We start from the raw sequence: 230,686 nt of genomic DNA on the forward strand, positions 1-230,686 counted from the left end.
ATTCTTAGTAGGTATTTTGCTTTATCCATTCATGTCAAAAGGATTTGCCAAAGGAACGGTATAGATTGTTGACAAAGGCTAAAATGATCTTGATTTTAGCCCTTTGTCTTTTTTCAGCGTGATAGAAAACCTTTGCAGTCTAGGAAAGACGAGCAGCGGAGCGGAGCGAATTTGACATTCGTGAGCACCGGAGCGCAGGACTGACAACGAATGCGAGGGTTTGTCTACACGCTGAGCCGATATGGAGACATATCGGCTTTTTGCGTTGGAGAAAACGATTCATATTTTCACTTCCTCCCACATACAACTGTATTGACATCTAATTTTATTTTTTAAGGATTAGATGAAAGGAGGACACCGACTTGTCTCAAAACAATCGATTACAGTTTTCGGTAGAAGAATCCATTTATTTCAAAAGCGGACAGGAAGTCAGTGAGCTGCTGTCAATTTCTCTCGACCCTGACATTCTCGTTCAAGAAGTGAATGATTATGTTTCCATTAGAGGTTCACTCGAGCTAACAGGAGAATACAACATAAATCAAGAGGAGCTATTGGGTGAATTGAGTTCCTTTCCAACATACAGGGAAGCAGATGAGGTAAAGGTAAGAGAAGACGGAACGGCGGAGCTTCTGCATCAATTTCCAGTCGATATCACCATTCCGAAGAACAAAATTAGTCATTTAAATGATGTGTTTGTGTTTATTGATGCGTTTGATTACCAGCTGACAGAGAATCGTTTGCTTACCATTCAGGCTGATTTAGCCATCGAGGGCTTGTTAGACGAGGAAACGCCTCAAGCGCCTGTAGAGGAGCCGTATGAATTTGTCCATCGTCCTGAAGAGGATTATGGCGATATGGCTTACGATTATCAGTTGCAGCCGGAACAAGAAGAACAAAAAGAGCTGCAAGGCGAAGAACATGAGGATGATGAGAAGCAGCCTGTTTTCCAACATGACACACGTGCTGAGCAAGAAGAACAGGAAGATCAAGAAGAAGAGGAAGAAGAAATTGAGATAGAACTGGTGAACAGGGAAGTAGAGGAAGTGTCCGAAGAACCGGAAGAATCAGAAGAACAAGAAGAGCCGGAACAGCCGAATAACCAAGAAGAAGCTGTGGCGCTTGGCTATCGATCCATCCCTGAAGCTCACGTGCAGGAACCGCCATTTTTTGAAACACCTAAGCTTTTAGAAGAAGAGGAGCGGGAGGATACATTCTTTGAAGTGGAAGTGAGAAAAGATCCGGAAGCTGCCGAAGAGCAGGAAGAAACGGTACAGTCATATCCTGCATTTGAATCACCTGCTTATCAAGTGGAACCTGAGCAAGAGGAGCAGGATGACGAATATCAGCTCGGGCGGTTATATGAACGGGAAGCACCTAAAATATATGAGTCAGCTCAAGAAGAAGAGGAGCTTGAAGAAGACGTGAGAGAAACGTCTGGCAGTGAGAACTCTCTTTATTTAACAAAGCTGTTCGCTAAGCAGGAGGAGGAAGATTTTTCTCGCATGAAAATATGTATAGTTCAGCAAGAAGATACGGTCGATCGTATTTGTGAGAGATATCAATTGAATGTGCAGCAGCTTCTTCGCACAAACTCATTATCGATTGATGCGGAGCTTGAGGAAGGGCAGATTCTTTATATTCCTGAATATCAAAAAAGCAATGCATAGCAAGCGATGACTGACCGAGAAAATGTGGTGAGTGAACGTGGATGAAATCCAATCTGTCTTATACGAATACGGACTTGAGGCTGAATATATTGAACCTGTCAGTCCTGTTGTCATCAAGGTATATACAAAGCAGGGTGTATTTGCCCTGAAGCGAGTAAAAGCCAACCGGCATATGCAATTTACTGAACAAATGCTTGAACTAGAATCAAAGGGATATCGCTCCTTTGTGCCGATTTATCGGACGAAGAGCGGTTCCTTTTTCTCAAGTCATCGGGAAAGCCAGTATGCATACTATCTGATGCCGTGGCTGACGAATGAAAAGAGAGAAGAGCAGGACGATAAGCACGAATATTTATTTCAAGAGATTGCGAGACTTCATAAGCGGACTGAAGTCATGATGGATATCACAGAGCAAGAGATAGAAGCGCATTACACCCAAATCAAGACCAAATGGGAAACAGAGAAAGACATGTATGAACGATTCATAGAGCGGGCAGAACAAACGTGGTATATGTCGCCATTTGAGCTGGCCGCTGCTATGTATTTTTCAGAGGCAATGTCTGCCAGCGAATTTGCGCTTGAACGATTAGAAGATTGGCATGAAGAAATGAAAGACAAAGAGACAACGCGGGTTGTGCTAAATCATGGACAGCTATCAATCCATCATTTTTTGTATAATGATGTAGGAACAGGACATTTCACCAATTTCGAGCGGTCTAAAAAAGCCGCCCCCATCTATGATCTTCTGACCTATTTCTTTCGGACATTCAAAACCTATCCCACGTCTTGTCCTGAATGCACTTCTTTGTTTTATACGTATCAAAAAGGAAACCCTCTTCGGGAGGAAGAACTGCATTTGTTCCTAAGCTACCTTGCTTATCCGCAAGGGCTGTTTGATACAGTAAAAGCCTATGAAGCAGGCGGGCAGGATGAAATGGAAAGCTGTCAGCAGCTGTTAAGAGCGTATTGGCAGATGAAAAATTCTGAGCCGACCGTCATGAAGATTCATGAGATTGAGCAGGCTAGACGGCTTGAAGAAGAACAAAGTGCCTCGTCATCAGCGGAATGACGAGGTTATGCTGCGTTGGCTTTATATGGGCAGGTACATAAGCATGAGTTTTTAAAACCAATCAAGATGAAAGGCACAGGCGAGAAAAATAAGAATACCTAGAATGAGGACGTCAAATGTTGTAGGGAAAATGATCGTACGAAATCCTTGAAATATAGCAATCGGGAGAACGACTTGGGAGGCAACTGCCCGAATTTGTCTCAGCCAGGGGGGGAGTGTGTAAGGATTGATCTTCTTCAAATCAAACGCCCTCCTTCTTCATTTTGTTATTATCATATGGGCAAAAGGGCGAAGGGTGCCTGCCCAATTTGTATAAAGAAGAAGAAAAGCGGAAAAGATGATTGACGAAAACAAAAGGCATTTAGTAATATTAATAAAAGATGAGTATGTGCTGATGAACGTGATATATCGTAAGCGTGGATCAGGAAGAGTACGAGCAAGACCCTAAAGAGAGGGAAGCCAAGAGCTGAGAGGTTTCCTAGGATGTACTTGTTTGGAAGGTCGCCTGTGAGCTTAATTTCTTGAATGAACAAGTAGAGAAATTCGGGAGAACCCCGTTATCCTTTAGAGTGTATGGGACACGTGTATGTGTCTCGTGAAAAAAGGTGGTACCGCGAAAAAGCTTTTTCGTCCTTTTATAAGGATGGAAAGGCTTTTTTTATGTTTCATCAGCCGAAAAAATGTGGAGGTTACACAAATGGGAACAAATAATCAAGAAATGCCAACAAAGTACGATCCTAATGCGATTGAAAAAGACCGCTATACGTACTGGCTTGAAGGGAAATTCTTCGAAGCACAAAATGACAAAACGAAAGATCCATATACAGTCGTCATTCCTCCACCAAACGTGACAGGAAAACTGCACCTTGGGCATGCATGGGATTCTACACTCCAAGACATCGTGACACGTATGAAACGGATGCAGGGCTATGACGTTCTTTGGCTTCCAGGTATGGACCATGCCGGTATTGCGACTCAAGCAAAAGTCGAGGCAAAGCTTCGCGAAGAAGGCGTAAGCCGGTATGACCTTGGCCGGGAGAAATTTGTGGAAGAAACGTGGAAATGGAAAGAAGAATATGCAGATTTTATTCGCAGCCAGTGGGCGAAAATGGGTCTTGGTCTCGATTACTCCCGTGAACGTTTTACTTTAGATGAAGGTCTGAATAAAGCCGTTCGCCAAGTGTTTGTTCAATTGTACGAAAAAGGGCTTATTTATCGCGGAGAGTACATCATTAACTGGGATCCAGCAACGAAAACGGCGCTTTCTGATATTGAAGTGATTTATAAGGATGTTCAAGGTGCGTTTTATCACTTGAGATATCCGCTTTCAGATGGCACGGGTTCAATTGAAATTGCGACAACAAGACCTGAAACAATGCTGGGAGATACAGCCGTAGCCGTACACCCTGATGACGAGCGTTATCAGCATTTGATTGGAAAAACAGTGGTTTTACCAATTACAGGCCGTGAGATCCCAATCGTCGGTGATGACTATGTTGATATGGAGTTTGGTTCAGGTGCTGTGAAAATTACACCTGCTCATGATCCGAATGACTTTGAGCTTGGAAACCGCCACGGGCTAGAGCGTATTCTTGTCATGAATGAAGATGGCACAATGAATGCGAATGCCCTGCAATATAAAGGAATGGACCGCTTCGAATGCCGCAAACAGCTTGTGAAGGATTTACAAGAGGAAGGCATTTTGTTCAAAATTGAGGACCACATGCATTCAGTTGGTCATAGTGAGCGAAGTGGAGCTGTCGTTGAACCGTATTTATCGACACAATGGTTTGTGAAAATGCAGCCGCTGGCAGACGAAGCCATTCATCTGCAAAAAGGTGACGACCAAGTTCAATTTGTTCCAGACCGATTTGAAAAGACATATTTACATTGGATGGAAAATATCCGTGACTGGTGTATTTCTCGTCAACTATGGTGGGGACACCGCATTCCGGCTTGGTATCATAAAGAAACGAAAGAAGTATACGTTGGACTTGAAGCACCAGAAGATATTGAGAACTGGGAACAGGATAACGATGTACTTGATACATGGTTCAGTTCAGCTCTTTGGCCGTTTTCTACAATGGGCTGGCCGGATGCAGACAGTGAAGACTTCAAGCGCTACTATCCAACCAATCTGCTTGTAACTGGCTATGACATCATTTTCTTCTGGGTATCCCGCATGATCTTCCAAGGTCTTGAATTCACAGGAGAAAAACCGTTCAAAGATGTCCTCATTCATGGGCTTATCCGCGATGAACAAGGGCGTAAAATGAGTAAGTCGCTCGGCAACGGAATTGATCCAATGGAGGTCATCGACAAATACGGTGCGGATTCATTAAGATATTTCTTAGCGACTGGAAGCTCACCAGGTCAGGATCTTCGTTTTAGTTTTGAAAAGGTTGAATCCACTTGGAACTTTGCGAACAAAATTTGGAACGCATCCCGTTTTGCTTTAATGAATATGGATGGTTTAACGTATGATGAGCTTGATTTAACAGGAGACAAATCAGTTGCTGACCAATGGATTTTAACACGCTTAAATGAAACAATCGAAAGTGTCACACAGCTTGCTGACAAGTATGAATTCGGTGAAGTGGGCAGACATTTATACAACTTCATTTGGGATGATTTCTGTGATTGGTACATTGAAATGGCGAAACTTCCGCTTTATGGAGAAGACGAAGCAGCGAAGAAAACGACTCGTTCGATCCTTGCGTATGTATTAGATCAAACGATGAGACTTCTACATCCGTTTATGCCGTTCTTAACAGAAGAAATCTGGCAGCATCTCCCGCATGAAGGTGAGTCCATTACTGTTGCGGCATGGCCTGAAGTGAAGCCGGAGCTTTCCAACGAACAAGCTTCTGCTGATATGAAGCTGCTTGTGGAACTCATTCGCTCTGTTCGTAACATTCGCAGTGAAGTGAACACGCCAATGAGCAAACAAGTTGAACTTTACATTAAAGCCTCTACATCTGATGTGCAGGAACGCTTAGAGAAAAACCGTTCATATATTGAGCGCTTCACGAACCCAAGTGTTCTTGAAATTGGCACAGATATTCCAGCTAGTGATAAAGCGATGACGGCTGTTATTTCTGGAGCAGAACTCATTCTGCCGCTTGAAGGCTTAATCAACTTAGATGAAGAAATTGCTCGTCTGCAAAAAGAGCTTGATAAGCTGACAAAAGAAGTGGAACGAGTACAGAAAAAGCTTGGCAACGAAGGCTTTATGAAAAAAGCGCCTGAAAGTGTCGTAGAAGAAGAGCGTGCGAAAGAACGTGATTATGTCGCAAAACGCGAAGCTGTTCAAAAGCGTATTGAAGAGCTGAAAGCATAAGGTTGAAAAGACGGCTCCTAATGAAAGGGAGTCGTCTTTTTTGAAAATTTCGTATGAAATGAGAGATGACATTGTTTACAACCTATCATGAAGCCATTGATTGGATTCACAGCAGACTGGCCTTTGGCGTAAAACCGGGTCTTGAACGAATGAAATGGCTGATGAACAGACTAGGAAATCCGGAACAAAGTATAAAAACAGTACATGTTGCAGGTACAAATGGTAAAGGATCAACCATTGCGTTTACGCGTTCTGTGTTGCAGGCAGCCGGCTATTCGGTCGGAACTTTCACCTCTCCGTTTATACTAACGTTCAATGAAAGAATCAGCGTGAATGGAGTGCCTATAGAAGATGAAGAATGGTTGAGTTTGGTGAATGAAATCAAGCCTTTTGTTGACGAATTAGATCAAACAGAGCTTGGCGCAACTACAGAATTTGAAATCATTACAGCATGTGCATTTGCTTATTTTGCTCATGTGCACCAAGTAGACTTTGTCCTCTTGGAAACAGGGCTTGGGGGAAGACTTGATTCTACAAATATTGCTGTTCCTATTTTAACAGCGATTACGTCGATTGGTCATGATCATATGGCCATTTTAGGTGACACACTTGAACAAATTGCAGCTGAAAAAGCGGGTATTATCAAAGAGGGTATTCCAATGATCACGGCAGTTCACCAGCCTGAAGCTCTTGCTGTCATTCATAACACAGCAAAAGAAAAGAATGCCGAATGTATTTCCTTACACGATACTTGTAGCTTTGATGAGCAGCAGCCAACAGAAACAGGTGAACGTTTCACGTTACGCACATCAAAAAAGCAGTATCCGCAGCTTGAAACAGGATTAATCGGAACGCATCAAAGGCAAAATGCTTCCCTTGCTGTTTTACTCATTGAATGGCTGGAGCAAGAAGGCTATATTAGTGTGACAGAAGAGCAAATATATGAGGGCATTCGGCAGGCAGCTTGGGCTGGGAGATTTGAAAAAGTCAAAGATCATCCTCCAGTGTATTTAGACGGCGCTCATAATGAAGAAGGGATCGACCGTTTAATTGAAACTGTACAAGCTCATTTTTCTAGTAAACAGGTGCATATATGTTTTAGTGCTTTAAAAGATAAGCCGTACAAGCAAATGATTCAAAAGCTTGAAGCTGTCAGTTCTTCTATCCATTTTGTTTCATTTGATTTTCCAAGAGCCGAATCAGCTGAAAAGCTTTATGTATGCAGTCAGTTAGACGCAAAGTCTTATGATGATGACCCTCGTACAGTGCTTGAGTTCATTCAGAAAAAAAGTGATGATCCTTCAGCGGTGATCATTGTGACAGGCTCTCTTTATTTTATTTCAGATATACGAAATCGTATGATCGTGTAACACAAAAACGCAAATGGCTTCAATGCCATTTGTGTTTTTTTCTTTTGATATACAGATGGAAAGTAAAATCATATTTTCGCTATGTGCTCAATGAATACGATCGTGATAAAATCCGGTCTATCTTATTCTCGGAAGGGGTCACGATATATGATAGGCATTTTTGTGTTTCTTGCAGGCATCACCATGGGGTCGTTCTTTCATCTAGTTGGTGAAAGGCTGCCGCTTAAGCGATCTATTCTTCTTCCTCGTTCTCACTGCACAGTGTGTAAACAGCCGCTTTCCCTGCACGAGATGATCCCGCTCGTTTCGTATGCGTTATTGAGGGGAACTTGTAAGCATTGCGGCACTCGGCTGTCTTTGTTATATCCACTGGTTGAGCTGCTGTCAGGCAGTCTTTTTTTGCTCATGTATAGAATCGCTGGTATTTCGTTTGAAGGTCTTTTTCTTGTGATTCTTTGTAGTTTATTTGTGATTGCTGTCGTGAGCGATCTCCTTTATATGAGGGTGCCAAACGAGCTGTTTCTCTTCTTTTTCCCTCTTTTCGTCATATACCGCACGCTTGAACCACTTCTTATTTGGTGGGAAGGAGCGGCTTCGCTTCTTTTTTGCTTTCTCTTGTTTTATAGTTTAGATCGTTTCAAGCCAAATAGCATGGGCGGAGCTGATATGAAGCTGTTCGGTGTTCTTGCGTTTTGCCTTGGCTTCAAGCCATTCCTTCTCATTCTTTTCCTCTCGTGTATCGCTGGAATCGCCTATGCGAAGGTTTTTTCTATTCAATTAGATGAACCATTTCCCTTTGTTCCTGCGATCTCTTTTTCTTTTTGGCTGTATCTCTATGGAGCTCATGTCATGCTCCCATTCGCAGGGTCGACCGGTTGAAAAAATTGGCGAACACTTTTTTTCCCTGCCGACAAAAGTCTTGTTCTTTTTTTTTTCCGCTATGTTAAAGTGTGAAACAGAAAGAAGGACGGGTACATTCGCGCTGATTCATTGGACAAAAAGGTCTTTCTTACAAACAATGTCAGAAAGCGGGGAATGACAGTGAAAAAAAGGCAGGCAAAAAAACAAGGGTTAAAAGTCAATATTAATGGCAAAGAAGAAATGCTTCATGAAGATGACCACCAGCCGCCAAAACAGCAAGAGGATGATCAAGTGACGTTTTCGAATTGGGAGGAAAAAAGGCAGTCAGAACAGGAGACAGCTGCATCTGAGGAAGAACCGGCTAAACCGAAAGAAGAAGACTTCCAGTGGGATGACGCAGCTGATCATATTTATCATTCTGATCCAAAGGTCGTCACACCTTATCAAAAGAAAAAAGGCTCCTTTGATCAGAAGTTCGGTAAAAACCGCGGCCCGTTTAAGAGAGTGATGACAACGATTGTGTTTGCAGTGGTTCTTGGGACAGGCCTTGGTGTGTTTGCACTTAGCTTAAGTCAAGATGGTACTCAGAATCCATCAGGGGGAGATATCAGCGTTTCAGCGTCCGGAAATCAATCATCAATGAAAGCGGGCGGTGATGCGCCGCCAGCAGATACTGCTGATGAATCAAAAGAGAATAAAGATGAAAAAAGCGCCTCTGGCCATTTTTCAACCTATGTCGTACAGGCTGGAAAGTTTTCCTCTGAAAAAGGAGCAGATGAATTAGTTGGCAGTTTAAAAGAAGCAGGGTATGCGGGGAAAAAGATCTCAATGGATGATGGCTATTATGTCATTGCTGGGCTTGCGACAGAACAGGGCATGACAAGTGCTGTTGGGAAGAAGCTGATTGATCAGCACTTTGAGGCATGGGGAGGCAAGGAGCTCTCATTTCAAGTACCGGATGAGCTGACTAGTTTAATAGAAAAGGCATCTGTATTATCCTCTAAGGTCATTGCAGGAGACGATGTGGATCAAAAGGACGTTACGCAGCTGATCTCTGAGCTTGAAAGTGCCAAAACAACGGACGCACCAGCTAAAAGCAGTTTGCTGAAAGCGGTGCAGCTGTTAAATGAACCTACTGCTGAAAACGGGTGGAAATCTCAGCAGGCACTGCTTGATCAATTAAATACGTAAAATCATATTTTAAGAAACCAAACTAGTCAAAAAATGACTAGTTTTTTTCTTTTTCATCTAACATAATGATGAAGGAACATGAAAAATGAATTTTCGTAAATTGTCGGTAAGATGTACATTTGATAGGATGAATGGGTATCTTACTTCTTAGGCTAAACCCTGAAAGGATGAACAAACATGAACCGATTGATTCTCGCATCTCAATCCCCTAGAAGAAAAGAATTACTTGATCTAGCAGGGTTTTCTTATGACATTCAAGCAAGTCAATTAAAAGAAGAAATAAATCGAAACTTTTCTCCTGCAGAGAACGTCCAATGGTTGGCAGAACAAAAAGCAAGTGATATTCAAAGATTATATCCCGAAGCTGTGATTATTGGTGCAGATACGATTGTTGCAATTGACGGCAAATGTCTTGGGAAACCAAAAGACAAGGAAGAAGCGGCCTCAATGCTTCAATTATTGTCAGGAAAGACACATCAAGTCTTGACGGGTGTCACGATTCAGTCAGAGAATAGAAAAGAAACATTTTATGAACAGACAGAAGTGACGTTTTGGGCACTTACGCAAAATGAAATAGACCGCTATATCGAAACGGGAGAACCGCTTGATAAAGCGGGAAGCTATGGCATTCAAGGAAAAGGCGCACTGTTTGTTCAAAAAATAGATGGTGATTATTTTTCCGTTGTAGGTCTCCCTATTGCCAAAATAGTTAGAGTGCTCGAAACATTTGGAATCACCCCTTTTTGATGACAGGAAGGAATCTAAAAGGAGTGGGCATCATGAACGATTTCCCTATGTTGCTAAAGCATTTTCCTCAAGATGAAAAGCCGAGAGAACGATTGATCAAATATGGTCCCGGCAGTCTGTCAAACCATGAACTTGTTGCGATTCTTTTAAGGACAGGCACAAAAAAGGAATCAGTTCTTCAAATTTCCGCAAGACTTCTGCAAACATTTGGCGGTCTTCGCACTATAAGAGAAGCCTCAATTGAAGAAATGTCGAAGATTCGAGGAGTTGGAAAGGCGAAGGCGGTCTCTCTTTTAGCTGCTTTAGAACTCGGCACTAGATTACACCATCAAACGACGGACAACCGCTATGTAATCCGCACACCAGAGGATGGGGCAAACTTTGTGATGGAAGATATGAGGTTTTTACAACAGGAAAATTTCGTTTGTCTTTATCTCAACACAAAAAATCAAGTTCTTCATAAACATACCGTGTTTATTGGAAGTCTGAACTCATCCATCGTTCACCCGCGTGAAATTTTCAAAGAGGCCTTTAAACGGTCCGCTGCTTCATTTATTTGTGTGCACAACCATCCATCTGGAGATCCGACGCCCAGCAGGGAAGATATTGAAGTCACACAGAGACTATTTGAATGTGGAAAGCTGATTGGAATACAGCTGCTTGATCATCTTGTCATAGGTGATCAAAAATTTGTGAGTTTGAAGGAAAAAGGGTATTTGTAACACTTTTTTTTTCAATGTTTTACGATATAATAGAGTTTATGAGTTTTTCCCTAAGGGAATTTTGGTTTAAGAAAGGAAGATACATACATATGTTTGGAATTGGTACAAAAGACCTTGGAATAGATCTTGGAACAGCGAATACGCTTGTTTTTATTAAAGGAAAAGGCATAGTTGTGAGAGAACCTTCGGTCGTAGCTTTGGAAACTGATACGAAGTCTATAGTGGCGGTCGGAAATGATGCTAGAAATATGATTGGCCGTACACCTGGTAATGTTGTGGCACTACGCCCAATGAAAGACGGAGTCATTGCAGATTACGAGACGACAGCAACAATGATGAAATATTACATTAATCAAGCATTAAAAGGCAAAGGGCTTTTTGCTCGTAAACCTTACGTCATGGTATGTGTGCCATCTGGCATTACAGCTGTAGAAGAGCGTGCAGTTATTGATGCAACAAGACAAGCTGGTGCACGTGACGCATACCCGATTGAAGAACCATTTGCTGCGGCAATCGGTGCTAACCTGCCTGTATGGGAGCCAACAGGAAGTATGGTTGTGGATATTGGCGGCGGTACAACAGAAGTAGCGATTATTTCTCTTGGCGGCATTGTGACATCACAATCAATCCGTGTTGCAGGTGATGAAATGGATGATGCGATCAGCAGCTACATCCGTAAAACGTATAACCTGATGATTGGTGATCGTACGTCAGAAGCGATTAAAATGGAAATCGGTTCTGCGCAGCCTGATGTACATGATGAGATGGACATTCGCGGACGTGACCTTTTAACAGGTCTGCCAAAAACAATCTCTATTACGGCAGAAGAGATTGCAAAAGCGCTTCGCGATACGGTGGAAACAATTGTCGATGCAGTAAAAATGACGCTTGAAAAAACCCCGCCTGAGCTGGCAGCAGATATTATGGACCGCGGAATTGTTTTAACAGGGGGCGGTGCATTACTGCGTAATCTTGACAAAGTCATTAGCGATGAAACGAAAATGCCAGTCATTATTGCTGAAGATCCGCTTGACTGTGTGGCGATCGGAACAGGGAAAGCACTAGAACATATTCATTTGTTCAAAGGAAAATCAAAAGATAATCGATAATCGGGCGTAATTAAAGAGGTGTAAGACATGCCGCAGTTTTTTATGAATAAAAGATTAATGTTGCTCCTTGTCTGTGTCATCGTACTGGTGGCCATGATTGGTTTTTCAGTGAAAAGCGGCAGAGGTGCTTCATGGCCGGAAAAATTAGTGGGGGATACGACAGGCTTTTTTCAAGGTGTCTTTCATAAACCATCACAATTTATTGCCGGTATTTATGGGAACGTACAAGATTTAAAGAACACATATGATGAAAACGAGCGTCTTCGAAAAAAACTTGATGGACAAACCCAATATGAGGCGAAACTTCAAGAACTAGAAGATGAGAACAAAAAGCTTCGCAAACAGCTTGGCTATGTGAACTCTGTTCGTGATTACACGCCAATTCTATCAACTGTTATCGCAAGAAACCCATCTCTTTGGGATAGCTTTGTGATGATTGATAAAGGGAAAAAACAAGGCGTTGACAAAGATATGGCGGTCACAAATGAGAGTGGCGCATTAATTGGGAAGATTGAAAGTGATAAGCTCAACAATTTTACTTCAACTGTAAGGTTGCTAAGCTCTACTGACCAAAATAATAGAATTTCAACGAAAATTTTTGCGAAAAAGGGCAAAGAAGAACTCAATGGAATCATTAACGGTTATGACAGCAAGAAAAAAATGCTGACTATGAATATTCTAAAATCCGATGCAGATGGGGATGTCAAAAAAGGAGATCTTGTTGAAACATCTGGAGCAGGGGGCGTATTCCCGCAAGGCTTGACGATTGGTAAGGTGAGTGAAATCGAGCCAGACCATTACGGCCTGACAAAGATCATTTACGTAGAACCAGCGGCTGAACTCAACAATTTAGACCGTGTGATTGTGGTGAATCGCAGCACAAGTACAGTAGATGCATCTGAATTGACGAAGGAGGAAGGCTCGTGAAACGTGTCCTTCTAGCTTTCGTCATGTTGTTTATCTTCGTATTTGACAGTATTTTTGTCGATTTAGTGAAGCTCCCATTTGTTTCAGAGAATCAAATTTTAGCTCCTCATTTCATTTTACTTGCACTTGTATTTATGACTGCTTTTGTGAATCAAAAATATGGTGTGATTTACGGATTTATCTTTGGACTTTTATATGATATTTCATATACAGGCATACTTGGTGTTCATATGTTTGGCTTTGGGGCGCTTTGCTATTTGCTAGCAAAAGCCTTTAAAGTTCTGCAAACGAATATGTTAGTCGTCGTCTTTCTGTCGATTATTGCTGTTTCCGTCATGGAGTTTTATGTATACGGCGTTCAAGCGACAATTCAACCAGGGATTATGCCGTTTAATACGTATGTCATCGAACGCTTTATTCCTACGATTCTTTTAAATACTGCTGCGTCTCTCATACTTGTTGTGCCGCTTAGGCTCTTTTTCATCAATGTGAAACAAGGACTGATCGACGAATAAAAGCAGGAGTTTGTCCAATTACGGCGAAATGAGTATGTTGTTGAGGTGAGCATCTTGAAAACTCAAAAACAGCAATATGTGACGATAAAAGGTACAAAAAACGGATTAACATTACAGTTAAATGATGACTGTTCGTTTGATGATCTTCTTTCTGGCTTGCGAGAGGTCCTTTTACTTGAGCAATATACAGATGGAAGAGAAGGACATAAGGTCAATGTGCATATTAAGCTTGGTTTTCGTTATTTAACGGAGGATCAGGAGACGCGTTTGACTGAAGCGGTGTCTGAAAATGAACATCTCGTGATCCACTCCATTGAAAGTGACGTCATGTCAACTGAAGAGGCGAGACGATTAAAAGCAGAGGCTGAAATTACTTCTGTAGCAAAAATTGTACGCTCTGGACAGGTGCTGTATGTCGAAGGAGATCTTTTATTAATAGGAGATGTCAATCCTGGCGGAACGATTCGCGCAGGAGGAAATATTTTTGTGCTTGGCGCATTAAAAGGTGTGGCGCATGCTGGATGTAATGGCAACAAGCAGGCTGTTATTGCGGCATCACATATGATTCCAACACAGCTTCGCATCGCACAAGTTTTTAACCGTGCACCAGACCAAAAAGAAGATGGAAATGAAATGGAATGTGCTTATTTAGATATAGATGGCAATATGATCATTGAACGCCTGCAGCAATTGGCTCATATAAGACCTAATCTGACAAGGCTTGAGGGAGGAATGTGAAATTGGGCGAGGCTATTGTGATTACCTCAGGAAAAGGCGGCGTTGGCAAAACAACAACATCTGCAAACTTAGGCACAGCACTAGCAATTCAAGGGAAAAAAGTGTGTCTAGTTGATACGGACATCGGCCTTCGGAATCTGGATGTCGTGATGGGGCTTGAAAACCGCATTATTTATGATCTAGTTGATGTAGTAGAAGGAAGATGCAAAATTCACCAAGCGCTTGTAAAAGATAAGCGTTTCGAGGATCTTTTGTATCTTTTACCTGCTGCTCAAACAAGTGATAAAACGGCTGTGGAGCCGGAACAGATCAAGGAATTAATTCAATCATTGAAACAAGACTTTGATTATGTTGTCATTGACTGCCCTGCTGGAATTGAACAAGGCTTTAAAAATGCTGTATCCGGTGCAGACAAGGCCATTGTCGTGACGACACCTGAAATCTCAGCTGTGAGAGATGCGGACCGAATCATCGGTTTGTTAGAACAAGAAGATATCGAACCGCCTCGTTTGATTGTCAACCGTATTCGTACACACATGGCGAAAAATGGCGATTCAATGGATGTAGATGAAGTGGTACATCACTTGTCGATTGATCTACTTGGCATCGTAGCAGATGATGATGATGTGATTAAGGCTTCAAACAATGGTGAACCGATTGTTATGGATGCTAAAAACAAAGTATCGATTGCCTATCGCAATATTGCCCGCCGCGTACTAGGCGAATCTGTTCCGCTTCAATCCTTTGAAGAAGAAAACAAGGGAATGTTTGCAAAGCTGAAAGCATTTTTTGGTGTAAGAGCATAATCGTGATAGAAAACCTTTACAGTCTAGTAAGGACGAGCACTGGAGCGCAGACCTGACAACGAATGCTAGGGTTTGTCTACACGCTGAGACCGATTCGATTTAGAATCGGTCTTTTTGTTGCATATCAGATGAGGTTGTCACATAAAATGTACAAACTGTTTGTATGTAAAGGGTGATCTCATGAAAAGAGTGGACGAGTACCGAAAGAAAATCGCGCAGCGCCGCAAAACGATGCAGCCAGCTGCTCCTCCTAAGAAGACGGCTTTCAAGAAAAAAGAAGATATCCCGCCATGGGTTATGCTGACAGAGGAAGAAAAGCATTCTGGCTCGACCTCCTATGAACCGGCGTCCCATCAGCCAAAGAAATATCGTCATCCCTTATTTAACCCGAATACCTTTGTACTTAAATGCTTATTATCAGCGTCCCTTGTGTTGATTGCTGCCATTTCGTTTAAAGGTCAGGCAGGTCCGTTTCAGCAGCTGAAGCCGGTGATTACTCAGACCTTTAAGCAAGATTTTCAATTTGCTGCTGCCAACCGCTGGATTGAAAAAACAGTTGGACATCCACTGGCATTTTTAACAGAGAAAAAAGAGGACCAAAAGGACGTACAAGCGAATCAAGAACTAGCTGTGCCTGCCTCTGGTAAAGTGCAGGAATCCTTTACGCAAAATGGAGCAGGGGTCAAAGTTGAAACATCCGCTGAAGCCATTGATAGTATGAAGGAAGGCTATGTGGTCGAGGTGAAAAAGAAAAGCGACACAGGGCTTACCGTGGTGGTGCAGCATGCAGATAACAGCTATAGCTGGTACGGTCAATTAAAGAAAGCCGATGTGGCCTTATACGATTTTGTCGATAAAGGTGAAAAAATTGGTCAGATTTCGCTTGATGATCAAGGGAAGGGCACGTATTACTTTGCCATTAAGCAAAATGAACAGTTTATCGATCCTATTCAGGTGATGACCTTTGAATAGATGGCTGCTCATGCTGACGAAAATTCACATCCATCCGCTGCTGTGGATTGTGATGGCGTTTGCGATTCTGTCAGGTCAAATTAAGCCGCTGCTTTGCCTGCTTGTGATCGTCTGTGTCCATGAACTTGGACATGCAGCGGCTGCCTGCTATTATCATTGGCGCATTCGGCGGATTTTTTTACTGCCATTTGGCGGAACGGTGGAAGTAGAGGAACATGGAAACCGTCCGCTAAAAGAGGAGCTGGCGGTCATTTTGTGCGGGCCGCTTCAGCATGTACCGCTCCAGCTCATGGCGTGGCTGTTCATGGAGGCTTCTCTTATCTCGCATGACGTCTTTACGATGTTTACCTTTTATAATATGGCGATTTTTCTTGTCAATCTTTTGCCCATTTGGCCGCTTGATGGCGGAAAATTATTCTTTTTGCTCTTATCTATTTTTTACCCTTTCCAACGTGCACATGCTCTAGCCATAAAAGGCTCACTTGTCTTTTTCGGTCTATTGACAGCAGGATTACTTTTGTTTGCACCGCTGCAATTCAATGGCTGGGTGCTGCTCACTTTTTTAGCTTATTCACTCGTGATGGAGCACAGGCAGAGGCATTACGTCAGGGTTCGTTTTTTACTAGAACGGTATTACGGTAAAAAAGAGCAAAAGGTAGAAAAACTGATTCCGCTGAGAGCAAGTGCAGAGGAAAAAGTTTACGAAGTGATGGCACGATTTCAAAGGGGCTGCAAGCATCCGATTATTATTGAAAGAGATGGCGTGAAGATGAGTCAGCTTGATGAAAATGAACTGCTCCATGCGTATTTTTCAGATCGCAGAACGACCTCCTCAATGGAAGAGCTTCTTTTACCGTACTAATGGTGAAAATACATTGACATTTTGCGTCTAGTTTGATATATTTTTTAATGTTATGGATATGTAGCACCCGTGCTACAACCGCGCGGAGCAGGTGTAAAGAGCCTATGGCCCCCTGTATTCGGCGAGTCTGAGTTTATTAGGAGGTGCAGAGATGTACGCAATTATCGAAACTGGTGGTAAACAAGTAAAAGTTGAAGAAGGTCAAACTGTTTATGTTGAAAAACTAGCTGCTGAAGCAGGTGAAACAGTAACTTTCGAAAACGTATTGTTTGTCGGCGGAGACACTGTCAAAGTGGGTAACCCTTCAGTTGCTGGAGCAACAGTAACGGCTAAAGTTGAAAAACAAGGTCGCGGTAAGAAAATTACTGTGTTCAAGTACAAACCGAAGAAAAACAACCACAAGAAACAAGGTCATCGTCAACCTTACACTAAAGTTGTTATCGAAAAAATCAACGCTTAAGGCGTGTGAGTGATATGATCAAAGCAACCATTACTCGGTCATCAGCAGATGAAAGCATTACGTCTTTTCAGATGACTGGACATGCCGAGTTTGCTGAAAAAGGTCAGGATCTCGTTTGTGCAGGTGTATCTGCTGTTGTTTTCGGCTCAGTCAATTCAATTATTGCACTGACAGGATTGGACCCACTGCTTGATATTGGTGAAGAAGGCGGCTACTTCTCTTTTGAACTGCCAGCTGATACAGACCCAGTATCCTTTGAAAAAGCCCAGCTGCTTTTAGAAGGCATGGTCGTTTCCTTAGAGACAATTGAACGAGATTATCACGATTATGTGAGAATATCAACAAAAAAATAGGAGGTGAACTTCATGCTTAGATTAGATCTTCAATTTTTCGCATCTAAAAAAGGGGTAGGTTCTACAAAGAACGGACGTGACTCTGAGTCTAAACGTTTAGGCGCTAAACGTGCTGATGGTCAATTCGTAACTGGTGGTTCTATCCTTTATCGTCAACGTGGAACGAAAATCTATCCAGGTGAAAACGTTGGACGCGGAGGCGACGACACTCTTTTCGCTAAAATCGACGGAACGGTTAAATTCGAACGTTTCGGTCGTGACCGTAAAAAAGTGAGCGTATATCCTGCGGCACAATAATTGCTAAAAACTCCGGTCATTGACTGGAGTTTTTTTCACTTTTTACAAGCAGTACCGAAGATGATAAAAGAAGATGCACTCCATAAATATCAAAGAACGTTTGCTGACTTTGCCTCATTTTCTCCTATACGATCAGAAAAAACAACCTTTCCTCACATAACTAGTGTTTTTCTATGCTGTCTTCTCTGTTATAATTCAGGGAGACATATTGATGATAAGACTCCTAAAAGAGAGACCAAACGATTGGGAGTGCGATAATGGAAGAGATACCAAGTAAAGAAAATGAAAAATTAACTCACGTTGCATTAACAAATGAATTGATCTATCTGCTCAGTCGTTCAAGACACGACTGGATGAATAAATTACAGCTGATCAAAGGCAACTTGACATTAGAAAAATATGACCGCGTGTTTGAAATTATAGAAGAAATGGTCATTGAAGCACAGCATGAATCCAAACTCTCAAATTTAAAAATTCCCCAATTGGCCTATTACTTTCTAACATTTAATTGGGAGTCGCATTTTATCACCTTAGAATATGAAGTGCTTGGTGAAACCCGAGACTTATCAGCATATGAATCGCAGCTGCTAACGGTATCACAGGAGTTGTTTTCGATATTCGATCAATCAGTTTGCCAAAAAACTGAAAATCATTTAACGGTCACGTTCCAAACAGATCATGAAGAAAATGATGTGATCTTATATTTTGATTTCAAAGGAAAATTAACAAGTTTGGATGCGTTAAATGCGTTTCATGACGCAAACTATCCATGTATGAGTATAACGCAATTTCATGTGACGCCTCATGAGTCCATGATTGAGCTTTGTTTGAGGCAAGAACGAGATATGTGATGCAGAGAAACGGAGGAAGTTATGTTTGTAGATCAGGTTAAAGTGTATGTTAAAGGCGGTGACGGCGGAAACGGTATGGTGGCGTTCCGTCGTGAAAAATATGTACCAAAGGGCGGCCCAGCAGGCGGCGACGGCGGAAATGGTGCAGATGTTGTATTTGAAGTAGACGAAGGACTTAGAACGTTAATGGACTTTCGTTATAAGCGCCATTTCAAGGCTGACCGCGGCGAGCATGGAATGAGTAAAAACCAGCATGGCCGAAATGCGGAAGAAATGATTGTCAAAGTTCCGCCGGGTACGGTTGTGACAGATGCAGAGACGGAACAAGTACTAGCTGACTTGACAGAGCATGGGCAGCGGGCTGTGATTGCCAAAGGCGGACGTGGCGGACGTGGAAATTCACGCTTCGCAACACCAGCAAACCCTGCACCACAGCTGTCTGAAAACGGTGAGCCAGGTAAAGAACGTGACGTCATCTTAGAATTAAAAGTACTTGCAGATGTCGGACTTGTTGGTTTCCCAAGTGTCGGGAAGTCAACGCTGCTCTCGATTGTTTCTTCTGCGAAACCAAAAATTGCGGATTATCATTTTACAACGCTTGTACCGAACCTCGGGGTTGTTGAAACAGACGATAACCGAAGCTTTGTTATGGCGGATCTGCCAGGACTGATCGAAGGAGCGCACGAAGGCGTTGGCTTAGGTCATCAATTTTTACGTCATATTGAGCGTACACGTGTCATTGTCCATGTCATTGATATGTCTGGACTTGAAGGGCGTGACCCATACGAAGACTACGTGACGATTAATGAAGAGCTTGAGCAGTACAATATGAGATTGACTGAGCGTCCGCAAATCATTGTTGCGAACAAAATGGACATGCCAGATGCAGCTGACAATCTAGCGGCATTTAAAGAAAAATTAACGGATGACTATAAAGTGTTCCCGATTAGTGCGATCACAAGAGAAGGGCTTCGTGAGCTCTTATTTGAAATCGCCAATCAGCTTGAAACAACACCGGAATTCCCGCTCTATAATGAAGAGGAGCTGTCGGATAACCGCGTGATGTACAGATTTGATGAGGGCGATGCACCATTTGAGATCTCTAGAGATCCTGATGGCACATTTGTCTTAACGGGTAAAGCACTTGAGCGTCTCTTTAAGATGACAGACTTCTCAAGAGATGAATCCGTTAAACGATTCTCTAGACAGCTGCGCGGTATGGGTGTCGATGATGCCTTGCGTGAGCGCGGTGCAAAAGATGGCGACATCATTCGTCTGCTTGAATTTGAATTCGAATTTATTGATTGATCAACAGGAGGGTCCAGACCATGGGCTCTCCCGTTTTTAAAAGGGGAGAAAACAGGTGAAAGAAGAAACGTTCTATTTAGTAAGAGAGGATGTACTTCCAGATGCGATGCGAAAAACGCTTGAAGTCAAAAAGCTTCTCGATCGCAAAAAAGCGGATTCAGTTGCCGATGCTGTTCAAAAAGCGGATTTAAGCCGCAGTGCTTTTTATAAATACCGAGATGCTGTTTTTCCATTTTATACAATGGTAAAAGAGCAGATCATCACATTGTTTTTCCACCTTGAAGACCGGTCTGGGGCTCTGTCAAGGCTGCTTCAAATTGTGGCTGACTCTGGCTGTAATGTGTTATCCATTCACCAAACGATTCCGCTGCAAGGAAGAGCGAATGTCACCCTATCGATTAGTACGGCAGGTATGGCAGATGATATTAATACCGTCATGAATCAATTAAGAAAGCTTGAATTTGTCGAAAAAGTTGAAATTCTAGGTTCTGGGGCGTAAAAGGAGAGATCATAGCAGATGAAGCAATTAACTGTAGGTTATTTTGGACCAGAGGCAACATTTACTCATTTGGCCGTATGCTCTTGTTTTCCAAAAGATGCAGTGCAGCGTGCCTATGCAACGATTCCGCAATGTATGGATGCTGTGTCAAAGGGCGAAGTCGATTTGGCGGTCGTTCCACTTGAAAATGCACTCGAAGGATCTGTGAACTTAACGATTGATTATTTAATTCATGAAGAAGCGTTGTCCATTGTGGGGGAGATGACAGCACCGATACGGCAGCATTTGCTTGTCCACCCATCAAGAGCGGAGAGCTGGGAGACGTTAGATGTCATTCAATCACATCCTCACGCGATTGCCCAGTGTCATCAATTTCTGAAAAAACAGTACCCTCATATTCCTCACCGGCCAGTGGAATCAACAGGCTATGCAGCAAAATACATCAGTGAGCATCCAGATGAAGCTGTCGGGGCTATTGCCAATGAAATTGCCGCAAAAACGTATGGTTTGACGATTGCGAAAAAAGACATTCATGATTATCCGCACAACCATACACGCTTTGTGATTTTACATAAAGATCCTAACGCATCGTTCCCAATGAATTCTGGTTTCTCATCAAAGCCAAAAACGACCATTGTGGTCAGTCTGCCTAAGGATGACCAATCAGGTGCATTGCACCGCGTGCTGTCTGCTTTTTCTTGGCGGAATCTTAACTTGTCAAAAATTGAATCTCGTCCGACAAAAACAGGCCTTGGACATTATTTATTTATTATTGATATCGAAAAAGAAATGGATGATGTCCTAGTCCCAGGTGCGATTCAAGAATTAGAAGCGATTGGCTGTGAGGTCAAGCTGCTTGGCAGCTATCAAACATATGAATTAACGAATGAAAAATAGTGTCCCAACCAGGACACTATTTTTTTAGTCTTTTATTAAAAACCCAGCATCATCCAGCGCTTGAATGGCTTGGTCAAGCTGCTTTTGGCTGTAAGAAGAGAGAGTATGCAAATGCACGCCGTCTGTTAGTTCTGACAAGTAGGACGCGCCGGTGTTAGAAATATGATGGACAAAATCAGCGACTTGTTTCCGTGTGCTGACGCGAATGGAGGCCGTTAGTTCACCATAAACAGGATGCTCAATGATCACATCTTTCACCGTCACTCCAAAGTCTACAATCAAGGTCAGTTCCTCTTCTGTGCGAGCAGGATCATGCTTACAGGCGATGATTTGTTCAATTTCTCTTTCTGGCGCATGCTGCGCTGCCATATACACATAGCCTTGGCTTGTGGCAATAATGGGTTCATTTTTTGCTTTTAATAATGAAATATCTTGTACAATGACTTGTCGAGAGACAGCCGCTTTTTTAGCTAAAAAGCTTCCAGTAAGCGGTGTGTCTGTTTCTTTCAGCCACTCTAAAATGGCGGTTCTTCTTTCTTCGCCAATGAGTTTCCTCTCTTGCTCCACGTCCTAAGCTCCCTTCTTCTCCTTTTGCAAATGCTCAAATGTATGCAAAAGCTGATCGATGTCATCTTTTGATGACTGCCATCCAAATGATAGTCGAATAAATTGAAGGGCATCACGATCTGATACACGCAATGCCTTCACAGCAGGGGAAGGATGGTGATAACCAGAAGCACATGCGCTTCCAGTTGATAGACAAATCCCATGCCGGTTACATGCTAACATTACATATTGTCCTTCAAACCCTTCAAAAAAACAACCAATAATATGAGGCAGCGTGCGGCGATTGTCATTGTCCTGAAGAGTACGAACTGGCAACTGTCTGATTTTTAACTGTTGAAGAAAATAATCACGCAGCTGTTCATCTAATTTTTGCTGTTCATCCAGCCTAAGCATTGCTTGTTCACTTGCAGCAGCAAAAGCACCGATACACGGTACATTCACTGTCCCTGGACGTAAGCCATTTTCCTGAACTGCTCCTGTATATAAAGGTTTCCAAGGAACATGAGTGCCCATATAAACGGCACCAGCGCCTTTAGGAGCATACACTTTATGACTTGAGATGGACACGGCATCGACTCCAAGGTCTTTGATGGACACACGTACCTTTCCAAATGTTTGCACAGCATCTGTATGAAAAAGAATGTTCCTTTCTTTTAAAAGAGGTGCTAATTCAGCAAGCGGCTGGATAATCCCTGTTTCTGAATTAGCATGCTGAATAGATACGAGTCCTGTTTCAGGCAATAATGCTTTTTTGAGAATGTCCTTTGTTATGATTCCATCCTGATTCGGTTCAATGATGGTGACTTTTACGCCAAGACGCTCTAAGCTGCTAACTGCATGATGAACAGAAGGGTGCTCGACTGATGTTGTGATGACATGCTGTTTATGTGGTGGTAGTCCATTGATGATCGATTGAATCGCAAGGAGATTGGATTCAGTTCCACCGCTTGTAAAGTAGATCCCATCTGGTTCACCCTCGATCATGGCAGCGAGTGATTGTCTGCTGTAAGTCAATATGTCATTTGCTTTTCCCCCAGCATCATGAAGGCTGCTTGCATTTCCGTAGAAATTTTTACTCAGCTGCTCAAAAACATGCAGTGCTTCTTCTGAAACAGGTGTAGAAGCTGCGTAATCTAAATAAACCAACCTATCCATCTCCCGTGTGAAAATTTTTTCTTGTATTTATTTTAGTGTTGTGTAATGATATGTGTCAAGACAGGTGTAAATGACAGGAGGGGCAATGGTGTCATCAATCAAAAAAGTTATTGTGGTGGGATCAGGCATTGCAGCGCTTTCCTTTGCAACAAACATCTCGAAAAACTGCCAGGTCATCATGATGACAAAAAAACAATTTTCATCTAGTAATTCCATGCTGGCACAAGGTGGAATTGCTGCTGCCTTTTCAGCACATGATTCAGCTGAGCAGCATGTGCAAGATACACTAGATGCTGGCTGTGACCACAATGATGAAAGAACTGTACAAGAAATCGTGAGACTTGGAAAACATCTTGTGGAGCAGCTCGTAGCAGATGGCTGTCCATTTGATCAAGATGAAGCGGGAGAGCCGCAATTAGGCAAAGAGGGGGCACACACCACTCATCGCATCTTGCATGCAGGAGGAGATCAAACAGGGAAAACCCTTGTACAGTATCTGAAAAGTCAGCTCGGCTCACATATTCATTTATACGAGTATCATCATGTCATTGATCTATTGGTTCATGAAGGGACATGCAAGGGTGTTGTATGGAAAGACGAGACAGGACACGTACAAACGATGACCGCAGATGCCGTTGTTTTATCAACTGGCGGCTGCGGCTCCCTATATGAGACAAACACAAATGATCCTTCTGTCACAGGAGACGGACTGATGATGGCCTATCGAGCAGGTGCGCAATTAGTGGATCTAGAATTTGTTCAATTCCATCCAACTCTTTTGACAATCGATGGAAAAGCAGTTGGTCTCATTTCAGAGGCAGTACGGGGGGAGGGAGCTTATTTAGAAGATGAAACAGGCAGGCGGATCATGAATGGTATTCACCCACAAGCTGATTTAGCACCTAGAGATGTGGTCGCTAGAGCTATTTTTCATGAGCAGCAATTAGGCCATCAATTGTATCTTAACATCCATGCTATTCCGCATTTTTCAGCTCGTTTCCCCGCAATAGATGCGATGTGCCAGCGTGCAGGTGTCGATATGGCGAGCGGCAGGCTGCCAATTTCCCCGGGTATGCACTTTTTAATGGGCGGTATCAGTGTCAATGAATATGGAGAAACGACTGTTCCAGCGCTATTTGCCATTGGAGAAGCGGCCTGTACTGGCTTACACGGTGCGAATCGATTGGCGAGTAATTCTCTTCTGGAAGGTCTCGTGTTAGGCAGCAAAGCGGCACAAAGAATTGAACAGCTGCCTAAACAGAAAGAAACAAGTCCACCTTTTTCTATTCAAGAAATATGGATGGTTCCAATGATTTCAAAGGATCAGCTGAGACAATGGATGACTACATTTGCAGCCATTGTGAGAGATGAAAAGGGCTTGCAGACTTTGCTTCAGACGTTACAGCATGTCACTTTTCAGCAAATTAATGTGAAGGATATCACAAATGAACAGATCGAATTAAGCAATCAATGGGCATTAGCGGTTTGCCTTGCTAAATCTGCATTACTCCGTACAGAAAGCAGAGGCGGCCATTATCGAATGGATTATCCAGAGCGAAGTGATGCGTTGTGGCAGGGCAGGCAGATTGTTCATGAAAAAGGTCAAATTCATATCATGAAAAATGAAAGGATCGGTGCCAAATGGAACGTTTACTGTTAAAACAAATGCTCACTCATTTTTTTACAGAGGATATTGGCTTTGGAGATGTATCAGCTGATGCCATCTTTGGAGACAAGAAAGGAACAGCTCTTATCATTGCGAAACAATCTGGTGTATTGGCAGGATCACAACTGATTGATATAGGGTACCGCCTGTTGAATGAACAGATTCAAACTGAGCTGTTTTTTCAAGAAGGTGATTGGATTCATTCAGGCGCTGTACTGGCGAAAATAAAGGGCCCAGTCAACGACTTATTAAAGGGAGAGAGGGTCATTTTAAATCTATTGCAGCGAATGACAGGTATCGCCACCTTAACACATCAGGCGGTGGAGCGATTAGGTGACCCGTCTATTACGATTTGTGATACGAGAAAAACGACACCCGGCTTGCGTATGTTAGAGAAATACGCAGTGAAGACAGGCGGTGGAAAGAATCATCGCTTTGGCTTATCAGATGGGGTGATGATTAAAGATAATCATATTGCCGCATGCGGTTCTATTCGTGAAGCTGTAGAAAAAGCAAGAGCATATGCCGGTCATATGGTGAAAATTGAAGTGGAAATTGAATCAGAAACGCAGCTAATGGAAGCCATTGATGCAAAAGCGGATGTCATCATGTTTGATAACTGCTCTCCGGACGAGGTTAAACGTTTTAAACAAATGACGCCAGAGTCTATTCTGACAGAGGCTTCAGGGGGCATTACGCTAGAGACATTGCCAAGCTACAGGGGGACAGGAGTCGACTTGATTTCACTTGGTTTTCTCACACATTCTGCTCCAGCATTTGATTTTAGTATGAATATGGAATTTAGTCATAAAGGGGGAACAACTTATGTCCATGCTTAATGTATTAGCCAATCAACATGCAGCCATGATGCCAGATGAATATAAACACCGCTCTGATGATGAAATGAAGCAGCGAGTGTTAGAAATCAAGCGGGCTTTTGGATCAAAGCTTTTTATACCGGGCCATCATTATCAAAAGGATGAGGTCATCGAATTTGCAGATGCAACAGGAGATTCATTGCAGCTGGCACAAATAGCGGCCGACAATCACGAGGCTGAATACATTGTGTTCTGCGGTGTTCACTTTATGGCAGAAACGGCAGATATGCTGTCAAACAAGAATCAAAGCGTCGTATTGCCAGATATGAGGGCAGGCTGTTCCATGGCAGATATGGCAAACATGCAACAAACAGACAGAGCATGGGAGCAGCTCACTGATCTGTTTGGAGATACAATACTTCCGCTTACGTATGTCAATTCAACAGCAGATATTAAAGCATTTGTCGGCAAGCATGGCGGGGCGACTGTTACTTCATCAAATGCTAAAAAAGTTCTTGAGTGGGCGCTGACAAAAAAAGAGCGGATTCTATTTCTGCCTGATCAGCACCTAGGGCGTAATACGGCTTTTGATTTAGGTATTCCGCTAGAAGAAATGGCTGTCTGGGATCAGATAGAAGAAAAGCTCATCACCGATCAGCCGCTTTCCCGAATCAAGATGATTTTATGGAAAGGCCATTGCTCCGTACATGAGAAGTTTACCGTTCGGAATATAGAAGAAATGAGAAAAAAAGACCGTGACATTCAAATTCTTGTCCATCCTGAATGCACGCATGAGGTCGTAAGGGCTTCTGACCTAGCAGGTTCAACGAAATTTATTATTGATACGATCAAACAGGCGCCAGCAGGCAGCAAGTGGGCGATTGGAACAGAGATGAATTTAGTCAAACGGATCATAGCGCAGCACCCAGATAAACAAATTGAATCCCTTAACCCAGATATGTGTCCATGCTTGACGATGAACCGGATTGATCTGCCTCATTTGCTATGGTCACTTGAAAGCATTGAAAAGGGTCAGCCGGTCGGGTTGATACAGGTCAATGAAGACATCACGAAAGACGCTTTGCTTGCACTCGAGAAAATGCTCGCCATTAAATAATGATTCAGCCCCTCCTATCAGAAAACAAGTTTTTATCATATCGGCTTGTAAATAGGCATAAATTTATGTTGAAACATATTGTACTTCTGACATAACCGTTACGTTCACGTTTTGCATAGGAGGGGAAAACGTTGAAAATTCATATTGTGCAAAAAGGAGACTCCCTTTGGAAAATTTCAAAGAAATACGGAGTCGACTTTCAAGAATTGAAAAAACTAAATTCTCAGCTCAGTAATCCTGATTTGATCATGCCGGGTATGAAGATTAAAATTCCATCTAGTGGTGTTCCTGTAAAAACAGATCATCACAAAGCAAAAGAAATGCCAAAAACGAAAGAACATCCGTATGTGAAAGAAAAGCCAAAAGATGTCGTGCAAGTGCAAGATACAAAACCGAAGGAAAAGCCAAATGAACCGGTACCTTATGTACCGCCAGTGCCAAAGATCGAGCAGCCAGTTTTTCCACAAGTCGATGTGAACTATTATCAGACCAATCTCTACCAGCCATTCACGCCTCCTCCCAAAAAAGATCATTATGAGAAAAAAGATCACGTTCACGAGAAAAAAGATCACAAGGATCATTTTCATCATGAGAATAAAGACCATAAAGATAACAAGGGTCATTCCCATCATGAAAATAAGGACCATAAAGATAACAAAGACCATTTTCACCATGAAAATAAAGGTCATCTAAAAGATGAAGTGGCAAAGGGATATGACCCGTTTATTCATATTCCGCATCAAAAAGAGGAGGGAAAAGACATGGAGCATGGCAATTACCCAAACCTTCCTAACTTCCCGCAAATGCCAAATGTGGGAGGGGCAGCGGTAGGAGAAGTGGCTGAAAATAACGAGCATCATCACCAGCACCATCATCATGAACCATATGATCCTTATTTTGGTTATGGTCATGGTCATTACATGCCGGGGATGTATCCATATCCGCAGCAAATGGTGCCGGCATCGCCAATTTTACCGGGATCAGGACTATGTTATCCTATCCATCCATATTATCACCATCATATGATGCCATATCCATACCCGGCTCATCCATATTATCCTGCGTATCAAGCGCCTGCTTACTACGGGGAAAATCATGAGCACCATGCAAACGACGGACATCACTGGCATCACCATATGCATTCAAACGCCAATGCAAATGCCAACGTAAATCAAGGCTTTTATCCAAACGTCTCAAATGCAGCATACGGCAAGGAAGACTGCGGATGTGATGATGGCATGAAGCATCATCAGCCTTGGCCAGGACATTATCCGAATCCTGTTCCTTATGGCCAAATGGGTGCTTATCCTGCTCAGTCTTATATGCAGCCATATCCAGGCCAATCCGTATTTGCAAGGCCGGAGGAGGAAGAAGAGGATTAATGACAGAAGGAACGATCTCAATCGTTCCTTTTTTTGTTTATAACTGACAGCTTGATTTTCTTCCTAACTGTACATGCTAAAACAGAGCCTGTTTCGCGCTCATGAGATTGAATTTGTACAGGGGGTTTTTCGTTTGAGACAAAAATGGCAAAAAACAATCGCATTAGTGCTTCTTCCTATTGGGTTAACAGCATGTGGTACAAATGACAATGCAGGTGTAGATACAAGGCATAATCAATCAGGTCAGCCGGTCGGATATCATTCGAATAACCGTGCAGATGACAATAACCAAGATCATCAAGGACCAGTTTCTGAACTCATGGAAGGGATGAACGGTGGGAATACAACGAATGTTGATTACCGTACACGTCCTCAAGCTGATGATCGAATGCCTCTTGCAGGTGGAGATGGACGCTACAGTCATGGAGATATGAACTATCATAACCAAATGTCGTTCTCAGGCTACGATAAACAAGAGAACATCCAGCGTTCAAGAAAAATTGCCAACCGCGTCAATAAAATGAATCATGTGGCAGACTCTCAAGTCATGGTGACGGATGAGAATGTGTATATTGCCATTAAATCAGATGGCCGCCTGACGTCAGAAGGTGTATCACAAATAGAAGAAGCAGCGACTCGTTATGCGGATGGAAGAGCAGTCCAAGTCATGAAAGATGAAGGTGCATTCACACGCTTTAGAGATATGAGAAGAACGCAATTTGAAACAGGACAAACAGGCATGACCCGATAGTTTGACACAAAAAGGCTAAAGTTCATCACGAACTTTAGCCTTTTTCTTAAAAATAAACCTTGATGCCTATATAAAATTCGTAAAAGAAATAACAGCCAAACCCTAATAATAAAATACCAGCAATAATGGATGTCCACTTGATCATCGTCCGATTCATCACTTTTCTTGTTAAGGATACAAGTGTGAGGAGACCGATGTCATGAAGGAGAATCCCTGCCAAAATACCGCCGGCAGCCAGCATAAATTCAGATGAATCTGTTTTTGTATAAGCATCCGCAAGTACAGCACCAAAAACAGAAACCCAGAACACAAGATTTCCAGGAGATACCGCCACGAGCAAGCCGTTTCGATATGTTTTCGCGAATGATTTATTGACCTTTTCTCCTGCTAAATGAATATCTTGATCCGCATTTTTAATGGAATCGTATGCGAGAATCATTAAAAATACAGCTCCGATCAGCCAGAGCGGGATTTGAACAAACGGCAAAGATAAAAACTGAGCAAATCCAGCATATAAAGCCAAGATAAGTAATAAGTCTATGGTCATACCGCCTGCTCCGACAGTTAAACCATGAAAAAATCCGTTTTTCAGTCCCTGTTTTGTCATTTCAACCGTGATTGCTCCAACAGGCAGAGCAATTGAGAATCCTACGACGATAAATGTGAGAAATGTTTGCAATCGACTAGAACTTCCTTTAAATGAATTGTATAAAAATTCTCCGTTTAGATTAATTATACATAATAGGAGAAAAGGATCAATGATTATTTCAGATTTAATTGAAATGAGAGAGATAGATGATGTATAGAAGACTGTATATCAACATGATCTATAACGCTTGTAGGGGAAAGGAACTATTTTCCTGAATCTTCTTTTCTTCATGATGTCTCTATGCTACACTGATGTGGAAATCAATAAAAGTGACTAGGGGTGCCCGTAAATGGGCTGAGAGAGAAGTATAAGCTTCTTAACCCTTTGGACCTGATCTGGCTCGTACCAGCGTGGGGAAGTTGAAGATGATGCATGTATCATATCAATGATATGCATGTTTATTTCTGACGACGAAACCAGGTTCTTTAAATAGAGCCTGGTTTTTTGCTGGTGCTGATTCCATCCTGTCCGGTGACAAGAAGAAAAGGAGAGAACAGCAAATGAAAGAAAAGAAAAGTGTCCCATCCAACCAATCATTGTTATCTAGCTTTGACGGCAGCCATAAGGTGTATGAGAAAGGATCAAGACCCGATATCTTAGTGCCAAAAAGAGAGATTACGCTCTCACATACTGTGACAGAGGCGGGCGACATAAAAAATGAACCAGTCCGTGTATACGATACGAGTGGACCGTACACGGATGAGAACGTTCATATTGACGTCACAAAGGGGTTAAAGCGTCTTAGGGCAGCATGGATTGAAGAAAGAGGAGATACAGAAAGCTATGAAGGGCGTCATGTAAGACCGGAGGATAATGGATACCGTTCAAGGGAGAAGGAGTCCATCCATTCTGTCCAAACTAATTTTCATCATAAGCCGCTCCGCGCGAAACAAGGAGCGCGCGTGACGCAAATGCATTATGCCAAAAAAGGCATCATTACACCTGAAATGGAGTTTATCGCAATAAGAGAAGAGCTAAGCCCTGAGTTCGTTAGAGAGGAAGTGGCGAGCGGAAGAGCCGTCATTCCTTCGAATATTAACCATCCAGAAAGTGAATCAATGATTATCGGAAGGAATTTTCATGTCAAAATCAATGCGAATATTGGCAATTCAGCTGTCACGTCATCCATTGATGAAGAGGTTGAAAAAATGACATGGGCGATCAGATGGGGGGCTGATACAATGATGGATCTGTCTACTGGAAAGGATATTCATACAACGAGAGAATGGATCATTCGGAATTGCCCAGTCCCAGTAGGAACCGTTCCTATTTATCAGGCCCTTGAAAAAGTGAATGGAGTCGCAGAAGATTTGACGTGGGATGTGTACAGGGACACATTAATTGAACAAGCGGAGCAAGGTGTAGACTATTTCACGATTCATGCTGGCGTGCTGTTAAGATATATTCCGCTCACTGTCGATCGGGTGACTGGAATTGTTTCAAGAGGCGGTGCAATTATGGCAAGATGGTGTCTTGCTCATCATCAAGAGAATTTCCTCTACACTCACTTCGAAGACATTTGTGAAATTATGAAAAAATATGATATCGCCTTTTCACTTGGAGATGGACTTAGACCAGGCTCGATTGCTGATGCCAATGATGAGGCGCAGTTTGCAGAGCTGGAAACGTTAGGTGAGTTAACAGAGATTGCTTGGAAACATGATGTGCAGGTAATGATTGAAGGGCCCGGACATGTCCCAATGGATAAAATCAAAGAAAATGTGGACAAGCAAATGGACATTTGCAAAGAAGCACCATTTTATACGTTAGGGCCTCTTACAACAGATATCGCACCTGGGTATGATCACATTACATCCGCGATCGGTGCGGCCATGATCGGCTGGTACGGAACAGCAATGCTGTGCTATGTAACACCAAAAGAGCATTTAGGTCTGCCGAACAAAGAAGATGTGAGAGAAGGCGTGATCGCCTATAAAATTGCAGCACATGCCGCTGATCTAGCAAAAGGACATCCTGCGGCTCAAAAGCGTGATGATGCTTTATCGAAAGCGAGGTTTGAATTTAGATGGCGGGACCAATTCAACCTGTCACTTGATCCAGAAAGAGCCTTGGCGTTCCATGATGAAACATTGCCTGCCGAAGGCGCTAAAACCGCTCACTTTTGCTCGATGTGCGGACCGAAGTTTTGCAGTATGAAAATTTCTCATGATATCCGCAATCAATCTGAAGAAGTAAAAAGAGAGATGGAAAAGAAGGCGAAGGAGTTTGTCAGTCAAGGAAGTCAAATTTATCAGCCATAAAAAAAGAACCTCGCACGATGCTGTGCGCGGTTTTATCAAACCGCTGAAAAGGCTTTTCTTAAAAGGTGAAAAAATGCCTTTGCTGCATATGCCATCATGTCCACACTCGGAATGAGAGCATCTGTTAAATGAAAAAAGACTGTTTTTCTTTCTGGAGATGTTCGTTTCTTTTTCTGCTTCATCAAGGGCAGCCTCCTTTTTCACTAATATACTTCTTTGCAGATATGAGAGATAGATATGTTGTGTGAATTTAAACAAAATTTAAACTTCTTGGGTTTGAATGGAAAGAAGGAGGGGAAACGAGTTGAATAGAGAATGAATGAAAAGAGCTGATCTATTTGACCAGCGAACAAGAAGAGTGGAAGGTGATCTTATGATGAAAGTATTTAAGGTAACATTTCATATGAACAATGGGGAAGTGCTTGATTTCGAGCTCAAACGTCCAGCTACCTATGATGTGTATAAAAAAATTGAAGAAGCCAATCATTGGTTTAAGCTGAATAATGAAATCATTAACCTATTAAACGTCAATAGTATCCATGTAGAAACAGAATAACAGCAAAAAGCCGCTCAAAAGAGAGCGGCTTTCATTATGCAGAAAAATCATTCCGATTATTAAGCTGCCCGCGGGACAGCCAGTTCTTTTTATACAAATAAGCAATCACTTCTAGCCACAGACGCGGTGCTTTTTTAGGGAAAAAAGGTTTTTGGTAATAAGCATAAGCAGCTTTTAAATCATCCCATTGATGACATGCTTTCGTTTGCGTGAATCTGGCAACGTCAATGACTCTGATCCGTCCTTCTTTAGTTAAGATCAGATTGCGCAGATGGATATCAGAAGGATTCAATCCTTTCTCGCGCGCTTCCTCCAGCGCATCATCGACTTGTTCAATCATTTGTTTTTTAATAGGAATTCCTTTTGTAAGGCATTCATAGAATGTGTAGCCTTTAATATATTCCATTAAAATATATTGATCCCCAGACTCATAAATCTCAGGGTAGTAAGACGAACCAGAAAGTTTTTCGTAAATGGCAGCCTCTTTGCGGGCGATATGCTGATAAGAAGGGAAAAAGACTTTTAGTGCCATTTTCTTGCCGTCTTTTTTGTATAAGAAGACATAGGCACTTCTTCCTTTGCCGCACAGTTCAAGCTCTGCTGGTTTATAGGCAAGCTTATGAAAACGTTTCTCTTCATGATACTGAATCGATTCGGCTAATCTTTTGACATCTGACATTGACTTCACCTTCTTTGGTTTCAGTTTATGCGGCTGAAAAACGAATGATGAAAAAACCGTGTCATTCGATAAAGCAATGGATTGTATAAAACATAACATTTACGAATGAAGGATACAACGAAAGACTCTTACCATACATTTGAATGATCGATTTGGTTAATGTTTAGAAAAATGGGTCAAACTACATATGTCATGCATCGATCTCATGTTCTAAAGAGGTGTAAATAGTGAAAGTGAAGATGAAATGTTTCGTTACAGGACTTATCATGACAAGTGTGCTTTTTTTCGCTGCGGATATGGAAGGAAAAGAACACTTGCAAAAGCAGTCAAACTCTATCACCGTCCAGCTTGAAAAAGTCTATCTAGACGGCGATGTGAGTATTGAAAGACACCGGGCATCATTAGAAGACAAAGACACATTCTGGGCGCAGTATAAAGGCTGGACGCTGGTAGAACAAAAAGAGGATTTTACCCTTTTTAGAAAGCAAATTGATGATATCTCTCCATTAAGTAAAGCAAATGGATATATCGGATTATCAGAAGACGGTGTGATTTCTACGTTTCATGGAAGGCCTGACGGCTGGGCGGAGCCTATTCATCTCTTTTTTCAAATTGATACGTCCCGTTTAGAAAGTCATGTGGAAAAACAGCTTGAGCAAGGCATTCCTTTTCGAACAAAGGATGAATTTGAGCATGTGCTTGAAGTCATGAAGCCTTACCGAAATGAACGATCGTTTTAAAGCATGTAACAGCTTGCTGGTGTGAAGACCGCAAGCTGTTTTTCGTGGTTTCATGATAAAAATGTACTGAGCGAACGTATGTTAACTTTTATTGCGGTTTTCTCCTCGATTTATGTTACAATGAAGAACAGTCAAAGAGGTGAAAACGGTGATAGAGTTTGTAAAAGGGACCATTGATTATGTGTGCCCGCAATATGTTGTCATTGAAAACGGCGGAGTGGGATATCAAGTCTATACCCCAAACCCGTTTATCTATCGAGTAAACAAACAAGAAACGATTTATACGTATCATTACATAAAGGAAGACGCATTTTCGTTATACGGTTTTCAAACACGAGAAGAAAAAGCGCTGTTCACAAAACTGTTAAATGTCACAGGAATTGGGCCAAAGGGCGCGCTCGCCATTCTTGCTTCCGGTGATCCAGGCGCTGTCATTTCAGCGATAGAACGTGAAGATGAAGCGTTCCTGATTAAATTCCCTGGTGTGGGCAAAAAAACAGCACGTCAAATCATTCTGGATCTAAAAGGAAAACTTGCAGATGTGGTGCCAGAAATGATTGGCAACTTATTTAATCACGAGGACCACATTCAGGTTGAAACGCAGCAAACTGCATTAGATGAAGCGCTTGAAGCCTTGAGTGTCCTTGGATACGGTGATCGTGAAATTAAAAAGGTTCTTCCATTATTAAAAGAAGAAAAGAATCTTACAACCAATCAATATGTGAAAAAAGCTTTACAAAAAATGTTGAAATAGGGTGATGTCTCATGGATGAACGGCTCGTCTCAACTGAAGCAGACAACCATGAATCAGCCATTGAGCAAAGTCTGCGGCCACAGACACTTAGCCAATATATCGGTCAGCAAAAAGTAAAGGATAATCTCAGCGTATTTATTGAAGCTGCCCGCATGAGGCAGGAAACGCTTGATCACGTCCTTTTATATGGACCTCCTGGACTTGGGAAAACAACACTTGCGTCGATCATTGCCAATGAAATGAATGTTCAGCTGCGTACAACGTCAGGACCAGCGATTGAGCGTCCTGGTGATTTGGCGGCCATCTTAACATCTCTTGAGCCAGGTGATGTATTGTTTATTGATGAAATTCACCGATTGCAGCGCTCAATTGAGGAAGTGCTGTACCCAGCAATGGAGGATTTTTGTTTAGATATTGTCATTGGAAAAGGAGATACAGCACGCTCTGTACGGCTTGATTTACCGCCATTTACGCTTGTAGGTGCAACGACCCGTGTCGGGCTGTTAACAGCGCCGCTTCGTGATAGGTTTGGGGTACATGCAAGATTGGAATACTATGAGCAAAGAGATTTGGCTCACATTGTGGCAAGAACAGCCGAGCTGTTTGAGATTGGGATCGATATTCGCTCTGCCGAAGAGATAGCGAGACGTTCCCGTGGAACACCGAGGGTTGCCAATCGTTTGCTCAGAAGAGTAAGAGATTTTGCGCAAGTGCTTGGGAATCATGCTATTACGCAGGACATTGCGGAAGATGCCCTTGAGCGTCTTCAAGTCGACAGGCTTGGCCTTGATCATATAGACCATAAACTCCTTTTAAGTATGATTGAAAAATTTAGAGGCGGTCCTGTTGGGCTTGATACGATCTCAGCGACAATTGGAGAAGAATCACATACGATTGAAGATGTGTACGAACCGTACTTGCTGCAAATTGGTTTCCTGCAAAGAACACCAAGAGGGCGGGTCGTCACAAGAGAAGCGTATGAACATTTTCAAATGGAGGTTCCGATTCGTGACTGAATTCCCTAAAATATTAATGATTTTAGGTGGTGTCCTTTTTGCCGCAGGATTAGTGTTTCAATTGGTTGGTAAGCTTCCAGGTGATATTTTTGTAAAAAAAGGAAATGTAACGTTCTTTTTTCCTGTCATTACATGCATTGTCATTAGCATCGTACTAACCATATTACTGAATATCTTTGGACGGATGAAATAACGTTAACTAGTTAACTACAGAATAGGTGAAGGAAATGAAGCTAGAACTATTTGATTTTGATTTACCAGAAAGATTGATTGCACAAGTGCCGCTTGAAAAAAGAGATGCATCAAGACTGATGGTCTTAAACAAACAGACGGGTGCGATTACACATGATACATTCTCACAAATCATCGATTATTTTCAAAAAGGTGATTGTCTCGTTCTAAACAATACTCGCGTTCTGCCTGCACGTCTGTTTGGTATGAAAGAGGATACAGGTGCCAAAGTTGAGCTGCTTCTATTGAAACAAGAAGAAGGAGATAAATGGGAAACACTTGTAAAACCAGCGAAACGGGTGAAAAAAGGGACGGTTATCACTTTTGGTGATGGACGGCTCAAAGCGGTATGTACAGAGGAAATGGAACATGGCGGAAGAAAAGTCGAGTTTCAATATACAGGCATTTTTTATGAAGTGCTTGAATCCCTTGGTGAAATGCCGCTGCCTCCATATATTAAAGAGCAGCTTGACGACCGTGAACGCTATCAAACCGTTTATTCAAAAGAGGTTGGTTCCGCTGCTGCCCCAACGGCCGGTCTCCATTTTACAACCGAGCTGCTGGATGCGCTGAAAGCGAAAGGTGTTCACATTGCTTTTATTACGCTGCACGTGGGGCTTGGCACGTTTCGTCCGGTAAGTGCAGAACGTATTGAAGAACACGAAATGCATGCAGAGTTTTATGAAATGAATGAAGAAACAGCTGATGAGCTCAATCGCGTTCGCAAAGAAGGCGGACGGATTATTTCAGTCGGCACAACGTCAACAAGAACGCTTGAAACCATTGCAAGCGCACACGATGGTGAGTTCAAAGCCTCAAGCGGCTGGACGTCGATCTTTATTTACCCTGGCTACACATTCAAGGCAATTGATGGCATGATCACAAATTTCCATCTGCCAAAATCCTCGTTAATTATGCTTGTCAGCGCATTAGCTGGACGAGAGCACGTACTAAAAGCGTACAATGAGGCTGTGAAAGAGGAATACCGATTCTTCAGCTTTGGCGATGCCATGCTGATTCAATAACATCATACAACAAAGACAGGAGGGCTCATTTTTGTCGCAATTACCGATACGTTATGAGTTCATTAAATCATGCAAACAAACAGGTGCACGTCTTGGCCGCGTTCATACACCGCACGGCTCTTTTGAAACACCTGTATTTATGCCAGTAGGTACACTGGCTACAGTCAAAACAATGGCGCCTGAAGAATTAAAGGCAATGGATGCAGGCATCATCTTAAGCAATACGTACCACTTATGGCTCCGTCCAGGCCACGATATCGTAAAAGAAGCAGGCGGTCTGCACAAATTTATGAACTGGGATCGAGCCATTCTAACTGATTCAGGCGGATTCCAAGTTTTCTCATTGAGTGAATTTAGAAAAATTGAAGAAGAAGGCGTTCACTTCCGTAATCATTTAAACGGAGACAAGCTGTTCCTATCTCCTGAAAAAGCCATGGAGATCCAAAATGCGCTTGGTTCTGATATTATGATGGCATTTGATGAATGCCCGCCATATCCTGCAGAGTACGATTACATGAAACGTTCTGTGGAGCGGACAAGCAGATGGGCAGAGCGCTGTCTAACAGCGCACCAGCGTCCAGAGGATCAAGGGCTGTTTGGAATTGTCCAAGGCGGAGAATACGAAGAGCTTCGAAAACAAAGTGCAAAAGACCTTGTTTCACTTGATTTCCCAGGCTACGCCATCGGAGGCTTATCTGTAGGGGAACCAAAAGATGTGATGAATCGTGTACTTGAGTTCACTACACCATTTTTACCGGCAGACAAACCAAGGTACTTAATGGGTGTCGGCTCGCCAGATTCCTTAATTGACGGCGCCATTCGCGGTGTAGATATGTTTGACTGCGTACTGCCTACGCGAATTGCAAGAAACGGTACCTTAATGACTAGTGAAGGCCGTCTTGTTGTGAAAAATGCAAAATATGAGCGTGACTTTAGACCAATCGATGAGAACTGTGACTGCTATACATGTAAAAACTATACACGCGCCTATATTAGACATCTCATCCGAACAAATGAAACGTTCGGAATTCGATTAACAACTTATCATAATCTTCATTTTCTGTTAAAATTAATGGAGCAAGTGAGAGAAGCTATCCGTGAGGATCGTTTAGGTGATTTTAAAGAAGAGTTTTTTGAGCGTTATGGCTTTAACAAACCGAATGCGAAAAACTTTTAACGCATAAACGAAAGGCTTTACAATGCTTTAGAAAGGGGTGAAATAGAATGGATGGTGGTATGGGTTCAATCATTATGATTGTTGTCATGTTTGCTGTGCTTTACTTCTTGTTAATCCGTCCACAGCAAAAGCAACAGAAAGCTGTGCGTCAGATGCAGCAATCTTTATCAAAAGGCGATAAAATCGTCACAATCGGTGGTTTACACGGTGAAATCGACTCAATTGATGAATCAAAAGTGGTCATCAAAACAAGCGAAAACAACCGTTTAACTTTCGATCGCCGTGCTATTAGAGAATTAGCTGACAAAGGCTAATCCTCCGATACATAGCAATAAAAAAAGAGCGATATGAACCGCTCTTTTTTTATTTGCCTCGAAGATTGACGCCAATCATTCCCCCCAGCATACAAATGCCTAAAAATGCCCCATGATAGATGAACTGCTCTGGTGAAAACGTTTTTCCAAACCCCAAATATTGAAATAAAAATACAGTGAGAGAAAAAATGATAGATGTGATCGCACCAATTAGCCAGCCGCGCTCCTTTGCTTTCCCGCCAGAAATGATGCCTCCTAATAACAGGGCAACAAAGGACAAAATCATAATCATCCATTTAAATGATGATTCCTGCATACTTGTGAATGTAAGCATGAGCGACACAAGTAAACTTGTGACAACCATCACGACAAAAATGGCAATTAATCCGGATAAAATGCCTTTTCCAATATGTTTTGTTTCTTGCATGTGATTTGTCTCCTCTCCAATTGACCGAAGCTTGTCTTTTACTAAAATGTATTCACAGTGGAGAAAAAATAGACATGTTTCAGACGTTTCTTTTCTACATAAATAAAGTGTTTTGACACAAGCTATGATGGAGAAGGAGGGTTTACATCACATGCAGGACATCTTGATCATTTCCATGAGAACCATCATTTTATATTTTCTAATTTGGTTTATCTTTCGCTTAATGGGCAAAAGGGAAATTGGGGAATTGAGTATTTTAGATCTAGTCATTTTTATGATGATTGCAGAAATTGCGGTTCTTGCCATAGAAGAAGTAGAGGATCACATGTTACATACGGTATGGCCAATCCTGCTGTTAACCTTCATTCAAATCACACTTGCCTATCTCTCATTGAAATTCCAAGGCGTCCGGCGCTTTCTTGACGGCAAACCGGTCTTGCTCATCATCAATGGCAAAATAGACGAGGGTGCGATGAGAAAACAGCGATACAATTTTGATGACCTGCTCATTCAATTAAGAGAAAATAACATCGACAGTATTCAGGATGTCTCTTACGCTATTTTAGAGCCGTCTGGAAAGCTCGCCGTCGTCGAAAAAGAAAACAAGCTCAAACATGCAGCGCTTGAGCTTCCACTTGTTGCGGACGGTGTAGTGCAACATGATCACCTTAAGCAAATCAATCAAAATGAACAGTGGCTGAAAGATGAGCTTGCTAAAAGAGGTTATCATGATATCGAGCAAATCTCTTACTGCAGCTTTAATCAAAAAACATTTTATATTGATTTGAAAGATGAAGTGATCAAAAAGAGATGAGCTAAAACAGATGAGCTAAAACAGCTTCCCAATGAACGGGATGCGTCGCAGCTCTTCTCGTTTCACTAGTCCTAGGCAGATTAATAGAATGACATACAGCATGCACGTAACAATGATGAGTGTTACAAGTTCAATAGGAGCAGAAAAGAGTCCGTTTACTTGAGATTTCAGCCAAAGGCTGACAGCCCCCGTACCGATAATCACAAGGACGCATAGTCCATATTCCTTTAATGGTAAATGAATAGGCAGCACCTTTCCAACAGTTGCCGCATGGAGCAGTGTGACAAGGATGATGCCGATTAAGATCGCAAGTGCTGCGCCCATAATGCCAAAGCCAGGCTGTGAAGCAAGAACAAAAATCATCCCTGTTTTCACAATTGCACCTATCAGGCTGTTGGTCATCGCCGCACCAGCTAAATTGAGTGCTTGAAGCACGGCTTGAAGGGGCCCCTGAAAATAATATAGAAGGAAAAACGGCGCCATGAATTTCACATAAATGGCTGCATGCGACGAACCATACATAAAGAGCGTTAAATCTTCTGCATAAACGAAAAGAATAATACATGAAATGCCTCCGCTGAGTAAACAAAGGCGCATCGCCTGCTTCAGCCGGTATTCGACCGTTTTACGTTTATTCTGCTCCATGCCTTCACTGATCGCCGGAACTAATGCAGTGGAGAGTGAATACGTAATAAAACTAGGCAGTGTCAAAAGGGTCAGAGCAAGTCCGGTCAACTCCCCGTACTGCCTTGTCGCCTCAACAGCCGCATATCCAGCAATGGCAAGACTTTGCGCGACAACAATCGGCTCTAAAAACCACGAAATATTCCCGATAAAACGGCTGCCTGTTGTTGGCAGGGCAATGCTCATCAGCTGCTTAAATGTGTCCTTCCCGTCATGAATCGCCTTAAAAAATCGTTTTCGAATACGAATGGTCTTTTTATAGCGAAAGGCGATCAGTAAGTAAGCAAGTGAAATCATCTCTCCAATCACAGATGACACCATCGCACCTGCTGCCGCAAATTCAATCCCGTAAGGAAGGAAAGCCGTTGTACATACCGCGACTAATGAAATTCTTGCGACCTGTTCCAGAACTTGAGACATCGCTAGCGGACTCATTTGCTGTCTGCCTTGGAAATAGCCTCTTAACACACTGGAAATGGCGATGACTGGTACGACGGGTGTAATGGCAAGCAGTGGATAGACCGTTCTAGGGTCTGTCAGCATATTTTCTGCCATGATGGGCGCAAACCATAAGAAGAGCGGCGTGAAAATCAGGCTGAGTGTTCCTGTTATCGCAAGAGACATGACCAGAATACGTTTTGTTTTCTGTTTGTCACCCCGGGCTTCTGCTTCTGCGACAAGCTTACTAATGGCGACAGGCAGTCCGAATTGCGTGAGCGTCACGGCGAGAAAAAAGGTAGGTGCAGCCATCATATAAAGCCCTACCCCTTCTTCGCCAATGAACCTCGCAATAACAATTCGATTGACAAAACCCAATATTCTCGTGATAAAACCTGCTAAAATTAAAATAATGGTCCCCTTTAAAAACGTTTGCTTCGTCAAATCACAGATCACCTGCCTTCTCAAACGACATAGAATCATATACAATAAGATATGCGTGTATATCGTCCAAGCATGACAAGTCTCTCGATAAAAAACTGAAAAGGGGGAGCTACGCAATGACACAACATCCAGCTGCTATTTACAAAGACCATTTAAAGCCTTTTCTGTTCAGTAAGCTTGAAGAATTCATCGTTTTGGGCTATAAAGATGTAGATTTAGAGGAATTATGGTCATACTTAGAGAATAAGAAGTGGAAGAAAAAACAAGAGTATCCGATTCATGAAATGGTTGCAGATATCTTATCTGTGAAAATAGGCGAATTTATGAACTATGCAACCGTTCAGTCGTTTAAAACGTCTGCTTTTTTGGACAGTGAAGATGGCAAGAATATGCTTGATGAACTGTTAAAATAAGCCATCTTAATGGATTCAGGTGTTTAAGGAGGAAATACATAATGAAAAAAGGGCGCATTCTTGCGTTTTTCTTAGTGGTTCTGTTAATCGGAACTGGCGTGGGCTTACTAACAAAGCCTGTTGCGAAAGATATGACGCTAGGGCTGGATTTACAGGGTGGATTTGAAGTCCTGTATGATGTACATCCAGTGAAAAAAGAGGACAAGATCACAAATAGTGTTCTCGTTAGTACAGTGGAGGCTCTTAACCGAAGAGCAAACGTGCTTGGTGTAAGTGAGCCGAACATTTCGATTGAAGGCAACAACCGTATCCGCGTGCAGCTTGCGGGTGTAAAAGATCAAAACAGAGCAAGGGAGATTCTTTCCACTGAAGCACAGCTATCCTTCAGAGATACGAATGATAAAGAACTCCTAAACGGGGCTGACCTAGTCGAAAACAGTGCAAAACAAACATTCAGTCAAACGAATGAGCCAATTGTGACGGTTAAACTAAAGGATGCGAAAAAATTTGGTGACGTCACAAGAAAAGTAGCAGCGATGGCACCAAATAATCAGCTTGTCATTTGGCTTGATTACCACAAAGGAGATTCCTTCAAAAAAGAAGTCTCAAAATCAAACCACAAGTATGTATCTGCACCAAATGTGAATCAAGAGATTAACAGCAGTGACGTACAAATAGAAGGAAAGTTTACTGTCCAAGAGGCAAAAGACCTTGCGAGTATTTTAAATGCCGGGGCATTGCCAGTGAAATTAACAGAAAAATATTCCACATCTGTGAGTGCACAGTTTGGTGAACAAGCACTGAACGAAACAGTGTTCGCAGGAATAGTAGGAATCGCATTTATCTTCTTATTCATGCTGTTTTATTACCGATTACCTGGTCTTATAGCTGTCATCACACTTTCAGCTTATATCTACATTACGCTGCAAGTGTTTGACTGGATGGGCGCGGTTATGACACTGCCTGGAATTGCCGCACTCATTTTAGGGGTAGGGATGGCTGTCGATGCCAACATTATTACTTATGAGCGGATCAAGGAAGAGCTGAAGCTCGGCAAATCAGTCCGTTCTGCTTTCAGATCAGGGAACCGCAGATCATTTGCGACGATCTTTGATGCTAACTTAACAAGTATTATTGCCGGCGGAGTGCTGTTCTTCTTCGGGACAAGCTCTGTAAAAGGATTTGCAACAATGCTCATCCTCTCGATTTTAACAAGCTTTATCACAGCTGTTTTCCTATCAAGATTCCTTCTCGGTCTTCTTGTTGAAAGCCGCTATCTTGACCGGAGAAAAGGCTGGTTTGGTGTTCGTCAAAAAGACATTATGAACATCCATGAGACAACAGAAACCACCGAGCCAAAAACACCATTTGATAAGTGGGATTTCGTCAGCAAACGTAAAGGATTTATGATTTTCTCAGCTACTATCACCATTGCGGGAATCATCGTTCTTTCCATCTTCAAGCTGAATGCGGGAATTGACTTTACAAGTGGAACTAGAATTGATATTCAAAGTGATCACAAGCTGTCAACTGAACAAGTCGAGCAAGACTTTAAAAAGCTTGACCTTGAGACAGACAGTGTCGTGTTATCGGGTCAAAAAGAGAATCAGGCAGCAGCGAGATTTGTCGGTGTGCCGAACAAAGAAAAGATTGCTGAAGTGAAAGATTACTTCAAAGATAAATACGGAACGGAGCCAAACGTAAGTACAGTGTCTCCGACTGTAGGAAAAGAACTTGCACGTAATGCGCTATATGCCGTCATCATTGCCTCCATCGGGATCATTTTATATGTATCTGTCCGATTTGAGTATAAGATGGCGATTGCGGCAATTATTTCACTGCTATATGATGCGTTCTTTATCGTGGCCTTCTTTAGTATTACGCGCCTAGAGGTGGATGTCACCTTCATTGCCGCGATCCTCACGGTCATCGGGTACTCGATCAACGATACGATCGTTACCTTCGACAGGGTTCGTGAGCAAATGAAGAAACGCAAACCGAAAACCATTGAAGATCTATCGTACATTGTGAACTTAAGCTTACAGCAAACCTTTACGCGATCTGTCAATACGGTGCTGACTGTACTTGTCGTTGTTGTCGCACTGCTTATCTTCGGATCGGCGTCGATTACAAACTTCTCCATCGCCTTACTTGTCGGCTTATTAACAGGGGTGTATTCATCCCTTTATATCGCGGCACAAATTTGGCTGATGTGGAAAGGCCGTGAGCTGAAAAAACCAGCTAAGATAGATACAGATCAAGATATTTAATCTAGAAAGACTGCCTTCTCGGCAGTCTTTTTCTATTGAAAAAATATTTCGGGTTTCATTGATCTTAAAATGGTCTTTTGCTATAATGACTTACGTTTAGATCAGTATAGAAAGCGGGTGTCTGTTTAAGGCATTTTGCTTTATTCATTGGAGGGGCTGTGATGAAGGTTCGGGAAACTGAACTGCCAGGTATCGGTCATAAAGCCGAAATGATCACAAGAAATAATGAGAAGCTTGCCATCATTACACATAATGACGGCAGAAGAGAAATGTATCATTTTCAGGAGGACGACCACGAAGAAACGATTTCTGGTATCCTGCTAAACGATGAAGAAGCAAGACAAATTGCCGCTATTTTAGGCGGCATGGTCTATAAGCCGAAAGCGCTTGAAACCGTAGAGGTAGCCATTGATGATCTAGTGATTGAATGGTTTAAAATTGAAAAGAATGCACCAGCTGTTCAGAGAAGCATCGGTGAACTCAATGTCCGCCAAAACTATCAAGTAACAGTCATCGCCATTATGAGAAAATCACACGAGAAGATTTTAAATCCAGGACCAGATACCATCATCGAAGAAGGGGATACCCTTGTTATTTCTGGAGAAAGAAAAGAATTAAAGAACCTGATTAAAGAAAAACTCAGCAGCTGATGATGCCCATGCTGATAGGTTTTCTTCCGCTGCTTTTTTTCTGTGTTTAAAAAAGGCAGTGAAAAGGGAAGAATAAAAGAAAAAGCTTGGGGGATTTGTAGATGAACAAACAACAATGGACCATCATACTCGCATTTATTTTCGTATTAATTGTCTCAGTATTTGCCGTGATTAATGTACGGCCTGTCGAGGTAGACTACTTATTTGGAACGGCTGAATGGCCGCTGATCCTCGTCATTATCGGTTCTGTTTTAATGGGCGGACTGATTGTGGCATTTGCAGGGATCTTCCAAATTGTGAAACTGAAACGTGAACTAAAGGCATTAAAAGCTGAGCGTGCAGCTGCTGCACCTGCTACTTCGACGAAAAAGGCAGACAAAGATCTTCAAAAAAAATCGCATGTTACGCCTTTAAAAGAACAACCAGCATCATTTGACCGGAAGGAAAAATAATCTTCCAGCACAATTTCATAAAATAAAAATTGAAACCCCTCAGGCCACTCTAGTATAATAGTGTGGTTGAGGGGTGAATTTATGTTATTATCCAAAATGCGCTGGGAATATGAACATCCAAGCGAAGAAAAAGTGAAATCACTCTCTGAAAATCTGAATATTTCAGCGCTGACTGCATCGCTTCTCGTAAAAAGAGGACTTGAAGAAGTAGAAGAGGCGAGGTCTTTTTTATTTGATCAAAAAGCCGAATTTCATGATCCATTCTTATTAAAAGGAATGAAAGAAGCAGTAGAGCGCATCAACAAAGCGATCGAAGAGCAGGAATCGATTGTGATCTTCGGAGACTATGATGCAGATGGTGTGACAAGTACGTCTGTACTTTTACATACATTAAAAGAGCGGTCTGCGATAGTAGACTTTTATATTCCAGATCGGTTTAAAGAAGGCTATGGGCCTAATGAACAGGCTTTTCGATATATCAAGGAGCAAGGAGCATCGCTTGTCATCACGGTTGATACAGGCATTGCTGCTGTAAATGAAGCACGTATTGCAAAAGAAATAGGGCTAGACCTGATCATTACAGATCACCATGAACCAAGTGAGGAGCTGCCTGAGGCACTTGCCATTGTCCATCCTAAGCAGCCAGGCTGTGAGTATCCCTTTAAAGAACTTGCTGGTGTAGGTGTAGCGTTTAAAGTGGCGCATGCACTTCTTGGGGAGATGCCAGTTCAGCTGTTAGATCTTGCAGCAATCGGGACAATCGCGGATCTTGTACCGCTTCATGATGAGAATAGATGGCTCGCCAAAAAAGGGCTTATGCAGCTTCGTCAGTCGAATAGACCGGGGCTGAAAGCGTTATTGAAAGAAGCGGGAGCCACTTTAGAAGAAGCGAACGAGGAAACGGTCGGCTTTCAAATTGCGCCAAGGCTGAATGCTGTAGGACGAATTGAACAGGCAGATCCAGCTGTTCACCTTCTTATGACTGAGGATAAGGATGAAGCAGAAGAGCTCGCTCGTTTTGTACAGGAACTGAATAAAGAACGACAAAAGATTGTCAGTACGATCACAGAAGAAGCCATTCAAATGGTGGAAGAGGCAGGCGATGACCAGTCTGCGATCGTTGTAGCGAAAGCTGGCTGGAATCCGGGCGTTGTCGGAATTGTTGCCTCTAAATTGACGGATACTTTTTCTCGTCCGGCGATTGTGCTTGGAATAGATGAAGAAACGCAAATGGCAAAAGGATCAGCCCGGAGCATTCCTGGCTTCGATCTATTCTTCCATCTAAGCAAATGCCGCGACATCCTGCCGCATTTCGGCGGGCATCCGATGGCAGCAGGGATGACACTTCGAGCGGATGATGTCGCTTTACTAAGGGAAAGATTAAATCAATATGCCAATGAAACATTGACGGAAGAAGATTTTATTCCCATTCAGCGGGTCGATGCTGTGTGTAAGGTAGACGAATTGACGGTTCAAGCGATTGAAGAAGCAGGGATGCTGTCACCATTTGGTATGTCAAACCCAAAACCGTTCATTATGATTGAAGATGCGAAGCTTGAAGATATCCGAACAATTGGGGCAAATCACAACCATATTAAAATGTCTCTGAAAGACGAAGACAAGCTGCTTGACTGTGTCGGCTTTCACCAAGGGAAATTAAAAGAAGAAATTGTTCCAGGAAGCCGCATTTCCGTGATTGGAGAAATGTCCGTCAATGAATGGAATAACCGGAAAAAGCCCCAGCTGATGCTAAAAGATGCACGAGTTGATGAATGGCAGCTGTTTGATCTGCGCGGGAAAAAGGATTGGGAGAAGAAAGTTTCGACGCTTGATTCAGAAAAATCTTTGGTTGTCTGTTTTGATGAAGCAACGAAACAAAACGTCGATATCCCCATTCATCATGTTCATGCAGATAATGTATCAACATTTGATGTACACGGAAAGTATGTGGTCTTTGCAGATGTTCCGGCAGATGAGCAATTGCTGAAGCAGCTTTTAGAAAATCAAAAGCCTGCCAGAATTTATACGGTTTTTCAAAGAGAAGAAGATCATTTTATGTCCTCTTTCCCAAGCCGTGATCAATTCAAATGGTTTTATGGGTTCTTGTTTAAACGGGGAAGTTTTCCTATCAAAGAACAAGGAATGGAGCTTGCCAAACATAGAGGCTGGACAAAAGATACAATCATTTTTATGACAAAGGTGTTTTTTGAACTCGGTTTTGTTAAAATAGAGAATGGTGTGCTGTCAATAGTACTTGATGCCCCTAAAAAAGATTTAACGGCATCAGCGTCCTATACAGCAAAACAACGATTGATGGAACTCGATCAAACACTAACATATTCCTCAGCTAAAGAGCTGAAGGAATGGCTGAATAGCATGATGAGCGAAGTCTCACCTGTGCTTTGACGTACGAGGAGGAAAAGGAAAAGATGGATTTAAAACAATATGTGACAGTTGTACCTGACTACCCAAAGGAAGGTGTACAATTTAAAGATATTACAACGTTAATGGATAAAGGCGAAGTGTACCGTTATGCAACGGATCAGATCGTTGAATACGCGAAGGAAAGAGACATTGATCTCATTGTTGGACCTGAAGCGCGTGGATTCATTATTGGCTGCCCTGTAGCATACGCACTTGGTGTAGGTTTTGCACCAGTTCGTAAAGAAGGAAAGCTTCCTCGTGAAGTCATTAAAGTCGATTACGGCTTGGAATATGGTAAAGATGTATTAACGATTCATAAAGATGCGATTCGTCCTGGTCAGCGTGTCCTGATTACAGATGACTTACTGGCAACTGGTGGAACAATTGAAGCGTCCATCAAGCTTGTAGAGGAATTAGGCGGCGTTGTGGCAGGGATTGCATTTTTGATTGAGCTGACGTATCTTGACGGCAGAAAGAAGCTTGACGGCTACGACATCATGACGTTAATGCAATACTAATGGAGTTTTTCGTAAAAAGCACTCAGTAAGAAGGGTGCTTTTTTCCTATCAAAAATCTTTTAGCGGACTTCTTCTCTTTACATCTATCGAATTTTTCTTGATAATAAACTACAATACAGTTTTCATTTAAAAAGGTGATTCCATGGCGAACGAACAAGTTTTAACGGCGCAGCAGGTCATTGACAAGGCAAGAGAATACCTGTCCGCTGAACATATTCAATTTATAGAGCGAGCATATGAATATGCTGAAAATGCACACAAGGAGCAATACCGGAAATCTGGTGAGCCCTATATTATCCATCCAATTCAAGTGGCGGGCATTCTTGTTGACCTTGAAATGGATCCATCAACCATTGCAGGTGGTTTCCTCCACGATGTAGTTGAGGATACAGATGTGACATTACAGGATTTAAAAGAGCATTTTAACGAAGAAGTAGCAATGCTTGTTGATGGTGTCACAAAGCTCGGGAAGATTAAATATAAATCACAAGAAGAACAGCAGGCCGAAAACCATCGAAAAATGTTTGTTGCAATGGCGCAGGATATCCGCGTGATCTTGATTAAGCTGGCAGACCGTCTTCATAACATGAGAACGCTCAAACATCTTCCGCAGGAAAAGCAGCGGAGAATTTCAAATGAAACGCTTGAAATCTTTGCACCGCTTGCGCACAGATTAGGGATTTCAAAGATTAAGTGGGAGCTTGAAGATACAGCACTCCGCTATTTAAATCCGCAACAATATTACCGAATTGTGAATCTGATGAAGCGTAAACGAGCGGAACGTGAGGAATACTTGGACGAGGTTGTCAATGAAGTGAAAGACCGCGTGTCTGAGGTGAACATCAAGGCTGAATTTTCCGGAAGACCAAAACATATTTATAGCATTTATCGCAAAATGGTCTTGCAAAATAAGCAGTTTAATGAAATTTATGATCTGCTTGCCGTTCGTATTTTGGTCGACAGCATTAAAGACTGTTATGCGGTGCTCGGTATTATCCATACATGCTGGAAACCGATGCCAGGCAGATTTAAGGATTATATTGCGATGCCAAAGCCGAACATGTACCAGTCTCTTCATACAACGGTGATTGGTCCAAAAGGTGATCCGCTTGAAGTTCAGATCCGTACAGTGGAAATGCATGAAATTGCAGAATATGGGATTGCGGCACACTGGGCATATAAAGAAGGCAAAGAGTCAGCAGAATCAACGGAAGAAGCGGTCTTCCAAAAGAAGCTTTCTTGGTTTAGAGAAATTCTTGAATTCCAAAACGAATCCACAGATGCAGAAGAATTTATGGAATCGTTAAAAATCGATCTCTTCTCTGATATGGTGTTTGTGTTTACACCAAAAGGAGACGTTATTGAACTGCCGTCAGGCTCAGTTCCGATTGACTTCTCTTACCGGATTCACTCGGAAATTGGGAATAAAACGATCGGTGCCAAGGTCAATGGCAAAATGGTCACACTCGATCACAAACTAAAAACAGGTGACATTATTGAAATTCTGACATCAAAGCACAGCTACGGGCCAAGTCAGGATTGGGTCAAGCTTGCCCAAACCTCCCAAGCGAAGCACAAGATCAGGCAGTTTTTCAAAAAACAGCGCCGTGAAGAAAATGTCGAAAAAGGCCGAGAGCTCGTGGAAAAAGAAATCAAAAACCTTGAGTTTGATGTCAAAGACATTCTGACCGCTGAAAACCTGCAAAAAGTGGCTGACAAATTTAATTTTTCAAACGAAGAGGACATGTATGCAGCTGTTGGATATAACGGCATTACTGCACTACAAGTTGCCAATCGTTTAACGGAAAAAGAAAGAAAACAAAGAGATCAAGAAGAGCAAGAGAAAACCGTTCAAGAAGTGACGGTGGAACCAAAGACGTATCACGGGAAAAAACGGGAAGCTGGCGTAAGGGTCAAAGGGATTGATAACCTGCTTGTCCGCTTATCTAAGTGCTGTAACCCTGTTCCTGGCGATAGCATTGTCGGCTTTATTACGAAGGGCCGAGGCGTATCTGTTCACCGTGAGGACTGTCCGAACGTGAAGACAGGAGAAGCGCAGGAGCGGTTAATTCCGGTCGAGTGGGAGCATGAGCAGCCTGCTAAAAACCGTAAAGAATACAATGTGGAAATTGAAATATTAGGATATGATAGACGCGGCTTACTCAATGAGGTGCTTCAAGCAGTTAACGAAACCAAAACGAACATCTCCTCTGTTTCTGGGAAGTCTGATCGTAACAAAGTGGCGACGATCCATATGGCGATCTTTATCCAAAATATTAATCATTTGCACAAAGTAGTCGAACGCATTAAACAAATCAAAGACATTTACTCTGTTCGCCGATTCATGAATTAGAAAGGAAGTATATCGTCTATGAGGCTTGTTGTGCAGCGTGTGACAAATGCATCTGTGAAGGTAGAAGAAGAGATCACAGGTGCCATAAGCGAAGGATATATGGTGCTTGTTGGTGTCACACACGAAGATACAGAAGAAGATGTGCTTTACTTAGCTGAAAAGCTTGCACATTTACGTATTTTTGAAGATGAAAATGGGAAAATGAATCGTTCATTATTGGACATAAAAGGAAGCGTTCTGTCTGTGTCGCAATTTACCCTTTATGGTGATACGAGAAAGGGCAGACGGCCGAATTTTATGAAAGCCGCCAAGCCGGATGCAGCCAATTCGCTTTACGAATGTTTCAATAAAACCCTTAGAGAAAAAGGTATCCATGTTGAAACTGGCCGTTTTGGTGCGATGATGGACGTGTCATTGACCAATTCAGGACCAGTCACGATCTTAATGGACAGCAAAGAATAGATTCTCTTTAGACTGTAGATGAACTCATGCGGGAGTTTGTTTAGAGTCTTTTTTTTGTGGTCAAACAAAAAAAGAGGCGCAGAGGCCTCTTTCTTTTTAACGGAAATATTGTTTTAATCCTTCAGTCATTCCTTCTGTGACTCGTTCTTGGTAAGAGGCGCTATAAATGATCGCTTCCTCCTGAGGATTGCTTAAATACCCGAGTTCATATAAAAGGGAAGGGCGTTTGTTTTCTCTTAAAACAAAGTAATCTCCGAATTTGACACCCTTATCAGGGATTTGAGAGCGTTTTGCGACTTCGGAATGAACGCTTGACGCTAATTGCTGATCTTTTGCTGCGTGATAATAATACGCTGTACTTCCTCTAACACTTTGGTCCATAAAACTATCATAATGAAGACTAATAAATGCATCTGCATTTCGGTAATGAGATGTCGCCACCCTCGATTGAAGGCTGATAAAGGTATCGTCACTTCTAGTTAAATACACATTTGCACCAGAAGCTCTTAATTTGCCTGCCAGTAAATTGGCGGTTTTGATGGTGATGTTCTTTTCAAAAGCACCGTCTGCGCCAATTGTGCCGCTGTCTTTTCCGCCATGACCAGGGTCAAGAACAATCGTTTTTCCTTTTAAAGAACCAGTCCCAGACGATGAATCCTGCTGAGGTCTTGGCGCTTCGCTGCTATTTTTCTTCGTTTGAACGACCCAGCTCGCCACATAGCCAGTCCCGCCATTCGATAGTGTCACCTCGTACCAGTCACCTTGCGTCCGAACAATGTGATAGGCAGCTCCTTTTGTTGCTCTTTCTGCAATCCCAGCAGAGGTAGAAGCGCTTTTTCGAATGTTGGTGCCGTCATAGACAATGTACGCTTTTTGCTCAGAAGCCGAAGAGGATGAACTCTTTTCAGGTGCAGAGCCTGCTCCTTTGCCTGTGACAATGTAATAGCTTGCAACCCAGCCTTTTACGCCTTTCCCCTCAATTTCATACCAGCCGTTCTGCTCTCGCAAAATGGTGATCTGTGTGTTGCGGGCAAGTGAAGCGACGACTTGTGCATTTGGTGCGGCCGATTGCCTCACATTCAAGCTCGATACGCCAACTGTGCCTGTCTGGTTAGAGCGAGAAGACCCGCCGGAGCTTGATTGAGAAGTTTTCTGCCCCCCTGAAACATAATCAGAGTGAACCCAGCCTTCTGCTTGTTTATAAGAAATTTTCGTCCATTCGCCGCTTGTCTCGAGCTTTTTAGCGGAAGCGCCTTGCGGGAAAGTACCAATCACTTGATAGGAAGTCCCAGGGCCTGTCCGGATGCGAAGGTCGGAAGCTGTCGATGTAATGGTACTGCCTCCTGCCGTGCTTTGACTTTGCGCCTTTGGTTTCTCTGTTTTTTGAGCGCCGGATGATGTGGTGATCAGCCATGAGACGACCCAGCCTTTTTGTCCGTTTGATAATTGGATCTGCACCCATTCTCCTTGTTCAGTGAGAATAGGATAACTTTCGCCGCGTTTTACTACAGCTGCAATTCCATAGCTTAAACCAGGGCCCGTTCTCACATTGATTTCATCTGTTGCGACCACAGCTTGATCTGTTTGTGCTGTAGCATGTGTCATAGGCAAAGAACTCGCGATGAGAACAAAACAAGTAAGCAGCATCATCATTTGATTGTGTTTTTTCAGATTCAAAACGGTGTTTTCCCCTCCCTTGTAAAACCGATGAATGTTAATTCGTTATGTAGTGGATGAATTCCTTGCAGTTTCCCTAATAAAAATGAATCAATCTGTTTATACTAAATAAAAATGTGATAAAAGGATGTACAAACATGAGATTAAGCAGAAAATTAGGACGAGTGCAATATAATGGACATCGTGATATCGACCGCTGGCAGCATGACGAAATGGATCAGCCAGGCTTCCTTGAAGAAACCGCATCTGAATACGGATGTACGTCAAAAGAAGAGCTGGAAAAGAAAAAGAGGCACGGCAAGGGTTGACAGAGTGGCAGCACCGACCTTATTATAATATAAATCAACACACTTGAAAATTTAAAATGTGGAACTGATGATAGAGAATAGTAGGGTAAATTGCGTGAGCAGAGAGGAATCGCCTTAGGCTGAAAGCGAATCCGCATGGCATTTATCACGAAAGAACACTCTGTAGGTTTCCTGCTGAACGCTCGAAAAATGAGTCAATAGGCGGAGAACGTGAATCTGCGTTAAGGATTTGAGCGGGAACATGCTTGATCATGTTCCAACTAGGGTGGCACCACGGGTATAACTCTCGTCCCTACTATACACATAGTAGAGGCGGGGGTTTTTTATATGTCCACATAAAAAATGAATGATGGTCGTAGGAGGACGAAAAATGAGTTTTAATATTCCAAGAGGCACACAGGATATTTTACCTGGAGAGTCAGAACGCTGGCAGTATGTTGAACAAATTGCGAGAGATACATGTGCAGCCTTTCAATACAAAGAAATCCGCACACCGATTTTTGAGCATACAGAGCTGTTTGCACGGGGAGTAGGCGAATCAACTGATATCGTTCAAAAAGAGATGTACACATTTGAAGATAAAAAAGGACGCAGCATCACACTCCGTCCAGAGGGAACAGCTTCAACCGTCCGTTCTTATGTTGAAAATAAATTGTTTGCCCAGCCGGCTCAGCCAACTAAGCTGTATTACATCGGACCAATGTTCCGCTATGAACGTCCGCAAACAGGAAGATATCGTCAATTTTATCAATTTGGTATTGAAGCGATTGGTTCCAAGGATCCTGCCATTGATGCAGAGGTCATTTCACTTGCGATGAGTGTGTATGAGAAAGCAGGCCTTTCTAACTTAAAACTCGTCATTAACAGCCTTGGTGACAAAGAGAGCCGTGCAGACTACCGCACAGCACTGGTCAAGCACTTTGAGCCAAGAATTGAGGAATTCTGTCACGACTGTCAAACTCGTTTACACCAAAATCCGCTGCGTATTCTTGATTGTAAAAAGGATCGTGATCATGAACTGATGACAACAGCTCCATCCATTCAAGATTACTTAAATGAAGAATCACGGACGTATTTTGAAAAGGTCAAACAATACTTATCAGATATAGGCATTGAGTATGTCGTCGATCCAAATTTAGTGCGCGGTCTTGATTACTACAATCACACAGCATTTGAGATCATGAGCAATGCAGAAGGCTTTGGTGCGATTACAACATTAGCCGGCGGCGGCCGTTATGACGGACTCGTTGAAGGAATTGGCGGTCCTGAATCACCAGGGATCGGATTTGCAATGAGTATTGAGCGTTTCCTATCAGCGATCGATGCTGAAGGAATTGAGCTTCCTCTGCAAGATGGTATTGATCTATACATTGCTGCTCTCGGAGATGAAGCGAAGGATTATTCTGTTTCTTTATTAAACCGTCTGAGAAAAGAAGGTATCTCAAGTGAAATGGACTATACAGGGAAGAAACTAAAAGGACAATTTAAAGCAGCTGATCGTTTAAAAGCCAAATTTATTGCAGTTCTTGGAGAAGATGAACTTGCACAGCAAATTGTGAATGTGAAAGATACAACTACGGGTGAACAAATTGAAGTGAAGCTTGATGAGCTGATTCAAATGTTGAAGGCCCACCAGAAAGCGTAAAGAAGGAGTGGAATGTTCGTGTTTGGTAGAACTTTTTATTGTGGAGAAGTAACAGAAGACCAAATCGGTCAGTCAGTTGTATTAAAAGGATGGGTTCAAAAAAGGCGTGACCTAGGCGGTTTAATCTTTATTGATTTGCGCGACCGTTCAGGGATTGTACAAGTTGTTTTCAATCCAGACTTATCAAAAGAGGCGCTTGAGACAGCAGAATCAATTCGTAACGAATATGTCCTTGATATTAAAGGAACGGTTGTCGCAAGAGAAGAAGCAACGATCAACCCAAATTTAAAAACGGGCAAAATTGAAATTCAAGTCGAAACGGTCACCGTTTTAAATGAAGCGAAGACTCCTCCATTTGTGATTTCAGATCAAGCAGACGAGGTATCAGAAGATGTTCGTTTAAAATATCGTTACCTGGATCTTCGCCGCCCTGCAATGTTTGAAACAATGAAAATGCGACATGAAGTCACAAAAGCATTCCGCCATTTCTTAGACGACAACGGCTTTCTAGACATTGAAACACCAATTTTAACGAAAAGTACCCCAGAAGGTGCGCGTGACTATCTTGTTCCAAGCCGTGTACACGAGGGAGAATTTTATGCACTGCCTCAGTCTCCGCAATTATTTAAACAATTGCTGATGGTTTCTGGGATGGACCGTTATTATCAAATTGCCCGCTGCTTTAGAGATGAAGATTTGCGTGCTGACCGTCAGCCGGAATTCACACAAGTCGATATTGAAATGTCCTTTATGAGTCAAGAGGACATCATGACGCTTGCTGAAGAGATGATGGCGAAGGTAATGAAAGATGTCAAAGGTGTAGACCTTACATTGCCATTACCTCGTATGACATACGATGAAGCCATGAATTCCTATGGATCTGATAAACCGGATACACGTTTTGAGATGAAGCTGGTTAACATTTCAGATACGGTAAAAGACTCCGATTTCAAAGTGTTTAGTGGAGCTGTGAAAAATGGTGGAGCTGTGAAAGCCATCAATGTCAAAGGGGCTGCAGCGAACTACTCAAGAAAAGACATTGATGCACTTGGTGCATTTGCAGCGAACTACGGTGCAAAAGGTCTAGCTTGGCTAAAAGCAGAAGGGACTGAATTAAAAGGTCCGATCGCTAAATTCTTTGATGATGCAAAGCAAGCTGAATTAAAAGAACAGCTGCAAGTTGAAGAAGGCGACCTGTTACTCTTTGTCGCAGATAAGACGTCTGTTGTTCATGATGCACTTGGTGCACTTCGTTTAAAACTTGGTAAAGAGCTTGAAATGATCGATGAGTCTGTATTCAATTTCTTATGGGTTGTCGATTGGCCGCTGCTTGAAAAGGATGAAGAAGAAGGCCGCTTCTATGCTGCCCATCATCCATTCACAATGCCAGTTCGCGATGATCTTGAATTAATTGAAACAAGCCCAGAAGATATGAAGGCACAGGCTTACGATCTTGTGCTAAATGGCTACGAGCTTGGCGGAGGTTCTATTCGTATTTTTGAAAAGGACATTCAAGAAAAAATGTTTGGCTTACTTGGTTTTTCAAAAGAAGAGGCCTACGAACAATTCGGCTTCCTTCTGGATGCGTTCGAGCATGGTGTTCCTCCGCATGGCGGAATCGCGCTTGGGCTTGATCGTTTAGTGATGCTGCTTGCAGGCCGCTCTAACTTAAGAGATACGATTGCATTCCCGAAAACGGCAAGTGCGAGCTGCGTTCTCACAGATGCCCCTGGCCATGTGAGCGAGGCGCAGCTTGATGAGCTGAGTTTAGCGATTAAAACAAAAGTAAAACAGTAAAATAGGTGCATGTTTATAGGTATGTAAACGCTTGAAAAAGAAATATGCCTATGATATGCTTTCATCAATCAATAAATAAAGTCCTGATACGTACGGTGGTTACCTAGTTTTGACCGAACATTTTTTTATACGGGAGCTTGCCTTTCCTTTCTGCATAAATGCCTCATTAGAGGACTTATAAAGTCAGGAAGAAAGCACCCACCTGCATGGTGCGGGGTTCAAAACGAAGGAAATGCTGGCGGCGTCATCGGGACTTTTTTGTGTTTTTTTCTTTTAGAGAAGGATGACGGAGAAGTCTGAATATGATATGATTCTTTCGATTCATTTTAAATAAAGGTGGAGTGAGGCACTTGTTACATCAGTTTTCAAGAAACGAGCTTGCCATTGGCAAGGAAGGCTTAAATATACTAAAAAACAGTACAGTTGCAGTGCTTGGTGTAGGCGGCGTTGGTTCATTCGCAGTAGAGGCACTCGCTCGTTCAGGCGTTGGCCGTATTGTTCTTGTTGATAAAGATGATATTGATATTACAAATGTAAACCGTCAGCTTCCAGCATTGCTATCAACAGTTGGCCAGCCAAAGGTTGACTTAATGCAGGCGAGAATCGCTGATATTAATCCAGAATGTGAAGTTGTTGCGCTTAAAATGTTTTATACAGAGGAAACATACGAGCAATTTTTTGAGTATCCGCTTGATTATGTCATTGATGCCTCAGATACCATTCACTATAAAATTCATTTAATGAAAGAGTGTCTGAACCGCGGTGTGAACATCATTTCAAGTATGGGAGCTGCGAACAAAACAGATCCGACACGCTTCAAAATTGATGATATTTCAAAAACACATACCGATCCTATTGCAAAAGTCGTGAGAACACGTCTGCGTAAGGAAGGGATTCGTAAAGGAATTGAAGTTATTTTCTCTGATGAAAGTCCGATTGTCATTCGCGAAGATGTCAGAAAAGAAGTTGGAAATGATGAAGCGAAGATTCGCAAGGCGCAAATGCCGCCATCATCCAATGCGTTCGTTCCGTCAGTTGCCGGACTGATCATGGGTGGTCATGTCATTATGAAGCTTTTAAAGGATATTCCGATTACACGTGTGAAGGATAAATAAACAGCCCGCCTGCTAATATGCAGGGGGCTTTTTTTATTTTTGGCGTTTTAAATTTTCATAGACCTGTTTCAATGCACCTTCAAATTTTCCGGTTTGCTTCGGTACATAGTATTGCTTGTTTTTCAGCGGATCAGGTAAATATTGCTGCTTCACCCAGCCGTTCTCGTAATCATGTGGGTATAAGTAATCGACACCTCTTCCGAGTGCTGTGGCGCCTTTGTAGTGTGCATCCTTTAAATGAACTGGAACCTCACCAATTTTCCCTGTACGAATGTCACCAAGTGCCGCATCAATCGCCTTATATGCCGAATTGGACTTAGGAGAAAGACACAGTTCAATCACTGCGTTCGCCAGCGGAATCCGTGCTTCTGGGAAACCGATTCTTTCTGCTGTTTGTACTGCGCTTAACACGCGGGGGCCTGCCTGCGGACTGGCTAAGCCAATGTCCTCGTAAGCCATCACGAGTAATCTCCTTGAAATGCTTTCAAGGTCTCCTGCTTCGATCAGTCTGGCAAGGTAATGCAGCGCCGCATCTGTATCAGATCCCCTAATGGATTTTTGAAAAGCCGAGAGGACATCATAATGAGCATCACCATTCTTGTCATGTGAGAAGCTCTTTTTTTGTAAGCATTCTTCTGCTGCGGCAAGAGTAATTTTGATATGCCCGGTCTCATCAGGTTTTGTCGATAAGACAGCGAGTTCTAGTGCATTTAAAGCAGAACGCACGTCTCCTCCGCATCCATTGGCAAAATGATTCATCGATTCATCGTCCACGGTCACCTCATAACCGCCAAGCCCGCGATGCTCATCCTGTAAGGCTCTTGTTAACGCAGCTTTGATTTGCTCTGTTTCAAGCGGCTTCAGCTCGAATATTTGTGTCCGGCTTCGGATGGCGGGATTGATCGCATGATAGGGATTAGCCGTCGTTGCGCCAATTAAAATGATCATGCCATTTTCTAAATAAGGAAGGAGAAAATCCTGCTTTCCTTTATCAAGCCGGTGGACTTCGTCTAAAATAAGGATCACCTGTCCGCTCATTTTCGCTTCAGCGGCGACAGCCTCCATATCCTTTTTGTTATGAATGACCGCATTTAATGTACGAAAAGCAATGCTTGTACTGCCAGCAATTGCGGTCGCAATCGATGTTTTGCCGATGCCCGGCGGTCCGTATAAAATCATCGAGGATAAATGCTTTGCCTCGACCATTCGTCTAATAATTTGACCTTCTCCAACAAGATGCTCCTGCCCAATAATGTCTTCAATATGACTTGGGCGCATCCGGTACGCTAAAGGTTTCATAATTATCTCTCCTAAAGCAATGTCTTGTTTGTATAGAGTACCGAAATTTCTTCAAATAGAAAAGGGATGCGTCCTCCTATTATGCTCAATACCCGTAAATGAAAGTTGGCTGAAAGTATGATATAATTGCTTTTGGTCTATATATCAGCGTATATGAAATCAGAAAAATAATTGATGACATAGAATAGAAAACGCAGAGGTGTTTAACTTGAAAATATCAACTAAAGGCAGATATGGTCTGACGATCATGATCGAATTAGCCAAAAAACATGGCGAAGGCCCTACATCATTAAAATCAATCGCTCAAAACAATGATTTGTCTGAGCATTATTTAGAGCAGCTTGTATCACCACTCCGCAATGCCCGTCTTGTAAAAAGTATCCGCGGTGCGTATGGCGGCTATGTTCTTGCACATGAACCAAACGAGATCACAGCAGGTGATATTATTCGTGTATTAGAAGGACCAATTAGTCCTGTTGAAGTCATCGAAAACGAAGAACCAGCAAAGCGTGAACTATGGATTCGTATTCGTGATGCAGTAAAAGACGTACTAGACAATACAACTCTTGAAGACTTGGCAAGCTACACAGATGACGGGGATCAAGACTCGTATATGTTCTATATTTAGATCAGAGGTGTACCGGAAATGGAACGAATCTATTTAGATCATGCAGCCACAACGCCGATGGATCAGCGTATTGTGGACAAGATGATGCCGTACTTTACAGAGATATTTGGCAATCCCTCTAGTATTCATTCATATGGGCGCGAGGCAAGAAAGTGGCTCGATGAAGCAAGAGAAGTCATTGCAAGAGAATTACACTGTAAACCACAGGAGATCATCCTCACAAGCGGTGGAACTGAGGCGGACAACCTGGCGATCACAGGTGTTGCCATGGCAAGACAGCATGAAGGAAAACATATCATCACAGTGAAAACAGAGCATCATGCGGTGCTGCATACATGTGAACGCCTAGAGAAGCTAGGATTTGAAGTGACGTATTTAGATGTGGACGAAACGGGATTGATTCATCTTGATCAATTAAAACAAGCATTGAGAGATGATACGATTCTTGTGACCGTCATGTACGGCAATAATGAAACAGGTGTGATTCAGCCAATCAAAGCCATTGGCGAACTTCTGCGTGATCACACTGCTCATTTTCATACAGACGCAGTGCAGGCGTTTGGCACAGTGCCTATTGATGCAGCAGATCTCCATATTGATCTTTTATCTGCTTCTGGCCATAAGCTGAACGGTCCGATGGGAACAGGCTTTTTATATGTAAACGAAGGCGTGAAACTTTCTCCGCAAATATTCGGAGGGGAACAAGAAAGAAAGCGCCGTGCTGGCACTGAAAATGTGGCAGGAATTGTTGGGCTTGCAGAAGCTGTTCAATTAACGAAGCAAAATAGAAGAGAAAAAGCGATGCATTATGGTAAGCTCAAAGAAACTATGCTGCAAGTATTCGAAGAGGAATCTCTTAATTTCTCTATCAATGGACATCCGAAAGAGACATTGCCGCACATTTTAAATGTTCATTTCCCTGGCGTCTCCATTGAATCGCTGCTTGTGAATTTAGATATGGAAGGAATTGCTGTTTCAAGCGGATCGGCATGTACGGCTGGATCTGTCCTTCCTTCGCACGTGTTAAGCGCCATGTATGGCGAAGAAGCAAAAGAGCTGACATCCTCAGTCAGAATAAGCTTCGGTCTTGGGAATGAAGAGGATCATGTGAAGCAGGCGGCACGTAAGATAGCAGCTGTTGTCAAACGCCTAGCCAAATAAATGCTTCCTTTTGTTCGTGTGTGAAAAATGAAACAGCGAAGCACCTGAAGAACGAAACGCGTATGTTGTTTCATTGAAATTGGAGTTGATGAAGATGACAAAAAGACCAGAAGATACAAGAGTTGTGGTCGGTATGTCCGGAGGAGTCGATTCATCAGTTGCCGCTCTTATGCTAAAGGAGCAAGGCTATGATGTCATCGGCATATTTATGAAAAACTGGGATGACACTGATGAAAATGGTGTTTGCACAGCAACGGAAGACTATGAGGATGTCATCCGCGTGTGTAACCAAATTGGAATCCCATATTATGCAGTAAATTTCGAGAAGCAATATTGGGACAAAGTGTTTCAATATTTCCTTGATGAATATAAAGCGGGCAGAACGCCAAACCCAGATGTCATGTGTAACAAAGAAATTAAGTTCAAGGCATTCCTTGAACATGCATTGTCACTTGGTGCGGATTATTTGGCAACAGGACACTATGCCCGTGTTGATAGAACTGGTGATGAAGTCAAAATGCTGCGAGGTCTTGATGCAAACAAAGACCAAACGTATTTCTTAAATCAGCTGACACAGGAACAACTTGATAAAGTCATGTTCCCAATCGGTGATTTAGAGAAAAAAAGGGTTCGTGAATTGGCAAAAGAAGCAGAGCTCGCAACAGCAACGAAAAAAGATTCAACAGGTATCTGCTTTATTGGAGAAAGAAACTTTAAAACATTCCTCAGTCAATATTTGCCTGCACAGCCTGGTGTGATGCAGACAATGGACGGAGAAGTAAAAGGGGAACACGATGGACTGATGTATTACACGATCGGTCAGCGCCAAGGACTTGGCATTGGCGGCAGTGGTGATCCTTGGTTTGTCGTTGGGAAAGACTTGGAGAAAAACATCTTGTTTGTTGAACAAGGCTTCCACAATCCACTTTTATACTCTGAAAGCATTTCAGCTGTTAATATCAGCTGGACTCGTCCTCATATTGTCGGGGAAAACGGTGAATTAACGTGCACAGCAAAATTCAGATACCGTCAAGAAGATCACCATGTGAAGGTCAAAATGACAGGTGAGCAAGAAGCGATGGTTATTTTTGATGAGCCTGTTCGTGCTGTTACTCCGGGACAAGCGGTTGTTTTTTATGATGGTGACGAATGTCTTGGCGGCGGTACAATTGACGATGTCTTCAAAGATGGTCAAAAGCTGTCGTATGTGTAGCATGTTTTCAAAACCTCAACGTCGCTGTTGAGGTTTTTTAATGAAAGGATGAGAGGGCGAATGAATCATAACGAAATCGGCATAGAAGCCTTGAATCAAGGGAATATCGAAAAAGCAGCTGAAGCTTTTACAAAAGCGATCGAAGAAAGCCCGAAGGATCCGGTTCCATATATTAACTTTGCGAACTTACTTTCAAGTATCAATGAATTTGAACGTGCTTTAAACTTTTTTCAAAAAGCAATTGAACTTGATCACACTGCTGCCGCAGCCTATTACGGGGCAGGAAATGTGTATACATTAAAAGAAGACTTTATGAAAGCGAAAGATTATTTTGAACAAGCACTAAAAGCGGGCATGGAAAATAGTGATTTGTTTTATATGCTTGGGCAGACGCTCATCAAATTAGAGCAGCCAAAGCTTGCGATGCCGTATCTTCAGCGTGCCGTTGAACTAAACGAAGAAGATAATGAAGCTAGATTCCAATTTGGCATGTGCTTAGCCAATGAACACATGCTGGAAGAAGCGGTGACAACTTTTACTGAAGTCATCACGCGTGATCCGCAGCATGCAGACGCCTTTTATAATTTAGGGGTTGCGTATGCGTACTTAGAGAAAAAAGACGAAGCGCTTGAGATGCTGGGTAAAGCCATTGACGTGCAGCCTGACCATATGCTTGCACTACATGCGCAAAAGCTGATTCAAGAAGCAGAATAGATGGAAGGAGGGAAGACCTGTGCAGGAACATCCAGATCAAATGAAGCTTGAGGACGAACCGTTTTTAAAGGGGACCATTCAAGCCGTTATTTTCCATAATGAAAGTAATTTATACTCGGTGTTAAAGGTGAAAGTCATTGAAACATCGGAAAACTTAGAGGAAAAAACAGCATCTGTCACAGGCTACTTCCCCGCACTTCATGAGGAGGAAACCTACACCTTTTATGGCAAAGTCACAAGCCATCCGAAATTTGGTGAACAGTTTCAGGCCACTCATTTTCAAAAGGAAGTACCGACAACGAAGCAAGGAATCATACATTATCTCTCAAGTGATTTATTTGAGGGGATAGGAAAAAAGACGGCGGAAGAAATTGTGGGACAGCTTGGCAATCAGACGCTTCATAAAATTATGCGTGACCCAGCTGTTTTGTACGATGTACCGCGCTTATCCAAAAAGAAGGCGGATAAGCTAGCCGCAGCGCTTCAGGAACATCAAGGACTGGAACAAATCATGATCAGCCTGAATCAATATGGCTTTGGTCCGCAGCTCAGCATGAAGATTTACCAAGTGTACGAGAGTGAAACGTTGCAAAAGATTGAGGAAAATCCGTATCAGCTTGTTAAGGATGTTGAGGGGATCGGATTTATTAAGGCGGATGAGCTCGGCGCTAGAACAGGCATCTCAGGTAATGATCCAGAGCGGATTCGCGCAGCCTTGCTATATACAGTGGAGACAGCTAGTCTACAGGACGGTCATACGTACATACAAACAAAAGATTTGATCGTCGAAACCCGCAAGCTGCTCAACCAAACAGGCAATGATTACAAAGTGACTGAAATGGATGTTGCCAATCAGATCATTGCACTTGGCGAAGGAAAAGAAATGATCATTGAAGATGACCGCTGCTATCATCCATCCTTATTTTATGCGGAGCAAAGTGTTGCCAAACGCATTCAAAAAATCGTCTCCCAAACAGAATACGCGGATCAATTTCCTGAATCAGAATTCCTGCTTGCACTTGGTGAGCTGGAGGAGCGGTTAGGCGTCCAGTATGCACCGACTCAAAAGGAAGCGATTCAAAAGGCACTCATGTCCCCGATGCTGCTTTTAACAGGTGGACCTGGTACAGGGAAGACGACGGTCATTAAAGGAATTGTTGAGCTTTACAGTGATCTTCACGGTGTATCTCTTGATCCGAGTGATTATAAAAAGGATGAATCCTTCCCATTTGTACTTGCGGCACCAACTGGCCGGGCGGCTAAACGGATGACAGAATCAACAGGGCTTCCAGCTGTCACCATTCACCGGCTGCTAGGCTGGAACGGATCGGAGGGCTTCTCGCATGATGAAGAACAGCCGATTGAAGGAAAGCTTGTCATCATTGATGAATCAAGTATGCTTGATATTTGGCTGGCGAATCATTTGTTTAAAGCCATTCCTGATCATATCCAAGTGATTATGGTAGGGGATGAACATCAGCTTCCGTCTGTAGGACCCGGTCAAGTTTTAAGGGATTTGCTTGCCTCAAAAGCTGTGCCGGCTGTTACTCTGACAGATATTTACCGGCAGGCAGACGGCTCAACTATTGTTGAACTTGCCCATGATATGAAAAATGGTGTGCTGCCAAAGGATATTACTGCACGCTCAAAGGATCGGTCCTTCATTCAATGTTCAGCTGATCAAATGAAAGAAGTCATTGAGAAAGTCGTCAGCAATGCTGCTCAAAAAGGGTTTTCGGCAAAGGACATTCAAGTACTCGCACCAATGTATAAAGGAAAAGCAGGCATCAATGAGCTCAACAAAATGCTGCAGCACATTTTGAATCCTAAAAAACCAAAAGGCAGAGAAATCCCGTTTGGTGATGTGGTGTACCGAACAGGTGATAAGGTGCTTCAGCTTGTGAATCAGCCGGAGAACAATATTTTTAACGGCGATATCGGCGAAATTGTCTCGATTTTTTATGCAAAAGAAAATACAGAAAAAGAAGACATGGCCGTGATCTCCTTTGATGGAAATGAAATCACCTTTACGAAAAAGGATTTTCATCAATTTACTCATGCCTATTGCTGCTCCATCCACAAATCACAAGGCAGTGAATTCCCCATTGTTGTGCTGCCAGTTGTGAGGAGCTATTACCGAATGCTTCGGCGTAATTTGCTGTACACAGCGATTACACGAAGTAAAAAGTTTTTAATACTGTGCGGCGAGGAATCAGCGCTGGAGTGGGGCGTGAAAAACAATGAGGATTCCCTCAGACAAACGTCCTTAACGATGCGGCTTGTGCAAACCGAACAAATTATGGATGCAGAACTTGAAGCGCTCCAAAAAGAGCTTCCGTTTAGCGTACATGACGCAAATATTGGCATGGAGGGAATCACTCCGTTTGATTTTATGCATGAGTAGAAGGCTTCCATACGGAAGCCTTAGCGTGTAGACAAACCCTTGCATTCGTTATCGATCCTGCGCTCCGGTGCTCACGAATGTCAAATTCGCTCCGCTCCGATGCTCGTCTTTCCTAGACTGCAAAGGTTTTCTATCGCGCTGAAAAGAAGACAAAGGGCTAAAATCAAGATCATTTTAGCCCTTTGTCAACAATCTGAGGCTTCCATACGGAAGCCTTTTAGCGTGGAAAGAACTTCTTCCATTCCGTTCATGGAAGCCATTTCTTCGTATGAGTCATGAAGCAAACGCACACGATAAGACTGTTCCGCAAAAGGTGGTTGAGCACATTTTGAGAACATGCCGAGAACTTGAAGGAATGACGATCTATTCAGATGAGCTGTCCCAATCGCTTGGTTCCATAAAAGATATTTGCTTTTTAGCCGGAGGCAGCTGCGGAGGATATGTGTTAGAGGGGAAAAAGAAAGACTGTGCACTCATTCCATTCTCTGGATTTGATCAGCTGACAGACAAAGGTTTATATGTGAGCTGCCAGGAGGGAGTAGGCATGGATTCCTCTGCTCCATTCTTGTTATTTTCGAAATTAAAAAAGAAAATGATGCAGTCGCCTGATGGTGAAAATTTAGGCATTTTGGAAGATGTATACTTCTGTACAAATTCGGGCACAATCGTAGCATATGAACTCTCGAACGGCTTCTTTACAGAGCTATCAGGGATTCGGAAACAGCTGCAGGCTGCCGGAACCTTGATGAACGTTCAAAAGGAAGCACTGGTTCTAAACCGAACGTAAAGAGGTGCTGATTATGCTCATTTGCCCAAATTGCAAATGTAAAGACATCGGAAAAATTGGGGTCAATCAATATTATTGCTGGGGCTGTTTTATTGAATTGACGCTGTCAAAAGGCAAAATATCGACACACCAAGTGGAGGAAGACGGGACACTAAGCAGCTTAGATGATCTGTTTAGTGACGATGAACGTTCAATTCAACTATAAGTGTTAAGGGGGAATTTCGAATGGGCAAAATGACTTCTTCACTATTAACGCTTGGTGCAGGTGCACTTGCATATCACTTTGCAAGCCGATATGATATGCCATCAAAGCGGGATATGAAAAAGCTAAAAAAACGTGTTATGAGAATGATGTAAACACAAAAGGGCTAAAATGATCTTCATTTTAGCCCTTTGTTTTTTTTCAGACCAGGACGCAGTGTTTGTCTATAAGCTGAGGTGTTACGCTTGCCTGTATTCTAATCGTCTTGCAAGAATGGATAAGCTGAAATTGACGACAAAATACATCATAGCCGCCAATAGGAAAATCGGCAGTAAATAGGATTGGCTTTGACCGTTTAATATTTGTGCGTGATGTAATAATTCTGGAAGCGCAATGACGACGGCAAGCGACGTATCTTTTAAAAGAGATATGAATTGACTGACAATTGGCGGCACCATTCTGCGCAGTGCCTGCGGCATAATAATCATTTTCAATGTTTGAATATAGGTTAAACCAGAAGACCTGGCTGCTTCGATCTGGCCCTTATCAATTGATTTAAGGCCGCTTCGAATAATTTCTGACAGCATCGCGGATTCAAACACAGTTAAAGCCGCAATGGCAGAGGCTGTAATGCTTAGCTTGATGCCGATTTCAGGCAATGCAAAATACGTGAAAAAGATGATCAGTAAAAGTGGCAGATTCCGAATAGTTTCTACAACAACCGCAAGCACTTTTGATAAAACCGGGATTTGAGCGAACCGCAATGTGCCGACGACTAATCCAATGATAAAGCTCAAAATGATGGAGATAAAAGCCACTTTTAAGGTGACAGCAAATCCTTCAAGTAAAAAGGCGAGATGATCAGGCTGGTAGGCACCTATAAAATCCAAGATATTTCCTCCTCTCTAGTGGCTTCTTGCTAATCTTCTTTCTAAATAACCAACGCCTAGACTAAGCGGAATGGTTAATAGCAGATAGAACATGGCAACAAAGATGTAGACATCAAACGTCACAAATGTTCTAGATGCAATAAGGTCACCTTGATACATGAGATCAAACCCTGCAATGACACCTAAAATCGAGGAGTTTTTGACAAGGTTAATAAATTGATTCCCAAGAGGGGGAATGACGATTTTAATCGCCTGAGGCAAAATGATATACCGCATCGTCCCGCCATATGACAGACCTGAAGCACGGGCTGCTTCCATTTGTCCAAGCGGTACAGCTTGTATCCCTGCACGAATGGCTTCAGCAATAAAGGCAGACGTATAAATGGCAAGAGCAATCGTCCCAGCAGTAAACCCATCTGCTACAATACCTAGCACGGGTAAACCAAAGAAGAAAACAAAGGTGATCAATAATAACGGAATATTCCGAATAAATTCCACATAAGCCGTTCCGAACCAGTTGAGCGGCCTAAATGGCGCAATTCTCATAATGGCAATGAGTGTACCGATCAAAAAGCTTCCAATCAGAGCAATGACACTTGCACCAATGGTATATTTAAAGCCTTCTAAATAAAGATGAAAATTTTCAGTGAGAATGGAAAACCGCAGCAATCAGTTCACTTCCTTCCTGATCAACAGGGGAGCCATTGAGCGGCTCACCTGAGGCATTGATGTTAACCAATCAAATGTTATTCTTTGATCCATTTTTTAAGAATTTTGTCATACTCACCATTGTCTTTTAACGTTTTTAAGGCTTTATTGATCGCATCAGTTAATTCTTGATCCCCTTTTTTCACAGCAATGCCATAAGGCTCATCTGTAAAGGTGCCGCCGACCACTTCATAATTTGAATCTTCATCTGCCATACCAAATAAGATCGCATTATCAGTTGTCAGCACTTGCCCTTGATTTGATTTTAATGCTGTAAAAGCCTCTTGATAGTTCTCAAATTCTAATACGGATACTTCAGGTGCTTTCTCACGGATATTTTGAGAAGAAGTAGATCCTTTCACGGCCAGCACCTTCGTTCCTTTTTTAAGATCATCAATGGATTGAATGTCGCTTCCTTTTTTCACAAGCAGTGATTGTCCTGCTTCAAAGTAAACATCTGAGAAATTGACTTCTTTTTTACGCTCTTCTGTAATTGTCATGGTCGCAACAATCGCATGGATATCCCCTTTTTGAAGCAAAGGAATTCTTGTTTTAGATGTCACTTCCTTAAATTCTGCTTTTCCTTCATCGCCGAGTATTTCCTTTGTGATGGCTTTTGCAATATCAATATCAAATCCTTCAATATCCCCGCTGCTCGGATTTTTTAGACCGAATAGCCGTGTGTCATTTTTTACACCGAAAATGATTTTTTTGTCTTTCTTAATGGCTTCTAATGAGCTTCCTTGTTTTGCATCAGTTGAGCCTTTTTCTGTAGATCCACAAGCAGCTAAAGCGGCGATGCAGCAAGTCATAAAGAGCAGCATGCCAAAACGTTTCATTTTTTTCATTAAACCATTCCCCCTAGTGATTTAAAATACGGCTTAAAAATAATTGAGCACGTTTCTCTTGCGGTTTTTCATAAAATGCAGCCGGTGTTGATTCTTCAAGAATTCTGCCCTCATCAATAAAGACAATGCGGTCGGCCACTTCACGGGCAAAGCCCATCTCATGCGTGACAACAACCATGGTCATGCCTTCACGGGCCAGCTGCTTCATCACATCTAATACCTCGCCGATCATCTCTGGATCAAGTGCAGATGTCGGTTCGTCAAAAAGCATCACCTCTGGTTTCATCGCAAGCCCTCTTGCAATGGCAACGCGCTGCTGCTGTCCGCCTGAGAGTCGTGAAGGGTAGGTGTCTGCTTTTTCAGGAATGCCGACTTTATTTAAATAAAATTCAGCTGTTTCCTTTGCTTCTTCTTTGCTCACTTTTTTGACCTTCATCGGCGCAAGCATAATGTTTTCAAGCACCGTCTTATGCGGATAGAGGTGAAAATGCTGAAAGACCATTCCGATATTTTGCCTGACAAGATTGATGTTGGTCTTCGGATGCTGAACAGACACTTGGTTGACGAGAACTTTTCCCGCATCAATGCTTTCAAGACGATTGATACACCTGAGCATCGTGCTTTTACCAGATCCTGAAGGACCGATGATCACAACAACCTCCCCTTTTTGAATATGTAGGTTAATGTCCTTAAGTACATGGAACTGGCCATAATGCTTGTTGACTTCTTCGAATGTGATCATGAAGAACCTCCTCTTGTGTTTCATTGGCTAAAGCTAAAGTGGATTCTAGCACAACTTGTGTAAAAAGAAGTAAATGATGGAATATTTTCTGACGAGATTTTACAGCAAATAGTGACTTTGGATGGAGCTGTATGTTTCATGTGTATTCATTTTTAACAAAGTTAGGACAAATTTTATTTACGTGGATAATTGCAGAAGATGGTTAAACAATAAGAAAAGAGGTGAAAAAGGTGAAGAAACGTCCGATCCAATTTCTGATATATGCTGCAGGGATCTTGCTTGTCCTTGCATCCTTGCTCATTTTACTTCAGCTCGACGAGTTATGGATGCCTGTTTTTTTATTGCTGAAGGCGGTTCTCATTCCGCTTCTCATCGCCATTTTTATTTCTTATCTGCTTTATCCGATTGTGGAAAGACTGCATGCACGAGGGCTGCCGAGAACAGTCAGTCTCTTACTCATCTATGTCCTGTTTTTTGGCGGGATTGGGTTTGCGGTTTATAAAGGAGCGCCTGTGATGATCGCACAGTTAAATGAGCTGTCAGAACAAATTCCTGTCCTGGCCGAAACTTATAATGGTGCTTTATCACATATTCATCGTCATACGAGCCACTGGCCTGACGGACTTCACGACCGCTTGGACCGCTTCATTGTTCAATCGGAGACATATGCAGCCAATAGTGCTGAGCGGATGATTCTTAGTTGTAAGGTTTTATTTGATTACGCATTAGTCGCAGCACTCATTCCTTTTCTTGTTTTTTATATGGTGAAGGACATGAACACGATGAAGCGGGCGGCATGGTATTTAACGCCGCCATCATTTAGAAAGAGGGGAAAAGCTTTTGTCAAAGCAGTGGATGAATCGCTTGGTGATTATATTCGAGGGCAGCTGCTTGTCTGTTCTTTAATCGGGGGTGCAGCAGCCATTGTGCTCTGGCTTTTTCATATCCCGTATCCGCTTGTTCTTGGGATGCTGATAGGGGCAACGAACGTGATTCCTTATTTTGGACCGATTATTGGCGCAGTTCCTGCCATCTTTATTGCGTTTACCATCTCGGTGAAATCGGTCATCATTGTACTGATCACAGTAGCGGTGCTGCAATTTTTAGAGAGCAATGTCCTCAGCCCAATCATTGTAGGGCGGAGTCTTCATATGCATCCAGTCGTCATTATGCTTGTCTTGCTTGCAGGAGGGGAGCTGTTTGGCTTAATTGGGATGATTTTAGCCGTACCAGCAGCTGCAATTATCAGGGTGATCATTGTGCAATATATCCTGATGAGACGAAGCGTTCATTGACAAGACGAGCCGAGTTGTCTATAATAATTTCGATTCATACATATTGAAATTCAATGACGGACCCGAGTACGTTAAAAAGCTGTTGCAGAGAGAGGCTTTATTTGCTGAGAAAAGCCTTATCAGACCTTTAACGGAAGCTAGTCCCGAGTGCAGATAAACACTGCCGCTCTCTTCCGGCGTTATCGGATGTGAAGGTGATAGACGAATTTGTCTATAATCAGGGTGGTACCGCGAGAACATCTCGTCCCTGTGTAAGTCGTTTTGTGCTTGCATAGGGCGGGATGTTTTTTCGTTTGTGTGGAGATTGATGAATGATAAGGGAGGATTTTTGAATGAAAACTTTAACTTCAGCTCAAGTACGTCAAATGTTTTTAGACTTCTTTAAAGAAAAAGGACATGCTGTAGAACCGAGTGCGTCTCTTGTACCGCATGACGATCCGACACTTTTATGGATCAACAGTGGTGTGGCAACATTAAAAAAATACTTTGATGGCCGCGTCGTACCTGAAAATCCGCGTATTTGCAACGCGCAAAAATCGATTCGTACAAATGATATTGAAAATGTAGGGAAGACAGCACGCCATCATACGTTCTTTGAAATGCTTGGCAACTTCTCTATTGGTGACTATTTTAAAGAAGAGGCCATTGAATGGGCGTGGGAATTCCTCACAAGTGACGAGTGGATTGGCTTTGATCCGAATTTGTTATCTGTGACAGTCCACCCAGAGGACGAAGAAGCGTATATCCTTTGGAGAGATAAAATTGGTGTGCCTGAAGAACGTATTATCCGTCTGGAAGGCAACTTCTGGGATATTGGCGAGGGCCCAAGCGGACCGAATACAGAAATTTTCTATGACCGCGGTGAATCATACGGTCACGACATGAACGATCCAGAATTATATCCAGGCGGGGAAAACGAGCGTTATTTAGAAGTATGGAACCTTGTGTTCTCTGAATTCAACCATAATCCAGATGGGTCATATACACCACTGCCGAAGAAAAACATTGATACAGGGATGGGACTTGAACGAATGGTATCTGTCATTCAAAATGTGCCGACGAACTTCGATACAGACCTATTCATGCCAATTATTCGCGCAGTCGAAACGATCTCTGGAGAAAGCTATGGCGAAACAAAGGAAAAGGATACAGCATTCAAAGTGATTGCTGACCACATCCGGACAGTTGCCTTTGCTGTAAGTGACGGAGCGCTTCCTTCCAATGAAGGCCGCGGATATGTATTAAGACGTTTGCTGCGCCGCGCTGTGCGTTATGCAAAAACGATCCATATCCACCGTCCGTTTATGTATGATTTAGTGCCAGTTGTTGCTGAAATCATGAAGGATTTCTACCCAGATGTACAAGCAAAAGAAGAATTTATTGCGAAAGTCATCAAAAACGAAGAAGAACGTTTCCACGAAACACTGAACGAAGGGTTAGCCATTTTGTCAGAAGTGATCAAGAAAGAAAGAGACAAAGGCAGCTCACAAATTTCAGGTGAAGATGTATTTAAGCTGTATGATACGTATGGATTCCCTGTCGAGCTGACAGAAGAATACGCAGAAGATGAGAACATGACAGTTGATCGAGAAGGCTTCCAAGCGGAAATGGAGAAGCAGCGTGAACGAGCAAGAAATGCGAGACAAGATGTCGGCAGTATGCAGGTTCAAGGGGGCGCTCTAGGCGATATTAAAGTAGAAAGCACCTTCGTTGGCTATGAAAATCTAACAGCAGATGCGCATATCATTGAATTGCTTCAAAATGGTGAAATTGTCTCGGAAGCACATGAAGGAGACACGGTGCAAATCTTGTTAGATGAAACTCCATTCTATGCGGAAAGCGGCGGACAAGTAGCGGATAAAGGGACACTAAAAAGTGCACAAGCCATCATTGAGATCAAAGATGTGAAAAAAGCGCCAAACGGTCAGCATGTCCATGAAGGAGTCGTCGTAAGCGGTACGGCTCAAAAAGGTCTCGAAGTCACTGCAGAAGTGGAATCAGCTCTTCGAAAAGGCATTGTGAAAAACCATACAGCGACACACCTTCTACATCAGGCGCTAAAAGATGTATTAGGCAGTCACGTGAACCAAGCAGGGTCATTGGTGAATGAAAACAGACTTCGCTTTGATTTCTCTCACTTTGGACAAGTGACGAAAGAAGAATTGTCTCAAATTGAAAAAATTGTGAACGAAAAGATTTGGGAAGGCATTTCGGTTGCGATTGACCTGAAGCCAATTGCTGAAGCAAAAGAAATGGGCGCAATGGCGCTCTTTGGCGAGAAGTATGGCGATATTGTCCGTGTTGTCCAAGTCGGCGATTACAGCATCGAGCTATGTGGCGGCTGTCACGTTCAAAACACTGCGGAAATCGGTTTGTTTAAAATTGCGTCTGAGTCGGGTATTGGTGCTGGAACACGCCGTATTGAAGCTGTGACTGGTCAAGGTGCCTATGAAGAATTAAATGACCAGCTGGCGATTTTAGAGCAGGCAGCAAGTGAGCTGAAGTCAAATACGAAGGACGTACCAAAACGAATCGCTTCATTACAGGCGGATTTAAAAGAGGTTCAAAGAGAAAACGAATCACTTCTTGCGAAATTAAGCCAAGCAGAAGCAGGCTCTATTTTAGAGAAAGTGACTGAAATTGGCGGAGTGAACGTCTTAACACAAAAAGTAAACGCCAAAGACATGAATCATTTAAGAACAATGGTTGATGACTTGAAAGCTAAATTAGGATCAGCTGTCATCGTCCTGGGAGCCGTTCAAAACGGAAAAGTAAACATTTCAGCAGGAGTGACAAAAGACGTGATCGAAAAAGGTCTGCATGCAGGGAAGCTTGTGAAGCAGGCAGCTGAAATCTGCGGCGGAGGCGGAGGCGGACGTCCAGATATGGCACAAGCAGGCGGAAAACAACCAGAAAAACTTGAAGAAGCATTGGCATCTGTCGAAGAATCTGTCAAATCCGTTTTATAATCAGGCGATGTAGTGTAGAATAATGGTATTAGATGAGCGGTTAGAAAAAAGCTTGCTAGTAGAATGTTGGAAGAGAGGTGCAAGAAGCAGTGAGTTCATTTGATAAGACAATGAAGTTTAACTTCTCTGATGATTCAGCTGAAACCAATGTGAATGAAGTGCTCATTACAGTTCATGACGCACTCCAAGAAAAAGGATACAACCCGATCAATCAAATTGTCGGATACTTGCTGTCAGGCGACCCTGCTTATATTCCAAGACATCAGGATGCACGCAACCTAATTCGTAAACTAGAACGAGACGAATTAATTGAGGAATTGGTTAAATCGTACTTAGAGACACATAAAGAGGCGTAAAACATGAGAATTTTAGGCTTAGATTTAGGCACGAAAACCCTTGGTGTTGCGATCAGTGATGAAATGGGATGGACAGCGCAAGGGATTGAAACAATTAAAATTGATGAAGCAGGCGGAGACTTTGGTCTCAGCCGCCTGTCTGAGATTGTTGCAGAATATGGAGCGGATAAAATTGTACTTGGCTTTCCAAAAAATATGAACGGTACGGTCGGCCCTAGAGGCGAAGCCAGCCAATCATTTGCGAAAGTGCTAGAAAACACGTACAATGTTCCTGTTGTGCTTTGGGACGAGCGTCTGTCAACAATGGCAGCGGAAAAAATGCTCATCTCTGCAGATGTGAGCAGACAAAAGCGTAAAAAAGTCATTGATAAAATGGCGGCTGTCATGATCCTGCAAGGATATTTAGACAGCTTAAATTAAAATGAGGTGAATCAAATGGAACACGGAGAAAAGCAAATTACAATCGTTGATGATAATGGAAATGAACAGCTTTGCGAAGTACTATTTACTTTTGAAAGCGACCATTTTAACAAATCTTATGTTCTTTACTACCCAATTTCTGAGCAAGACAATGAGGAAATTGAAATTCATGCATCAAGCTTCACACCGAACGAAGACGGTGAAGATGGCGAGCTAGAGCCGATTGAAACGGATGAAGAGTGGGACATGATTGAAGAAACGTTAAACACGTTCTTAGATCAAGAAGACGAAGAATAGAACGAATAAAAGGCCTGTGAACAGATCTTCTTGATCTTTCTTCACAGGTCTTTTTTTACGATCATTATGTTAACTTAAAGTTATTTCATGTTGACATAATGAACTGTACCTTTTACTCTATTTTTAACAATAAATTGAGTGAGGGGCATGAATATTGAGAATTCAAGATATGATGCAAATAGCGTTAATGACAGCGGTTATCGGGATGTTAGGCTTGATCCCGCCGATTTTACTGACATTTACACCTGTACCGATTACATTGCAAACCGCAGGTCTTTTGCTTGCTGGGGGGCTGTTAAAGCCAAAACAAGCATTGATTAGTTTATGTCTTTTTCTTTTGATTGTGGCAGCAGGCGCACCTCTTTTGTCAGGTGGGAGAGGCGGGATAGGGGTCTTTTTTGGTCCAAGCGGTGGTTTTCTTCTTGCTTATCCTGTTGCTGCCTTCATGATCAGCTTATGGGTGAACCGGCTGAAAAAAGTAACCGCACTGCGTCTTTTTGTGATCTATGCGGTTTGCAGTATTGTGATTTTGTATATGTGCGGTATTCCTTTTCAAGCCATGATGATGCATATTAAGGTGTCACAGGCCGCTTTTCTTAGTCTGATTTATCTTCCAGGTGATTTCATCAAAGCGGGAATGTGTGCTGTCTTTACGGTCAAAATCATACAGCCCTTGTCATATCGAAAAAGGGATCTGCATAAAGGGAGGCGTGCAGTTTGAACAGAATAACGGAAAGCTATGCAGTTCATGCAGAAATGAAACGAGATCAGATTGCCATCATAGATGAGCAAGAAAGCATTACATATGAAGATTGGTATGAACGTGTGCAGAGATCGGCACAGTGGTTACAAGGAACGGCTCATCAGCAAAAAAGAATCGCTTTTTTATTATCAAATGGTGCTTCTTTTCTTCAAATATTTGCGGGCGCTGCTTGTGCAGGGTGGACAGCCGTTCCGCTTGATCCGAGATGGAGTCATGAAGAATGTGTAGAAAAGCTCTTGTTAAGTAAGGCGGATCTCGCCATTATAGAGGACCGATTTATGAAAAAATTTGAACAGAGAAGCGTGGACATGCCGCTTCTTTCTTTATCTGAATGGAAGGAAAGAATAAGCCTTCTTACAGACAACAGTCCTTATAACAACTGCGATACCGAGAAGGATCCTGTCTTTTATATGGGATTTACGTCAGGTTCAACAGGCTCACCGAAAGCCTTTATTAGACGTCAGCAATCATGGATCGAGAGCTTTCGAATGACAGCTGCTTCATTTGGAATCACTCATCAAGATCATGCTCTTATATTAGGTACACTCTTATCCTCTCACTTTTTATATGGTGCCATCAGTACATTATACTTTGGCGGCACAGTGACACTTTTAGAAAAATTTGTGCCGGGAAAAGCGAAGCAAGCCTTAGATACAGGTGATATCACCGTGATGTATACTGTCCCAACAATGACAGAAACGTTACTGCAAATCGATGCTTTTAAAGAAGACAATCCGCTTCTTGTCATGTCATCGGGAGCAGATTGGAGCATATCGTCAAAAGAACAGCTCGTCTCCAACTATCCACATATCACTTTTTTTGATTTTTATGGCACATCAGAGTTAAGTTTTGTCTCTTATTTGTCTTCAAATGACTTTCTGCAAAAACCTTCTTCTGTTGGACGGCCTTTCTCCTCCATTCAAGTAGAAGTAAGGCGGCCCGATCAATCTGTCTGTCAGCCAAATGAAACAGGGAGGATTTATGTAAAGAGCCCAATGACTTTTTCAGGTTACTTACATGAGGAGAAACCGCCGCAGGAGTGGCTGACAGTTTACGATATGGGATGGCTGGATGAAGACGGTTATCTGTATATGAGCGGTCGTGAGAATGGCATGATCGTCTATGGAGGTCTGAATATTTTCCCAGAGGAAATTGAGCGTGTGCTAAATGAACAGCCAGAGGTGAAGCGGTCGATTGTGGTGGGCGTTCCTGACCCATATTGGGGTGAAATCCCTGTTGCCATACTGGAGCAAGTGCAGCAAATAAAGGTGGTTCGACAAGCTGTTAAAGAAAAGCTTGCGGCCTACAAGGTACCAAAAAAATGGCTTATGATTGATCAAATGATGGAAACATCCGGCGGAAAAATTGCCCGCGTGAGCTTGAAAAGGTGGGCGGAGGAGCAATTGTCATGCAAGCGGTGATCGTACAAGCAAAACGAACACCCTTCGGTGACAAAAATGGGATGCTGAAAAATTATCGCCCAGAGCAATTAGCCGCTCCCCTTATTCGGCATTTGTCTCAGGACATGACACCGGATGACGTCATATTAGGCAATGTCGTCGGAGGCGGTGGAAATATGGCCCGTCTGTCCTCATTAGAAGCAGGGCTTCCTTTACACGTTCCCGGTATGACGATTGACAGGCAATGTGCCTCTGGTCTTGAAGCGATCCGAACAGCTTGCATCATGGTTCAATCGGGGGAGGGCTCGATGTATATCGCTGGCGGGACTGAGAGCATTTCCAGATCACCAATGAAAGAAAGAGCCCGCTTTTCACCGGAGTGGATAGGAGATCCACATATGGGAGAAGCAGCAGAGCTGACCGCGTCGGCATTTTCTGTTACAAGAAAAGAACAAGATGACTATGCCCTTTTAAGCTGGGAAAGGAGTTTAGCCGCATTTAAACATGGTACATATGCAGAAGAAATCGTTTCGGTAGACGGGCTGAGTATAGATCAAGCAGCTGCTAAAATAAGACCAATGACAAAGCTGATCAAGCGGGCAAAACCTGTATTTTTGCCGGGGAAAGGAACTGTGACTGCCGCCAATAGCTGTAAGGAAGCAGACGGAGCAGCTGCTGTCGCTGTGATGGAAAGATCGTTAGCGGAAGCAAGTGGATGTAAGGCGATGCTGCGGTATGCCGGAAGTGCTGTGACAGCGATACATCCTCATTTTCCAGCTGCTTCACCGATTGATGCGATCAAGAAACTTTTACATCAAGAGAACATCAAGGCAAAGGAAGTGGCGCTTTTTGAAATCAATGAAGCATTTGCGCTGAAAGCAGCACTTATTGCCCGCACGCTGGGGATACCATATGACCGGATCAATAGAAGAGGCGGTGCACTATGCCTTGGGCATCCATACAGCGCGTCAGGAGCTGCTATGATGGTGAGATTATTTTATGAAGCGCACACCTTACCGAATGGAAGCTATGTCATGGCTGCTATTGGAAGCGGTGGCGGTGTTGGTTTAGCCGTTTTGTGGCAAGTTTTGTCATGACATGCATGAGCAAGGAATTGCCGAACTCCGTCGAATCATGTACTATAAAAGCTAGATGTGAGGAGGGCCATGCATGTTTTCAGAACAAAAGAAACGACCATTCTTCAAAAGAAAAATGGGGATCGTCCTGTTATCTGTCCTTGCTGTCATCATCATTGCAGCATTATCAGGCTTTTTATATGTTAAATCAGCACTCGGACCGGTCGATCAAAAAAGTAAACAAACGATTAATATTCATATTCCAAATGGGACATCTGTGCGCGAAATTGCGGGCATTTTAAAAGAAAATGGGCTCATTTCGAATGACACGATTTTCACTTATTATGCGAAATACAAAAATGCGTCCGGCTTTAAAGCGGGTTATTTTCATTTGAAACAAACAATGGACGCAGACACGCTGATCAAAAAGCTGACATCTGGCGGAACAGATTACGCCTTTCAGCTTGTGATTCCAGAGGGAAGACAGCTATCTGATATTGCAGCGATTATTGCAAATCAGACGAATTTTTCAGCGAAGGAAGTTGAAGCAAAGCTGGATGATCCTGCTTTTATTCAAACACTAATGAAAAAATATCCGAAAACCGTGACATCACAGGTGAATGGGAAACAGGTGAAACATCCGTTAGAGGGTTACTTATTCCCTGCTACGTATCCATTTTATCGTGAGGATGAATCACTCGAGACGATCATTGAAACGATGATTAAACAAACAGATCAATACGTGAAAACGTATGAAAAAGACATGAAAAAGAGAAACATGTCCATACATGATGTGTTAACGATGGCATCACTCATTGAAATGGAAGCAACACAAAAGACAGATCGGGCAAAAATCTCAAGTGTATTTTATAACCGGTTGAAAAAGGACATGCCGCTTCAAACTGACCCAACCGTTCTTTATGCACTTGGTGAGCATAAATCCCGCGTTTATTACAAAGACCTAAAAGTGAAATCTCCTTATAACACGTATAACAACAAAGGGCTGCCGCCTGGACCTATTGCAAATGCTGGTGAATCCTCTTGGAAAGCAGCACTGCATCCAGAGAAAACGGATTACGTTTACTTCCTTGCGAAGAAAAATGGAGAAGTCGTATTTACGAAAACGTTAAATGAGCATAATAAAGCAAAAGCGAAATACATCACAGGCAGCAATTAACGTACAAGTGAATCGAAAAAGACTGTAGACAATACGAAATTGCCTGCAGTTTTTTTCGTTGGAATATCCATTTTATAGGTTCGCAATTACCACTTCTTTGTGGTAAAATATATCGGGTTGTTTTTACTTAGATGAACGAAAGATTGACGAGAAAGAGAGCTGCAATAGGCAGGACTCTTCTTTTTCAGGTCATGAAGGAGCTTGACAGATAATGACTATCGAAGATGATCGAATAAATGATTATATTGAACATTTAATTCACCCAAGTCCTGATGCAATCGCTCAATTAGAGATATATGCAAAAGAGCATCATGTGCCAATTATGGAAAAGGTGAGCATCGAGCTTTTACTGCAGCTTCTTTCGATGAAAAAGCCGAAGAAAATTCTTGAGGTTGGGACAGCGATTGGCTATTCCGCCATTCGAATGGCAACAGCTCTGCCAGATGCTGAGATTTATACGATTGAGCGAAATGCAAAGCGCTATGAAGAAGCGACACGGAACATTGAGGAATTAAAGTTAAAAGAAAGAATACACGTGTTTTTTGGTGATGCGATGGAATCGGCTAAAACGGTCCAAACGATGGCGCCCTATGATGTGATTTTTATTGATGCTGCAAAAGGGCAGTACAAGCGTTTTTTTGAATTGTTTGAACCGATGCTTGCTCATGACGGAATGATTATTACAGACAATGTATTATTCAAAGGCTTAGTGGCAACGAATTATGAAGAAGAAATTGAAGATAAACGAAAAAAACAATTAATTGGAAAAATTGATCGATACAATCAATGGCTCATGTCAAACCCTGATTTCCAAACGTGCATTATTCCAGTTGGAGACGGGATCGCCATTAGTACAAAAAGAGGTGACCAATCATGAAGAAACCAGAATTGCTTGTAACGCCAAGCAGCGTGTCAGACGTCATGCCATTAATTGAGGCAGGAGCTGATGCATTCTTAATAGGCGAACAAACATACGGTATTCGTCTTGCGGGTGAGTTTTCAAGAGAAGATGTGAAACAAACGGTTGAGCTTGCACATGCCCATCACAAAAAAGTGTATGTGGCGATGAATGCAATTTTTCATAATGACCGCGTCCAGCTGCTTGGAGATTATTTAACTTTTCTCGATTCATTAAACGTGGACGGTGTCGTCTTTGGAGACCCAGCCGTGATCATGGCTGCAAAGGAAACAGGAGTGAACCTGAATCTTCACTGGAGTACAGAAACGACTGGGACAAACTATTACACTTGTAACTACTGGGGTAGAAAAGGTGCATCGCGTGCTGTTCTTGCAAAAGAGCTGAATATGGACAGTGTGATCGACATCAAAGAAAATGCTGAAGTGGAGATTGAAATTCAGGTCCATGGCATGACATGTATGTTTCAATCAAAACGTACGCTCATCGGCAACTACTTTGAATACCAAGGCAAACAAATGGATGTCGTAGGCAGACATATGGAGGAAGGGCTATTCCTGCATGACCAAGAGCGTCAAAACAAATACCCTATTTTCGAGGATGCCAACGGGACACATATTATGAGTCCAAATGATGTGTGTATGATTGACGAATTAGAAGAGTTTGTTGACGCAGGCATTGACTCATTTAAAATTGACGGAATTTTAAAGTCACTTTCTTATATGACAGAGGTAACATCACTTTATAGAAAAGCAATTGATTTACTAACGACTGACAAAGACGCGTATGAAGATCAGAAAGAGGACTGGGTGAAGCGGATTGAAGAGATTCAGCCAGTGAATCGTTCGATTGATACAGGATTCTTCTTTAAAGAAACGGTTTATTAATATAAGAGGAGGCAGAGGAAATGGCATTATTGAAAGATGGTATTTCTGAAATGATTGATGGGAAACGTGTCATTACAAAAAAACCAGAACTGCTTGCACCCGCAGGAAACTTGGAAAAGCTGAAAATTGCTGTACATTACGGAGCAGACGCTGTTTTTATTGGCGGGAAAGAATTCGGGCTTCGCTCAAATGCAGATAACTTTTCAATTGAAGAAATGGCAGAAGGCGTCGCATTTGCAAACAAATATGGCGCACGCATTTATGTGACAACGAATATCTTCGCCCACAATGAAAACATGGACGGGCTGGAGGAATACCTTCAAGGGATTGAAGGCGCTGGAGTAGCAGGCATTATCGTAGCTGATCCACTGATCATTGAAACATGTAAACGTGTTGCACCGAAGCTTGAAGTCCACTTAAGCACACAGCAATCTCTTTCAAATTGGAAAGCTGTTCAATTTTGGAAGGAAGAAGGGCTTGAGCGTGTGGTGCTTGCACGTGAAACAAGTGCGCTAGAAATTAGAGAAATGAAAGAAAAAGTCGATATTGAAATCGAAACATTCATTCACGGTGCGATGTGTATCGCATACTCTGGCCGCTGCGTGCTCAGTAACCATATGACGGCAAGAGATTCTAACCGTGGAGGCTGCTGCCAGTCCTGCCGCTGGGATTATGATCTTTATAAACTAGAAGGTTCTGAGGAAGCGCCCTTATTTGGTGAAGAAGATGCACCATTTGCGATGAGTCCAAAAGATTTGAAGCTTGTTGAATCCATTCCTCAAATGATCGAAATGGGAATTGACAGCTTAAAAATCGAAGGACGGATGAAATCCATTCATTATGTTGCCACTGTTGTCAGTGTGTATCGTAAAGTCATCGATGCGTATTGTGCTGATCCAGACAATTTTGTCATTCAGCAGGAATGGTTAGATGAATTAGATAAATGCGCAAACCGTGACACAGCGCCAGCCTTTTTCGAAGGCGTACCAGGAACAGATGAACAAATGTTTGGCATTCATGGAAAGAAAACGACCTTTGATTTCGCAGGTCTTGTTCTTCATTATGATGAAAAAGAACAAATCGTGACATTGCAGCAGCGTAACTTCTTTAAGCAAGGCGACGAAGTCGAATTCTTCGGACCAGAAATTGAGAATTTCACATGCAAAATTGAGACGATTTGGGATGAAAAAGGAAATGAACTAGATGCCGCTCGTCATCCGCTGCAAATCGTCAAATTCAAGCTTGATCAAAAAGTATACCCTAGCAACATGATGAGAAAGGGGAAATAACAGCCACATGAGGAGTAAACCAGTTGTCATTGGTATTGCTGGCGGCTCGGGTTCAGGTAAAACGAGCGTCACCAATTCGATTTATGAAAAATTTAAAGGACATTCCATCCTCATGCTTCAGCAAGATTTATATTACAAAAATCAAAGTCATATGCCATTTGAAGAGCGCCTGCTCACGAACTATGATCATCCGCTTGCATTCGACAATGACCTGATGTTTGAGCATTTGGAACAGCTCTTAAGGTACGAATCCATTGAAAAACCAATATATGATTTTAAACTGAACACACGTTCAGAAGAGACTGTTCATGTTGAGCCGAAGGATGTCATCATCGTTGAAGGCATTTTTGCACTAGAAGACGAACGTTTGAGAGACTTAATGGATATTAAACTGTATGTCGATACAGATGCAGACCTTCGCATCATCCGCCGCATTTTACGCGATACGAAGGAAAGAGGCCGGTCGATCGATTCTGTGATTGAACAATATGTATCTGTTGTCAGACCGATGCATAATCAATTCATTGAACCAACAAAGCGATACGCCGATATCATCATCCCAGAAGGCGGCCAAAACCATGTGGCGATAGACTTAATGGTCACAAAAATTCAAACCATTCTTCAAAACCGTGCAGAGTAATAGGTAGAGAAGAAAAAGACCTTTACAGTGTAAAGGTCTTTTCAGCATCATATTAATAAACAGTCACGAAAACTTGTCCTAAGACAGACGTCCCTTTATAAAGAGTGATCGTGGCTTTGCCAGGTGAATTTGCGGTCACTATTCCATTAGAGCTAACAGAAGCTACACTCTGTTTATCTGTCCAATAACGTGTAGCTGCAGAATTATAGACTGAGTATTGCTCACCAACTCTTAAAGGTAAACTGTAATCTTGAATCGAAATCACATCTAATGTTTGAAATCCAGACGAGCTGCTATTGACTGTGAAATCTGCTGTTTCTTTGGCTGAAGCCATGCCCATTAGTGAAAAAGATAAGGTAGAGATGGATAGAACAGAAACAATTGTTTTCTTCATGTTCATTTAAAACACTCCCTAGCATGTATTTGGTCTTGCATTGATAGAATTCAACAAAAACCAAATATTTCCTTGTTAATATTTGTTAATTATATGTGAACATTTATGAAAGCAGCATTATCGGAAAAAATCTTGAGGGTTTGATATGATAAGAAAACAATGAAGAAAAGAAGAGTTGGAGAAATCACTACCATATAGCGAAAGAATGAAGTTGAAAAAGTATATTAAAAAAACGACAAACAAATCATCACAAATTTTCAAACAATTCTTGATCAAAACGCAATTTTGTAATAATATAGCATAGACATATCGTACACTGACCATATTATGTATTGGAAGATGGAGAATGGGTAAGCTATTCTTCTACATATGATCGAAATGGCCGAACGAGGTACAGGAGCTTCCTGTGCCTTTCCACAGTTTGTGCGATTTTAGACCGCTGCGGAGTGGTCCTGTCTAATAAAAGGCATAATAGTTGCATCTAAAAGGGACGCCATGTAAGATGGACTTTTACGAATATGGGACAGAAGGAATGAGGGCCTGAACATGTCCTCATTCTTGTATATTTCAGTCGTCACTCACGTGCAGAAATTTGTATGATGAGGATTAATAGAAGGAGTGAATGATTCATGGCACAAGAGAAAGTATTTCCAATGACAGAAGAAGGAAAGCGTAAATTAGAAGAAGAACTTGAACATTTGAAAACGGTTAAACGTAAAGAGGTTGTAGAGCGTATTAAAATCGCTAGAAGCTTTGGAGACCTCTCTGAAAACTCGGAATATGATTCTGCTAAAGAAGAGCAGGCGTTTGTAGAAGGCCGTATTACAACGCTTGATAATATGATTCGTAATGCCAAAATTATCGAAGATGAAGGAAATTCAAATGTTGTTTCACTTGGTAAAACGGTGACATTCGTTGAATTACCAGACGGCGAAGAAGAGTCTTACACCATTGTGGGAAGTGCAGAAGCTGATCCGTTTGAAGGCAAGATTTCAAACGATTCACCGATTGCAAAAAGCCTTTTAGGTAAACAAGTAGACGACAAAGTAACCGTTCAAACACCTGGCGGAGAAATGTTCGTCCAAATTGTAAAAATTTCATAATCACGTTTATCACGTAAACACCTCGTCCACAATAGGGACGAGGTGTTTTTATGCGCAAAAAAAGAAGAATTCAATGGACAGGTGCGATTATTTTTATGCTATTTCTCGGTCTTCTGATGAGACTGGCAGAAATTCAGCTGTTCTTCACAGAATCGTTTTCAAAGCTTGATATCAATTTAATACAAGAAAGTGTCAAACAGCGAACAGAAGAAGTCGTCATTTCAGACGGACGCGGTGAGTTTTTAGATCGAAACGGCCAAGCACTTCTTACAAAAGAACAGCCCGCGGTTATCTTATTTCCTTTCCTGCAATATGATCTTCCGCGCTTGCAGCAAACTGCCTCAATTCTTGAGATGGAAGAGAATGAACTCAAAAAACAGTTAACAGAAACGAAAAAACCGCTCATTTTAAAAGATGACATTTCGAAAAAAAAGCTGAAAGACATCAATGATATGAAATATTCAGGTGTGTACGGCGTATATATGAAAGAGAAGGACAAAAAAAGACTTGCCCTCCACACATTAGGTTTCACAAGCGAGAATCCAGAACTATTGAGAAAGCGTTATCCTGACAAAAAAGAGCTTTCCATTCGTACTGAAATCGGCACATTTGGGCTGGAAAGCACCTTTGACGAATTTCTATTACCCGAGCAAGACACAAAATTGTTATATCATGTGGACGGAAGGGGAAACCCTTTGTTCGGTATGGACGTCAAATATACAGCAGAAGCTCATTCCTTTTATCCACTTCAGGTACAGACAACAATAGATGAAGACATGCAGGCTGAAATGGAAAAGGTGCTCAAAGAACAAGGCGTTGAAAAAGGCGGTGCCGTTCTGCTTGACATTGAAAAAAGCAGTGTGCTGGCGATGGCGAGTACCCCAAATGTCACAAGCAAAAACCGGCACGAGGCAAGAAATTACATGCTGACAGCGATTGCACCAGGCTCTGTCTTTAAAACGGCTGTGCTTGCCGCAGCAATCGAAAAAAACCTTGACCAGCCACAAACCATGTATGACTGTCGAAAGAATTTATATGGAGAGCCTGAAGGAAAACAGGAAGTGCTAAATCTGACGGACAGTTTCTCAGAGAGCTGCAATTATACCTTTGCGACACTTGCTGAAAGGCTCATTCAAACAGATGAACAAATCATCGAAAAGACGGCTGCAAAGCTTGGACTCTTAGATCGAGCTGGCTGGGAAGGGGATGTCTATCATAAGCAGCACTTCAAACAGTTTGATCGTGAAGAAACAGGCAGTGTGTGGGGAGATAAAAGAGACAAGCATGTCAAAAAAGCCATTGCACAAACCGCAATAGGACAAAAAAATGTCAAAACGACTCCTCTGCAAATCGCGAATATGATGGCTACGATCGCAAGAGGAGGAGAACGAAAAGAAGTGAAAATCGCAGAAAAAGTGCTGTATCAAAACGGAACAACGATGCTGTCCTTTCAAAACAAACGGCCTGAAGGGAGCAGCATAGACCGCTATACAGCTCAAAAGCTGCAAAAATTCTTAAGACAGGTGGTGACCTCTGACAAGGGAACCGGAAGAAGGTTTCAAGATTTGCCATACAAAGTAGCGGGGAAATCAGGTACTGCCCAAACCGGCGGTCAAGACAAAAAGGGGAATCCGCTTTATCATAAGTGGTTTGCTGGATACTTTCCGGTAGAAAAACCAAAATACGCCCTTGTCGTTGTTCACCTTGACGAGACAAGTGGCCGGGCTAAGACAAATGATGCGTTTTATGATATTGTAAAAAAGGTCAATGAAATTGAAAAGAAACAGACATAGAACATCCCTTCATGACATGTTAGAATAGAAACGACTTAGGGAACAGAGGCAAAGGAGTGCAGAGATTTTGAGTAGAAATTCTCGATTTGAACATCGTGATAAGCGCAGAAAGGCAAATATGGTGCTTAACATATTAATTGGTATCGTTGTGGTGCTTATTTTGGTTGTCGCATCGAGTTTGTTAATTTTTAATAAGCCGAAAGATACAGATGTAGCGGATGCACCATCAAAAACGGCACCTGCAACAAGTGAAAATAAACAAAACTCAGAAGAAGATGTGAAAGATCCAAAGAAAGACACATCCGATGATTCAGATGCAAAAAAAGATGATTCATCTGATCAAGACGACGATACGAAGAAGACAGATGATGAAGAAAAACCTAATAAAGATGCGTTAAAAGACGCCAAAGAAACAGACGGCGGCAAAACAAGTGACGTCGACAAAACATACGAAAACGATGACTGGGAGCCTGTAGGAACAGAGCAATCCGGTTCACATACAGCAACCTATGATTCGAGCTCAACAGACTGGAAAGAAATGATCAAAGCCATGTCCTATGCGACAGGGATTTCAGAAGATCAAATGACCGTTCTTTGGTTAGGAAATAACGGAGGTCCTCAAGATGCAAAAGGAACCATCCGTGATAAATCAACAGGTGAACGCTACCGCGTGGAAATTACGTGGGTAGATGAAAAAGGCTGGAAACCTGTGAAGGTTGAAAAATTAAGATAAACATGAAAAAAAGATAGCAGATATGCTATCTTTTTTGTTTAAACATTCGCTTTAAAATGAACAACTGCTGTATACAAAATCCGCTCATCGATCACGGTCGTTTGATGGCTGACAGAATGAACGGTCAGCAGAATCGCCTGATTATGTTCAATTTGTTTTTGGATCTTTTGTTCAAGTTCTTTTAAAGATGTTGCTTCAAAAAATTCAATTTTATCCTTTAAAAAATCCAGCTGAAAATCCATTTGATTCACCTCTCTATACTCTTCATTCATCTTAATCTCTCTCCCTCAGAAGGGCAAATGTTTTTCTGCTCACTCCCAGTATTTTTTAGTAGGAAAGAAACAGAAGTTGTGGTAGGATAGGAACTGTTCGACGGATTAAAACATACTATACGCATAGGAATAAATAGATAAAGTGGAGGGAAAGAAAATGGGACGTGAATTTCTTTCTTTATTTGATCATTGGGCTGACTCTTATGACGACACGGTAAGTGGTCATGACGAGCAGTATAAAGAAGTGTTTCGCCGGTATCCGGCTATTCTAAAAGAAATTGCCCGCCGTTCAGGCCAATATGTTCTTGAGTTTGGAAGCGGTACGGGGAATCTAACAGCGCTCCTGCTTGCAGCTGATAAAAACGTGTTTGGTGTTGAACCATCAGATGCCATGAAGAAAGCAGCTCTTCAAAAAGGAATACCAAATATATTTCATGATGGAGATTTTTTATCATTTCCAGCGCCGCCTTTTGAGCCGGATACGATCGTCAGCTCATATGCATTCCACCATTTAACGGATGAAGAAAAAAAACAAGCCATTCACACCTATAGCAACATCCTTCACTCAGATGGTAAAATAGTCTTTGCTGATACAATGTTTCAAAATCAAGCAGCACATCAAGCTGAAATCGACAAAGCGAGAGCTGCAGGGTTCGATCAGCTTGCAGAGGATTTAGAAACGGAATATTATCCATCCATTGATGTGTTAAAGCAAATCTTTGAAGAAGAAGGTTTTAGCACATCCTTTCATCAAATGAATGATTTTGTTTGGATCGTAGAAGCGAAGAAAAGGGAATGAAAGGATGTTTTTGTTTTGAAAATCGCAGTTATAGGTGCAATGGAAGAAGAAGTGACGATCTTAAGAGATCAACTAAAGAATGCTACACAAGAAAACATCGCTGGGTGTGAATTTACAACAGGTGTTTATGAAGATAAAGAAGTGATTTTATTAAAATCAGGGATTGGAAAAGTAAATGCAGCGGTCAGCACAACATTACTGCTTGACCGCTTTCAGCCAGATTATGTGATCAATACAGGATCTGCTGGCGGTTTCCATCACTCATTAAATGTAGGTGATATTGTCATCTCTACTGATGTGAGACATCATGATGTAGATGTGACCATCTTTGATTACGAATATGGACAAGTGCCGGGACTTCCAGCTGCTTTCATTGCGGATGAAAAGCTTGTGAAGCTTGCAGAGGAATCTGCTTTAGAGATCGATCATATTCAAGTGGCAAAAGGAACGATTGCAACAGGAGATTCATTTATGAATGATCCGGATCGTGTAGCGTTTGTAAGAGAGAAGTTTCCAGAGCTATATGCGGTGGAAATGGAAGCTGCAGCTGTTGCACAGGTCTGCCAGCTCTTTGGTACGCCATTTGTTGTCGTTCGTGCGCTATCAGATATTGCAGGGAAAGAATCCAATATCTCCTTTGATCAATTCCTTGAGCAAGCAGCGATTCACTCAACCGACCTTGTCTTGCGTATGATAAAGCAAACACAATAAAAGAAGGGGTTTCCCCCTTCTTTTCCATGCAAAGGAAGGGAATTATATGGCTGTCATAAAGGATATTACTGAATTAATTGGCCGCACACCGCTTTTAAAGCTGTCAGGGATTGGCGTCCCAGAAGGCGTTGAGGTGTATGCAAAGCTTGAGATGATGAATCCAGGTGGAAGTATTAAAGATCGTTTAGGTGATATGCTCATCAGAGAAGCATTAGCATCTGGCAAACTGCGTCCAGGCGGAACCATTATTGAAGCAACTGCTGGAAACACAGGAATTGGGCTTGCCCTAAGTGCAAGAAAGCATCAATTGCAGACCATTTTTTGTGTACCAGAACATTTTAGTCAAGAAAAACAACAGCTGATGAAGGCGCTCGGTGCAGAGATTATTCATACGCCGAGAAAAGAAGGCATGAAGGGTGCGATTGATCGAGCCCTTGAACTAGAGGCAAGCCTTGACAATGCCTATTGTGTTTTACAATTTAAAAACCAAGTAAATCCATTGACTTACTACAGAACGCTCGGTCCAGAATTATGGTCTGACTTAAAAGGGAATATCGATGTATTCGTCGCAGGAGCAGGATCTGGCGGGACTTTTCAAGGGTGTGCCGCCTATTTAAAAGAGCAGCATCCGTCGTTAAAAACGGTTGTTGTGGAGCCTGAAGGGTCCATTTTAAACGGTGGGGATCCAGGCCCGCATAGAACGGAAGGAATTGGTCTTGAATTTATCCCAGATTATATGGAGCAGGCTTTATTCGATGAGATTTACACTGTCAGTGATGATGATGCGTTTCGAATGGTGAAAGAAGCAGCTGAAAAAGAAGGTGTTCTCATCGGCAGCTCTTCTGGTGCCGCCTTATTTGCCGCTTTAGAGGAAGCAAAGAAAGCAGCACCTGGGACAGTCATTGTCACCATTTTTCCTGACAGCAGTGAGCGATATTTAAGTAAAGGAATTTATGAGGGAGGAAAATAGAATGAAACCAAAAACAATGATGATTCACAGCGGAACAACAGGTGATGAAAGAACAGGCGCCGTGTCTGTACCTATTTACCAAGTGAGCACGTATAAGCAGCCGAAAGCAGGCGAACATACGGGATATGAATACTCCAGAACAGCAAATCCAACAAGAACCGCACTGGAATCAGTCATTCGTGATCTTGAAGGAGGAGCAAACGGCTACGCATTTGGTTCAGGGATGGCAGCCATTACGGCGGTGATGATGCTGTTTAACAGCGGGGATCATATTGTCCTGACAGATGACGTATATGGCGGAACCTACCGCGTCATCACAAAGGTGCTAAACCGAATTGGCATTACTGCAACCTTTGTTGACACAAGTGATCCTGAAGCGGTGAAAAAAGCCATTTTACCTGAAACAAAAGCCGTTTACATTGAATCACCAACCAATCCTTTACTCAAAATGACGGATCTAAAAGCGATCGGCGAATTGACAAAGGAAGCCAACATCTTGATGATTGTCGACAATACATTTTTCACACCGTATTTCCAAAAGCCGATTGAATATGGTGCGGACATTGTTCTGCACAGTGCGACTAAATATTTAGGCGGTCATAGTGATGTTGTAGGCGGACTTGTTGTCACAGCGACGAAAGAGCTTGGAGAAGAACTGCACTTTGTTCAAAACTCGACAGGCGGAATTCTTGGACCGCAGGATTCATGGCTTCTCATGAGAGGGATGAAAACGCTTGGGCTAAGAATGGAAGCACATCAACAAAATGCACAGAAAATTGCTGAGTTTTTAAAGCAACATCCAGCTGTCACACGTGTTTATTATCCAGGTCTCGGTACTCATCCTGGCCATGAACTTGCGAAAACACAAGCATCTGGCTTCGGCGGAATGATCTCTTTTGATATTGGAAAAGAAGAACATGTTGATGTATTTTTGAGCCAGCTAAAGCTGTTTACGATCGCAGAAAGCCTTGGAGCAGTAGAAAGCTTAATTTCTGTCCCTGCCCGGATGACCCATGCGTCCATTCCAAAAGACCGCAGGGAGGAGCTTGGCATCACAGATGGTTTAATTCGTATTTCCGTTGGGATTGAAGATGTTGATGATTTACTACATGATATCAAACAAGGACTAAGCGCGCTGGCGAATGGATAGATTTACATGCTCCTCGCTTTCTCTCACTATGTTAAGCTATGAATAGACATTGATAACTGGAAGGTGAAACAAGTGAAGAAAAAGTGGAGTGATTTAGTGACAGATTACAAGCAGTACGCTTTTATTTTGCTTGCTGTCAGCACCTTTATATATATTGGTACGATCTTACCGAACCAGCACATCGAAGCATCTCCAAAAATGCTGATGATGGGAATAGATTGTGTTTTCTTATTAGCAGCTTTTGTTTGTGTTAAACGTGCGATTTTCTTTCAAAAGAAACTGCAAGAATTAGATGAAGATTAATTCGAAAGTCTCCTCATATGCCTGAGGAGGCTTTTTTCATTGTATTGGACAATCGGACAAGAATAACTGTAGAAATTTAGTCAAAAACACAAAAATCATCTATATTACTAAAAACAGGTTTACAAAATGGTGCTTGCTGGATATACTTACAGAGTAATTAAAAAAACGTAAAGGAGGCTGAAGAATATGTTATTCGTATCTACTTGTGATCAATTCAACCAACAATTTCATCATGTCATCAGCCTGTGGAAGAGTTCGTGTTCTTCCTTTGCCTTATACGGTGCACGCTTCAAAACTGTTTAAGTAGTAAACGAGGATTTCACACGTATCATCCATTGCAGGTTGGAAGACACTGTCTTTTGAGCTGTATTTTTGTGTGCCCGCAGGTCAACTGATAAAGAAGATCTGCGGGCTATTTCGCGTGCTGCGAACTGAAGGGAGGTGAGCGTATATGACAATCCATTTATTTTTTATTACATTGACGATCAAGCGTAAATACAAGGATATTGAGACTGTTCTTTACGAACAAGAAGTCGAAACATTTTATGAAGAAATGAAACAGAAACAACTAAAGTATATGAACTAAAACAGGAAATGAAAAAAGTGAAAAGGAGGAGATTGACATGTTTATGATGCTTGCCATGCTTGATTGTTATACGAGGGAGAAGGACCAGGTTTAGACACGCTCCACATTGATCACCTACACATATGATAACCGTAAAAGGAGATTGTGAGGTGATCAATAAATGTCGATGTCACCATATATGAGATTTCCGTCTGTGGGGCACGGATATGCATCTATTCCGCATTCCTTAAAGCACGGGTACGGCAATCCATACCGCATGCAAAGAGAGCAAGAGGAAATGCTCAGACGTTATATGTATCAGTACCGGACTTATTGGTATTAAAGAAAAGGAGCAGGAAACGTCATGGTTTCCTGCTCCTTTTACATTAGCAAATCCAGCTTGCACCAATGATGATCAACAAAATGAACAGTACAACAAGCAATGCGAATCCGCCTGCAAAACCGCCACCGTAGCCACCGCAGTAGCCTCCAGAATAACCGCCAAAGCCCATAATCTAGCACCACCTTTATCTTATCAAGATACATTTATAAATTATGCAGCTCATGCAGAAAACGAAATCAATCTGAGCACAAATAATGAAAACGCCTATTCAGGTCAAAAAATTTTCACTTTCTGCGAAACATTTTCTGAAAAGGAGCGTCTTATAAAGGACAAATAAATTAGGACTAGGTCTTAATTTTTGTTAGGTGAGAGCCGATATGAAAAGTAAGAAAATTTGTAAATAGTTATATTTACTGGTGAAAAGCAGGTGTTAACATTGATTCAAAGCTGGATTGGAAAACAAATGAGGGAACCAAAAGGCTTGTTCTCAAAATGGGTTGCCCGCTATATGGAAAAAAATCATCATAATATCAATGAATGGACGCTTCAACTCTTAAATATACAAGAAAATGACCGAATTTTAGAAATTGGGACTGGAAGAGGCATCACCTTATCAAAGGTAGCAGAAAAACTTGACCGCGGAAAAGTATATGGAGTGGATGCCTCTCGTCATATGATTAAATATGCAAAAAGAAAACATAAGAAGCTTGCGGAACAAGACAAAGCCGTTATTACGCTTGGCAAGGCTGAGCAATTACCTTTTGAAGACAGATCATTCAATAAATTATTTACGGTGCAGACGATCTATTACTTGAAGGATATTGAGCAAGTTATGAAGGAAGTGTACCGCGTCCTTCAAGTGGATGGTGAAGTATTTTTATCTTTCCAAAAGCAGGAGCTGATAAAGGAACAAAAACGGTCAACATCTTTTTCATCGTACAGTGAACAAGAGATCAGCCGTCTGTTTTCAGCATATCATTTTAGAGAAGTCTCGGTTTATCACTATGATACATACATCTGTATCAAAGCTTTAAAATGATGAAAATATTTCCCAGGTAATGAACAAGCACTCAAAAAGAGGCTCTTCGTCAGAGGAGCCTCTTTGCCTGCAATCGAATGTAAAAATAAAAAAAGGCTCTTCATCAGAAGAGCCTTTTGTATGTAAGGTAGGCGCCAGCCAGGTGTGTAAGGAATGATAGTATATATAAGGAATTTGTTTGTCGATTAAGGATACCTGTCTGGCTTATTTCTTATATCGACACCATTCTGCAAAAGTTTAGCTTTTTTTTCAATATTTTCTTTTTTATTTCACTGGAAGACACATTTTTCTTTCTCACGTAGACATGTACCCCCTTCTTTTTCACATAATGTGCGGTTTGAAGAAGGAAATTGCTTAAGAAATAGAGAAAATTGTAGAGACTTCATTTTTAAACAAAAGGGAGGAATGAAATCATGTCGGGAAACAAAGGTGTCGTTTATAAAGGAGCAGGAAAAGTAGCAGTTGAGGATATTGGATACCCTGATTTGGTCTTAAAAGATGGCCCGGGTGTACCTAAAGCCAATGTGGGGCGCAAATGTGAGCATGGCGTCATTTTAAAAGTAGTGACGACGAATATTTGCGGAAGTGATCAGCACATGGTAAGAGGGCGTACGACTGCACCTGAAGGGCTTGTCCTTGGTCATGAAATTACAGGTGAAGTCGTTGAAGTTGGGCGAGATGTGGAATTTATTCAAAAAGGAGATCTCGTGTCCGTTCCATTTAATATTGCATGCGGACGCTGCGTCATGTGTAAGGAACAAAAAACCCATGTGTGCTTAAATGTAAACCCGGACCGTCCAGGCTCTGCCTATGGATATGTAGATATGGGCGGATGGGTTGGCGGTCAATCCGAGTATGTCATGGTTCCATATGCAGATTTTCAGCTGCTCAAATTTCCAGACAAAGATCAAGCGATGGAAAAAATCCTTGATCTCACGATGCTTTCCGATATTTTCCCGACAGGTTTTCATGGTGCTTATACGGCAGGAGTAAAGCCTGGTTCGACCGTATATATTGCGGGTGCTGGCCCAGTAGGTCTTGCAGCAGCCCATTCGGCTCAGCTTCTTGGCGCATCTGCTGTGATTGTTGGAGATCTGAATGAGCAAAGACTGGAGCAGGCAAGAAGCTTCGGCTGCGAGACGATCAATTTACGAAAACATGATCGAATCGGCGAACAAATTACGAATATTTTAGGGGAGCCAGAAGTCGATTGTGCTGTCGATTGTGTCGGCTTTGAAGCTTCGGGTCATGGAGATCAGGGAGAAGCACCAGCGACCGTTTTAAATACAATTATGGATATTACCAAAGTTGGCGGCAAGCTTGGAATTCCAGGGCTTTACGTCACAGAAGATCCAGGAGCAGTGGATGCCGATGCAAAAGTCGGTTCTCTGAAAGTGCGAATTGGACTTGGCTGGGCGAAAGCTCATACCTTTGTGACAGGTCAAACCCCTGTTATGCAATATCATCGCAGTCTAATGAAATCCATTTTAAGCGGAAGAGCACAGATCGCCAAAGCCGTCAATGCGACCGTCATTGACCTTGATCAAGCTCCTAAAGGATATAGTGACTTTGATTCGGGTGTGGCGAAGAAATTTGTCATTGATCCGCACGGGATGCTTTCTCGATAATTTTTAACATGAAAGGAGCCGCTCAATAAAATGGGACGGCTCTTTATTGTGGAAAACCCAATCTATTTCAAAGGGGAGGAATCAGATGAATACAGATCAAGCCAAAAGAAGAGTTATAGAACAATTTGGGAGAAATGCAGAAAAGTATGTGACGAGTCAAACTCATGCAAAGGGAGCAGACCTAGATCTCATTGTTGAATGGGCAGCTCCAGAAGAAAGCTGGGTCGTTCTTGATATAGCAACTGGTGGCGGGCATACCGCAAAAACACTGGCTCCATATGTGAAACAAGTGTTTGCGACGGATTTAACGAAAGAAATGCTTTCTCATACATCACTTCATTTAAAAGCGTATCCACAAATTTTTTATGTAGTAGCGGATGCAGAAAGCCTTCCTTTTTTAGATGGCACATTTGATATGGTCACATGCCGAATTGCAGCACACCATTTCCCGCACCCTGAACAGTTTGCCAAAGAGGCATCTCGTGTATTAAAGTCAAATGGTCTGTTTTTCTTTATTGATAATGTTTCGCCAAATGATGAAGAGCTTGCACTATTTATCAATGAGCTAGAACGATTGAGAGACCCAAGTCATGTCTCCTGTCTATCGACAGAACAATGGCGGGAATTGTTTTTAACAGAAGGAATAAAAGAAGTAAAATCAATGGAACGAAAAAAACGTTACCCTTTTCAAGAATGGGTCAAGCGAACAACGAAAAATTTAAAGGAAGAAGAGATTGTTACAGAATACTTGTTAGATGCTAACGAGAAAATAAAGCAATATTATAGATTGAAAATGACAGAGGATCAAATAGAATCAATAGAGGTAGATGACTGGATTGCTCTTTTCAGGAAAGGGTAAAAGTAAATCATTCAAACCAGTTATAGAAAGGAATCAATCAAATGCTGAATTTTAAAGGAAAAACCGTCATCATCACAGGCGCAGCCAATGGAATTGGTGAAGCGATCGCCTGCGGCTATGCAAAAGAAGGGGCGCGTGTGGTGTTTGCGGATATAGATGAAGAGAAGGGGGAGCGTTTGGAGGAGCAGCTGAGAAAAGAGTCCTATGAAGTTTATTTCATCAAAACGGATGTGAAACAAGAGAAGGATATCCAGCGCTTAATGTCGTTTGCAGCGGAGCGCTGCAAAACGATTGATATTCTCATCAATAATGCAGGCGTCATGTACACAGCATCGCCTTATGAGTTAACAGTCGATGAGTGGGATCATGTCCTGCATACAAACGTAAGAGGGACTTTCTTATGTGCTAGAGAAGCAGCGCGTTATATGAAAGAGAATCCAAAAGGCGGTTCCATTGTGAACATTTCATCTACCCGTGCGACCATGTCAGAGCCTCATACGGAAGCTTATGCTGCATCAAAAGGCGGGATTTCAGCGCTTACTCATGCCTTGGCGGTTTCTTTTAGTCAGGATCACATTACGGTGAATAGCATTTCCCCTGGGTGGATTGAAACGAAGGATGAGAAAAGTCTTCGAGAAATTGACCATCATCAGCATCTTTCCAATCGAGTCGGCACGCCAAAGGATATTGTGAAAGCTTGTTTTTATTTAACAGATGAAGACAATCAATTTGTGACCGGCACAGATTTGGTTGTTGATGGTGGCATGACTAGAAAAATGATTTATGCGGATTAACATGAAAAAAACATTGACGCTTTGATCAAGCGGCAGTACAATATGTAACAATTCAGCTGAAGATCGTGATGAAAAAAAGACACAGCGCCAATAGAGAAGAGTACATCATAGCTGCCCCACACAGAGAACTCCGTGAAGCTGAGAAGGAGCTGGGGAGCATGATGGAACCAAGCCTCTTAGCTCTGCACCGGATTCTCTCGGATGGTGGTGCAGCGAATTTCTCCCGTTACAGAGAAGGGTGAATGATCACCCGCTAAGGTTCATCTGGCAACAGATGAATGAACTGAGGTGGCAACGCGGAGTAAATCCCGTCCTCAAGACAGAAATGTCTTGGGGGCGGGATTTTTTTTATGACAAATAGGGGGGGACAATGATGAAAAAACATTGGCGGGATATGAGTATTTTGCTTGGAGCCATCGGGATCGCAAACATAGGAGAATGGATTTATATGATTGCCCTCCATCTGCTTATTTTTCAAGAAACGGGCTCTGTACTTGCTGTAACAGCAGTTTATTTGCTAAGAGCGGCAGCTTCTCTTTTGACCAATAGCTGGTCTGGCAGTTTGATTGACAGGCTGAATCAGCGGAATGTGATGATCAGTTTAGATATTACCCGTGCTTTGCTCATTGCATGCATCCCTTTTGCCTTATTTTCAGGACATCTGCTCATCCTGTATGTCATGGTGTTTTTCATACAGATGGCACAAGCGATGTTTCATCCAGCGTCGATGGTGTATATGACAGGACTCATCCCGGCCGATAACCGAAAACGGTTTAATGCCATTCGCTCTTTATTACAATCCGGTGGATTTTTACTTGGACCCGCAGCAGCAGGTCTACTTTTTCTCATCGGGACGCCTGTTCTTTCAATTTATGTAAATGCGTTCTGCCTTTTGATATCTGCTCTGTTAACGATGTGTTTACCGAATTTGCTCAAAACAGATGCTGGCCAAAAGGGGTTTTCCCTTTCAATGTTAAAAGAGGATGCCAAGCTTGTTCTGCGATTTAGTCTGACGTCACGCCAGATCATGGCGGTATATTTATTATTTAGTGCGGCGATATCGGTCCTTCCTACGGCCATTGACTCACTTGAAACAGCCTTTGCAAAAGAAGTATTGATGCTGACTGATACACAATATGGCCTTCTTGTTAGTGTGGCTGGAGCAGGCATCATCGCAGGGGCAAGTCTTAATTCGGTCATTGTCGAAAGGCTGTCAGTTTCGCTGATGCTTGGAGTCGGCAGTTTGTTTGTGGCGTTTGGCTATCTTATTTATGCATTTTCCAGCACACTATTTGTAGCAGCTGGTGGATTTTTTGTTTTAGCCTTCTTTTTAGCTTTTGCAAATACAGGTTTTATGACGTTCTATCAAACAAATATCCCAGTAGAGGTGATGGGAAGGATAGCCAGCTTTTATGCTCTCATTGAAGCCATTTTGACAATAGCTATGACAGGAATATTCGGCGGGCTCGCTCATGTTTTATCGATCAGAATGTCTGTCATCATTGGGTGTATATGTATGCTTCTTATCTGTCTATTGCTATGTTTTGTCATCTTTCGTCCATTGACTGTCAAAAAAATAGTGCATCCTACTTAGAAAATTAAAAAAATTATGTTATCATTATTTAAGTAAGTTAATTAAATTGATGAGAAAAGGAGTCTTACAAATGAAAGCACTACGCTGGCACGATCAAAAGGACATTCGACTAGAGGAAATTGACGAACCAACAGTTGCTCCAGGTAAAGTGAAACTGAAAGTAAAATGGTGCGGCATTTGTGGTAGTGATTTACATGAATATTTAGGCGGACCGATCTTCATTCCTGTGAATGAACCTCATCCACTTACAAAAGAAAAAGCACCAATTACATTGGGACACGAGTTCTCTGGGGAAGTTGTTGAAGTAGGAGAAGGCGTGAGCAATTACAAAGTAGGCGATCGAGTGGTTGTTGAACCTATTTTTGCAACTCACGGGCATCAAGGTGCTTATAACTTAGATGAAAACATGGGCTTTTTAGGACTTGCCGGAGGCGGCGGTGGATTCTCTGAATATGTATCAGTTGATGAAGAATTACTTCATTTATTACCAGACGAAATCTCATATGAGCAAGGCGCGCTTGTTGAGCCTTCTGCAGTTGCTTTATATGCGGTACGTTCTAGTAAAGTACAAGCTGGAGATACAGCGGCTGTGTTTGGCTGCGGACCAATTGGTTTACTTGTCATTGAAGCATTAAAAGCAGCTGGTGCTACTGATATTTATGCAGTTGAACTATCAAAAGAACGCCAAGAGAAAGCAAAAGAGCTTGGAGCGATCATTGTAGATCCTTCTCAATATAAAGATGTTGTTCAAGAAATCGCACGCCGTACAAACGGTGGCGTCGATGTTTCTTTTGAAGTGACAGGTGTACCTGTTGTATTGAAGCAAGCAATCCAATCAACTAGAATTTCAGGTGAAACTGTCATTGTAAGCATTTGGGAAAAAGGCGCAGAAATTATGCCGAACGATATTGTCATTAAAGAACGTACAGTGAAAGGAATTATCGGCTACAGAGACGTATTCCCATCTGTATTAAACTTAATGAGAAAAGGCTATTTCTCTGCAGACACACTCGTCACGAAAAAAATCAAGCTGGACGATGTGATCGAGGATGGCTTCCATGCTTTAATCAATGAAAAAGATCAAGTGAAAATTTTAGTCAGTGCTGAATAAGTAAGATAACAAAGGGAATGGCATAAGCCATTCTCTTTTTTTATGTGATCAGGTCATTTTCATAATGAGAGCTGCGGTTGAATAGTGATAATTGAAAAGATGTTTCATGATAAGGGAGATGACATCATGTTTTATCACATCAAAGAATTGCAATATGAAGCAAAGCCCTCAAAGCCTGATCCGCTTTACGCGAAAAAGCTGCAAGAAGTATTAGGCGGTCAATATGGTGAAATTAGTGTGATGATGCAATATTTATTTCAAGGCTTTAATTGCCGGGCAGACCAAAAATATAGGGATTTATTATTTGATGTTGGGACAGAGGAAATTGGTCATGTCGAAATGCTGGCGACAATGATCGCTCGTCTACTTGATAAAGCACCGGTAAAAGAACAGGAACAGGCGTATCAAAGTGATCCAGCACTTGCGGCTGTTATGGGCGGAATGAATCCGCAGCATGCAATTGTTGCCGGTTTAGGGGCGATGGCAGCGGATAGTCAAGGGTATCCGTGGAATGCCAAGTATATCATTGCAAGCGGTAATTTAATGGCGGATTTCAGAGCCAATTTAAATGCAGAATCACAGGGGAGACTTCAGGTCACAAGGCTTTACGAGATGACAGATGACCGCGGCGTCAAAGATATGCTTTCCTTCCTCATTGCTCGTGATACATATCATCAAAATATGTGGCTTGCGGCAATTAAGGAATTAGAAGAGCGGGAAGGGGATGTCGTCGTACCAACCACTTTCCCTCGTTCACTAGAAAAACAGCAGGTTTCCTATGATTTGTTTAACTTCTCAAGAGGGGAAGAAAGCAAGGAAGGCAGATGGGCACATGGCCGCAGCATGGATGGAAAAGGAGAGTTCAGATATATTTCTGCACCTGTCGTATTCGGCTCAGCACCAAAGCTCAATCCCGCACCAAAAGAACTGTTTAACACACCAAAAAAGGGTGAATAAAAAAGTCGATCAGGTTTTTGTGCCTGATCGACTTTTTAACGTCCGAGAGTTCTGCCGTACACGCTGACACGTTTCTCTAATAATGCAAAAGCTAATTCAAAGACAATGCTCAGCAGCCAATAGATCAAAGCAGAGACGAGATAAGTTTCTAAAAACTGATAGCCGTCATTTGCAATGATCCGGGAAATACCCATGATTTCGAGTACCCCAATTGTAAACGAAAGAGATGTCGCTTTTAATAGCTGAACGAGCTGATTGCCTAGGTTCGGTAAGGCCACAACAAATGCCTGCGGCAAAATAATGCGAAGCATCGCCTGCCTTGTGGTCATGCCTACAATTTTTGCCGCTTCCAGCTGCCCTTTGTCTACTGCCAGAAGTGCACTTCGGACCACCTCTGTTAAATGGGCGGCTGAATGCAGGCTGAAGGTAATGAGGGCAACAGCTAATGGGGAGACCATGTCCGGGTGAAAGGTCAGCCCGAATGTGCCGCTCATGCTAGTTAGAACAAAAGGAAGCCCATAAAAGAAAGCAAACAGTTGAACAATTAGAGGCGTACCTCTAAAAAAGGAGACGTAGAGTGTGACCAGCTGCCTGAGTACAGGGATGCGAAAGAGACGAATAAAAGCAAAAACAGATCCGATCACAAGACTCACAGCCATAGAAACTAGTGCAATTAATAAGGTGAAAGGAACGCCTTTTAGAATATGAGGTACTTGGTCAATCGCAAATGGAATATCAATGGTTTGCATCTAAATCGCCTCCTTAACGTGACAGGCTGGTGCGGCCTTTTACAAATTTCTTTTCAAGCAGCATGGTGACTAGTTCAATGCTCATACAAATGAGCCAGTACACAATCGCAATGATTACATACACTTCAAACATGCCGATTCCATAGTTATTTCCTAAGATGATCTTCACCTGTCCCATAATATCGATGAGCCCGATCGTAAAGGCAATCGCCGTGTCTTTCACAAGATCAATGGTGTAATTTCCGAGGTTTGGTAGGGCAATGAGAAAGGCCTGCGGGATAATGATCCTGATCAAGGCCTGTGTATCTGTCATCCCAACAATGTAGGCGGCTTCCAGTTGATCTTTTCCAACTGATGAATACGCACTGCGAAAAACTTCAGATAAATAAGCGCCCGTATGTAAAGAGAACGTCATCATCACAAATAACACACGATCCCAATGGTTGATTTGAATTCCTGCCACAAGTAAAAGCTGAGGCAGTCCAAAATAAATTAAGAATAACTGAACAATTAATGGCGTACTTCGTGTAAAAGATAAATAGACAACAGCCAATTGCTTCAGCACTGGGATTTGCTTAATACGAATGCATGCAAATAAAAGCCCTATCAAGATGGCAAAAAACAATGACACTACAATAATGAGAAAAGTGAGTGGCAGGCGTTCAAGCACCTGTAAAAAGATCCGCAGCCAATCTCCAGCTGTAAACGTCATGACGCTTCCTTCCTTTCTTCATATTGATAGCCTTGCTCTGAGATGTAGTCAATATCTTGAAAGAAATCAACTCCAAACCACTTTTTCGCAAGCTTAGGCAATGTTCCATCATCAATCATCTCTTGTGTAACCCGGTCCAAATCTGCTGCAAGCTGTTTTTGACTTGGCTGTAAGACAAGATAGATCGGCTCCTTTGACACGATCCCGCCCACTTTGACCTTCAGGTTCAGATGCTTTTGAATGGTATCAAAGGTCGAAATATTCATAAAGGCCGCATCGGACCTTCCGCTTTCAACGCGCTTTAAGTTGAGTTCATTTGAAGGGCTCTCAATGGTTGTCAGCGGAATATCTGGATCATGTTCTTCATTATATTGATTTAATATGGAACGCAATCCGCCGCTAGGACTTACAGGAGCCAGCTTTTTAGATGTCATATCGTCAAGCGATTGAATATCCTGGTTTGATTCATTCACAATTAAACCTGTCATCGAATAGCCGTACGGAACCTTAGGATAAAGAAACCGCTTTTCGCGTTCAGGGTTACTGAAAAACCAATTAGCTGCCATTTCAAACTTCCCCGCGCCAACACCAATTAAATTGGATTCTTCCTCGCCAAATATGTAATCAAAATGGATGTGCGGAAGTCTTTTTTCCACTTCATTTAAATAATCAATGTTATAGCCAATCGGTTCGTTTCGGTCATTTGTCGCTAAAAAGGGTGGATTGACCTCTGCACTCAGTGCGACTTTCACAATTTGTTTTCCATCATCTGTTGTTGTTTTTACACTGCTGCAGCCAATCAGAGAGAGGAGAAACAGAAGGACACCAGATGTCATGAATGCTGTCTTTTGCTTCATATGTCTTCCTCCGATCCTTGCCACATTCCGCGATGAATTCTGGATAAAAATTGTTTCGTACGTTCATGCTGAGGCTTCATCAGAACATCTTCTGGTGAGCCTTTTTCAACAATTTCCCCATCTGCCATAAAGATCACCGTATCCGCTACGTTCTTTGCAAACGAAATTTCATGCGTCACAATGACCATCGTCATCCCTTGGCTTGCAATATCTTTGATCATTTCAAGGATTTCTCCAACCATCTCTGGGTCCAGTGCGGACGTTGGTTCATCAAACAAAAGCACCGCAGGATTCATCGCAAGAGCACGGGCAATTCCAATCCGCTGCTGCTGACCGCCGGATAGTTCACTCGGAAATGCATCTTTTTTATGAAGCAGTCCAATCCGCGTTAAAAATTGCTCTCCAACCTTTTCTGCTTCTTTCTTAGACATGTTTTGAGACACAATCAATCCCTCTGTAATATTTTCAAGTGCCCGTTTATTTTGAAACAAGTGATAATGCTGAAATACCATGGAAGATTGCTGCCTTAGTTTTAAAAGATCTTTTTTATGATATCGTTCAAATTGAATCGTGGCTTCTCCAACAGTCAGCTTTCCTTTGTCTGGAATGTCGAGGCTGTTTAAACTGCGGAGAAGTGTTGTTTTTCCTGATCCGCTCGGTCCAATAATTGCGACCACTTCACCTTCTTGTACGGAAAAATCAATGCCTTTTAACACATGGGTCTGCCCATAAGATTTATGTAGATTAGTAGCTGAGATCATAAAAGCATCACGTTCCTTTGACAGATGTACTTAATATTGATAAAATTTAACACATTAAATCCTATAAGTAAAGTGTGTTTTATTCATTCCAATTGGAAAAATGAGATATCATAGATTGTGAGAAACAGAGGAGTTGGATACATTTTGTCTAAAGCATTATTTGTCGATACCGATTTTCAAAAAACATGGCTCAATCAGCTGGAATCTCTTCGTGAAACGATCGAACAAAACGCAAAAAAACATGATGAAGGCGCTTATTTTCCTAAAAAGAATATCGAATCATTAGTAAACATGGGATATACAACCCTGTCTCTCCCCGCTGAATATGGAGGCGGAGGTCAATCTGTAACAGATATGGTTCTATTTCAAGAAACGCTTGGGAGCATGGACGGAGCAACTGCCTTATCGATCGGCTGGCACCAAGGAGTTGTAGGTGAAATTTATGAAAAGAAACTATGGAATGAGAAACAGCTGCAATTCTTTGCGGAAGAAGTGAAGAAGGGCGCCCTTGTCAACCGCGCTGTGAGTGAGGCGCAGACAGGCAGCCCAACAAGAGGCGGCAAGCCTGGAACAACAGCGATTAAATCAGGTGATCGCTGGGTGATCAATGGACGTAAAATTTTCACAACGATGTCACCAGCTCTCACATACTTTTTAGTCGGCGTATGGATTGAAGAAAAAGAAGCGATGGGATTCTTCTTAATTCACCGTGATACGAAAGGTGTTTCTATAGAAGAAACATGGGATGTTGTCGGCATGAGAGGAACAGAAAGCCATGATTTAATCCTAGACCAAGTGGAAGTCCCAGATGACATGCTTGTTGAAGTGCAAAAAAGACCTCGAGGCGGTACATTAAACCCTTGGATCGCACATATTCCTTCCTGCTATTTAGGGATTGCGCAAGCCGCAAGAGATTATGCTGTTCAATATGCCATTACCCATTCACCGAACAGTATTAGCGGAACGATTAGTGACCTGCCAAATGTCCAAACACTGATTGGCGAAATTGATTTACTACTAAAGCAAGCACGCCACGTCATCTATTCAACGACAACATTGTATGAGCAGCCTGAGAAAAGAGAGCTGTTAATCAATGAATTCGGTGCAGTGAAGCATACAGTCGTCAATCATAGTCTGCAGGTGGTTGATAAAGCCATGCGTTTAGTCGGTGCAAAAAGCTTGAGTCTTGGCTGTCCGCTGCAGCGTTACTATCGAGATATTCGGGCTGGGCTCCATAACCCGCCAATGGATGATATGACGATTTCAAAAATCGCGAAGCAGGCCATTGAAGAGAAAAAAGAAAGCTAATATGATCAGAAAGCCGGATGAAACCGGCTTTTTTTATTTGGCAGAAAAGAGGACAAGCGTACCTTATGTCTCATCGCTCTGACATGCTACAATCGATACAAATCATGGGAAAAGGAGCGATTTTTTTGAAGAAAAAGCATATGAAATGGTTGGTTTCATCCATTATGCTGATGGCACTTTGTATCAGTCAGCCGTCATCAAGTGAGGGAACATCACCAGCATGGTCAGTAGATGAATTCTTGAAAGACAGGGAAGGTACATTTGTGATCCAAGAAGTAAAAGAAAAATCGCCATGGGTGTATAACAAAAAAAGAGCGAATCAGCGCTTTGCCCCACAATCAACATTTAAAGTGGCAAATGCCCTCATCGGCCTCCAAACCGGCGTGGTGAGAGATGAATATGACATCAAATATTGGGACGGAGTAAAAAGAGAAATTGATAACTGGAATAAGGATCATACACTGGGCTCTGGCATGAGAGATTCAGTCGTCTGGTACTATCAAGCCATGGCGCGTGACATCGGGGAAGAACGCATGAGCCATTGGGTGAAAGCCATTCACTATGGGAATGAAGACATATCTGGCGGAATCGATCAATTTTGGTTAAGCAGTTCGTTGCGCATTTCTCCAATAGAACAAGTCCATTTCCTCAAACAGCTATATGAAGAAAGTCTCCCATTTGACCTATCTGTCATGAGAACGGTCAAACGAATGATGATCCAAAAAGAAGAGAAACATGCCACCCTATACGGAAAAACAGGCTCCGGCTCTGGCATTGGATGGTACGTAGGCTTCATCAAACATAAAAACAAAACCTACATCTTCGCCACAAATATCGAAGGCACAGGACTAGAAGCAAAAGAAATCACCTATCGTATTTTGAAAAAATATCATTTGATTGAAGCATCCGTTTAGGATGCTTTTTTATATATAAAAGGGGATATTTTGATAAGATGATGATATATGGGTTATTTTTAGAAAATAATAGTGACATCACATGAGAAGGGGGCTTTTCCTTGAACCAGCCTGAGCACTTATTTATTCGTTCAGAAAAAGAATTCAAGTTCTATCAGAATTTAGTAGATCATGTATTTGATCAAAATAAAGGTCTTCCACAACATGTCTTCCGTAAGAATTTTGATTGTTTTTTATTTCAAGAGTTTGATTGGGCATTAAGTGATAATATTTTACCTACAATCAAGGAGTTATCCAATTTAACACATGATGGAGAATTTTTGACCGCAGTCCTTAAGCCAGATCCAGTTGATTACTATTTGAAGGAGTTTGGTTATTACAATTGGCTGAAAGCGAGTGTGAACATTTCAGGTGAGGATTATGTAAATGCACTATGGATGCACCCAAAAGGTTCCATAGCGGATAATATAATCACGAATTCGAATATAGTTGTCTGGTTATCTCATTCTTTGCAGTGGGCGATTTGGGCAGATAGAGATATGGAAATTTGTATCATAGGGATGGTATCAACAAAAGATTCTGCAAAAGATATGTTATTAGAAGAAGGATGGAAGCCACTGGATCACCCTGTTTTAGCAAATTGGTTAGAACTGTTATTTAATCAAGAGAAATTATCCAATGGATATTTCTCTCGATTTCAATCTAATTATTCCGACTTAGAGTGAGATTTTTACTGAAGAAGGTAACACATATTTATATGGATTTACACTATTTTTAAAATTTATCATTATCATGAGATGGAGAAAGTATATGAGAATCGTATTAGCCGAAGATTTATTCGAAGCAAATGAATTAATAAAGAAAATCAATTTAAACGTAGAAGAGTATAACTGGGTCATAAGCGATGTGACACTCACAATGCTTCATGATCGGCAAAATGAATTCCATTCAGAAGTAATGCCGGATTATACGGATTTTTTATTTCTAAAGGGTGAACATTTCAAAAAATTCTTAAATGATTATTGTTATTCTTTTATTTTCGCTGTTTTGACCGCATTGCCTCGACATGTAGATCATTTGAATATCAGTTCAATACCTCAAATTGAAGATAATGAACGATATTGGAACGTGAATTATACACCCGTTATTCCTCAAGCTGTGTTTGAAATCGGTTTTTTTGATTCGACAGATGTTATTTTTACAGGAGATCAGAAAATCTTAAGCGAATTTCGAGAAAAAGCGGACTTTATATCATTTGAAGAATATATACAAACTCCGTGACATGATTTGTTAGGAGAGTAAATGAAATGTTTAGTAGTTTAGAAAGATGAATCTAATGTAGCTACCATCCTCATGGGATATGGCACTTGAACAATGAAATACTTGAAGAATCTGATGCAAATGCAAATTTTCTATTTAACATAAAAGTCTAAATGAGAATTTACAAACAATGAGAGAAAGGGGAAAGGTCCATGAAGTTCAGCCAAGATAAAGAAAGGCTTAATCAATGATTTGAAGCAGCGCTATCAATACTTGTTAGATTCCGCTTATCCAGATGATATCGTCTCTTTTGAAGAAGAAACTGGTATGCCCTCAGATGATTTTTATTTATTTTTTTCACTTGTTGCAGGCAGTTTGAGTTATGTGGTTGATCATAAACGAATACCGAAAAAACAGTTAAACGTGTTACGTCAGTCATTTGGAGAGCAATCCCCTCAAATCAAATCGTTTCAACATATCCTTGAATCGTATCCTTTATTGCATTCCTACGTTCAATACCATGAAGAAACAAGAAAACAAATTATTGCATTTATACAATAACGTCTTGGAGGACAAACAATGACATGGTTTTTAGATGGAAAAATCCAGAAGCAAATCAATGAATTCCACTACTTTAAAGAGTATAATGAATATGACGACTTGATCAATTGTTTTGCTCTTGCACATCCCATATGAATCTAGTATCGAATTGAATGGTGCTAGTTTATCTACATATCTGCTACTCATGTTTCCCCATCCCAACATAGAAAGGTGCAATGACATTGAATCGAATCTTGAAATGGCTCTTATTTGCGGCGGTCATCGCAGGCTTATTGGTTTGCGCATTCTTTGTGTTCCGTTTCAACCAGCCTAAACCGACGACAAACATCCATTATGCAGACACACAAAATAAACAGCAAACCCTCGATATGTATATGCCGAAGGGCAAAGATGAAGATAAAAAGAAGAAGCATCCAGTGATGATCTATCTCCATGGCGGCGGCTGGACAGGCGGCGATAAGAATAGGGTCGCTTCTAAAGCTGATTATTTTACAGATCAAGGGTATGTATTTGTTTCAATGAATTACAGGCTTCACCCTAATGCCAACTATGAGCAGATGGCAGATGATACGGCAAACGCCATTAAATGGGTGAAGAATCATGCGGATGAATATCAAATTGATTCATCAAAAATCAATGTCATGGGTCACTCAGCGGGCGGTCATTTGACGGCGCTCGTTGCTACAGATTCGACTTACTTAAAACGTGTGGGGCTGTCGCCAACAACGATCAATTCCATTGTGGTTCTAGACGGGCCGTTAAACCTTAATCAATTTATACAAGCCATCCCATCGTATAAAAAAGTCTTTGGCAAACAAAAGGAGAATTGGACAAAGGCATCACCTGTTACTTATATGAATCAAAAGAATTTACCGCCTGTCTATTTGGTGACGGGCTGGGAAAATCCTGAGGTGTACAGATTTGCTGAAAAACTGAACCATGATAAAGGCTCTCGGTTTGTTTTTCGGGTGCATACGCTGAGCCACAGTGACTTGAACAAATGGTTTGGATCAGACAGGGCGCCAAAAGAAGCACAAAAAATGACGGAGGCTGTGATGGCTTTTGTCAAAAAACAAAATCAATAACGAAGACCATATGCTAGGCAATCCATTTTGTTGCAGTTATGATAAAACCTAAGTGGTTTGTTATTAAAGGAGTGTATGTCGTTGTCATCACGAATGGAAAATAAAGTGTTCAACTGCGAAAAGGAGCTGACGCTGAATATTATCGGCGGTAAGTGGAAAATGCTGATTTTATGGCATCTGGGCAGAGAAGGGACAAAACGTTTTGGTGAGTTAAAGTCGTTAATGCCTGGGATTACGCAAAGAATGCTTGTCAATCAGCTAAGAGAATTAGAGGAAGATCACATTGTGCACCGGGAGGTTTATCCTGTCGTCCCGCCAAAGGTTGAGTATTCTCTCACAGAACTTGGAGAAAGCTTAATGCCGATTTTAGAGGCGATGTATGATTGGGGAAAACAGTATCTCGACAGCAATTTCTTAAAGGACGATAAATAGTCATATTACCGATTGTAGACAAAGGGCTAAAATTACTTTATTTTAGCCCTTTGTCTTTACCCTGAGATACTGCCCAAAAGACAGTATCTTTTTTGTAACCATATGCGGAAAAGTATAGTATGTAAAAAAAAAGTGCGTACTTACATTGCGTCATTCCTGTTGTTATACTCATTTCATCGTTCAAGATGCATCATCCGCGGAGCTCTTGAAGATGAGATGAAAAACGGGAGTGAAAGTTGATGAAATTACAATTAGCATTAGATTTAGTGAATATACCAGAGGCAATTGAGCTGATCAAAGAAGTAGAAGCATCCATTGATGTGGTCGAAATTGGGACACCTGTTGTGATTAACGAAGGGCTTCGTGCTGTAAAAGAAGTCAAGCAGGCTTTTCCGAATTTACGTGTACTCGCTGATTTGAAAATTATGGATGCTGCCGGCTATGAAGTGCAGCAGGCATCTGAAGCTGGAGCAGATATCGTCACCATTCTTGCAGCGGCAGAAGATATGTCTATTCAAGGAGCGGTGAAAGAAGCGAAAGCAAGAGGAAAACAAATTTTAGTTGATATGATTGGCATCAAAGATATCGCAGGCCGTGCAAAAGAGCTGGATGCGCTTGGAGTCGATTATATTTGTGTGCATACAGGCTATGACCTGCAAGCGGTTGGTCAAAATTCATTTGCTGATCTTATGACGATTAAAGAAGTTGTCAAGCAAGCGAAAACAGCGATTGCAGGTGGAATTAAGCTTGATACGTTACCTGAAGTCGTGAAATTAAACCCTGATTTAATCATTGTCGGCGGCGGTATTGCAAGCCAGGACAATAAAGCAGAAGTGGCTGCACAAATGAAACAGCTGATCGCACAATCATGAAGACCAGCGACTATGTGAAAGCCATTTTAAATGAGCTTTCTGATCATTCGTCTGCCATTCAAGACGAACAAGCAGAGCGTCTGGTCACAAGTATTTTATCTGCACAAAAAGTCTTTGTGACAGGTGCGGGCAGATCTGGCTTGATGGGAAAATCGTTTGCGATGAGACTTACTCATATTGGCGTCAAGGCATATGTAATTGGTGAAACGAATACGCCTTCTTTTACAGAAGAGGATCTTTTGATTGTCGGGAGCGGCTCTGGCCGTACAGAGTCTTTACTCGTCCTTGCAAAAAAGGCAAAAGCAATTGGCGGAAAAGTGGCAGCATTCACGCTTTCTGCTGAGTCACCTTTAGCTGATCTATCGGATGAAGTCATCTTATTGTCAGGTGCACCGAAGGATCAACAGGAAGGAAACCATCATACCATTCAGCCAATGGGCTCACTATTTGAGCAGTCGCTTCTTCTGACATACGATGCGGTCATTTTAAGGTTAATGGAAATAAAAGAGCTCGACACACATACAATGTACGGTCACCATGCAAATTTAGAATAGATATTTTCAAAGCCTTTCCTTTCTTAAAAGGAGAGGCTTTTTCATTTAAAACAAGATAAGAATCTTGACATCATCTAATTGATGTAACTATAATTGTTACATCGTTAAATTAAAAGTGCAGCACGGAAGGAAGATGAACATGAAAGTACAAATTTGGTCAGATATCGCCTGTCCTTTTTGTTATATAGGAAAAAAACAGCTGGAAACAGCGCTAGAACAATTTCCAGAGAAGGAACAGGTAGAGATAGAGTTTAAAAGCTTTGAGCTTGATCCGCACGCACCTGTTGATGTCGATCATGACGTTCACGATATGCTCGTCAAAAAATATGGCATGAGCCGCAGCCAGGCCATGGCGATGAATGAGCAGGTGAAGCAGGCCGGTAAAGAGAAAGGAATCGATTTTCAATTCGATCCGCTCGTGTTGACAAACACCTTTGATGCCCACCGATTGGCGCAATATGCTGGTCAAAAGGGGAAAGGTGATTTCGTCATGGGAGAGCTGTTTCAAGCGTATTTTACAGACGGAAAGCATGTTGGTGACCGTCAAACTCTTTTAGACATTGCAGAAAAAGCAGGTCTTGACTTAAAGGAAGTAGAGCAAGCTCTTGACAGCGAGGAATTTGCAGATCATGTACGAGAAGATGAAAAAGAAGCGAGACAGCTTGGTATTAATGCCGTACCATTTTTCTTAATCAATAACAAATATTCAGTGGCAGGTGCACAGCCAGCAGATACGTTCCTGCGCGCACTTGAAACAGCTTGGACAGAGGAAGCAGCTCAAGCAGAGAAAGCTGCTGACAATGCGTTTGAAGCGGCATGTGCAGATGGCGTATGTGCGGTGCCTTCCCATAAAGAAGAGGCATAATAGATATGTTCCCTATCTTTTTATAAGATGGGGATTTTTTATTGATTCATGATGGATGAGGGGAAACACATGTCTTTCATTTCAGAGATCCCAACCATTCACGCTTTATGCTGGAATCTAAAATAAAATGAGCCACTTGGAGTAAGGGCTCATTTTATTCGTTTGATCGTTTCACCTGGAACCAATTCAGGCTCGTAAAACGTTTGATCAGGGAGATTCTTTTTCCCTTGTACTTTTTTAATCATCCAGTCTGCTGCATCACGGCCCATTTGCTCCTGTGGATGGGTCAGTGTTGTCAGCTTCACATGGGCATTTTTCTGGGCAATATACGAATTATCCTGTCCAATAATCGAGAGATCATCTGGAATGGACAGCCCGATTTCGCTGCATACATTGGCTACTTCTAAACCCACCTCATCGTTATAGCAAACAAGGGCGGTCAATTCATGTCTGTGCGCCATCAGAAATGTGTGAATTTGCTCCCCCAAATGCTGCTTCGATTCTGTATCGAAAAAGAGCACATGCTCAGGCAGGAAATTAAGCTTCGCTTCACCTAGCGCTTGAATATAGCCCTTCATCCGATATTTCCCCTGTAAATCATCTGTTTTTGAAATAAGTCCAATTTGCTGATGGCCCGAGGTGATCAGCTCTTTTGTGGCTAAATAGCTGGACTTCACATCATCTAAACAGAGAAAAGGAACCTCTAGCTGCTCATAATAAGCATTGATCATAATGAGCGGTACATCCTGTTCTTTAAAGGATAAGTAGTACGAAATGTTTGGATTATATAAATTGCTTTTCGTCGGCTCGACAATAAGTCCGTCCACCCCAAAAGACAGCATCATTTCCAGCGCTTTTTTCTCCTGCTCAACATCGTTATTTGTGCTTGCCAGTAACAAGGAATAGTTCTCTTCGTTTAATCGGCTTTCAATGCCTCGAATGATGGAAGGGAAAATGTAATCGGATATGTATGTTGTAATGACCCCAATCGTTTTCATATGTGCATGTCCCGCAGGTTTTGTTTGATATTGATTGGTCACAAATGTGCCTGAACCTTTTTCGCTGCGCAAAAATCCTTCGCTGGACAATTCCAAAATGGCTTTTCGAACTGTATGTCTGCTTACTTGATACATGTCTTGCAGGCTTGATTCGGTTGGAATGCGCTCCCCGATCCGATAATCCCCTGTGAGTATTTTGCTTTTTATATCATCAATAATGATCTGGTACTTCTTTTTCATCGTTTCACTTCTTTCTCAGTTGATCATCTACTCGGATTGAGAAGAAATTGTATGGACATATTTTAACATGGTTGTCGAATCAAAAACAGGCGCATTCCTTTTCTGTCATGACCCCTCCAGAAAAAATGCAGGTTTTTGTCACATTGTGTATGTACAACTATATTTATTATTGACATATGTACGTACAAATATTATATTGTGATTGTACCAGATAATCAATGAATCTAGAAAAACAAAATTGAAACCGCTATCAAAATGGGGGTGAACGTAGATTGAATCATAAAGAGACGGCCAAAGCCTTGAAAGAAGGACGGACATCTTTAGGCATTGAATTTGGTTCAACACGAATTAAAGCGATTTTAATAGATGAGGAATTTCAGCCAATTGCACAAGGTGCATATGAATGGGAAAGTTTTCTCCAGGATGGAATTTGGACGTACAACTTAATTGATATCATTACAGGTCTGCAAGTGGCCTATCGAGAGATGAAAGAACAGGCCGAGCAAAAGTATGGTGTGACCATTCAAACCATTGGCTCAATCGGGGTATCAGCGATGATGCATGGTTATGTGGCATGTGATCATACAGGAGAGGTTCTTGTTCCGTTCCGAACATGGCGAAATGCAACGACCATCGAGGCGAGTCAAAAGCTGACAGATGTATTTCAATTTCATATTCCAGAAAGATGGAGTATTGCCCATTTGTATCAAGCGGTATTAGAAGAGGAAAAACATCTATCCCGATTAGAATATATGACCACTTTGTCTGGATATATTCACTGGCTGTTAACCGGAAAGCAGGCCATTGGTATTGGTGATGCGTCAGGGATGTTTCCAATTGATGAACAAACGAAGGACTACAATGAAGAAATGCTCCAGCAATTTGAAGCATTGATTGCAGAAAAAGGCTATCCGTGGAAGCTTCGTCACCTTCTGCCGCGTGTCTATTTAGCAGGTGAAGAGGCAGGCGTGTTAACGGCAGCAGGGGCAGCCATTTTGGATCAAGGAAAACATTTGCAGCCAGGCATTCCATTTTGCCCGCCGGAAGGTGACGCTGGAACGGGAATGGTGGCGACAAACAGTGTAGAAAGACGGACTGGGAATATTTCTGTTGGGACATCTGTTTTTGCCATGATTGTGCTAGAGCAGGATCTAAAAGGTGTCTATCCAGAAGTGGATCTTGTCACGACGCCGGATGGACTGCCAGTTGCCATGGTTCATGCGAATAACTGTACAAGTGACCTAAACGCTTGGATGAATATATTCAGAGAGGCATTTGAAGCACTAGGCATGCAAGTGGAGTCAGAAAGGTTATACGAGTCCCTATTGCAGCAAGCTTTAGAAGCAGATCGAGATGGCGGCGGACTCTTAAGCTATGGCTATTACTCTGGTGAAAATATTACGAGACTGCCAGAAGGAAGACCTCTTTTTGTCAGGTCTCCTGAAAGCCGCTTTAACCTCGCTAATTTCATGCGCACCCATTTGTTCTCCGCTTTTGGCGCTATGAAAATAGGCATGGACCGGTTAAAGGAACAGGAGCATGTAGTGATTGACCGCTTACTAGGACACGGGGGATTATTTAAAACACCGCTCGTTGGACAAAAAATGGTTGCCGCAGCGCTAAATACACCTGTATCAGTCGTTTCAACAGCGGGAGAAGGTGGTGCGTTTGGGATGGCGGCCCTTGCTTCATATATGGTCCATCATCAGCAGCAAACATTGGCTGAATTTCTTACCCAACGAGTATTTGCCCATACATCAGAAGAACTCATGGAGCCCGATCCACTCGATGTCAAAGGCTTTGACGAATTTTTAAAGCGCTATCAAAAGGGGCTTCCGATTGAAGAAGCGGCAGTAGCGCATCTGATGCCAAAGAAAGGAGTGACGACGGTATGCTAGATCGCTTAAAAGAAGAAGTGTATCAAGCAAATTTAGATTTGCCAAAATACGGACTTGTGAAATTTACATGGGGCAATGTCAGTGCATGTGATCGTGACAGTGGTTTGTTTGTGATTAAGCCGAGCGGCATAGCATATGACAAACTATCAGCAAAAGATATGGTCGTGGTGAACTTTGACGGTGAAGTGGTGGAAGGAGAATTCAGTCCTTCGTCAGATACAGCTACACATGCAGTTCTTTACAAACACTTTGAGGAAATTGGGGGTATTTCACATAGCCATTCTATGTGGGCAACCGTTTGGGCGCAGGCAGGTCTTGATTTACCAGCAATGGGCACAACACATGCCGATACATTTTACGGCGCTGTTCCGTGCGCTCGTTTTCTGACAGAAGAAGAAGTCAATCGCGGTTATGAGGTAGCGACCGGCCGGCTGATCATCGAAACGTTTGAGAAAAGAAACCTAGATGTCATGGCGGTGCCGGGTGTATTGCTTCAAGGGCATGGTCCGTTTACATGGGGGAAGGATGCAAAAAGTGCGGTCACAAACAGTGTGATTTTAGATGAAGTTGCCAAAATGAACCTTTTTGCCAAGCAATTGAACGAATTTGCGGAGCCATTGCCGCAGCGAATTTTAGATAAACATTACTTAAGAAAACATGGAAAGCATGCGTATTACGGACAAAAACCTTCAAGATAAAGAAAAGAGGGATATCTATGTTAACAAGTCAGAAAAAAGAATTTTGGTTTATCGTTGGGTCACAGCATTTATATGGTGATGAAGCACTGCAGAAAGTAAAAGCAAATGCACAAAAGATGACAGATGCCTTAAATGAAAGCGGTTTACTTCCTTATCCAGTGATTTTGCAGGAGCTGGCTGTCAGCGCCGATCAAATCACAAAACTTATGAAAGAGGTCAATTATCGCGATGAAGTCATTGGTGTGATGACGTGGATGCATACATTTTCACCAGCGAAAATGTGGATACGCGGGACCAATCTTTTGCAAAAGCCTCTTTTGCATCTTGTCACACAATATTATGAAAAGATTCCGTGGGACACGATCGACATGGACTATATGAATCTTCATCAATCCGCACATGGAGATAGAGAATATGGCTATATCAATGCACGTTTAAATAAACAAAACCAAATTGTGACCGGTCATTGGTCTAAGCCGGATGTGCAGCAGCAAATTGCTGATTGGATGGACGTTGCGGCTGCCTATCATGAGAGCTTTCACATCAAAGTAGCCCGGTTTGGTGACAACATGCGGCATGTGGCCGTGACAGAAGGCGATAAAATCGAAGCGCAGATTCAATTAGGATGGACCGTTGATTACTTTGGAATAGGCGATCTCGTCGAATATGTAAATGCAGTAGAGGAAGAAGAGGTAGATGCATTATTTGCTGAGTATTTAACGCAATATGATGTGAATTATGGAACGTATTCAGTTGACGAATGGGAAAAAAGTGTCAAGGTGCAGGCGCGATATGAAATCGCCATCAAACGTTTCTTAGATGAAGGCGGCTATCATGCTTTTACAACAAACTTTGAAGATTTACATGGGATGAAGCAGCTGCCTGGACTTGCGGTACAGCGGCTGATGGCAAAGGGATACGGCTTTGCTGGGGAAGGCGATTGGAAAACGGCTGCACTATCCCGCTTATTAAAGGTGATGAGCCATCATCAATCCACTGGTTTTATGGAGGACTACACATATGAAATGACGTCTGGACATGAAGCGGTGCTGCAATCTCATATGCTGGAAGTAGATCCAGCGCTCGCACATACAAAACCCGTCATAGTCGTGTCTCCACTTGGCATTGGAAACCGGGAAGATCCAGCACGTCTTGTATTTGATGGAAAAGCAGGCGAAGGTGTTGTTGTTTCCATAGCGGATTTTGGAACACATTTCAAATGGCTGATACAAGAAGTCGAAGCCTTTGAGCCGGAGGAAGCGGCACCTCATTTACCAGTTGCGCGTGTATTGTGGAAAATCAAACCGAATTTTCAGGATGGCGTCAAAGCATGGATTAAGCAAGGGGGAGGCCATCATACAGTCGTGTCTCTCAATTTAACGGTCGATCAAATTGTTCAGTTTACAAAGCTTGTCAATGCAGAATATGTGGTTTTATAGAAGAAGGATGAAAGGTCTTCTACTGTTTACAGTGGAAGCACAGGGAGAAATGAAAGCGGTTAATTAAGTGAGGGGGTCATCCACTTGGAGAAAAAAGTGTCAAGCAAATTTATCTTCTTTTTCGGGTCCTTTGCAGGCATCTTATTTGGGTATGATATTGGTATTATTGCAGGGGCAGAAGGACATATTCAGGAAGAATTTCAGCTCAGCCCATTATGGCTTGGAATTGTTGTCTCTTCATTAATGGGCGGGGCCATCATTGGCTCGATCTTAAGCGGTCTCTTAGGGGATAAATTTGGCCGCAGAAAACTCATTTTGGTCTCATCCGTTATCTTTTTTGTCGGGGCTATCGGATCAGCTGTCGCACCAGAAGAGATTTCACTCACCATCGCTCGGATCTTTTTAGGGACAGCAGTAGGAACAGCCTCATCATTGGTTCCGGCTTACATGTCTGAAATCGCTCCTGCTAAAATCCGCGGGAAATTATCTGGACTCAATCAGCTCATGATTGTAACTGGACTATTGCTCAGCTATATTGTCGCGTTTGTGTTTGAACCCATCCCAGACAGCTGGCGCTGGATGCTGGGAAGTGCTGCTTTATTTGCGATCGTGCTTTATATTGGCATGCTGAAGCTTCCTGAATCTCCGAGATATTTGATTAAACACGGAATGGCTCATAAAGCACGAGAGGTATTAGGATCACTGCGTTCTTCCCGTGAAGAAATCGAATCAGAAATGCAGGAAATTTTAGAAGTCGCCAAAGAGGAACGCTCGGGTATTCGTGAATTGTTTCAAAAGAAATTCAGAATGGCTCTTTTCATTGGGGTTGGAATGGCGACCCTTCAACAAATTCAAGGCGCGAACTCCATTGTCTATTATGCAACGAGTATCGCTCGGAATGTAGGCCTTGCGCCGCAGGTCGCCGCAGGTTTTACAGTCATTGTCGGTGTCATTTTTGTCGTCACGACCGTGATCTTTTTACAATTTGTTGACCGCTTTGACCGCCGAACGATTCTCACTGTAGGGGGATCGGGCATGGCCCTTTCTTTCTTTGCTCCAGCCGCATTAGGTGTACTTGGCGTCAGTGAAGGAATTTTAAACTGGGTGACATTGATTTCACTTTGCTGCTTTATTTTGTGTTATGCCTTCTCGTGGGCACCGATCACTTGGATCATCATTGGCGAAATCTTCCCGCTATCTGTCAGAGGCATCGGAGCAGGTATCTCTTCTGCCTTTAACTGGACCGGATCGTTAGCAGTTGGACTCGTTTTCCCTATCCTGGCAGATCAATTCAGCTTTGGGGTTATTTTCTCCTCATTTGGCGTCATCTGCTTAATCGGATTATTATTCACCCGATTTGTGCTAGTCGAGACAAAGGGAAGAAGCTTAGAGCAAATCGAAACCGATATGGCTGCACGTGTATAAATTTAAGAAAACCATCTACCCACACGGGATAGATGGTTTTTTTACTCAAGCGTCTGTTTGAGCTCATTTGGCAGTAAATCAATTAATTGATCATAGGATGACAAATCCAGCACTTCAAGCAGCGCGTAATATTTCGCGTAAATTTCACTCAGCTGATCAGGATGATTGGTTTGATATTGATTCAGATGTAATTGAGTTAGTTCTAGTGCAATGTCTAGCTTGTTTCGTTCGAATGGCTGTGTCGTGTTGATCATATCGTTCACCTCTTATTTGATGATGAGTAGAAAAAATGCAGTGAATAAAAAGAGCTTATGTGTTGTTTTTATGGATGTCCTATCTTCACAAGATTTCATTTGTATAATATGTTAAAATTGTCCTTTTGTAAATAAAGAGAAAACTAGATAGAAAGTGGATTTCTTTAAAAATAGACATGCATCTAATCACGAAAGGTAACTCTAACATACGATAGAGTGTAAGTGAAAGACAACTTGAAGGGGTGTTAAGATGAGCCGAAATCGATTAGATGATTTCTTCTTTGGACCTCGCCGAGAAGAAACGGTTGTTTTCCCCACACGTCAAATTGTCAACACAAGAACGAATGAACAAACGATCAGAAAAATTCATCCAACGCATATCACAAACGTCAATAAAAACATTAAAAGAATAGAAAACTACTATCCGGTCACTGAATCGACTCACAACGAGTATATTGTAGAAGAATACGATTGCGGCAGTAATATCAAAAACCCTTGCTGCCGTCCGGTGAAGCGCTGTAAGTGGTAGTGAAGGGGCATCCTTTTATGGGATGCCTTTTGTATGGTTAACGTTCCATTTCATTTAATTTTCCTTGGTCCAGCTGGAAGAAACGATTTCCTAATTCTGAATAAAGGTAGCGCTGATGGCTTGTAAATAAAACGCATCGATGTGAGAATTCTTTTTTTAATAAAGAAATCGATTGAATTTGAGAGGCTTCATCAAGAGAGGTAAAAGGCTCATCAAGAATAATCAGCTCTGGTGATCTTGCCACCATACTATTAAAAAAAAGTTTATATCTCATGCCCAATGAATACTGTTTGACAGGCATTTTTAGGGCATGAGTTAAATCAAATGCATCACAAAGCGATAGAAAGGTTTCTTTGTATAAAACCTTTTCCGACTTTTTCATATTCCATAAAGACTGGATAAGCTCCATATGCTCGAAGCCAGTGAGCGCATCATAGACTAAAGGTTTATCTGGAATGTACGCTACCAGACTTTTATATTGAGCGGTTCCAGGGTGATGCTGCCCGTTAAGTAAAATCGTTTCGGATGCTGAAGGAAGCAGACCTGCGATGATCTTTAAAAGTGTCGATTTACCGCTGCCGTTTTTTCCAATAATACAAGCTCGATCACTTTCTTTCAGATCAAATGACACATGATCGAGAAGGTGAGAAGTCTTTTCTGTTGTTTCATAGTGAAAAGATAGCTGAGACACTTGAAGATTAGCCATTGATGAATCCTCCAATAACAAACGCAGTAGTCACCAGCATATACAAGATCACAGTTGCTAAGGCAGCTTTTTTTGATCCTTCAGCATAGTAAATAATTCCATCATAAAGGATGCGTAAAAGATATAAGTTGAATAAGAAGGAAACTATTTGAATCAAGAGAAAATAGTGATCTAATTGTAACACCATCACACAATAGATCGCTGCACTATTCACTAATAAAAGAAATGCATTATAAACCAAAATAACAAGATACATTTTACGTAAAATAAAAGCTTTATGAAAAAAATACATATAAATAGAAGTTAGAACAGTACTGAGAAAATTTAAAATGAAATAAAGCGGAATTGTCAGCAAAAAGATAAAAACAATGCTGGCAAGTTGTTTCCCAGTGGATAAAGGTTCATCTACTAACAAATCAATAATAAAAAATGTTAAAAAGACAGTCGACACAAATAAGGATAGTAAGACAAGGCCTACAATAGTTTTAATTGATTGATTCTGATTGAAAAATTGCTTAGGTCGTAGAAGTAGCTCCATGGAACCACATTCTCCTTTCTTCTATGGTAGATGTACATGGCTAACGTATTGCTCTAAAAGAGATGCTGTGAATAAAAGAACGGCTGCTGCAAAAATCAATTGAAGCACAGTTAGGATCAGTTTTTTTAATTCAATTGTTTCTCCTTTTATAAATCGATATAGATAAATAAAAGGAAAAGAGCTGACGATTGAAAACAGAATTAATCCAAGAACTTCTACAAAAGCATGAGGAAGGAGTCCTGTGAATAGCTGCTGCGCTTCGTGATTGACAATCAGATACTGAACGAGCTTGCCGATTATGTAGCCGTTGTAAAAAAGAATGCCTGCAGACATGATCCCGCCTGTAAAAGCTCCGATGCCTAATATCGCCATTCCAACTTGTAAATTGTTTAAGAAAATAGATAGAAAAAACATCTCTTCATCCTTTTTAAGATAAGGAATCTGATCATAAGGAAGAAGGCTTCCGATTAGCACAGCTGCAATAAAGATAGCAGCGTAGAGGTAGCCGAGGCGTAGAATCAGTCTATTCTCCGATATAAAATACCTTATTTTTTTCAACATATTCAATCCCTTTATAGATGGTCTTGCGGCATAACACCCAGCAAATCACGGAAACAATCACAAAATACAAAGCAAACAGAACGCTAACGAGACTTGTAGAATGCTGCAAAATAGGTAGAAAAGAGGTCAAGATCATATAGTACATGAAAGGCAACACGAGAAAATTCCTAGCAAAGGCCTGTCCTTTATCGATAACATCTATTTCTTCATTGGTTGTCCCTATTTCATGCTCGTGAATAAAATTAAATTTTGTTATGAATGGAAACAAATACAGCTGAATCAATGGAAAAATGAAAAAGCCAACTCCCAATGCCACCAATTGAATAAGCATCTGAACATCAAAAAGTTGATATGCACTAATGATTGTTAGATTAATGAACAATAGAAAGAGTGATGGTATGGAAAATAAACAATAAAATAACTGGATTTTTGATAAGAAAAACTGCATAAGAGATGTTTGAGAAAGTCCATAAAGCCAAATATTCTTTTTTTCAGCACTTAAAGAAAATATAGAAGGGGTCAGCATTCTCATTTCATATGTTTGATTAGCTAAAATCATCACATTTAAAGTGAATAATAGCTGAACTTGCAAGGTATGATGATCAATAATCGAGATCAAAGCGGTCATAACCCCGACATAGAAGAAGGCTTCATATGACATAAACATATAATTAAAAAACTCTTTAGACAGCAGCCACCTTTTTTCTTTTAGCACCTTAAGATCTTTTTGAATCAGCATATTCTTTTGAAACAGCGAGCTCTGAATTTTATCAAGTGCTTGAAAGTACCAATAAAATAAATCTCTAAAATGTTTTGAGCTTTGATCATACTCTTTTCCAGTCGGAATCCAGCGAACAGGGGTCTTCATAAGGAGTATTGCAGCTAATATCACCACGAAAAATGTGACAGGTGAAGTAAAAAGCGCAAGAAATTTTAGAAATACCGAATCCTGTGAAAATAAAGCATGATGGATTTGTTGAAGATTATTCTGATATAAAGACATCAAATTGTTTGAAAGTGTAATCCAAAACGCATCTTCTGCAAGCGAAGAAATTGATTGAAAAAGTTGTCGGAAAGTGTGATAAAAAGGGAAAATAATGTTCGATATAAGAACCCTTCCGAATAAGAAGAAAAGTAAAGAGATGCTTGTGAAAAAAAGAACACGAATGATTCCAATTTTTTTTACGACAATGTTATAGATGTAAGCACCAAATATCTTATTGCTGACGATAAAAAGTAAGAAGCCTGTTAATATAACATTGAGATGCTTCAACCAGAATAACAAGTCATGTGTTTGAGCAATGAAATATTGAAAGAGAAAATAGATCAAATAAGTACTCAAGCTTGTAAAAAGAAGCCAAAGCAACTCTGAAAATAAAAGCGTTTGAAAAAGACGTCTCGAGGAAACAGGTGCAAGCTGTATCAACTCTTCAAAAGGAAGAATATGCGTTCTTCTATAAGATTCAATTCCTTTGACAATAGAGAAAAGGAACAAAAATATCACAAAAGCACTTTCCCATTCTATTTGATAGACCGGAGAGTAAAGATATGAAGAAATAACGAATACAATCAGGCATCCGAATAAAGTATCTAGGATACAAGAAAATAATATGTACTGTTTAGATGAAAACGATTTAAAAAATGGAACCCTGCGTATGATAAACTGAGCTAGATTTGAATATTGTTGTTTCATTCTAATTGATAGAAGTAGTGATAATAACGGATATAACATCTTCTCACCTGCATAAAAATTTAAATAGAAGGAGAACAAAGTCTCCTTCTATTGGGTCATAAAATTGAATTACCAAGCAATAACGGCTTTACGGCCTTTTTTCTTAATTTCGTTTTTAAGGTACTGACGAATTGTCTCTTTACCAGCCGCTGCAATGAGAGAAAGACCACCTGATCCAACAGCAGTTAAAATGGAGACAATTGTTGTAACAGCCCCACCCGCTTCAACCACGTTCAGAACAACAGCTGCAACACTGCCTGGAATACCAAATTCTTTTGCTAGATCAGCAACGGGCAGCATTTGTAGCGAGAAGGAAAAAAGAGCTAGCATAAGGAATCCTACTGCTAAAGCACCAAAAAGAACATGTAGTTTGATTTCGTTTTTTGTTTCTGTCATATCAAATTCCTCCCTTTTTTGTATTTTTATTACTATTATATCTTAAGATATCTTTTAGTTCATCGCAATCCTTTTTTTTCATTTTTTTCATGAATTAGTTATAGATTAATATAAAAAAAGTGAAAAGATAAGTGAAAAAAGAATCGTTTTTGCTAGAATAAAACACGTAAACATGATCGGAAATACCTTGTTTTTACAGGTGAGGAAGCGAGTCAGAGAAGCCTATATCTTTTGATCAAAATCTCTTTTCAAGATAAAATTGGAAGTATCCATCATTCTTTTGGAGGTGATTTTCTGAATATTCGATTGTTAACAACAGATGATGCTGAAGAATATACAGCACTCAGACTAGAAGCACTGCGAGTAAATCCAGAGGGTTTTGCGATGAGCTATGAGGAAGAGCAATTCAATACAAAGGACAAATATAAAGTGCGTTTTGCTTCGGCTCAATCTATGTGGACATTTGGCGCTTTTCATCAAGGGCAGCTTGTGGGGGCAGTCGCTCATCCAAGAAACCTTGCAGAAGTTAAAGCACCGAGCGAATTTGACTGCGATGTATGTAACACCTAGTGCCCGCGGAATGGGAGCAGGCAAGACCTTGATGACGAAAGCTCTTTCCTTCGCGCAAGAACAGCAGGACATCGAGCAAGTGTATTTATCAGTGGTGACAACTAATCATTCAGCAAAGCGCCTCTATCGCTCCGTTGGATTTGAGTCGTACGCTGTCGAAGAAAAAGCGTTAAAATGGGCTGATACATATGCAGATGAGGAAAAAATGGTTTTATTTTTATCATAGACTGGAGGAGATAGAAGTGAATCAACAGGCCATACGCATTACGTTAGCAGCAGGTCCCAATAGTGAGTTGGAATCTTTTGCACTGCGTGCAGCACTTGAAAACTTCGGCGCGAAAGTCGATATGCATTGGATCGGAAGACCAAATGACCTGATTCATGTGTTATCTGGTAGAAATAGAGGAGAAATAGATTACCTTCTTTTATCGTTTCATGGTGAAGAAGGAGCATTTATCATGCCTGAATTAGGGGAAGATGTATACGAAGATGAAGAGCCTAGGGATACTGCTTTTGGAGCGGATGAAATCAAGCGGTATGCTTCCTTAGAAGGAGTTCATGTTATCTCTACAGGCTGCACACTAGGAGAGAAAAATCTAGCAGATGCTTTTTTAGAGGTAGGAGCTACATCTTATTCGGCGCCGGACGATTACATAGATGGGAATGCAGCTTTTATCTTTGTGCTGACCATGATGTACGAGCTCATGAACAATACAAAGACAGTCAGAGCCGCATTTGATCGAGCGCGTTCCATTGATGAAGAAACGAAATTATTTCAACTATATATGCAAAAGTAATCAAAGGACTGAGAAATCAGTCCTTTTTTATTCCTCTCTAAAAATGTGTCGAAAATGTGACAATTGTGTGATTTGCAAACTAAAAAGGGGGCATGCAAAGTCTATCCTACAAACACGTCATTCAGGTATGACGGCATCACGAGAGGAGAATCATTGTGTCAATTAAATGGAAAGTCAGTCTCGTCCTATGCGGACTTGCGATGATCATCGGAATCGCCGCGTTTTATCATAATCAGCAGGCAAGCGGGACAGAGAAGAAGAAGGTAGCACCAGATGCGAGCTATAAAGAAGTTGAAATTGTGACCCTCGTGAATGACGGGAGATACTTAAGATATGCTGTGAACTATCCTGTGTTTCATCAAAAAAAGCTAGATCAAGAGATGAAAAGATTTGCAGAAACAGCGCTCGATAAATTCAAAACATCATTTAGTGAAGCAAGTGATGTCGATGAAGATCATCGATACGAATTAAACATAGATTACGAGATTACTCATTATGCCAAACAAACTGCTGCGATCAAATTCAATACATATGAATTGAAAGGCGGAGTAAAAGGCACACATGAAACGAAGATATTCAATTTTGATTTCAAGAAACAGCATTTTTTATCGATAGATGATCTATTTTTATCAAAGAAAGAAAGTCTGAAAAAACTGTCTCAAATGACATTTGAGGAGTTAAAAAAAGATCGCTCTCTTGCTGAAAACAAGCATTTGCTTAAACAAGGAACATCTCCTGAGGCAGAGCATTATCAGTATTTTGCCATCAAAGATCGTTTTATTGAATTCTACTTCCCAGCGGGGCAAATTGCACCAGACAAGAAAGGCCCTCAAGTGCTGGCGATTAAGAAAACACTGATTAAAGGAATGTTAAAGCCAGAATACATCAATAAAGAAAAGAACAAAAACGAGAAAAAAGAACCGATCGCAAAAAGAAAGATTGTAAAACTGCCTAAACAGCGAATATTTAACCCACATCAAAAAGCCATTGCCCTTACATTTGATGATGGACCAAATCCATCAACGACTTCAAAAATCTTAACAGCTTTAAAAGAAAACAAAGGACACGCGACATTTTTTGTATTAGGCAGCAGGGTTCAATATTATCCCGATATGCTAGGTGAAATCAGAAAAGGTGGAAATGAAATCGGAAATCATTCCTATAACCACCCTTTACTCACAAGACTGCCATTAAAACAAGCCATCAAACAAGTAGAAGATACGCAGCAAATTATTGAAAAAGCTAGCGGATTCACACCCACTCACTTTAGACCGCCATATGGTGGAACAAACGGACAGATCAACGAGGCTGTCAACATGAAAGTCACGCTTTGGGACGTTGATCCTGAAGACTGGAAATATCGCAACAGCCAATACGTCGCAAACTACATTCTTTCACATGCGTCTAGCGGAGAAACCGTCTTAATGCACGACATCTATGACACCTCTGCCAACGCAGCTGTCACGATCATCAAAGAATTGACGAAGCAAGGATATCAGTTACTAACAGTATCGGAGCTTGAGCAGTGGAAGGAAGCACGGGCGAAAAAGGTGAATTGAATACGTTAAAAAGATGCGAGTCTTAATGGATTCGCATCTTTTTTAAAGCATATTATGAAGATAAAGGGAAAATATGTTAAAGTGATTATAGAAAGGGAGGGCTTCAAATGGTGTTGATGAGGTTGATCAGCATATATATGCTGACAGCGTTTAGTTTGGGATTTGTTATAAACTATGTACCTGGTTTGATGCTGCCCATCTATATTCTTTCGATGATTGGGCTCATTTTATGCCTCGGTCATATTGCGCTCCATTATATTCGGCGAATTAGATATATGTTGTTTGAGGAAAAGCGGTAAGATTCCTCCTATGGAAAAAAACCTCCTGCTAGTTGCGTGAGGTTTTATTTTTTTTATGTTCTAACAGTTTGATGATTTTCCCGTTTGGTGCTTTAATTTGTCTCAAAAGAGAAACGAAATTCCCCGTAAATCGTATGAGGACAATAAGTAACATGATGACCATCTACAAGCAATGACCTCCAATCGGTATGAAGGATACAGTACAATAAGAGTGTATAAAATGAACAGTTCATGCCACCTATTCGACTATTGGTGTGAATGGAATGTTAAGGGGGATTCATTTGAAACGAGTAGACGTGGTTTCAGCTATTATTTATGACGAGGAAGAAAATATATTAACGGTCAAGAATGTAAAGGGATATTGGGAACTTCCGGGCGGTGCTGTGGAAAAAGGTGAACACCTGCAGCAGGCTGTCATCCGTGAAGTGAAAGAAGAGACAGGGTATGTTGTCAAAGTAAATGAACTTCATTCGGTTCGTGAAGCATTCTTTCAAGATAAAAAGCATCATGCGCTGATCATTACGTTCTTTGCGGAAATGATCGGGGGAGAGATGAACATTCTAGATCCGGATCAGGATATTGAAGAAGTAAAATGGGTCAGCACTCAAACCTTTCAAAAGCTAAACCCAAAGCTATATCACATGCTAAAATTAAACCAACAAACACAAGCTTTTTATGATTTTGAGGGAAATAGAACAATCGGTTAAATCTAAATTGATATAGGCATGAAGGAGCGATATTGATGTTTTTATACTACGGACCCATAGGAGCTCCAGTAGAAAATCCGGGAGAAGAATTCATGAAAAAGATCTTCTTTCAGGAGGGTGAAGAGTATTGGAAACAAGGAAACGGGGAATCTTCCATTGAGATAGAGGAAGATGGGGAATGCGAAAGTCTAGTTTTCTTTTATACTGAACCGTATGGATTCTTTATCATCAGATATCCAGATTTTTTAGTCCCTTTTCAAAAGGTAGAAAAGATCGAAACGATCGAGCATTTGGTCGCTGGATCACCATTGTATGTGCCATCGTGCAGCTATGTCGACCGCAATCAGGCGTATCAAATCATTCAACATTTTTTAACGACAAAAAAGGTACCTGACTTTGTTGATTGGGTTGAGTTGAGGAATATTGATTTTCAGCATAATGTGAAAAGTTAGGGGAGTAAGGTGAAAGTGTGTATAAATAAAAGAATACATAGTTTAGATGAGAGTATGCATTTACATGTAGGATATGTTGAACAAGGTTTTGATTATGAAGGTGTGTTAAGAGTTTAGAAACAGGCAGATGGCTATTGTTTTTTGATCAGAAAAGTTACGGGTTAACGTTTTCAACGGAATATGAGAAGAGGGACGAAGTAGGGCTAATATTGAGGAGTACCCTTTACTACAGGTTTAAAGTTTCGAGAACTCTAAATCATTTGAGTGCTGTTTTTGTATCTTTATTCCTATTTAATGACAAACTTTGTGTTGGTAAAATTGACCTTGTCAATGAATAGGAAGGAGTGAATTCTGCTGGGCAAGATACTTGATGCAAAAGCACTAACAAGTGCCATGGACACAAGGGCAAAACACTATCAGGAACTCCGCGAACAAATGGTAGATTTAAAACAGGCATTACAAAGTGTTGCCAATCTTGGTGATGATTTTACTGGGAAAGGTGCCGATAACATTAAAAGCTTCTACAAAGAGCTCGCCGGAAATGTAGACATGTTTATCAGCTTCATTGATAAGCAAAAAGCCTTTCATGAAGGTGTTTCTGGAACACTTGATGATACGAGCTTTGGCGGCGATACCTTTGTAGAAGAACACTTTTTAGACAACGCAGTACATATGGGCATCAAGAATGCCAAAAGCATTGTAAAGGATCAAAAAAAGGCACTCAAAACGATTTTTCAAGACATTGATGACCTCATTTCCCTAGAGGTATTTGATAGCCTAAACTTTGACGAAAAAATAGAAGATGCAGAAGATGAACGAAAAAAGACGGTCAAAGATCTGAGAGAGCTTGATCAAAATTTAAAAGATGAATATGCTTTGTCAGAGACGGAGCAGCAAGCTACAATGGCATTGTACGCTGAAATGATGAATGCGACAAATGATGGAAAAGCGATTTCGCCTATGAATTTTGATAAGAAAGCGTATCAAAATAGCGAAATCTACAAGGCAAAAAGTGATATTGAAAAGCAAACTTCTGAATATCTGAAAATCAAAAAAGAACAAGAAGAAGCCCGAAAGATTGCGAAGGAACAAGAAGCCCTCGCCAACCGTCCTTGGTATGAAAAAGCACTCGATTATGGCGGAAACATCGTCAATGAACTGACCGGCGTGAACGATGCAAAACGTGCCGCAACAGGCGTTGATCCAATCACGGGCGAGGAACTCACCGCAGGTCAGCGAGTCGCGGCAGGAGGCATGGCAGCAGCCGGTTACATTCCAATCGTCGGCTGGGCAGGCCGCATTTTCAAAGGCGGAAAAGCAGTCTATAAAACCACTCAAGCCACATCAGCCGCAGTGAGAGCGGTTGACGTTTACAAAACATCACAAAAATCCTTTGACGCCCTAAAAACATCTCAAAAAGGCTTATACGGCCTCACCGCCACCAACGGCTTCAGCGAAGCAATCACAGGCCGAGACATGTTTGGAAACAAGATCTCAAAAGAACAGCAGGAAGCAAGTATGAATGCGGCGCTTGGAATGCTTTTGCCGTTTGGGGCGAAAGGGTTTAATAGCAGAATGGGAATTAATCAGAAAAGCAACCACCTTAATCAAGCAAGCGTAGGAAAGACTGATTTAGATCGTTTGCGGAAGAAGTGGAATGTTCCAGAAACTCAAACTGTTGCTGTAGGAAAAACAGATGTCAAAGGTTTGGAACGTAGCGTGTTCGAAGGTGGGTCGCCAAAAGTTAGGAAAGAAGGAGGTCTTCCTTCATTAGATGAAGTTTATCCTGATCGGAAAATTAAGGCACCATATAAAAGATCAGTTAGAGGGCACGCTCAATTTATGGATCATGCAGAAGAAGGCGTAATAGCAGAATTTGAGGATGCAGTTAAAAAGGCAGGACTTAAACCAGAAGAGATAAAAGGTATACTAAATATCCATCAATCCAATCCAAATGGAGTTTGTAATAAATGTACAAAAGGTTTGTTTGATCGAGTTCCAAGTGAGGAAAGAGGAATATTCAAGCAACTGACAGATCACTATCCTGAATTGAAAATAAAAGTAACAACAGAACGAGATCCAAGTGTCCCACATCCAAGAGATACTTTATCTTTTGATGTTAAAAATGGTGTTACAGAAAATGTTGTTAAAATAAAAAAATAGGAAAGAGGCTATAGAATGGATTTTATAAATGACCTTAGTGAAGAAGCTAAAGTTGCTCTAGGATTAGCAATAGCTGAAAAAATGTATACATTCATAGATAAAGAAGATGATGGTTACCACATAGGAGAAAAAGCTTTAGATGATTGCTGGAAATGGCTTTCTGGGAAAGAGTTAAGTGCAGATGATTTATGTAATTATATAGATAGTGAAGATTATATGGATGTAGCCGAGTTCGCTACTAAAGAAAAAGATGAACAAAAACAATATGGCTGGTATTCAGTTTTAGATGCAGTTTCTTACACGGCGTATCAAGCGTATAAACGAGAAAATAAAAAATTTGTTCCTCAAGTGTTAGAGGTAATAGACGATGAAACATTAATTGTAATGTGGGAAAATGCAATTGAATCAAAAAAGATTGATAGGGCTGAATTAAATACCTTGAGAAAATATTTAATTGATCATTATCCTAGCAAAGATCACGATCATAACAAAATATATTTAATTAACAAAGAGGACATCGCAGTCATTTAAATTAGATTAATTGGGCGATATGAATAAAGGGCAGCTATTATCAAAAGAAATGCAGAGAGACAGTAGCGTAGCTTAGTGCCGAAATAAAAAACAGACCTCATGAGGTCTGTTTTTGTTAGAAGTTAGGGGGATTTTTTCACTTCCCCTTCTCCCGCTTCCGTTTCTCCTTCTCCGCCCGGTAAAACTCATGAAACATCTTCATCAGCGCGCGCTTTTCAATCCGTGACACATAGCTCCGCGATATCCCAAGCTCTTTGGCTATTTCCCGCTGCGTTTTTTCTTTCTTTAAATCAAGACCGAACCGACCAACGATGACTTCTTTTTCTCGGCCGTCGAGAATGTCGATATACTCCTTTACTTTTTCAAGCTCCATGTTGAGCTGAATGGTATCGATCACATCTTCATTTTCGGATTTTAAGACATCGATTAATGAAATTTCATTGCCTTCTTTATCCTGACCGATGGGGTCATGCAAGGAGACGTCTTTTTTCGTTTTTTTGAGCGCGCGTAAGTGCATGAGAATTTCATTTTCAATACACCGCGCTGCATACGTTGCAAGCTTTGTTCCTTTTCCAGAGGAATAGCTTTCGATGGCTTTAATGAGTCCGATCGTCCCGATGGAGATGAGGTCTTCAGCGTCTTCCCCGGTATTTTCAAATTTCTTTACAATATGGGCGACGAGCCGAAGGTTATGTTCAATCAGCATGTTTCTTGCGTGTTCATCGCCCTGTGCCATGAGGGCTAAGTATTTTTTTTCATCATCTCCCGAAAGGGGCTGTGGAAAGGCATTGTTTTTGACATAGGACACTAAAAACACCAATTCTTTGACCATCAATCCCATCGCTGTAAATACTCCTGCCACGATTTTCACCTCCACCATGTTTAGGCTGCTGCCTATATCCTCAAATGTATGTGAAGGAGGGATTGTCTGTGTCTGTACGATGAAAAAATCATCTTTTTCAAAAAAATCGTGCTTCTGTTCGTCTCTTTTTTATGTTTGCGGTTTCTTTTCGGTGCTTGGCGGTCAAGAAGCGTGCTAAAATATGTAATATTAGACCGAAAAGGAAGGGGTCATTTCGGAACATGGGGAAGGTTCTATCTTCACATGTAGGTATGAAAATTAATGAATGGTATCGAATGATACGGCAGTTCAGTGTTCCAGATGCGGAAATCTTGAAAGCGGAAGTTGAAGCGGAAATTGAACAGATGGAAGAGGACCAGCATTTACTGATTTATTATCAGCTCATGTGTTTTCGGCACCAAATCATGCTTGACTATATACACCCTTCAAAATACCAACCTTTCTCAGTATCTAATTTAGTCGATAAAATCGAAAATTCCAATCATGAGTTATCTGATATGCTGCATTATTACCATGCATTTTTTCGTGGCATGCATGAATTTAGTCAAAAAGAATATTTAGAAGCCGTCAAATATTATCGAGTGGCAGAAAAGCAGCTGTCCATGGTATTTGATGATATTGAGCAGGCAGAGTTTCATTTTAAAGTGGCAGAAGCCTACTATATCATGAAACAAACACATGTCTCCATGCACCATATTTTAAAGGCGCTGGAAATATACGATCAGCATGATGCGTATACCATTCGCATCATTCAATGTCTCTTTGTCATTTCAGGAAATTATCAAGATTTAAAACGAAAAGACCGGGCACTGCCTCATTTAAAAAAGGCAAAACAGCTCGCATCTCAAATTGATCACCCGCGCATATACAGTTCAGCGCTCTATAATTTAGGAAAATGTTATGGCGAGCTTGGCTATAGAGAGGAAGCGGAACGATATTTAACGGAATCCGCTGATCTTGCCCGCAAAGAGCTGCTCCCAACGCTTCCGCATACGCTCTATACGCTGGCGAAGCTGCTTTTTAGACAGAATGAACAGGCGGATGCCCTGCGCATATTAGAAGCTGGGAAATTGGCTGCAAAGAAGCATGAAGACCAGCTGTTCTGTCATATGTTTGAGTATCTGGATGCTTTATATGTTCAGGAAATCAATGAAGACCAACTGCAAAAAACCATTGATTATTTGGAAAAACTTAGCCTATACTCTTATATAGAGGATATCTCACTAGAAATTGCGACAGCCTTGGAAGCCTCTCAACAATACAAAAAGTCCAACCAGTATTATCAGAAATTATTATGGGCTCAAAATCAAATCCAAGAAGGAGAGTGTCTGTATGAATTCTAAGCAACGTTCGACAGTTGAAGAGAGAAACCAAACGTGAAACACAAAGAGCGGGCCAGTATGGCCGGCTTTTTTTATGTGAAAAAGATGTCGATATCCTCATGAGGTTTGCATGAATTGATGAGAAAGCGGGCAATTTAATTGGTAATGATGTTCGGTGGAGGAGGCGGTCGAATGAAAGGGCTGCATATCTTAATGTGTATATGGCTGCTATGTGCTTTTGTTCCTAATAAAGTAGAGGCACGTACATTAAAACGAGTCGATCTTGAAAAAACGGGACGTGCCTTTTGGGACATGAGAGCGGAACGGAAAAAGATTGCGATCACCTTTGATGATGGACCTCACCCAGTGTATACAAATCAAATATTGGATGTGCTGAAGGAGCATCAAGTGAATGCGAGCTTTTTTGTGATAGGGAGCCGAATCCATGCATATCCGATGATCGCAGAACGGATTGTGGACGAAGGGAATGAACTCGGCAATCATACGATGAATCATACGTATTTTGACCTGTTGTCGTCAAAGGAGATCAAGCGGGAATTAAAAGAATCAGCGGCTCATATCGCTTCACTCCAGCCTGGCGGTCCCTTATTATTTCGCCCTCCTGGTGGACGCTTAACAATGAAATCATTCCGCATTCTGTCAAAGCAAGGGTACGATGTGGTCATGTGGTCCTTTACGCAAGATCCGAAGGACTGGTCAAGACCAGGCGCACATAAAATTGCAAGCCGAATTATTGATCATATTCAAGGCGGCGATATCATCCTTTTACATGATGGCGGGGGAAATCGCAAGCAAACGGTAGAAGCATTAAAGCAGGTGATTTCTGAATTAAAGAAGAGCGGCTATGAATTTGTAAAAGTAAGTGAGCTGCTGCACCATGACAAAGCATATATGCCAGTTCAACTGCAATAGTAATCATTCGTCAAAAACAGTCATTCATTGAAACCAAAAGTCTTGTCGTTTACTATATGAAGAGGGCTTTTGGAGGTGAATGTTGTGAAGAAGTATGTTTTCCTACTTATCCTATTATGTGTTGCTGCTGGGTGCTCAAAGCCAGTACAAGAAAGCGTCATTGCATTTGGTGACAGCAATACAAGAGGATCAAACTGGGACTTTCGAGATTATCCAACATCTGAAAAATGGGTGAATCTCATGAAAAACGTCGAGCGCGGCCAAATTCAAGTGAAGAATGCAGGCATTGGTGGGCAGACGACTGAAGACGCGAAACTGCGCTTTAAGCAGGATATTTTAAAACAGAAACCAACTTACGTTCTCATCATGTTCGGTACGAATGATGCGGCGATTTTAGACGGGAAACATCCCCGAGTGACGAAAAAACGGTTTAAAGAAAATTTAACCTACTTCATTTCTGAAAGTAGAAAAGAAGGCATTGCCCCGATTCTCATGACCTGTGTTCCTGTTGTAGAAGGCGGGAAAAAGGGCTTGTATTATTACTCCAGATATAAGTCATCTTATTTTGCCGGGAGAGGCGGGGCAAGAGCTTGGCAAAACTCTTATAATGACATCACGAGAGAAGTAGCGAAGGATGAGCAGGTGCCGCTTGTCGACAACTGGAAAGCTTTCATCAGAGAAGCTGGTGAAGATAGTGATCATGCCCTGATTCAGTCAGGCTTGATCGACCCTTCTGGCAATCATATGACACCAAAAGGGGCGAGAATTATTTATAACGAAATCAAAGAGCGTGATGTCATCAAACATTTTTAAATGATGGCCATCTGCCTAAACAAGACCATCCATCCTGCATAGTCTAACAGTATATCTTCTTAGAAGGAGGTAACTGATATGTGGGGATGCCCTTATCCTTACCCTGCGTGTTCGCCTTATCCAGCACAAGGAGCAGGAATCGGTTACGCTTTTCTTGTTGTGTTCCTTGTGGTCATTTTAGTCGTAGGCGGAGGGTTATGGTTTTGGAATGAACAGCCTTGCAATTAAGACACCTCTTCTTTTATCAGAAGGGGTGTTTTTTACGGAAAATAGTAGTAAGCCTATAGCGCAAGTGATATAATATCAGTCACCTGAGTTTAAAAAAGGAGAGTGCTCGGGAGGCATGGTTCCTGTGATATGGAATTAAGAGGAAACAGAGAGCATATGCCCGAGCGAACGTCTTTTCATTTCTGTCTCAATTAATTCAATGAAGTCGCGATTTAAGTTCATTTCATTTGCTTTATAATACGATTCTATAAGTAAATCATCTGACAGCTTTTTCATACTAGAAACCCATATGATGGGAAAAACACCTCCCCTGAAAAAGTTGGCATAAAATTTGAGGAAAAGACATATCATCATAGGTTGATCGACTGTCTTTGAAGTACCTTTAATCTACCATGAATGGGAAACAAGAACAATCGTTCTGTTATCCACATGGTTAAGTGGATAACTTGTGGGTAGAGTGTTTATAATTGAATGAAAGCGTGATGAAATATAGGTGGATAATGTGTGTAAAATTATCCACACCTGTTGAAGGTCCTCATCATATGTCGAAAACTTTTTCATTGTATTCGATAGACAGACAAATTGTGATTTGATTCGACACAATCGCTGAAAACCAATGGAAGAAAGGGTGCAAATTGTGCTAAAGAAGTATTTCTTACCGGATGAATTTGTGAAAAGTATTTTCCACATTTCACCGCAAAAATTAAAAGAACGAAATGTAAAAGGAATTATTACTGATCTAGATAACACACTAGTAGAATGGGACCGTCCAAGTGCGACACCGCGCTTAATTGAGTGGTTTCAAGAAATGAAAGATCACGGGATACAAGTGACGATTGTATCGAACAATAATGAAAAAAGGGTCAAGCTTTTTTCTGAACCGGTTCATATCCCGTTTATCTATAAAGCGAGAAAGCCTATGGGAAGAGCCTTTAATAAGGCAGTCGCTGATATGCAATTGAAAAAAGAAGATGTGGTTGTCATTGGGGATCAGCTCATGACAGATGTTCTTGGCGGGAATCGTCATGGCTTCCATACGATTTTGGTCGTTCCTGTTGCTGCCTCGGACGGATTTTTCACAAAGTTTAACAGGCAGATTGAACGCAGAATTTTAGGAGCCTTAAAGCGTAAGGGCCACATTCAGTGGGAGGAAGAGTAATAATGGAAAAGGTTGTTTGTATTGGCTGCGGTGTAGCCATTCAGACGGAAGATAAAGATCAATTAGGATATGCGCCGGCAGCATCTCTATTGAAAGAAGATGTGATCTGTCAGCGCTGTTTTAGGTTAAAGAACTACAATGAAATTCAAGATGTTTCTTTAACAGAAGACGACTTTTTAAATATATTGCACAGCATTGGAGAGACAGATTCTCTCATTGTGAAGGTCGTTGATATTTTTGACTTTAACGGAAGCTGGATCAATGGACTGAGCCGTATTGTCGGTGGTAATCAGATTTTACTTGTCGGCAACAAAGTGGATATTTTACCGAAATCCGTGAAAAAAGATCGTCTGATTCATTGGATGAAACGGGAAGCAAAGGAAAACGGATTAAACCCTATTGATGTTTTCTTAATTAGTGCAAGCAGAGGCCAGGGCGTACCTGAGGTGATGGAAGCGATTGATCATTACCGCGAGGGAAGAAATGTCTATGTTGTCGGCTGTACGAATGTTGGGAAATCAACATTTATCAATCGAATCATCAAAGAAGTATCTGGAGAAGAGAATGTCATTACTACCTCCCAATATCCAGGTACTACACTTGATGCGATTGAAATTCCGCTTGATGATGGGTCTGCTTTATTCGATACGCCGGGCATCATCAACCGACATCAAATGGCACACTATGTCAGCAAAAATGACTTGAAGATTTTAACGCCGAAAAAAGAATTGAAACCGAGAACGTTCCAATTAAATGAAGCACAAACGCTTTATTTTGGCGGACTGGCTCGATTTGATTACGTAAAAGGCGGCAGAACGTCATTTGTCTGCTATATGCCAAATGAGCTGAACATTCACCGTACAAAGCTGGAGAACGCAGATGATTTATATGAAAAACATGCAGGAGAACTGCTGTCACCGCCATCAAAAGAGGGAATAGAAGATTTCCCGCCGCTCGTTCCGCATACCTTTACCATTGATCAGCCAAAAATGGACATCGTCTTTTCAGGTTTAGGCTGGGTCACTGCAAATGATGCGGACAAGCAAATCAAAGTTTATGCGCCAAAAGGCGTTCATGTGTTTATGAGACGTTCGTTAATTTAAATGTTCAAAGGGGGAGAGACCTTGAAACCTTTATACGGAGTAATCGGCAACCCTGTTGGCCACTCAATGTCTCCGGATATTCATAATGCAGCACTAAAGGATGCTGGAATAGATGGACATTATCATGGCTTTCAAGTAGAAAATGATGACCTGAAAGATGCGATTAGCGGCATGAAAGCGTTAGGAATCAGAGGCATTAACGTCACTGTTCCGCACAAGGTAGAAATCATGAAGTACCTTGACAAAATTGATGTGACAGCTGAACGCCTCGGTGCCGTCAATACGGTACGGCGCGAAGGGGATCAGCTCGTTGGGTACAATACAGATGGAGAAGGCTTTCTTCATTCATTGCTTGAAGCCTTGGATCAGCCGTTATCAGAGCTATCATTTCTCTTGATTGGTGCTGGCGGAGCGGCAAGAGCGATTTATACGACAATTGCTCAGTATGCACCGAAGAGCTTTGATATTACGAACCGCACCATTGAAAAAGCTGAAGCTTTAATTGAAACTGCAGAGGGGAAAATCACATCTCATGCAATCACATTAAATACAGCAGAAGAGCGGCTTGGGGAATATGATGTCATCATCCATACGACTTCGATCGGCATGTATCCGAATGTTGAAGAAACCCCGATTTCTTTAGCGAACGCAAAAAAAACAGCGGTCATTTGTGATATTGTGTATAATCCAATAGAAACAAAACTGCTAAGTGAAGCAGCAGGTTTAGGCTTGAAAACAGTAGATGGGGTTGGCATGTTTGTTGGACAAGCAGTAAGAGCCTTTGAACTGTGGACAGGCATTACGCCTGACGCCGGAAAAATGAAGTCAATTGTCATAGAGAAATTAGGAGGAACACCATGTTAAAAGGTAAGCAAAAACGTTTTTTACGTGCACAAGCACATCATTTATCACCTATTTTTCAAGTTGGAAAAGGCGGGGTAAATGACAATATGGTCAAGCAAATTTCCGAGGCGCTTGAAGCAAGAGAACTGTTAAAGGTCAGCGTATTGCAAAATTGCGATGAAGACAAAACGGAAGTTGCGCAAGCACTTGTAAAAGGTGCAAAGGCTGAACTCGTTCAAACGATCGGAAATGTGATTGTCCTTTACAAAGAATCTAAGGAAAATAAACAAATTAAGCTGCCGTAAAGGTGGATGCGATATGAAAAAAATAGGGTTGTTCGGCGGTACGTTTGATCCTCCCCATAATGGGCATTTGCTGATGGCAAGTGAGGTGCGGATTCAAGTTGGGCTTGATGAAATTTGGTTTATCCCAAACCATATGCCTCCTCACAAAACAGGACGGAAACGAGCAGATAGTCATCACCGGATAAATATGGTGGAGGCGGCGATTCAGTCAAATCCGTATTTTCAGCTCGAGCTCATTGAAATGGAGCGGGAGGGTCCGTCTTATACGGTAGATACAGTCAATCTGTTAAAGAAGCGTCATCCAGAAGATCAGTTCTTTTTTATGATAGGAGCGGACATGGTCGAGTATTTGCCAAAATGGCATCGGATCGATGACTTGCTTCAAATGATCACCTTTATTGGGATGAAAAGACCGGGTTACGTTGGAAGTACGGCATATCCTCTTTTATTTGCAGATGTTCCAGCTTTTGATGTATCATCGACATTGATTAGGCAGCGAATAGAGCAGGGAAAACCTGTTGATTATTTGATTCCGAAAGCTGTTGAGCGTTATATAAAGGAGCATCATTTATATGAATCGTGAAGAAGCATTGAACTGTGTCAAAGAGCAGTTAACAGAGCATAGATATACACATACACTTGGAGTCATGGAAACAGCCATTTCATTAGCGGAACGGTTCGGTGCTGATGTGAAAAAAGCAGAGATCGCCGCTATTTTTCATGATTATGCGAAATTTAGACCAAAGGAAGAAATGAAGGGGATTATCGAGCAAGAGAAGATGAACCCTTTATTGCTTGAATATTCGCCCGAGCTTTGGCACGCCCCGGTTGGTGCCTATTTGGTCAAAAAAGAAGCTGGAATTAGCGATCAAGATGTTTTAACAGCCATTGAATTTCATACTTCCGGCAGACCAGACATGACTTTACTTGAAAAAGTCATTTATGTCGCAGATTATATAGAACCAGGACGACATTTCCCTGGTGTCGAAGAAGTAAGGGAGTTAGCAGAACATGATCTAGATCGTGCACTGATCCAATCATTAAAAAACACCATCAGTTTTCTAATGAAAAAGAATCAGCCAGTCTTTCCAGATACGCTTGCTACTTACAACTCGCTTGTGCATAAGAACAACTAAGGAGGAATTTTGGATGGATTCATCATCAATTTTAAACGTCGCAGCAGGAGCATGCGATGATAAACGGGCTGAGGATATTATTGCCCTTAATATGCAAGGAATCTCACTTGTTGCAGATTATTTTCTCATTTGTCACGGGAATTCTGATAAACAAGTGCAAGCCATTGCAAGAGAAGTAAAACATCTTGCAGAGGAAAGTGGAATTGAAGTAAAGAAGATGGAAGGCTTTGATGAAGCAAGATGGGTATTGATTGACCTAGGAGATGTCATTGCCCATGTGTTCCACAAAGAAGAAAGAGGATATTACAATCTAGAAAAGCTTTGGGGAGATGCGCCGAGAGAAACGCTTTCACTTGGCATTAACTCATGATTTATCAAGGGTTTGCAGGTGTGTATGACGAGCTCATGACACATGCACCTTATGATGAATGGGTTCAATGGATCCAGCAGTATATGAAGCCGAATGCTGCCATCATCGATGTAGGCTGTGGAACTGGAGAGATTTCTCTTCGGTTAGCTGAAAAGGGCCACAAGGTCACAGGAATTGACCTCAGTGAAGAAATGCTGGCCTTCGCGCAGCAAAAAGCCCAGGCGAAAAAGCAGTCGATTCAATTTCTACATCAAGATATGAGAGAGGTTACGGGCTTTGAGCAAGCCTTCCAGGCAGCCGTTATTTGCTGTGATTCCTTGAATTACTTAAAAAACGAAAATGACGTCAAAAAAACCTTTAAAAACATGTTTCAGCTTTTAGAGGAAGATGGGGTTTTACTTTTTGATGTTCATACGCCTTATAAAATGGAAGAGGTATTCCCGGGATCGACTTTTGCAGATCAAGATGAAGAGATTAGCTATATTTGGCAGAGCGATAAAGGGGATGACATGTATTCGGTCATTCATTATTTAAGCTTTTTTGTAAAAGATGGAGACATGTATCAGCGTTATGATGAGACGCATGAACAGCGCACATTTCCATTTGAAACATATGCAGCGTTCCTTAAGTCCGCTGGTTTTGAACAAATAGAAGTGACCGCTGATTTTACAAATGAAGCCCCCGGTGAATTCGCCGAAAGATATTTTATCTCAGCTAAGAAACCAAAAACCATCGTTTAATAGAACGATGGTTTTTTAAAACCCTTTTTTCGCTTGTTGCAAAGATAATTAATTTCTGCGATCATCAGTGAACACACTTGGTGGATATTGATGCGCAACTGCTTCAAGATCTTCATCGAATTTTTCATGGGTGTTTTGAAAGAGGCGGTGAAACATATCTTGCACACCTGCTTCAAGTGCTTTAATGCCTTCACCAGTGACCCCGCCTTTCACACATACTTTGTCTTGCAGTGTCGGAAGGGTATAGACTCTTTTCTCAATCAAACGGCCAAGTCCAACAAGCATATCTTCTGATAAGGTGGTGGCTTCTTCTTTAGAAATATCCGTTTCTTCTACGGCCGCTTCAATCATTTTCTGAACGAGAAAACTGATAAAAGCAGGTCCGCAGCTGACAATATCGGAAGCCGCTCTTGTAATCGAATGGTGGATCTCGATTGGTGTTGAAATGCACGAAGCTAACTGTCTTAACGCTGTTTTCGTCACGGCATTGCATGATGAACCAAAAGTTAAAAGTGATGCGCCTGATAATGCGCGGTTTGTAATGCTTGGAATCAGCCTGGCTGTTTGACAAGGAACGATATCCTGAAGCTGTTCAGGATGAACCGGACTTGTAATGATGACAATGGTTTGCTGCTCCGTTAAAAGAGGACTCAGCTCTTTTAAAAGTGGATAAATATCAAGTGGTTTGACACAAACAAAAATGAAATCTTTATTCGTGACAGCCCCTGAAAGCTGTTTCGTTACTTCAAGCTCTGGATGGTTCTTTTTGATATTGAACGCTTTTTCAATGGTTCGGTTTGTAATGGTGATCGATGAGGGATTGACTGCCTTTGATTCAATAAATGCCTCAGTAAGTATGGTACCCATGTTTCCTGTACCGATTAACCCTATATTCAAACGTTCTCCCTCCTTAGACGCATAGGATCTGTTATCTTCTAAACAGTATGTCGAGCAGTAAAAAAATATGATTGAAAGAAGCGTGAGTAAGTGAAACGACTCATTCCGATAAAAAAATACAGTCTTTATATTGCAGCTGGGCTCATGGTTGTGATGATCATCGGTTTCTTCTTTTTCACTGGAAAAGGGGAGGGCAGCAGAGAACCAAATGTATTGAAGGGAGATAAAGACATACAAGTCACATTAGAAGCCAAACAAGAAAAGACAGAAAAAGAGCCATCGACGATTTTTGTAGAAGTCAAAGGAGCTGTAAGAAAGCCAGGTGTTTATACGTTTCAATCTGATGCTCGGGTAGAAGAAGCGATTCGAAGGGCAGGAGGCTTTACTAGCAAAGCAGACTCGATTGAAATCAACCAAGCAGCAAAATTAGAGGATGGTATGATGATTTATGTTCGGAAGCAGGGGGAAGCGGAAAGAGAAACGCAAACAGCATCAGATGACGCATCAATGGACGTTGAAAAGAGTGAGGGTGTAAATGTCAATCAGGCCGATGCAGCCGAATTGCAAACCATTAACGGCATAGGACCAGCTAAAGCCGAAGCTATTATTACGTATAGAGAGGAACACGGAGATTTTCAACAAATTGAAGACTTGCGGAACATTTCAGGTTTTGGGGAAAAGACGATTGAACGGCTGAAAAGTCAATTGACCGTGAAGTAGAATTGACGGTATAGAAGAAAGGCATGTACACTTAATATCAACCATCATTCTGGAGGGATCAGCTCGTGGAGAGAATTTCATGGAATCAATATTTTATGGCACAAAGTCATTTGCTTGCTTTACGAAGCACCTGTGAGCGGTTAGCTGTTGGGGCAACCATCGTAAGGGACAAGCGCATCATTGCAGGGGGATATAATGGCTCCATTGCCGGTGATGTTCATTGTGCGGATGTAGGGTGCTATGTCATTGATCATCACTGTGTTCGCACCATCCATGCGGAAATGAATGCTATTTTACAATGTGCCAAATTTGGAGCACCTACAGCTGATGCTGAAATATATGTCACACATTTTCCTTGTTTACAGTGCTGTAAAGCCATCATTCAAGCGGGTATACGGACAGTGTACTATGCAAAGGATTATAAAAATCATCCATATGCCGTTGATTTATTCGAGCAGGCGGGTGTTCAAACGGAGCAAGTTGAATTAGAAGAAATGATTATCGACTTAAAAAATCAAGAAAAATTGGCCTTTGTTGCAGATTTAATTGGGAAGCTGAGTGAATCAGGACTTAGCGAAACAGAAATTCGCGATATGCATGAGAAGGCGAATCAATTATTTACTTCCTATGTTTAAATATTTGCCGTTTGGGGCAATTTCAGCAGCTGTTGGAATTGCTCTGGCTGCATATCATCTTCATATATATTTCCTTCTCTTTCTTCTCATCATATTACTTCTCAGCCTACTGAAAAAAATGCCTCAGCTCTTTTTAATGGCCAGCCTATGCGGGGCTGTCTATATACTTATTTTTATGGTTCATGAGTCTCTTGAAACGGAGCTACCCGTTCAAGAAAAATTCCTATCTGATTCCGTTGTGATTGAAAGCATTCCGAAAACAGATGGCAATCGTTTTTCAGCGACTGTATCGACAGACCATGAACGACTAGCCACTTTTTATACAATTCAAACAGAGCGTGAAAAAGAGGCATTAAAAGAGGTAGAACCTGGTATGAGCTGTCACATGACAGGTGATGTTCGCCCAGCAAAACACGCCACCATTCCTAACGGGTTTCAATACGATCAATTTTTAAAAACAAAAGGCATTGACGCTATTTTTCTGCCGCAGTCGATCAAAAACTGTACAAAAAAAGGCGGTTCTTCCTACTATCTTCAAGCGATGAGGCAAAAGGGTTTGACATTTTTAGAGGACCATGTGCCAAAACACTCTGTTGGCATTGTACAGGCACTTATTTTTGGCGATCGTGAGTTGATAGAACCTGACACATTAAGAGATTATCAAATGCTCGGTATTATTCATTTACTAGCGATCTCAGGACTGCATGTGCAAGCGCTTCTTGCATGTTTATTTTGGTGTCTCCTTCGTGTGGGTGTGACAAGAGAGACAGCGCGTATTCTTCTATTATGCTTTCTTCCTGTTTATGCTTGTTTGACAGGTGCTGCACCATCTGTGTTAAGAGCTTGTCTCATGGCAGGAATCTATTTAGTGATGACTAGTCTGCCAAAAGAATTGAAACAGCCTTCTGCTGTGGTATTAAGTGCAACGTTTTTACTCTTATTAGCGATTCATCCTCTTTATTTATTTGATATCGGATTTCAGCTTTCCTTCGTGGTGACGTTTTTTATTTTGTTATCGTCTAGGATTTTATCAAAAGCAAAAAGTTCGGTCATGCAATTATTACTGATTTCCTTTATTGCACAGCTTGCTTCGCTCCCTGTTCTTTTATATCATTTTCATCAATTCTCTTTACTGAGCGTTCCTTTGAACATGATATTTGTTCCTTTTTATACGACGATCGTCATGCCACTATCCTTACTCTTTTTTCTTTTGACGATCGTTTATCTTCCGCTTGGACAAACATTGTTTCAACTGCTTGATTCGGTGATCCAGCTTAGTCATCAATTGTCAGCCTATATGGCTGTTTTTGATGGATTCAACTTGATTTTTATGAAGTCAATTTGGTGGCATATTGTTCTTGAGGTGAGTGCCTTAATTGTTCTGTTAGTTGTGATGGAGTGCAAAACGTCTGTGAAGTCCTATGCTGTGCCGCTCCTTTTTCTCATTGGTGTCTTGAGTGTTCACTATTTCACCCCGAATTTTTTCGAAAAAGGGGAAGTGACGATGCTGGATGTAGGACAGGGGGATAGTTTGTTTATTCAGCTGCCCTATCGAAAGGGGCACCTGCTTGTGGATACGGGAGGCAGACTTTCTTTTGAAGAAGAACCGTGGAAAAAAAGACGAAAAGTGTCTACGATCGGTGATCAAACGCTGATCCCGTTTTTGCATTCTAAAGGAATAGCGAAACTTGATGTCCTTATTCTGACGCATGCGGATCAAGACCATATGGGAGAAGCAGTTCGGTTAATCAAGCGAAATAAAGTAAAGCGGCTGGCCATTCCAAAAGGCTTTGCACGGAGTCCAGAGGATGCGGAGCTGTTAAAAGAAGCAGCTGATCAAGGGATCATGATTGATGAATTAGAGAGAGGAGATCAGCTTCAGATTGGAGAGCAAATATTTGACGTTCTTCATCCGTCTCGTGATCGAGTGACAACTAAGAATAATGATTCACTTGTTTTGACATGTACTTTAGGCGGGAAGCGGTTTATGCTCACTGGAGACCTTGAACAAGAAGGAGAGCGAGACATTATAGAAGCCTTTCCTCATCTGCGGGCAGATATCTTAAAGGTTGGACATCACGGGAGTAAAGGGTCAACAAGCGAAGAATGGCTTCAGCATCTCAAGCCCTCACATGCACTCATTTCAGCAGGTGAACGCAATCGTTATCAGCATCCACATCAGGAAGTCTTGAAAAAATTAAAGGACCAGCAAATGAAGGTGTATCGTACAGATACCGACGGGAGCGTGACGTATGAATTTCTCGATGAGGAAGGAACGTTTTACACTCACCCTCCATATGATATCTTACAAACTCAATAAAAAAACTGCCAAAACGGCAGTCATGTAACCTTCATGAAGTTAAGATCCAACGAGGTGTATAATAGTTGCCAAAATAAACATTGAGGCGAAAAATCCGAATGTGACGATAAAACCAACGGCTGAGTCGGTCACATCATTCCGCTTGCTTTGAACATTTTTTTCAAATTCATTCATTTTCATCCCTCCTGGCTAATTTTAGTATACTTGAACTCATTTGGAATTGCTAGAAGGTAAAGTAACCGTTTTCCATTTTCATGATCATTTTATGAATATCGTCTGACAGCAGGCTGACCCGGGAGCTTGCGCCGGACGTTTACTATAAATGAGGAGGCGGCACTTTCAGCTTCCTCTTTACTAATGTCTTCACACACTTTAGGATAGAGGAGGAAGTGAAAGAGAGGGATTCAATTGATGGTCTTTGATGTATGGAACAATTTAAAACGAGGGGATATCCATCCCGTTTATTGCTTATATGGGAAAGAAACATATTTACTGCAAGAAACCGCCGCTAAATTGAGACAAGCTGTAGTAGACGAGGAAACGAAAGATTTTAATTACTCCATCTTCGATATGGAAGAGGTGCCGCTTGAACAGGCTGTGACGGATGCAGAAACATTTCCGTTTATGGGAGAAAGACGTCTCGTCGTGATCAAGAATCCTTATTTTCTTACAGCTGAAAAGAAAAAGGAAAAGATCGAGCATGAGCTTTCGTTATTAGAAGCATATTTAGAAAAGCCAGCGCCCTATACCATTCTCGTGTTATTAGCACCGTATGAAAAGCTGGATGAGCGTAAAAAAATCACCAAATTGCTAAAAAAGAAAGCTGCTGTTGTTGAGGCGAAAGAATTAAACCCAAAAGAAACAACTGATTTCACCATCACACTGGTGAAGACAGAAGGAAAGATGATTACATCTGAAGCGGCTGAGCAGCTTGTGATGTTATGCGGCGGAAGTCTATCCTCTCTATTCCAAGAGGTTCGGAAGCTAAGTACATATATTGGAGAGCGGGAAGAAATTGAGTTAGCAGATGTCAATCAGCTCGTTGCAAGAAGCTTGGAGCAAAATATTTTCGAGCTGATTAATCAAATCGTAAACAGACGCCGCTCTGAGGCCATGCAGATGTTTTATGACCTCTTGAAGCAAAATGAGGAACCCATTAAAATATTAGCACTTATTTCAACTCAATTTCGATTGATTTTGCAGACGAAGTATTTCGCTCAGCAAGGATATGGACAAAAACAAATTGCTTCAAATCTAAAAGTCCACCCATTCCGGGTCAAACTTGCCATGGATCAGGCAAGACTGTTTTCAGAAGAAGAGCTCAAGCAGATCGTCAAAGAGCTTTCAACGATTGATTATGAAATGAAAACGGGTAAAAAGGACAAGCAGCTGCTGTTAGAATTGTTCCTGCTTCGATTGTTAGGCGCTTGAACATAAAAAAACGACCTTCTAAAAAGAGGGTCGTTTTTGTTTAGATGTATAATTGCCAGTCTGTCCTTAGGCTCGGCCGGTCAGGACGGACGTACAGTTAAACAGGTGCCTCATTACTGAGGCGTTGCAAGCATTATGCAGAAAGTCCGTTTACTTGTTTAGCAAGTCTTGATTTGTAACGCGCAGCTGCGTTTTTGTGTACAAGACCAGTTTTAACGGCTTTGTCAATGCGTTTTGCAGCAGAAGCAAGAGCAGCTTTTGCTTGCTCAGCATCGTTGTTAGCTACAGAAACTTCAACTTGTTTAATCGCAGTACGCATCGCAGACTTGATTGTTACGTTATGTGCACGGCGTTCGTTATTCGTTTTTGTACGTTTGATCGCTGATTTAATATTTGGCATGTGTTTCACCTCCTAAGATACAACCTAAACACAATTGTCTTAAGGTTAAATCTTCACAATAGAACAAATTGTATTCTATCAAACACACCTTTAGAATGCAATATAAATGTAAAGTATTTTTCATTGATGACGTGCTCGAATGTTTCTTTCAAGAGATGGAAAGACTACTGTTAATTACTTGGTGGAAGGAGTCTTTTTATGGAGAAACAGAAGCTCGATTTAAGCGTTTATCAAATCCGGACAGACCTCGCTGTTGAAACAAAAGAGATACTAGAACAAGAGAACGATCCGAATGTCGTCAAAAAGGACGGGATCCAAGGGATCGTCGAAAAAGAAAAAGATGAGCAAGGCATCCGCATCCGTACTGTAGAAATCACGAAAGAAGGGGAGGAGCTGACCGGCAAAAAGGCAGGGACATACTTGACGTTTGAAGCGCAAGGCATTCGGGAGAAAGACTCTGAGATGCAAGAAAAAGTCGTCCAAGTCTTTGCCCGTCATTTTGCTCAGTTTTTAAAAGACAGAGGCATTCAGGCAGATGCGAGCTGCCTTGTAGTAGGACTGGGAAACTGGAATGTCACACCAGATGCACTAGGTCCTCTCACAGTCGAAAACCTGCTTGTGACCCGTCATCTCTTTGAATTACAGCCGGAAAATGTTCAGGAAGGCTATCGCCCAGTTTCCTCTTTGTCACCAGGTGTGATGGGACTGACCGGTATTGAAACAAGTGACATTATCCAAGGTGTGATTGAGCGGTCTAAACCTGATTTTGTCATTGCTGTCGACGCCCTTGCTGCTCGTGCGGTGGAACGAGTGAATACAACCATTCAAATTTCTGATACAGGTATCCATCCCGGTTCTGGTGTAGGGAATAAGCGAAAAGAATTAAGTAAAGAAACATTGGGCATCCCAGTAATTGCAATTGGCGTTCCGACAGTGGTGGATGCAGTAACGATTGCTAGTGACACAATTGATTATGTCTTAAAGCATTTTGGTAGAGAACTAAAAGATGATAGACCATCCCGCTCTCTTGTGCCGGCTGGTTTGACATTCGGGAAGAAAAAAGTGCTTAACGAAGAAGACTTGCCAGATGAGGAAACACGTCAATCATTCTTAGGCATCGTAGGAACCCTTCCAGAAGAAGAGAAAAGGCAGCTAATCCATGAAGTGCTTGCGCCGCTCGGACAAAATTTAATGGTCACGCCTAAAGAAGTCGATACATTCATTGATGATATGGCAAACGTACTTGCCAACGGATTAAACACAGCGCTTCATCAAAAAATCACTCAAGATAACAAGGGTTCATATAATCATTAATCGGTTCTACTTTCTCTAGCTCGCTCATAGTGTAATTACTAGAAAGCGTGCTGGAGGGAGTAAATCATGAAAAAAAGACCCCGCCGTCCTCGACAGTTGGTCGTTGCGATTAATGGAACGAAAGTAGTCAAAAGTATTTTCTTATTTATTGCCGCTCTTGTTGTGGTGTTTGTGATGTCAGGGGCTTTAACATCTTTAAAACCTGAGCTGAGGCCGCAAGCCTCGTTATATGGTGTAGCAGATGAGCTCTCTGGCGCATTTTTTGCCACATTAATGGGCATGGAAAACCAATATTTCGCCTCAGCAGTTCCAGAAGCTCAAAAAGGATTTCATTTCTCTGGGCTGTCACTGAAGCTTGCAACCAGTATTAATTTAGAAGACCCGCGTAGTTTTCTAGGAAGAGAACTTCCAGGCTTTGAACATTTTGATACAAAAATCATCTTAGCGGGTGAAGGCACAGACTATACCAACATGCCAATGGAATCGCCGCCTCCGAGTGAAGTGATCCAAGATGAAAAAGAAGCAAATTTAGCTGAACTGGACAAGCTCGATGAAGATGGGCCGAAAAAGCCTGCCAAAGAACCGGACCGGTCAACAGGAAAACGAAAAGCTGTGTACATTTATCACACACATAATACGGAATCATATTTACCATTTTTAAAAGGAGAAACGAACCCAAATAATGCACGGCACTCAAAAGTGAATGTTACCCTTGTCGGCGACATGTTTGGAAAGGCGCTTGATCAGCAAGGAATCGGCAATACAGTCGACAAAACGGAAATTGAAAAAAGACTCGTGAAAAAAGGATTAAAGTATCCGCAGTCTTATAATGAATCAAGATTGGTCGTGAAAGAAGCCTTAGCGAAAAATGATGACCTCGATTATTTAATTGATATTCACCGGGACTCAAGAAGAAAGAAAGATACGACTGTCGAAATCAAAGGGAAGAAATATGCGAGAATTGCGTTTGTTGTAGGGAAGAAGAATCAAAGCTATGAGAAAAACTTAAAGCTTGCGACAGAGTTCCACCATTTGATGGAGAAAAAATATAAAGGTCTTAGTGTCGGCGTGTTTGCCAAAGGAGAAATTGGCGATAATGGAATCTATAATCAAGATTTATCTGACAAAGCCCTTCTTTTAGAATTTGGCGGAGTAGATAATAATATGGAAGAATTGAGAAATGCATCCAATGCAGCAGCTGATGTATTCAGCGACATTTTCTGGGACGCAGAAAAGGTGGACGGCAAAGCAAAGGGTGAGAAAAAACGCTCTTAAGGTGGTGACGGGTATGGGCTCATTTATTGGAAAAACCATTATTTTAGGATTGGTCTTGCTGTTTGGTGTCTTTTTAGGAATGCAGCAAGCGAATAATGGCATGCTGCAAATGAAGGGCTACCATGATCCGCAATTAAAAGGAGCTTTCTCCATTCAAATGAACGACGATGAAGAAAAGGAAGCTTCTATCTTAGGAACGGCTGTTACAGAAAAGGATCTTGCCGAAAAACAAAAGCAGCTCGAGGAAATAGAAGGCTTTAATGCCTTTTCCAAAGCAGGAAAAGCCCTGTCTGATGGTATGACAAATGCAGCCCGTTCTCTTTATGATTGGGTGAATGGGAAATAAACGAATTTCATGAGATATCACCCTTTTAATCAAAGCCGCTGACCGATAAGCGGCTTTTCTTGATTTCGATTGAATCTTTACAGCCCTATTGATATAATCTAACCTAGCGCAACCCGCGTTTTATAGTAGGAGTGATAGATTGTGACAGATAAAGAAAAACGATTAGAACGGCAATCAAGAATTCGAAATTTCTCCATTATCGCCCATATTGACCATGGGAAATCCACATTGGCGGACCGTATTTTGGAAAAAACAGCGGCGATTACTCAACGGGAAATGAAAGAACAATTACTTGATTCCATGGATTTAGAGCGTGAACGCGGCATAACGATTAAACTAAACTCTGTCCAGCTGAAGTATAAGGCGAAGGATGGAGAAGAATATATCATGCACCTGATTGATACACCAGGGCATGTCGACTTCACCTATGAGGTATCTCGAAGCCTAGCTGCCTGTGAGGGTGCGATTCTCGTAGTAGATGCAGCACAAGGAATTGAAGCACAGACACTTGCGAACGTTTATTTAGCTCTTGATAACAACTTAGAAATTCTTCCGATTATCAATAAAATCGATCTGCCGAGTGCAGAGCCTGAGCGTGTAAGAGAAGAAATTGAAGATGTCATCGGGTTGGATGCGTCTGAAGCTGTTCTCACCTCTGCTAAGGCGGGTATTGGAATCGAGGATATTTTAGAACAAATCGTTGAAAAGGTGCCAGCACCTGCTGGAGATCCAGAAGCACCACTTCAAGCCCTTATTTTTGATTCTCTTTACGATGCGTATCGCGGCGTTATTGCGTACATACGAATTGTTGAAGGAACCGTCAGACCTGGTCAGAAAATTAAAATGATGGCGACGGGGAAAGAATTTGAAGTTCTTGAAGTCGGCGTATTCACACCAAAAGCCATGCCAACAGATGAACTCACAGTTGGAGATGTTGGCTACTTAACCGCTGCGATTAAAAATGTCGGTGATACACGTGTAGGGGATACGATCACAAGTGCGGAAAACCCTGCGAAAGAAGCGCTGCCAGGATACAGAAAGCTAAACCCAATGGTATACTGCGGACTTTATCCGATTGATACAGCGAAATACAACGACTTACGTGAAGCGTTAGAAAAGCTTGAATTAAATGATTCTTCACTTCAATATGAGGCAGAGACATCCCAAGCACTTGGCTTCGGTTTCCGCTGCGGCTTCCTTGGAATGCTTCATATGGAAATCATCCAAGAACGGATTGAACGTGAATTTAAAATTGATCTGATTACGACAGCGCCAAGTGTTATTTATGATGTATATATGACAGATGGAGAAAAAATCGTCGTAGATAACCCGTCCAATCTGCCTGATCCGCAAAAGATTGAGCGAATTGAAGAACCATATGTAAAAGCAACAATGATGGTGCCGAACGATTATGTAGGCTCTGTGATGGAGCTTTGCCAAGGAAAGCGCGGAAATTTCATCGATATGCAGTATCTTGATGCGAACCGTGTGAGCATTGTGTACGAAATTCCTTTGGCAGAGATCGTATACGAATTCTTTGATCAGCTAAAGTCTAACACAAAAGGCTACGCGTCCTTTGATTATGAGCTGATTGGCTATCGTCCATCGACGCTGGTGAAGATGGATATCATGCTGAATGGCGAAAAAATCGATGCCCTTTCCTTTATTGTTCACCGCGATTATGCATATGAACGAGGCAAGATCATTGTAGAAAAGCTAAAAGAACTGATTCCACGCCAGCACTTTGAAGTGCCAGTTCAAGCAGCAATCGGTCAAAAAATCGTTGCTCGTTCCACCATTAAAGCGATGCGTAAAAACGTACTTGCCAAATGTTATGGTGGAGACATTTCCCGGAAAAGAAAGCTTCTTGAGAAGCAAAAAGAAGGGAAAAAGCGCATGAAGCAAGTGGGCTCTGTTGAAGTCCCGCAAGAAGCATTTATGGCCGTGCTGAAGATGGATGACAGCACACCGAAAAAATAACATCCTCAAGGCTGCTTGCTTTACAATGTTCGCCTTGACGTTTATAGTCGATAACAAACAAAGGCGCCGCAGCGATAAACTGCGGCTCTTTACCTGTAAAGAAGGTGTCATCAAATGAAAGCAGCATACATTCACATTCCATTTTGTGAGCACATTTGCCACTATTGTGATTTCAATAAATTTTTCATTAAAACGCAGCCAGTCGATGAATACTTAGCGGCTCTTGAAAAAGAGATGCAGCATACGATCGAACAAAAGGGCGAGCAGGAACTCAAGACGATTTTTATTGGCGGGGGAACCCCGACATCACTGACTGTCAGCCAGCTAGACAAGCTCATGAACAGCATTCATCGTGTATTAAAGCCGACAAAAAACCTGATTGAATTTGCAGTGGAAGCGAACCCAGATGAATTATCACTCGAGAAGCTGCATGTGTTAAAAGAAGCCGGTGTCAATCGGCTGAGTTTTGGTGTTCAAACTTTTGAAGACGATTTGCTCAAAAAAATCGGACGAGTTCATCAAAAAAAGGATGTCCTTACGTCTTTTGAGCGAGCTCGAGCGGTTGGATTTGACAATATTAGCCTCGATCTCATGTTTGGCTTGCCGCATCAAGAAAAGCATCATGTGATGAATTCACTTGAGACGGCTTTCTCGCTGGGGGCAGAGCATTATTCGGTTTACTCACTCATCGTCGAGCCGAAAACCGTTTTTTACAACTTAATGCAAAAGGGAAAACTTCATTTACCGCCACAAGAACGTGAGGCTGAAATGTATGAGCTTGTGATGGATGAAATGGAGCGCCATGGATTAAAGCAGTACGAAATTAGCAATTACGCCAAACCTGGCTTTGAAAGCCAGCATAACCTGACCTATTGGAGCAATGAAGATTACTTCGGTTTTGGTGCAGGCGCACACGGGTATGTAGATGGCGTCCGAAATGTGAACGCAGGGCCGGTGAAACATTATTTGGAGCTGATTGACCAAACAGGATTCCCGTATAAGGAAACACATCAGGTCACAAAAGCAGAGCAAATAGAAGAAGAAATGTTTTTAGGTCTTCGAAAGATCGAAGGAGTGAAAAGTGCTGATTTCCAAGCAAAATATGGTACTGCACCAGGAGCACTTTTTCCCACTGTTCTTGAAGAATTAGAAGAAAAAGGCCTCATTGTAAAAGATGACATTGGGATCCGTTTAACAAGAAAAGGAAAATTGTTAGGGAATGAAGTATTTCAAGCGTTTCTCGGTGAGTTATAATTGACATTTTAATTTGAGTTTGGTAATTTTGTTTATACAATTAGCACTCGTTGAAAGAGAGTGCTAACAGGGGTGATGATGATGTTAACAAATCGTCAGCTTTTGATTCTGCAAGTCATCATTAATGACTTTATTCGTTCGGCGCAGCCAGTTGGATCAAGGACTCTTTCTAAAAAAGAAGACATTACATTCAGCTCTGCGACGATTAGAAACGAAATGGCTGATTTGGAGGAACTTGGTTTTATTGAAAAGACCCATTCTTCATCAGGAAGAATTCCTTCCGAAAAAGGATATCGTTATTATGTAGATCATTTGCTCTCTCCGCGAAAACTGTCGTCTAAAGAGCTTGTGCTCATCCAATCGGCCTTTCAGGAGAAAATTTTTGAGCTGGAAAAAACAGTTCAAAAATCGGCGGAAATTTTATCAGATCTCACAAACTATACATCGATTGTGCTTGGTCCAAAGCTAAGTGAAAATCGATTAAAGCAAATTCAGCTTGTCCCTGTTCAGCCGAACAAAGCAGTGGCAATCATGATTACAGACAGCGGACATGTTGAAAACAAAACCATTACCTTCTCTGAGCATCTCGATGTCTCCGATATTGAGAAGCTGATGAATATTTTAAACAGCCGCCTAGCCGGAGTCCCGATGGATCAGCTGAAGGACAGAATGTATAAAGAAGTTGTGATGCTTCTTCGCACGCATTTAAAAGATTATGATCATATTTTAGATGCGCTCGGCAATACATTTACATCGACTCAAAATGAATCAAAACTTTTCTTTGGCGGGAAGATTAATATGTTGAATCAGCCGGAGTTTCATGACATTGACCGCATTCGTTCACTCATGATGCTTATTGAGCAAAAGAATGATGTCATGCAGCTGTTTCATCCAAATCAGCAAGGAATCACCATTAAAATCGGTTCAGAAAACAATTTGGAAGCGATGGAGAATTGCAGCTTAATCACAGCCACTTATTCGATTGATCAAAAATCACTCGGTTCCATTGCTGTCATCGGTCCAACCCGTATGGATTATGGCAGGGTTGTCAGTCTCTTGCATCATGTATCAAAAGACTTGTCAAACGCACTTTCCAATTTGTATGATGAGTAGGGTGATAAAAGATAGGGGCATAGCCCCTTCGTATTTTTGAATCTTTTGAGGGAGGTGAACACAATGTCAGAAGAAAAACAGACACCTGAGCAAGAAGCAGAGGTTGAAGCACAAGAAGAAGCAGTTCAAGCAGATAATGAGGAAGTAACACATGATGAACAGTCTGCCTTCCAAGAAAAAATCGATGAATTGCAACAGCTTCTAGATGAAAAAGAAAACAAAATTCTGCGTGTTCAAGCAGATTTTGAAAACTATAAACGCCGTGCTCGAACTGAAGTGGAGACCGTGCAAAAATATCGTTCTCAACATGTTGTCAGTGATCTTCTCCCAGCTCTTGATAACTTTGAAAGAGCGCTTGGAATTGATCCAGACAATGAGCAGACGAAAAGTTTGTTAGAAGGAATGCAAATGGTTTACCGCCAGCTGGTAGAAGCGTTGAAAAATGAAGGCGTTGAACCAATTGAAGCTGTCGGCAAAGAGTTCGATCCAAACCTTCATCAAGCCGTCATGCAAGTTGAAGATGAAAACTACGATTCAAATATCGTTGTAGAAGAATTGCAAAAGGGCTATAAACTCAAAGATCGAGTTATTCGTCCATCAATGGTAAAAGTAAATCAATAACTACATAATGGGAGGTCATCGAATATGAGTAAAATCATTGGGATTGACTTAGGAACAACAAACTCATGTGTTGCAGTACTTGAAGGCGGCGAGCCAAAAGTCATTGCAAACGCTGAAGGAGCACGTACAACACCATCTGTTGTCGCTTTTAAAAACGGAGAGCGCCAAGTGGGTGAAGTAGCAAAACGTCAATCAATTACAAACCCAAACACGATCATGTCTGTTAAAAGACATATGGGTACAGATTATAAAGTAGAAGTTGAAGGCAAGAACTATACACCGCAGGAAATCTCTGCAATCATTCTTCAACACCTTAAATCTTACGCTGAAAGCTATCTTGGTGAAGAAGTAACAAAAGCTGTTATCACAGTTCCTGCTTACTTCAACGATGCAGAACGTCAAGCAACAAAAGATGCTGGTAAAATTGCAGGTCTTGAAGTAGAACGTATCATCAACGAACCAACAGCAGCTGCACTTGCGTATGGTTTAGATAAAACAGATGAAGATCAAACGATCCTTGTATACGACCTTGGCGGCGGTACATTTGACGTGTCAGTTCTTGAACTTGGAGACGGCGTCTTTGAAGTGCGCTCAACTGCTGGGGACAACCGTCTAGGTGGAGACGATTTTGACCAAGTCATCATTGATCACCTAGTGGCAGAATTCAAAAAAGAAAATGGCATTGATCTTTCTAAAGATAAAATGGCGCTTCAGCGTTTAAAAGATGCTGCTGAAAAAGCGAAAAAAGATCTTTCAGGTGTATCTTCTACACAAATTTCACTGCCATTTATCACAGCTGGAGAAGCAGGACCTCTTCACCTTGAATTAACGTTAACGCGTGCTAAATTCGAAGAGCTTTCTGCAGATCTTGTAGAGCGTACAATGACACCAGTACGTCAATCACTGAAAGATGCTGGTTTATCTGCTAGCGAGATTGATAAAGTCATCCTTGTAGGTGGATCAACTCGTATTCCTGCAGTACAAGAAGCAATCAAAAAAGAAACAGGCAAAGAGCCTCATAAAGGTGTAAACCCTGATGAAGTTGTTGCACTTGGTGCAGCGATTCAAGGTGGAGTTATCACAGGAGATGTCAAAGACGTTGTTCTTCTTGACGTAACACCACTTTCTTTAGGAATTGAAACAATGGGCGGCGTGTTCACGAAGCTGATTGAACGTAATACAACAATTCCAACAAGTAAATCTCAAGTATTCTCAACGGCTGCTGACAACCAAACAGCTGTAGATATCCATGTCTTGCAAGGTGAGCGCCCAATGGCTGCAGATAACAAAACATTAGGCCGCTTCCAATTGACTGATATCCCGCCAGCACCACGCGGCGTACCACAAATTGAAGTATCATTTGATATCGATAAAAACGGTATTGTCAACGTACGTGCGAAAGATATGGGTACAGGCAAAGAGCAAAACATCACAATCAAATCTTCTTCAGGTCTTTCTGATGATGAGATCGAAAAAATGGTCAAAGAAGCAGAAGAAAATGCTGAAGCAGATGCGAAGAAAAAAGAAGAAATCGAAGTGCGCAACGAAGCAGATCAATTAGTGTTTACAACTGAAAAAACATTAAAAGATCTAGAAGGCAAAATCGATGAAGAGCAAGTGAAAAAAGCAAACGACGCGAAAGATGCACTAAAAGCTGCGATCGAAAAAGGCGAGTTTGAAGACATCAAAGCGAAAAAAGATGAGCTGCAAACAATCGTTCAAGAATTAACGACAAAGCTCTATGAAGAAGCTGCAAAACAAGCACAAGCTCAGCAAGAAGGCGCTGAAGGTGCTCAAAAAGCAGATGACAATGTAGTGGATGCAGAATACGAAGAAGTAAACGACGATCAAGAGAAAAAATAATCACCTTTACTTTTGAAAAAGACTGCTGAAACGTACTCGTCAGAAAGTCAAAGTCAGGATCTCTTGGCTTTGACTTTTTTTCTTTTCAACGATGAAAGGAATTGAAAAAAGTTAAATCAAAATGATACAATCGTATTTATGTGAGAAAATCGGGAGTGTGAAGAGATGAGTAAGCGTGATTACTATGAAGTGCTTGGCGTAAGTAAGAGCGCCTCAAAGGACGAAATCAAAAAGGCATACCGCAAGCTTTCAAAAAAGTATCACCCTGATATTAATAAAGAAGCTGGCTCAGATGAGAAATTCAAAGAAGTAAAAGAAGCCTATGAAACCCTTTCTGATGATCAAAAACGTTCGCATTATGACCAGTTCGGTCATACCGATCCAAACCAAGGCTTTGGCGGCGGCGGTTTTGGTGGAGGAGGAGACTTTGGCGGCTTCGGCGGCTTTGATGACATCTTCTCTAGTATTTTTGGCGGCGGAGCGAGAAGAAGAGATCCAAATGCACCGCGCCAAGGAGCGGACCTGCAATATACAATGACGCTTTCATTCGAAGAAGCGGCATTTGGAAAAGAAGCAACGATTGAAATCCCTCGTGAAGAATCTTGTGAAACATGTCATGGATCAGGTGCAAAGCCTGGTACGCAGGCGAAAACTTGTTCACATTGCGGAGGATCGGGTCAATTAAATGTTGAACAGTCAACCCCATTTGGTAAAGTGGTCAACCGCAGAGTATGTAACTACTGTAGCGGAACAGGGAAACAAATTGATCATAAATGTTCAACATGCGGCGGATCTGGCAAAGTGCGTAAGCGTAAGAAAATTAACGTGACGATCCCTGCAGGTGTTGATGATGGTCAGCAGCTCAGAGTATCTGGTCAAGGTGAACCAGGTGTAAATGGAGGACCTCCAGGCGATCTATTCGTTGTATTCCATGTGCGTGCGCATGAATTCTTCGAACGTGATGGAGATGACATTTACTGCGAGATGCCGCTCACCTTTGCCCAAGCTGCATTAGGTGACGAAATTGAAGTGCCGACATTACACGGAAAAGTAAAATTAAAAGTTCCTGCTGGCACTCAAACTGGCACGAAGTTTAGACTTAAAGGAAAAGGTGTGAAAAATGTACGCGGCTACGGCCAAGGCGATCAGCATATCGTTGTACGTGTCGTCACACCGACAAATTTAACAGACAATCAAAAAGATATCATTAGAAAATTTGCTGAAGTGAGCGGAAATAAACCGGACGAACAAGAAATGAGCTTTTTCGATAAGGTAAAACGCGCATTTAAAGGCGAGTAAGACGGATAAGGAGTTGGTAGTATTGAAGTGGTCAGAAATTAGCGTCCATACAACAAATGAAGCGGTGGAACCGATCACCAATATTTTGCATGAAGCAGGTGCAAGTGGTGTCGTGATTGAGGACCCGCTTGATTTAGTCAAGGAACGTGAAAATGTATACGGTGAGATCTACCAGCTCGATCCGAATGACTATCCGGATGAAGGCGTCATTGTCAAAGCCTATCTTCCAATGAACAGCTTTTTGATGGAAACGGTAGATGAGATCAAAGAAGCCATCAACAATCTTCTTCTATACGATATTGACCTTGGACGCAATACACTGTCAATTTGTGAAGTAAATGAAGAAGAATGGGCTACCGCATGGAAGAAATACTATCATCCTGTGAAAATTTCTGAAAAATTCACCATCGTTCCAACGTGGGAAGAATATACACCGGTTCATTCTGATGAACTGATTATTGAAATGGACCCTGGAATGGCATTTGGAACAGGTACGCATCCCACAACCGTCCTTTGCATTCAGGCGCTTGAGCGCTATGTAAAGGAAAACAATACGGTGATTGATGTTGGAACAGGCTCTGGGATTTTAAGTGTGGCAGCAGCAATGCTTGGTGCAAAGGACATTCAAGCCTTTGATCTCGACACCGTTGCGGTAGAAAGTGCGAAGCAAAACATCGAACTAAATGGTGTAAGTGACCAAGTGACGGTCAAACAAAACAACTTGCTTGATGGGATTTCAGGTGAGCGTGATGTGATTGTCGCCAACATTCTGGCAGAAGTAATTTTGCGCTTTACAGATCAAGCCTATGACCTATTGAAGAAAGATGGCTATTTCATTACATCAGGCATCATTGGACAAAAGAAATTACAAGTCAAAACAGCATTAGAAGAAGCAGGTTTTGATATTGTTGAAGTGCTGTCAATGGAAGATTGGGTCAGCATTATAGCGAAAAAATAAAGCGAGTAGGTGTCAGGACACGTATGCAACGATATTTTATCGACCTCACGAAAGAAGAAGTGACGTTAAAGGGAGCCATCGTCATAAAAGGTGAAGATGTACATCATCTTTCCAATGTCATGCGGATGAAAGCAGGGCAGGAAATCCTTTGTTTAACGACAGACGGCTTTGAAGCGCTCAGTAAAATTGATACAATAACAAAGGAAGAAGTGATTTGTCACCTTGAAAGCTGGACAAATCAGGACAGAGAACTTCCGATTCGGGTGACGATCGCAAGCGGTCTTCCAAAAGGAGATAAGCTTGAGCTCATTATCCAAAAAGGCACAGAGCTTGGCGCAAGTGCTTTTATCCCATTTCAAGCGGCTCGTTCTATTACAAAGCTAGACCAAAAAAAGTCACATAAAAAACGAGAGCGCTGGGAGAAAATCGCGAAAGAAGCAGCCGAGCAGTCCTACCGGAATATCATTCCGCGTGTTTATTCAGTATCAACGTTTAAAGAGCTGACGCAATTAGCTGGTGAATTCGATAAATGTGTCGTTGCATACGAAGAATCATCGAAAGAAGGAGAGCAAAGCCGCTTTCAAACTGTGCTTCAACAGATGAAAGGCGGACAAACCTTGCTAGTGGTTTTTGGCCCTGAAGGCGGTTTGGCAGAAAAGGAGATTGAAGAGCTTGAAACGCTTGGTGCAGTCATTTGCGGGCTCGGACCACGCATTTTAAGAACGGAAACCGCTCCTTTATACGCGCTTTCCGCTATATCTTATCAAACAGAGTTATTAAGAGGTGAATCATGATGGGAACAGTAGCGTTCCATACACTTGGCTGTAAGGTCAACCACTATGAAACAGAGGCGATCTGGCAGCTGTTTAAAGAAGCTGGCTATGAAAGAAAAGAGTATGAATCAAAAGCAGACGTATATGTCATTAATACATGTACGGTCACGAATACAGGCGATAAGAAAAGCCGCCAAGTCATTAGAAGAGCCATTCGTCATAACCCGGATGGTGTCATTTGTGTAACCGGCTGCTATGCGCAAACATCTCCAGCAGAAATCATGGCGATTCCTGGTGTTGATATTGTGGTTGGAACACAGGACAGACATAAATTACTAGGTTATATAGAAGAATACCGCAGAGAAAGACAGCCGATCAACGGGGTTGGCAATATCATGAAAGCACGTGTGTTTGAAGAACTTGATGTTCCTGCTTTTACAGACAGAACGCGAGCTTCATTAAAAATCCAAGAAGGCTGTAACAACTTCTGTACATTCTGCATTATTCCTTGGGCACGCGGACTTCTTCGTTCTCGCGATCCAGAAGAAGTCATCAATCAAGCTCAGCAGCTGGTTGATGCAGGCTATAAAGAAATTGTGCTTACAGGTATTCACACAGGCGGATACGGAGAAGACTTAAAGGATTATAACTTTGCGAAGCTTCTGAGAGCATTAGATGAACGTGTTATTGGCTTAAAACGAATCCGTATTTCATCTATTGAAGCTAGTCAAATTACAGATGAAGTGATTGAAGTGCTTGATCAGTCAGATAAAATTGTCAGACACTTACACATCCCGCTTCAATCTGGCTCAAATACTGTGCTAAAAAGAATGCGCCGTAAATATACGATGGAATTCTTTGCAGAGCGTTTAACAAAGCTGAAAAAAGCATTGCCAGGACTTGCTGTCACCTCTGATGTAATCGTAGGATTCCCTGGGGAAACAGAAGAAGAGTTCTTGGAAACGTACAATTTTGTCAAAGATCATCAATTCTCTGAGCTGCACGTCTTCCCTTACAGCAAACGTACAGGTACGCCGGCTGCAAGAATGGAAGATCAAGTGGATGAAAATGTGAAAAACGAACGTGTTCACCGTTTGATCGCTCTTTCTGACCAGCTTGCGAAAGAGTATGCATCAGCATATGAAGGTGATGTGCTAGAAATTATTCCGGAAGAATCCTTCAAAGAACAAGAAGGAAACCACAATCTTTATGTTGGTTATACCGATAACTATATGAAGGTTGTTTTTGAAGGGACAGAGGACATGATCGGACGTCTGGTCAAGGTGAAAATTACGAAAGCGGGTTATCCTTATAACGAAGGACAATTCGTTCGCATCAGCGATGATGTGCAGCCAGACAAAGTGAGAATGACCTCATAATAGATAAAAAACCGGCAGCCAAAAGGGCAAGCCCGGTTTCTTTTATTTTGACTGATTCGGCATGAGACACAAGATCAATGCGTGAAAAGGGCGTATGAATGGGAAGAAGAGGAGAGAGCTTGCCACATTAAACAGCAGACTGAAATGCGCAATCTGCTGGGCGGGTGAGCTTGCGAGAAGGGCGACAACCTCTGTGATCAGGGCGAGAAACGGGAGGCATAAAAGAACACCGAGCACATTAAACACGACGTGTGCATAAGCCGTTTGACGTGCTGCGTAGCCGCCAGATATCGCAGCCATCACAGCCGTAATACATGTCCCAATATTGGAACCTAACACAAAGCTGATGCCTTCCTGAAGTGCCACAGTTCCCTCATTCATAAATCCCATTAAAATGCCGATACAGACGGAGCTCGAATGAACAATCGCTGTGAAAATGGTACCCGAAAGCAGCGCTGTCCAGTCTGAATGCTGCATCATTTCAAGAAAACGCAATGTCTCAGGCTGGCTTGTCATCATCCCTGCAATTTTTGAAAAGCCTTGTATGCAAAAAAAGATCATCCCGAGCCCAAATAAACTTTTTCCTGCATGTCTAAAAGATGTCCTGCCAAAAAGGATGCATACAAGACCGGCTATGATCAAAACCCACATGAAGACATCCATTTTAATAGCGATAAATTCTGTCGTAAACGTGGAGCCGATATTGGTTCCAAGAATCATTGGGATCGATTTTTTAAAAGAGAGAATGCCAGTACTGACAAAGCCAATGACGATAACCATAAAAGCAGAACTGCTTTGTAGAACCCCTGTAAACACAATGCTGACCAAGAATGCTTTGACCGGGTGATCTGTAAAGAGAAGAAGTGATTTCTCAATACGAGACGATGCAAGCGCCATTAATCCTTTTCTCAGCAACCCCATTGACCATAAAAAAATGAAAATAAGTGCACAAAAATAAATGATCGCCATCATAGAAAAGTCCTCCTCTTACCAATGAATATATGGACTTGTCTACCTGCTCATGACGAAAATATATTTCCAAATCACTTAGTTGACCTCACACAAGGCTTATATTATAATGTCTAGGTACATGTTTTGCATGTATATCTTTTTTTAATGCAGTCGATTGGTGTATTCGGAGGGAGGGAAAGAGAATGTCAAAAACGGTCGTTAGAAAAAACGAATCGCTTGAAGATGCTCTTCGTCGCTTTAAACGCAGTGTATCCAAAACTGGAACATTGCAAGAAGCAAGAAAGCGTGAATTTTATGAAAAGCCTAGCGTAAAGCGCAAGAAAAAGTCTGAAGCTGCTAGAAAACGTAAATTCTAAAGAGGGTGGATTTTATGAGTCTTCTTGAGCAATTAAATTCTGATATGAAGCTTATGATGAAAAACCGTGAGAAAGACAAGCTTGTTGTCATTCGTATGGTAAAGGCTTCGCTGCAAAATGAAGCAATTAAGCTTAAGAAAGACAGTTTGACCGGCGATGAGGAACTAACCGTCCTTTCCCGCGAGATTAAGCAACGTAAAGACTCCCTCCATGAATTTTCGAAAGCTAATCGCTTAGATTTAGTAGATAAAGTTCAAAAAGAGATTGACATATTAGACGTTTATTTACCTGAACAGCTTTCTGAAGAAGAACTGCAAACGATCGTGAAAGAAACGATTGCTGAAACAGGTGCTTCTTCAAAGGCTGACATGGGTAAAGTCATGAGCGCTATTATGCCAAAAGTAAAAGGTAAAGCTGATGGAGCTGTCATTAACAGACTTGTCAGCGAGCAGCTGTCTCAATAAAAAAGTATCCTTCTATTGTTAGAAGGGTACTTTTTTTATGCCTTCATGATTCTGTCATATAAAAATGAAACCTATGATACATTTGTAACGTATGTAAAGGAACAGTAAAATGGAAGAAAGAGAGGAGGGATCACCAAATAGATGAAAAAAATAAAAATTTCTATTGCTCTCTTCAGTTGTTTTATAATATGCTTGTTATTAGGGGTTCAATTGACCGCGAAATCAGCAGATCAGAAAGTTCATGTTATCCCAATTGAAGATACAGTAGAAAAAGGACTTTCTAAATTCATTGAACGATCGTTTGAGCAGGCAAAGGCGGAGCGGGCGAAGCATATTATTCTCGACATCAATACACCGGGTGGTGCAGTCGATGCAGCGCTTGAGATCGCAGATACCATTCGTGCTTCCGATATCCCAGTGACAGCGTTTGTCAATCATAGAGCGCTTTCAGCCGGGGCCTTCATCGCGCTAAATGCGGATCAAATTTATATGACCCCGAATGGAAAGATGGGGGCTGCGGCGATCATTGATGGAGAAGGCAATGCTGCCGATCAAAAATCAGAATCTCTATGGCTTGCTGAAATGAGTGATGCTGCCGAAAAGCAGGGGCGTGATCCAAAGTATGCTCTTGCCATGGCGGATGTAGATATAGACGCAAAAGAAGCCGGTGCACCAAAAGGGGAATTGCTCACCTTTAACACAGACCGGGCGCTTCAATTCGGGTATGCAGAAGGTGAAGCAAAAAATATGGATGACTTGCTTCAGAAGCTGAAATTAACAGACGCTTCTGTTCAATACGATGAAGTGAGCTTTGCTGAAAAGGTTGCGCGTTTTCTTACGCACCCAATTGTCATTCCGATCCTTTTATCCATTGCAAGTTTAGGGTTAATTGTTGAGCTCTATTCTCCTGGCTTTGGGGTTCCGGGCACCATGGGAGTGACAGCGCTTCTTCTATTCTTTTATGGTCATCTCGTGGCAGGTTTTGCAGGATATGAGACGTTGTTCCTGTTTTTAGCAGGGATTGCACTCATCATTCTGGAATTGTTTTTGCCAGGGGGAATCGTAGGTGTCATTGGACTGATCTGTGTCGTTGTCAGCTTATTTTTAGCAGCTGGAAGCTTTACAGAAATGGCGATTTCCATCTTGATTGCCACTGCTGTTTCAATCATAGCAGTTATTTTATTGACAAAGGTGTTGGGGAAACGTATGAAATTCTTTAAAAAGTTCATTTTAACCGATTCAACCAATAAGGAAAGCGGTTATGTCTCAAATGAAACAAGAGAAGATCTTGTTGGACAAATCGCAGTGACAGCAACTGCACTTCGTCCATCTGGTACGATCGTATTCGGAGATGAGCGCATTGATGTTGTGTCAGAAGGTGCATTTATCGATAAGGATGAACAAGTAAAAATTGTGAAAGCGGAAGGCTCACGCATTGTCGTGAGGAAAGTATAGATATACTGATTTTAGAGGAGGAATAAAATGGATCCATCTACTTTACTATTATTTGTGATTATCGCAGCAGGTTTGATTGTTCTTTCGATCTTTTTCACCTTTGTACCGGTGATGCTGTGGATTTCTGCCCTAGCGGCTGGCGTAAAAGTGAGCATTTTTACACTTGTAGGAATGAGACTGCGCCGAGTCATTCCAAACCGAGTGGTCAACCCGCTCATCAAAGCACATAAAGCAGGTCTTGATGTGACGATTAACCAGCTGGAGAGCCACTATCTTGCAGGTGGTAACGTGGACAGAGTTGTGAACGCATTAATTGCAGCTCAACGCGCGAATATCGAATTGAACTTTGCCCGCTGTGCAGCCATCGACCTAGCAGGACGTGATGTACTAGAAGCAGTTCAAATGAGTGTAAACCCTAAAGTCATTGAAACACCATTTATCTCTGGTGTTGCGATGGATGGGATTGAAGTCAAAGCAAAAGCACGTATTACAGTTCGTGCAAACATCGACCGACTTGTCGGTGGTGCAGGGGAAGAAACAATTATTGCCCGTGTAGGTGAAGGGATTGTCTCGACAATCGGTTCATCAGATAATCATAAAAAGGTTCTTGAGAATCCTGATATGATTTCTCAAACGGTTCTTGGTAAAGGTTTAGATTCAGGTACTGCATTTGAAATTCTCTCGATTGATATCGCAGATGTGGATATCGGTAAGAACATCGGGGCGATTCTGCAAACAGACCAAGCAGAAGCAGACAAAAACATTGCACAGGCGAAAGCAGAAGAACGCCGCGCAATGGCTGTTGCACAAGAGCAAGAGATGCGTGCGAAAGTTGAAGAAATGCGCGCGAAAGTTGTAGAAGCAGAGGCTGAAGTACCACTTGCAATGGCTGAAGCATTACGTGAAGGCAATATTGGTGTCATGGACTACATGAACATTAAAAATATCGATGCTGATACGGATATGAGAGATTCATTTGGTAAAATGACAAAAGGTCCATCTGATAATGAAAACAAATAAGCATCCTCTCACGCTGTAAGGAGGGAGCCCATTGGACATTCTATTTGAAAATCCGCTACTAATTGCGATTATCATCGGTATCATCTCTGCCGTCTTTGGGAAGATCGGCAAACAAGAGGAGAACGAAGAGCAGAATCAGCAAAAGAAGCCCGCTCCTCAGCGTAAGACGGTGCCCCAAAAACAAACAAAGCAAACAAGTCCAGATCCAGTCGTGACGGATCAGCTGGACGATTTCGGTGATGTACATGATCATGGCGGGATGAAGAAAAAAACTTCTCAGTCCTTACAAGATCGCTATACGGCTACACTTGCCGAAATGGAAGAAAGAAAAAACGAGTTGAACAAAGAGTTTCAATCGCTTGAAAGAGAGCTGACAAGGCCAAAGGCTGCATCTGCTGAAGTGAGGCCAAAAATCATTGAGAAACTGAACCAAGATACAATTGTTCAAGGAATGATCCTTGGAGAAGTATTTGGAGAGCCGCGCGCGAAAAAGCCGCACAGAACGATGAAACGGCCATATAAAAGATAAAGAAGAAAGCCCCCTTCAAAAAAGGGGGCTTTTTTTGTCTGATAACGATTTTTCATAAAGAAAATGCTGAAACGGCTGTTTTACGGGATTCATTAGCATGATATGAACCCCTGAGGAATAGGATGATATAGAGGCTTTCTCATCAGTCTCACCATCTTTCAGTTTGATCTCATACACATGAGGTGGGAAGGGGTTCTTATTGAATGGGAAAAAGAAAAAATCGACTTAAAGCATGGCTGACAAGAACACTTGAAATCCCTCCAGACGTGATGATGGATCTTCCCCGTATTACGATGGTTGGCAGACTCCACATTTACATAGAGAACCATAAAGGGCTTTTGCTTTTCAGTGATCAAGAGGTAAGGCTGATGCTCAAACAGGGACAATGCATTATTTCAGGGAAAGATTTTGTGATTAAAACGATTTTGCCAGAAGAGATTTTATTGGAAGGGAAAATCGATGAGGTCCGTTATATTGATTCTTAACTGACGGAGGGGAGAAGCGTGAAGAATAAATGGTTCGGCTATTTTATTGGCAGAGTGGAAGTGGAGATCAAAGGAAATGGCATTGAGCGGCTCATCAATGAGTGCACGAGGCAGGGGATCACAATGTTTCAAGTGAGCCGCCGTCAAGACAGCGTGCGCTTATTTATTCGCCTATCAGATGTACATGCCTTCAGAAAGGTACGCAGACATCATGACGTGACATGTTCATTTCATCAAAAGAAGGGCTTTCCGTTTCTACTTCTTTGGTCAAGGAAGAATATCGGATTTACCCTTGGGATTGTATGCTTTCTAGTGACGATATTGGCTCTTTCAAACATGGTATGGAAAATTGATATTAAAGGAGCCAATCCAGAAACTGAACATCAAATGAGAAAGCATTTAGACGACATTGGGGTGCAAAAAGGACGTTTTCAGTTTCTAATGGGAACACCTGAAAAAATTCAAAAATCCCTGACAACCAATATTCAAAGCATCACATGGGTCGGCGTTGAACTAAACGGCACAACCTTTCAAATGAAAGTTGTGGAAAAAAATGAACCCGAAAAAGAAAAATACACGAGTCCTCAGCATATCGTCGCCAAGAAAAAGGCTGTCATCACGAGAATGTATGTAGAAAAAGGGGAGCCGCTCGCCGCTGTTGATGAACATGTAAAGAAAGGACAGATGCTTGTCTCTGGACTCATTGGCAGCGAAGATCAGCAGAAAACGGTAGGAGCCAAAGCGAAAATCTATGGTGAAACGTGGTATCGTTCTGAAGTTTCTGTCCCTCTTCGAACATCTTTTGACGTCTTTACGGGTAAAATGAAGACAAAGCACAAGCTCTCCGCATTTGGAGGCTCACTGCCATTTTGGGGCTTTTCTTTTAAAAAGGATGATTTTAAGCAGCCAAAAACAGAAACAGAAGTTCATCCGCTTCATTTCTTAAACATGCAGCTCCCATTCTCTTATGAAAAGGAAATCACACGCGAAAGTGAGAAAATAAATCGAGAATACACAAATAAAGAAGCGGTTCAAGCAGGGATTAAAATGGGTAAAAAAGAATTAGAAGAGAAGCTAGGTCAAACAGGAGAGGTGAAAAGTGAAAAAGTTTTGCACGAGACAACAGGGAATGGTAAAGTTAAGTTAATCATCCTTTACCAAGTAATAGAAGATATTGTTCAACCAACACCTATTGTTCAGGGAGACTAGAGAATGACAGAACATTTACTTGAGATTCAACAAAAATTGGATAGCCCAAACGAAGCGATTGCTTTATTTGGCAATCAAGATGCTTATCTGAAACTAATGGAAAACGAGCTGAACGTCTCCATTATTACGCGTGGAGAAAAAGTGTATGTTTCTGGTGAGGAAGCATCAAGAGATACAGTAAGCCGTTTGATCACATCTCTTTTACATCTCATCCGTAAAGGAATCGAGATATCTGAACGAGATGTCGTCTATGCCATTAAAATGGCGCAAAAAAACAAGCTGAATTATTTTGAGAATATGTATGAAGATGAAATTACGAAAAATGCCAAAGGAAAGTCGATCAGGGTGAAAACAATCGGCCAGCGGGAATATGCTGCGGCGATGAAAAAAGATGACCTGGTCTTTGGAATTGGACCAGCTGGTACAGGGAAGACGTATTTGGCAGTCGTTAATGCGGTACATTCACTGAAAAATGGACATGTGAAACGGATTATCCTGACAAGACCAGCTGTTGAAGCAGGAGAGAGTCTTGGCTTTTTACCAGGCGATCTAAAGGAAAAAGTAGATCCTTATTTAAGACCACTATATGATGCCTTGCATGATGTGCTTGGCAGTGATCATACGGAACGTTTAATCGAGCGCGGCGTGATTGAAATAGCGCCCCTTGCCTATATGAGAGGCCGGACGCTTGATGATGCATTTGTGATTTTAGATGAAGCGCAGAATACAACACCTGCCCAAATGAAAATGTTTTTGACGAGACTTGGCTTTGGTTCTAAAATGGTCATTACAGGAGATATTACACAGATTGATCTGCCAAAGGGCATGCAGTCAGGTCTTGCGGCTGCAAAGGACATGCTTGCAGAGATCAAGGGCATCTCATTTATTGAATTAGACCAGACAGATGTGGTCAGACACCCGCTTGTGGCGAAGATCATTGGCGCATACGAAAAGCAAAAATGAACTGAGTGACCCGATCGTCTTCATCGGGTCATTTTGTTTCGATCGTGGTTTAAAGTAAAAAAGGAGGTACTTTCCTTGAGAAAGAATCAAAAAGGCAGTAAGCGCAAAAGACTGCTGTCTAAAAAAGAACCTCAGAAAATGGAGCGCTCACGTTATTTAAATGTCTTGCTGTATGCTGCTTTAGCAGCCATTTTATTCGTGGTGCTCTTCTTCCATGTTAAGCCTGAATCGCTCGACTTAGATTTATTTTCTGTGAGCGAACAGACCATCTATTCTCCGTCAACTGTTGATGATCAAGAAGCAACAGAAGAAAAGAAACAAGAAGCAACAGATCAAGTAGAAGATCAATATACGCTCAAAAAAGCGTATTCTGATAATCGTGTAGACCTCATCTCATCCCTCTTTGAAGCCATTAAAGAAGAGAAGAAAGCAGCTGATGATAAAGAGAAAGCGCCATCAGATCAAGAAATGGTCAAGCGTGTCAAAGAAAAGCTCACAACAGATATGCAGGAAGCTGTTTCGGATCAATCCATCAAAGCACTGCTTCAGGCAAGTGATGAGAATCTCTCATTTACTAAAGATTCCATCATCACAGTGGTGAATTCACTGATGAGTAAAGAAATCACAGCAGCGAAATTACAAGATGAGAAAAAACAAGTCAAAACAGAGCTTGAAAACAATTCGATTCCATCAAAATACTTAAATGCAGCGAAAGAAATCGGTGAATTTGCGATCATCCCAAACTATGTATTTGACCCAGTGGCAACAGAGAAGAAAAGACAGGAAGCGGCTGACAATATTCAGCCTGTGCAAATTAAGCAAGGGCAAATCTTAGTTGAAGAAGGAGAGCTCATCGACCGGGAAGTTTATCGCAAATTAGAACTCACGGGTCTATTAAACAGCTCAAATTTATTTAAGCCTATAAGTGGTCTTTTCATATTAATTGGCCTGTTCTTAGCAGCGATTATTCATTCCCTTGAATCGAGAAAAAAGTCGCTTGTCCATAAGAATAAGTCATTACTGCTCTACTCGCTTATTTTTACGATTATTTTAATTATTATGGAAGTGTTCAGTCTCTTCCAGGAAACGAAATATACAACGATAGGCTATGTTGTGCCAGTGGCACTTGGCACGATGCTGATCAAACTGCTCATTAATGAGCGATTAGCAATCTTCTCCGGTCTTGTATTTGCTCTTTGCGGCAGTATGATGTTTAATCAAGGAGTAACCGGCGTCTTTAACTATGTGATCTGCGCTTATTATCTGATGAGCGGGATGGCGGGTATTTTATTTTTAAGAAAACATAATGCAAGATCAAAAATATTGCAGGCTGGGCTTTTGGTGGCGCTGGTGAATGTACTTGTGGTTTTATCCATTACACTGATCCAAAACTCTTCACCATCAGGGCTTGAAATCGGTGTGAACCTCATGATGGCGATTGTGTCAGGGTTTGCATCATCTATCTTGGTCATTGGGTTAATGCCTGTTTTTGAGAGCATGTTTGGTATTCTTTCCACAATGAAGCTGATTGAATTATCTAACCCAAATCATCCGCTCCTCAAAAAGATTTTAACCGAGACACCAGGTACATATCATCATAGTGTCATGGTGGCGAATTTAGCGGATGCTGCATGTGAAGCAGTTGGTGCAAACGGTCTTTTAGCAAGGGTCGGCGCTTATTATCATGACATTGGGAAAACGAAAAGACCGCAATACTTTATCGAAAACCAAATGAACATTGACAATCCACATGACAAGCTTTCTCCTCAGCTGAGTAAAAATATTATTATTGCCCATACGACAGATGGCGCTGATATGCTGAGAGAAAAGAAGTTTCCTGAAGAGCTTGTCGACATTGCAGAACAGCATCACGGAAAGTCTCTTTTAAAGTTCTTTTACTATAAGGCAAAAGAGCGTGATGATCAGGTGACAGAAGAAGAATTCCGTTACCCTGGTCCAAAGCCGCAATCAAAAGAAGCAGCGATTATTTCTGTGGCTGACAGCGTTGAAGCGGCGGTTCGTTCCATGCATAATCCAAATCCAGAGCGGATTGAAAAGCTTGTCAAAGGCATTATTTCAGATAAAATGCAGGACGGGCAATTTAGTGAATGTGACCTGACATTTAAAGAATTAAATATTATTAGCCAAACGATTTGTACAACATTAAAGGGGATTTTCCATTCTCGGATTGAATATCCAGATGCCCCGAAGCAGAAGGTGAAGTAAATGACATTGTTAATCGATTTAATAGATGAAACAGGACAAGTATCAAAAGAGCAGCTTGAAGAAGTGGAAAAGCTTCTTCAGTTTGCTGCAGACGAACTTGAGGTCAAGGATCAAGCGGAAGTATCAGTGACGATCGTTTCGAATGAAGAGATTCATCAAATCAATAAAGAATACCGCGGAAAAGACGCGCCAACAGATGTGATCTCCTTTGCACTTGAGGAAGAAGGAGAAGGGGAGATTGAAATCATTGGAGCGGATGATATCCCGCCTGTACTTGGTGACATTATCATTAGTGTGGATCGAACGAAAGAGCAGGCGGAGGAATATGGACATTCCTTTATGAGAGAGCTTGGATTCTTAACGATTCATGGCTTCCTCCATTTGCTCGGGTATGATCATATGACAGAGGAAGATGAAAAAGAAATGTTCGCCAAACAGACAAAAATCTTGGATGATTATGGCCTTTCGAGATCATCGTAAGAAAAGAAGGCCGCTCGCCCGTTTTTTTCGGAGTTTTTATTATGCATTTAGAGGAATATGGCGAACTTTCTTGAATGAACGGAATTTTCGATTTCACACAGTCGCAGCCATCATCGTGGTGATCTGCGGCTTTTGGTTCCGCATTGACCCATTTGAATGGTTGATCGTTCTTCTTCTATGCGGGGGGATGTTTGCGCTTGAACTTGTCAATACAGCCATTGAACATACAGTGGATCTGATGACAGAAGAAAGACACCCGCTTGCAGAGAGGGCGAAGGACGCTGCGGCAGGCGCTGTTTGCGTTTACGCCGCGATTTCGGTTATGATTGGGTTGATCATCTTCTTACCGAAGATCATGCAATAGAACAATATTACTATTTATTAACATTTTTAGAAATGGGCGTGAAAATGTCACGTGAATTATGTAAAATATAAATGTGACAGTGGTACCATTTCTTCTGAAAGTGGGAACTAGGAATGAACAAACAAGAGTTGATTTCAGAAGCAATCAAAGCAAGAGATTTTGCATATGTACCCTATTCTAAATTCAAAGTCGGTGCAGCGTTACTGTCGAATGATGGAAAAGTGTATGGCGGCTGCAACATTGAAAATGCAGCATATGGTATGTGTAATTGTGCGGAAAGAACAGCACTTTTTAAAGCCTATTCAGAAGGCATTACATCTTTTCAAATGTTAGCAGTGGTGGCTGATACAGACCGTCCTGTTTCGCCGTGCGGCGCATGCAGACAGGTCATTTCAGAGCTATGTGCACCTGACATGCCAGTGATTCTAACGAACTTAAAAGGACATATATACGAAACAACAGTAAACGAACTATTGCCAGGAGCATTTTCACCGGAGGATTTAAATGACTAACGAAAGCTTCAAATCAGGATTTGTATCAATTATTGGAAGACCAAATGTAGGGAAATCAACCTTTCTTAATCGTGTTATTGGACAAAAGATCGCCATCATGAGCGATAAGCCCCAAACGACGCGAAACAAAGTGCAAGGTGTCCTGACAACGAACACATCACAAACGATCTTTATCGATACACCGGGGATTCATAAACCTAAGCATAAGCTTGGTGATTTTATGATGAGGGTGGCTCAAAATACACTGAAGGAAGTCGACCTGATCTTATTTATGATCAACGCACAGGAAGGCTATGGCAAAGGTGATGAATTCATCATTGAACGACTAAAGCAAACATCTACACCGGTGTTCCTTGTCGTGAATAAAATTGACCAAATTCATCCAGATGAACTGTTTCTTTTAATTGATGAATACCGTACACGTTATCCATTCAAGGAAATTGTGCCAATTTCAGCTCTTGAAGGAAACAATATCGACACGCTTCTTCAGCAGATTGAAGGTTATCTTCCAGAGGGCCCTCAATTTTATCCGGCAGATCAAGTAACAGATCATCCAGAACGGTTTATTATTTCTGAATTAATTCGTGAAAAAGTGCTGCATTTAACGAGAGAAGAGATTCCGCACAGTATTGCGGTTGCGATTGAATCGATTAAGCCAGATGAAAATGGCAAGATCCATGTCGCGGCAACCATTGTTGTAGAACGTGATTCGCAAAAAGGGATCGTCATTGGTAAACGAGGCAGCTTGTTAAAAGAAGTGGGACAAAAAGCGCGCAGAGATATTGAAGCACTTCTAGGCTCAAAAGTGTATTTAGAGCTTTGGGTCAAAGTTCAGAAGGACTGGCGTAATAAATCCACTCACCTTCGTGACTTCGGATTTAGAGAAGACGAATATTAAAAAATCGCTGCATTTGTCAGCAAATCTGACAATGGTGCGGTTCGATTAGTAAAAATTGTTTATCATGAAATGGAGGTAGCCTGGTCAAGATAAAATTAATATGTTGGATGTAGCGTTGCTGCTTCTAATAAAGAAAGGTGGGGTTTTTATGTTGAATTTTACATGGAACGTATTTTCACAAACAGGAAGCGTTGACACGTATCTGCTTTTCAAAGAGTTAGAAAAGGAGAACCTGGAAAGACCCGATGTACTTGAAGAAGAAATAGCACGATTTGATTTTCCAATCTTATAATTCTTGACCCCCTCCAGCGCTCGGAGTGTAGACAAATGCTCATTAAAAGTGAAGGAATCGTCCTTAGAACAACAGATTATGGCGAAACAAACAAAATTGTCACGCTGCTCACTAGAGAACATGGAAAAATTGGCGTGATGGCAAGAGGCGCAAAAAAATCAAACAGCCGCCTGTCAGCCATAAGCCAGCCGTTTTTATACGGCACCTTTCTTATCCAATCATCAACAGGACTTGGAACGCTCCAGCAAGGCGAAATGATTGAAAGTATGCGGGCCATTCGGGAAGACTTATTTCTGACCGCATATGCCGCATATATGACGGAATTGATTGATAAAGGGACAGAAGAAAAAAAGCCAAACCCTTATTTGTTTGAGCTTCTGCTTCAATCTCTGCGTCATCTCAACGAAGGCACAGATGCTGATATTATTTTATTTATCGTAGAGGTTAAAATGTTATCAGTGATGGGGATGAAGCCTGAACTTGATCAATGTGTTCACTGTGGTCAAAAAGAAGGGCAGTTCCATTTCTCGATAAGAGATAACGGCTTCATTTGCCAAAATTGTTTTTCGAAAGATCCATATAAACTGCCCTTATCCCCCGCAGCTGCAAGGCTGCTCCGTTTGTTTCATTATTTTGATTTATCAAGGCTTGGTCAGGTTGATGTGAAGCCTCAGACGAAACAAGAAATTCGTCAAGTGCTTGATCACTACTATGACGAATATTCCGGCCTCTATTTAAAATCAAAAAAATTCATGAATCAAATGGAATCCATGAAAAAGCTAATGGGTGACGAAAACAAAAGTTGACATCTCCCATGACTTTTTGTAAGATCATCTAAGATAAAATATGTTGCATTGACAGAAAGAAGTACTTACGTAAAATCCATAAAAGCGACCTTAGGGCGGTGTGAGCTAAGGATGGAGGCGTAACGAAAGGCATTCTTGAGCAACGTAAAACAAAGCGGCTGGATGCTACGACACCAGCAAATAGGGTGGAACCGCGGGAAAAACTCTCGTCCCTATGTTTGCAAAGAACCTTGCGAGCATAGAGACGGGAGTTTTTGTGTTCTCTTACAAGGTTCTAATCCCACCCGCCATACATAGCGGTTGGTGTAGAAAAGATGGAGGTGCGATCATTGAATATTCAAGACATGATTTTGACGCTGCAAAAGCATTGGTCAAATGAAGGCTGCGTATTAATGCAGGCGTATGACACAGAAAAAGGTGCCGGAACGATGAGTCCATACACGTTCCTCAGAAGCATCGGCCCAGAGCCATGGAAGGTAGCATATGTAGAGCCTTCAAGACGCCCGGCTGATGGCAGATATGGAGAAAACCCAAATAGATTGTATCAGCATCATCAATTTCAAGTGATCATTAAGCCATCACCTGACAATATTCAAGAACTATATCTTGAATCATTGAAGGCACTTGGCATTGACCCGCTGAAACATGATATTCGTTTTGTAGAAGACAACTGGGAAAACCCATCTCTTGGCTGTGCAGGACTTGGCTGGGAAGTATGGCTTGATGGGATGGAAATTACGCAATTCACGTATTTCCAACAAGTCGGCGGATTAGAATGTAAGCCTGTTTCTGTTGAAATCACATACGGTATTGAACGTCTTGCTTCTTACATCCAGGACAAAGAAAATGTCTTCGATCTTGAATGGACAGACGGATTTACGGTCAGAGATTTATTCTTAATGGCTGAATATGAGCACTCTGTTTATACATTTGAAACATCTAATACTGACATGCTGTTCGAGCTATTTACAACCTATGAGAAAGAAGCACACAGTCAAATGGACAAAGGACTTGTTCACCCGGCATACGATTATGTCCTCAAATGCTCTCATACGTTTAACCTGCTCGATGCAAAGGGCGCTATTTCTGTGACTGAGCGGACTGGTTATATCGGAAGAGTGCGTCAGTTAGCAAGAAAAGTAGCCAAAACCTATTATGAAGAACGCGAAAAATTGGGATTCCCTATGCTAAAAGAGGAGGCGGCTTCTCATGAATAAACAAGATGTATTACTTGAAATCGGCTTAGAAGAGATGCCGGCTCGTTTCATGCCAGAAAGCACAAAACAGCTAGGTGAGAAAGTAAAAGCATGGTTTGAAACGCAAAATATTTCATTCGAAGAGACTGCTTTATTCAACTCACCAAGACGTCTTGCTGTACTTGTGAAAGGTGTTGCAGAAAAACAAGAAGACATCAAAGAAGAAGCAAAAGGCCCAGCTAAAAAGATTGCCCAAGATGCTGAAGGCAATTGGACAAAAGCTGCTGAAGGCTTCGCCCGGGGCCAAGGTGCTTCAACAGATGATCTCTATTTCAAAGAGATCAAAGGAGTGGATTATGTCCATGTCCAAAAGTTTCAAGAAGGGAAGCAAGTCAAAGACCTTCTCCCAGCGTTAGGTGAGATCGCTGCTTCATTAAGCTTTCCAAAGAACATGAGATGGGGAAGCGAAGATTTACGCTATATCCGTCCGATTAAATGGATTGTTTGTTTATTTGGACAAGAGATTGTACCTGTTGAAATTGCCGGGGTGAAAAGCGGCCGTGAAACAAGAGGACATCGTTTCCTTGGTACGACAGCGAGCATTGACTCACCTGCTTCTTATGAACAAACTTTGCGCGATCAATTTGTGATTGCAGACTCAGATAAAAGAAAACAATTAATTACTGAACAGCTAAATGCGCTATCTTCAGAAAAAGGCTGGGTCATTCCTGTTGATCCTGAACTTCTAGAAGAAGTGAACGATCTTGTAGAATATCCAACTGTGCTGTCTGGTTCCTTTGAAGAGGAGTTTCTTGCATTGCCGGAAGAAGTATTGGTGACAACAATGAAAGAGCATCAACGCTACTTCCCTGTGAAAAATGAGCAAGGAGAATTATTGCCGCATTTTATTACAGTCAGAAATGGAAACAGTGAGGCGCTGGAAAATGTCGCAAGAGGGAATGAAAAAGTACTTCGCGCACGTTTATCAGATGCTGCATTCTTCTATAAAGAAGACGAAAAACTAGTGATTGAAGACAATATTAAAAAGCTTGATAAAGTGGTATTCCATGAGAAACTTGGAACAATCGGCGACAAGCTGAAGAGAGTGACAAACATTGCAACCCGTCTAGCGGCGCATGTCGGAGCAGATGACGAAACAACAAAACGTGTGGCTAGAGCAGCAAGTATTTCGAAGTTTGACCTTGTGACTCAAATGGTCTATGAATTCCCTGAATTACAAGGAATCATGGGTGAGAAATATGCAAGAGCTCTTGGTGAACATGAAGAAGTGGCAAGAAGCATTAACGAGCATTATATGCCGCGCTTTGCTGGAGACGAGGCGCCGTCTACTTTGATTGGTGCGATTGTGGCAGTAGCAGATAAGCTCGACTCTATTTGTTCATTCTTCTCAATCGATGTGATCCCTACAGGTTCTCAAGATCCTTATGGACTTAGAAGACAAGCGAGTGGTATCGTTCAAATCCTGCTCGACCGTCATTGGAATATTTCATTTAAAGAGCTGTTAGCACTTGCTCAAGTAAAGACAGATCATGAAGCTGCTCTAATTGAATTTTTAACGCATCGTTTAAAATATGTTCTTCAAGCAGAGCATATCCGCCATGATGTTGTTGATGCAGTGCTTGATGTTGAAAATATTGAGCCATATGCAGTCGTCAAAAAAGCAGCTGTTCTTGAAGAGAGTGTAAAACAAGAAAGCTTCAAAGAAACGGCTGAAGCATTGGGACGTGTCATTTCAATCAGTAAAAAAGGCGAAGACGCAGAGGTTCAGCCTGAACTGTTTGAAAATGAACATGAGCAAAAGCTGTTTGAGGCGTATCAGCAAGTAGAGAAAGCTGTCAAGGAACATGTAGCAGCAGGACAATACAGCTTGGCACTTGAGGCACTGGATACGTTAAAAACACCGATCGTTCATTATTTCGATCACACAATGGTTCACGCGGATGATGAAAAACTGAAGCGAAATCGTTTGGCACAAATGGTCAAACTAGCCAAAGTGATTCAATCATTTGCGAATATGAACAATTTAATTGTAAAATAAATACCTAAGAACGGTTGCCTTTTCCGAAGGGCAATCGTTTTTTACTCATTTAATTCACGGTTTTTGAGTGGATTTTTGTTTCATTCGGACAAAGATGCGCTATAATATGATGAGTTATGAAAATGATATACATAAAATAAAGATTTCGCTCTCTCTATTTAAAGGTGGTGAGTACAATCGAGTTAAATAAACGGCAAGAGCAGATTTTACAGATTGTCAAAGAGAATGGTCCGATCACTGGAGAGCATATCGCCGATCGGCTGAACTTAACAAGGGCGACCCTCAGACCGGATTTAGCCATTTTAACAATGTCAGGCTTTTTAGAAGCAAGACCAAGGGTCGGCTACTTTTTCACAGGAAAAACAGGCACGCAGCTTCTCGCAGATAAGCTGAAAAAACTTCAAGTGAAAGACTTTCAATCCATTCCAGTGGTGATACATGAGAATGTTTCGGTTTATGATGCGATTTGTACGATGTTTTTAGAGGATGTGGGCACATTATTCGTTGTGGATGATCACTCTATTTTAACAGGCGTGTTATCAAGAAAAGACCTCCTTCGCGCAAGTATAGGGAAACAGGAGCTTCCATCTATCCCTGTCCATATTATTATGACAAGAATGCCGAACATCACCGTTTGCCGCAAAGAAGATTTCATTATGGATGTGGCGAAGCACTTGATTGAAAAGCAAATAGATGCACTTCCTGTGATAAAAGATACGGAAAAAGGCTTTGAAGTGGTCGGAAGAATCACGAAAACAAACATGACGAAAATACTTGTCAGCTTATCAGAGAACGAAATAATCTAATGACAGAAGACTGCGAGGGGATGTTATGAGTAATCGCGTAATTTTTGTGGTATCAGATTCAGTAGGAGAAACGGCAGAGCTCGTGGTCAAAGCGGCACTTAGCCAATTTGATGGCGGCTCATCAGACCATTCAAATATTAGAAGAATCCCGTATGTAGAGGATGTTGGTACGATTAAAGAAGTCATTTCACTGGCGAAAGCAGATAATGGGATCGTCTGCTTTACTCTTGTTGTGCCAGAAATGCGCCAATTCTTAATCGAGGAAGCAGAAGCAAACGGTGTTGTTTATTATGACATCATCGGTCCACTCATTGATAAAATGGAGACTGCCTATGGAAATGAAGCGAAACATGAGCCGGGTCGTGTACGTCAATTAGATGAGGACTATTTTAAAAAGGTAGAAGCCATCGAGTTCGCTGTGAAATACGATGACGGCAGAGACCCAAGAGGTATTCTAAAGGCTGATATTGTGCTTATTGGTGTATCACGTACGTCTAAGACACCATTATCTCAATATTTGGCGCATAAACGGCTGAAGGTAGCGAACGTACCAATTGTACCTGAAGTTGATCCGCCAGAAGAGTTATTTTCAGTTGATCCGAAGAAATGTATCGGTTTGAAAATTAGTCCAGACAAACTAAATCATATTCGCAAAGAGCGTTTAAAATCTCTTGGTTTAAATGATCGCGCTATTTATGCGAACATTGAGCGGATTAAAGAGGAACTAGAGTATTTTGAAAAAGTGGTTGATCGCATTAACTGTCAAGTCGTTGATGTATCGAATAAAGCAGTTGAGGAAACGGCAAATGTCATCCATCAAATGCTGACCAAAAGAGGTTCCGAATAAACTCAGGATGCTTCTCCTGGGTTTTTCCTATGGTGGGAAACGGGTAAACAAAAACAATAGCATATTTGCTGCATTTGTATTATAATAAAAAATTGTGATAAAATGATTGATTTTAGGTTTAAGTTAAGTCAAGAACGAATAAACTAATATTGGCAGAAGTCAAGTGATTCTGAACATAACTTTTCGACAAAATGAGTTTTACTGTTGATTGCTTTATGGGGGAAAAGTATGGTCTTTTTGCTTCTCTAAAGCAGGAATAAGGTGGAGGGATGGAGAATTAGTCACCTGAATGAACGTAAAAAAGAGAGGACGATTTATGTCGATGCAGATGCTTGTCCTGTAAAAGACGAAATCCTTTCTGTCGCATCTCAATTTAAAGTACCAGTGACATTCATTGCTTCATATGAGCATTTTCAAACCAAAAGATCTCCACTTGAAGATTGGCGGTTTGTAGATACACATAAGGAAGCAGCGGACTTAGTCATTGCCAACTCAGCTGCCGCACATGATATTGTCGTCACCCAAGACATTGGTCTTGCCTCCTTACTGCTTCCGAGACAGGTCATTGTTCTGTCTGAAAGAGGACGAATGTACACAAACGAAACAATTGATTTTGATTTGGAACGCAGGCATGTTTCCAGCAAACAGCGAAGAAAAGGTGTATACGGAAAAGGTCCCAAAAAGCTTTTAGAAGAGGATAAGAAGCGATTTATGGTGCAACTACAAAAAATCCTGTCGAATCATGAAGGATTTTTAAATTAAAAGGCGAATAATGTACGACGGAGTGTTATTAGGATGAGCAAACGTATACCAGATGAACTTTTGGAGCAGATCCAAAAAAACGCAGACATTGTCGAAGTGATTGGAGAATACGTACAGCTTAGAAAGCAAGGTCGAAATTACTTCGGTCTTTGTCCATTCCATGGTGAAAATACTCCTTCATTCTCTGTTTCAGCAGATAAGCAAATCTTCCATTGTTTTGGCTGTGGTGCAGGAGGCAATGTGTTTTCGTTCCTCAGACAAATGGAAGGCTACTCATTTATTGAAGCCGTTTCACATGTGGCTGATAAGTACCATATTGATCTGCCTGATCAGGTGGCGAATGCTCAGATGAGTTCCTCTCAGCAAGAGGACACAGCAGATCATAAAATGATTGAGGCCCATGAGCTTCTTAAGAAATTTTACCACCATTTGCTGGTAAATACAAAGGAAGGTCAAAACGCACTTGATTATTTACGGTCCAGAGGCTTTACGGATGAAACAATTGCCAAGTTTGAGATCGGGTATGCTCTTGATTCTTGGGATTTCGTGACCAAGTTTTTAGAAAAACGAGGATTTGATCCTGTGATGATGGAGAAGGCTGGTCTTTTGATTCAACGTGAAAACGGCACAGGCTTTTTTGACCGCTTTAGAGATCGTGTCATGTTTCCCATTCATGATCATCATGGAACGGTCATCGCTTTTTCCGGAAGATCGCTTGGTGATCAGCAGCCTAAATATATGAATAGTCCTGAAACGCCGCTTTTTCATAAAAGTAAGCTGCTTTATCACTTTCATGACGCACGTATGCATATTCGCAAACGCGAACGGGCAGTTCTTTTTGAAGGATTTGCAGACGTCATCTCAGCTGTTACATCAGGTGTCGGTGAAAGTGTTGCAACAATGGGTACGTCTCTTACAGAAGAGCACGTAAAGCTTCTCAGGCGGAATGTAGAAGAGATCATCCTTTGCTATGACTCTGATACGGCCGGATACGAAGCGACCATGAAAGCATCAGATTTGCTTGGAAAAAGAGGATGTAAAGTTCGCGTTGCCATGATACCAGATGGACTTGATCCAGATGATTACATTCGTAAATATGGCGGCGAGAAATTTAGGAATGACATCATAGATGCAAGTGTGACATTAATGACGTTTAAGATGAATTTTTTCCGAAGAGGAAAAAACTTATCAGACGAAGGAGACCGTCTTACTTATATGAAGCAGGTTCTCCGAGAAATCAGCCGGTTAAACGGCTCTTTGGAGCAAGAGATTTACATGAAACAGCTTGCTGGGGAGTTTTCGATCTCACTTGATTCATTAAAAGAACAACTGGAGCTGTTTGAAAAGCAGCAGCGACAAGAAACCAAAAGCACGCAGGAAGAAAACGGGCTTGAAAAACGGCGTGCACATCTGTCAACACAAGTGAGAAGAAAGCGTCTGCGGCCGGCATATGAAAATGCAGAGCGAATGCTGCTTGCTCATATGTTAAAAAGCGATGACGTGATCCGCAAAGTACTTGACAGAATCGGGATTGAATTTAATATAGATTCGCACAGGGCGCTGGCAACGTACATTTATGCCTTGTATGAAGAAGGCAAAGAACCAACGCCGCAGCATCTGATGAACCGGATAGAAGATGATGTCATGAATCAGCTGCTGACGGATATATTGATGATTCAAGTCGGAGACGAACTAAGTGAGGCTGAATTAAGTGATTATGTAAAAAAAGTGTTGAATCATCGGAATTTGTCAATGATAAAGGAAAAAGAACTAGAACGTGCAGAAGCGGAGAGGCAAAAAGATTTCTTCAAAGCGGCAACACTTGCAAAAGAAATTATTCAGTTGAACCGTTCGCTGAAGTAATACGTCTATTATTAATGACAGGACTTACGGCTGGCAATGAATCCTTTACGGGAGGAGCATAAGACCGCAAGCATCTTGCCTTCATCATTATTTATTTTATTCCTATTTGCTTCGTCTTCTGTTTGACAGAGAGAGAAAAGCAGGGCGGAAGCAAATCGCAAGTTACTTTAGAATTCGTTGCAAGCTTTGGAAGGAGGGATCCATAATGGCTGATAAACAAGCCCACGAAACCGAAACTGAATTAACCTTTGAACAGGTGAGAGATAAGCTCACTGAAACGGGTAAAAAACGGGGCGTTTTAACATACGAAGAAATTGCAGAGCGTATGTCTAGCTTTGAAATTGAATCAGACCAAATGGATGAATACTATGAATACTTAGGCGAACAGGGTGTAGAGCTCATTAGTGAAAACGAAGAGACAGAAGACCCAAATGTTCAGCAGCTGGCTAAAGCGGAAGAAGAATTTGACCTGAATGATTTAAGCGTACCACCAGGTGTCAAAATCAATGACCCCGTTCGTATGTACTTAAAAGAAATCGGACGCGTCAATTTGTTATCTGCTAAAGAAGAAATTACGTATGCTCAAAAGATCGAAGAGGGCGATGAGGAATCAAAAAGAAGATTAGCGGAAGCGAACCTTCGTCTCGTTGTCAGCATTGCGAAACGCTATGTCGGTCGTGGTATGCTGTTCCTTGACTTGATTCAAGAAGGAAACATGGGTCTGATGAAGGCGGTTGAGAAGTTTGATTACCGCAAAGGATATAAATTCTCAACATATGCGACTTGGTGGATTAGACAGGCGATCACACGTGCGATTGCCGATCAGGCGAGAACAATCCGGATCCCGGTTCATATGGTGGAAACCATTAATAAATTGATCCGTGTTCAAAGACAGCTTCTGCAAGACTTAGGCAGAGAACCAACGCCTGAAGAAATTGCTGAAGACATGGATTTAACTCCAGAAAAGGTAAGAGAGATTCTTAAAATTGCGCAAGAGCCTGTATCTTTAGAAACACCTATTGGTGAAGAAGATGACTCGCATCTTGGTGATTTTATCGAAGACCAAGAGGCGACATCTCCATCTGACCACGCTGCGTACGAACTCTTAAAAGAGCAGCTTGAAGATGTATTAGACACGCTGACGGACCGTGAAGAAAATGTGCTGAGACTACGTTTCGGACTAGACGACGGAAGAACACGCACGTTAGAAGAGGTTGGTAAGGTGTTCGGCGTAACAAGAGAGCGTATCCGACAAATTGAAGCGAAAGCTCTTCGTAAATTAAGACACCCAAGCAGAAGTAAACGATTAAAAGACTTCTTAGAGTAGAAACCGGACGGATCTTGAAAGAGATCCGTTCTTTCTTATCAAAAATGAAAACGCTTTTTTCAATCTGATTATATTTTACTGAATAACAAATGAATTTGCAACGTTCTTAGAGAAAAGATGTATAAAAAATACATCTAAATGTGCTGAAGGCTTCGTTTCTCATCTAGATTCATTTTTGTCTAATCTGTGAACTTGACCAAAGTTTTGTATCATAATTCGTTTACTTTTTGTAAAATTAAAGTAGAATTAGAATTGTTTGCATAGTCTCAAAGGGGTTTTCACAAAGGGGAGGATGAAAGAAATGAAACGGAATCCACTTATACCATTTTTATTGATTGCCATTTTAGGTATTGGACTCACTTTTTTCTTATCAATGAAGGGGCTGAAAGATGAAGAAAAAATTGCCTCAGGGGGCAAAGAGCAAAAGCAAGAAGAGACAGCAAATGCGACGCCGGAAGAATTGTATAAACAGAACTGTCTAAGCTGTCACGGGGAAAACTATGAAGGCGGAGCAGGTCCTGCTTTAAAAGGTGTTGGAGACAAGCTTGAAGTAGCTGACATCAAGAAGAAAATTCAAGAAGGCGGCAACGGGATGCCAGGCGGGCTGATTCCGAATGAAAAGCTCGATGAAATGGCGGAATGGGTATCTAAAATTAAATAACCGTACACAAAAAGCTCTTTTTCAAAAGAAGAGCTTTTTTCATTTGAAAACGACTTTTAAAAAGTCCATAATTTATATAAGATAGACAAGTATGAACATTAAAGAAAAGTAGTGATACGTATGAATGAAATGAATTTATCCAAACGATTAAAAAAAGTCGCAGACTTTTTACCAGATGAGGCAGTCTTCGCTGATATCGGCTCAGACCATGCCTATTTGCCATGCTATGCGATCCTGCATCAAAAAGCAGTGAAAGCCATTGCTGGTGAGATTACCGATGGACCGCTCCAATCGGCGCAGCAGCAAGTACATAGACTTGAATTAGATGAACAGATATCGGTCAGAAAAGGAAATGGCCTTGAAGTCATTGAAAAAGGCGAAGTGAATGCAGTGACGATTGCAGGTATGGGCGGGGCACTCATCGCAAGCATTCTAAATGATGGAAGGCATAAGCTCGCAGGCCATGAGCGGCTCATTCTTCAGCCGAATATCCATGCCCACCATATTCGTTTATGGCTTTATCAAGAGGGGTATGAATTGATGGATGAAGTCATTTTAGAAGAGGACGGCAAAATATACGAAATCATCATCGCAGAAAAAGGCGATAAAGATAAAGCTTATGAAGGAATGTCACTTGAAGCAGGCATGCTGGTTGGTCCGTTTCTTGCGAAAGAGCAAAATGACGTCTTCCAGCGCAAGTGGATGCAAGAGCTTCAGCATATGGAGAAGATAGAAAATCAAATTCAGCAGGCAGCACGGACAGAAGAAAACAAAGAGCGCCTTGAAGAGCTGAATGCGAAAATAAAGATGCTAAAGGAGGTCTTGACTGTTGGCTAAAACAGTAAACGGGCATGAAATCATCCAATTGTTTGAACAATTTTCACCAAAGGCATATGCCATGGAAGGTGATAAAATTGGTCTCCAGATTGGAACATTGAATAAAAAAGTAAGCAATGTGATGATCACCTTGGATGTATTAGAGAATGTAGTAGATGAGGCGATCGAGCGAAAAGTGGATCTTATTATTGCGCACCATCCGCCGATTTTTCGTCCATTAAAACATGTAGCGACAGATCAGCCAGCTGGACGGATCATTGAAAAATGCATCAAACATGATATTGCAGTATATGTGGCACATACGAATTTAGACGTAGCTGATGGCGGAGTCAATGACCTGCTTGCTGAGGCTCTAGAGCTTAAAGAAACAAGTGTGTTAGTGCCGACATACGAGGATCCAATCAAACAGCTTGCTTTGTATGTCCCTGAAGAGTTTGAAGAGGCCATCCGGACAGCTTTAGGAAATGCGGGCGCAGGTCATATCGGCAACTACAGCCATTGTGCGTTTTCAAATGAAGGGACAGGCAGCTTTTTGCCATCAGAAGAAGCTAAGCCGTTTATTGGGGAGTCGGGTCAATTAGAATTTGTGAAAGAAGTGCGGATTGAAACCATTTTCCCAGCCAGCATAGAAAAACAAGTGATTCGCGACATGATCAAAGCACATCCTTATGAAGAAGTCGCCTATAGTGTACACACGACAGATCTTCCTCCTATTCAAAAAGGCCTTGGCCGTATTGGAGAGCTAAATGAGCCTATGACACTTAGAGATTTCACACAATTTGTGAAAACGAAGCTAGATGTGAATGGTGCTCGTTTTGTAGGAGATCAAGACGCTGTAGTGAAAAAAGTGGCGGTGCTTGGCGGAGACGGAAATAAATACATCCATCAAGCGAAAAGAATGGGTGCAGATGTGTATGTGACAGGAGACCTTTATTTCCATGTTGCGCATGACGCCATGATGCTTGGGTTGAACGTAGTGGACCCAGGGCATTATGCTGAAAAGATTATGAAAGAAGGCGTAAAGGCGAAGCTTCAATCACTATGTGCAAATAAAAAGTATGACGTACAGCTCTTTGTTTCTGAATCAAACACAAACCCATTTCAATTTATGTAAACAAAAAACGTCAGAGCATATCCGCTCTGACGTTTTCTTATTTCTTTGTTTTGACGCGAGGTAAAATTTTAGAAAGAGGAACGGTCCGTTCAATCTTCCAAGTCGTTTCATCATCCGGTTCATAGTTTTCTAAGAAACGAATGACTTCCTTTGTAATAGGTGTTGGTGTTGAAGCACCAGCAGTAACAGCAACGGTATTGACGCCCTGCAGCCACTCCAGCTTGAGTTCACTTAAGTCGCCAATACGGTAAGCCTGCGTTCCGGCTATCTCCATTGACACCTGTGCGAGACGGTTGGAGTTATTACTTTTTGGATCGCCGACAACAATGGTTAAATCGGCTTGACCAGCTTGCTGCGAGACAGCTTCTTGACGCACCTGTGTCGCAAGGCAAATTTCTTGATGATACTCGACGTGAGGGTATTTCTCTTTAATCAGCTCCATCAGATCGTGGACATCCCATTGAGACATCGTCGTTTGGTTCGTGATGAGCAGTTTTTCTGATGTTAGATCGAGCGCCTCAATATCGGCTTCTGTTTCGACAAGATGTACCTTGTCAGGGGCTACTCCGACAGCTCCTTCTGGCTCAGGATGCCCTTTTTTCCCAATATAAATAATGTCATAGCCATCGGCTGTTTTCTCTGAAATGAGTTCGTGGGTTTTCGTGACATCAGGACAGGTCGCATCAATGGCGACAAGGCCTTTTTCTTCTGCGATTTGACGAACCTCAGGAGAAACGCCGTGAGCCGTGAAAATGACTGTTCCGCTTTCTACCTGTTTTAAAATGTCTAAGCGGTTTGGTCCGTCCAGTGTGTAGATTCCATCTTCCTCGAAGGCATCAGTGACATGTTTGTTGTGTACAATCATACCTAATATATAAATTGGGCGTGGCAAGTTCTTATCAAGTGCGGCATTTTTAGCAATGACCATTGCATCCACAACGCCATAGCAATAGCCACGCGGCGATATTTTAATTACATTCATTTATTCGTCCTCCTGTAGGGAAGTGCTGCTAGAGAAGAACAATATAAAAAGCCGTAAAAAACGGCTTTTTATCATTCTCTTGCTTCCATTATAGCCAAAGTAAGCGTATATATCAAAGATTGTTATACGCAGTGAACACTTCGCCGTTAAAAGATCACTAGACATATAGTTTTGGAACAGAGCTGCCAGATCTTTTTTTCGGTTTTGCTTCAGGAGCAGGTGATGTGTGTGGTGCTGCTTTTTTGACAAGGATGTCTTCGGGTTCAACATTTTCTTCTATTTCATCAGTTTGTGCTTCTTCCTCGGGCACTTCTGTTTCCGCGCTGGTCTCCGTTGCTTCTGCATCATCGTCATTTGTACTTCCTTCATCATCGTCCGCACTGCCAAGCTGGCTGTACAGTTTAATCATTGCAGGCAAATTTCTCACTAAAGGACCGTATTGCTGAATCATTGGCGTAAATTGCTGCGCCATCCCGAGCACTTTTTGAACATTTCCTAACATGCTTGAGAGAGTCGCAGGATTAGTGAAGCTCTGGATTCCTTGTAATCCCGCACCACCTCCAGAGACTCCAGCTCCTCCTGCGCCAGGAAGAAATTTAGAGAGCATGCCTTTAATTCCTGCTCCGCCGCCTAGTGCACGGCTCTCACCTCCTGGAATTCCGCCCATCCCGGGTAAACCGCCTCCCTGTACAGACGGGGAGCGAGGCATCATTTGCTGAAATGGATTGCCTTGCCCTTGAAAAGGCTGTTGGATAGGAGGCTGCTGCCCTCTTTGAAACATTCGGGGCTGTCCGCCATTTCCAAGGTGCCGGCGTGAGGGGCGGCGCGGCTGAAAATCGCCCATAGGCCTTTGCCCTAACATACTTGTACCTCCCTTACTGCATTCTCTTTCTCTTCATAGGTTATGCAAGGAAGCATCAATTGGTTTCCTGTAGGAAAAGCGGACATGGTTTTTTTACTGAAAATCAGCTATAATGAGGAGATGAGCAAAAAGGCATTGCCTTAAGGAGTGAAAACATGAAAGAAACAAAATTTACGACATATGAATTAAAGCCTTTTATTATAGATGCTATTCATGAACTAGGCTTTTATGAGCCGACTGATATTCAAAAAAGAATCATCCCTGCTGTTTTAAAAGGAGAAAGCGTGATTGGCCAGTCACAAACAGGAACAGGAAAAACTCATGCGTACTTACTGCCGCTGATTCATTCAATTGATCCAAGCAAAGAGCAGGTACAAGTCGTGATTACTGCGCCTACAAGAGAATTAGCCAATCAAATTTTCAAAGAAGCTCAAACGATTTTAAAGAATGCTTCTCCAGAAGAAGAGATCAAAGCAAAGCTTTACATTGGCGGAACGGACAAGCAGAAATCAATTCAAAAGCTAAAAAACCAGCCGCATTTGGTGGTCGGCACACCTGGACGTATTGCTGATCTCATTCATGAGCAGGCGCTGAATGTTTACAAAGCGACCTCTCTTGTCATTGATGAAGCGGATTTAATGCTGGATATGGGATTTTTAGAAGATGTGGACCGTATTGGTGCACAAATGCCAGAACAGCTGCAAATGCTTGTGTTCTCTGCAACCATCCCAGAAAAACTAAAGCCATTCCTGAAAAAATATATGGACAATCCAAAGTATGCGCATGTTGAACCAAGACGGATTACAGCAGAAAACATTCAGCATATTTTAGTTCCATCTAAACAGCGTGATAAATTAAAATTGCTCCATGAAATGGTGACGAATGTACAGCCATATTTAGGGATCATTTTTGCCAATACAAAAACAACTGTTGATGAAATCGCATCGTTCCTACAAGAAAAAGGAATGAAAATCGGTGTGCTTCATGGCGGATTAACGCCGCGCGAACGTAAAAAAGTCATGAAACAAATTGAAGATTTGGAGTTCACTTATATTGTGGCATCTGATCTTGCAGCTCGCGGAATTGACATTAAAGGCGTCAGCCACGTGATTAACTATGAGCTACCATCTGATCTTGATTTTTATGTGCACCGCGTTGGAAGAACAGCTCGTGCTGGTTCATCTGGAATTGCCATGACCATTTATGAGCTGGCTGATGAGGATGCACTCATTCAAATTGAGAAAATGGGCGTTGTGTTTGAAAACAAAACTATTGTTCATGGCGAATGGCGAGATGCAGATGACCGTCTGAAGCGTCAAAGACGTAAAAAAGCCCCAAATGAAATTGAAGAAAAAGCAAAACGTCTTGTGAGAAAACCGAAAGCCGTCAAACCTGGATATAAAAAGAAAATGACACGTGAGATGGATAAAATCAAAAGACAGGAACGTAGAAAGTCAAAGCGTAATGGAAAGTAGGGGGAAACATTGTTAAAGATTGGTTCACATGTATCCATGAGCGGAAAACATATGCTTCTTGCAGCGAGTGAGGAAGCTGCCTCTTATGGTTCGAATACGTTTATGATTTATACAGGTGCACCGCAAAATACGCGCCGCAAAAAAATCGAAGACCTCAATATTGAAGCTGGACAAGCGCATATGAAAGAGCACGGCATGACAGATATCGTCGTTCATGCTCCGTATATTATCAATATTGGAAACACAGTGAATCCCGCGACATTTGAGCTTGGCGTAGACTTCCTGCGCTCTGAGATCGAGCGTACGGAAGCGCTAGGTGCAAGACAAATTGTTCTTCACCCAGGTGCGCATGTTGGAGCAGGGGCAGAAGCAGGGATTCAAAAAATCATTGAAGGCTTAAACGAAGTCATTGTGAAAGGTCAAGAGGTTCAAATCGCACTTGAAACAATGGCAGGAAAAGGATCAGAGTGTGGAAGAAGCTTTGAAGAGCTTGCCCAAATTATCGACGGCGTGACACATAACGAAGCTCTTTCTGTCTGCTTTGATACGTGTCACACGCACGATGCTGGTTACCCGATTGTGAGTGACTTTGATGGTGTATTAGAAGAATTTGACCGAATCGTCGGTATTGACCGAATCAAAGTTCTTCATATTAATGACAGTAAAAACGTACAAGGCGCAAGAAAAGACCGACATGAAAATATCGGTTTTGGTGAAATTGGTTTCGATGCACTGAACTATATTGTGCATCATCCGCAGCTTCAAGATGTGCCAAAAATTCTAGAAACGCCTTATGTAGGTGAAGATAAAAAGAACAAAAAACCACCTTACAAATTCGAAATTGCGATGCTGAAAGAAAAGCAATTTGATGAAGGCTTACTAGACAAAATTACGGGTCAATAAAAAGGATATAACATGTTGAGGTGCCGCTAAATGCGGCCCTTTTTTGCTTAACTTGTAAACTGGTTAAACAAATCATTCACAGTCTGTGCTGTCTGTTTAGAAGTAATCGCTTCCACTTGCTTAAGAAGCCGGTTACGCTCTGAATCATTAAAAATATTGATATTTTTCCCGTTCATGAGTTTGGCAACCTCAGCTGCTTGATGTGACGTTAAACTGACGCCATACTGTTTCGCATACCTTAACAGATCATTTGCTGTGATCTGATTGAGCCGCTGCAGGACAATTTTTTGAATTAAAATCAATTCCATTCCTCCCCTCTGTAACAATGTATGGGTGAAAACGGAAAATGTGCAAAAAATTTTATTTTATTCTGTGAAATGATAAAATAGTAAAGTGAATAAAATGTTCATTGAAAATTTAACATGTGTAGAAGGGAGAACGTATGGCAAATAGTAAACAGCATAGAAAGGAATCAGTGCCTCATTTTATTTTGAGAATTTTTCTGATTCTAGTAGGGGCTGCATGTGCAGCAGTAAGCATTGAATTATTTTTAGTGCCAAACAATATTATTGATGGGGGCATCATCGGCATTTCGCTTATTTTGGATTATCTCTTTACAGATAACCCGTTTATAAATTTTGCGACGATTGTTGTCATTTTAAATATTCCATTTATGATATCAGGATACAAGCATATTGGGAAAACCTTTCTGGTTTCCACTGTGATTGGGATTGTCAGCTTAGCCGTGATTGAATCTTCACTTCATCATGTGGAGGCATTTACAACACAGCCGATCTTAGCCACTGTATTTGGCGGGCTATTACTTGGATTTGGTGTTGGACTTGTCATCCGTAATGGAGGCTCAATGGATGGAACAGAGATTTTAGGAATTCTTTTGACGAAAAAAATCCCTTTCTCCGTCGGTGAGTTTGTTATGATCGTCAATGTGTTCATTTTTATTTGGGCGGGCTTTGTTTTCGGACCAGAGCAGGCTATGTATTCTGTCATGACATATTATTTGGCAATGAAAACAATTGATGCTGTCATTCAAGGGCTTGATGAAACAAAAGCTGTCATTATCGTATCAGATTATTATGATGAAATTTCAGATGCGATTCTGCATCGACTCGGCAGGGGAACGACAAAGCTGAGAGGAAAAGGCGGCTATACAGATGAAGAAAAAGATGTCATCTACGCTGTTGTCACAAGGCTTGAAATTACAAAGCTGAAATCCATCGTATTTGAAATTGATGACCAAGCATTTATCACGATTATGGATACGCATGAAACAAAAGGCGGTAAGTTCAAAACAGCCATTCATTAGCTTTTATTTTACTTTTTTATCTTTCTTTTATATAATAAAATGTATGTATGGACAGAGAAAATGGCAAAAGCCATTTTCTTTTTGTTGTATAAATCGTAATCATTCTTTTTATATTGATTAAAGGTGGAAAGATTCATGGCAAAGCCAATTATTGAAATGAAGGACATTTCGTACTCATATGGACAGCGAAATGTCATTGATCGCATTCATTTAACAGTAGAGGAAGGGAACTTTCTAGCAGTTGTTGGACCGAATGGTTCTGGTAAAACAACCTTATTAAAATGCCTGCTTGGGCTCATTAAACCGCAGCAAGGTGAATTAAAGCTATTTGGCACGCCTGTTTCAAAATTTAGAGACTGGGATCAAATTGGATTTGTTTCTCAAAAGGCGAATAGCTTCAATACGGGTTTCCCTGCTTCTGTATACGAGGTCGTTGCAAGCGGACTGACTGCGAAAATTGGTTTATTTAAACGAATGAGCAAGCAGGATAAATGGCAAGTGGAAGATGCCATTCGCTCAGTTGGTATACAAGATTTAAAGCATCAAAACATCGGGGAGCTATCTGGTGGTCAGCAGCAGCGCGCATTTATTGCCCGTGCGCTTGTCAGTCAGCCAAAGCTGCTCATTTTGGATGAGCCCACAGTTGGGGTAGACCAGCGGACAGTAGAAGGCTTTTATCAGCTGCTCGAAACATTGAACAAAGAAAAAGGAATGTCTTTAATTCTCGTCACACACGACGTTGGCACCGTTTCCGATAAAGTCACCCATGTGGCTTGTTTAAATCAGACACTGCATTTCCACGGGGATGCAGAAGCGTTTGATTCAATGGATGATCAGGCGCTATCCCAATTTTACGGGCATGACATTCAAGTGATTCATCACGACCATCACCATCATGGGGGACATGAATAATGCTATTTCCATTTTTTCATTATGAATTTTTACAAAATGCATTTATCGCAGGGTTACTGATTGGTTTTATTGCGCCCTTACTTGGTGTATTTATTGTCGTCAGAAGGCTCTCGCTTATTGCAGATGCCCTCAGCCACGTATCACTTGCCGGTATTGCCGCAAGTCTATTTCTTGATAAAAAGTTTGGCCTTTTGACAGGGGTAAGCCCGCTGTACTTAGGGATGGCTTTTTCTGTTGCAGGTTCATTGTTTATTGAACGCCTGCGCTCCGTGTATAAACATTATCAGGAACTTGCCATTCCCATTATTTTATCTGGGGGTATTGGGATCTCCGTCATCTTCATCTCACTAGCGAATGGCTTTAATACAGATTTGTTTAGTTATTTATTCGGAAGTGTCAGTGCTGTTTCAAGACTCGATCTTTGGATCATTGTAGGGATCTCACTCGTTGTTGTGTTAGTTGTTGTGCTTTTATATAAAGAATTGTTTTTGCTTTCTTTTGATGAAGAGCATGCAAAGGCTTCTGGTATTTCAGCAAAATGGATTCATTTTATTTTTATTTTAGTCGTCGCACTTGTCATTGCGGCATCGATGCGTATCGTCGGTACACTGCTTGTGTCGGCGCTCATGACGCTTCCTGTTGCGGCAAGTATCCGCATTGCCAAAGGATTTAAACAGGCGATTTTCCTTTCGATCTTGTTTGGTGAATTGTCGGTATTAGCCGGCTTGATTTTAAGCTATTATCTTGATTTAGCGCCAGGCGGAACCATTGTGATGCTGTCTATTTTGATTTTAATCGGGTGTATTAGTATTGGGAAATTCAGAAGGGGGAATCAACATGAACGTACAAGAAGCGCTTGATTTATTAAAGGAAAAAGGCTACAAATATACAAGCAAACGTGAAGATATGCTTCAATTGTTTTCTGATTCTGATAAATACTTGACTGCTAAAAATGTGCTGACGGCACTAAGTGAAGATTACCCGGGTCTTAGCTTTGATACAATTTATCGAAACTTGTCACTATATGAAGACCTTGGAATATTGGAAACAACGGAATTGTCAGGGGAGAAACTATTCCGTTTCAAATGTTCATTTTCCCATCATCACCATCACTTTATTTGTCTTACATGTGGGAAAACAAAAGAAATCGATGCCTGTCCTATGGACAAGCTTGACGCCGATTTAGAGGATTATCATATTAGTGGACATAAATTTGAAATATACGGAACGTGTCCTTCCTGCGAACCGAAGGAAGTTCACTCGTGAAAAAGCCAGCCATGAAGCTGGCTTTTTTGTTTTGTCATTTGAAAACGTTTTACAAAGGGTGGCTGTTTCATTAAAATGAGATCAAGGTAATACAACGTGCAATTTGAGTCTTTTGGAGTAAAGGGAGGGGTCAAAAGTGTCATATTACGTCGTGTTTGATGTAGGCGGGACGAGAACGAAACATGGATTAATGGATCAGGATGGAAAGCTAATCACTAGCGGTGACTATCAGACGAACTGCCGGCAGCTTGAACTGTTTTTAGAAGCAATGGCGGGTGTGGTCAGGGAATATCAAAGGAAGCAGGATGTCAGGGGTATCGCCATCAGTCTTCCAGGCTTTGTGGACAGTGAATCAGGTTTTACAGAATTTGCAGGCGCGATCATCGCCTTAAATGGTCAAAATGTAAAAACACTATTAGAAGAGAAAACATCTCTTCGTGTAGAAGTGGAAAATGATGCGAACTGTGCAGCTCTCGCAGAAAAATATAGCGGCCATGCGAAAGAGTGTGACAGCTTTATTTGTATGACGCTTGGCACAGGTGTTGGCGGTGGTATTTTCGCTGGTGGTCAGCTTGTGCGCGGGGCTTCCTTTCGCGGCGGTGAATTTGGCATGATGCTGACAGAAACAGACAATGGACAATTTACAACACTCAACAGCAGCGCTTCAACGGCTGGACTCATTCGCAGCTATAAAGAAAAGCAAGGAATTCCGCAAAGTACACAAATAGACGGACAAGACATTTTTGAAAAGGCGAAGCACGATCCGTCCATTGAAAAACTGGTGGATCAGTGGTACAAGCGAATCGCCATTGGCATTTACAATGTCGCAACCGTCCTCAATCCAGAAAAAATTCTTATTGGCGGCGGCGTGAGCGCAAGACCAGATTTACTATCAAGTATTGAGAAACACCTACATACACTGCCTGCGTGGAAGAACATTCAGGTGAAGCTGGAAACGTGTTATTACTTGAATCAGGCAGGCATGAAGGGAGCGCTGTACCATTTCCTCATGAAAGAAGGGCAGCTTGCTCCATCGAAAAAGCCGATACATTAAATGTATCGGCTTTTCTACCTTAATAAGCAGCTTGCAGACGCTGTTCATATTGTTTGATCCATTGAGACGCTTCCTGCCAGTTGTTTACGCGAATAATTCTGTCGTCAATTGGCATCTGGTTATAAGGGGAGTTAAAAAGTATAACCGGGATGTCTGCCTCTTTTGCAATCATTGTGGCATTGCCGTGATGGTCTTCAAAAAATACATCAATCTTGTGCTTTTGAACGGCTTCCAGCTTATAATGACCGCCAACCAGCTCAATGTCATCATAATGCACGTCATGTTCTTGAAACCACTTGTAGGTGATATCTGAATGATGCTGCCTTCTTGCTGTAATATAAATCAATTTGTGCTGCTGTTTCATTTGATCGAGGATCTCTTTAGCACCCTCAGCAGGCTTTGCCTGTTTATAAATAAGAGGCTCATGCTCATTCATCCAGCCCCAAAATTCTTCTTGAGAAATCTTTAAAAGCTTCGTCAAATCATATTCTGTCATATCATCTAGTGTCATGGCACATTGGAACGACTCGTTTAAATAGGGAACAAAGGTGTCCTGTGCCGTCACTGTACCATCAATATCAATTCCTAAACGTAACATGCCCACACTCCTCATTTTTATACTCTTAAAGTGTAACATAATCATTTCACAATTCCAGCAAGTTTTAGCAAACATGAAACAGACATTTTTGCTCATACTAAAAAAGCTCCTTTCTATTAACCAAAAGGGGGAATTGATCATGGAAAGAGACGAGGATTTCAGAAGAAATGATCGTGAAATCGACACACACTTTAGTAATGATGATGGCTATTTAGAGGAAACAGCTGCTGAAATTGCAGAGCCATATCAAGCTTCAAGAGATCGAGAAGATAGACGAGGACGTGACCAAGCAGGTGACGATTCAGGCAGTAAAGGGATAGGCTATACAGCACTCGCGATTGCGATTATCTCATTATTTGTCTTGCCGGTGCTATTAGGGGTAGCGGCCATCGTCGTTGGTTATATTGCACGAAGAAAAGGAGCACATGCGCTTGGCGCGTGGTCAATTGGGATCGGAATTGTTTCCGTCATCCTAGGCATATTTATCACCCCGTTCTTTTAACAAGAACAGAAAAACGCCTGACAATGACGTCAGGCGTTTTTTGTTAAGCATTCGCTTGTTTTTCTTTTTCAGCTTCCATTTTTGCATAATGTTCTTCAGCGATTTTATCGATTTCTTTTTTCAGTTCTTCGACCATTGTTTCTTCCGGTACTTTACGAACAATCTCACCTTTACGGAACAATAAGCCTTCGCCTCTAGCGCCTGCGATGCCGATATCTGCTTCACGCGCTTCACCTGGACCATTTACAGCGCAGCCGAGAACTGCTACTTTAATCGGAGCTTTGATTTTAGAAATATATTCTTCGACTTCATTTGCAATGCTGATAAGGTCAATTTCAATTCGTCCACAAGTTGGGCAGGAGATCAGAGTTGCTGCATTTGATGCAAGACCAAATGATTTCAACAATTCACGTGCTACTTTTACTTCTTCAACTGGGTCAGCACTTAATGAGATACGGAGTGTGTTCCCAATCCCCATATTCAAAATAGCGCCAAGTCCAGCTGCACTTTTGACTGTACCTGCAAATAACGTACCTGATTCTGTAATCCCAAGATGAAGAGGATAATCAAAGGCTTTCGCCGCTTTTTCGTATGCCTCAATTGCAAGGTTTACATCAGATGCTTTCATACTGACGATGATGTCATGAAAGTCTAGGTCTTCTAGAATTTTAATGTGATGCAGTGCACTTTCGACCATACCATCTGCAGTTGGGTAGCCGTATTTATCAAGAATCTTTTTCTCTAATGAACCAGCGTTTACCCCAATACGAATTGGAATGCCTTTTTCTTTTGCTGCTTTGACAACAGCTTCAACTTTTTCTCTTCTTCCAATGTTTCCTGGATTGATTCGGATTTTGTCTGCGCCTGCTTCAATCGCTTTCAGTGCAAGCTTGTAGTCAAAATGAATATCCACAACAAGCGGGATGTTAATTTGTTTTTTAATGTCCGCAATTGCATTTGCTGCACGCTCATCTGGACATGCGACACGCACGATTTGACAGCCTGCCTCTTCTAAACGTTTAATTTCAGCGACTGTCGCTTCGACATCATGTGTTTTGGTTGTTGCCATACTTTGAATGACAACCTCATTATTTCCACCTATAGTTAAAGGTCCCACTTTGACGGGACGCGTTTTAGTACGATGTGTGACTTCACTCACTTGTCAATCGCTCCTTAGTGTACAAGCAATTCTTTGCCGTGTACGTCGTGTTTTACAGTTCATATTGTAACAGTCTCTTCGTATGAATGACAAGGAATTAACGTTTTATCTCTTATAGACAGGAAACTTATATGTACTGCCTGCTCTGATTTCGTTCGCTTTCACACCTTGATTCAGCTCCTCGAAATCTTTAATGACATCATCAAGTGGCTTGCTTGTATGTACGATGGAGAGGACCGTTTCACCTTGTTTTACCGTAACGTTCTTATATGTCTTTTTCTCAGCTGTTTGAAGGGCACTTGCTGGAACGGCTGGGTTTTCCTCAACAGGAATGGTTCCATTTTTTAAATCAAAAAAGATAATAAAGAGGACAAATAAACTGATTAGTAAAAAAAGAATTCGCCGCATTTTACTCACCGCTTTTAAGAGTTTACTTCAGTCTATGCATGTCCTGAAATGATAGAACCAAAAAAGAGGAGAAAAGCTGGAAAGGATGGTTCTAGTTAGTTCTAGTATGTCTTGTAATAAAACTGCTTGGGTCGTTGGTGTAAATAGGAGAGCAATCTCATATGGCGATTATGATAAAATAAGAAATGGGGAGATTTTATGAAGAAAGTTAGTCAGCATATATATGTGAGAACACTAACAGAAAATGATGCAGAATCACTGTTAACATTAGAACTTGAGAATCGCTCATATTTTCAGGGATTTACACCTTTGATCAAAGATGATTTCTTCACGTTACCTCGTCAAATTGAACGAATTCAGCGGAGTAGGCAAAGAAGAGAACAAGATGAATCATACATGCATGGTATCTTCTTAAATGAAACAGGTGACTTAATTGGGACGATCTCTTTAAGTTCTGTCGTAAGAGGTCCGATAGAAGGAGCTTGGCTCGGGTATGTACTCGATCAAAGACAGGGCGGAAAAGGATATATGACAGAAGCCATTCGTTTAATCATTGACTATGCCTTTTTTGAGTTGAATCTCCATCGGATTGAGGCTGGAGTAAAGCCGAGTAACAAGGGTTCCATTCGTGTACTTGAAAAGACAGGTTTTGAAAATGAGGGACTAAATCGTAAAAAAGTAAAGATTAATGGCGTGTGGGAGGATCATTATTTATTTGCGATCATCCATCCAGATGAGTCCTAGCGCATGAATATACATAAAAAGCTCCTCCGAGACGGGGGAGCTTTTATTGTGATGGATCATTTGCTTTTTTTTGCAGGTATTTCTTTTACAACAAGATATAAAAAGATAAAGTTAATGACCCAATTCAATAAAAATGAGTTTGCAACAGGTGTGTTTAATGCACTCATGATGGCGAAAAAGACCGTGGTTAATGTGAGTGAATAAGCGGAGAGCTTCCAAAGCATTTGGAAAGACAGCTCTTTTTGCTGCATTCGTTTAATAAATGTACCAAGCATTGCAAGGAATGTTGCGCTAATAAACATGAGCGCCGCAGTTGATAAATATAGCAGTACACAGATGACAGGGATAATAATCGCTTGGTTCTGATTTGTGACGCGAGCAAGTTCGTCTTTTGTCAGCGTTCCGCCTAGGAGCTGGTATGGAATATCTGTCATTTGCCCATCAATCGCAATCACTGCTTTTTCCTTTAATAAAGCAATGGCTGTTTGCTTTGATTCAAGTTCACTTGCTTTTATTTTTTCAGCAGGATCAAAGATGATCGTAATGCCGTTTTCTTCTTTTTCTATTGGTGCACTTTGATCCGCTTGAAGCTTTCCTTTTTCAATTGAAAAGTCGGGTAAATCTTTTTTGATCACGTGCTGAAATCCTGACATCGCATTCGAGATCTCTTGACTCATGTGATATCCCTGAGGAACTGCTGCGATAATTGAAAGGATAAAAATGAATAAAATCGCTTTACCGATCCCTGTAAAACGTGCTTTGGCAACATCTTTTGGTGAATAAATTCCTTTTAACAATAGATTAAATACGTTCAATACCCATTCACTTCCTACATTCTTTTCTATTTCTCATATTGTATCAATGTCTATCCATCAAGTACAAGTATGGCCTCATCACTGGTTAAGATAGAAGGAATGAGGCATAATGTATACAGCATATAAAAAGGAGGCGGCAGGGTCTTGGACGTGCTTTATTGGATACTGATTGGCTGTGCATTTATCATTGCGTTTGTTGGACTGGTTTATCCAATTATTCCGAGTGTGGTCTTTATGGTACTCGGATTTATTCTATATGGCTTCTTCTTTAGTTTCGAGCCGCTTACACTGACGTTCTGGCTCATTCAAGCGATGTTTACTGCCGTCTTATTTGCGGCGGATTATGTTTCAAATCTTATAGGGGTCAAGCGCTTTGGCGGCAGCAAGGCAGCTATTTGGGGAAGCACCATTGGGTTATTAGCTGGTCCTTTTGTGATCCCCATTGCAGGAATTATTATTGGTCCATTTCTCGGGAGTGTCATTGCAGAGCTCCTTGTTCATCAAAAAGATTTGAAGACGAGTGTGAAAGTCGGATTAGGCTCATTAATTGGATTTGTATCAGGTGTTTTTGCAAAAGGATTGATTCAGGCGCTAATGCTGGGCATCTTTTTATTTTATGTCCTTCGCTAAGTTGAAAAAGGGTGTTTAAAACTTTATCTAAAGGGCTAAATACAAAATAAACACTGAAATGTTTCAGAACATGAGCAATAACGTTGAAACAAGCTGTTTCTTTTGATACTCTTTGAGTAGGGTGAATTGCTGACTTACAAAGGAAGCATTTCAGTACATACATTTTAAGGAGGAAATTAACCATGGCTTTTAAACTTCCAGAATTACCATATGCTTACGATGCATTAGAACCACATATCGACAAGGAAACAATGACGATTCACCACACAAAACACCACAACACATATGTAACAAACTTAAACAAAGCAATCGAAGGTGTATCAGCTCTTGAAGATCAATCAATTGAAGAGCTAGTGGCTAACTTAAACTCAGTGCCTGAAAACATTCGTACAGCTGTACGTAACAATGGCGGAGGACATGCGAACCACTCATTATTCTGGACGCTTCTTTCACCAAACGGTGGCGGCGCACCAACTGGTGAACTTGCAGATGCAATCGAAAAAGAATTAGGCGGATTTGAAAAATTCAAATCTGATTTCGCTGCAGCAGCTGCAGGACGCTTTGGTTCTGGTTGGGCATGGCTTGTTGTGAACAACGGAAAACTTGAAATCACAAGCACGCCAAACCAAGATTCTCCTTTAACTGAAGGAAAAACGCCAATTCTAGGACTAGACGTTTGGGAGCATGCTTACTACCTAAACTACCAAAACCGTCGTCCTGATTACATTTCAGCATTCTGGAATGTTGTGAACTGGGATGAAGTAGCTCGCCTTTACAGCGAAGCAAAATAATGATTTGATTCTAAAAGACCTGCTTTCAAGAGAAGCAGGTCTTTTTATATTTTCCCTCCTTTTTTTACATATCTGCCTTTTGATGAGACAGACTATTGTGTAGAAAAGGAGAATGAATTGTATGAGCAGATTAAAAAAAATGTTCGGGGACATGGATGTTACAAGAGATTTATTGCTCCTCCTCACGATTGGCGGGTTATACGCACTTGCCATTGCGCTTTCAAATACGTTTGTAAATGTGTACTTATGGAAACAGTCTGGGAAATTCACAGATCTTGCGATTTATAACTTGGCCATTGTGGTGCTTCAGCCCATTACGTTTTTATTCGCTGGCCGGCTCGCTAAAAAAATAGACCGGGCGTTTGTCCTTCGTTTCGGTGTCATCTTTTTAGCCGCTTTTTATTTGATTGTTTTAATGGCAGGAGAACAAGCGGCCGCACGGCTTGTTTTATTGGGAAGTGTCCTTGGGATCGGCTATGGTTTTTACTGGCTTGCTTTTAACGTACTCACCTTTGAGATCACCGAGCCTGAAACAAGAGACTTCTTTAATGGGTTTCTCGGGGTGCTTTCCTCAACTGCTGGCATGATCGGTCCTCTCATTGCGGGGATTGTCATTTCTCAGTTAACGGATGATACAGGCTACACAGTCATTTTCACGTTATCGCTTTTTTTGTTTTCATTAGCGGTTGTGATGAGCTTTTTCCTCAAAAGAAGACAGTCAAAAGGCAAATTTATCATCAAACAAATTTGGAAAGAACGCCATGCAGACGAGAATTGGCGTAGGATTACATCAGCTCACTTTTTTCAAGGGCTTCGTGAAGGGGTCTTTGTCTTCTTAATCAGTGTCTTCGTGTTTATTGCAACAAACAGTGAGCTTGCTCTCGGGACGTTTGGTTTAGTGAATTCAGGTGTTGCGTTTTTTGCTTATTTTTTCGCTACGCGTTTGATTAAGAAAAAGTGGCGGAAGAAGGCGATTATGCTTGGAGGGCTGATTTTATACGGCGCCTTGTTTTTAATCGTTTTCCACTTGTCCTATGTTTCACTTCTGATGTATGCGGTAGCCATTGCGATAGGATATCCGCTCCTGCTTGTTCCTTATGTATCCTTAACATATGATGTCATCGGCCATGCAAGGTATGCCAGAAAGGCCAGAATTGAATATATTGTGGTCAGAGAGCTATTTTTAAATGCCGGCCGTATTAGTTCGATTATTTTGTTCCTGCTGTCTGTCACCTTACTAGGTGATGAGCTCGGAATCCCAGCATCTCTTGTTGTGCTCGGGGCGGGACATACCCTCATTTATTATTTTGTAAAAGATATTCATTTAAAAGAAAAAACAGCTGATATGAAAGAGGCTGACGGTCAAAAGCCAGTTTCTCACACGAACCTTATTAAGGGAGAAAGGTAAAATTTCTTACCAATGGAACATCAAATTTCTAGATAAATGATAAAAAAACCGCTAAAATGATGATGGCACCTTTTAAACACAAAAAGGGGTGCCATTTCTTTCTTGATAGAAAAGGTGATGTGATGAGAAACAAGAAAAACAAAAAAGACGCGAAGGAAGGGCGCAAAACACTTCCGATCCGGCTGAATTTATTATTTTTAGCTGCGTTTATTATTTTTACCGGTGTTGTCGTTAGACTCGGGTTTGTGCAAATTGTCAATGGAGAAGATTATAAAAAGCAGGCAGAGAAACAAGAAGATGTGAATGTCAGCTCATCTGCTCCGCGGGGAAAAATTTACGATCGAAACTACAATACGATTGTCAGCAATAAAGCGCTAAATGCCATTACATATACGAGAACCTCGACGACTTCACAAGAAGAGCGGCTCAAAGTGGCATCAAAATTAGCGGATATGATTCATGTGAGTACGAAAAAAATCACAGATCGTGACAAAAAAGATTTCTGGATCTTAACGCATCCGAATGAAGCGAAAAAGCTTGTTCAAAAGGAATCAGAATTAAAGGATGACGATAAGGTCTCTGATGATAAACTATATGAGCTTCAGCTAAAACGCATCACAGACAAGGAATTAAATCAACTGACGAAAAAAGATTTACAAGTGCTTGCTATTAAAAGGCAGATGGATGCAGGCTATGCACTGACGCCTCAATTTATTAAAAATGAAGATGTAAAGCCAAGTGAAATTGCTTACGTCTCTGAGCATTTGGACGAGCTGCCAGGTGTTGATGTGACGACAGACTGGTCACGTAGCTATCCGTATAAAGGACTGCTCCGCAGTATGCTTGGCAGTGTGTCTTCGAGTGATGAAGGTCTTCCGCAGTCACTTCTTGAGCATTATCTATCACTCGGCTACAGCCGAAATGACCGTGTAGGAAAAAGCTATCTTGAATATCAATATGAAGATGTCCTGCAGGGCCAAAAGGAAAAAGAACAGAGTACAACTGATAAACAGGGCAATGTCACAAGCTCTAAAGTGTTAACAGAAGGTAAAAGCGGGAAAGACCTTGTGCTGACAATTGACATTCAGCTGCAAAAAGCGGTTGAAAAAATTATTGAAAAGAACTTGAGAAGTGCGAAACAAAGAGGGGGAACTGAGCTTCTTGATCGCGCATTTGTTGTTATGATGGATCCGAGAAATGGAGAGGTTCTCTCTGTTGCGGGTAAGCAGATTTCAAACAAAAACGGAAAATACAAGTTCGATGATTACTCATTAGGAACGATGACATCCTCATATGCGATGGGATCAGCTGTAAAAGGGGCAACGGTACTAACCGGATATAAAACAGGCGCTATTCATATTGGAAGTACCCAATATGATGAACCTCTCTATATCGCTCAGTCACCGCCAAAGAAATCCTATCAAAATATGGGACTCATTAATGATTTAACAGCACTAGAGCGTTCATCTAACGTGTATATGTTCAAAACAGCGATCGCTATTGGGAAAAGCGAATATCGTAAGAATCAGCCGCTCCCAATTGATCCGAAAGCATTTGATACGTTCCGCTACAATTTCAGTAAATTTGGCCTTGGCGTCAAAACTGGTATTGACCTGCCAAACGAGGCAACGGGCTACAGAGGAACGTCTACACAATCGGGCCTTTTACTTGACTATGCGATTGGACAGTATGATACGTTTACACCGCTGCAAATGGCGCAATACGTTTCAACCATTGCAAATGGGGGATATCGTTTACGTCCGCAGCTTGTCAAAGAAGTGAGAGAGCCAGATCCGCAGCGCGGCATTGGAGCTGTGACAGAATCCGTCAAACCGGATGTATTGAATAAGCTAGACATGACAAGTGATGAAATCAAGCGTGTCCAGCAAGGCTTCAAGCTTGTCATGCAGAACCCAAGAGGGACAGCCTATTCAAACTTTGGCAACAAAAAGTATAATCCAGCTGGCAAAACAGGAACCGCTCAATCATTCTATGACGGTCCAATTAAAAGCAAGCGCGGTACACCGACGTATAACACAACTCTTGTAGCATACGCGCCTGCTGATAATCCAGAAGTGGCTATTTCCGTTGTCGTCCCGTGGGTGTATCAAGACTACAACCAGCGCTATCCAATTACAAATGATATTGGTGAACAAGTATTAGACAAGTACTTTGAACTGAAATCAAAACAGGAAAGCAATGATACACAGGCGAAAAACAAAAACAAAATTGAAAATGAAGCAGAAACAAATAACTAGACCTTTCATAGGTAAAAACGCTCACTTTTTGTGGGCGTTTTTTTACGTTTTCTTCAAAAATTCCGATATAAATTGACAAAATTCATAAAAAACGCCGCAATTTCTCTACAAAACTTCGACATTTACAAAACCTTAACATTCCATTTAAACGAAATTAATAAAGAACCTTTAATGTATTACTCGTAGGACAAATTATTCAGGGGGTATTCTTGAAATGAAAAAGAACAAATTATGGCTGCTTACTTTCCTTACTATCGCATTGTTAGCATTCGTCACAGCATGCGGAAACAGCAGCTCAAGCGGAGATTCAAAAGACAGTAAAGGAAATGCTTCAAACAAAGATGAGGCATCAGGTTCCATTACCATCTCAGGATCATCTGCGATGCAGCCTTTAGTTCTTGCGGCAGCAGAAAAATTCATGGATAAACATCCAAAAGCCGATATTCAAGTACAAGCCGGCGGTTCAGGAACAGGACTTTCTCAAGTTTCAGAAGGATCTGTACAAATTGGTAACTCAGATGTATTCGCTGAAGAGAAAGACGGAATCGACGCAAAAGCTTTAAAAGACCACAAAGTAGCAGTTGTTGGAATGGCCGCAGCTGTAAACCCTGAAGTGGGTGTCAAAGACATCACAAAGGACGAATTGAAAAAAATCTTCACTGGTAAAATCAAAAACTGGAAAGAGCTTGGCGGGAAAGACCAAAAAATCACGCTTGTCAACAGACCTGATTCTTCAGGAACTCGTGCAACATTTGTGAAATATGCACTTGATGGTGCAACACCTGCAGAAGGAATCACAGAAGATTCTTCAAACACAGTGAAAAAACTGATTGCAGAAACACCAGGTGCGATTGGATACCTAGCATTCTCTTATTTAACAGATGACAAAATTACACCGCTTAGCATTGATGGTGTGAAACCAGAAGAAAGCAATGTAGAAAGCGGTAAATATACAATTTGGGCATACGAGCACTCTTATACAAAAGGTGAGCCGGAAGGTCTAGCAAAACAATTCTTAGATTACCTTATGAGTGACGAAGTACAAAAAGAAATCGTTAAAGACCAAGGCTACATCTCAGTCTCTAATATGAAAGTAGAAAGAGACGCAGCAGGCAAACAATCAGATAAGTAAGAGGTCTTGAATTGCTGATGAAGGAAAAGTGGAGCATTTCACTTTTCCTTTTATGACATTCATAGGAGTGTAGAAAAAGATGAAGCAGATAGAACATACAGAAGCGAGCGATCGGCTGATCAGCTCGAAGAAAAATAGGCAAATGGATGAAGTAAGAGGAAGTATTTTGGTGAGATTCTGCGCATTCTTAATGATTGCAGTATCCATCGCCATCACCATCTTCCTTGGCATTAAGGGTTTACAATCTTTCATCGTAAATGGTGTAAGCCCAATTGAGTTCTTAACCAGTATCAATTGGAACCCCACAGCAGAAAACCCGGAGTACGGCGCATTTCCTTTTATCTTTGGATCGATCGCCGTCACGCTTCTATCGGCACTTATTGCAGCGCCGCTAGGCATCGCAGGAGCGATCTTTATGACAGAAATTGCACCTGCATGGGGCCGGAAAATTCTCCAGCCAGTCATTGAATTGCTTGTAGGGATTCCATCCGTTGTTTACGGATTCATAGGTCTTACAGTATTGGTGCCGTTTATCGGACATTTCAAGTCAAGCGGCTCAGGGCATAGCGTGTTAGCAGGAACGATTGTCCTGTCTATTATGATTCTGCCAACCGTTACATCTATTGCAACTGATGCAATGGCTTCCCTTCCAAAAAGCTTACGTGAGGGATCGTATGCACTTGGCGCAACAAGATGGCAAACGATTAGACGTGTGCTTGTACCAGCAGCTCTTCCAACATTAATGACAGCGGTCGTTCTTGGGATGGCGAGAGCATTTGGAGAAGCCCTTGCCGTTCAAATGGTCATTGGAAACACACGTAATTTACCAGAGAGCATTATGGATACAGCTGGTACATTAACAACCATTATTACGTTAAACATGGGTCACACAACGTATGGAAGTGTTGAAAACAATACACTTTGGTCAATGGGGCTTGTCCTTCTAGTTGTATCGTTTATGTTCATACTCATTATCAGATACTTGTCGTCTAGGAGGAAGATTTAATGAATAGCAAAATGACCGATCGTTTTGCCACGATTGTTTTTGGATTATGTGCCGCCATTATTACGGCGATCCTAGTTGGTTTGTTTTCTTATATCATTTTCAACGGTGCAAAAGAATTAAACTTTGACTTTTTGACAACCCGCTCAAGTGCAATTGGCTCTGGCGGCGGCATCAGGGATCAGCTGTTTAACTCGTTTTACATTTTGTTTATTACAATGCTGATCACAGTACCACTTGGTGTCGGCGGCGGAGTGTACATGGCTGAATATGCGCCTCAAAACAAAGTCACTGATTTTATTCGTACATGTATTGAAGTGCTGTCTTCACTTCCTTCCATTGTCATTGGTATGTTTGGTTTACTTATGTTTGTCAATTTAACAGGCTGGGGCTATACAATCATCGGAGGAGCTCTTGCGCTCACGGTGTTTAACCTGCCAGTGATGGTCAGGGTGACAGAAGACGCGCTTCGCTCTGTACCGAAGGATCAAAAGGAAGCATCACTAGCGCTTGGTGTGACGAAATGGCATACAGTGAAGACGGTCCTGATTCCAGGTGCGATTCCTTCTATTATTACCGGTGCGATTTTAGCATCAGGAAGAGTTTTCGGGGAGGCAGCAGCGCTTCTTTTCACAGCAGGTCTCACCACACCGCGTCTAGATTTTACAAACTGGAGTCCATTTTCTGATACGTCACCGCTGAATATTTTTAGACCGGCAGAAACATTAGCCGTTCATATATGGAACGTCAATACACAAGGAATCATTCCAGATGCGGAGGTCATTGCAAATGGTGCATCAGCCGTACTTGTGCTTTCAGTTTTAGTATTCAACTTAGCAGCTAGATGGCTTGGTTCATTTATTCATAAGAAGCTTACGTCAAAATAATGTGAGAAAGGTGTGAAGGGGATATGGTTCAAATGCTAGCAGAAAAAAAAGAGATTGCAGCAAAAAAGGCTCCACTTCAAGCAGAACAGATTTTACAGGTGCAGGATTTAAGCATTTATTATGGGGAAAAAAGAGCGGTCAATCACATTTCATTTGAAATTGAGAAGAACGCAATTACCGCATTAATCGGTCCATCTGGCTGCGGGAAATCAACCTTTTTACGCAGCATTAACCGCATGAACGACTTGATCCCAGGTGCGAGAAGTGAAGGGGCGATCATGTACGAAGGGCTCAATATTTTGGATGACCGCATTAATGTGGTCAATTTAAGAAGAGAAATCGGCATGGTTTTCCAAAAGCCAAACCCATTTCCTAAATCGATCTACAATAACATTACCCATGCATTAAAGTATGCGGGAGAAAAAAGAAAATCAGTGCTTGATGATGCAGTAGAGGAAAGTTTAACAAAAGCGGCACTTTGGGATGAGGTCAAAGATCGTCTGCACCGCTCAGCTTTGTCATTATCCGGCGGTCAGCAGCAGCGCCTTTGTATTGCCCGTACTCTTTCGATGAAACCTAGCGTTCTTTTATTAGATGAACCTGCTTCTGCCCTAGACCCGATCTCAAATGCAAAAATTGAAGAGTTATTATCAGATTTGAAAAATGATTATTCGATCGTCATTGTGACTCACAACATGCAGCAAGCATTACGTGTATCTGATCATACGGCCTTTTTCCTAAACGGTGATCTAGTAGAATATGATGCCACTGAACGTATCTTTACACGTCCTGCGCAGCAAAAAACAGAAGACTATATCAATGGTCGATTTGGATAAGGCGGGTGAATTTTAATGAATGCAGTAGCAACTGAAACAGCAAAAAAAGAAGTGTTTCGTGTGAATGATATGAACCTTTGGTATGGACAGCATCACGCACTCAAGCATATTGATTTAGACATAAGAGAGCATGAAGTCACAGCAATTATCGGTCCGTCCGGCTGCGGAAAGTCAACGTTTATCAAGACCTTAAATCTCATGGTCAAAACAGTGCCAGGTGTGAAAATCACCGGGGATATGATGTATAACGGTGACAATATTTTAAAAGGCCGTGTCGATCTCGTGGAACTGCGTAAAAACGTTGGGATGGTCTTTCAAAAAGGAAACCCATTCCCTCAATCTATCTTTGATAATGTCGTCTATGGGCCAAGAATTCACGGGGTGAAGAGCAAGCAGCAATTAAAAGAAATCGCTGAAAAAGCGCTTCGTGATGTTGCCCTTTGGGATGAAGTGAAAGATCGCTTAAGTGCGCCTGCATTAGGTCTTTCTGGCGGTCAGCAGCAGCGTCTTTGTATCGCAAGAGCTATTGCTACAAGCCCAGATATTTTATTAATGGATGAACCAACATCAGCGCTTGATCCTGTCTCAACATTAAAGATTGAAGAATTGATTATGAAATTAAAAGAGAAATATACGATTGCCATTGTGACGCATAACATGCAGCAAGCGGCAAGGGTATCAGATAGAACAGCCTTCTTCTTAATGGGGGAGCTTGTTGAGATCAATGATACGAATGTGATGTTCTCTGAGCCAAATGATCAAAGAACAAATGATTATATATCTGGTCGATTTGGATAACAAAAACCCCTGGAGGTCAGCGCCGCCAGGGGTTTTTATCGTTATTTTGTTAAGGCTTTGACGATTTGTTTGAACGTCATCCCTGTTTTTAAATTGAACTTGCCTGCACGAATTTCTTTATGGTAGCCGGCGTCAATCACGTAATCATTAAAATCTTTAGACGAATTGATGATTCCGTCCTTCTCAAGCATGTCTGAAACATCACTTGTGCTCATCCCGTTTTTAATAACGAATTTGACCGATTTGCCTTTAGGCTTGTCTGATGTTTCTTTATCATTTTTAGAATCGCCGTCTTCATTTGCTTTCAGTGCTTTTTCTTTATAATCAAGAAGTTGCTGATATGTTTCACGGCTGACGGAGACTTCTTTTTTAGAGTCTAAATAGTTTTTCACGTCAGTGTCTGTTACTTTCGCTGCGAGCGTTTCTTTTGTGGTTGTATCAGCCGCCGCTTCATCTTTTCCAGTGAGGAAAAATACGATTGCCAGAACACCAGTTGCAAGAATCATACCTGCCGCAAACGTTTGGATGCTTTTTTTCGTCATACAAGCACCTTCTCGTTGTCTTTAATGATCATGTTGACCTCATCTACAGATACATGCTCAGCGCGCGCAATGGCCTCAGGAGACATGCCATTTTGATGCTTTGAAATGATTTGTCTTGCGATAGATGGATCAATTTCTGAATGTTTGCGGACGACGATATTTGTTTCAAGCAATTCTTCTTCAAGAACCTTCATTTTCTTTTTCAGTTTATAGATTTCTTGCATTGCAGATAGTTGAAGTGTTTCAAGTTCCTGCTCGACTTCTTTAATCGGCTCTCTTTGAAAATATGAGAATGCGATCAGTACGATACTGACAACAAGCAATCCGATAATTGCAATTTCCATGTTTCATCACCTTTTATTCGTATTTTAATGCTGAAAACCATAAAAGGCTTTCATGATTGTTTCAGACAGTTTTCGACCCTTCTTTTTTATACCATAAAAAAGCTAGTTTCAAAAGGAATTGCTGAAAAAATCACCTTTTTTTCATCTTTTTTCTTTTTATATGAAAAACGAGTATGAAAATCTTGCTCGCTGTCAAAATAAAAGAGGGTTTCTCATGTATACAGTACGACAAAGATTGACGTTTTATAGGGGAGCAGGCCATTTTTCATGAAATGATCATACGATATAGATCAGAACGCAGGCGGATTGCACTGAAATTGAAATTGGTGAAAAAACATTCTAGCATTCCTAAGCTAGAAGTGGTATTATAGTTAGGTCTGAATGTGAATTGATTTTAGTTTGGAGGGAAAAACATGCGCGTAAATATTACTCTAGCTTGCACTGAATGCGGTGAGCGTAACTATATTACTAAAAAGAATAAGCGAAACAATCCAGATCGCGTTGAATTCAAAAAGTATTGCTCACGTGATAAAAAACAAACTTTACATCGTGAAACAAAGTAAGCAGCAGGGAATTTTCCTGCTGTTTTTTTATGATGGGAGATGATCTGTGTGAAAAAGGAACTCCGCCTTCAAACATTAGCCAAGCTGGAACAGATGAGTGCTGAGGAATTCGAGCGAAGCACCGCTTTACTTCATGAGCACTTGTTTCAGCTGCCAGCATGGAAACAAGCAAATACCATTGCCCTCACCATGTCTAGAGGAAAAGAGGTACCGACAATGCCTCTCATTGAAAAAGCATGGCAGGAGGGGAAAACAGTATGTGTACCCACCTGTTTTCCGGAAACAAAAGAGATGACGTTTTATGAATATACACCGGAAACGAAGATGATATCCCGCTACTTTGGGCTATTGGAGCCCGACCCTATGGCGTCGGCCGCTGCATCTAAAAAATTAATCGATTTGATCATTGTGCCTGGGGTGTGCTTTGATCGACAAGGCTACCGTATCGGATATGGGGGCGGCTATTATGACCGCTACTTAGCTGACTATCACGGCGAAACCCTTGCCCTTTGCTTGACTGTACAGCAAACCGAGCATATTCCGGTTGAAACGCACGACATTCCGGTCTCAATTATCGTCAGTGAGAAAGGTATCTTATATCAAAAATAAAGTCCGCTGCTTGTACGGTAGAACGGGCTTTTTTGTGTTGAGACCGTTTGGTTTGATTTATGCCTTGGTCGAAGTGAATGTTGAGTTGATATCTCTTTAAAATTTAAGTTGCGGCTTCACTTGTCTGTAAGTTAACCGATTTTAATAATAGTTTACGTTTATTCATTTAATGACTTTTTAGCTATTAGGAGGCATATATTGAAAAAATTTCGAGGAAAGAAAAGATACTTCCGTAATTTGTGGAAGGAAGTTAATACTTTTGACTTGCAACTTGATCATGATTATTGGTTCGATTTTTTTCATACCCATCTTGATTTTTGGGGTGTTGGGAAAAATAGTTTGAAAATAAGAAGAGAGCATATAAAGGCTCATATCGCTTTATACAATAGGTTGCTAAAGCAGCTCGAAGAATTTGAAAAGCCATACCAAACATGGATCTGTATTCACGAACAAGATCCAATGTTAGATGCTGTGTATGTCCATTCACCAAATCCAAATGATGATGACTTCCCGCACAAGCTTGAAGAATTAGAGCTGAATTGTAAGCTACCTCATACGTTCAAGGATTTAGTGAACCTTCATCAATTTGATGTTTCCTGTTATCGATCAGAGGGTGAAGAGGTTTATTATATTCAATCAAAAGCACAAGGGATTAGATTGTAAAGGCTGGCTAACGAACGGAACCATTCAAAGCGATAAAAACGATGGTTCATGCATAAACAAATCCTATTTAAGCCACGATACGAACATAGGAGGGAATATGATGAATAAAATGATTTGGAGCATTGTGTTCACACTGTTTGCATTCGTTCTCGTGCAAAATCGTTATCGGCTCATGAATTTGATTTTAGGCCAAAATCAAGTACGTCACTTTTTGATTAAATGGCTGATGAAAATCCCATATTTTCGGACGAAATTTATTCGCCAAGCATTCTAATCCCGCAAATGCCGGGATTTTTTTGTTTTGAAATGCGGATCAGAACGATTCTTGCTATAATAATGTAAAAAATGGAGCGCGAATGTATGAATGTCATAGATAGTCTATTTTGGCGAGTTGTTGATGAACTAAGACAAAAAGGATACGAGATGATTCAAAGTCCGTACCCAGAAGATGAAATATTTTTTGAAGCACCACGAAACTCAGGCTATGATCTCATCCGTCTATATAGAAAAGATGTGAATTTTAGACAGGAGATTGTTCGAGATATCGAGGAGCAAACATACCGGATCAATCAGCTGAGAGAAGCTATGCGTAAACGATCGCTTCATCTCTTGCAGCTGCAATTTACAACTGATGTTCCAGTAGATGATTGGGAAGACCTAAACGGTGAGCCGCAAAAAGAGAATAAGGTGACAGTTACTCCTGTGTTACTCAATGCAGACACGCTTCAAAACGATATAAACGAACTGCAAAAATGGCTCAATACATCTCTTGCAGTTGATGTAGAAGAAGCGAAGAGAGACACAGCTGAGGATGCAATGCAGCTTAAAAGGAACGTGCTCCAGGCATTTGATGATCAGGAAAAACAGCGTGAACGAGAACGGGCCGTGTTTCAAAATGGCAGACCCATTTTCACCTACTTGCTGATCGCTGTCCAAGTGGTGATGTTTCTTTTACTTGAGCTGTCTGGTGGAAGTACCAATACGGCAACTTTAACTGCATTTGGTGCTAAAAATAATGTGCTGATTTTAGAGGGTGAATGGTGGCGCCTGATAACACCAATGTTTTTACATATTGGCTTGACGCACTTACTCTTTAATACTTTTGCTCTTTGGTCCGTTGGAGCGGCTGTTGAGAGAATTTATGGATCAGGAAGATTTTTGCTCATCTATTTGATTTCCGGCATTTTTGGCTCCATAGCGAGCTTTGTGTTTAATACGGCAATTGCAGCCGGTGCATCAGGCGCGATTTTTGGCTGTTTAGGGGCACTGTTATATTTAGCTATCTCAAACCGAAAGCTTTTCTTTCGGACGATGGGGACAAATATTATTGTCATTATTCTCATTAACTTAGGAATAGGCTTCACTGTATCAGGTATTGATAATGCAGGGCATCTTGGCGGCTTGGTTGGCGGCTTTTTCACGGCATTAGCTGTCCGTCTGCCTAAACAGACGCAGCCTGTCAAAATGCTTCTTGCAACTGCTGTTTTGCTCTTGATTGGCGGTTTTGGATTGTATACAGGGTTTCATTCAGATAATCAAAAGGAAGCAGCGGCAACAAGTGAGGCAGCGAGTTTATTTGATGAGAAAAAGTATAGCGAAGCAAGTGAACGACTAGAGGAATATGTACACGAAAAAGATGCATCAGCTGAGGCACTTCATATTTATGCACTATCGGAAGCGCAGCAGGGCCAACTTGATAAGGCTATTCAATTTTTACAAAAGTCGCTTGAAAAAGATCCAGATGATCCAAATAAACTGTATCATTTATCGTTGTTATTCGTAGAAAAAGGAGAGACAGCGAAAGCAGATGATCTATTAGCGAAAGCATTAAAACAAGATCCTCAAAATGATCAATTTTTAAAGCTGAAACAATATATCGAAAATAGTCAAACACGTTGAATGACTTGACTGAAAGCGCATTTATGAATACGCTTATCCTATCTGTTGATGAGAAGAAATGGTGGAAACAATGAAAACGTTATATGATGTACAGCAGCTGCTTATGAGATTTGGAAATTATGTGTATTTCGGAGATCGTGAAGTAGAATTAGAATTTATGGCAGACGAATTGAAGGAAATGTATACATCGGGCATCATTGACCGGACTGAATGGTCAAACGCAATGACGATTCTTCAAATGGAGTTAGCCAAACTAAATCGAAAAACAATGTGAAGGTGGAGGGCATATGACAGGGGATTGGTTTGTAGGTATTGATCTTGGCGGTACGACAATTAAGCTTGCGTTCATTAATCTATATGGTGAAATTCAGCATAAGTGGGAGATTCCTACTGATAAATCCGGGCAGACGATCACAGTCGATATTGCCAAATCAATTGACCATAAACTGGTTGAGATCAGTATGCCGAAATCAGCACTTATTGGGATCGGAATGGGTGCACCTGGACCTGTAGATAAAGTATCTGGAATCGTCTATAAAACAACGAATCTGGGCTGGACAAACTATCCGTTGAAAGATCACCTAGAGGCAGAGACAGGACTTCCATCTGTCATTGAAAATGATGCGAATATTGCTGCACTCGGTGAAATGTGGAAGGGTGCAGGAGATGGCGCAAAAAATATCCTGATGGTCACACTTGGAACAGGGGTTGGCGGCGGCATCATCGTCAACGGTGAAGTTGTTCAAGGGGAGACAGGAGCTGGCGGAGAAATTGGCCATATTTGTGCCGTTCCATTTCAAGGAGCACCTTGTAACTGCGGAAGAACAGGCTGTATTGAAACAATCGCATCTGCAACTGGCATCGTCCGGCTTGCAAAGGATAAATTAGAAACCGAGCAGCATACATCTTCACTTGGCACGCTCGCTTCGCTATCAGCAAAGAATGTATTTGAAGCGGCAGAAAACGGAGATGATCTTGCAATGCGTGTCGTAGAAGAAGTGACGACACATCTTGGACTTGTCCTAGCGAATCTTGCCAGTGCTTTAAACCCAACGAAAATTGTGATTGGCGGCGGTGTTTCAAAAGCAGGTGAGCTTCTTCGCAGTAAAGTAGAACGCGTTGTGAAACAACATGCGTTCCCGCCTTGCGCAGACGATGTCGAAGTGGTGATAGCATCACTCGGAAACGATGCGGGTGTCATCGGTGGTGCATGGATGGCAAAAACCAAATGGCTGTCTTGAACAAAAAAGTCATAATGATGTCATTTTTATTAAAAAAAGCGATAGATAGGCATGAAATTGGATGTTTAGCATATTCATAAGTTTGTCATGAGGAAAAAGACATTGATTTTCCATCATATACAGGATAAGATATACTTTAGTTATTTTTCTAGAAGCACCAATAATTAGGGTATATCCTGAGCCTGGGTGCGCGCTTAGCATAAGGAGGTTACAATGCGAAAGAATAGATTAAAGGCGATTTCATTTTTACTGATTGCGACATTGCTCATGTGGGTCAAAACCTATGTTATCTATAAATCTAGCTTCAATATTAAAATTGAAAATTTCATGCAGGAGTTTATCCTGTTTATTAATCCGCTTAGCTTTCTTTTGTTTATCTTCGGTATCGGTTTATTTTTCAAAGAGAAAAATCGAAATCGATATATCATCGTGACAAGCTTTATCCTGACATTCATTTTGTTAGCCAACATTGTGTTTTATCGATTCTATAGTGACTTTCTAACCATCCCCGTCCTTTTTCAAACAAACAATATGGGTGACCTCGGGTCAAGTATTACCTCTTTAATTGAACCAGTCGATTTACTGATGTTCGTTGATATCATCATTTTAATTTGGCTCTATAAAAAACAGCCTTCCTTTAGAACAGATGTCACAGTTTCACGAAAAGAACGAGCAGCATATTACTTATTTGTGGCAGCTACATTTTTCTTTAACCTTGGTTTAGCTGAAACAGAAAGACCAGAACTGCTTACTCGCTCATTTGACCGTGAGATGCTGGTGAAAAATATCAGCTTATATAACTTCCATATTTATGATGGGGTATTGCAATCGAAGCAGTCTGCTCAACGAGCCCTTGCTGACAGTAATAGCTTAACTGAAATTGAAAACTATGTAAGCGCAAATCAAACGGACCGTAATGAAAAGACATTTGGTCAAGCAAAAGGACGAAATGTCATTCTTGTATCACTTGAGTCTACACAGAGTTTTGTGATCAATGAAAAATTAAACGGGAAAGAAATTACTCCGTTTTTAAACAAATTGATCAAGAAGAGCTATAACTTTACTAATTTTTATCACCAAACAGGTCAAGGGAAAACATCTGATTCAGAGTTTATTGTAGATAATTCTCTTTATCCACTTGGAAGAGGGGCTGTGTTCTTCACAAATCCAAGTAATGAGTTTACAGCGACACCTGAGCTGTTAAAGGATGAAGGCTACCACTCTTCTGTTATTCATGCGAATAACAAAAGCTTCTGGAACCGCGACCTTATCTACGATAGCTTTGGCTACGATAAGTTCTTTGATATTAAATCATTTGATGTGAATGAAGAAAACTCAGTTGGCTGGGGACTGAAAGATGGTCCGTTCTTTGAGCAGTCCGCTGAATTAATGAAATCGATCCCGCAGCCTTTCTATACGAGATTGATTACATTAACGAACCATTTCCCTTTTGATTTAGATGAAGAAGATAAGCTCATTGATGAATATGATTCAAAGAGCAAAACGCTGAACAAGTACTTCCCTACAGTGCGTTATCAAGATGAAGCCCTTAAGCTTTTCTTTAAAAAGATGAAGGAAGCTGGGTTATACGATAACTCCATTTTTGTTTTATATGGGGATCACTACGGAATTTCTGAAAACCATAACGAAGCCATGGGACAATTTTTAAATAAAGAGATTACGCCATTTGAAGAAGTACAGCTTCAAAAAGTCCCATTTGTTGTACACATTCCAGGGGTAACGGATCAACATCCAAAAGAAATTGATACGGTAGGTGGTCAGGTCGATATCCGTCCAACTGTACTCAATCTTCTAGGTATTGATACAAGTAAACAAATTCAATTTGGTCATGACCTTTTATCAAAAGATACGAATGACTTTACAGTACTCCGTGATGGAAGCTTTATTACGAAGGACAGCATTTTTACAGATGGTGTTTGCTACAATAAAGAGACAGGCGAGCCAGCAGATGATAAAAATGTGTGTCAGTCTTATGAAGAGAAAGCGAAGCAGGAGCTACAATTCTCTGATCAAATCATCTACGGAGATCTCCTTAGATTTTATGATCGAAACAGCCCGGACCATTCACCATCCAAAAAAGAAGGTGAAACGGAGCTGAAAAAGGCGTCCTAATAGATGAAAAAACCTCTGCTATTTTTAGAAGCAGAGGTTTTCTTTTTTTGCCTGACGGCTCATATAGTATGAGAGGAGGGATGTAAATGAAGACAACGTCGTTTGGAAAAATTGAATGGCAGCTGGATGAAGCGGAGAGGGATGCTGTGGCAAAGCAGCTTGGTATTGGCAAAGCTGCTTTTCATTTATCTAATCAAACAAGCACTGATGACCTTCTTTTACCTGGATATAGACTTCCAGAAGGAGTCCATGTATTTGATTCCATCGGTGATGTGCAGAAATTTATTGCGCCTTATAGACTGCAGCAATCCGATGATTGGATCAATGGAACATTTGAATATGATAGCGCTCAATTAGAAGAAGAGCTGAGCCGCTTGAAAGCCGTATTTCCTTTTCTTCATATCAGCGTCATTGGTCATTCAGTGCTTGATACACCTATTTATGAAATCCGAACAGAGCCTGTTCAGCATTTACATTCTATTCATCTCAATGCCTCATTTCATGCAAATGAATGGATCACGACGTCTGTTTTATTAAAATGGTTGAAATCGCTTTGCTTAGCAGCGTCTGACCCGGTTCAGGCAAGACATTATGAAGCGGTTCATATTCTGCAGACCACTGCTTTATCCATCGTGCCAATGGTCAATCCAGATGGAGTGGATTTGGTTCGTAATGGACCGGAGTCACTAGGTCTTCATCGTGAAGAATTCACACTGCTAAACGGTGGATATTCCGATTACCGGGAATGGAAAGCAAATATTCGAGGGGTGGATTTAAACAATCAATTCCCTGCTTATTGGGAGATCGAGTACTATCGTCATCAGTCGAAGGCACCGTCCTACCGGGATTATCCTGGGCGCGAGCCATTAACAGAACCAGAAGCGAAAGCGATGGCAAATCTTGCGCTGCGAAAACGATTTGACCGGCTGATTGCCCTTCATACACAAGGAGAAGAGATTTATTGGGGTTTTCTTGGCCATGAGCCAGCCATCTCAAAAGAAATGGTCAAACGATTCGAACAAGTGAGCGGCTACAAACCGATCCAATATCTCGACAGCTATGCAGGCTATCGCGATTGGTTTATTTATCAATTTCATAATGAGGGCTATACAGTTGAGCTTGGTCTAGGGAAAAATCCTCTTTCCATGGATCAATTTGATTCGATTTATGAAAAAACAAAGCGGCTTTTATGGGAAGCGTGTAAGTGTTAAAAGCACCTGTCTGGTGCTTTTTCATATTGGAGCAACAATCAATTGCTTATGGTCAATAAAAACAATGTTGAAGTAATTGACGAAGGCTTTCTTGTAAGCTATTGTGAAAGATATGGATGTAAAAAAAAGGATATGATTTAGGGAGATGTCGACTATTGAGTGCTCAAAGCCTGTGGAAAAGAAATTTTACTTATCTATTTGTTTCTAAAATGTGCAAAATTACAGCGGATAGTTTATCTTTCAACACCATCTTATGGCTTTTGGTACTAGGAGGGAAAGGAGCAATAGGGACAGCTTTTTTTATTGCGGTCAGCTTTGTCCCTCAAGCGATTGTTGGACCATTTATTACGCCTATGATGAAGCCGCATCAATTGAAATTTTGGATGTGCTTTGCTGATTTAACACGAGGAGCGATTATTCTTGTGATCGTGGTTAGTTACTTTTATGGTTTCACACCATTAGTCCTCATCATTGGCTGCATGCTGCTTCATTCGGCGACAGGAGGCTCCTACGAACCGGCATCTGTATCGATTATTCCAAAGCTTGTCCATGAGGACCTCATACAAAAGGCGAATGCAACCATCCAATCAGCAAGTCATGTCGTAAGACTTGTGACGGTAACGATTTGTGGTGTCATGATTGCATTTGTAGGCGTAGGCTATACAATGCTTGTGATCATTCCTCTTTATCTTTTGTCCGCTTTATTGGTGTTCATGATTTCATATCAAACAGAAGCCATCATCGATAAAGCCAAAAAAGGATTATCTTATGGCAAAAGATTAATTCGAGGTTTTTCACTTGTTAGAAGCCATCATATTTTGTTTCCGTTAGCCATTTTTTGTGTCTGCTCAAACTTTGCTGCGGCACCATGGGAAGCATTGTCTGTTATTTATTTAACTGAAGACTTACATAGTGGACCGGTCGTCTATTCATTCATCAAAGTCACAACCGCACTAGGCGCCTTTTTGATGGGGTTTGTTTTAACAAAGATAAAAGTGAATCGGTATGGATTGCTCTTTATAGGTGCTGGGATTGTTGATGGAATCGCCTTCTTCATCACAGGTATGAACGCATTGTTACCACTTGTGTTTATATCAGCTTTTGCTTTAGGAGCAGCCATTAGTGCAGTTAACGTACCCGAACATACGATGATTCAATTGTCAGTAAAGGCAGAGGATCAGCCGCAAGTGTACGCGATTATCAACATGATTTCCTTCTTGATGATTCCTTTAGGCGCCCTCATTGGCGGTTATATGGCAACACTGTTTGGGTCTGGGTATGTCATTGCGGCTGGCGGCATCATTGAAGCTGTTTCAGGTATATGCCTGCTTTTGTTTACAAAGATCGGAAAGGTAGAGAGGGCGGATTTGACGATAGAACGAGACAAACCTGCCGTAAACGCAACGTGAGCATGGCATGATTGATTGAAGATAGGTTACAATGAGGACGAGAAAACATGAGAATTTGATTGAAAGGGGAAAAACGATGGCTATAGCAGACGTCACCATCATTCCGATAGGCACTGAAACACCAAGTGTCAGTGCTTACGTAGCAGATGTACAAAGAATTTTAGAAGGCTTTCAAAAAGAAGGGAAAATCAAATATCAATTAACACCGATGAATACGTTAATTGAAGGCGAATTATCCATTTTATTTGAGGTCATTCAGCGCATTCATGAAGCCCCTTTTGAAAAGGGATTGCACCGAGTAGCGACCAATATTCGCATCGATGACAGGCGGGATCAAACCACAACGCTTACAAGCAAATTAGAAAGCGTGAATAAGCATTTAAATCAATAAAAAAGCCTGCTATAAGCAGGCTTTCAGCGTGTAGACAAACCCTCGCATTCGGTGTCAGGGCTGCAAAGGTTTTCTATCACGCTGAAAAGAAGACAAAGGGCTAAAATCAAGATCATTTTAGCCCTTTGTCAACAATCTGAAGCCTGCTAGATGCAGGCTTTTAATGTGCAGTTGGATAACCGCTATAGATGATGGTCATGACAGTGAACCATCCAAAAACCAAAAATGTAGCGCCAGCAAAAGCGATGGCAAGTACGTTCACTTTTTTTAGTGAGCGATAGATACCGAGCGCAGCTAAAATCGTGACTAGACCAAAAATAATGACGAGCATCATGTGAAAGTCCCCCTTTGTCATCAATCCCTTTGATTTCCTTTCTTTTCATTTTAACCGTTTTCATAAAGCTTGTCGAGTAGATTCCAGTTGACGATTGTTTGAATTTTTATTGAATAGCCTTCATAATAAAAAAGAATCAATAAAGTAGGTGATGAAAATGAATTGGAGAAGAATGCCACTAGGCTATGTACAAGCGAACGCATATATTTGGAAAAACGAGCAGGGAGAATGCTTAATTTTTGATCCAGGCGGCGAAGCGCAAAAGCTGATTTCCTATGTAAAAGAAAAACAGCTCACACCGCTTGCTGTCTTATTAACACATGCTCATTTTGATCATATTGGTGCGGCAGATGAGGTACGCGAAGAGTGGGGAGTGCCGCTGTATGTACACGAAAATGAAAAAGAATGGCTCACGAATGCTGAATTAAACGGTTCAGCTCGATTGATTGGAAATGGAATTACGGTCAAAGAAGCTGAAAAATTGATTACGACAGAAGGAACTCTTCAAATTGGGTCGTTTACATTAGAAATGTTCCATACACCTGGGCATTCACCTGGCAGTGTGTCTTACTATTCGGCGGAAGAGGGCTTTGTTATTTCTGGTGACACGCTATTTGAAGGTGGCATTGGGAGAACAGATTTAGTAGGCGGCAGTCAGGAAGTGCTGCTTCAATCAATCCATCATAAATTATTGTCCTTGCCAGAATCAACTCTTGTATTAAGCGGGCATGGCGGGGAAACCACTGTGCTGACAGAGCAGGAGCAAAATCCGTTTATTAATGGTTTTTCTCTTTAATTGCAGGCATGAAAAAAGCATCTCTTTAGAAGAGATGCTTTTTTCAATTAATGTCCGGTACCGGGAACCATGATGAAAATCGAATAATATGTAAATCCGGCAAAGAAAATCGTCAAGTACGCTCCGAAAATGTAAATATACATTCTTTCGGATAAATTCAAGTAGGATAAAAATACAAAAAGAACGGTTTGACCGAAGAACAGCAGCGATGCATCTTTCATATGTCCTAAATAGAACATGACAGCAAAAATACCCGTCCAAAAGCCAAGCACGCGGAACATGCGATTCATTTCTTTCCCTCCCCTTAAAAAAACCCCTTTGATTCATATTATAGCTGATCACCACTTGTTATGTAAACATTTACATTTTTGACAACGTGTGAACAATTTATTTTGAATGCAGAAAAAATTTTTTTGAAAAAATGATGAAAAAGTGTTTATGCTGAAAAACATGAGGGTACTTACTCCATAAGAGAAAAGGTTAACGACCTAAGGAGGAAGACTAATGAGTGACATTACTTTTTATTCATACCCAAGCTGCACGTCTTGCCGCAAAACAAAACATTGGTTAAAGGCGAATCAAATTGATTTTAAAGAGCGTCACCTTTTCAGAGAAACGCCAACTCTAGATGAATTAAAAAAGATTCTTTCTTTAACAACAGAAGGAATGGATGAAATTTTAGCCACACGAAGTCAAGCTTTTAAAAGCTTAAATTTAAATATTAATGACTTAAAAGTAAACGAGGTTTTGCAGCTTCTCATTGAAAAACCAAAACTGCTTCGAAGACCAATCATCATTGATGGAAATAAATTAGTAGTTGGTTATAATCCAGGAGAACTCATGAAAATATCAAAAAAGAAAGCGATTCATCAATCAGTTTCCTAATAAAAAACGAAGATCAGCTGAAACATGCTTCAGCCGTCTTCGTTTTTGTGCTGAACTGGGCTAGCTGGGTTCGAACCAACGATCACGGAGTCAAAGTCCATTGCCTTACCACTTGGCTATAGCCCAATATCAAACGTGTAATGATATTGTTCACCATCTACGGTCATTTATACATAAAAATTGTATGTCACGAGTTTTAAGTGCAAAAGGAGTGAAAGAAGTAAATGAAAAATGAAAAATCAAAGCAATTATACGAATTTATCCTAAAAGAAGCCCCTGTCATGACCGAAGAATGGCTAAAGACAAGAACCGAAGAAGGCTCATTATATTCTAAACATGCTTCAGAGGAAACGGAAAAGAAGCTGAAGGAACAGAACACAGCGTTTATTCAAACCATTGCAGCAACACTTGTGACACTGTCAGACAAAGTAGAAAACCATTTGAAAAAGTGGTCTGTTGATATTGCTCGTGATCGAGCAGTGCACGAGGTGCCGTTATATGAAATCATTGGACAATTTAAGATTTTCCGCCACATTTTCTGTTCGAGAATTGAGACATTCACCCAAGAAACAGAGCTTGAAGTGACGCTGCAAGATGTGTGTCAGTGGAATCAGCATTTTCACGCCACATTTGATGATATGATTGAGCGTTTATCAGAAGAATATGACCGCGTCACACTCAGTCAGCTGAATGCACAAAGAGAGATGATTCAAGAACTGAGTGCCCCTGTTATTCCAGTATCAAAGGAAATCGGGATTTTGCCATTGATCGGAGAAATCGATACGTACCGGGCTAAAATTATTTTGGAATCCGTGCTAGAACAGGCTTCAAGACTGCGTCTAACGCACTTATTTATTGATATTTCTGGCGTTCCCGTTGTTGACACGATGGTTGCTTATCAGCTGTTTAAAGTGGTCGATAGTGCGAAGCTATTAGGAATTGAGACGATTATATCAGGTATTCGTCCAGAGATCGCTCAAACTGTAGTGAAACTCGGCATTGATTTCTCAAAAGTAAATACAGAACACAGCCTTGCAAAAGCTTTAGAAAAAAGAGGATTTCGCATTTTTGAAGAGCAGCAGCAAGAAGCCACATCATGACGAAGAAACCTGCACTTGTAAAAGTCAGGTTTTTTTATATGCTCTTTTCTAAAAAATGATGTGATGCATCTTGAGTTGAGGGTTTTCATGCTTTATTAGTCATGAAAATCATAAAATGCTCTTTTGTCATTCAGGTTCCTCCATTCTACAATGTGATCAATGAAAGGAGTGATCCACTTGTATGGGATTGAATATTTAAGGCAAGAGCTGCTAGAAGAAGCATGCCGCATGAGAGCATCTGATGTGCACATTGTCCCAAAAGAAAAGGAAGCGTTGGTATCTTTCCGCGTAGACTCAGATTTAATCCAGCAGCGAACCATTGATAAAAAAACCGGCGAGCGGCTCATTGCTCATTTTAAATTTTTATCTTCTATGGATATCGGGGAAAAAAGGAGACCGCAAAATGGGTCATTAGCTGTGATGCTAAGAAGCGGCCAGGTGTTTATTCGAATGTCTACCTTACCAACTGTAAATGATGAGAGTTTAGTGATTAGAATATTGCCGCAGGATCATGTTCCGAAAATAAAACACCTGTCACTATTTCCGAAAGCTTCAGCCAGGTTATTGTCATTTTTGAAGCATTCGCATGGGCTCATTTTATTTACCGGTCCAACCAATTCGGGGAAAACAACAACCCTCTATTCACTGATCCAGTTTGCAAAAAAGAATTTCAACCGAAATATTATTACGCTTGAAGATCCTGTGGAAACAAGAAATGAAGAAGTGTTACAGGTTCAAGTAAATGAAAAAGCCGGCATCACATATGCCGCAGGATTACGCGCTATTTTAAGACATGATCCAGATATGATTGTGCTAGGAGAAATAAGAGATGCTGAAACGGCCAGAACGGCGATTAGAGCAGCACTGACAGGCCATTTAGTATTGAGTACGCTCCATGCAAAAAATGCAAAAGGAGCCCTTTATCGTATGCTTGAATTTGGTGTCACGATGAATGAACTTGAGCAAACGATGGTTGCGATTGCTGCCCAGCGATTAATCGAGCTCACCTGTCCTTTTTGCGGAGAAACATGTCAGCTTTACTGTAAATTAAATCGACCGATCAGACGAACAAATGTATTTGAACTGCTGTTCGGAAAAGAGCTTGGTGAGTGTATCAAGGAGGCTAAAGGAGAATTTGCTCACTCGTCATATGAAACACTGCAAAGATTAATTCGTAAAGGAGTGGCACTTGGCTATCTATCAAAAAACACTTACCATCGCTGGGTTTATGAAGAAGCGAGCCTCTAAAGTATGGTCTAAAAAGGACCAAGCTGAATGCCTATCAAAACTGGCTCAATTAATTCAGGCTGGATATACATTGATTGAGGCATTAGTGATGGTGAATATCCAGTTATCAAAACAACAGCGGCAGCAATTAAAACTAGGTATTCAGTGGCTGCACGAAGGCGAGCCTTTTTATGTGGTGCTAGAGCGACTCCATTTTCAGCGGGAAGTCATCGCCATACTATGTTTTTCTGAGAAGCATGGCAGTCTAGCCCGTGCTTTAGAACAAAGCGCCCGTTTTTTAGAGAAAAAAGTCAAGCAGTTAGACACGTTTAAACGCATGTTGCGTTACCCGCTCTTCCTCATCTTCACGGTTTTGGTCGTGCTGATACTCGTTCAGAATATGATCATTCCTCAATTTTCTGTTTTGTACTCATCGATGGATACCCGCATGTCTTGGATGATTCAAGGAATGTTTGGAATGTTTCAATTCCTTCATGCTTTTCTACTCATCACCAGTTGTCTGTGTATTTGTCTTACCGGCTATTATGCTTTGTTTTTTAGGAAAAAGTCGACGCTTGAGAAATTGAGGGTGATGAGTAAGCTGCCTTTTTTATATAAAGGGATGCAGCTGATGCATACGTACCTTTTTTCTCTTCAGCTAAGCGGACTGCTTCAGGCTGGATTATCGATGTACGAGGGTTTGCAAGCTTTTAAACAGCAAAGCTACTTACCTTTTCTTCAAGAAATAGGTGAACAAATGATGGATGAGTTAAGAAAAGGAGAAAGCATGGCACATCAAGTAAGTGAGAGTCCTTTTTTCGAAAAACATTTTGCAGCCATCATCAAACATGGTGAAGCAAGCGGGATGCTAGCAAGAGAAATGTACACGTACAGCCAATTTCTATTAGAGAATGCAGAGCTGAAAATTGAAAAATGGATGTCTTGGCTGCAGCCGGTGATCTATGGTGTGACGGCACTTCTTATACTCATCGTGTATTTATCTATTCTTTTACCAATGTATCAACTAATGGAGCAAGTGTAAGAAGGAGGACAAAGACATGAATGATAAAGGGTTTACCCTGTTAGAAATGTTAATTGTCATGCTCGTGATATCCATTCTTTTACTCATTACCATACCGAATATCACACGTCATCACCAAGCAATTCAAGCAAAGGGCTGTGAAGGGCTCAAATCAATGGTCAGCACACAAGTGATGGCATATGAATTAGAGCATGATGGGAAGACGCCATCTTTAGCTGAGTTAGAAAAAGAAGGTTATGTTAAAAAGGGATTAACCTGTCCTAATGGAAAAGCGATTGTCATTCAAAACGGCAACGTGAAGCATGAATAAATTACTTTTACATGAGAAGGGTTTTACCCTCATAGAGCAGCTAATGATCTTACTAGTTCTATCGATTCTATTGTCGATCATAGGAATGAAAATCCCAAATTTAATAGTAAGCGCTGAAGCCAAAAGACAAGTAAACATCATGAAACAAGATCTTCAATTGGCATCATATACTGCATTTATCAAAAAAACACGTGTGCATGTTGAGATCCAACCGCCGCATGTATCTTATCAGGTAATAGATCAAAAGAGTAACGAAGTCATTGCTTCTTATCAGCATAAAAAGGGCAGCATCAAGACTTCTACATTCTCGCAAGGTATCTATTTTAATGAAAACGGACATCCAAGCAGCGGTGGATCTCTCATTGTCGAATTTGGCAGTCAAACGTATAAACTCACGATTTATTTAGGAAGCGGGCGAATCCATGTTCAAAAGCAATAGAGGGTTTAGTACGATTGAAACGCTGTTTGCTTGTCATATCTTCCTATTTGCAGCCCTTGTGATTATGCCGGCCTATGAAAAAATCATGATGGGGAAAAAGGAAGTAAGAGCCAAACTTGATGCTTACCAAATCTTGCATGAACAGATGAATGAAGCGTTCATAGAAGGTAAAAAATCTTCTGTCAAAAAGAAGCGAGGCGACAACACATATGTATTCAATTGGAGTAAAGAGAAGGGATGTGTATCATACAAATTGCAAAAAAAGCAGACGATATGCTTTCACCAGGTTGCGGAACGGTGAACAAGGTTTTACCCTTGTCCAGGCTTTGTGGCAATTGCAGCTATTTTTGTTCCTCTCTTTTGGCTGTGTATTGATCTTTTCAACAGCTGAGAAAGCCCTTCCTTTTGAAGAGATTCACCGATTTTCACAAATGGAGTGGAAACAGACTGTCCTGCAATTAGATGAGGAATTAAGCCGTGCAACGGCTGTTCGATCGGTGCAAGGAGGTAATGCGTTAGAGTATGTATCTGATCAAGGGCGAGTGGTAACGATTGAGCCATATCAAGAGATGCTTCGAAAACGAACGGATCAAACTGGACATCTTCCTTTATTGCACAAGGTAAAACAATTTCAGGTGAGAACGAGTCAGCATAGAGCCATCCTGAAAGTCACAGATGGATCTGGTAAGGTTCATGAAGCCGTTTTTTTCACATATAAAGGGGTGGTTCCTAAATCGTGAAAAGAGAGGAAGGGTTTATCTATCCGCATGTGCTTGCTGTGATCCTATTTTTTCTCTTGATCCTAGGAGCGATAACGATGGGCTTTCAAAAAGAGCTGAGAAGTGCAGAGCTCACGATTTCTTTTTATAAAAAACAGCATCTTTTTAGGGTGGGTGTGAGTGAAGCTGCCAGCTCAGTAAAACGCATATGTGAAAAGCAGAAGGTCCATATTGATACTGAAGAAGGCCATGTGACATTGAAGCAGATAAAATGTGATCAACAGAAAAAACGTGTCCTCGCTTTGGTGAGGGTGAAAACAAAGGATGGCTTATCCGATGAGCGGGAGCTGATGCTGGATTGGAAGACCGGTGAAATCATGAGATGGGCAAATCCTGATTAGCCAGTGTATAAAATCATCCTCTTTCTGGTAACACTTGAAGGAAGAAGAGGTGAATTTGCTTGAAAACAAATGACTATGTAAAATATATGACGCAGGAAATCATTAAATATATGAATACACCACGAGACGAACGGAAGGAACACAAACAAGAAAAAATGGAAACAAAACCGCCGTTTTCACAGCGATTATTTGGGGTTCTGCCGTTTGGCTTCTCCATGATGCTTAAAAAACGTCAGCGACATCGACGAAAGTAAAAAGCCGCCAGCAGGCGGTTTTTTTATGCCATTTTAGTTGTATTCCTCCACAACAATCACTTTATTCACCTTATTTGAGTAAGGATTATAGGAAATGGTGACAAACACCCCAAATTCCTTTGTATGGTCTTTTAACGTAATATGATACTGTTTTACAGATTCCTTATCGCGGTGGCGGTCCCATACTTTTTGTTTAAATAAGACTTGCGTTAGCGGGTATCTTTTTTTAGCTTCTTTGACTGCTCGCATTTCCCATTGGTCTGTGGCGGCAGTCAAACCTCTCGCATCCACAGGTTTGACGTCTAGCATCATAGGACTCAGCAGTAAACTGAGCATGATTATGATTTTTCCATATTTCACTTAACATCACCTCACCTCTTCATATCCTGACCAAATCCTACATTTTTATGTAAGTTTTAAGAAGTACAAATGTCACACAAAAAAATATTGAATATGGCGAAAGAATGAGAAAATGGAAGAATTTTCTCGCAATTGTTCTTGTTTAAGAACAAAATGAACTAATTTGACGTTTTGGGTTTTATAGGTATTTCCTTATACTGTATATAATCGTTCTTTTTAAAGAACAACCGTTCAAGGAGTTGAAGGGATTAATGAAACAGTCGCTCTTTGTCCTTTTTTGTGCCATTTGTTTGATGTTGACATCTTTCCTCATGACACCAACGAATGCCTCTTTTAACGATGTCGAGCACAAAAATTTTGTTATGAAAACATGTGAAAACTTTGAACAGACAGATCAGCATTGTCAGCCTAAAAAATGGGATCAAAGTCAATTGGAGCTTGTGGATCAAACGATGATCGAAGGAACAGTCTGCGCACCTCAAAGGCTGAGCATGACACTAAAAAATAGTGGACAGCCTATTGCGTACTCTGAATGGAAGTGGGAATTACATAAAGTGGGAAATGGTCAGGAGCCATTACAAGATGGTCATATTCTTGAAAAGGGCTCCATAAAGTCCCTATTGTCGCAAGAAACAGCGACTGTCACGACAGATAAAGCAAAAACAAATGGAATCTATGCATTTAAAATCTTTTATCCTAAAGGATTTGGCGCATCTGATAAGGCGTACTTTTGGTCTAAACAGATGGTGCTCTCAAAGTGTCAAGAAAAGGCGTCCTAAATGGAGCTGTCTTTTAAATCGAGAAATGATAGGCGAAGGGGAGAAGGGGTCATGAAAAAATGGATGAAGATGTCTGGGAGTATTCTTTATGTGGTGGTGTTCACGGTGATGATAGCCTCAATTATTGTCGTGTTGTCATCAAGAACAACAGGAGGAGAACCTCAGATTTTCGGTTATCAATTGAAGCAAGTATTATCAGGTTCGATGGAACCAGAATTTTCAGCTGGGTCACTGATTGTTGTAAAGCAGGTCGCCTCACCTGAGACGCTCAAAAAAGGAGATATTATTACGTTCCAAACAAAGCAGGATCAGTCCTTTGTGACCCACCGAATTGTTGGGGTGAAAGGAAAGGATGCAAATAAAGCGTTTGAGACGAAGGGTGACAATAATATGTATCAGGACGGCACGCTGGTAAAAGCGGATCAGGTGACTGCGCAGTATATGGGAGTGAACATTCCTTATGCAGGAAAGCTTCTTTCGTATGCAGGGACATCAGCTGGAACTGCTTTGCTCCTTATTATACCGGGTGTCATGCTGCTTGTTTATTCAACCATTCATTTTGTGGGCGCAGCGAAACACCGTAGACACACGGCTGATGTACATATGTCAGAGGAACAAGCTTAAATCGTTTGTAACCTAATCAGGTTTCAATAAAACAAAATATTAGGGGGTTTATTATTCATGGCAATGAAGAAATCAATTCGTTTAGGTGTATTATCAGGGGCTTTAGGTCTTGCATTAATCGGCGGGGGAACATGGGCGGCGTTTAATGATTTTGAAAAGGCAAATGCGGTCTACTCGACAGGAGAGCTGGATTTATCTGCTAAAGAGAACTCCGGCGCCATCAACCTTTCGAACTTAAAACCTGGTGATCGGATCAAGAAAGAATTTCATTTTGATAATAAGGGATCACTAGCGATAAACCAAGTGCTGATGAGTCTTGATTATAGCCAGTTTACAGATGGATCTTCCGCGAAGAATGGCGGTAAGAATACAGCTGAAGAATTTCTCAGTCAGTTTCAGGTGAGTGTTCTGACGGTTGGAGCCGAAGGTGGAAATGGTTATCCGAAAAACATTATTTTAGACCATGCAAACCTGCTTGACTTGCATCAATTAACGTCAAAACAGGATCAGACCGCATTTGAAAAGCTTCGTCATGCCGTCGATGAGAAGTTTTTACATGAAAGTGGGAAAATTAATGTAGCAACTGTTGATGGAACAGTGGCTCCAGAGTATGACGGCATTCCAAAGAATCCGTTTGATTACGATAAAGTGGAAATGACCATTGAATTTATCAATGACCAGACGAAGGATAAAGCTGGTCACTATATCCAAAATAAATACCAAGGCGATGCGATTCAAATTGATCTTTCCTTCGAAGCGACTCAGTGGAATGGTTTAACGATCAATCCAAAAAAGCATACGGATGAAAAAGGCTACGTGAAAGAAAACGAAAAAGCACACAGCGAAGATAAAAAATAAAGCCAGTCTTTAGGCTGATATCAAGATCTGCATAGCAATTGGAGGAGTATGCGCTAAAACGTGCGCTTTACTCCTCTTCTTGCTTTTTTCTCCAGATTTGATAATCTAAAAATTCACGAAATTGCTTTTTCGAAACCCCTGATGTCATTGCATCTCGAACTAGTTTTTCCCATTCACTATCTAATTGACCATCGTATTCGGTTTCATCTTTTTCGTTTAAAAGTGTATGAACCGAGACGTCCAGAACAGCGGAGACTTTTTCAAGAAATTGAATGGAGGGGTTTGTTTGCAAGTTTCTTTCTATTGAGCTTAAATAAGACTTCGCTACCCCAGCCTTTTCGGCCAGTTCTGATAGTGAGTAGCCTTTTTCATTGCGGTATTGTTTAATACGCTGGCCAATCAATGTCATCACCTTCCTTTCGATATTATAGCACATTCAGAAAGGTTTGATAGAATGACTTCTTACCAGAGGGGGAGACTCAGAGGACTTTTCATTTGATTTGAGGAAATGACGGACTTCTTCAACTGTTAGTCCTGCCTTGCGAGCTTCACGTAATAATTGAACCCATTCACTGTCTAATTTGTTCGTTTTCTTTTCCATACAAATACCCTCCTAAAATACTGAATCATGTATTTCAGGCACTTAACGCATGAAATGGAAAGACATAGGTGGTAAGACCTCATAGTTTGCTTGCGTCATGTTTCCGCCCAATACAAACAGACAAACTTAGCTTTAGACTGATCGAAAATTGTAAGTCACATAAAAGGGGAGGGGACTATGGGTCAACCTCCTCTTTTTTGCTGTAAGTAAAAAAGTCCGCCATTTTCAATCGTAAGACTGATTTTTGGTTCGTATAAAGTTTTGAGTGCTTGCCTTTCTATTTCATATTCTACAGATGTGTCTGAAGTCCCTTCATAAAATTGGTTTAAAAGTTCGGAGTCTTCTTTCCATTTTTGAACGGCTCGCACTGCCCAGTCGTCCGGTTCCTCATGGGCATAACGTTCCATAAGGCTGTAGAGCCGTTTGATTCCGCTTTCTGGCTTAATCATTGTACTCATCGTAAAACAATAATCGGGAATTTGAGACGACAGCTCACGAGCTTCCAGCTTTTCTTGAAATTGTTCAATGACTTCTCCGCGTATAAGATGGAGTCCTAATGATAAAAGCTTATCCTTCTTCCGGTCTGCAAGGTAAGAAATTTTTACATTGAGACCAAGCCATGGCTCAAGTGCGATCTGATTGTTCGTGAGCGGGCTGACTCGTTCATAAAGCCGGATAAAACGGCCCTGTTGTTTGACCGCCTCAAATATTTGAAATAACCGGGGGGAGCCGAAATGGATGAATTCACCACTGACCGTATCACCCGCTTTTTTTTGATCTGTGATGAAAGTCAATTGCCGCGGTTCAGGTACACCGCCAGTTTTTTCAAGCCAGTGCCAATAAAAAGGACGGTTCATAATCAATTTATCCATTTCGATTGTCAGCTGTACGGTCATATGTCCTGCACTTTCTTCTAATATGCTGCATTGATTCGCCTTGAAAAAACGGAGAAGAAAGGTGTGAATGTCATGCTGCTCCATTGATCAACTCTCCTTTATGAGCCCTGCTGTCTCTTTTCTAAAAGTGGTGTTTGTGCTTCAGTTAAATAAGAAGCAAATTGGGTTAATTTCTTTTTCATGTCTCCATCAGATTCATGCTGGAAGAGAATTTGATGCAACTCTGTTTCGACTTCTTCAATATCAATTCTCGTTAAAATATCATCTAAATCGCCTATGACGTTTTCGAACAGCTGAATTTTTTCATATAAAAGCTTTAAAATATGCTCTTCAACTGTTCCGTTCGTTGCCATATTGTAAATGTGGACATCTCGTTCTTGGCCAAGGCGGTGGATACGTCCGATTCTCTGTTCTAAACGCATCGGGTTCCACGGGAGGTCGTAGTTAATGATTTGATTACAAAACTGAAGGTTGATCCCTTCGCCGCCAGCTTCTGTAGCAATTAACACTTGCGCCCGTTCTCTAAATAAATCTTTCATCCAATCTTTTTTACCCCGCTTAAAGCCGCCCCGAAATGGCACGGAGCTAATGCCATTTTGCTGTAGAAACCATTGTAAATAAATTTGTGTTGCGCGGTATTCGGTGAAAATAATGACTTTTTCATTTAACTGTTGAATGAGTTTGACCACTTCAAGCGCCTTTGAGTTTTGCTCCACTTGATTGATTTTCTCCATGATTTGCGCTATAGCAGAAGAGCCGAGAATATGCTTTTCTTCTTCCTGCATTTTTTTAATCGTCATATAAACTGCCTCACGGCTTGAACAGCATTCTCGTTCCAAGGTCATAATGGAAAACATATGCTTTGTATAAGACGGATTCTCTTTCAGCTTGCAGATTTCATCATACAATGCTTGTTCTGTCGGAGAAAAATCAATGGAAATCGTTTTGACATGTCGTTTTGTCCACTCGATGCCTGTGTCTTGTCTTCGGTTTCGAATCATCACTTTATTGACGAGCTGTTTTAATCGGTCATGGTCTTCAAGCTGCAAGTCCTTTTTGGCAAAGATATCTTTAAATTGATGTTCATTTCCTAGGTGGCCCGGCTTCAGAAGGGAAACGAGATTAAATATTTCTCCGATCCGGTTTTGAATAGGTGTCGCTGTCAGCAGCAGACAGAATTTCTTATTCAGGTTTCTCACAAATTCATAGTTTTTCGTTTTATTGTTTTTCAGTTTGTGTGCTTCATCGATAATGACCATATCGTAGGCAATCGATAAAATCGTGTCTCGATGCGGCTGTCTTTTGGCTGTGTCAATGGAAGAAACGACAACGTCGCACTGCTCCCACACATAGCTCTTTTTTTGTTCAACAGCATCAATATAAAATTTCGTCCGCAGCTCCTGTACCCACTGAGATACAAGGGAGGCGGGGACAAGAATAAGAATTTTTTTGGCAAGTCCACGAATCATGTATTCTTTGATAA

The 230,686-nt window shown here is 41.5% G+C and carries 257 protein-coding genes, 1 tRNA gene, 1 other RNA gene, 1 riboswitch and 5 other annotated features (1 of these 265 cut by a window edge); of the genes, 208 read left to right on the top strand and 51 right to left on the bottom strand.

Annotated features, from left to right (window positions below; translation table 11 throughout):
• The first annotated feature begins 362 nt into the window (after nt 1-362).
• Together AMR95_RS17380 and ysxE are read left to right on the top strand one after the other, a co-directional pair.
• Nucleotides 363-1,667 carry a LysM peptidoglycan-binding domain-containing protein gene (locus tag AMR95_RS17380; protein WP_058838980.1) on the top strand — a complete coding sequence of 435 codons (1,305 nt, stop codon included), beginning with the start codon at nt 363-365 and terminating at the stop codon, nt 1,665-1,667.
• 37 nt (nt 1,668-1,704) lie between these two features.
• Entirely contained in the window at nt 1,705-2,736 is a 1,032-nt protein-coding gene (ysxE, locus tag AMR95_RS17385; RefSeq protein ID WP_058838981.1) for a spore coat protein YsxE, read from the top strand.
• Between the two features lie 51 nt (nt 2,737-2,787).
• Here the strand turns inward: ysxE and AMR95_RS17390 are convergent, their stop codons facing one another.
• Nucleotides 2,788-2,976, bottom strand: coding sequence for a hypothetical protein (locus tag AMR95_RS17390; protein ID WP_003216497.1), 189 nt, complete (start codon nt 2,974-2,976; stop codon nt 2,788-2,790).
• A gap of 168 nt (nt 2,977-3,144) precedes the next feature.
• Nucleotides 3,145-3,374, top strand: a binding site (T-box leader).
• A 59-nt stretch (nt 3,375-3,433) separates the two neighbouring features.
• Here AMR95_RS17390 and AMR95_RS17395 point away from each other — a divergent pair.
• The 20 genes from AMR95_RS17395 to pheA all read left to right on the top strand — a co-directional run bounded on the left by AMR95_RS17395 (nt 3,434) and on the right by pheA (nt 21,561).
• Nucleotides 3,434-6,076, top strand: a complete 2,643-nt coding sequence (locus AMR95_RS17395) for a valine--tRNA ligase (protein WP_058838982.1) — start codon at nt 3,434-3,436, stop codon at nt 6,074-6,076.
• 65 nt (nt 6,077-6,141) lie between these two features.
• Nucleotides 6,142-7,446 carry a bifunctional folylpolyglutamate synthase/dihydrofolate synthase gene (locus tag AMR95_RS17400; RefSeq protein ID WP_058838983.1) on the top strand — a complete coding sequence of 435 codons (1,305 nt, stop codon included), beginning with the start codon at nt 6,142-6,144 and terminating at the stop codon, nt 7,444-7,446.
• A gap of 147 nt (nt 7,447-7,593) precedes the next feature.
• A complete protein-coding gene (locus AMR95_RS17405; RefSeq protein ID WP_058838984.1) occupies nt 7,594-8,325 on the top strand; it encodes a prepilin peptidase in 732 nt (243 codons plus the stop codon).
• Between the two features lie 156 nt (nt 8,326-8,481).
• Nucleotides 8,482-9,498 carry an SPOR domain-containing protein gene (locus AMR95_RS17410; RefSeq protein ID WP_039183241.1) on the top strand — a complete coding sequence of 339 codons (1,017 nt, stop codon included), beginning with the start codon at nt 8,482-8,484 and terminating at the stop codon, nt 9,496-9,498.
• Between the two features lie 177 nt (nt 9,499-9,675).
• Nucleotides 9,676-10,245, top strand: a complete 570-nt coding sequence (locus tag AMR95_RS17415; protein ID WP_058838985.1) for a Maf family protein — start codon at nt 9,676-9,678, stop codon at nt 10,243-10,245.
• A 47-nt stretch (nt 10,246-10,292) separates the two neighbouring features.
• Nucleotides 10,293-10,967, top strand: a complete 675-nt coding sequence (gene radC, locus AMR95_RS17420) for a RadC family protein (protein WP_029706175.1) — start codon at nt 10,293-10,295, stop codon at nt 10,965-10,967.
• 89 nt (nt 10,968-11,056) lie between these two features.
• On the top strand, nt 11,057-12,076 hold the full coding sequence (locus tag AMR95_RS17425; RefSeq protein ID WP_007501538.1) for a rod shape-determining protein: 1,020 nt from the start codon (nt 11,057-11,059) through the stop codon (nt 12,074-12,076).
• 27 nt (nt 12,077-12,103) lie between these two features.
• A complete protein-coding gene (gene mreC / locus AMR95_RS17430) occupies nt 12,104-13,003 on the top strand; it encodes a rod shape-determining protein MreC (RefSeq protein WP_058838986.1) in 900 nt (299 codons plus the stop codon).
• Nucleotides 13,000-13,518: a rod shape-determining protein MreD gene (gene mreD / locus AMR95_RS17435; RefSeq protein ID WP_039180381.1), complete on the top strand. Its 519-nt coding sequence runs from the start codon at nt 13,000-13,002 to the stop codon at nt 13,516-13,518. The genes mreC and mreD overlap by 4 nt, the downstream gene beginning before the upstream one ends.
• 54 nt (nt 13,519-13,572) lie before the next feature.
• A complete protein-coding gene (minC, locus tag AMR95_RS17440) occupies nt 13,573-14,256 on the top strand; it encodes a septum site-determining protein MinC (RefSeq protein ID WP_039180377.1) in 684 nt (227 codons plus the stop codon).
• Nucleotides 14,257-14,258: 2 nt separating this feature from the next.
• Complete coding sequence (gene minD, locus AMR95_RS17445) at nt 14,259-15,062, top strand: septum site-determining protein MinD (protein WP_017358134.1); 804 nt, start codon at nt 14,259-14,261, stop codon at nt 15,060-15,062.
• Nucleotides 15,063-15,242: 180 nt separating this feature from the next.
• The gene (locus AMR95_RS17450; protein WP_058838987.1) at nt 15,243-16,034 is read left to right on the top strand and encodes a M23 family metallopeptidase; all 792 of its coding nucleotides are present in this window, start codon (nt 15,243-15,245) and stop codon (nt 16,032-16,034) included.
• Nucleotides 16,027-16,896 carry a M50 family metallopeptidase gene (locus tag AMR95_RS17455; protein ID WP_047203338.1) on the top strand — a complete coding sequence of 290 codons (870 nt, stop codon included), beginning with the start codon at nt 16,027-16,029 and terminating at the stop codon, nt 16,894-16,896. The genes AMR95_RS17450 and AMR95_RS17455 overlap by 8 nt, the downstream gene beginning before the upstream one ends.
• Nucleotides 16,897-16,962: 66 nt before the next feature.
• Nucleotides 16,963-17,035, top strand: a sequence feature (ribosomal protein L21 leader region).
• A 12-nt stretch (nt 17,036-17,047) separates the two neighbouring features.
• Nucleotides 17,048-17,356, top strand: a complete 309-nt coding sequence (gene rplU, locus AMR95_RS17460) for a 50S ribosomal protein L21 (RefSeq protein WP_003216781.1) — start codon at nt 17,048-17,050, stop codon at nt 17,354-17,356.
• Between the two features lie 14 nt (nt 17,357-17,370).
• The gene (locus tag AMR95_RS17465; RefSeq protein ID WP_034279847.1) at nt 17,371-17,709 is read left to right on the top strand and encodes a ribosomal-processing cysteine protease Prp; all 339 of its coding nucleotides are present in this window, start codon (nt 17,371-17,373) and stop codon (nt 17,707-17,709) included.
• Between the two features lie 12 nt (nt 17,710-17,721).
• On the top strand, nt 17,722-18,006 hold the full coding sequence (rpmA, locus tag AMR95_RS17470) for a 50S ribosomal protein L27 (protein WP_003216586.1): 285 nt from the start codon (nt 17,722-17,724) through the stop codon (nt 18,004-18,006).
• A 257-nt stretch (nt 18,007-18,263) separates the two neighbouring features.
• Complete coding sequence (locus AMR95_RS17475; RefSeq protein ID WP_024423157.1) at nt 18,264-18,857, top strand: sporulation initiation phosphotransferase B; 594 nt, start codon at nt 18,264-18,266, stop codon at nt 18,855-18,857.
• Between the two features lie 21 nt (nt 18,858-18,878).
• Nucleotides 18,879-20,165, top strand: coding sequence for a GTPase ObgE (gene obgE, locus AMR95_RS17480; protein WP_039180364.1), 1,287 nt, complete (start codon nt 18,879-18,881; stop codon nt 20,163-20,165).
• Nucleotides 20,166-20,220: 55 nt separating this feature from the next.
• Nucleotides 20,221-20,664, top strand: a complete 444-nt coding sequence (locus AMR95_RS17485; RefSeq protein ID WP_008342790.1) for an ACT domain-containing protein — start codon at nt 20,221-20,223, stop codon at nt 20,662-20,664.
• Between the two features lie 18 nt (nt 20,665-20,682).
• Nucleotides 20,683-21,561 carry a prephenate dehydratase gene (pheA, locus tag AMR95_RS17490; protein WP_024423155.1) on the top strand — a complete coding sequence of 293 codons (879 nt, stop codon included), beginning with the start codon at nt 20,683-20,685 and terminating at the stop codon, nt 21,559-21,561.
• Nucleotides 21,562-21,585: 24 nt separating this feature from the next.
• Here pheA and AMR95_RS19320 read toward each other — a convergent pair whose 3' ends face one another.
• Entirely contained in the window at nt 21,586-22,128 is a 543-nt protein-coding gene (locus AMR95_RS19320; protein WP_039180361.1) for a transcription repressor NadR, read from the bottom strand.
• Between the two features lie 3 nt (nt 22,129-22,131).
• Nucleotides 22,132-23,274, bottom strand: a complete 1,143-nt coding sequence (locus AMR95_RS17500; protein ID WP_197412173.1) for an IscS subfamily cysteine desulfurase — start codon at nt 23,272-23,274, stop codon at nt 22,132-22,134.
• 94 nt (nt 23,275-23,368) lie between these two features.
• Here AMR95_RS17500 and nadB point away from each other — a divergent pair, with 94 nt between their 5' ends.
• From nadB to AMR95_RS17525, 5 genes are all read left to right on the top strand, one after another.
• On the top strand, nt 23,369-24,943 hold the full coding sequence (gene nadB, locus AMR95_RS17505; protein WP_058838989.1) for an L-aspartate oxidase: 1,575 nt from the start codon (nt 23,369-23,371) through the stop codon (nt 24,941-24,943).
• The gene (gene nadC / locus AMR95_RS17510; protein WP_058838990.1) at nt 24,925-25,788 is read left to right on the top strand and encodes a carboxylating nicotinate-nucleotide diphosphorylase; all 864 of its coding nucleotides are present in this window, start codon (nt 24,925-24,927) and stop codon (nt 25,786-25,788) included. Before nadB ends, nadC begins: the two co-directional genes overlap by 19 nt.
• On the top strand, nt 25,775-26,884 hold the full coding sequence (nadA, locus tag AMR95_RS17515) for a quinolinate synthase NadA (RefSeq protein WP_058838991.1): 1,110 nt from the start codon (nt 25,775-25,777) through the stop codon (nt 26,882-26,884). The genes nadC and nadA overlap by 14 nt, the downstream gene beginning before the upstream one ends.
• A 131-nt stretch (nt 26,885-27,015) precedes the next feature.
• A complete protein-coding gene (gene safA / locus AMR95_RS17520; protein WP_058838992.1) occupies nt 27,016-28,266 on the top strand; it encodes a SafA/ExsA family spore coat assembly protein in 1,251 nt (416 codons plus the stop codon).
• A gap of 133 nt (nt 28,267-28,399) precedes the next feature.
• Entirely contained in the window at nt 28,400-29,017 is a 618-nt protein-coding gene (locus tag AMR95_RS17525) for a YhcN/YlaJ family sporulation lipoprotein (protein WP_039180343.1), read from the top strand.
• A 46-nt stretch (nt 29,018-29,063) separates the two neighbouring features.
• Here AMR95_RS17525 and AMR95_RS17530 read toward each other — a convergent pair whose 3' ends face one another.
• Nucleotides 29,064-29,696: a LysE family transporter gene (locus AMR95_RS17530; RefSeq protein WP_024423148.1), complete on the bottom strand. Its 633-nt coding sequence runs from the start codon at nt 29,694-29,696 to the stop codon at nt 29,064-29,066.
• A gap of 235 nt (nt 29,697-29,931) precedes the next feature.
• Nucleotides 29,932-30,040, top strand: a riboswitch (TPP riboswitch).
• Nucleotides 30,041-30,166: 126 nt separating this feature from the next.
• Here AMR95_RS17530 and thiC point away from each other — a divergent pair.
• The gene (gene thiC / locus AMR95_RS17535) at nt 30,167-31,927 is read left to right on the top strand and encodes a phosphomethylpyrimidine synthase ThiC (RefSeq protein ID WP_058838993.1); all 1,761 of its coding nucleotides are present in this window, start codon (nt 30,167-30,169) and stop codon (nt 31,925-31,927) included.
• A gap of 35 nt (nt 31,928-31,962) precedes the next feature.
• Here the strand turns inward: thiC and AMR95_RS19325 are convergent, their stop codons facing one another.
• Nucleotides 31,963-32,109, bottom strand: a complete 147-nt coding sequence (locus AMR95_RS19325; RefSeq protein WP_167364625.1) for a hypothetical protein — start codon at nt 32,107-32,109, stop codon at nt 31,963-31,965.
• A gap of 191 nt (nt 32,110-32,300) precedes the next feature.
• Between AMR95_RS19325 and AMR95_RS17540 the strand changes: the two genes are divergently transcribed.
• Nucleotides 32,301-32,483, top strand: a complete 183-nt coding sequence (locus tag AMR95_RS17540; protein ID WP_008342761.1) for a hypothetical protein — start codon at nt 32,301-32,303, stop codon at nt 32,481-32,483.
• A 34-nt stretch (nt 32,484-32,517) separates the two neighbouring features.
• Here AMR95_RS17540 and AMR95_RS17545 read toward each other — a convergent pair whose 3' ends face one another.
• Entirely contained in the window at nt 32,518-33,162 is a 645-nt protein-coding gene (locus tag AMR95_RS17545; protein WP_034279877.1) for a serine/threonine protein kinase, read from the bottom strand.
• A gap of 239 nt (nt 33,163-33,401) precedes the next feature.
• On the opposite strand from AMR95_RS17545, the gene AMR95_RS17550 reads away from it, so the two are divergent.
• From AMR95_RS17550 to yajC, 7 genes are all read left to right on the top strand, one after another.
• On the top strand, nt 33,402-33,902 hold the full coding sequence (locus AMR95_RS17550) for an intercompartmental signaling factor BofC (RefSeq protein ID WP_197412177.1): 501 nt from the start codon (nt 33,402-33,404) through the stop codon (nt 33,900-33,902).
• Between the two features lie 148 nt (nt 33,903-34,050).
• On the top strand, nt 34,051-34,656 hold the full coding sequence (gene ruvA, locus AMR95_RS17555) for a Holliday junction branch migration protein RuvA (protein ID WP_058838995.1): 606 nt from the start codon (nt 34,051-34,053) through the stop codon (nt 34,654-34,656).
• Between the two features lie 11 nt (nt 34,657-34,667).
• On the top strand, nt 34,668-35,672 hold the full coding sequence (ruvB, locus tag AMR95_RS17560; protein WP_024423143.1) for a Holliday junction branch migration DNA helicase RuvB: 1,005 nt from the start codon (nt 34,668-34,670) through the stop codon (nt 35,670-35,672).
• Nucleotides 35,665-35,865, top strand: coding sequence for a DUF2905 domain-containing protein (locus tag AMR95_RS17565; RefSeq protein WP_012010741.1), 201 nt, complete (start codon nt 35,665-35,667; stop codon nt 35,863-35,865). Before ruvB ends, AMR95_RS17565 begins: the two co-directional genes overlap by 8 nt.
• Before the next feature lie 34 nt (nt 35,866-35,899).
• Nucleotides 35,900-36,928 (top strand): tRNA preQ1(34) S-adenosylmethionine ribosyltransferase-isomerase QueA, encoded by a 1,029-nt coding sequence (gene queA, locus AMR95_RS17570; protein WP_058838996.1) that lies wholly within the window; start codon nt 35,900-35,902, stop codon nt 36,926-36,928.
• Between the two features lie 31 nt (nt 36,929-36,959).
• On the top strand, nt 36,960-38,105 hold the full coding sequence (tgt, locus tag AMR95_RS17575) for a tRNA guanosine(34) transglycosylase Tgt (RefSeq protein ID WP_034321314.1): 1,146 nt from the start codon (nt 36,960-36,962) through the stop codon (nt 38,103-38,105).
• A 47-nt stretch (nt 38,106-38,152) separates the two neighbouring features.
• The gene (gene yajC, locus AMR95_RS17580) at nt 38,153-38,419 is read left to right on the top strand and encodes a preprotein translocase subunit YajC (RefSeq protein WP_008360993.1); all 267 of its coding nucleotides are present in this window, start codon (nt 38,153-38,155) and stop codon (nt 38,417-38,419) included.
• A gap of 49 nt (nt 38,420-38,468) precedes the next feature.
• Here the strand turns inward: yajC and AMR95_RS17585 are convergent, their stop codons facing one another.
• Nucleotides 38,469-38,846 carry a TIGR04086 family membrane protein gene (locus AMR95_RS17585; protein ID WP_039180321.1) on the bottom strand — a complete coding sequence of 126 codons (378 nt, stop codon included), beginning with the start codon at nt 38,844-38,846 and terminating at the stop codon, nt 38,469-38,471.
• Nucleotides 38,847-38,997: 151 nt separating this feature from the next.
• On the opposite strand from AMR95_RS17585, the gene AMR95_RS17590 reads away from it, so the two are divergent.
• Nucleotides 38,998-39,660 (top strand): DUF421 domain-containing protein, encoded by a 663-nt coding sequence (locus tag AMR95_RS17590; protein WP_039180318.1) that lies wholly within the window; start codon nt 38,998-39,000, stop codon nt 39,658-39,660.
• Nucleotides 39,661-39,675: 15 nt separating this feature from the next.
• Here the strand turns inward: AMR95_RS17590 and spoVB are convergent, their stop codons facing one another.
• Nucleotides 39,676-41,226, bottom strand: coding sequence for a stage V sporulation protein B (gene spoVB, locus AMR95_RS17595; RefSeq protein WP_058838997.1), 1,551 nt, complete (start codon nt 41,224-41,226; stop codon nt 39,676-39,678).
• 116 nt (nt 41,227-41,342) lie between these two features.
• Here spoVB and AMR95_RS17600 point away from each other — a divergent pair, with 116 nt between their 5' ends.
• From AMR95_RS17600 to dtd, 8 genes are all read left to right on the top strand, one after another.
• The gene (locus tag AMR95_RS17600; RefSeq protein WP_003216788.1) at nt 41,343-41,639 is read left to right on the top strand and encodes a post-transcriptional regulator; all 297 of its coding nucleotides are present in this window, start codon (nt 41,343-41,345) and stop codon (nt 41,637-41,639) included.
• A 41-nt stretch (nt 41,640-41,680) separates the two neighbouring features.
• A complete protein-coding gene (gene secDF / locus AMR95_RS17605) occupies nt 41,681-43,909 on the top strand; it encodes a protein translocase subunit SecDF (RefSeq protein ID WP_039180313.1) in 2,229 nt (742 codons plus the stop codon).
• A 161-nt stretch (nt 43,910-44,070) separates the two neighbouring features.
• Nucleotides 44,071-44,559: a cation:proton antiporter regulatory subunit gene (locus AMR95_RS17610; protein ID WP_058838998.1), complete on the top strand. Its 489-nt coding sequence runs from the start codon at nt 44,071-44,073 to the stop codon at nt 44,557-44,559.
• Between the two features lie 101 nt (nt 44,560-44,660).
• Nucleotides 44,661-45,011, top strand: a complete 351-nt coding sequence (locus AMR95_RS17615; protein ID WP_058838999.1) for a LapA family protein — start codon at nt 44,661-44,663, stop codon at nt 45,009-45,011.
• A gap of 81 nt (nt 45,012-45,092) precedes the next feature.
• Complete coding sequence (gene recJ, locus AMR95_RS17620; protein WP_058839000.1) at nt 45,093-47,417, top strand: single-stranded-DNA-specific exonuclease RecJ; 2,325 nt, start codon at nt 45,093-45,095, stop codon at nt 47,415-47,417.
• A 23-nt stretch (nt 47,418-47,440) separates the two neighbouring features.
• Nucleotides 47,441-47,953, top strand: a complete 513-nt coding sequence (locus AMR95_RS17625; RefSeq protein WP_024423133.1) for an adenine phosphoribosyltransferase — start codon at nt 47,441-47,443, stop codon at nt 47,951-47,953.
• A 142-nt stretch (nt 47,954-48,095) separates the two neighbouring features.
• Complete coding sequence (locus tag AMR95_RS17630) at nt 48,096-50,306, top strand: RelA/SpoT family protein (protein WP_047203353.1); 2,211 nt, start codon at nt 48,096-48,098, stop codon at nt 50,304-50,306.
• 18 nt (nt 50,307-50,324) lie between these two features.
• Entirely contained in the window at nt 50,325-50,768 is a 444-nt protein-coding gene (dtd, locus tag AMR95_RS17635; RefSeq protein WP_024423131.1) for a D-aminoacyl-tRNA deacylase, read from the top strand.
• 96 nt (nt 50,769-50,864) lie between these two features.
• Here the strand turns inward: dtd and AMR95_RS17640 are convergent, their stop codons facing one another.
• On the bottom strand, nt 50,865-52,445 hold the full coding sequence (locus AMR95_RS17640) for an SH3 domain-containing protein (protein ID WP_058839001.1): 1,581 nt from the start codon (nt 52,443-52,445) through the stop codon (nt 50,865-50,867).
• Nucleotides 52,446-52,582: 137 nt separating this feature from the next.
• Here AMR95_RS17640 and AMR95_RS19330 point away from each other — a divergent pair, with 137 nt between their 5' ends.
• The 5 genes from AMR95_RS19330 (at nt 52,583) to AMR95_RS17655 (ending at nt 57,310) form a co-directional block, all read left to right on the top strand.
• Nucleotides 52,583-52,753: a YrzK family protein gene (locus AMR95_RS19330; RefSeq protein ID WP_003216250.1), complete on the top strand. Its 171-nt coding sequence runs from the start codon at nt 52,583-52,585 to the stop codon at nt 52,751-52,753.
• A 58-nt stretch (nt 52,754-52,811) separates the two neighbouring features.
• Nucleotides 52,812-53,050: a binding site (T-box leader), on the top strand.
• Nucleotides 53,051-53,123: 73 nt separating this feature from the next.
• Nucleotides 53,124-54,398: a histidine--tRNA ligase gene (gene hisS, locus AMR95_RS17645; protein ID WP_024423129.1), complete on the top strand. Its 1,275-nt coding sequence runs from the start codon at nt 53,124-53,126 to the stop codon at nt 54,396-54,398.
• 18 nt (nt 54,399-54,416) lie between these two features.
• Nucleotides 54,417-56,195, top strand: a complete 1,779-nt coding sequence (gene aspS / locus AMR95_RS17650) for an aspartate--tRNA ligase (protein ID WP_156414554.1) — start codon at nt 54,417-54,419, stop codon at nt 56,193-56,195.
• Nucleotides 56,196-56,272: 77 nt separating this feature from the next.
• Nucleotides 56,273-56,453: non-coding RNA, 6S RNA (gene ssrS, locus AMR95_RS19035), on the top strand.
• 92 nt (nt 56,454-56,545) lie between these two features.
• Entirely contained in the window at nt 56,546-57,310 is a 765-nt protein-coding gene (locus AMR95_RS17655; RefSeq protein ID WP_039180291.1) for a tRNA threonylcarbamoyladenosine dehydratase, read from the top strand.
• A 33-nt stretch (nt 57,311-57,343) separates the two neighbouring features.
• On the opposite strand, the gene AMR95_RS17660 is transcribed toward AMR95_RS17655, so the two are convergent.
• On the bottom strand, nt 57,344-58,609 hold the full coding sequence (locus AMR95_RS17660) for a replication-associated recombination protein A (RefSeq protein WP_058839003.1): 1,266 nt from the start codon (nt 58,607-58,609) through the stop codon (nt 57,344-57,346).
• A 208-nt stretch (nt 58,610-58,817) separates the two neighbouring features.
• Between AMR95_RS17660 and cymR the strand changes: the two genes are divergently transcribed.
• The 8 genes from cymR to AMR95_RS19045 all read left to right on the top strand — a co-directional run bounded on the left by cymR (nt 58,818) and on the right by AMR95_RS19045 (nt 65,873).
• Nucleotides 58,818-59,237 carry a cysteine metabolism transcriptional regulator CymR gene (cymR, locus tag AMR95_RS17665; protein ID WP_024423125.1) on the top strand — a complete coding sequence of 140 codons (420 nt, stop codon included), beginning with the start codon at nt 58,818-58,820 and terminating at the stop codon, nt 59,235-59,237.
• Nucleotides 59,238-59,255: 18 nt separating this feature from the next.
• Nucleotides 59,256-60,398 (top strand): cysteine desulfurase family protein, encoded by a 1,143-nt coding sequence (locus AMR95_RS17670; protein WP_058839004.1) that lies wholly within the window; start codon nt 59,256-59,258, stop codon nt 60,396-60,398.
• 94 nt (nt 60,399-60,492) lie between these two features.
• Nucleotides 60,493-61,611 carry a tRNA 2-thiouridine(34) synthase MnmA gene (mnmA, locus tag AMR95_RS17675; RefSeq protein WP_039180282.1) on the top strand — a complete coding sequence of 373 codons (1,119 nt, stop codon included), beginning with the start codon at nt 60,493-60,495 and terminating at the stop codon, nt 61,609-61,611.
• Between the two features lie 60 nt (nt 61,612-61,671).
• The gene (locus AMR95_RS17680) at nt 61,672-62,325 is read left to right on the top strand and encodes a tetratricopeptide repeat protein (protein WP_025092425.1); all 654 of its coding nucleotides are present in this window, start codon (nt 61,672-61,674) and stop codon (nt 62,323-62,325) included.
• A 19-nt stretch (nt 62,326-62,344) separates the two neighbouring features.
• Nucleotides 62,345-64,729, top strand: coding sequence for an SF1B family DNA helicase RecD2 (recD2, locus tag AMR95_RS17685; RefSeq protein ID WP_024423121.1), 2,385 nt, complete (start codon nt 62,345-62,347; stop codon nt 64,727-64,729).
• A gap of 268 nt (nt 64,730-64,997) precedes the next feature.
• A complete protein-coding gene (locus AMR95_RS17690; protein ID WP_058839005.1) occupies nt 64,998-65,516 on the top strand; it encodes a hypothetical protein in 519 nt (172 codons plus the stop codon).
• Between the two features lie 13 nt (nt 65,517-65,529).
• On the top strand, nt 65,530-65,721 hold the full coding sequence (locus tag AMR95_RS17695; RefSeq protein WP_003216308.1) for a hypothetical protein: 192 nt from the start codon (nt 65,530-65,532) through the stop codon (nt 65,719-65,721).
• A gap of 20 nt (nt 65,722-65,741) precedes the next feature.
• Nucleotides 65,742-65,873: a YrzQ family protein gene (locus AMR95_RS19045; protein WP_064497881.1), complete on the top strand. Its 132-nt coding sequence runs from the start codon at nt 65,742-65,744 to the stop codon at nt 65,871-65,873.
• A gap of 84 nt (nt 65,874-65,957) precedes the next feature.
• Here AMR95_RS19045 and AMR95_RS17700 read toward each other — a convergent pair whose 3' ends face one another.
• From AMR95_RS17700 to AMR95_RS17715, 4 genes are all read right to left on the bottom strand, one after another.
• Nucleotides 65,958-66,608: an amino acid ABC transporter permease gene (locus AMR95_RS17700; RefSeq protein WP_024427867.1), complete on the bottom strand. Its 651-nt coding sequence runs from the start codon at nt 66,606-66,608 to the stop codon at nt 65,958-65,960.
• 15 nt (nt 66,609-66,623) lie between these two features.
• On the bottom strand, nt 66,624-67,277 hold the full coding sequence (locus tag AMR95_RS17705) for an amino acid ABC transporter permease (protein WP_039180271.1): 654 nt from the start codon (nt 67,275-67,277) through the stop codon (nt 66,624-66,626).
• Nucleotides 67,278-67,354: 77 nt separating this feature from the next.
• Complete coding sequence (locus AMR95_RS17710; RefSeq protein WP_058839006.1) at nt 67,355-68,164, bottom strand: transporter substrate-binding domain-containing protein; 810 nt, start codon at nt 68,162-68,164, stop codon at nt 67,355-67,357.
• Nucleotides 68,165-68,177: 13 nt separating this feature from the next.
• A complete protein-coding gene (locus AMR95_RS17715; protein ID WP_024423116.1) occupies nt 68,178-68,906 on the bottom strand; it encodes an amino acid ABC transporter ATP-binding protein in 729 nt (242 codons plus the stop codon).
• 230 nt (nt 68,907-69,136) lie between these two features.
• On the opposite strand from AMR95_RS17715, the gene AMR95_RS17720 reads away from it, so the two are divergent.
• From AMR95_RS17720 to udk, 13 genes are all read left to right on the top strand, one after another.
• Nucleotides 69,137-70,201 (top strand): AI-2E family transporter, encoded by a 1,065-nt coding sequence (locus AMR95_RS17720; protein ID WP_058839007.1) that lies wholly within the window; start codon nt 69,137-69,139, stop codon nt 70,199-70,201.
• A gap of 44 nt (nt 70,202-70,245) precedes the next feature.
• Nucleotides 70,246-70,453 (top strand) — a binding site (T-box leader).
• 80 nt (nt 70,454-70,533) lie between these two features.
• On the top strand, nt 70,534-73,170 hold the full coding sequence (gene alaS / locus AMR95_RS17725; protein ID WP_058839008.1) for an alanine--tRNA ligase: 2,637 nt from the start codon (nt 70,534-70,536) through the stop codon (nt 73,168-73,170).
• 89 nt (nt 73,171-73,259) lie between these two features.
• Nucleotides 73,260-73,526: an IreB family regulatory phosphoprotein gene (locus AMR95_RS17730; RefSeq protein ID WP_008358522.1), complete on the top strand. Its 267-nt coding sequence runs from the start codon at nt 73,260-73,262 to the stop codon at nt 73,524-73,526.
• Between the two features lie 3 nt (nt 73,527-73,529).
• Nucleotides 73,530-73,946, top strand: coding sequence for a Holliday junction resolvase RuvX (gene ruvX, locus AMR95_RS17735; RefSeq protein WP_034279935.1), 417 nt, complete (start codon nt 73,530-73,532; stop codon nt 73,944-73,946).
• Nucleotides 73,947-73,961: 15 nt separating this feature from the next.
• Complete coding sequence (locus AMR95_RS17740; protein ID WP_024423112.1) at nt 73,962-74,243, top strand: DUF1292 domain-containing protein; 282 nt, start codon at nt 73,962-73,964, stop codon at nt 74,241-74,243.
• Between the two features lie 154 nt (nt 74,244-74,397).
• Nucleotides 74,398-74,964 (top strand): biotin transporter BioY, encoded by a 567-nt coding sequence (locus AMR95_RS17745; RefSeq protein WP_058839009.1) that lies wholly within the window; start codon nt 74,398-74,400, stop codon nt 74,962-74,964.
• A 35-nt stretch (nt 74,965-74,999) separates the two neighbouring features.
• Nucleotides 75,000-76,427 carry an acyl-CoA synthetase gene (locus AMR95_RS17750; RefSeq protein ID WP_058839094.1) on the top strand — a complete coding sequence of 476 codons (1,428 nt, stop codon included), beginning with the start codon at nt 75,000-75,002 and terminating at the stop codon, nt 76,425-76,427.
• The gene (locus tag AMR95_RS17755; RefSeq protein ID WP_058839010.1) at nt 76,415-77,503 is read left to right on the top strand and encodes an acetyl-CoA C-acyltransferase; all 1,089 of its coding nucleotides are present in this window, start codon (nt 76,415-76,417) and stop codon (nt 77,501-77,503) included. Before AMR95_RS17750 ends, AMR95_RS17755 begins: the two co-directional genes overlap by 13 nt.
• 73 nt (nt 77,504-77,576) lie before the next feature.
• Complete coding sequence (mltG, locus tag AMR95_RS17760; RefSeq protein ID WP_058839011.1) at nt 77,577-78,659, top strand: endolytic transglycosylase MltG; 1,083 nt, start codon at nt 77,577-77,579, stop codon at nt 78,657-78,659.
• 211 nt (nt 78,660-78,870) lie between these two features.
• Nucleotides 78,871-79,536 carry an O-methyltransferase gene (locus tag AMR95_RS17765; protein WP_039180249.1) on the top strand — a complete coding sequence of 222 codons (666 nt, stop codon included), beginning with the start codon at nt 78,871-78,873 and terminating at the stop codon, nt 79,534-79,536.
• Nucleotides 79,533-80,462 carry a peptidase U32 family protein gene (locus tag AMR95_RS17770; RefSeq protein ID WP_039180246.1) on the top strand — a complete coding sequence of 310 codons (930 nt, stop codon included), beginning with the start codon at nt 79,533-79,535 and terminating at the stop codon, nt 80,460-80,462. The genes AMR95_RS17765 and AMR95_RS17770 overlap by 4 nt, the downstream gene beginning before the upstream one ends.
• 20 nt (nt 80,463-80,482) lie before the next feature.
• Nucleotides 80,483-81,751 (top strand): peptidase U32 family protein, encoded by a 1,269-nt coding sequence (locus tag AMR95_RS17775; protein WP_024423107.1) that lies wholly within the window; start codon nt 80,483-80,485, stop codon nt 81,749-81,751.
• A 7-nt stretch (nt 81,752-81,758) separates the two neighbouring features.
• Nucleotides 81,759-82,391 (top strand): uridine kinase, encoded by a 633-nt coding sequence (udk, locus tag AMR95_RS17780; protein WP_024423106.1) that lies wholly within the window; start codon nt 81,759-81,761, stop codon nt 82,389-82,391.
• Between the two features lie 52 nt (nt 82,392-82,443).
• On the opposite strand, the gene AMR95_RS17785 is transcribed toward udk, so the two are convergent.
• On the bottom strand, nt 82,444-82,791 hold the full coding sequence (locus tag AMR95_RS17785) for an Ig-like domain-containing protein (RefSeq protein ID WP_058839012.1): 348 nt from the start codon (nt 82,789-82,791) through the stop codon (nt 82,444-82,446).
• 623 nt (nt 82,792-83,414) lie between these two features.
• Here AMR95_RS17785 and greA point away from each other — a divergent pair.
• From greA to AMR95_RS17800, 3 genes are all read left to right on the top strand, one after another.
• Nucleotides 83,415-83,888, top strand: a complete 474-nt coding sequence (gene greA, locus AMR95_RS17790) for a transcription elongation factor GreA (protein ID WP_047202506.1) — start codon at nt 83,415-83,417, stop codon at nt 83,886-83,888.
• A gap of 50 nt (nt 83,889-83,938) precedes the next feature.
• Nucleotides 83,939-85,681, top strand: a complete 1,743-nt coding sequence (locus tag AMR95_RS17795) for a peptidoglycan D,D-transpeptidase FtsI family protein (RefSeq protein ID WP_058839013.1) — start codon at nt 83,939-83,941, stop codon at nt 85,679-85,681.
• Nucleotides 85,682-85,748: 67 nt separating this feature from the next.
• Nucleotides 85,749-86,414, top strand: coding sequence for a YrrS family protein (locus AMR95_RS17800; RefSeq protein WP_058839014.1), 666 nt, complete (start codon nt 85,749-85,751; stop codon nt 86,412-86,414).
• A gap of 38 nt (nt 86,415-86,452) precedes the next feature.
• On the opposite strand, the gene AMR95_RS17805 is transcribed toward AMR95_RS17800, so the two are convergent.
• On the bottom strand, nt 86,453-86,656 hold the full coding sequence (locus AMR95_RS17805; protein WP_024423103.1) for a YrzA family protein: 204 nt from the start codon (nt 86,654-86,656) through the stop codon (nt 86,453-86,455).
• Nucleotides 86,657-86,843: 187 nt separating this feature from the next.
• On the opposite strand from AMR95_RS17805, the gene AMR95_RS17810 reads away from it, so the two are divergent.
• The 7 genes from AMR95_RS17810 to AMR95_RS19165 all read left to right on the top strand — a co-directional run bounded on the left by AMR95_RS17810 (nt 86,844) and on the right by AMR95_RS19165 (nt 91,527).
• The gene (locus AMR95_RS17810; protein WP_041086372.1) at nt 86,844-87,485 is read left to right on the top strand and encodes a class I SAM-dependent DNA methyltransferase; all 642 of its coding nucleotides are present in this window, start codon (nt 86,844-86,846) and stop codon (nt 87,483-87,485) included.
• Nucleotides 87,486-87,500: 15 nt separating this feature from the next.
• Entirely contained in the window at nt 87,501-88,196 is a 696-nt protein-coding gene (mtnN, locus tag AMR95_RS17815) for a 5'-methylthioadenosine/S-adenosylhomocysteine nucleosidase (RefSeq protein WP_024423101.1), read from the top strand.
• A 46-nt stretch (nt 88,197-88,242) separates the two neighbouring features.
• Complete coding sequence (locus tag AMR95_RS17820; RefSeq protein ID WP_058839015.1) at nt 88,243-89,166, top strand: PLP-dependent cysteine synthase family protein; 924 nt, start codon at nt 88,243-88,245, stop codon at nt 89,164-89,166.
• A 1-nt stretch (nt 89,167) separates the two neighbouring features.
• Nucleotides 89,168-90,316: a bifunctional cystathionine gamma-lyase/homocysteine desulfhydrase gene (locus AMR95_RS17825; RefSeq protein ID WP_058839016.1), complete on the top strand. Its 1,149-nt coding sequence runs from the start codon at nt 89,168-89,170 to the stop codon at nt 90,314-90,316.
• 72 nt (nt 90,317-90,388) lie between these two features.
• On the top strand, nt 90,389-90,619 hold the full coding sequence (locus AMR95_RS17830) for a YrhC family protein (protein ID WP_058839017.1): 231 nt from the start codon (nt 90,389-90,391) through the stop codon (nt 90,617-90,619).
• Nucleotides 90,620-91,070: 451 nt separating this feature from the next.
• Nucleotides 91,071-91,205, top strand: a complete 135-nt coding sequence (locus AMR95_RS19050) for a YrzI family small protein (protein ID WP_064497892.1) — start codon at nt 91,071-91,073, stop codon at nt 91,203-91,205.
• Between the two features lie 160 nt (nt 91,206-91,365).
• Nucleotides 91,366-91,527, top strand: coding sequence for a hypothetical protein (locus AMR95_RS19165; RefSeq protein ID WP_155267112.1), 162 nt, complete (start codon nt 91,366-91,368; stop codon nt 91,525-91,527).
• Nucleotides 91,528-91,570: 43 nt separating this feature from the next.
• Here AMR95_RS19165 and AMR95_RS19620 read toward each other — a convergent pair whose 3' ends face one another.
• Nucleotides 91,571-91,696 (bottom strand): YjcZ family sporulation protein, encoded by a 126-nt coding sequence (locus AMR95_RS19620; RefSeq protein WP_008342643.1) that lies wholly within the window; start codon nt 91,694-91,696, stop codon nt 91,571-91,573.
• A 267-nt stretch (nt 91,697-91,963) separates the two neighbouring features.
• Here AMR95_RS19620 and AMR95_RS17835 point away from each other — a divergent pair, with 267 nt between their 5' ends.
• From AMR95_RS17835 to AMR95_RS17865, 7 genes are all read left to right on the top strand, one after another.
• The gene (locus AMR95_RS17835) at nt 91,964-92,566 is read left to right on the top strand and encodes a class I SAM-dependent methyltransferase (protein WP_047201970.1); all 603 of its coding nucleotides are present in this window, start codon (nt 91,964-91,966) and stop codon (nt 92,564-92,566) included.
• Between the two features lie 413 nt (nt 92,567-92,979).
• Nucleotides 92,980-94,194, top strand: coding sequence for a formaldehyde dehydrogenase, glutathione-independent (gene fdhA, locus AMR95_RS17840; protein WP_024423097.1), 1,215 nt, complete (start codon nt 92,980-92,982; stop codon nt 94,192-94,194).
• Nucleotides 94,195-94,279: 85 nt separating this feature from the next.
• Entirely contained in the window at nt 94,280-95,053 is a 774-nt protein-coding gene (locus tag AMR95_RS17845; protein WP_058839018.1) for a class I SAM-dependent methyltransferase, read from the top strand.
• A 44-nt stretch (nt 95,054-95,097) separates the two neighbouring features.
• Nucleotides 95,098-95,847 (top strand): SDR family NAD(P)-dependent oxidoreductase, encoded by a 750-nt coding sequence (locus tag AMR95_RS17850; protein WP_058839095.1) that lies wholly within the window; start codon nt 95,098-95,100, stop codon nt 95,845-95,847.
• A gap of 373 nt (nt 95,848-96,220) precedes the next feature.
• On the top strand, nt 96,221-97,441 hold the full coding sequence (locus AMR95_RS17855; protein ID WP_058839019.1) for an MFS transporter: 1,221 nt from the start codon (nt 96,221-96,223) through the stop codon (nt 97,439-97,441).
• A 70-nt stretch (nt 97,442-97,511) separates the two neighbouring features.
• Nucleotides 97,512-98,552: a 2,3-butanediol dehydrogenase gene (locus AMR95_RS17860; RefSeq protein ID WP_058839020.1), complete on the top strand. Its 1,041-nt coding sequence runs from the start codon at nt 97,512-97,514 to the stop codon at nt 98,550-98,552.
• Nucleotides 98,553-98,678: 126 nt separating this feature from the next.
• Entirely contained in the window at nt 98,679-99,509 is an 831-nt protein-coding gene (locus AMR95_RS17865; protein ID WP_058839021.1) for a manganese catalase family protein, read from the top strand.
• Nucleotides 99,510-99,544: 35 nt separating this feature from the next.
• On the opposite strand, the gene AMR95_RS17870 is transcribed toward AMR95_RS17865, so the two are convergent.
• The 4 genes from AMR95_RS17870 to AMR95_RS17885 are packed head-to-tail and all read right to left on the bottom strand — an operon-like array spanning nt 99,545 to nt 102,588.
• Entirely contained in the window at nt 99,545-100,258 is a 714-nt protein-coding gene (locus tag AMR95_RS17870; protein WP_058839022.1) for an amino acid ABC transporter permease, read from the bottom strand.
• 13 nt (nt 100,259-100,271) lie between these two features.
• Nucleotides 100,272-100,970 (bottom strand): amino acid ABC transporter permease, encoded by a 699-nt coding sequence (locus AMR95_RS17875; RefSeq protein WP_039180205.1) that lies wholly within the window; start codon nt 100,968-100,970, stop codon nt 100,272-100,274.
• On the bottom strand, nt 100,967-101,827 hold the full coding sequence (locus tag AMR95_RS17880) for an amino acid ABC transporter substrate-binding protein (protein ID WP_039180202.1): 861 nt from the start codon (nt 101,825-101,827) through the stop codon (nt 100,967-100,969). The genes AMR95_RS17875 and AMR95_RS17880 overlap by 4 nt, the downstream gene beginning before the upstream one ends.
• Nucleotides 101,824-102,588: an amino acid ABC transporter ATP-binding protein gene (locus AMR95_RS17885; protein WP_058839023.1), complete on the bottom strand. Its 765-nt coding sequence runs from the start codon at nt 102,586-102,588 to the stop codon at nt 101,824-101,826. The genes AMR95_RS17880 and AMR95_RS17885 overlap by 4 nt, the downstream gene beginning before the upstream one ends.
• A 144-nt stretch (nt 102,589-102,732) precedes the next feature.
• Here AMR95_RS17885 and AMR95_RS17890 point away from each other — a divergent pair, with 144 nt between their 5' ends.
• The 10 genes from AMR95_RS17890 (at nt 102,733) to AMR95_RS17935 (ending at nt 110,439) form a co-directional block, all read left to right on the top strand.
• Nucleotides 102,733-103,896, top strand: coding sequence for an acyl-CoA dehydrogenase family protein (locus AMR95_RS17890; RefSeq protein ID WP_058839024.1), 1,164 nt, complete (start codon nt 102,733-102,735; stop codon nt 103,894-103,896).
• A gap of 125 nt (nt 103,897-104,021) precedes the next feature.
• Complete coding sequence (blaBPU, locus tag AMR95_RS17895) at nt 104,022-104,810, top strand: BPU family class D beta-lactamase (RefSeq protein WP_058839096.1); 789 nt, start codon at nt 104,022-104,024, stop codon at nt 104,808-104,810.
• A gap of 101 nt (nt 104,811-104,911) precedes the next feature.
• Nucleotides 104,912-105,535 (top strand): hypothetical protein, encoded by a 624-nt coding sequence (locus AMR95_RS17900; RefSeq protein WP_058839025.1) that lies wholly within the window; start codon nt 104,912-104,914, stop codon nt 105,533-105,535.
• Between the two features lie 85 nt (nt 105,536-105,620).
• Nucleotides 105,621-106,091 carry a hypothetical protein gene (locus tag AMR95_RS17905; RefSeq protein WP_058839026.1) on the top strand — a complete coding sequence of 157 codons (471 nt, stop codon included), beginning with the start codon at nt 105,621-105,623 and terminating at the stop codon, nt 106,089-106,091.
• Between the two features lie 231 nt (nt 106,092-106,322).
• Nucleotides 106,323-106,631, top strand: coding sequence for a YxiJ-like family protein (locus tag AMR95_RS17910; protein ID WP_231746908.1), 309 nt, complete (start codon nt 106,323-106,325; stop codon nt 106,629-106,631).
• Between the two features lie 215 nt (nt 106,632-106,846).
• Nucleotides 106,847-107,716 (top strand): alpha/beta hydrolase, encoded by an 870-nt coding sequence (locus AMR95_RS17915; RefSeq protein ID WP_058839028.1) that lies wholly within the window; start codon nt 106,847-106,849, stop codon nt 107,714-107,716.
• 75 nt (nt 107,717-107,791) lie between these two features.
• Entirely contained in the window at nt 107,792-108,148 is a 357-nt protein-coding gene (locus tag AMR95_RS17920) for a winged helix-turn-helix transcriptional regulator (protein ID WP_012010675.1), read from the top strand.
• A 239-nt stretch (nt 108,149-108,387) separates the two neighbouring features.
• On the top strand, nt 108,388-109,020 hold the full coding sequence (gene hxlA / locus AMR95_RS17925; RefSeq protein WP_039180128.1) for a 3-hexulose-6-phosphate synthase: 633 nt from the start codon (nt 108,388-108,390) through the stop codon (nt 109,018-109,020).
• Nucleotides 109,017-109,574 carry a 6-phospho-3-hexuloisomerase gene (gene hxlB, locus AMR95_RS17930; RefSeq protein ID WP_058839029.1) on the top strand — a complete coding sequence of 186 codons (558 nt, stop codon included), beginning with the start codon at nt 109,017-109,019 and terminating at the stop codon, nt 109,572-109,574. The genes hxlA and hxlB overlap by 4 nt, the downstream gene beginning before the upstream one ends.
• A 139-nt stretch (nt 109,575-109,713) precedes the next feature.
• Nucleotides 109,714-110,439: a DsbA family oxidoreductase gene (locus tag AMR95_RS17935; protein WP_058839030.1), complete on the top strand. Its 726-nt coding sequence runs from the start codon at nt 109,714-109,716 to the stop codon at nt 110,437-110,439.
• 149 nt (nt 110,440-110,588) lie between these two features.
• Here AMR95_RS17935 and AMR95_RS17940 read toward each other — a convergent pair whose 3' ends face one another.
• Nucleotides 110,589-111,677 carry a GntR family transcriptional regulator gene (locus AMR95_RS17940; RefSeq protein WP_058839031.1) on the bottom strand — a complete coding sequence of 363 codons (1,089 nt, stop codon included), beginning with the start codon at nt 111,675-111,677 and terminating at the stop codon, nt 110,589-110,591.
• 272 nt (nt 111,678-111,949) lie between these two features.
• Here AMR95_RS17940 and AMR95_RS17945 point away from each other — a divergent pair, with 272 nt between their 5' ends.
• The 4 genes from AMR95_RS17945 to AMR95_RS17960 all read left to right on the top strand — a co-directional run bounded on the left by AMR95_RS17945 (nt 111,950) and on the right by AMR95_RS17960 (nt 117,137).
• Complete coding sequence (locus AMR95_RS17945; protein ID WP_058839032.1) at nt 111,950-113,575, top strand: xylulokinase; 1,626 nt, start codon at nt 111,950-111,952, stop codon at nt 113,573-113,575.
• Nucleotides 113,569-114,273: an L-ribulose-5-phosphate 4-epimerase gene (locus AMR95_RS17950; RefSeq protein ID WP_058839033.1), complete on the top strand. Its 705-nt coding sequence runs from the start codon at nt 113,569-113,571 to the stop codon at nt 114,271-114,273. Before AMR95_RS17945 ends, AMR95_RS17950 begins: the two co-directional genes overlap by 7 nt.
• 17 nt (nt 114,274-114,290) lie before the next feature.
• Complete coding sequence (gene araA / locus AMR95_RS17955; protein ID WP_058839034.1) at nt 114,291-115,712, top strand: L-arabinose isomerase; 1,422 nt, start codon at nt 114,291-114,293, stop codon at nt 115,710-115,712.
• An 84-nt stretch (nt 115,713-115,796) separates the two neighbouring features.
• The gene (locus AMR95_RS17960; RefSeq protein WP_058839035.1) at nt 115,797-117,137 is read left to right on the top strand and encodes a sugar porter family MFS transporter; all 1,341 of its coding nucleotides are present in this window, start codon (nt 115,797-115,799) and stop codon (nt 117,135-117,137) included.
• Between the two features lie 41 nt (nt 117,138-117,178).
• Here the strand turns inward: AMR95_RS17960 and AMR95_RS17965 are convergent, their stop codons facing one another.
• The gene (locus AMR95_RS17965) at nt 117,179-117,391 is read right to left on the bottom strand and encodes a hypothetical protein (protein ID WP_024427922.1); all 213 of its coding nucleotides are present in this window, start codon (nt 117,389-117,391) and stop codon (nt 117,179-117,181) included.
• A 250-nt stretch (nt 117,392-117,641) separates the two neighbouring features.
• Here AMR95_RS17965 and AMR95_RS17970 point away from each other — a divergent pair, with 250 nt between their 5' ends.
• Nucleotides 117,642-117,920, top strand: a complete 279-nt coding sequence (locus AMR95_RS17970) for a spore coat protein (RefSeq protein WP_058839036.1) — start codon at nt 117,642-117,644, stop codon at nt 117,918-117,920.
• A 37-nt stretch (nt 117,921-117,957) separates the two neighbouring features.
• On the opposite strand, the gene AMR95_RS17975 is transcribed toward AMR95_RS17970, so the two are convergent.
• From AMR95_RS17975 to AMR95_RS17995, 5 genes are all read right to left on the bottom strand, one after another.
• Complete coding sequence (locus AMR95_RS17975; RefSeq protein ID WP_058839037.1) at nt 117,958-118,626, bottom strand: ATP-binding cassette domain-containing protein; 669 nt, start codon at nt 118,624-118,626, stop codon at nt 117,958-117,960.
• Entirely contained in the window at nt 118,619-119,164 is a 546-nt protein-coding gene (locus AMR95_RS17980) for a hypothetical protein (protein ID WP_034280043.1), read from the bottom strand. The genes AMR95_RS17975 and AMR95_RS17980 overlap by 8 nt, the downstream gene beginning before the upstream one ends.
• A gap of 21 nt (nt 119,165-119,185) precedes the next feature.
• Entirely contained in the window at nt 119,186-119,725 is a 540-nt protein-coding gene (locus tag AMR95_RS17985) for a stage II sporulation protein M (RefSeq protein ID WP_231746909.1), read from the bottom strand.
• Nucleotides 119,688-120,593 carry a hypothetical protein gene (locus AMR95_RS19470; RefSeq protein ID WP_231746910.1) on the bottom strand — a complete coding sequence of 302 codons (906 nt, stop codon included), beginning with the start codon at nt 120,591-120,593 and terminating at the stop codon, nt 119,688-119,690. The genes AMR95_RS17985 and AMR95_RS19470 overlap by 38 nt, the downstream gene beginning before the upstream one ends.
• A 933-nt stretch (nt 120,594-121,526) precedes the next feature.
• Nucleotides 121,527-121,853 (bottom strand): uberolysin/carnocyclin family circular bacteriocin, encoded by a 327-nt coding sequence (locus tag AMR95_RS17995; protein ID WP_024423066.1) that lies wholly within the window; start codon nt 121,851-121,853, stop codon nt 121,527-121,529.
• 231 nt (nt 121,854-122,084) lie between these two features.
• Here AMR95_RS17995 and AMR95_RS19475 point away from each other — a divergent pair, with 231 nt between their 5' ends.
• The 9 genes from AMR95_RS19475 to AMR95_RS18035 all read left to right on the top strand — a co-directional run bounded on the left by AMR95_RS19475 (nt 122,085) and on the right by AMR95_RS18035 (nt 128,931).
• A complete protein-coding gene (locus AMR95_RS19475; protein WP_231746918.1) occupies nt 122,085-122,423 on the top strand; it encodes a hypothetical protein in 339 nt (112 codons plus the stop codon).
• Nucleotides 122,371-122,649 carry a GNAT family N-acetyltransferase gene (locus tag AMR95_RS18000; protein WP_331457639.1) on the top strand — a complete coding sequence of 93 codons (279 nt, stop codon included), beginning with the start codon at nt 122,371-122,373 and terminating at the stop codon, nt 122,647-122,649. Before AMR95_RS19475 ends, AMR95_RS18000 begins: the two co-directional genes overlap by 53 nt.
• Nucleotides 122,618-123,220 (top strand): delta-aminolevulinic acid dehydratase, encoded by a 603-nt coding sequence (locus AMR95_RS18005; RefSeq protein WP_412056684.1) that lies wholly within the window; start codon nt 122,618-122,620, stop codon nt 123,218-123,220. The genes AMR95_RS18000 and AMR95_RS18005 overlap by 32 nt, the downstream gene beginning before the upstream one ends.
• A 155-nt stretch (nt 123,221-123,375) precedes the next feature.
• A complete protein-coding gene (locus AMR95_RS18010; protein WP_058839039.1) occupies nt 123,376-124,779 on the top strand; it encodes a polysaccharide deacetylase family protein in 1,404 nt (467 codons plus the stop codon).
• Between the two features lie 107 nt (nt 124,780-124,886).
• Nucleotides 124,887-125,078: a hypothetical protein gene (locus AMR95_RS18015; RefSeq protein ID WP_058839040.1), complete on the top strand. Its 192-nt coding sequence runs from the start codon at nt 124,887-124,889 to the stop codon at nt 125,076-125,078.
• A 281-nt stretch (nt 125,079-125,359) separates the two neighbouring features.
• The gene (locus AMR95_RS18020; protein WP_058839041.1) at nt 125,360-125,785 is read left to right on the top strand and encodes an NUDIX hydrolase; all 426 of its coding nucleotides are present in this window, start codon (nt 125,360-125,362) and stop codon (nt 125,783-125,785) included.
• 35 nt (nt 125,786-125,820) lie between these two features.
• On the top strand, nt 125,821-126,237 hold the full coding sequence (locus AMR95_RS18025) for a hypothetical protein (protein ID WP_058839042.1): 417 nt from the start codon (nt 125,821-125,823) through the stop codon (nt 126,235-126,237).
• Nucleotides 126,238-126,630: 393 nt separating this feature from the next.
• Nucleotides 126,631-128,400 carry a T7SS effector LXG polymorphic toxin gene (locus AMR95_RS18030; protein WP_231746911.1) on the top strand — a complete coding sequence of 590 codons (1,770 nt, stop codon included), beginning with the start codon at nt 126,631-126,633 and terminating at the stop codon, nt 128,398-128,400.
• A 15-nt stretch (nt 128,401-128,415) separates the two neighbouring features.
• On the top strand, nt 128,416-128,931 hold the full coding sequence (locus tag AMR95_RS18035; RefSeq protein ID WP_058839043.1) for an Imm6 family immunity protein: 516 nt from the start codon (nt 128,416-128,418) through the stop codon (nt 128,929-128,931).
• A 136-nt stretch (nt 128,932-129,067) separates the two neighbouring features.
• Here AMR95_RS18035 and sigK read toward each other — a convergent pair whose 3' ends face one another.
• Nucleotides 129,068-129,796 carry an RNA polymerase sporulation sigma factor SigK gene (sigK, locus tag AMR95_RS18040; protein WP_034738387.1) on the bottom strand — a complete coding sequence of 243 codons (729 nt, stop codon included), beginning with the start codon at nt 129,794-129,796 and terminating at the stop codon, nt 129,068-129,070.
• A 218-nt stretch (nt 129,797-130,014) separates the two neighbouring features.
• Here sigK and AMR95_RS18045 point away from each other — a divergent pair, with 218 nt between their 5' ends.
• The 4 genes from AMR95_RS18045 (at nt 130,015) to AMR95_RS19335 (ending at nt 133,089) form a co-directional block, all read left to right on the top strand.
• On the top strand, nt 130,015-131,136 hold the full coding sequence (locus AMR95_RS18045; protein WP_041086294.1) for a response regulator aspartate phosphatase: 1,122 nt from the start codon (nt 130,015-130,017) through the stop codon (nt 131,134-131,136).
• A 171-nt stretch (nt 131,137-131,307) separates the two neighbouring features.
• On the top strand, nt 131,308-132,048 hold the full coding sequence (locus AMR95_RS18050; protein ID WP_058839044.1) for a polysaccharide deacetylase family protein: 741 nt from the start codon (nt 131,308-131,310) through the stop codon (nt 132,046-132,048).
• 84 nt (nt 132,049-132,132) lie between these two features.
• Entirely contained in the window at nt 132,133-132,861 is a 729-nt protein-coding gene (locus tag AMR95_RS18055; RefSeq protein ID WP_058839099.1) for an SGNH/GDSL hydrolase family protein, read from the top strand.
• A 78-nt stretch (nt 132,862-132,939) separates the two neighbouring features.
• Entirely contained in the window at nt 132,940-133,089 is a 150-nt protein-coding gene (locus tag AMR95_RS19335; protein ID WP_162842499.1) for a hypothetical protein, read from the top strand.
• A 135-nt stretch (nt 133,090-133,224) separates the two neighbouring features.
• On the opposite strand, the gene AMR95_RS18060 is transcribed toward AMR95_RS19335, so the two are convergent.
• Complete coding sequence (locus AMR95_RS18060) at nt 133,225-133,365, bottom strand: sporulation histidine kinase inhibitor Sda (RefSeq protein WP_003217327.1); 141 nt, start codon at nt 133,363-133,365, stop codon at nt 133,225-133,227.
• Nucleotides 133,366-133,726: 361 nt separating this feature from the next.
• Here AMR95_RS18060 and AMR95_RS18065 point away from each other — a divergent pair, with 361 nt between their 5' ends.
• The 8 genes from AMR95_RS18065 to AMR95_RS18100 are packed head-to-tail and all read left to right on the top strand — an operon-like array spanning nt 133,727 to nt 138,745.
• The gene (locus AMR95_RS18065; protein WP_008356191.1) at nt 133,727-134,248 is read left to right on the top strand and encodes a YqeG family HAD IIIA-type phosphatase; all 522 of its coding nucleotides are present in this window, start codon (nt 133,727-133,729) and stop codon (nt 134,246-134,248) included.
• 2 nt (nt 134,249-134,250) lie between these two features.
• Nucleotides 134,251-135,351: a ribosome biogenesis GTPase YqeH gene (gene yqeH / locus AMR95_RS18070; RefSeq protein ID WP_058839045.1), complete on the top strand. Its 1,101-nt coding sequence runs from the start codon at nt 134,251-134,253 to the stop codon at nt 135,349-135,351.
• Nucleotides 135,352-135,372: 21 nt separating this feature from the next.
• The gene (aroE, locus tag AMR95_RS18075) at nt 135,373-136,215 is read left to right on the top strand and encodes a shikimate dehydrogenase (RefSeq protein WP_058839046.1); all 843 of its coding nucleotides are present in this window, start codon (nt 135,373-135,375) and stop codon (nt 136,213-136,215) included.
• Nucleotides 136,209-136,499 carry a ribosome assembly RNA-binding protein YhbY gene (yhbY, locus tag AMR95_RS18080; RefSeq protein WP_058839047.1) on the top strand — a complete coding sequence of 97 codons (291 nt, stop codon included), beginning with the start codon at nt 136,209-136,211 and terminating at the stop codon, nt 136,497-136,499. Before aroE ends, yhbY begins: the two co-directional genes overlap by 7 nt.
• A 13-nt stretch (nt 136,500-136,512) precedes the next feature.
• A complete protein-coding gene (locus tag AMR95_RS18085) occupies nt 136,513-137,082 on the top strand; it encodes a nicotinate-nucleotide adenylyltransferase (protein WP_058839048.1) in 570 nt (189 codons plus the stop codon).
• Complete coding sequence (gene yqeK, locus AMR95_RS18090) at nt 137,072-137,635, top strand: bis(5'-nucleosyl)-tetraphosphatase (symmetrical) YqeK (RefSeq protein ID WP_058839049.1); 564 nt, start codon at nt 137,072-137,074, stop codon at nt 137,633-137,635. The genes AMR95_RS18085 and yqeK overlap by 11 nt, the downstream gene beginning before the upstream one ends.
• Before the next feature lie 13 nt (nt 137,636-137,648).
• Nucleotides 137,649-138,005 carry a ribosome silencing factor gene (gene rsfS, locus AMR95_RS18095; protein ID WP_003217467.1) on the top strand — a complete coding sequence of 119 codons (357 nt, stop codon included), beginning with the start codon at nt 137,649-137,651 and terminating at the stop codon, nt 138,003-138,005.
• A complete protein-coding gene (locus AMR95_RS18100) occupies nt 138,002-138,745 on the top strand; it encodes a class I SAM-dependent DNA methyltransferase (RefSeq protein ID WP_058839050.1) in 744 nt (247 codons plus the stop codon). Before rsfS ends, AMR95_RS18100 begins: the two co-directional genes overlap by 4 nt.
• Before the next feature lie 48 nt (nt 138,746-138,793).
• On the opposite strand, the gene comER is transcribed toward AMR95_RS18100, so the two are convergent.
• A complete protein-coding gene (gene comER / locus AMR95_RS18105) occupies nt 138,794-139,642 on the bottom strand; it encodes a late competence protein ComER (RefSeq protein WP_058839051.1) in 849 nt (282 codons plus the stop codon).
• A 90-nt stretch (nt 139,643-139,732) separates the two neighbouring features.
• On the opposite strand from comER, the gene AMR95_RS18110 reads away from it, so the two are divergent.
• The 3 genes from AMR95_RS18110 (at nt 139,733) to AMR95_RS18120 (ending at nt 143,317) form a co-directional block, all read left to right on the top strand.
• Entirely contained in the window at nt 139,733-140,362 is a 630-nt protein-coding gene (locus AMR95_RS18110) for a helix-hairpin-helix domain-containing protein (RefSeq protein WP_058839052.1), read from the top strand.
• 65 nt (nt 140,363-140,427) lie between these two features.
• Nucleotides 140,428-140,997, top strand: coding sequence for a ComE operon protein 2 (locus tag AMR95_RS18115; RefSeq protein ID WP_058839053.1), 570 nt, complete (start codon nt 140,428-140,430; stop codon nt 140,995-140,997).
• On the top strand, nt 140,990-143,317 hold the full coding sequence (locus AMR95_RS18120) for a DNA internalization-related competence protein ComEC/Rec2 (RefSeq protein WP_058839054.1): 2,328 nt from the start codon (nt 140,990-140,992) through the stop codon (nt 143,315-143,317). The genes AMR95_RS18115 and AMR95_RS18120 overlap by 8 nt, the downstream gene beginning before the upstream one ends.
• A 39-nt stretch (nt 143,318-143,356) precedes the next feature.
• Here the strand turns inward: AMR95_RS18120 and AMR95_RS19060 are convergent, their stop codons facing one another.
• Nucleotides 143,357-143,491 (bottom strand): YqzM family protein, encoded by a 135-nt coding sequence (locus AMR95_RS19060; RefSeq protein ID WP_012010638.1) that lies wholly within the window; start codon nt 143,489-143,491, stop codon nt 143,357-143,359.
• A gap of 237 nt (nt 143,492-143,728) precedes the next feature.
• Here AMR95_RS19060 and holA point away from each other — a divergent pair, with 237 nt between their 5' ends.
• Nucleotides 143,729-144,748, top strand: coding sequence for a DNA polymerase III subunit delta (gene holA, locus AMR95_RS18125; RefSeq protein WP_058839055.1), 1,020 nt, complete (start codon nt 143,729-143,731; stop codon nt 144,746-144,748).
• A gap of 133 nt (nt 144,749-144,881) precedes the next feature.
• Here the strand turns inward: holA and rpsT are convergent, their stop codons facing one another.
• Complete coding sequence (gene rpsT, locus AMR95_RS18130) at nt 144,882-145,148, bottom strand: 30S ribosomal protein S20 (RefSeq protein ID WP_024423042.1); 267 nt, start codon at nt 145,146-145,148, stop codon at nt 144,882-144,884.
• 198 nt (nt 145,149-145,346) lie between these two features.
• Here rpsT and gpr point away from each other — a divergent pair, with 198 nt between their 5' ends.
• The 12 genes from gpr (at nt 145,347) to mtaB (ending at nt 159,323) form a co-directional block, all read left to right on the top strand.
• Nucleotides 145,347-146,462: a GPR endopeptidase gene (gene gpr / locus AMR95_RS18135; protein WP_047201920.1), complete on the top strand. Its 1,116-nt coding sequence runs from the start codon at nt 145,347-145,349 to the stop codon at nt 146,460-146,462.
• Nucleotides 146,463-146,528: 66 nt separating this feature from the next.
• A complete protein-coding gene (locus AMR95_RS18140; protein WP_058839056.1) occupies nt 146,529-147,737 on the top strand; it encodes a stage II sporulation protein P in 1,209 nt (402 codons plus the stop codon).
• A 13-nt stretch (nt 147,738-147,750) separates the two neighbouring features.
• Nucleotides 147,751-148,083 (top strand): YqxA family protein, encoded by a 333-nt coding sequence (locus AMR95_RS18145; protein WP_058839057.1) that lies wholly within the window; start codon nt 147,751-147,753, stop codon nt 148,081-148,083.
• 141 nt (nt 148,084-148,224) lie between these two features.
• The gene (gene lepA, locus AMR95_RS18150) at nt 148,225-150,063 is read left to right on the top strand and encodes a translation elongation factor 4 (RefSeq protein ID WP_024423038.1); all 1,839 of its coding nucleotides are present in this window, start codon (nt 148,225-148,227) and stop codon (nt 150,061-150,063) included.
• Between the two features lie 114 nt (nt 150,064-150,177).
• Nucleotides 150,178-151,317, top strand: a complete 1,140-nt coding sequence (gene hemW, locus AMR95_RS18155) for a radical SAM family heme chaperone HemW (protein WP_058839058.1) — start codon at nt 150,178-150,180, stop codon at nt 151,315-151,317.
• A gap of 81 nt (nt 151,318-151,398) precedes the next feature.
• Entirely contained in the window at nt 151,399-152,430 is a 1,032-nt protein-coding gene (gene hrcA, locus AMR95_RS18160; RefSeq protein ID WP_003217350.1) for a heat-inducible transcriptional repressor HrcA, read from the top strand.
• A 63-nt stretch (nt 152,431-152,493) separates the two neighbouring features.
• On the top strand, nt 152,494-153,051 hold the full coding sequence (gene grpE / locus AMR95_RS18165; RefSeq protein WP_058839059.1) for a nucleotide exchange factor GrpE: 558 nt from the start codon (nt 152,494-152,496) through the stop codon (nt 153,049-153,051).
• A gap of 24 nt (nt 153,052-153,075) precedes the next feature.
• Nucleotides 153,076-154,914 carry a molecular chaperone DnaK gene (gene dnaK / locus AMR95_RS18170; protein ID WP_047201915.1) on the top strand — a complete coding sequence of 613 codons (1,839 nt, stop codon included), beginning with the start codon at nt 153,076-153,078 and terminating at the stop codon, nt 154,912-154,914.
• A gap of 165 nt (nt 154,915-155,079) precedes the next feature.
• Complete coding sequence (dnaJ, locus tag AMR95_RS18175; RefSeq protein WP_024427952.1) at nt 155,080-156,213, top strand: molecular chaperone DnaJ; 1,134 nt, start codon at nt 155,080-155,082, stop codon at nt 156,211-156,213.
• A 22-nt stretch (nt 156,214-156,235) separates the two neighbouring features.
• Nucleotides 156,236-157,171 (top strand): 50S ribosomal protein L11 methyltransferase, encoded by a 936-nt coding sequence (prmA, locus tag AMR95_RS18180; RefSeq protein WP_058839060.1) that lies wholly within the window; start codon nt 156,236-156,238, stop codon nt 157,169-157,171.
• Between the two features lie 23 nt (nt 157,172-157,194).
• Nucleotides 157,195-157,965, top strand: a complete 771-nt coding sequence (locus AMR95_RS18185) for a 16S rRNA (uracil(1498)-N(3))-methyltransferase (RefSeq protein ID WP_024427953.1) — start codon at nt 157,195-157,197, stop codon at nt 157,963-157,965.
• Complete coding sequence (gene mtaB / locus AMR95_RS18190; protein WP_058839061.1) at nt 157,965-159,323, top strand: tRNA (N(6)-L-threonylcarbamoyladenosine(37)-C(2))-methylthiotransferase MtaB; 1,359 nt, start codon at nt 157,965-157,967, stop codon at nt 159,321-159,323. Before AMR95_RS18185 ends, mtaB begins: the two co-directional genes overlap by 1 nt.
• Before the next feature lie 42 nt (nt 159,324-159,365).
• Here mtaB and AMR95_RS18195 read toward each other — a convergent pair whose 3' ends face one another.
• On the bottom strand, nt 159,366-160,295 hold the full coding sequence (locus tag AMR95_RS18195; RefSeq protein ID WP_041106927.1) for a Na/Pi symporter: 930 nt from the start codon (nt 160,293-160,295) through the stop codon (nt 159,366-159,368).
• Between the two features lie 182 nt (nt 160,296-160,477).
• Between AMR95_RS18195 and rpsU the strand changes: the two genes are divergently transcribed.
• The 25 genes from rpsU to AMR95_RS18315 all read left to right on the top strand — a co-directional run bounded on the left by rpsU (nt 160,478) and on the right by AMR95_RS18315 (nt 183,826).
• Nucleotides 160,478-160,651 (top strand): 30S ribosomal protein S21, encoded by a 174-nt coding sequence (gene rpsU, locus AMR95_RS18200; RefSeq protein ID WP_003152957.1) that lies wholly within the window; start codon nt 160,478-160,480, stop codon nt 160,649-160,651.
• Between the two features lie 14 nt (nt 160,652-160,665).
• Nucleotides 160,666-161,115, top strand: coding sequence for a GatB/YqeY domain-containing protein (locus tag AMR95_RS18205; protein ID WP_041086254.1), 450 nt, complete (start codon nt 160,666-160,668; stop codon nt 161,113-161,115).
• Nucleotides 161,116-161,256: 141 nt separating this feature from the next.
• Nucleotides 161,257-162,570, top strand: a complete 1,314-nt coding sequence (locus AMR95_RS18210) for an NfeD family protein (protein WP_058839062.1) — start codon at nt 161,257-161,259, stop codon at nt 162,568-162,570.
• Nucleotides 162,571-162,597: 27 nt separating this feature from the next.
• Nucleotides 162,598-163,590: a flotillin-like protein FloA gene (gene floA / locus AMR95_RS18215; protein ID WP_024423026.1), complete on the top strand. Its 993-nt coding sequence runs from the start codon at nt 162,598-162,600 to the stop codon at nt 163,588-163,590.
• A 31-nt stretch (nt 163,591-163,621) separates the two neighbouring features.
• Nucleotides 163,622-164,119, top strand: a complete 498-nt coding sequence (locus AMR95_RS18220; protein ID WP_058839063.1) for a hypothetical protein — start codon at nt 163,622-163,624, stop codon at nt 164,117-164,119.
• Between the two features lie 203 nt (nt 164,120-164,322).
• Nucleotides 164,323-164,604, top strand: a complete 282-nt coding sequence (yqfC, locus tag AMR95_RS18225) for a sporulation protein YqfC (RefSeq protein ID WP_012010618.1) — start codon at nt 164,323-164,325, stop codon at nt 164,602-164,604.
• A gap of 18 nt (nt 164,605-164,622) precedes the next feature.
• On the top strand, nt 164,623-165,813 hold the full coding sequence (gene yqfD / locus AMR95_RS18230; RefSeq protein ID WP_058839064.1) for a sporulation protein YqfD: 1,191 nt from the start codon (nt 164,623-164,625) through the stop codon (nt 165,811-165,813).
• Nucleotides 165,814-165,816: 3 nt separating this feature from the next.
• Nucleotides 165,817-166,776 (top strand): PhoH family protein, encoded by a 960-nt coding sequence (locus AMR95_RS18235; protein WP_024423023.1) that lies wholly within the window; start codon nt 165,817-165,819, stop codon nt 166,774-166,776.
• Between the two features lie 114 nt (nt 166,777-166,890).
• The gene (locus tag AMR95_RS18240) at nt 166,891-169,002 is read left to right on the top strand and encodes an HD family phosphohydrolase (protein ID WP_391509964.1); all 2,112 of its coding nucleotides are present in this window, start codon (nt 166,891-166,893) and stop codon (nt 169,000-169,002) included.
• A complete protein-coding gene (gene ybeY / locus AMR95_RS18245; protein ID WP_024423021.1) occupies nt 169,003-169,482 on the top strand; it encodes an rRNA maturation RNase YbeY in 480 nt (159 codons plus the stop codon). It abuts the gene before it with no gap.
• The gene (locus AMR95_RS18250) at nt 169,460-169,846 is read left to right on the top strand and encodes a diacylglycerol kinase family protein (RefSeq protein ID WP_024423020.1); all 387 of its coding nucleotides are present in this window, start codon (nt 169,460-169,462) and stop codon (nt 169,844-169,846) included. Before ybeY ends, AMR95_RS18250 begins: the two co-directional genes overlap by 23 nt.
• Nucleotides 169,847-169,959: 113 nt before the next feature.
• Nucleotides 169,960-170,358, top strand: a complete 399-nt coding sequence (locus tag AMR95_RS18255) for a cytidine deaminase (RefSeq protein ID WP_008356263.1) — start codon at nt 169,960-169,962, stop codon at nt 170,356-170,358.
• Nucleotides 170,351-171,256, top strand: coding sequence for a GTPase Era (era, locus tag AMR95_RS18260; RefSeq protein ID WP_007501305.1), 906 nt, complete (start codon nt 170,351-170,353; stop codon nt 171,254-171,256). Before AMR95_RS18255 ends, era begins: the two co-directional genes overlap by 8 nt.
• 148 nt (nt 171,257-171,404) lie before the next feature.
• Nucleotides 171,405-171,548: a YqzL family protein gene (locus tag AMR95_RS19065; protein ID WP_003217288.1), complete on the top strand. Its 144-nt coding sequence runs from the start codon at nt 171,405-171,407 to the stop codon at nt 171,546-171,548.
• A gap of 35 nt (nt 171,549-171,583) precedes the next feature.
• Nucleotides 171,584-172,354 (top strand): DNA repair protein RecO, encoded by a 771-nt coding sequence (recO, locus tag AMR95_RS18265; RefSeq protein ID WP_047202320.1) that lies wholly within the window; start codon nt 171,584-171,586, stop codon nt 172,352-172,354.
• A 39-nt stretch (nt 172,355-172,393) separates the two neighbouring features.
• Nucleotides 172,394-172,571: a binding site (T-box leader), on the top strand.
• 112 nt (nt 172,572-172,683) lie between these two features.
• On the top strand, nt 172,684-173,571 hold the full coding sequence (gene glyQ, locus AMR95_RS18270; RefSeq protein ID WP_012010611.1) for a glycine--tRNA ligase subunit alpha: 888 nt from the start codon (nt 172,684-172,686) through the stop codon (nt 173,569-173,571).
• Nucleotides 173,564-175,609: a glycine--tRNA ligase subunit beta gene (glyS, locus tag AMR95_RS18275; protein WP_058839066.1), complete on the top strand. Its 2,046-nt coding sequence runs from the start codon at nt 173,564-173,566 to the stop codon at nt 175,607-175,609. Before glyQ ends, glyS begins: the two co-directional genes overlap by 8 nt.
• A 167-nt stretch (nt 175,610-175,776) precedes the next feature.
• Nucleotides 175,777-176,415, top strand: coding sequence for a helix-turn-helix transcriptional regulator (locus AMR95_RS18280; protein WP_039180035.1), 639 nt, complete (start codon nt 175,777-175,779; stop codon nt 176,413-176,415).
• Between the two features lie 25 nt (nt 176,416-176,440).
• Nucleotides 176,441-177,262, top strand: a complete 822-nt coding sequence (locus tag AMR95_RS18285) for a pyruvate, water dikinase regulatory protein (protein WP_008342399.1) — start codon at nt 176,441-176,443, stop codon at nt 177,260-177,262.
• Nucleotides 177,263-177,523: 261 nt separating this feature from the next.
• Entirely contained in the window at nt 177,524-178,024 is a 501-nt protein-coding gene (locus AMR95_RS18290; protein WP_058839067.1) for a YaiI/YqxD family protein, read from the top strand.
• A 33-nt stretch (nt 178,025-178,057) separates the two neighbouring features.
• Entirely contained in the window at nt 178,058-179,887 is a 1,830-nt protein-coding gene (dnaG, locus tag AMR95_RS18295) for a DNA primase (RefSeq protein WP_024423015.1), read from the top strand.
• A 205-nt stretch (nt 179,888-180,092) separates the two neighbouring features.
• Nucleotides 180,093-181,214, top strand: coding sequence for an RNA polymerase sigma factor RpoD (rpoD, locus tag AMR95_RS18300; RefSeq protein WP_008342392.1), 1,122 nt, complete (start codon nt 180,093-180,095; stop codon nt 181,212-181,214).
• Between the two features lie 301 nt (nt 181,215-181,515).
• A complete protein-coding gene (cccA, locus tag AMR95_RS18305; RefSeq protein ID WP_034280134.1) occupies nt 181,516-181,875 on the top strand; it encodes a cytochrome c550 in 360 nt (119 codons plus the stop codon).
• A gap of 120 nt (nt 181,876-181,995) precedes the next feature.
• Nucleotides 181,996-182,712, top strand: coding sequence for a tRNA (adenine(22)-N(1))-methyltransferase (locus AMR95_RS18310; protein ID WP_058839068.1), 717 nt, complete (start codon nt 181,996-181,998; stop codon nt 182,710-182,712).
• Nucleotides 182,705-183,826, top strand: coding sequence for a Nif3-like dinuclear metal center hexameric protein (locus AMR95_RS18315; protein WP_058839069.1), 1,122 nt, complete (start codon nt 182,705-182,707; stop codon nt 183,824-183,826). Before AMR95_RS18310 ends, AMR95_RS18315 begins: the two co-directional genes overlap by 8 nt.
• Nucleotides 183,827-183,863: 37 nt before the next feature.
• On the opposite strand, the gene AMR95_RS18320 is transcribed toward AMR95_RS18315, so the two are convergent.
• Both AMR95_RS18320 and vrrA read right to left on the bottom strand, forming a co-directional pair.
• The gene (locus AMR95_RS18320; protein ID WP_058839070.1) at nt 183,864-184,808 is read right to left on the bottom strand and encodes a 4-hydroxy-3-methylbut-2-enyl diphosphate reductase; all 945 of its coding nucleotides are present in this window, start codon (nt 184,806-184,808) and stop codon (nt 183,864-183,866) included.
• 157 nt (nt 184,809-184,965) lie between these two features.
• Nucleotides 184,966-185,670, bottom strand: a complete 705-nt coding sequence (gene vrrA, locus AMR95_RS18325; protein WP_058839071.1) for a VrrA/YqfQ family protein — start codon at nt 185,668-185,670, stop codon at nt 184,966-184,968.
• Nucleotides 185,671-185,825: 155 nt separating this feature from the next.
• On the opposite strand from vrrA, the gene AMR95_RS18330 reads away from it, so the two are divergent.
• Together AMR95_RS18330 and AMR95_RS18335 are read left to right on the top strand one after the other, a co-directional pair.
• Nucleotides 185,826-187,145 (top strand): DEAD/DEAH box helicase, encoded by a 1,320-nt coding sequence (locus AMR95_RS18330; RefSeq protein WP_024423009.1) that lies wholly within the window; start codon nt 185,826-185,828, stop codon nt 187,143-187,145.
• Nucleotides 187,146-187,154: 9 nt separating this feature from the next.
• Nucleotides 187,155-188,048, top strand: a complete 894-nt coding sequence (locus AMR95_RS18335) for a deoxyribonuclease IV (RefSeq protein ID WP_039180018.1) — start codon at nt 187,155-187,157, stop codon at nt 188,046-188,048.
• A 47-nt stretch (nt 188,049-188,095) separates the two neighbouring features.
• Here the strand turns inward: AMR95_RS18335 and AMR95_RS18340 are convergent, their stop codons facing one another.
• Complete coding sequence (locus AMR95_RS18340) at nt 188,096-188,350, bottom strand: DUF2624 domain-containing protein (protein WP_024423008.1); 255 nt, start codon at nt 188,348-188,350, stop codon at nt 188,096-188,098.
• 140 nt (nt 188,351-188,490) lie between these two features.
• Here AMR95_RS18340 and AMR95_RS18345 point away from each other — a divergent pair, with 140 nt between their 5' ends.
• The 5 genes from AMR95_RS18345 (at nt 188,491) to AMR95_RS18365 (ending at nt 192,604) form a co-directional block, all read left to right on the top strand.
• Entirely contained in the window at nt 188,491-189,372 is an 882-nt protein-coding gene (locus AMR95_RS18345; RefSeq protein ID WP_047202313.1) for a YitT family protein, read from the top strand.
• A gap of 135 nt (nt 189,373-189,507) precedes the next feature.
• Nucleotides 189,508-190,284 carry a metal ABC transporter ATP-binding protein gene (locus AMR95_RS18350; RefSeq protein ID WP_058839072.1) on the top strand — a complete coding sequence of 259 codons (777 nt, stop codon included), beginning with the start codon at nt 189,508-189,510 and terminating at the stop codon, nt 190,282-190,284.
• On the top strand, nt 190,284-191,144 hold the full coding sequence (locus tag AMR95_RS18355; protein ID WP_024423005.1) for a metal ABC transporter permease: 861 nt from the start codon (nt 190,284-190,286) through the stop codon (nt 191,142-191,144). The genes AMR95_RS18350 and AMR95_RS18355 overlap by 1 nt, the downstream gene beginning before the upstream one ends.
• Entirely contained in the window at nt 191,122-191,550 is a 429-nt protein-coding gene (locus AMR95_RS18360) for a Fur family transcriptional regulator (protein ID WP_003217433.1), read from the top strand. Before AMR95_RS18355 ends, AMR95_RS18360 begins: the two co-directional genes overlap by 23 nt.
• A gap of 136 nt (nt 191,551-191,686) precedes the next feature.
• Nucleotides 191,687-192,604, top strand: a complete 918-nt coding sequence (locus tag AMR95_RS18365; RefSeq protein WP_058839073.1) for an ROK family protein — start codon at nt 191,687-191,689, stop codon at nt 192,602-192,604.
• A gap of 19 nt (nt 192,605-192,623) precedes the next feature.
• Here AMR95_RS18365 and AMR95_RS18370 read toward each other — a convergent pair whose 3' ends face one another.
• Nucleotides 192,624-193,202, bottom strand: coding sequence for a 5' nucleotidase, NT5C type (locus AMR95_RS18370; protein WP_058839074.1), 579 nt, complete (start codon nt 193,200-193,202; stop codon nt 192,624-192,626).
• Nucleotides 193,203-193,341: 139 nt separating this feature from the next.
• Between AMR95_RS18370 and AMR95_RS18375 the strand changes: the two genes are divergently transcribed.
• Nucleotides 193,342-193,704 carry a DUF308 domain-containing protein gene (locus AMR95_RS18375; protein WP_024423002.1) on the top strand — a complete coding sequence of 121 codons (363 nt, stop codon included), beginning with the start codon at nt 193,342-193,344 and terminating at the stop codon, nt 193,702-193,704.
• A gap of 43 nt (nt 193,705-193,747) precedes the next feature.
• Here AMR95_RS18375 and ispG read toward each other — a convergent pair whose 3' ends face one another.
• On the bottom strand, nt 193,748-194,863 hold the full coding sequence (gene ispG, locus AMR95_RS18380) for a flavodoxin-dependent (E)-4-hydroxy-3-methylbut-2-enyl-diphosphate synthase (protein WP_024423001.1): 1,116 nt from the start codon (nt 194,861-194,863) through the stop codon (nt 193,748-193,750).
• 105 nt (nt 194,864-194,968) lie between these two features.
• On the bottom strand, nt 194,969-195,271 hold the full coding sequence (locus AMR95_RS18385; RefSeq protein ID WP_039180007.1) for a hypothetical protein: 303 nt from the start codon (nt 195,269-195,271) through the stop codon (nt 194,969-194,971).
• A 198-nt stretch (nt 195,272-195,469) separates the two neighbouring features.
• Here AMR95_RS18385 and AMR95_RS18390 point away from each other — a divergent pair, with 198 nt between their 5' ends.
• A complete protein-coding gene (locus tag AMR95_RS18390) occupies nt 195,470-196,015 on the top strand; it encodes a GNAT family N-acetyltransferase (protein WP_058839075.1) in 546 nt (181 codons plus the stop codon).
• A 56-nt stretch (nt 196,016-196,071) separates the two neighbouring features.
• On the opposite strand, the gene AMR95_RS18395 is transcribed toward AMR95_RS18390, so the two are convergent.
• A complete protein-coding gene (locus tag AMR95_RS18395) occupies nt 196,072-196,830 on the bottom strand; it encodes a DUF1189 domain-containing protein (RefSeq protein WP_058839076.1) in 759 nt (252 codons plus the stop codon).
• 144 nt (nt 196,831-196,974) lie between these two features.
• On the opposite strand from AMR95_RS18395, the gene AMR95_RS18400 reads away from it, so the two are divergent.
• The 9 genes from AMR95_RS18400 (at nt 196,975) to pstB (AMR95_RS18440) (ending at nt 206,573) form a co-directional block, all read left to right on the top strand.
• On the top strand, nt 196,975-197,460 hold the full coding sequence (locus AMR95_RS18400; RefSeq protein WP_039180001.1) for a DUF456 domain-containing protein: 486 nt from the start codon (nt 196,975-196,977) through the stop codon (nt 197,458-197,460).
• A 182-nt stretch (nt 197,461-197,642) separates the two neighbouring features.
• Nucleotides 197,643-198,251 carry a superoxide dismutase SodA gene (sodA, locus tag AMR95_RS18405; protein ID WP_007501264.1) on the top strand — a complete coding sequence of 203 codons (609 nt, stop codon included), beginning with the start codon at nt 197,643-197,645 and terminating at the stop codon, nt 198,249-198,251.
• A gap of 121 nt (nt 198,252-198,372) precedes the next feature.
• A complete protein-coding gene (locus tag AMR95_RS18410) occupies nt 198,373-199,659 on the top strand; it encodes an MFS transporter (RefSeq protein ID WP_039179998.1) in 1,287 nt (428 codons plus the stop codon).
• A gap of 122 nt (nt 199,660-199,781) precedes the next feature.
• Nucleotides 199,782-201,917, top strand: a complete 2,136-nt coding sequence (locus AMR95_RS18415; protein ID WP_058839077.1) for a peptidoglycan D,D-transpeptidase FtsI family protein — start codon at nt 199,782-199,784, stop codon at nt 201,915-201,917.
• A gap of 214 nt (nt 201,918-202,131) precedes the next feature.
• On the top strand, nt 202,132-203,049 hold the full coding sequence (locus AMR95_RS18420) for a phosphate ABC transporter substrate-binding protein (protein ID WP_047202306.1): 918 nt from the start codon (nt 202,132-202,134) through the stop codon (nt 203,047-203,049).
• A 79-nt stretch (nt 203,050-203,128) separates the two neighbouring features.
• Nucleotides 203,129-204,055, top strand: a complete 927-nt coding sequence (gene pstC, locus AMR95_RS18425) for a phosphate ABC transporter permease subunit PstC (RefSeq protein WP_047202305.1) — start codon at nt 203,129-203,131, stop codon at nt 204,053-204,055.
• The gene (gene pstA, locus AMR95_RS18430) at nt 204,055-204,939 is read left to right on the top strand and encodes a phosphate ABC transporter permease PstA (protein WP_058839078.1); all 885 of its coding nucleotides are present in this window, start codon (nt 204,055-204,057) and stop codon (nt 204,937-204,939) included. Before pstC ends, pstA begins: the two co-directional genes overlap by 1 nt.
• A 23-nt stretch (nt 204,940-204,962) precedes the next feature.
• Nucleotides 204,963-205,775 (top strand): phosphate ABC transporter ATP-binding protein PstB, encoded by an 813-nt coding sequence (pstB, locus tag AMR95_RS18435; RefSeq protein WP_058839079.1) that lies wholly within the window; start codon nt 204,963-204,965, stop codon nt 205,773-205,775.
• A gap of 15 nt (nt 205,776-205,790) precedes the next feature.
• Entirely contained in the window at nt 205,791-206,573 is a 783-nt protein-coding gene (pstB, locus tag AMR95_RS18440) for a phosphate ABC transporter ATP-binding protein PstB (protein ID WP_039179987.1), read from the top strand.
• 41 nt (nt 206,574-206,614) lie between these two features.
• Here pstB (AMR95_RS18440) and AMR95_RS18445 read toward each other — a convergent pair whose 3' ends face one another.
• Together AMR95_RS18445 and AMR95_RS18450 are read right to left on the bottom strand one after the other, a co-directional pair.
• Entirely contained in the window at nt 206,615-207,115 is a 501-nt protein-coding gene (locus tag AMR95_RS18445; RefSeq protein ID WP_024422990.1) for an endolytic transglycosylase MltG, read from the bottom strand.
• Nucleotides 207,112-207,459 carry a hypothetical protein gene (locus tag AMR95_RS18450; RefSeq protein ID WP_024422989.1) on the bottom strand — a complete coding sequence of 116 codons (348 nt, stop codon included), beginning with the start codon at nt 207,457-207,459 and terminating at the stop codon, nt 207,112-207,114. The genes AMR95_RS18445 and AMR95_RS18450 overlap by 4 nt, the downstream gene beginning before the upstream one ends.
• Nucleotides 207,460-207,872: 413 nt before the next feature.
• Between AMR95_RS18450 and rpmG the strand changes: the two genes are divergently transcribed.
• The 11 genes from rpmG to AMR95_RS18500 all read left to right on the top strand — a co-directional run bounded on the left by rpmG (nt 207,873) and on the right by AMR95_RS18500 (nt 217,578).
• Nucleotides 207,873-208,022, top strand: a complete 150-nt coding sequence (gene rpmG / locus AMR95_RS18455; protein WP_008360061.1) for a 50S ribosomal protein L33 — start codon at nt 207,873-207,875, stop codon at nt 208,020-208,022.
• A 48-nt stretch (nt 208,023-208,070) separates the two neighbouring features.
• The gene (locus AMR95_RS18460) at nt 208,071-208,631 is read left to right on the top strand and encodes a 5-formyltetrahydrofolate cyclo-ligase (protein ID WP_058839080.1); all 561 of its coding nucleotides are present in this window, start codon (nt 208,071-208,073) and stop codon (nt 208,629-208,631) included.
• Between the two features lie 198 nt (nt 208,632-208,829).
• Complete coding sequence (locus AMR95_RS18465; protein ID WP_058839081.1) at nt 208,830-209,294, top strand: hypothetical protein; 465 nt, start codon at nt 208,830-208,832, stop codon at nt 209,292-209,294.
• Nucleotides 209,295-209,394: 100 nt separating this feature from the next.
• Nucleotides 209,395-209,568 carry a hypothetical protein gene (locus tag AMR95_RS19340; RefSeq protein ID WP_162473402.1) on the top strand — a complete coding sequence of 58 codons (174 nt, stop codon included), beginning with the start codon at nt 209,395-209,397 and terminating at the stop codon, nt 209,566-209,568.
• 86 nt (nt 209,569-209,654) lie between these two features.
• A complete protein-coding gene (locus AMR95_RS18470; RefSeq protein ID WP_058839082.1) occupies nt 209,655-211,193 on the top strand; it encodes a rhomboid family intramembrane serine protease in 1,539 nt (512 codons plus the stop codon).
• A 70-nt stretch (nt 211,194-211,263) separates the two neighbouring features.
• Nucleotides 211,264-211,467 carry a YqgQ family protein gene (locus AMR95_RS18475; RefSeq protein WP_008342322.1) on the top strand — a complete coding sequence of 68 codons (204 nt, stop codon included), beginning with the start codon at nt 211,264-211,266 and terminating at the stop codon, nt 211,465-211,467.
• Nucleotides 211,468-211,480: 13 nt separating this feature from the next.
• Nucleotides 211,481-212,434 (top strand): ROK family glucokinase, encoded by a 954-nt coding sequence (locus AMR95_RS18480; protein WP_039179975.1) that lies wholly within the window; start codon nt 211,481-211,483, stop codon nt 212,432-212,434.
• A gap of 213 nt (nt 212,435-212,647) precedes the next feature.
• Nucleotides 212,648-214,567 carry an LTA synthase family protein gene (locus AMR95_RS18485; RefSeq protein WP_039179972.1) on the top strand — a complete coding sequence of 640 codons (1,920 nt, stop codon included), beginning with the start codon at nt 212,648-212,650 and terminating at the stop codon, nt 214,565-214,567.
• 86 nt (nt 214,568-214,653) lie between these two features.
• On the top strand, nt 214,654-215,778 hold the full coding sequence (locus AMR95_RS18490; RefSeq protein ID WP_039179969.1) for a M14 family metallopeptidase: 1,125 nt from the start codon (nt 214,654-214,656) through the stop codon (nt 215,776-215,778).
• A 155-nt stretch (nt 215,779-215,933) separates the two neighbouring features.
• Entirely contained in the window at nt 215,934-217,187 is a 1,254-nt protein-coding gene (locus AMR95_RS18495) for an MFS transporter (protein ID WP_047202298.1), read from the top strand.
• 76 nt (nt 217,188-217,263) lie between these two features.
• Nucleotides 217,264-217,578, top strand: coding sequence for an MTH1187 family thiamine-binding protein (locus tag AMR95_RS18500; protein ID WP_058839083.1), 315 nt, complete (start codon nt 217,264-217,266; stop codon nt 217,576-217,578).
• A gap of 160 nt (nt 217,579-217,738) precedes the next feature.
• On the opposite strand, the gene AMR95_RS19070 is transcribed toward AMR95_RS18500, so the two are convergent.
• Nucleotides 217,739-217,912: a DUF2759 domain-containing protein gene (locus AMR95_RS19070; RefSeq protein WP_003217333.1), complete on the bottom strand. Its 174-nt coding sequence runs from the start codon at nt 217,910-217,912 to the stop codon at nt 217,739-217,741.
• Nucleotides 217,913-218,069: 157 nt separating this feature from the next.
• Here AMR95_RS19070 and AMR95_RS18505 point away from each other — a divergent pair, with 157 nt between their 5' ends.
• On the top strand, nt 218,070-218,708 hold the full coding sequence (locus tag AMR95_RS18505) for an MBL fold metallo-hydrolase (RefSeq protein WP_039179959.1): 639 nt from the start codon (nt 218,070-218,072) through the stop codon (nt 218,706-218,708).
• Nucleotides 218,709-218,755: 47 nt separating this feature from the next.
• Here the strand turns inward: AMR95_RS18505 and AMR95_RS18510 are convergent, their stop codons facing one another.
• Nucleotides 218,756-218,998, bottom strand: a complete 243-nt coding sequence (locus AMR95_RS18510) for a DUF2626 domain-containing protein (RefSeq protein ID WP_003217440.1) — start codon at nt 218,996-218,998, stop codon at nt 218,756-218,758.
• A gap of 214 nt (nt 218,999-219,212) precedes the next feature.
• Here AMR95_RS18510 and AMR95_RS18515 point away from each other — a divergent pair, with 214 nt between their 5' ends.
• Nucleotides 219,213-219,593 carry a Spx/MgsR family RNA polymerase-binding regulatory protein gene (locus AMR95_RS18515; RefSeq protein ID WP_007501232.1) on the top strand — a complete coding sequence of 127 codons (381 nt, stop codon included), beginning with the start codon at nt 219,213-219,215 and terminating at the stop codon, nt 219,591-219,593.
• Nucleotides 219,594-219,648: 55 nt separating this feature from the next.
• Here the strand turns inward: AMR95_RS18515 and AMR95_RS18520 are convergent.
• Nucleotides 219,649-219,719: transfer RNA gene (locus AMR95_RS18520), tRNA-Gln, on the bottom strand.
• A 98-nt stretch (nt 219,720-219,817) separates the two neighbouring features.
• On the opposite strand from AMR95_RS18520, the gene AMR95_RS18525 reads away from it, so the two are divergent.
• The 9 genes from AMR95_RS18525 (at nt 219,818) to AMR95_RS18565 (ending at nt 225,085) form a co-directional block, all read left to right on the top strand.
• Nucleotides 219,818-220,693, top strand: coding sequence for an STAS domain-containing protein (locus tag AMR95_RS18525; protein WP_039179956.1), 876 nt, complete (start codon nt 219,818-219,820; stop codon nt 220,691-220,693).
• A gap of 177 nt (nt 220,694-220,870) precedes the next feature.
• Entirely contained in the window at nt 220,871-221,941 is a 1,071-nt protein-coding gene (gene comGA, locus AMR95_RS18530) for a competence type IV pilus ATPase ComGA (protein ID WP_080967140.1), read from the top strand.
• Nucleotides 221,883-222,962: a competence type IV pilus assembly protein ComGB gene (gene comGB, locus AMR95_RS18535; RefSeq protein WP_231746914.1), complete on the top strand. Its 1,080-nt coding sequence runs from the start codon at nt 221,883-221,885 to the stop codon at nt 222,960-222,962. Before comGA ends, comGB begins: the two co-directional genes overlap by 59 nt.
• Before the next feature lie 16 nt (nt 222,963-222,978).
• On the top strand, nt 222,979-223,272 hold the full coding sequence (comGC, locus tag AMR95_RS18540) for a competence type IV pilus major pilin ComGC (protein WP_024422977.1): 294 nt from the start codon (nt 222,979-222,981) through the stop codon (nt 223,270-223,272).
• Nucleotides 223,265-223,711, top strand: coding sequence for a competence type IV pilus minor pilin ComGD (comGD, locus tag AMR95_RS18545; RefSeq protein WP_058839084.1), 447 nt, complete (start codon nt 223,265-223,267; stop codon nt 223,709-223,711). The genes comGC and comGD overlap by 8 nt, the downstream gene beginning before the upstream one ends.
• The gene (comGE, locus tag AMR95_RS18550; RefSeq protein WP_058839085.1) at nt 223,695-224,012 is read left to right on the top strand and encodes a competence type IV pilus minor pilin ComGE; all 318 of its coding nucleotides are present in this window, start codon (nt 223,695-223,697) and stop codon (nt 224,010-224,012) included. Before comGD ends, comGE begins: the two co-directional genes overlap by 17 nt.
• Nucleotides 223,921-224,451, top strand: a complete 531-nt coding sequence (gene comGF, locus AMR95_RS18555) for a competence type IV pilus minor pilin ComGF (protein WP_268502873.1) — start codon at nt 223,921-223,923, stop codon at nt 224,449-224,451. Before comGE ends, comGF begins: the two co-directional genes overlap by 92 nt.
• Nucleotides 224,448-224,831 (top strand): competence type IV pilus minor pilin ComGG, encoded by a 384-nt coding sequence (locus tag AMR95_RS18560; protein WP_058839087.1) that lies wholly within the window; start codon nt 224,448-224,450, stop codon nt 224,829-224,831. Before comGF ends, AMR95_RS18560 begins: the two co-directional genes overlap by 4 nt.
• 59 nt (nt 224,832-224,890) lie before the next feature.
• The gene (locus AMR95_RS18565; RefSeq protein WP_024718846.1) at nt 224,891-225,085 is read left to right on the top strand and encodes a YqzE family protein; all 195 of its coding nucleotides are present in this window, start codon (nt 224,891-224,893) and stop codon (nt 225,083-225,085) included.
• Nucleotides 225,086-225,118: 33 nt separating this feature from the next.
• Here the strand turns inward: AMR95_RS18565 and AMR95_RS18570 are convergent, their stop codons facing one another.
• Nucleotides 225,119-225,397, bottom strand: coding sequence for a DUF3889 domain-containing protein (locus tag AMR95_RS18570; RefSeq protein WP_064497648.1), 279 nt, complete (start codon nt 225,395-225,397; stop codon nt 225,119-225,121).
• 299 nt (nt 225,398-225,696) lie between these two features.
• Here AMR95_RS18570 and tapA point away from each other — a divergent pair, with 299 nt between their 5' ends.
• The 3 genes from tapA to tasA are packed head-to-tail and all read left to right on the top strand — an operon-like array spanning nt 225,697 to nt 227,706.
• Nucleotides 225,697-226,224: an amyloid fiber anchoring/assembly protein TapA gene (gene tapA / locus AMR95_RS18575; protein ID WP_058839089.1), complete on the top strand. Its 528-nt coding sequence runs from the start codon at nt 225,697-225,699 to the stop codon at nt 226,222-226,224.
• A 51-nt stretch (nt 226,225-226,275) separates the two neighbouring features.
• Nucleotides 226,276-226,848, top strand: coding sequence for a signal peptidase I SipW (sipW, locus tag AMR95_RS18580; RefSeq protein WP_047202287.1), 573 nt, complete (start codon nt 226,276-226,278; stop codon nt 226,846-226,848).
• 57 nt (nt 226,849-226,905) lie between these two features.
• Nucleotides 226,906-227,706 (top strand): biofilm matrix protein TasA, encoded by an 801-nt coding sequence (gene tasA / locus AMR95_RS18585; RefSeq protein WP_039179929.1) that lies wholly within the window; start codon nt 226,906-226,908, stop codon nt 227,704-227,706.
• Between the two features lie 67 nt (nt 227,707-227,773).
• On the opposite strand, the gene sinR is transcribed toward tasA, so the two are convergent.
• From sinR to AMR95_RS18600, 4 genes are all read right to left on the bottom strand, one after another.
• Entirely contained in the window at nt 227,774-228,109 is a 336-nt protein-coding gene (sinR, locus tag AMR95_RS18590) for a transcriptional regulator SinR (protein ID WP_024422969.1), read from the bottom strand.
• Nucleotides 228,110-228,142: 33 nt separating this feature from the next.
• Entirely contained in the window at nt 228,143-228,307 is a 165-nt protein-coding gene (locus tag AMR95_RS19075) for an anti-repressor SinI family protein (protein WP_073206269.1), read from the bottom strand.
• Nucleotides 228,308-228,489: 182 nt separating this feature from the next.
• Nucleotides 228,490-229,287: a YqhG family protein gene (locus AMR95_RS18595; RefSeq protein ID WP_039179926.1), complete on the bottom strand. Its 798-nt coding sequence runs from the start codon at nt 229,285-229,287 to the stop codon at nt 228,490-228,492.
• A 14-nt stretch (nt 229,288-229,301) separates the two neighbouring features.
• On the bottom strand, nt 229,302-230,686 hold the 3' portion of the coding sequence (locus AMR95_RS18600; protein WP_058839090.1) for a DEAD/DEAH box helicase. It continues 286 nt past the right edge of the window; 1,385 of the gene's 1,671 nt are visible here — the last part of the coding sequence; its start codon lies off the right edge, out of view; its stop codon occupies nt 229,302-229,304.

The sequence above is a fragment of the Bacillus sp. G1(2015b) genome, assembly GCF_001482475.1.
GTDB lineage: Bacteria > Bacillota > Bacilli > Bacillales > Bacillaceae > Bacillus > Bacillus safensis.

Coding starts and splice junctions, on each gene's coding strand:
- AMR95_RS17395 (WP_058838982.1), top strand. CDS start 3,434: ATGGGAACAAATAATCAAGAAATGCCAACAAAGTACGATCCTAATGCG.
- AMR95_RS17400 (WP_058838983.1), top strand. CDS start 6,142: ATGACATTGTTTACAACCTATCATGAAGCCATTGATTGGATTCACAGC.
- AMR95_RS17405 (WP_058838984.1), top strand. CDS start 7,594: ATGATAGGCATTTTTGTGTTTCTTGCAGGCATCACCATGGGGTCGTTC.
- AMR95_RS17410 (WP_039183241.1), top strand. CDS start 8,482: ATGACAGTGAAAAAAAGGCAGGCAAAAAAACAAGGGTTAAAAGTCAAT.
- AMR95_RS17415 (WP_058838985.1), top strand. CDS start 9,676: ATGAACCGATTGATTCTCGCATCTCAATCCCCTAGAAGAAAAGAATTA.
- radC (WP_029706175.1), top strand. CDS start 10,293: ATGTTGCTAAAGCATTTTCCTCAAGATGAAAAGCCGAGAGAACGATTG.
- AMR95_RS17425 (WP_007501538.1), top strand. CDS start 11,057: ATGTTTGGAATTGGTACAAAAGACCTTGGAATAGATCTTGGAACAGCG.
- mreC (WP_058838986.1), top strand. CDS start 12,104: ATGCCGCAGTTTTTTATGAATAAAAGATTAATGTTGCTCCTTGTCTGT.
- AMR95_RS17450 (WP_058838987.1), top strand. CDS start 15,243: ATGAAAAGAGTGGACGAGTACCGAAAGAAAATCGCGCAGCGCCGCAAA.
- rplU (WP_003216781.1), top strand. CDS start 17,048: ATGTACGCAATTATCGAAACTGGTGGTAAACAAGTAAAAGTTGAAGAA.
- AMR95_RS17465 (WP_034279847.1), top strand. CDS start 17,371: ATGATCAAAGCAACCATTACTCGGTCATCAGCAGATGAAAGCATTACG.
- rpmA (WP_003216586.1), top strand. CDS start 17,722: ATGCTTAGATTAGATCTTCAATTTTTCGCATCTAAAAAAGGGGTAGGT.
- AMR95_RS17475 (WP_024423157.1), top strand. CDS start 18,264: ATGGAAGAGATACCAAGTAAAGAAAATGAAAAATTAACTCACGTTGCA.
- obgE (WP_039180364.1), top strand. CDS start 18,879: ATGTTTGTAGATCAGGTTAAAGTGTATGTTAAAGGCGGTGACGGCGGA.
- pheA (WP_024423155.1), top strand. CDS start 20,683: ATGAAGCAATTAACTGTAGGTTATTTTGGACCAGAGGCAACATTTACT.
- nadB (WP_058838989.1), top strand. CDS start 23,369: ATGGTGTCATCAATCAAAAAAGTTATTGTGGTGGGATCAGGCATTGCA.
- nadC (WP_058838990.1), top strand. CDS start 24,925: ATGGAACGTTTACTGTTAAAACAAATGCTCACTCATTTTTTTACAGAG.
- nadA (WP_058838991.1), top strand. CDS start 25,775: ATGTCCATGCTTAATGTATTAGCCAATCAACATGCAGCCATGATGCCA.
- thiC (WP_058838993.1), top strand. CDS start 30,167: ATGAAAGAAAAGAAAAGTGTCCCATCCAACCAATCATTGTTATCTAGC.
- AMR95_RS19325 (WP_167364625.1), bottom strand. CDS start 32,109: ATGAAGCAGAAAAAGAAACGAACATCTCCAGAAAGAAAAACAGTCTTT.
- AMR95_RS17540 (WP_008342761.1), top strand. CDS start 32,301: ATGATGAAAGTATTTAAGGTAACATTTCATATGAACAATGGGGAAGTG.
- AMR95_RS17545 (WP_034279877.1), bottom strand. CDS start 33,162: ATGTCAGATGTCAAAAGATTAGCCGAATCGATTCAGTATCATGAAGAG.
- AMR95_RS17550 (WP_197412177.1), top strand. CDS start 33,402: ATGAAATGTTTCGTTACAGGACTTATCATGACAAGTGTGCTTTTTTTC.
- ruvB (WP_024423143.1), top strand. CDS start 34,668: ATGGATGAACGGCTCGTCTCAACTGAAGCAGACAACCATGAATCAGCC.
- queA (WP_058838996.1), top strand. CDS start 35,900: ATGAAGCTAGAACTATTTGATTTTGATTTACCAGAAAGATTGATTGCA.
- yajC (WP_008360993.1), top strand. CDS start 38,153: ATGGATGGTGGTATGGGTTCAATCATTATGATTGTTGTCATGTTTGCT.
- AMR95_RS17585 (WP_039180321.1), bottom strand. CDS start 38,846: ATGCAAGAAACAAAACATATTGGAAAAGGCATTTTATCCGGATTAATT.
- AMR95_RS17590 (WP_039180318.1), top strand. CDS start 38,998: ATGCAGGACATCTTGATCATTTCCATGAGAACCATCATTTTATATTTT.
- AMR95_RS17600 (WP_003216788.1), top strand. CDS start 41,343: ATGACACAACATCCAGCTGCTATTTACAAAGACCATTTAAAGCCTTTT.
- secDF (WP_039180313.1), top strand. CDS start 41,681: ATGAAAAAAGGGCGCATTCTTGCGTTTTTCTTAGTGGTTCTGTTAATC.
- AMR95_RS17610 (WP_058838998.1), top strand. CDS start 44,071: ATGAAGGTTCGGGAAACTGAACTGCCAGGTATCGGTCATAAAGCCGAA.
- AMR95_RS17615 (WP_058838999.1), top strand. CDS start 44,661: ATGAACAAACAACAATGGACCATCATACTCGCATTTATTTTCGTATTA.
- recJ (WP_058839000.1), top strand. CDS start 45,093: ATGTTATTATCCAAAATGCGCTGGGAATATGAACATCCAAGCGAAGAA.
- AMR95_RS17625 (WP_024423133.1), top strand. CDS start 47,441: ATGGATTTAAAACAATATGTGACAGTTGTACCTGACTACCCAAAGGAA.
- AMR95_RS17630 (WP_047203353.1), top strand. CDS start 48,096: ATGGCGAACGAACAAGTTTTAACGGCGCAGCAGGTCATTGACAAGGCA.
- dtd (WP_024423131.1), top strand. CDS start 50,325: ATGAGGCTTGTTGTGCAGCGTGTGACAAATGCATCTGTGAAGGTAGAA.
- AMR95_RS19330 (WP_003216250.1), top strand. CDS start 52,583: ATGAGATTAAGCAGAAAATTAGGACGAGTGCAATATAATGGACATCGT.
- hisS (WP_024423129.1), top strand. CDS start 53,124: ATGAGTTTTAATATTCCAAGAGGCACACAGGATATTTTACCTGGAGAG.
- AMR95_RS17660 (WP_058839003.1), bottom strand. CDS start 58,609: ATGAAACCTTTAGCGTACCGGATGCGCCCAAGTCATATTGAAGACATT.
- AMR95_RS17670 (WP_058839004.1), top strand. CDS start 59,256: ATGGAACGAATCTATTTAGATCATGCAGCCACAACGCCGATGGATCAG.
- mnmA (WP_039180282.1), top strand. CDS start 60,493: ATGACAAAAAGACCAGAAGATACAAGAGTTGTGGTCGGTATGTCCGGA.
- AMR95_RS17680 (WP_025092425.1), top strand. CDS start 61,672: ATGAATCATAACGAAATCGGCATAGAAGCCTTGAATCAAGGGAATATC.
- AMR95_RS17690 (WP_058839005.1), top strand. CDS start 64,998: ATGAGTCATGAAGCAAACGCACACGATAAGACTGTTCCGCAAAAGGTG.
- AMR95_RS17695 (WP_003216308.1), top strand. CDS start 65,530: ATGCTCATTTGCCCAAATTGCAAATGTAAAGACATCGGAAAAATTGGG.
- AMR95_RS19045 (WP_064497881.1), top strand. CDS start 65,742: ATGGGCAAAATGACTTCTTCACTATTAACGCTTGGTGCAGGTGCACTT.
- AMR95_RS17710 (WP_058839006.1), bottom strand. CDS start 68,164: ATGAAAAAAATGAAACGTTTTGGCATGCTGCTCTTTATGACTTGCTGC.
- AMR95_RS17715 (WP_024423116.1), bottom strand. CDS start 68,906: ATGATCACATTCGAAGAAGTCAACAAGCATTATGGCCAGTTCCATGTA.
- alaS (WP_058839008.1), top strand. CDS start 70,534: ATGAAAACTTTAACTTCAGCTCAAGTACGTCAAATGTTTTTAGACTTC.
- ruvX (WP_034279935.1), top strand. CDS start 73,530: ATGAGAATTTTAGGCTTAGATTTAGGCACGAAAACCCTTGGTGTTGCG.
- AMR95_RS17740 (WP_024423112.1), top strand. CDS start 73,962: ATGGAACACGGAGAAAAGCAAATTACAATCGTTGATGATAATGGAAAT.
- AMR95_RS17750 (WP_058839094.1), top strand. CDS start 75,000: ATGAAACGAGATCAGATTGCCATCATAGATGAGCAAGAAAGCATTACA.
- AMR95_RS17755 (WP_058839010.1), top strand. CDS start 76,415: ATGCAAGCGGTGATCGTACAAGCAAAACGAACACCCTTCGGTGACAAA.
- mltG (WP_058839011.1), top strand. CDS start 77,577: ATGTTTTCAGAACAAAAGAAACGACCATTCTTCAAAAGAAAAATGGGG.
- AMR95_RS17765 (WP_039180249.1), top strand. CDS start 78,871: ATGACTATCGAAGATGATCGAATAAATGATTATATTGAACATTTAATT.
- AMR95_RS17770 (WP_039180246.1), top strand. CDS start 79,533: ATGAAGAAACCAGAATTGCTTGTAACGCCAAGCAGCGTGTCAGACGTC.
- AMR95_RS17775 (WP_024423107.1), top strand. CDS start 80,483: ATGGCATTATTGAAAGATGGTATTTCTGAAATGATTGATGGGAAACGT.
- udk (WP_024423106.1), top strand. CDS start 81,759: ATGAGGAGTAAACCAGTTGTCATTGGTATTGCTGGCGGCTCGGGTTCA.
- AMR95_RS17785 (WP_058839012.1), bottom strand. CDS start 82,791: ATGAACATGAAGAAAACAATTGTTTCTGTTCTATCCATCTCTACCTTA.
- greA (WP_047202506.1), top strand. CDS start 83,415: ATGGCACAAGAGAAAGTATTTCCAATGACAGAAGAAGGAAAGCGTAAA.
- AMR95_RS17795 (WP_058839013.1), top strand. CDS start 83,939: ATGCGCAAAAAAAGAAGAATTCAATGGACAGGTGCGATTATTTTTATG.
- AMR95_RS17805 (WP_024423103.1), bottom strand. CDS start 86,656: ATGGATTTTCAGCTGGATTTTTTAAAGGATAAAATTGAATTTTTTGAA.
- AMR95_RS17810 (WP_041086372.1), top strand. CDS start 86,844: ATGGGACGTGAATTTCTTTCTTTATTTGATCATTGGGCTGACTCTTAT.
- AMR95_RS17820 (WP_058839015.1), top strand. CDS start 88,243: ATGGCTGTCATAAAGGATATTACTGAATTAATTGGCCGCACACCGCTT.
- AMR95_RS17825 (WP_058839016.1), top strand. CDS start 89,168: ATGAAACCAAAAACAATGATGATTCACAGCGGAACAACAGGTGATGAA.
- AMR95_RS19050 (WP_064497892.1), top strand. CDS start 91,071: ATGACAATCCATTTATTTTTTATTACATTGACGATCAAGCGTAAATAC.
- AMR95_RS19165 (WP_155267112.1), top strand. CDS start 91,366: ATGTCGATGTCACCATATATGAGATTTCCGTCTGTGGGGCACGGATAT.
- AMR95_RS19620 (WP_008342643.1), bottom strand. CDS start 91,696: ATGGGCTTTGGCGGTTATTCTGGAGGCTACTGCGGTGGCTACGGTGGC.
- fdhA (WP_024423097.1), top strand. CDS start 92,980: ATGTCGGGAAACAAAGGTGTCGTTTATAAAGGAGCAGGAAAAGTAGCA.
- AMR95_RS17845 (WP_058839018.1), top strand. CDS start 94,280: ATGAATACAGATCAAGCCAAAAGAAGAGTTATAGAACAATTTGGGAGA.
- AMR95_RS17855 (WP_058839019.1), top strand. CDS start 96,221: ATGAAAAAACATTGGCGGGATATGAGTATTTTGCTTGGAGCCATCGGG.
- AMR95_RS17860 (WP_058839020.1), top strand. CDS start 97,512: ATGAAAGCACTACGCTGGCACGATCAAAAGGACATTCGACTAGAGGAA.
- AMR95_RS17865 (WP_058839021.1), top strand. CDS start 98,679: ATGTTTTATCACATCAAAGAATTGCAATATGAAGCAAAGCCCTCAAAG.
- AMR95_RS17870 (WP_058839022.1), bottom strand. CDS start 100,258: ATGCAAACCATTGATATTCCATTTGCGATTGACCAAGTACCTCATATT.
- AMR95_RS17875 (WP_039180205.1), bottom strand. CDS start 100,970: ATGACGTTTACAGCTGGAGATTGGCTGCGGATCTTTTTACAGGTGCTT.
- AMR95_RS17880 (WP_039180202.1), bottom strand. CDS start 101,827: ATGAAGCAAAAGACAGCATTCATGACATCTGGTGTCCTTCTGTTTCTC.
- AMR95_RS17885 (WP_058839023.1), bottom strand. CDS start 102,588: ATGATCTCAGCTACTAATCTACATAAATCTTATGGGCAGACCCATGTG.
- AMR95_RS17905 (WP_058839026.1), top strand. CDS start 105,621: ATGAGAATCGTATTAGCCGAAGATTTATTCGAAGCAAATGAATTAATA.
- AMR95_RS17915 (WP_058839028.1), top strand. CDS start 106,847: ATGACATTGAATCGAATCTTGAAATGGCTCTTATTTGCGGCGGTCATC.
- AMR95_RS17920 (WP_012010675.1), top strand. CDS start 107,792: ATGTCGTTGTCATCACGAATGGAAAATAAAGTGTTCAACTGCGAAAAG.
- hxlA (WP_039180128.1), top strand. CDS start 108,388: ATGAAATTACAATTAGCATTAGATTTAGTGAATATACCAGAGGCAATT.
- hxlB (WP_058839029.1), top strand. CDS start 109,017: ATGAAGACCAGCGACTATGTGAAAGCCATTTTAAATGAGCTTTCTGAT.
- AMR95_RS17935 (WP_058839030.1), top strand. CDS start 109,714: ATGAAAGTACAAATTTGGTCAGATATCGCCTGTCCTTTTTGTTATATA.
- AMR95_RS17940 (WP_058839031.1), bottom strand. CDS start 111,677: ATGAAAAAGAAGTACCAGATCATTATTGATGATATAAAAAGCAAAATA.
- AMR95_RS17950 (WP_058839033.1), top strand. CDS start 113,569: ATGCTAGATCGCTTAAAAGAAGAAGTGTATCAAGCAAATTTAGATTTG.
- araA (WP_058839034.1), top strand. CDS start 114,291: ATGTTAACAAGTCAGAAAAAAGAATTTTGGTTTATCGTTGGGTCACAG.
- AMR95_RS17965 (WP_024427922.1), bottom strand. CDS start 117,391: ATGATCAACACGACACAGCCATTCGAACGAAACAAGCTAGACATTGCA.
- AMR95_RS17970 (WP_058839036.1), top strand. CDS start 117,642: ATGAGCCGAAATCGATTAGATGATTTCTTCTTTGGACCTCGCCGAGAA.
- AMR95_RS17975 (WP_058839037.1), bottom strand. CDS start 118,626: ATGGCTAATCTTCAAGTGTCTCAGCTATCTTTTCACTATGAAACAACA.
- AMR95_RS17980 (WP_034280043.1), bottom strand. CDS start 119,164: ATGGAGCTACTTCTACGACCTAAGCAATTTTTCAATCAGAATCAATCA.
- AMR95_RS17985 (WP_231746909.1), bottom strand. CDS start 119,725: ATGTTGAAAAAAATAAGGTATTTTATATCGGAGAATAGACTGATTCTA.
- AMR95_RS19470 (WP_231746910.1), bottom strand. CDS start 120,593: ATGAAGACCCCTGTTCGCTGGATTCCGACTGGAAAAGAGTATGATCAA.
- AMR95_RS17995 (WP_024423066.1), bottom strand. CDS start 121,853: ATGACAGAAACAAAAAACGAAATCAAACTACATGTTCTTTTTGGTGCT.
- AMR95_RS18005 (WP_412056684.1), top strand. CDS start 122,618: ATGAGGAAAAAATGGTTTTATTTTTATCATAGACTGGAGGAGATAGAA.
- AMR95_RS18015 (WP_058839040.1), top strand. CDS start 124,887: ATGGTGTTGATGAGGTTGATCAGCATATATATGCTGACAGCGTTTAGT.
- AMR95_RS18025 (WP_058839042.1), top strand. CDS start 125,821: ATGTTTTTATACTACGGACCCATAGGAGCTCCAGTAGAAAATCCGGGA.
- AMR95_RS18030 (WP_231746911.1), top strand. CDS start 126,631: ATGGACACAAGGGCAAAACACTATCAGGAACTCCGCGAACAAATGGTA.
- AMR95_RS18035 (WP_058839043.1), top strand. CDS start 128,416: ATGGATTTTATAAATGACCTTAGTGAAGAAGCTAAAGTTGCTCTAGGA.
- AMR95_RS18045 (WP_041086294.1), top strand. CDS start 130,015: ATGGGGAAGGTTCTATCTTCACATGTAGGTATGAAAATTAATGAATGG.
- AMR95_RS18050 (WP_058839044.1), top strand. CDS start 131,308: ATGAAAGGGCTGCATATCTTAATGTGTATATGGCTGCTATGTGCTTTT.
- AMR95_RS19335 (WP_162842499.1), top strand. CDS start 132,940: ATGTGGGGATGCCCTTATCCTTACCCTGCGTGTTCGCCTTATCCAGCA.
- AMR95_RS18060 (WP_003217327.1), bottom strand. CDS start 133,365: ATGAAAAAGCTGTCAGATGATTTACTTATAGAATCGTATTATAAAGCA.
- yqeH (WP_058839045.1), top strand. CDS start 134,251: ATGGAAAAGGTTGTTTGTATTGGCTGCGGTGTAGCCATTCAGACGGAA.
- yhbY (WP_058839047.1), top strand. CDS start 136,209: ATGTTAAAAGGTAAGCAAAAACGTTTTTTACGTGCACAAGCACATCAT.
- AMR95_RS18085 (WP_058839048.1), top strand. CDS start 136,513: ATGAAAAAAATAGGGTTGTTCGGCGGTACGTTTGATCCTCCCCATAAT.
- yqeK (WP_058839049.1), top strand. CDS start 137,072: ATGAATCGTGAAGAAGCATTGAACTGTGTCAAAGAGCAGTTAACAGAG.
- rsfS (WP_003217467.1), top strand. CDS start 137,649: ATGGATTCATCATCAATTTTAAACGTCGCAGCAGGAGCATGCGATGAT.
- AMR95_RS18100 (WP_058839050.1), top strand. CDS start 138,002: ATGATTTATCAAGGGTTTGCAGGTGTGTATGACGAGCTCATGACACAT.
- AMR95_RS18120 (WP_058839054.1), top strand. CDS start 140,990: ATGTTTAAATATTTGCCGTTTGGGGCAATTTCAGCAGCTGTTGGAATT.
- AMR95_RS19060 (WP_012010638.1), bottom strand. CDS start 143,491: ATGAATGAATTTGAAAAAAATGTTCAAAGCAAGCGGAATGATGTGACC.
- holA (WP_058839055.1), top strand. CDS start 143,729: ATGGTCTTTGATGTATGGAACAATTTAAAACGAGGGGATATCCATCCC.
- rpsT (WP_024423042.1), bottom strand. CDS start 145,148: ATGCCAAATATTAAATCAGCGATCAAACGTACAAAAACGAATAACGAA.
- gpr (WP_047201920.1), top strand. CDS start 145,347: ATGGAGAAACAGAAGCTCGATTTAAGCGTTTATCAAATCCGGACAGAC.
- AMR95_RS18140 (WP_058839056.1), top strand. CDS start 146,529: ATGAAAAAAAGACCCCGCCGTCCTCGACAGTTGGTCGTTGCGATTAAT.
- AMR95_RS18145 (WP_058839057.1), top strand. CDS start 147,751: ATGGGCTCATTTATTGGAAAAACCATTATTTTAGGATTGGTCTTGCTG.
- hemW (WP_058839058.1), top strand. CDS start 150,178: ATGAAAGCAGCATACATTCACATTCCATTTTGTGAGCACATTTGCCAC.
- hrcA (WP_003217350.1), top strand. CDS start 151,399: ATGTTAACAAATCGTCAGCTTTTGATTCTGCAAGTCATCATTAATGAC.
- grpE (WP_058839059.1), top strand. CDS start 152,494: ATGTCAGAAGAAAAACAGACACCTGAGCAAGAAGCAGAGGTTGAAGCA.
- dnaK (WP_047201915.1), top strand. CDS start 153,076: ATGAGTAAAATCATTGGGATTGACTTAGGAACAACAAACTCATGTGTT.
- dnaJ (WP_024427952.1), top strand. CDS start 155,080: ATGAGTAAGCGTGATTACTATGAAGTGCTTGGCGTAAGTAAGAGCGCC.
- AMR95_RS18185 (WP_024427953.1), top strand. CDS start 157,195: ATGCAACGATATTTTATCGACCTCACGAAAGAAGAAGTGACGTTAAAG.
- mtaB (WP_058839061.1), top strand. CDS start 157,965: ATGGGAACAGTAGCGTTCCATACACTTGGCTGTAAGGTCAACCACTAT.
- AMR95_RS18195 (WP_041106927.1), bottom strand. CDS start 160,295: ATGATGGCGATCATTTATTTTTGTGCACTTATTTTCATTTTTTTATGG.
- rpsU (WP_003152957.1), top strand. CDS start 160,478: ATGTCAAAAACGGTCGTTAGAAAAAACGAATCGCTTGAAGATGCTCTT.
- AMR95_RS18205 (WP_041086254.1), top strand. CDS start 160,666: ATGAGTCTTCTTGAGCAATTAAATTCTGATATGAAGCTTATGATGAAA.
- AMR95_RS18210 (WP_058839062.1), top strand. CDS start 161,257: ATGAAAAAAATAAAAATTTCTATTGCTCTCTTCAGTTGTTTTATAATA.
- floA (WP_024423026.1), top strand. CDS start 162,598: ATGGATCCATCTACTTTACTATTATTTGTGATTATCGCAGCAGGTTTG.
- yqfC (WP_012010618.1), top strand. CDS start 164,323: ATGGGAAAAAGAAAAAATCGACTTAAAGCATGGCTGACAAGAACACTT.
- AMR95_RS18235 (WP_024423023.1), top strand. CDS start 165,817: ATGACAGAACATTTACTTGAGATTCAACAAAAATTGGATAGCCCAAAC.
- ybeY (WP_024423021.1), top strand. CDS start 169,003: ATGACATTGTTAATCGATTTAATAGATGAAACAGGACAAGTATCAAAA.
- AMR95_RS18250 (WP_024423020.1), top strand. CDS start 169,460: ATGGCCTTTCGAGATCATCGTAAGAAAAGAAGGCCGCTCGCCCGTTTT.
- AMR95_RS18255 (WP_008356263.1), top strand. CDS start 169,960: ATGAACAAACAAGAGTTGATTTCAGAAGCAATCAAAGCAAGAGATTTT.
- era (WP_007501305.1), top strand. CDS start 170,351: ATGACTAACGAAAGCTTCAAATCAGGATTTGTATCAATTATTGGAAGA.
- AMR95_RS19065 (WP_003217288.1), top strand. CDS start 171,405: ATGTTGAATTTTACATGGAACGTATTTTCACAAACAGGAAGCGTTGAC.
- recO (WP_047202320.1), top strand. CDS start 171,584: ATGCTCATTAAAAGTGAAGGAATCGTCCTTAGAACAACAGATTATGGC.
- glyS (WP_058839066.1), top strand. CDS start 173,564: ATGAATAAACAAGATGTATTACTTGAAATCGGCTTAGAAGAGATGCCG.
- AMR95_RS18285 (WP_008342399.1), top strand. CDS start 176,441: ATGAGTAATCGCGTAATTTTTGTGGTATCAGATTCAGTAGGAGAAACG.
- dnaG (WP_024423015.1), top strand. CDS start 178,058: ATGAGCAAACGTATACCAGATGAACTTTTGGAGCAGATCCAAAAAAAC.
- rpoD (WP_008342392.1), top strand. CDS start 180,093: ATGGCTGATAAACAAGCCCACGAAACCGAAACTGAATTAACCTTTGAA.
- cccA (WP_034280134.1), top strand. CDS start 181,516: ATGAAACGGAATCCACTTATACCATTTTTATTGATTGCCATTTTAGGT.
- AMR95_RS18310 (WP_058839068.1), top strand. CDS start 181,996: ATGAATGAAATGAATTTATCCAAACGATTAAAAAAAGTCGCAGACTTT.
- AMR95_RS18320 (WP_058839070.1), bottom strand. CDS start 184,808: ATGAATGTAATTAAAATATCGCCGCGTGGCTATTGCTATGGCGTTGTG.
- vrrA (WP_058839071.1), bottom strand. CDS start 185,670: ATGTTAGGGCAAAGGCCTATGGGCGATTTTCAGCCGCGCCGCCCCTCA.
- AMR95_RS18330 (WP_024423009.1), top strand. CDS start 185,826: ATGAAAGAAACAAAATTTACGACATATGAATTAAAGCCTTTTATTATA.
- AMR95_RS18345 (WP_047202313.1), top strand. CDS start 188,491: ATGGCAAATAGTAAACAGCATAGAAAGGAATCAGTGCCTCATTTTATT.
- AMR95_RS18350 (WP_058839072.1), top strand. CDS start 189,508: ATGGCAAAGCCAATTATTGAAATGAAGGACATTTCGTACTCATATGGA.
- AMR95_RS18355 (WP_024423005.1), top strand. CDS start 190,284: ATGCTATTTCCATTTTTTCATTATGAATTTTTACAAAATGCATTTATC.
- AMR95_RS18360 (WP_003217433.1), top strand. CDS start 191,122: ATGAACGTACAAGAAGCGCTTGATTTATTAAAGGAAAAAGGCTACAAA.
- AMR95_RS18370 (WP_058839074.1), bottom strand. CDS start 193,202: ATGTTACGTTTAGGAATTGATATTGATGGTACAGTGACGGCACAGGAC.
- AMR95_RS18375 (WP_024423002.1), top strand. CDS start 193,342: ATGGAAAGAGACGAGGATTTCAGAAGAAATGATCGTGAAATCGACACA.
- AMR95_RS18385 (WP_039180007.1), bottom strand. CDS start 195,271: ATGCGGCGAATTCTTTTTTTACTAATCAGTTTATTTGTCCTCTTTATT.
- AMR95_RS18390 (WP_058839075.1), top strand. CDS start 195,470: ATGAAGAAAGTTAGTCAGCATATATATGTGAGAACACTAACAGAAAAT.
- sodA (WP_007501264.1), top strand. CDS start 197,643: ATGGCTTTTAAACTTCCAGAATTACCATATGCTTACGATGCATTAGAA.
- AMR95_RS18410 (WP_039179998.1), top strand. CDS start 198,373: ATGAGCAGATTAAAAAAAATGTTCGGGGACATGGATGTTACAAGAGAT.
- AMR95_RS18415 (WP_058839077.1), top strand. CDS start 199,782: ATGAGAAACAAGAAAAACAAAAAAGACGCGAAGGAAGGGCGCAAAACA.
- AMR95_RS18420 (WP_047202306.1), top strand. CDS start 202,132: ATGAAAAAGAACAAATTATGGCTGCTTACTTTCCTTACTATCGCATTG.
- pstC (WP_047202305.1), top strand. CDS start 203,129: ATGAAGCAGATAGAACATACAGAAGCGAGCGATCGGCTGATCAGCTCG.
- pstA (WP_058839078.1), top strand. CDS start 204,055: ATGAATAGCAAAATGACCGATCGTTTTGCCACGATTGTTTTTGGATTA.
- pstB (WP_058839079.1), top strand. CDS start 204,963: ATGGTTCAAATGCTAGCAGAAAAAAAAGAGATTGCAGCAAAAAAGGCT.
- pstB (WP_039179987.1), top strand. CDS start 205,791: ATGAATGCAGTAGCAACTGAAACAGCAAAAAAAGAAGTGTTTCGTGTG.
- AMR95_RS18445 (WP_024422990.1), bottom strand. CDS start 207,115: ATGACGAAAAAAAGCATCCAAACGTTTGCGGCAGGTATGATTCTTGCA.
- AMR95_RS18450 (WP_024422989.1), bottom strand. CDS start 207,459: ATGGAAATTGCAATTATCGGATTGCTTGTTGTCAGTATCGTACTGATC.
- rpmG (WP_008360061.1), top strand. CDS start 207,873: ATGCGCGTAAATATTACTCTAGCTTGCACTGAATGCGGTGAGCGTAAC.
- AMR95_RS19340 (WP_162473402.1), top strand. CDS start 209,395: ATGAATAAAATGATTTGGAGCATTGTGTTCACACTGTTTGCATTCGTT.
- AMR95_RS18470 (WP_058839082.1), top strand. CDS start 209,655: ATGAATGTCATAGATAGTCTATTTTGGCGAGTTGTTGATGAACTAAGA.
- AMR95_RS18475 (WP_008342322.1), top strand. CDS start 211,264: ATGAAAACGTTATATGATGTACAGCAGCTGCTTATGAGATTTGGAAAT.
- AMR95_RS18480 (WP_039179975.1), top strand. CDS start 211,481: ATGACAGGGGATTGGTTTGTAGGTATTGATCTTGGCGGTACGACAATT.
- AMR95_RS18485 (WP_039179972.1), top strand. CDS start 212,648: ATGCGAAAGAATAGATTAAAGGCGATTTCATTTTTACTGATTGCGACA.
- AMR95_RS18490 (WP_039179969.1), top strand. CDS start 214,654: ATGAAGACAACGTCGTTTGGAAAAATTGAATGGCAGCTGGATGAAGCG.
- AMR95_RS18500 (WP_058839083.1), top strand. CDS start 217,264: ATGGCTATAGCAGACGTCACCATCATTCCGATAGGCACTGAAACACCA.
- AMR95_RS19070 (WP_003217333.1), bottom strand. CDS start 217,912: ATGATGCTCGTCATTATTTTTGGTCTAGTCACGATTTTAGCTGCGCTC.
- AMR95_RS18505 (WP_039179959.1), top strand. CDS start 218,070: ATGAATTGGAGAAGAATGCCACTAGGCTATGTACAAGCGAACGCATAT.
- AMR95_RS18510 (WP_003217440.1), bottom strand. CDS start 218,998: ATGAATCGCATGTTCCGCGTGCTTGGCTTTTGGACGGGTATTTTTGCT.
- AMR95_RS18515 (WP_007501232.1), top strand. CDS start 219,213: ATGAGTGACATTACTTTTTATTCATACCCAAGCTGCACGTCTTGCCGC.
- AMR95_RS18525 (WP_039179956.1), top strand. CDS start 219,818: ATGAAAAATGAAAAATCAAAGCAATTATACGAATTTATCCTAAAAGAA.
- comGC (WP_024422977.1), top strand. CDS start 222,979: ATGAATGATAAAGGGTTTACCCTGTTAGAAATGTTAATTGTCATGCTC.
- comGD (WP_058839084.1), top strand. CDS start 223,265: ATGAATAAATTACTTTTACATGAGAAGGGTTTTACCCTCATAGAGCAG.
- comGE (WP_058839085.1), top strand. CDS start 223,695: ATGTTCAAAAGCAATAGAGGGTTTAGTACGATTGAAACGCTGTTTGCT.
- comGF (WP_268502873.1), top strand. CDS start 223,921: ATGTATTCAATTGGAGTAAAGAGAAGGGATGTGTATCATACAAATTGC.
- AMR95_RS18570 (WP_064497648.1), bottom strand. CDS start 225,397: ATGATGCTAGACGTCAAACCTGTGGATGCGAGAGGTTTGACTGCCGCC.
- tapA (WP_058839089.1), top strand. CDS start 225,697: ATGAAACAGTCGCTCTTTGTCCTTTTTTGTGCCATTTGTTTGATGTTG.
- sipW (WP_047202287.1), top strand. CDS start 226,276: ATGAAAAAATGGATGAAGATGTCTGGGAGTATTCTTTATGTGGTGGTG.
- tasA (WP_039179929.1), top strand. CDS start 226,906: ATGGCAATGAAGAAATCAATTCGTTTAGGTGTATTATCAGGGGCTTTA.
- AMR95_RS19075 (WP_073206269.1), bottom strand. CDS start 228,307: ATGGAAAAGAAAACGAACAAATTAGACAGTGAATGGGTTCAATTATTA.
- AMR95_RS18595 (WP_039179926.1), bottom strand. CDS start 229,287: ATGGAGCAGCATGACATTCACACCTTTCTTCTCCGTTTTTTCAAGGCG.